We start from the raw sequence: 213,731 nt of genomic DNA on the forward strand, positions 1-213,731 counted from the left end.
ATGTGTGTTCGAGTCTCTCAAATTTTCGCAAACCGGTGATGAATCGAAAGAAACATCTTCGGGTTGTGAGGTTAAGCGACTAAGCGTACACGGTGGATGCCCTGGCAGTCAGAGGCGATGAAGGACGTGCTAATCTGCGAAAAGCGCCGGCGAGGTGATATGAACCTTTGACCCGGCGATGTCCGAATGGGGAAACCCAGTGTGTTCCGACACACTATCGTTAACTGAATACATAGGTTAACGAGGCGAACCGGGGGAACTGAAACATCTAAGTACCCCGAGGAAAAGAAATCAACCGAGATTCCCCCAGTAGCGGCGAGCGAACGGGGAGCAGCCCAGAGTCTGAATCAGCTTGTGTGTTAGTGGAAGCGTCTGGAAAGTCGCACGGTACAGGGTGACAGTCCCGTACACGAAAGCACACAGGCTGTGAACTCGAAGAGTAGGGCGGGACACGTGGTATCCTGTCTGAATATGGGGGGACCATCCTCCAAGGCTAAATACTCCTGACTGACCGATAGTGAACCAGTACCGTGAGGGAAAGGCGAAAAGAACCCCGGCGAGGGGAGTGAAAAAGAACCTGAAACCGTGTACGTACAAGCAGTGGGAGCCTCTTTTATGGGGTGACTGCGTACCTTTTGTATAATGGGTCAGCGACTTATATTCTGTAGCAAGGTTAACCGTATAGGGGAGCCGAAGGGAAACCGAGTCTTAACTGGGCGTTAAGTTGCAGGGTATAGACCCGAAACCCGGTGATCTAGCCATGGGCAGGTTGAAGGTTGGGTAACACTAACTGGAGGACCGAACCGACTAATGTTGAAAAATTAGCGGATGACTTGTGGCTGGGGGTGAAAGGCCAATCAAACCGGGAGATAGCTGGTTCTCCCCGAAAGCTATTTAGGTAGCGCCTCGTGAACTCATCTTCGGGGGTAGAGCACTGTTTCGGCTAGGGGGCCATCCCGGCTTACCAACCCGATGCAAACTACGAATACCGAAGAATGTTATCACGGGAGACACACGGCGGGTGCTAACGTCCGTCGTGAAGAGGGAAACAACCCAGACCGCCAGCTAAGGTCCCAAAGTCATGGTTAAGTGGGAAACGATGTGGGAAGGCACAGACAGCCAGGATGTTGGCTTAGAAGCAGCCATCATTTAAAGAAAGCGTAATAGCTCACTGGTCGAGTCGGCCTGCGCGGAAGATGTAACGGGGCTAAACCATGCACCGAAGCTGCGGCAGCGACACTATGTGTTGTTGGGTAGGGGAGCGTTCTGTAAGCCGTTGAAGGTGTCCTGTGAGGGGTGCTGGAGGTATCAGAAGTGCGAATGCTGACATAAGTAACGATAAAGCGGGTGAAAAGCCCGCTCGCCGGAAGACCAAGGGTTCCTGTCCAACGTTAATCGGGGCAGGGTGAGTCGACCCCTAAGGCGAGGCCGAAAGGCGTAGTCGATGGGAAACAGGTTAATATTCCTGTACTTGGTGTTACTGCGAAGGGGGGACGGAGAAGGCTATGTTAGCCGGGCGACGGTTGTCCCGGTTTAAGCATGTAGGCGGAGGTTCCAGGTAAATCCGGTTCCTTATTAACGCTGAGGTGTGATGACGAGGCACTACGGTGCTGAAGTAACAAATGCCCTGCTTCCAGGAAAAGCCTCTAAGCATCAGGTAACATCAAATCGTACCCCAAACCGACACAGGTGGTCAGGTAGAGAATACCAAGGCGCTTGAGAGAACTCGGGTGAAGGAACTAGGCAAAATGGTGCCGTAACTTCGGGAGAAGGCACGCTGATATGTAGGTGAAGCCCCTGCGGGTGGAGCTGAAATCAGTCGAAGATACCAGCTGGCTGCAACTGTTTATTAAAAACACAGCACTGTGCAAACACGAAAGTGGACGTATACGGTGTGACGCCTGCCCGGTGCCGGAAGGTTAATTGATGGGGTTAGCGGTAACGCGAAGCTCTTGATCGAAGCCCCGGTAAACGGCGGCCGTAACTATAACGGTCCTAAGGTAGCGAAATTCCTTGTCGGGTAAGTTCCGACCTGCACGAATGGCGTAATGATGGCCAGGCTGTCTCCACCCGAGACTCAGTGAAATTGAACTCGCTGTGAAGATGCAGTGTACCCGCGGCAAGACGGAAAGACCCCGTGAACCTTTACTATAGCTTGACACTGAACACTGGTCCTTGATGTGTAGGATAGGTGGGAGGCTTTGAAGCGTGGACGCCAGTCTGCGTGGAGCCAACCTTGAAATACCACCCTTTAATGGCTGGTGTTCTAACGTAGACCCGTAATCCGGGTTGCGGACAGTGTCTGGTGGGTAGTTTGACTGGGGCGGTCTCCTCCCAAAGAGTAACGGAGGAGCACGAAGGTTAGCTAATCCTGGTCGGACATCAGGAGGTTAGTGCAATGGCATAAGCTAGCTTGACTGCGAGAGTGACGGCTCGAGCAGGTGCGAAAGCAGGTCATAGTGATCCGGTGGTTCTGAATGGAAGGGCCATCGCTCAACGGATAAAAGGTACTCCGGGGATAACAGGCTGATACCGCCCAAGAGTTCATATCGACGGCGGTGTTTGGCACCTCGATGTCGGCTCATCACATCCTGGGGCTGAAGTAGGTCCCAAGGGTATGGCTGTTCGCCATTTAAAGTGGTACGCGAGCTGGGTTTAGAACGTCGTGAGACAGTTCGGTCCCTATCTGCCGTGGGCGCTGGAGAATTGAGGGGGGCTGCTCCTAGTACGAGAGGACCGGAGTGGACGCATCACTGGTGTTCGGGTTGTCATGCCAATGGCACTGCCCGGTAGCTAAATGCGGAAGAGATAAGTGCTGAAAGCATCTAAGCACGAAACTTGCCCCGAGATGAGTTCTCCCTGAGACTTTAAGTCTCCTGAAGGAACGTTGAAGACTACGACGTTGATAGGTCGGGTGTGTAAGCGCAGCGATGCGTTGAGCTAACCGATACTAATGAACCGTGAGGCTTAACCTTACAACGCCGAAGATGTTTTGGCGGTGAGAGACGATTTTCAGCTGATACAGATAACAGAATTTGCCTGGCGGCTTTAGCGCGGTGGTCCCACCTGACCCCATGCCGAACTCAGAAGTGAAACGCCGTAGCGCCGATGGTAGTGTGGGGTCTCCCCATGTGAGAGTAGGGAACTGCCAGGCATCAAATAAGTGAAGAGGCCATCCGAAAGGATGGCCTTTTTGCGTTTTTATCCCTTCCTCGTTGCTCTAAACTAATCACCTATCCCCCCGTATATACGGTAAACTATCCCGGTTTTTGTCTCAGGATAGCGTCTATGAATCACTCCCTTAAGCCCTGGAATACCTTTGGCATTCAACGTAATGCTAATAAAATTGTACGTGCCGATACTGCACAGCAGCTGCTGGATGCCTGGCAAAGCGCAACAGAACAAGACGAACCTGTACTGATTCTGGGCGAAGGAAGTAATGTCCTGTTTCTCGATGATTTTGCGGGAACGGTGATCGTTAACCGTATCATGGGAATTGATGTGGAAGAGCGCGCCGATAGCTGGTATCTGCACGTTGGCGCCGGTGAAAACTGGCATCATCTGGTACAATACACCCTGGACAAAGGGATGCCTGGACTGGAAAACCTTGCCCTTATCCCTGGCTGCGCCGGATCATCCCCCATTCAAAATATCGGTGCCTATGGCATCGAACTGAAACACGTTTGTGAATACGTAGATTGTATTGAGCTGGTGACCGGCGCGGCTCAGCGTTTAACCGCTGAACAGTGCCGTTTTGGCTACCGTGACAGTATTTTCAAGCATGAATATCAGGATCGCTACGTGATTGTCGCCGTAGGCCTGCGTCTGTCAAAAAACTGGCAGCCGGTGCTGACCTACGGTGATTTAACGCGTCTCGATCCCGAAACGGCGACTGCCCGTGACGTTTTTGACTCGGTGTGCCATATGCGCACGACCAAACTTCCTGATCCTAAAGTGAATGGAAATGCGGGAAGCTTCTTCAAAAACCCGGTTATCAGCAGCGAAAACGCCCAAGCGTTTCTTGCAGGTTGGCCTGCCGCACCCCATTACCCACAGGCGGATGGTAGCGTGAAGCTGGCCGCGGGCTGGCTTATCGATCAATGCCAGTTAAAAGGCGCCTCCGTGGGCGGTGCGGCCGTTCATCGCCAGCAGGCTCTGGTGCTGATTAATCAAAACGATGCGACCAGCGAGGATGTTGTCCAGTTGGCCCATCACGTCCGTCAGCAAGTGGGCGAAAAATTTAACGTCTGGCTGGAGCCAGAGGTCCGCTTCATTGGCCGTACGGGTGAAGTGAATGCCGTGGAGGTTATCGCGTGAAGGACAATACTATCCCTTTAACCCTGATAAGCATTCTTGCCGACGGTGAATTCCATTCCGGCGAGCAACTGGGTGAACACCTGGGCATGAGCCGTGCCGCCATTAACAAGCATATCCAGACCCTCCGCGACTGGGGTGTCGATGTCTTTACGGTACCCGGAAAAGGCTACAGCCTGCCGGAGCCGATTCAGCTGCTGAATGAAGAGCTGATCCGCAGCCAGGTAGAGCATGGCAATGTTGCGGTCTTGCCGGTGATCGATTCGACCAACCAGTACCTTATGGATCGACTCAGCGAATTATCTTCCGGGGATGCCTGTGTAGCCGAGTACCAGCAGGCCGGGCGTGGCCGTCGAGGCCGCAAGTGGTTTTCGCCATTTGGTGCCAACCTCTATCTCTCCATGTACTGGCGTCTGGAGCAGGGTCCCGCTGCTGCTGTTGGCCTGAGTCTGGTCATCGGGATTGTGATGGCGGAAGTGCTGCACGATCTGGGCGCTGATAAGGTGCGGGTGAAATGGCCAAACGATCTTTATCTGAACGATCGTAAACTTGCCGGTATTCTCGTTGAATTAACGGGTAAAACAGGCGACGCGGCGCAAATTGTCATTGGTGCAGGCCTCAATATGGTGATGCGCAATGTACAAAATGACGTGGTGAATCAGGCGTGGACCAACCTGCAGGAAGCGGGGATCACCATCGATCGCAACACCCTTGCCGTGCGGATGATTAAAGAATTACGCAGTTCGCTTTCGCTCTTTGAACAAGAGGGGCTGGCATCCTTCCTGTCCCGTTGGGAAAAGCTGGATAACTTTATTAACCGTCCGGTGAAATTGCTGATTGGTGATAAAGAGATCTACGGTATTTCCCGCGGCATCGACGCACAGGGCGCGTTGCTCCTGGAGCAGGATGGCGTGATCAAACCCTGGGTGGGCGGTGAGATTTCACTGCGCAGCGCGGAATAACCCATTATGCGAAAACCCGCATGCGCCGCTCTGGCCGTCATGATGAGTTTACTGTTCTCCCCCCTCTCTCAGGCGGGCCAGGCCTGGGAGAGTTACAAAGCACGCTTCTTTACGCCGGAAGGGCGGATTGTCGATACCGGCAACGGTAATGTTTCGCATACTGAAGGCCAGGGCTTCGCCATGCTGATGGCGGTGGCTAACGACGATAAAACCACGTTCGATAAGCTCTGGAAATGGACTGACAGTACGCTGAAGAACAAAGAAAATGGTCTGTTTTACTGGCGTTATAACCCTGCCGAGTCCAACCCGATTGCTGACAAAAATAACGCCGCCGATGGCGATGTCCTGATTGCCTGGGCGCTGTTGAAAGCGGATACGCGCTGGCATGACAAACAGTACAGCGCCGCATCGGATGCGATAACGAAAGCACTCATTAGCCACACCGTGACCCGTTATGCGGGTTACCGCGTAATGCTGCCCGGTGTCCAGGGGTTTACCCTCGACGGTGAGATCGTGCTTAACCCCTCTTATTTCGTCTTCCCGGCCTGGCAGGCCTTTGCCAGCCGCAGCCATTCGCCGGTCTGGGGCAAGTTGATTCAGGATGGCCATCGCTTGCTGGCAAAAATGGGATCGGGTAAAGCCAGACTTCCCACGGACTGGGTCTCACTGGGCTCTACGGGCACGCTATCCCCGGCCAAAGCCTGGCCGCCACGGATGAGCTACGACGCGATCCGCATTCCACTTTACCTGGCCTGGTCCGATAAGAAGAGCCCGCTGTTAACGCCGTGGCGAGCCTGGTTCGGTCAGTTCCCCCGCGAACAAACTCCCGCATGGGTAAACGTGACGACCAATGAATATGCGCCTTACATGATGGAAGGGGGGCTGCTGGCGGTACGTGATTTAACGATGGGACAGCCATCCGGAGAACCCGAGATCACTGCAAAGGATGATTACTACTCCGCAAGCCTGAAAATGCTTGTATGGCTTGCTGAGCAGCCATAACGGAACGGGTGAGCCCTCTCCCCTGGGGGGAGAGGGAAATGCGGTTTACTGCGGATAAGGTACCCAGTCTCCACCGTTCAGGCGAACGTACGGTTTGTTCTGATACTGAATCACAACCGCGTTCGCGTTCTCAGAGACTTCGGCAGTTTGCGGCAGGTTACTGGTGAGCTGATCCCAGTTCACGCTGTCTTCCACAAACAGTTTGCCGTCAACCGCGCGGGCAACCAGTTCTGAAATGGCCAGATAGCTGGTTGGCTGAGCGATCTCAATCGGTGCGCCCTGATGAGGTGCCTTCATACCAAAGAATTTAATGCCTGCCGGTACGTTGGTAATAGACGGGCTAGGGATATCACGCAGACCTGACACCTGCATTCTGTCGCCTTTCAGCGCGGCGCCGTGTTCAGGTACCACAACCACCATCACTTTACGGCCCGATTTATCCAGCTCCGTAAAGAACGCGTCCAGTTCATCGAAGAATTTCTGCGCACGAACTTTATAATCGGCCGTTTTGCTCACGCCAGGGAAGTGGTTACCATCGTGAAGCGGCAGCGTGTTGTAGAACGTTGCACTGCGCGGATTACTGTCTTTTTCGATGGTCTTCAGCCAGCGTTGCAGCACGGCGGTATCGTCATAAACAGGTGAACCGTCAAAGCCCAGCAGAGTGACCGGCAGTCCGGTTTGATCCATCAGCTGTGCCTGCATACCACCCTGTTCGCGCACCTCTTTCAGGAAGTTACCGAACTGGCCGTTATGTCCCAGCATCAGATGCTGCGTGAAGCCCAGTTTTGAGAGGTTATCGAACAGATAACACTGGTTGCCGGCGGGTTGATACAGGTTCTTATGCGATGTCTGACCGCAGCTTGCGCGAAGCAGGCGAATTGCCGCCGGGCCGCTGTACGAAGTGGCAGAGTTAAAGTCTTTAAACTGGATATCGAAATGGGACCACAGCGGGTGAGACATCAAACCCGCGGCATCGACGTCAGCCCAGGAGAGTGAACAGATGTTGATCACCAGCAGCTCAAACGGCTGAGCATCCGCCGGCAGGGCTTCCGGGAATTTGGTCTGACGTTTATCTTCCGCGGTATAGAAGCTGGAGAGCCAGGCGTTCAGGTTAGTGGACGTCGGCGGTGCGGTCTGCGTCGGGATATCGCCGACCACAGGCGTATCACCTGCCGTCGTGACGGTTGCCGCTGCACTTCCCCCGGTAGTGGTCACCGTGGTCGTGGGTTGACCCGCGGGCCACAGGGAGAAGTCTGGACCTGCAAGCGTCAGCACGTTCAGCCAGATCATAATGGCGACGACAAATACCGTGACGCGGATCCATTGTGACAGGAACAGCCAGGCTACCAGCAGCACAAAGACGGCACCTATCATTTGCCAGTTAATAAAGCGCTCGGTCAGGTCAAGGACATAGCTGGCGCTAAACCCTGCCACCTGCGAGCCCTGGCTCATAATACTGTCCGGTCCCGGCAGCCAGGTGTCATGCCAGAACAGAGCAAAGCCGACAGGGATAGCAATCCAGTGACGCAAGCGATGCAGCCTGATATTGGGCAAAGGCATCAGCAGGAAAGCCATAAACACCAGGTTGAGCAGGGGATGGAAATTCAGATAGCCTGCCCACAGCAGACCAAACTTCACCAGAAAGTAGAAGTTCCAGCCGGAAAGGCCGCGCCAGTATTGCCAGAGCGGCGATGGTGACGAAGCGGTATAGGTAGAATTAGTCATGTTTTCGGTCTGCCTTGACGTGTGATGCCCGTGTCAGTGTTCCGGCTGGTTTTACATAGCGAGGTTTTACAAACAGCACTCTGGCCGTATCGCGGATACGGCGTATGGAATGGCGTGCATAGTAGCCAAGCGGGAAAAAGATCAGCGCACAGAATACGACCAGTTGAATGATATCGCTGATATTCATGATGGTGCGTTCTCCCCATTCTCAGTTAACAGGCGAAGGGGTTCCGGTATTCGCCGCCAGACGTGTCCGTCATGTCGGGCGTTGAGAATCGGTTTGGCATCGCTCTTCACGGTGAGCGGTTTCGCCCATTGTTCAGGCTCGAGGGCGCGCATCTGCACCAGCTCTGCACTGATAGAATTATCTTCGAACCAGATCATACGGTTCGAGAAAATATCCCCGGTTGGCAGGGGGAAGATATGGTTAAGGGCGGTATCAAGATCGTTTATCCGGCAGAAGGACAAGAACAGCACCAGGCGGTTGTCGCCGATGGTCATGATGTCTCCTGTGCGGTTCGGACGGCATAACGTGAGCGCCTGTTCAACGCGGATACCCGGTACCGGGCGCAGGGCAACCATCACCCCTTTCCCGTCTGCAGGAAGCAGCGTGTTGCTCATCATGTTGCCGACGGCGTCGCAGAAGGTATCCCATTTCTGGTATCCGCGCAGCTTCATCGGCTGCGTCATGGAGAGCAGGGTGGAGATATCTTCCGGTACGTGACGGTTGAACTGCTGACCCTGAACGCTTTCGAGAAGCGTCAGGCAGCGTGATAACGGCGCATTCCACGGAATGACCATATTGGCACCGCAGCCCAGAAGCAGGCGCTCATCCGTGGCGCGAAGGCTGGTGTTATTTTCGCGCACCACTATTTTTAAGGCGCTTCCGCGCTGGCGACGTAAGGTATGGATCTGTCGCGCCAGCGTTTCAATCTGGTTATTTTGCATGAGCGAAAAAACAATGGTTGCCGCCTGGGTTGTGCGAGCTTCATTAAAAAGCGCTTCGTTAGAATCAAACAACGACCAATTTTCCGAGAGCGCAGGCGCCCCCTCTAAAACGGCAATATGGCTCAGGATTCGTTTTTCATCGCTGCGCGGTTGCACCACGGTTTCTTCCTGCTGCGCCAGGTGCCATTCGCCCTCAATATGTTTAAGGGTGAGCTGTTGTCTGGCGCTTACGCCTTTTTCATTACACCAGAACGCAATATCGTAGAGATAGCTGTCTGCCTGGTTCCGAAGACTCGCCAGACCAAACAGGGAGCGATATTCGCCCATTAAAAGGGAAAACAGTTTGTCGTTATTACTGCCAGGATTGACTATCAATAGCGTGCAATTTTGAAATTTTGCCCATTTATTGATTTTTTCCAGCCAGGGCAGTAGTTTTTCAGCAGGGATATTTTGCAGGGCGTTATTTGAGCATTTCAGAATCACCAGATAGTGATCCGGATCAATAGAGCACTGAATGTCGCGGGACAAAAAGTATAGACTATCGGCCTCCGCAGGCATGGAAAATAATCGCACCGTCTGCGGACCGCGATCGTTTTCAAGGGTGATAATTTTCTTTGGCTCTTCGCCCATGCTCACGACGGCCACGCGGGAATCCTTGCCCTGAGCGGCAATTGTCTTGTTTACCAGACTGATAGCATCTTCATTACGATCCGTATTAATCCACCAGACTCCTCCGACTGGCATGTGGCTCAATTCGTCCCATAATGACTGGATGCCAATAGAAAATATGGAGTCCACGGTGTCCCTCTTTTCGTTTAATTTCTCTGTATCTCAGTTTACTAGCGAAAGCGTAGAAATAAACCTAACATTGAAATTAAAGAACATCAGATTTAGCATGTAAATGAAATTTGATAGGGCAGGAAGCCTCGCTACTTCTGATTGTGCGATTTTACTCAAAGGGATGGAATAGAATGGATAATAACGAACCCGGCACCCCAGTCGACTCAACCCTGGGTTACACATTCCAGAACGACTTTCTGGCGCTGACGCAGGCGTTTTCATTACCTGAAATAGATTACACCGACATTTCCCAGCGGGAACAGTTGGCCGCGGCTATTAAACGTTGGCCGCTATTAGCTGAATTTGCCCAACAACAATAAGGGAGCCATTGATGGCCATACTAGGATTACAGGGCGTCCGTGGTGGAGTAGGTACAACATCCGTTACCGCGGCGCTGGCGTGGTCATTACAGCTTTTAGGTGAATCGGTATTGGTGATTGACGCCTGTGCCGATAATTTGCTGCGCATGTCGTTTAATGTCGACTTTACGCGTACAGAGGGTTGGGCTCGCGCGCTGCTTGATGATAAAGACTGGCGCGATGCGGGTATGCGTTATACCTCGCAGCTTGATGTACTGCCCTTTGGCCAATTGACCACTACCGAGCGTGAAAATGAAGCTGCCTATCAGCGTCTGTTTTCCCAGTTCACCGTCGCGCTGCAGGAGCTGAAAGAAAAAGGCCATTATAAGTGGATCCTTCTGGATCTGCCGCACGGCGCCGGCACGCTGACCCGACAGCTTATGGCGCAGTGCGATCGCGTGCTGTCGATTGTGAACGTCGACGCGAATTGCCATATCCGTCTGCATCAGCAAGGGTTGCCTGAAAATGGTCATATCCTGATTAACGATTTACGCATTGGCAGCCAGATCCAGGACGATCTGTATCAGGTTTGGCTGCAAAGCCAGCGCCGTCTGCTGCCGATTGTTATCCATCGTGATGAGGGCATGGCGGAATGCCTGGCCTCCAAACAGCCACTCGGTGAATACCGCAGCGATTCCCTGGCGGCAGAAGAGATCCTGACGCTGGCGAACTGGTGTCTGCTGCACTTTGCCAAAGGGGCAGAGCCTGCAGGGAGTTCTGTATGAGCCGTCTCGCCAGCTGGTTACTCATCCCGCCGGTCAGTTCGCGTCTGAGCGAACATTACCGGCATTTTCGCCGGCACGGAGCTTCGGCATTCAGCGCCGCGCTCGGCTGCTTCTGGATGATTCTGGCCTGGACGTTCATTCCCCTCGAACACCCGCGCTGGCAGCGCATTCGTGCGCAGCACAGTGAGTTATATCCGCATATTCATCCCGACCGCCCGCGACCGTTGGATCCGGCGCGTTATATCATTCAGGCAGTCTGGCTGGTGGCCACGTCGTCCCGCTCAGAAAACAAAGCGCCGCGCTGGCGCAGCTTCTCCCGCGTGCAACATTTACGTGAGCGCTATCACCAGTGGCTGGACAGTTTGCCTGACCGCGTGGGTGACAAGACCAGCCATCTGGATAACCATAAAGAGCTCGGGCATCTGCACCCGGGCTTGCGGCGTTTTATACTCGGCGTAATCGTCGTTTTCTCGCTCATTCTGGCCCTGGTCTGTATTACGCAACCCTTTAACCCCCTGGCGCAGTTCACCTTCCTGATCCTGCTGTGGGGCGTGGCATTGCTGGTGCGCCGTATCCCGGGACGCTTCTCCGCCCTGATGCTGATAGTGCTGTCGCTGACCGTCTCCTGTCGCTACATCTGGTGGCGTTACACCTCAACGCTTAACTGGGATGACCCGGTCAGCCTGGTGTGCGGTCTGGTTCTGCTGTTTGCGGAAACGTACGCCTGGGTTGTACTGGTGCTGGGGTATTTCCAGGTCATCTGGCCGCTCAACCGTCAGCCGGTTCCGCTGCCAAAAGACACGTCACAATGGCCGTCTGTCGATCTCTTCGTGCCGACCTACAACGAAGACCTGAGCGTGGTAAAAAACACGATTTACGCCGCGCTGGGTATCGACTGGCCGAAAGATAAACTCAAAATCTGGGTCCTGGATGACGGCGGCCGCCCGGCGTTCCGCCAGTTCGCGGAAGAGGTGGGTGTCGAGTACATCGCCCGTACCACGCATGAACACGCCAAGGCCGGGAACATCAATAACGCCCTCAAGTATGCCAAAGGTGAGTTTGTCTCAATCTTTGACTGCGACCACGTGCCGACGCGCTCGTTCCTGCAGATGACGATGGGCTGGTTCCTGAAGGAGAAAGAGCTGGCGATGATGCAGACGCCGCACCACTTCTTCTCGCCGGATCCATTTGAACGTAACCTTGGCCGTTTCCGTAAAACCCCTAACGAAGGCACGCTGTTCTATGGCCTGGTGCAGGACGGGAACGACATGTGGGATGCGACCTTCTTCTGCGGTTCCTGTGCGGTTATTCGCCGTAAACCGCTGGATGAGATCGGTGGCATTGCCGTCGAAACGGTCACCGAAGATGCGCATACCTCGCTGCGCCTGCACCGTCGGGGCTACACCTCCGCGTATATGCGTATTCCGCAGGCCGCGGGTCTGGCAACGGAATCTCTCTCGGCGCACATCGGCCAGCGTATTCGCTGGGCGCGCGGCATGGTGCAGATTTTCCGTCTCGATAACCCCCTGATTGGGAAAGGGCTGAAACTCGCGCAGCGTCTGTGCTACGTCAACGCCATGTTCCACTTCCTGTCCGGTATCCCGCGCCTCATCTTCCTGACCGCGCCGCTGGCATTCCTGCTTCTTCACGCCTATATCATCTACGCGCCTGCGCTGATGATTGCGCTGTTTGTTCTGCCGCACATGATTCACGCGAGCCTGACGAACTCGAAGATTCAGGGTAAATACCGCCATTCGTTCTGGAGTGAAATCTACGAAACGGTGCTGGCCTGGTACATCGCGCCGCCGACGATGGTGGCGCTGATCAACCCGCACAAAGGTAAATTCAACGTCACCGCGAAGGGCGGTCTGGTGGAAGAGGAGTATGTCGACTGGGTCATCTCCCGGCCGTACATCTTCCTGGTGTTGCTGAATATCGTGGGCGTGATTGCCGGTATCTGGCGCTATTTCTACGGCCCGGAAAACGAGATCCTGACCGTGTTCGTGAGCATGGCATGGGTGTTCTACAACCTGATTATCCTCGGCGGCGCGGTTGCGGTGTCGGTGGAGAGCAAACAGGTCCGCCGTGCGCATCGCGTGGAAATCTGCATGCCTGCGGCAATCGCCCGTGAAGATGGTCACCTCTTCTCCTGTACCGTGCACGACTTCTCAGACGGTGGTCTGGGGATAAAAATCAACGGTCAGGCGAAGGTGCTGGAAGGGCAGAAGGTTAACCTGCTGCTGAAGCGCGGCCAGCAGGAGTACGTCTTCCCGACGCAGGTGGTACGTGTAGCCGGTAATGAAGTCGGTCTGCAACTGATGCCGCTGACGAAAAAGCAACATATTGATTTTGTGCAGTGTACGTTTGCCCGCGCGGACACGTGGGCTCTCTGGCAGGACAGCTTCCCGGAAGATAAACCTCTGGAAAGCCTGCTGGATATTCTGAAGCTGGGGTTCCGTGGCTATCGTCACCTTGCAGAATTTGCCCCGTCGTCGGTGAAATTAATTTTCCGGTCCCTTACTTCGCTGGTTTCCTGGATCGTATCGTTCGTTCCTCGTCGTCCCGAGCGGGATGAGGCGAAGCAGGCGGACCCGGTTATGGCTCAACAATGATGATAACGCGATGAAAACTAAACTTTCCTGGTTATGTGCAGTGGCAATGGGGGTAAGTGCGCTCCCCACAACGATGGCTAACGCAGCACCCGATAACGCAGCGGCAACGCCTGCTCCGACGGTACCTGTGGTCGCCCAGGCGACCGATCCGGTTATCACCGCGGCACCCGGTCAAACGGAAAACGTCATTCCGAACCAGCCTACGGACGGCAACACCCTGCCGGCAGACAGCAATGTCGTCGGTCAGGTGATGCCGGGCGTACAGGGAGCAAACGCGCCTATTGTCGCGGAAGATGCCCCGTCACGGGACGTGAAGCTGAGCTTTGCGCAGATTGCGCCGCCGCCGGGCAGCATGGTGTTGCGCGGTATTAACCCTAACGGCGGCATTGAGTTCGGTATGCGCAGCGATGAGGTTGTCTCTCACGCCATGCTGAACCTTGAATACACGCCATCGCCGTCGCTGTTGCCGGTACAGTCTCAGCTGAAGGTTTACCTGAATGATGAGCTGATGGACGTCCTGCCCGTCACAAAAGAGCAACTGGGTAAGAAAACACAGGCCCAGGTGCCGATTAACCCTCTTTTCATCACCGACTTTAACCGCATACGTCTGGAGTTTGTCGGTCACTACCGTGACGTCTGTGAGAACCCTGCCAGCAATACCCTGTGGGTAGACGTAGGACGCAACTCTTCGCTGCAGATGACCTACCAGTCGCTGGCGCTGAAAAACGACCTCTCGTCGTTCCCGGTTCCGTTCTTTGATCCGCGTGATAATCGTCAGTTAGTGCTGCCAATGGTGTTTGCGGCGTCTCCGGACGTCACCGAGCAGCTGGCGGCCACCATTGTGGCATCGTGGTTTGGTTCACGTTCCGGCTGGCGCGGGCAGAACTTCCCGGTGATGTACGACAAAATGCCGGACAGAAACGCGATCGTGTTTGCGACCAACGCGAAACGTCCTGCCTTCCTGCGCGATCACCCGGACGTAAAAGCGCCGACCATAGAGATGATGAGCCACCCGGATAACCCGTACGTGAAGCTGCTGGTGGTCTTCGGGCGTGATGATAAAGACCTCGTGCAGGCGGCCAAGGGCATTGCCCAGGGTAACGTTCTGTTCCGTGGAAACAGCGTGGTGGTGGATGAGGTTAAACCGCTGCTGCCGCGTAAACCTTATGATGCACCAAACTGGGTGCGTACTGACCGTGCCGTCACGTTTGGCGAACTGAAAACGTATGAAGAACAGCTTCAGGCGACGGGGCTTGAGCCAGCCCCGATTAGTCTGTCACTGAATCTGCCGCCAGACCTGTACCTGCTGCGCACCAACGGCATTGATATCAATCTGAGCTACCGTTACACCGCGCCGGCAACCAAAGACAGCTCGCGCATGGATATCAGCCTGAACAACCAGTTCCTGCAATCTTTCAGTCTGACAAGCACGCAGGATACTAACCGACTGATGCTCCGTCTGCCGGTGTTGCAGGGGCTGCTGGACGGGAAAACGGACGTCTCTATTCCGGCGCTGAAGCTTGGGGCGATCAACCAGCTGCGCTTTGATTTCCAGTACATGAACCCGATGCCCGGCGGCTCGGTGGATAACTGCATCACCTTCCAGCAAGTACAGAACCACGTTGTGATTGGTGATGAGTCAACCATCGACTTCTCGAAGTATTATCACTTCCTTGCCATGCCGGACCTGCGTGCATTTGCCAATGCCAGCTTCCCGTTCAGCCGTATGGCCGATCTCTCTGAATCCATTGTCGTCATGCCAAAAGCGCCAAATGAGGGCCAGGTGACGACCCTGCTGGACACCATGGCGTCCGTGGGTGCGCAGACCGGATTACCGGCAATTAACGTCACGTTGACTGACGATGGTAGCCAGATCCAGAACAAAGACGCGGACATCATGGTGATCGGTAACATCCCGGATAAGCTGAAGGATGACAAGCGTATCGATCTGCTGGTCAAAGCGGCGCAGTCCTGGGTTAACACGCCACTGCGTCAGACCGAGTTCCCGAGCATTATGCCGGATATCAACGATCGTCAGGCCAGCGTGCAGACAACCGTTACGTCTCAGGGACCAATGGCCGCGGTGGTTGGCTTCCAGTCACCTTACAACGAGCAGCGTAGCGTAGTGGCGCTCCTGGCGGACAGTCCGCGTGGGTATGCGTTACTCAACAGCGCGATGAACGACAGCGGCAAACGTGCCGCGATGTTTGGTTCGGTGGCGGTGATCCGCGAGTCTGGGGTCAATAGCCTGCGCGTGGGGGATGTGTACTACGTGGGCCATCTGCCGTGGTTCGAGCGTCTGTGGTATGCGCTGGCTAACCATCCGGTTCTGCTGGCTATCCTGGCCGCCGTCAGCGTGGTGTTGCTGGCGTGGGTGCTGTGGCGTCTGCTGCGTATCATCAGCCGTCGTCGCCTTAACCCGGATGAGTAACAGGTGATGAAAGCGTTTCGCTGGTGTGTGTTAGCAGCGTTGATGCTGGCGGCGATCCCTCTTCGCGCCGCCTGCACCTGGCCTGCCTGGGAGCAGTTTAAAAAGGATTACATCAGTGAGAGCGGGCGTGTCATTGATCCCAGCGACACGCGCAAAATCACCACGTCGGAAGGGCAAAGCTATGCGTTGTTCTTTGCCCTGGCCGCGAACGATCGCAAAGCCTTTGATCAATTGCTGACGTGGACGCGCGACAACCTGGCCGGGGGCAATCTGAACGATAATTTGCCCGGCTGGCTATGGGGTCAGAAAGACCACGACAACTGGGCGATAATCGATACCAACTCCGCCTCGGATGCCGATGTCTGGATTGCCTGGTCACTGCTTGAGGCGGGCCGGCTGTGGAAACATCCGGACTATACCCGCACGGGTAAGGCGCTCCTTAAACGCATTGCCCATGAGGAAGTGGTGAAAGTACCGGGACTCGGCTCCATGCTGCTGCCCGGGAAGGTCGGTTTTGCCGAGGAGCAAGCCTGGCGCTTTAACCCCAGCTATCTTCCTCCGCAGATAGCGAGCTATTTCACGCGCTTTGGTGCCCCGTGGACGACCCTTCGTGAAACCAACCTGCGCTTGTTGCTGGAAACGGCGCCAAAGGGGTTTTCGCCGGACTGGGTGCAGTATCAAAAAAACAGAGGCTGGCATTTGCAGCAGGATAAATCGCTGGTGGGCGGCTACGACGCCATCCGCGTCTACCTCTGGGTCGGAATGATGAGTGACAAAGACGCCCAGAAAGCCCGGTTGCTTACACGCTTCCGGCCGATGGCGACAATGACCACGAAACACGGTGTACCGCCGGAAAAAGTGGATGTGGCGAGCGGGAAGCCTGCGGGCAAGGGGCCGGTCGGCTTTTCCGCTGCGATGCTGCCTTTTTTACAGCAGCGTGATGCGCAGGCGGTACAGCGCCAGCGCGTTGCAGATAATTTTCCCGATAATAATGCCTATTACAGCTACGTACTGACTCTCTTCGGGCAAGGATGGGATCAGCATCGTTTTCGCTTCACCGCTCAAGGTGAATTAATACCGGACTGGGGCCAGGAATGCGCAACTTCACAGTAAATCTACTCAGTTTATCGCTTAGCCTGGCACTGATGCCGCTGGCTCAGGCCGCTAACTCCCCGCAGCAGCAACAGCTGCTGCAACAGGTGCGGCTGGGTGAATCGACGCAGCGTGAGGATTTGGTTCGTCAGTCGCTCTACCGCCTTGAGCTGATTGACCCGAACAACCCCGACGTCATTGCGGCGCGCTTTCGTTACCTGCTTCGTCAGGGTGATAACGCCGGTGCGCAAAAAGAGCTGGATCGTCTGAAAGGGATCGCGCCGGGCTCCAGTGCGTATCAGTCCTCGCGCAATACGATGCTGCTTTCTACGCCTGAAGGCCGTCAGCAGTTACAGCAGGCCCGGTTACTGGCTACAACGGGTCATACTCAGGAGGCCATTGCGGCCTATGACAAGCTTTTTGACGGTAATCCGCCGGGCGGTGACGTGGCGACGGAATACTGGAATGTTGTGGCGAAAGATCCTGCCCGCCGTAGCGTCGCCATCAATCAGCTGAAGAAAATTAACGCCAGCAGCCCGGGCAATACGCAGCTGCAGGGCACGCTGGCCCAGCTCCTGTTCCAGACCGGACGCCGCGATGAAGGCTTTGCGGTGTTGCAGGAGATGGCCAAATCCAGCAATGGCCGCAGCCAGGCATCTGATATGTGGTATGAGCAGATCAAAGATCAGCCTGTCAGCAACGCCAGCGTCAGCGCGCTGCAAAAATACCTGAGCGTCTTCAGCGACGGCGACAGCGTAGCGGCGGCACGTACCCAACTTGATACGCAGCAAAAACAGCTCGCCGATCCAACGTTCCGTGCAAAAGCGCAAGGGCTGGCGGCGGTGGATGCCGGGCAGGGCGATAAGGCGGTGGCGGATCTGCAAAAAGCGGTCAGCGCAAATCATGCCGACAGCGAAGCCGTGGGCGCGCTTGGACAGGCGTACTCTCAGAAAGGCGATCGCGCCCGTGCGGTGGCGCAGTTTGAAAAGGCGATCGCCCTCGATCCGCAGAGCGATAACCGCGGCAAATGGGACAGTTTGCTGAAAGTTAACCGCTACTGGCTGCTGATCCAGCAGGGTGATACCGCCCTGAAAGCGAACAATACGGCGCAGGCGGAACGTTATTACCAGCAGGCGCGTGCCCTCGACAATACCGACAGTTATGCGGTGCTGGGGCTGGGAGATGCCGCGGCGGCGCGTAAAGACACGGCTGCGGCGGAACGTTATTACCGTCAGGCGCTGCGTATGGACAACGGTAACAGCAATGCCGTTCGTGGCCTTGCCAATGTTTATCGTGCGCAGTCCCCGGAAAAGGCCGCGCAGTTTATCCAGTCGCTCTCTGCCAGCCAGCGCCGAAGCATTGATGACATTGAACGTAGCCTGACCAACGAGCAGCTGTCAGCCCAGGCGGAACAGCTGGAAAACCAGGGCCAATACGCTCAGGCGGCGGAAATTCAGCGTCGTCGTCTGGCACTCTCTCCGGGCGACGTCTGGATAACCTACCGTCTGTCGCGCGATCTCTATAGCGCGGGCCAGCGCAGCCAGGCGGATAACCTGATGCGCCAGCTTGCCAGCCAGAAACCGTCCGATCCGGAACAGGTGTATGCCAGTGGGTTGTATCTCTCCGGAAACGATCAGGACCGGGCCGCGCTCACGCATCTGGAGACGCTTCCGCGCAGCCAGTGGAACGCCAATATTAAGGAGCTTGCCGACCGCCTGCAGAGTAACCAGACGCTGGAAACGGCAAACCGACTCCGCGACAGCGGCAAAGAGCAGGAGGCGGAAAACCTCCTTCGCCAGCAGCCGTCCTCTACCCGTATCGACTTAACCCTTGCGGACTGGGCGCAGCAGCGTGGCGATCTGGAATCCGCGAAAACGGCTTATAACACCGTGCTGGAGCGTGAACCGCAGAACGAAGATGCGATCCTCGGTCTGACCGAAGTGTATAGCGCCCAGGGCAACAAAGAGGCAGCCCGTGCCGCGCTGGCAAAACTGCCTGCCGCGCAAAACGGAGAGCCGCTGTCGCTCAATATGCAGCGCCGGATCGCGATGGCGCAGGCAGGCCTTGGGGATTCCGCCGCCGCAGAGCAGACGTTCAGCAAGATTATTCCTCAGGCGAAATCACAGCCTGCATCTATGGAAAACGCACTGGTATTACGTGATGCCGCCCGTTTCCAGACGCAAAATGGTCAGCCTCAGCAGGCACTGGAAACGTATAAAGATGCGATGGTGTCGTCAGGCGTCACGACGACACGTCCGGCTGACAATGACAGCTTTACCCGCCTGACGCGTAACGACGAAAAAGACGACTGGCTGAAACGCGGCGTGCGTAGCGACGCCGGTGATTTGTACCGTCAGCAGGATGTTAACGTCACGCTGCAGCACGATTACTGGGGCTCCAGCGGCACCGGCGGCTATTCCGATCTTAAAGCGCATACCACCATGTTACAGGCGGATGCGCCACTGGCGGATGGCCGTATGTTCCTGCGTAGCGATTTGGTCAATATGGATGCCGGGTCCTTTTCCACCGATAACGGTACCTACGATCCGAAATGGGGCACCTGTTACGAAACGCCGTGTAGTGGCAACACGCATCAGTCAGCAAATGGCGCGAGTATTGCCGTGGGCTGGCAGAACAAAACCTGGGCGTGGGATATTGGTACCACGCCGATGGGCTTTGACGTTGTCGACGCGGTCGGTGGTGTAAGCTACAGCAGTGACCTGGGGCCAATCGGTTATACCGTTAACGCCCATCGTCGCCCGATCTCCAGCTCTCTGCTCGCCTTTGCCGGGCAAAAAGATACCAACACCGGCACCACCTGGGGCGGCGTGCGCGCAACCGGCGGTGGCGCGAGCATCAGTTATGACAAAGGTGAGGCGCACGGCGTCTGGTCGAGCCTGAATGCGGAAACGCTGACGGGTAAAAATGTGGAAGATAACTGGCGCGTCCGCTGGATGACCGGTTACTACTACAAGCTCATCAATCAAAACAATGAGCGTCTGACCGTCGGCGTGAGCAACATGCTCTGGCACTACGATAAAGATCTGAGCGGTTATACCCTGGGTCAGGGCGGTTATTACAGCCCGCAGGAGTATGTCTCCTTCGCGTTGCCTGTCACCTGGCGTAAACGTACCGAGAACTGGTCCTGGGAGCTGGGCGGATCGGTGTCATGGTCTCATTCTAAAACTAACGACGTGATGCGCTACCCCATTCAGGGACTGATTCCGACCGATGAGCCCGGTCGTTACACCGACAGAGGCGAAATGGAAACCGGCAGCAGCTCCTCAGGCACGGGTTATACCGCACGGGCCATTATCGAGCGCCGGGTCACGTCCAACTGGTTTGTGGGTCTCGGTGTGGATATTCAGGAAGCAAAAGATTATACCCCAAGCCACGCACTGCTTTATGTACGCTACTCTGCTGCAGGCTGGCAGGGCGATATGGACTTACCGCCGCAGCCGCTGATCCCTTACGCGGACTGGTAATCGGATTTAACTTAATCCATTTGTAAGTCTCTCTTAAAAGTACAGCAATCGGGTATACTCAGGCGCACCAGGTTTACACCCTGGTGCGCCCTGCGCTTCGAGTTTTGTGGAGAGTCATTTTGCGTGTCAGCCGTTCCTTAACTATCAAACAGATGGCGATGGTTTCTGCCGTCACAATGCTGTTTGTACTCCTTTTTTGCGTAATTTTGCTGTTTCATTCCGTACAGCAGAATCGCTATAACACGGCTTCGCAATTAGAAAGTATTGCCCGCTCGGTGCGTGGCCCGCTCTCTGCCTCTATTTTGAAAGGGGATATTCCCGAAGCGGAAACCATTTTAAAACGCATTCAGCCTGCCGGTGTCGTGAGCCGCGCAGACGTGGTGTTACCCAATCAGTTTCAGGCGCTGCGGATGAGTTTTATCCCCGAGCGACCGGTCCCCATGATGGTGATGCGACTGTTTGAACTGCCGGTGCAGATTTCGCTGCCGGTCTATTCGCTTGAGCGTCCCGCGAATCCACAGCCGTTGGCCTACCTTGTTCTGCAGGCGGACTCGTACCGCATGTACAAATTCGTCATGAGCTGGGTTGTCACGTTAGTGACCACTTGCTTACTTATGACGCTTATTCTGAGCGTGGCGCTGACCTGGTGTATTAACCGTCTGATTGTGCATCCGCTACGCCGGATTGCCCGGGAGTTGAACACGCTTTCACCGCAGGACCAGGTGGGGCATCAGCTTCCGCTGCCGCGTCTTCATCATGATGACGAGATTGGTATGCTGGTACGCAGCTATAACCTCAACCAGCAGCGGATGCAGCGCCAGCAGGATGAGCTGAACAGCAGCGCCACGCGCTTCCCGGTGTCGGAGCTGCCCAATAAAGCCTTCCTGATGGCGATGCTGGAACAGACTGTTGCCCGCCAGCAAACCACCGCGCTGATGGTGATCGCCTGTGAAACCCTGCAGGACACCGCCGGCGTGCTCAAAGAGAACCAGCGTGAAATGCTGCTCCTGACGCTGGTGGAGAAAGTGAAGTCCGTGCTGGCCCCGCGCATGGTGCTGACCCAGGTCAGCGGGTATGACCTGGTGGTGATTGCCAACGGCGTGAAAGAGCCGTGGCATGCGATCACGTTAGGTCAGCAAGTACTCACTGTCATTAATGAGCGGCTGCCGATTCAGGGCATCCAGCTTCGTCCAAGCGCCAGCATCGGTATTGCGATGTACTACGGAGACTTAACGGCGGAACAGCTTTACCGTCGTGCTTTCTCGGCGGCGTTTACCGCCCGGCGCAAAGGGAAAAATCAGATCCAGTTCTTCGACCCGGAACAGATGGAAAGGGCGCAGCAGCGCCTGACGGAAGAGAGCGACATTTTGACCGCGCTGGATAACCGTCAGTTTGCCCTCTGGCTCCAGCCGCAGGTGAATTTGCTGACGGGCGAGGTGATCAGCGCGGAAGCGCTGCTGCGCGTGCAGCAGCCGGATGGTTCATGGGAATTGCCGGAAGGGCTCATTGAGCGCATCGAATCCTGTGGCCTGATGGTCACCGTCGGTTACTGGGTGCTGGAGGAGTCGTGCCGTCAGCTTGCTGCCTGGCAGGAACGAGGCGTGACGCTCCCGCTGTCGGTCAACTTGTCCGCCCTGCAGCTGATGCATCCGACCATGGTGTCTGAGATGCTGGAGCTGATCCATCGTTACCGGATCAAGCCTGATACGCTGACGCTGGAAGTCACGGAAAGCCGGCGTATTGACGATCCTAATGAGGCGGTCGCGATTCTGAAACCGCTGCGTAATGCCGGTATACGCATCGCGCTGGACGATTTCGGTATGGGCTATGCCGGGCTGCGTCAGCTCCAGCATATGAAAACCCTGCCGGTGGATGTGCTGAAAATCGACAAAGCCTTTGTTGAAGGGTTGCCGGAAGACAGCAGCATGGTCCAGGCCATTATCCAGCTGGCCCGCAGCCTGAAACTGCAGCTGATTGCCGAAGGGATTGAGACAGACGCGCAGCGCACCTGGCTGGCTGAAGCGGGCGTGGAGGGCGGACAGGGCTTCCTGTTTGCACCGGCTGTTCCGTCGGATGTCTTTGAACAACGCTACCTTTCCGGTGGGGACAATAGCGCAAACGTGTAATTTTGTTGCTGGCTTGTGCGAGCCAGCTCAAAGTTCTTAACATTTGTGTTTCAAATTTGAACTGGGTTTATTTCTGTCCTGTTATACGGGTGTTATTTTAGAGCCGCAGGTTAACCATAACCTTACAAAGCCTGTGGTTTTTCTTCCCAAGGACACCCTATGAAAACCTCACTCTTCAAAAGTCTCTATTTTCAGGTCCTGACAGCCATCGCAATCGGTATTTTGCTTGGTCACTATTACCCTGAACTTGGCGCACAAATGAAACCGCTTGGCGACGCATTCGTTAAGCTCATCAAAATGGTCATCGCCCCGGTGATCTTCTGTACCGTCGTGACGGGCATCGCTGGCATGGAAAGCATGAAGGCGGTAGGCCGTACCGGTGCAGTGGCGCTTCTCTATTTCGAAGTGGTCAGTACCCTTGCGCTGATTATTGGTCTTATCATCGTGAACGTGGTGCAGCCCGGCGCGGGGATGAACGTTGACCCGTCGACGCTGGATGCTAAAGCGGTCGCGGTGTACGCCGATCAGGCGAAAGACCAGGGGGTAGTGGCCTTCCTGCTGGACGTTATCCCAGGCAGCGTCATCGGTGCATTTGCCAGCGGCAACATTCTGCAGGTGCTGCTGTTTGCCGTCATGTTTGGCTTTGCCCTGCACCGTCTGGGCAACAAAGGCCAGCTGATCTTTAACGTCATCGAAAGCTTCTCGCAGGTCATCTTCGGCATCATCAATATGATCATGCGCCTGGCGCCTATTGGGGCCTTCGGTGCGATGGCATTCACCATCGGTAAGTACGGCGTGGGTACCCTGGTGCAGTTGGGCCAGCTCATCATCTGCTTCTATATCACCTGTATTCTGTTCGTGGTGGTGGTGCTGGGCTCAATCGCCCGCGCGGCAGGGTTCAGCATTTTCAAATTTATCCGTTATATCCGCGAAGAGCTGCTGATTGTTCTGGGGACCTCTTCATCAGAATCGGCCCTGCCGCGCATGCTCGATAAGATGGAAAAGCTGGGCTGCCGTAAATCGGTGGTGGGGCTGGTCATTCCGACGGGCTACTCCTTCAACCTTGATGGCACCTCGATATACCTGACAATGGCGGCCGTGTTTATCGCTCAGGCGACCAACAGCCATATGGACATTTTCCATCAGGTTACCCTGCTGGTGGTGCTCCTGCTCTCGTCTAAAGGGGCCGCAGGTGTTACTGGCAGTGGCTTTATCGTGCTGGCGGCCACCATTTCCGCGGTCGGACACCTGCCGGTGGCGGGTCTGGCGCTGATTCTCGGTATTGACCGCTTTATGTCTGAAGCCCGTGCCTTAACCAACCTCGTAGGTAACGGTGTGGCAACGGTAGTCGTGGCAAAATGGGTGAAAGAGCTGGATCACAAAAAGCTCGACGATACGTTAAATAATCGCCAGTCAGACAGCAAAACTCCTGGTTTATCCTCTTAATATTGTCACAAATGCCCGCATTCCCTTGTCGGGATGTGGGCTCCTGCGCATAATAACTGTTCGTACCTGTCATAATTCGACAAGATTTTTTTTGGGTATATTTCACTTCTGACCGTGACGTTTTGTAGAACACGCGGTCTAATCGACGTGTTTTCATCGTCATCTTTTAGAGTGAAACGCGTCGCGAGACACTCTCTTTAACCAGGAATGTTGATCAGGGGTTCACATGCAGGGCACAAAAATTCGACTCTTAACCGGCGGTTTGCTGATGATGGCAGCAGCCAGTTATGTGCAGGCAGATGCGCTCCAGCCAGACCCGGCCTGGCAACAAGGGACACTAGCGAACGGTTTTCAGTGGCAGGTTTTAGCCACCCCACAACGTCCAAGTGACCGTGTTGAAATCCGTCTGTCTGTTAATACCGGCTCCCTCACGGAAAGCACTCAGCAAACCGGTTTTAGCCATTTTATTCCCCGACTGGCGCTCACGCAGAGCGGCAGTTTACAAGCAGTTCAGGTGCGTTCGCTCTGGCAACAGGCCATTGATCCGAAGCGCCCGCTTCCGCCGGCCGTGGTCTCGTATGACTACACCATGTTCAACCTGAGCCTGCCAAATAACCGTAACGACCTGCTCAAAGAAGCCCTTACGTATCTCGCCGATGCGTCGGGCAATCTGGCGATTACGCCGGAAACCGTTAACTATGCGCTGAGCAACAGTGACATGGTTGCCACCTGGCCTGTGGACACCAAAGAGGGCTGGTGGCGTTACCGCCTGAAGGGTTCAACGCTGCTTGGGCATGACCCGGCCGAGCCGCTGAAACAGCCGGTGGACGCTGAGCAGGTAAAATCGTTCTACCAGAAATGGTACACCCCGGACGCGATGACGCTTATCGTGGTGGGGAATGTGGACAGCCGTGCGGTGGTGGAGCAGATCAACAAAGCGTTTGGCGAACTGAAAGGCAAACGCGAAACACCGGCCCCTGTCCCAACGCTCTCTCCGCTGCGCGCAGAGCCTGTCAGCATTATGACGGATACCGTTCGTCAGGATCGCCTCTCCGTCATGTGGGATAACGCCTGGCAGCCAATTCGTGAGTCAGCGGCGCTGCTGCGCTACTGGCGTGCCGATCTGGCACGTGAAGCGCTGTTCTGGCACGTTCAGCAGACGCTCAGCAAGAATAACGTGAAGAATATCGGTCTCGGCTTTGACTGCCGCGTGCTGTTCCAGCGTGCACAGTGTGCCATTAACGTTGAATCGCCGGGCGATAAGCTGAATGCGAATCTGGGCGTGGTGGCAAAAGAGCTGGCAAAAGTGCGCAAAGAGGGCCTGTCGGAAGAAGAGTTCAATGCGCTGGTCGCACAGAAAAAACTTGAGCTGCAGAAGCTGTTTGCAACGTATGCCCGCGCCGATACCGACATTCTGATCAGCCAGCGTATTCGCTCACTGCAGAATCAGGTGGTGGATATTGCGCCGGAGCAGTACCAGAAGCTTCGTCAGGACTTCCTGGAGGGGTTGACCGTCGATATGTTGAATCAGGACTTACGTCAGCAGCTGTCGCAGGAAATGGCGTTGATTCTTCTGCAGCCGAAAGGCGAGCCGGAATATGACATGAAGGAACTTCAGTCGACCTGGAATACCATTATGGCCTCCACGCCGCAGCCATCGCAGGCTGCTACGGCAGATGATTTGCATCAGGACGCAACGGATATCCCGCAGGGGCAGTAATGCCCCTCATTCAAAACCCTCTCCCTGTCGGAGAGGTTTTTTTTACTGTGGCATTGCCTCACGCGGAATAATTGCCCCGCGATACTGGATCACGGTGCTCGCCGTGAGGTGTCCACGCTGGGCCGCCGCTTCAGGTGTTCCGCCCGTCAGACGCACCGCCAGATAGCCCGCACTGAATGAATCGCCCGCCGCCGTCGTATCAATCACTTTCTCTTTCGGCAACGTCACCGCAGGGACGTCGATGACGGCTTCACCTGCGATGGCGACCAGACACGAATCAGCCCCGCGCTTAATCACCACTTCACTTACGCCGGCGGCCTGCGTACGCGCAATCACCTCATCAACGGGTTTCTCACCCCACAGCGCATCTTCATCATCAAGCGTCAGGAAGGCGATATCGGTGCATTGCAGTATCTGCTGATAAACCTGCTGCGTCTCTTCACGGCTGGCCCACAGGCGCGGACGGTAGTTATTATCGAAAATAACCTTGCCGCCATTGGCGCGGCATTCACGCAGTAACGACAGCAGCTTTTCACGGCTGGCTGAGCTTAAAATAGCCAGGCTAATCCCGCTCAGATAAAGATAATCAAAGGTGGCTAACGCTTCGCAGATGGCAGCCGCAGCGTCGCTCTCCAGCCAGAATTTGGCCGCGGCTTCGTTACGCCAGTAGTAGAAGGTCCGCTCGCCGGTATCGTCGGTTTCAATGTAGTAAAGCCCCGGCAGTCGGTTTTCCATACGCTGTATCAGCGAGGTGTCCACCTGCTCACTCTGCCAGGCTTCCAGCATTTGCTGGCTGAAACTGTCCGTCCCCAGGGCGGTGACGTAGTTCACGGTAAGGGCCTCAGGGGCAACCTGACGGGCAATATAAACGGAGGTGTTTAACGTATCGCCACCAAAACCGCGGCTGACTTCCGCGCCTTTTTGTGACAGCTCAATCATGCATTCGCCAATCACGGCAATTTTCTTGGTCATAGTCGTGAACCTGAACAGAGTAATTTTCGGTAGTGTGCGCTGAGTGAATTATGCGGTCAACTATATTAAAACGACGTTCCATTATTTTATTTGAGCCAGCGCGTGTTCCTGTTAATTTCTGCCCGCTTAATTTCATTTTCCGGGTGAATTGAACATAAAGTTCTCAATTGCCGGGCCGATAACCCTTTGACGAGTCCAGAAAGGCCATCCAACAACAGGACATCTGAAATGAAGTCAGAGCAGGTTATCCAGCGGCTGAGCACTACGCCTGAGGCAAGTATTGAGAACTTGCAGGAGCATCGCTACTGGCTGCAATGTGAGCGTGCGTACACCTATCAGCCGATCTACCGAACGGACGGTCGACTGATGGCTATTGAAATTTTGACCGTCGTGACGCACCCGTCAAACCCCTCACAGCGTATCGCACCGGACCGCTATTTTGCCGAAGTTGCCGTGCGCCAGCGCCTGGATGTGCTGGAAGAACAGCTCCGTATGCTGGCAACCAAACAGGCCTTTTTCGAACAGCACGCCATCCTCGCCTCGGTCAACGTCGATGGACCCACCCTGCTGGCGCTGCGCCAGAACGCGAAATTACAGGAGCTGATCGCCTCCTTACCGTGGATGCGCTTTGAGCTGGTGGAGCATGTTCGTCTGCCACAGGACTCATCATTTGCCTCGATGTGCGAATTCGGCCCGCTGTGGCTGGATGACTTTGGCACCGGGATGGCGAACTTCTCTGCCCTCAGCGAAGTGCGTTACGACTACATTAAAGTGGCCCGCGACCTGTTCATTATGCTGCGCCAGACCCCGGAAGGGCGGAATCTGTTTACGCTGTTATTACAACTGATGAACCGCTACTGCCAGGGCGTGATAGTGGAAGGTGTGGAAACGCTGGAAGAGTGGCGTGATGTGCAAAATTCTCCCGCGGCGGCGGCACAAGGCTATTTCCTCTCTCGTCCGGTCCCAATGGATACCCTCGATTCCGTGATAACGATCCTCTGATCTGCCCGCTTCCCTTTGTCTGAACTATAGTTTTACAGGTAAGGTCATCAGGAAAGGGGATAACAATGACAAAAACAACCAGGGTAATCTCCTGGACAGCAGGGATTTTATTGTTGTTGATCGTGGTCGCCGTCGTCATTATCGCGACGTTTGACTGGAACCGCCTTAAGCCGACCATCAACCAGAAAGTCTCCACCGAACTCAATCGCCCCTTCGCCATACGCGGCGATCTCGGGGTGGTGTGGGAACGCCAGAAAGAGGAGACCGGCTGGCGAAGCTGGATCCCCTGGCCGCATGTCCACGCCGACGACATCATTCTCGGCAACCCGCCGGATATTCCTGACGTGACAATGGTGCATCTGCCCCGCGTAGAAGCCACGCTGGCCCCGTTAGCGCTACTGACCAAAACGGTTTACCTGCCGTGGATCAAGCTTCAGCAACCCGATGCGCGCCTGATCCGCCTTTCCGAAAAGAATAACAACTGGACCTTTGATCTCGCCAGCAGCGACGAAAAAGATCCCAATGCGCAACCCTCATCATGGTCATTCCGTCTCGACAATATTCTCTTCGATCGCGGGCGGATCGCCATCGACGACAAGGTCAGCAAAGCTGATATCGAGATCCTGGTCGATCCGTTGGGCAAACCGCTGCCGTTTAGCGAAGTGACCGGTGCAAAAGCGAAGGGCGATAATGCCAAAGCCGGGGATTATGTTTTCGGCCTGAAGGCCGAAGGGCGCTACAAAGGGCAGCCCCTGACCGGCACCGGCAAAATTGGCGGCATGCTGGCGCTCCGAAGCGACTCGACGCCGTTTCCTGTGCAGGCGGATTTCCGCTCCGGGAACACGCGGGTGGCCTTCACCGGGACCGTCAACGACCCTATGAACATGGGGGGCGTTGATCTGCGGCTGAAGTTTGCCGGTGATTCGCTGGGTGAACTGTATGAACTCACTGGCGTCCTGCTGCCAGATACGCCACCGTTTGAGACGGACGGGCATCTGGTGGCAAAAATCGACACGGAAAAATCGTCGGTATTTGATTATCGCGATTTCAATGGCCGTATTGGCGACAGCGATATCCATGGCTCGTTGACCTACACCACCGGAAAACCGCGTCCGAAACTGGAAGGCGATGTGGAGTCTCGCCAGCTGCGGCTGGCCGATTTGGGGCCGCTAATCGGGATTGATTCCGGTAAAGGCACGAAATCAAAAGAGGTGAAGAAAGATCGCCAGCCGGCGGGGAAAGTCCTGCCTTACGATCGCTTTGAGACCGATAAGTGGGACGTAATGGATGCGGATGTTCGCTTTAAAGGGGGCAAAATCGAACATGGCAGTACGCTGCCGATCAGCAATCTTTCGACCCATATCCTGCTTAAAAATGCCGATTTACGCCTGCAGCCGCTGAAGTTTGGTATGGCGGGTGGGACCCTCTCATCGAACATTCACCTCGAAGGCGATAAAAAGCCGATGCAGGGGCGTGCCGATATCAAGGCCCGCCGGCTCAAACTGAAAGAGCTGATGCCGAACGTGGAATTGATGCAGAAAACCCTCGGTGAAATGAACGGCGATGCGGATATCCGCGGCGTGGGGAATTCCGTGGCTGCACTGCTCGGGAGCAGTAACGGTAACCTGAAGCTTCTGATGAACGACGGGCTGGTGAGCCGCAACCTGATGGAGATCCTGGGGCTGAACGTCGGGAACTACGTCATCGGGCAAATCTTCGGTGATGATGAGGTGCGGGTGAACTGTGCGGCGGCCAACCTGGATCTGGTCAACGGCGTGGCGCGCCCGCAAATTTTTGCCTTCGATACGGAGAACGCGGTCATCAACGTGACCGGCACCGCCAGTATGGCCTCCGAGCAGCTTGATTTAACCATCGATCCGGAAAGTAAGGGGATTCGTATCATCACCCTGCGTTCGCCGCTCTACGTGCGTGGGACCTTTAAAAATCCTCAGGCGGGTGTGAAACCCGGTCCGCTGATTGCGCGCGGCGCGGTGGCGGCAGCACTCGCGACGCTGGTTACGCCAGCGGCGGCGCTGTTGGCGTTAATTTCGCCGTCAGAAGGGGATGCGAATCAGTGCCGGAACATTTTGTCGCAGATGAAAAAATAACGTGCGGCTTTCGGGACCTTTACCCTCTCCCTGGGGGAGAGGGTATCAGGCCGCGGTGAATTACAGAGACTGGTGCTTCGTCTCGTGGGTCAGCAGCAGGGCAATCAGCGTCAACGCTGCCATGGCGGCCAGGTAAACGCCCACGTAGAACAGGCCATAATTTGCCTGCAGCCAGGTGGCGATATAAGGCGCAACGGACGCACCCAGAATAGAGGCAACGTTATAGGAGAACGACGCACCGGTATAACGCACTTCCGTCGGGAACAGCTCTGGCAGCAGCGCGCCCATCGGGCCGAAGGTCAGGCCCATCAGGCTCAGACCAATGAGCAGGTACGCCATGACCAGCGCAGGGCTACCTGAACCCAGCAGCGGCGGGAAGACGAACAGGGCAAACAGAATGATCAGCGTGGTGATAACAATCATGCTTGAGCGACGACCAAACTTATCCGCCAGCAGGCCGGCAATCGGCACCATGACGCCAAACCCAATGACCGCCATCATCAACATCCACAGCACTTCGTTACGCGGCAGGCCGAGCCCAACCGGCGCGGCGGCGGTGCTGAACGTCATTGAATAGACCGTCATGATATAGAACAGCGTGTAGGTCGCGAGCATGATAAACGTGCCCAGTACCGTCACGCGGACGTGTTTAGTCAGCAGCGTACCCAGCGGCACTTTTACCTGTTTTTTCGCGGCGGCAACTTTAGCGAAAACCGGCGTTTCGTGAAGCGACACGCGGACATACAGGCCAATCAGCACCAGCACGGCGGAGAAGACGAACGGAATACGCCAGCCCCAGCTCATGAACTGTTCGTCCGTCAGCAGCCAGGAGAGCAGCAGGAAAGTCCCGTTCGCAAAGAAGAAGCCAATCGGTGCACCAAGCTGCGGGAATGAACCGTACAGCGCGCGTTTGCGTGCCGGTGCGTTCTCCGTGGCCAGCAGCGCCGCACCACCCCATTCACCGCCCAGCCCCAGACCCTGACCAAAACGCGCCAGCGCCAGCAGCATCGGGGCCAGAATACCAATGGTTTCGTAGGTAGGCAGCAAGCCGATAGCGACGGTGGAGATCCCCATCGTCAGCAGCGAGGCTACCAGCGTGACCTTACGGCCGATGCGATCGCCGAAGTGTCCAAACAGGGCAGAGCCAATCGGACGCGCAACAAACGCGATCGCAAAGGTAGCCAGAGACTGCAGCGTGGCTGCCGTCGGGTCACCCTGCGGGAAGAAAATATGCGGAAAGACAATGACCGCTGCGGTGGCATAAATGTAAAAGTCGAAGAACTCAATGGCGGTGCCAATCAGCGAGGCGACGACAACTTTGTTTCGCGAGTTAACCGGCGCGGTTTCCGCGCCGGAGTCGAGTGTTGTGGCTGTTGCTTGCATAATATTTTCTTATTTTTAGTCGGACGAAAGGCCATATTACGCACAGCAAAAGCGATATTTCAATCTGTAACAAAGCCGCCTGCTGGTGATAAAAGCAACAAAAAGCGGATAATGTTCAGGCCAGACAAAACACTTCCATGAAATGCTTCACAGTTTTCAAATATCAGCTGATAAAACTGGTTTTTGGTTAAATAAAAGTTACGGACTGGATTTATATGCTGAAATGATGAAGCGGGCTGAAGTTTCAGCCCGGGAGAGGCGTTATCGGTGTGTTTTACCCGGCATACGCGGGTCGTCTTTGTACTCGGCGGTGGCAATCCACGCCGCGCAGAACAAGGTTAGGCGGGCGAAGAAGTAGAAGAACGCCATCAGCCCCAGCACCGAGCCAAACGCCGCGCCAGAAGGGGATTTCACCAGCGATGGCAGAGTGTAAGTCATCACAATTTTGATCACTTCAAAGCCTATCGCCGCAATCAATGTGCCGCGGATAAACGCCTTCTTACGCGGACGATGGCGGGGCAAGCGCCAGAAGATCCAGAAGAACAGCAGATAGTTGGCGAAGATGGAAATAGCCAGTCCAATGCCGCGCCACGCGGGCTTCAGCCATTCGATGTAGTCCAGATAGAGCGCAGAGATAATCATCTGCTGCGCCGAACCGGCGACAGAGGTGATGGAGAGCGTCACAATCAGCGCGACGAGCAGGCCAATCAGCGAAACAAAGTCGCGAAGATACTTAACCCAGATTTTCTCCTGGTCCTGAGGCTTACGCTCCCACACCTCGCGCGACTGGGCACGAATGGCCTCGCGGAGGTTGCCCATCCAGTTAATCCCGGAGTAAAGGGCAATCAACAGACCGACGATACCGACCGTCGTACGTTGCTGTACGGCGGTATTAATGGTGTTTTTGAGCGTGGTGGCGAGGGTCGGATCACTGACGTTATTCAGGATTTTATTGAAGATATCCTGCAGCAGCGTTGGGTGTGACGCGAGCACAAAACCGGCTGCGGCAAAGGACACCATCAGGATCGGGATCATCGATAAAAAAGAGAAATAGGTGATGGCAGCCCCAAACTGGTTACCCATGCGGTCATTAAACCGCTCTGTCGCGCGTATCAGGTGCGCAATCATGGGGAACTGCTGTATCCGCTCTGCCAGGCTGGTGACAGTCCCCAGCGCTTTGCTGGCGGTGCCTGGCATTTTTACTTCTTCAGGCCCGGTTTCCATCTTCTGGATGGGTTCGTAATCTAAATGTTGGGTAGGTCGTTGCGGGTTGTTTTCCGGCGTCACGCGACTTTTCCTTTTCGTTTGGCTGGATGTTATTGAATTATAGCTTGCGACTAATCCACGTAAGCTTTTGTGAGTGCAGTAAGCCACTCCATAAACAGATGTACCCGACGGGAGAGGTTGCGCCGGTGGGGATAAATCAGCGATACCGGCATCGGTTCCGCCCGGTACTGCGGGAGAACTTCAATCAACTTCCTGGTGCGCAGAGCGTCACGCACGCCAACGCGCGGCACCTGGATAATACCCAATCCGGCGATGCACGCCGCCTGATACGTTTCTGTGCTGTTGACGGTCAAAACCCCGCCCGTCTTCACCCACTGCGTCGACGTGCCGTTATAAAATTCAAAGCCCTGGGGACGTGTTCCCAGCGTGGCGGCGTAGTGAATGACGGCGTGTGAACCCAAATCTTCCAGTGTTTCCGGATAGCCAAAACGCGTGACATAATCCGGGCTGGCGCAGTTAATCACCGACAGCTTGCCCAGCGGGCGGGCGATAAGTCCCGAGTCTTTGAGCGCGCCGACGCGTACCACACAATCAAACCCTTCACGAATAACATCCACCAGGCGATCGCTGCTGCTAAGTTCCAGCTCGATGCCCGGATATTGCTGCAGAAAAGCAGGCAGTTTGGGGATGACTAAATTTCGAGCAACGCTGACGGGCATATCCACGCGTAACCGACCGCTGATGGTGGAGGGGTCATGCTGGAACATACCGTCCAGTTCATCCAGGTTTGTCAGAAGATCTTTTGCCCGCTCGTAATACACCATGCCGTCCTGCGTCAGGCTTACGCGACGCGTGGTTCGGTGCAATAGCTGGGTTCCCAGTCGGTTTTCCAGCGCCTGAATTTGCCGCGAAACACTGCCTTTCGGCAGCGTCAGTGACTCCGCCGCCCGGGAAAAACTCTCCAGTTCCGCGACACGAACAAACAGCTGCATTGCGTGAATTTTATCCATAGACGAAGCTCATTGTTGTTGCAATTGAAACAGTGAAGCGCTCTGCGACATCTTTATTGATCTTCTATCACCTAATAAGCTCTTTCTCAATCTCCACAACAGTCAAAACGAGGTTTCTTATGTCTGAACGTATTGCATTAGTCACAGGGGGTAGCCGTGGCCTGGGTAAAAACGCGGCCTTAAAGCTGGCAGCAGACGGAACGGGAATTATCCTGACCTATAACCGAAGCCAACAGGACGCGCTGGATGTTGTGCGCGAAATTCAGCAAAAAGGCGTTAACGCGGCCGCATTGCAGCTCAACGTCGGCGATGTTGCCAGTTTCGACCTTTTTGCCGGTCAGCTTCAGGAAATCCTTAATACCGTATGGCAGCGTGAAACCTTTGATTATTTATTAAACAACGCCGGGACGGGCTTGTACGCGCCCTATGCCGAGACAACGGAAGCCCAGTTTGATGAGGCGCTGAATATCCATTTCAAAGGGCCTTTTTTCCTGACGCAGCGTTTGCTTCCCTTGCTGAACGACGGTGGGCGGATCCTGAACGTCTCCAGCGGGCTGGCCCGTTTTACGCAACCCGGTTCCGGCACCTATGCGGCAATGAAAGGGGCGATGGAAGTGCTGACCCGCTACCAGGCGAAAGAGCTGGGCGCGCGCGGTATCTCCGTCAATATCATTGCTCCCGGTGCGATAGAAACCGACTTTGGCGGCGGACGCGTGCGTGACAACGCGCAGCTTAACCAGATGCTGGCATCACAGACGGCGCTCGGGCGCGTAGGGCTGCCGGATGATATCGGTGATGCCATTGCGGCGCTGCTCAGCGATAAACTGGGCTGGATGAATGCGCAACGTATTGAAGTATCAGGCGGTATGTTCCTGTGATGCCTGCGCTTAAGGGGATGGAACCTCTTAAGGAAATCCTCAAATTGAATGTGTCCAGATACTGGGAGATATAAATAACACTGGTGGATTTGTAACGTCTCCGTTCATTGAGTTTTTTCTTAAATAATGCCTCTGTAGAATCTCCCTTCGCGACTCTCAGAGGGAGAAAAACGATGCGGGTAATTATGTTTGACAGGCAGTCCCTGTTTATTCACGGAGCGATACACAGTCTTCAGAAATTAATTCCGGAAATAAATATTACGGGAAGCTGTCAGGCAGAAGATTTATGGGCGCAAATTTCAGCGTCACCCTCGGCTATCGTCATGATTGACGGGAATTTAATTGAGGATGAGGGGATCGGCTGGCTGGAAGCGATCATGCAGCGTTTCCCGACGATACGCGTGGTAATGGTTCTGGCTAAAAAAGAGGCCCGATGGGTTGAGCAATTGCTGCAGCGAAACGTGATGGCCATTGTTCCCCGCAATGCGCACCCGGAGCGCTTTTCCGCAGTGCTGGATTCGGTCTCCCGAGGAATGGTGTGCTTCCCCGGTGAGTGGGTGAGGCAACCGTCGGCGCCGCAGGCGTTATTATCCTTAAGCGAACGCCAGCGCGAAGTCCTGAAATTACTGGCGGCGGGGGAGTCCAACAAAGAGATCGGGCGCAATCTCAACATCAGCGCCGCCACGGTGAAAGCGCACCTGGAAGCGCTTTTCCGCCGCCTGGAGGTGAAAAACAGAACCCAGGCCGCGATGTACTATACCCGGGCGACGGCCTGAAGAATTGCGGTCGGGAGTGAGGTCGTCTCACCGAAACTGAGCATCATTAACACCAGCGCGTCGTGCTGCTGTTGGGTTAACGGGCGTTTAAATTTTTCCCGCAGCAGCGTTTCGCACAGCTGAATATCATCGTGAAGTAAATATTCAGCCTGTAGCGGCGTGATAAGACGCTGAAAACATTCGCCCTGGCGAATAACATGGCCATAGCCAATAACCCATAAACCGTTTTCATCACGATATTTCTCCAGAGAAAGCCCCTGCTGTTTTTTTATTAACGCAATGGCGGCAGAAGATATCTTCAGCGCATGACCTTTCATATTCGTTTCCTCTTAATGGCAATATTGTAGAGGAAACGACACACGCGAAATATCCGCCAAATGGCTATAGATCAGGAATGATTGCTGAGATATTCCTGCTTCAATAAACCGAACAGCCAGTCATTATGCCATTGTCCGCCAAGGTAATAACTCTCGCGTAACTCGCCTTCCAGACGAAAGCCCGTTTTTTCCAGCAGGCGTCTGGAGGCGATATTCCCCGCCGTGACGGTGGCGGTGAGGCGGCGGATGCCGCCCTGATGAAAGGCGTAACCGCACAGCGCCTGCAGCGATTCGAAGCCGTAGCCTTTCCCCTGGGCCGCAGGTGCAAAAAGAAAACCCACTTCCGCGCAATCGTCATCGCGATGAATATAACCGGTGACGCCGAGCGGTACGCCGGAGGTGGCGTCACGCACAACGAGGCAAAGCCAGTGCGCGCTGCCCGGCGTCCAGGGCGTCAGACGAGAGTCGAACGCCTCGCGGATCGCCTCCACGGGGCGATCTTCCGCGACAAAACGCATCACCTCGGGGTCGTGCTGCAACGCCAGGAAAAAGGGCCAGTCATGGTCTTGCAGCGGTGAACAGATAAGACGCGATGTCGTTAAGACAGGCATTCAGATTCTCCTGAAACATTTAAAATGATTTTCGTGGTGTCACTTTATTTCAACAGAAAGTCAGGTATGGTTAACCTCGTATAAATAAAAAGAAAAACGGCCATTACGGGCCCATTCTGGTTGTCTTCGTTGTCGCTTAAGGAAAACAATGACTCTCAGCACAGCACACCCTATCCGCGAACAGTTCGAACACTGTCTGGCGGTTATTCGCCAGGCCTCGGTTGAAATTTTACTTCTCCTGAATGTACATGTTTCTGAGGGAAAAGATCCACGCTGGTTTCTGGAACAACTGGACAGCGCGCGTTTAGGCCTGGGGGGCTGGAATGCGGTTGCGAAGACGCTCAATTTGAATGACGCGGAGATGTCCGAATTCACGCTGCAATTGCGTCTGCTTCAGCAGCGTGTTCCTCAGTACGAAAGCGGTCAGGATGTCAGTGAAAATCAGCTGATTGCCGCGATGCGGTTTGTGACCACCCTGGAGCACCTTCGTTTGCAGCAGCCTCTTCTGACCTACAGCACCGAAGTGGCGCCTGGCAGTGAACTCCAGCAACAACAGGCGCACAAGCAGGTGCGTACGATTGAGTTGATGATAAAAGGGCTGATCCAGCAGGCCTGGCCCGATCAGGTGCGGCTGAATAACCATCTTAAAACCCTGTTTAACGCGGACCGCGTGCGGCGCTGGCTGAAGCTTGGTGACATCAATGATGTGCTGAGCGGCATGATGTTCAGTGAGCTGGCACAGATGCTGGTGGATAAAAAAGAGTTCAGCCGCTACTACGCCTCGCTGTTTAGCGATCCGTCAATGCTCACGCTGATGGTGGAACCGCGGAAAACCCTGCAAACCTTCCTCGATGATATTCGGCAAATCCGCAACAATATTACCGTGCAGAAGGCGTTAAGTTCGGCGCAAATCCAACTGCTGGATAACTACTACACGCAGATCACCCGACCGGTTCAACGTGCTTTTGAAGAGGGGAGAACCCGCGTCAACCCGGCCGGACTGATGGCGGTGGATGCCAGCGAGCTGCATGCTTTCTGGGAAAAGGCGCAGAAAATGGATCGTGTGACCGGCGGGGATCTCTTTGAGGTTCGTGACACGATTGAAAAACCGACCCAGCGCGCACCGCGCACGCCAGAACAGCGTGAGCAGCTTATTTCCGGCGCGTTATGGGGGGCGGTTGGCGTGATGGTGATTGCCATTGTGGCGGGCGGCTTCTGGCTGTTAACCAGCAGTAAACCCCAGCCTGCAGCCGGGAACGTTGCAGAAACGGCCCAGCCTCAGGAGATGCGCGAAACCCCCTCCTCGCGCGAGACGCTGTCGCGCATGGGCGTGACCTGGGACGAGAATAATTTCCGCTCGGCGATTAACCGCAATGATACCCGGGTGGCACTGCTGTTTTTGCAGGGAGGGATGGACTGGAAGCTCTCCTGGACGGAAGAGGCGATGTCGGCTGACTATGACGACGTTCTGGAGCTGATGTTGCGCTACCGACAGAACATGGTGGAACAGAAGCCGTGCCGGCGCTTTATCAACACGCTCAGCCATGCCATGTCGAATGGCGAGTCCCTGACGTCAATGCGTAAACAGTATCTGAAGGCGTTTTGCACCGTGCCTGCCGTGGTGAAGCGCCAGCAGCATGATCTGGATTTGGCGACGCGTCGGGCACAATCACAGCCGGATGCCACCACAAAAAAATGGCAGTCCATCCAGACCGCCATTTATGAAGTGATTCGTTAATCCTGTCTTCTCCCTCTCCCGGGAGGAGAGGGATGGATACGGGCATCAGACCGCAGAAGGTCACGGCTCCCCATACAACCCAATCAACCGCCGTACCACGCCGTTAGTCCAGCCGAAGCCATCCTGCAGCGGGTACTCACCCCCGCCCCCTTCGCGCGGCGTACTGCTGGCGATGTGATATTTCTCAATCAGCTTATGGTGAGCTTTATAGAAATGATTCACCGTCTGCAGCCAGCTCCAGGCAATCTCATCACCCAGCGAGTCATTGCCGTACTGTTTGAAGCCCTGAATCGCCATCCACTGCAGCGGCGCCCAGCCGTTGGGTTTATCCCACTGCTCGCCGGTCTCGTACTCGGTGGCCAGAATCCCGCCCGGCGTCAGCAGACGTGCTTTTACCGCATCAGACAAGCGTTCAGCCTGCTCGTGGGTCGCCATGCCAACGTACAGAGGCACAATGCTCGCCGCTGAGAACAGCGCCATGACCTCGCGGCGCCAGTCGTAGTCACGGTAACAGCCATTCTCGTCATCCCACAGATACCGGTTCACCGCGGCGCGGCGATCGCTGGCTTTCTGGCGGAACAGTTCCGCGGTCTCTTTATCCCCTTTCGATGCCGAAATATTGGCGATCGCGCTTTCCAGCTTGAACAGGAACGCGTTCAAATCGATAGGAATAAACTGCGTGGTGCGGATGCTGGCAAGTCGGCCAGGCTCCCGCAGCCAGCGCGAGGAGTAATCCCAGCCGGAGGCCGCGCCTGCGCGCAAATCGCGATAAACCTCATTCGGCGGACGGCCAGAGTGACGGGCGGTTTCCACATCCTCAATCCATGATTCATCACGCGGCGTGTCACGGTCGTCCCAGTAGCGGTTTAACAGCGAGCCATCCGGCATACGCACCGCGCTGCGATAGGCCTGATTAAGCAGCAGCGATTCCGCCCCGTCCATCCAGAAGGCGTGCTCCATTTTGAGGTGTTCAAGGTAGCGCTTTGCACCGCGCACACCATCCTCTTCAAACAGCTCTACCATCAGGGCAAATACCGGCGGCTGGGAGCGGCTGAGATAATAGGTACGGTTACCGTTCGGGATATGGCCGTAGCGTTCAATCAACCACGCGAAGTTATCCGCCATACATTTCAGCAGATCGTTACGTCCGCTCTCTGCCAGACCCAGCATGGAGAAGTAGGAATCCCAGTAATAGGTCTCACTAAAACGCCCGCCGGGCACGATATAGGCCTGCGGCAGCGCCAGCAGAGAAGACCAGGGGATGTGGTCCTGCGGCTCGCGCGTCAGCACGGGCCACAGGCTGTCAATGTGCTCTTTTAGCGACAGGCCGGGGTCGGAGACATATTCCGTGGTATAGGTCTCTGGCAGCCAGAAGTGGTTCTCCACGAACCGGCGCAGGTCGAAATCCCGGTGGCGCCTGACCTTGCGATAGCGGATCAGAATATCCAGAGGATCCATCTTCGGGGCACAGTCGGGGAAGGTTTTGCTGTCCGCAAACAGACGTGTCGACTGCACGTGCTCGAACAGTTCCAGATAGCGATCGGCGGGCGTCAGAGCATCAGAGGCGGGTAGCCCCTCAATCATTTCGGGTTCCGGCTCCGCCTCAATCATTTCATCCAGTTTTAACTCGCAGGGATCGGTCTCGTAGCGCAGCTCTTCTGCAATCTCGAACTCGATGTTCTCGGCAGCCTGTAGTTTCTGGTTGAACATGGCGATAAGGACCTCCGGTTGTGTGTTCAAAATAACAGTTTTTTCCGGGCGTCTTATAAGCGTAGACATTCGCTTCGGTGTTGGCTGAGGGAAATGTGCGGTTGATCACGTTTTTAAACGCGGGGTATTTGCGGAGTTAAAACAGTAATTGCCTGAAAAATAAAGGCTAAAAGGGATTTTTAGAAAGATTTATGGGGCAAATAATTCAGAGCATTCGTTGTGCAACGATTTATGTCTGAAACAAACGCCCCTCCGCAGAGGGGCATTTTGCTTAACGCATGGTGACAAATTCTTCGGCCGCTGTCGGGTGGATCGCAACGGTGTTATCGAAGTCTTTCTTGGTGGCACCCATTTTCAGCGCCACGGCGAAGCCCTGCAGGATCTCGTCCATGCCAAAGCCAATGCCGTGGATACCGACAATCTTCTCTTCCGGACCCACACAGACCAGCTTCATGCGGCATGGCTGACGGTGAGAGGTGACGGCGGTATACATCGCGGTGAACGCGGATTTATACACTTTCACCTGGTCGTCGCCATACTGCTCGCGCGCCTGAGGTTCTGTTAAGCCCACTGTGCCGATTGGCGGGTGGCTGAAGACCACGGTCGGAATGTTACTGTAGTCCAGATGCTCTTCCGGTTTGTTGTTAAACAGACGCTCAGAGAGGCGACGGCCTGCGGCAACCGCAACCGGCGTCAGTTCGACCGCACCGGTGTTATCGCCCACCGCGTAAATGCCCGGAACGCTGGTGTTCTGGAATTTATCGACAACGATGTACCCTTTCTCATCGGTTTTAACGCCCGTCGCCGCCAGGTTGAAGTTGTCGTTAGCCGGTTCACGACCAATCGCCCAGATCAGGCAATCCACGGTCTGGCTACGGCCATCTTCCAGCTCAAGCGTCAGGCTACCGTCTGCATTTTTCACAACCGCTTTTGGCACGGCGTGGGTGTGCAGCGTTGGGCCTTCGGTATTCATCACTTCGACCAGCGTTTCGACGATCAGCGGGTCAAAGTTGCGCAGCGGCGCGTGTTTACGCACGAACAGGTGCGTTTCTGCGCCCAGGCCATTAATCACACCGGCCAGTTCTACGGCGATGTATCCCGCGCCCACCACGGCAACACGTTCTGGCAGAGCAGGCAGCTCGAAGAAACCGTCGGAGTCGATACCGTATTCCACACCGGGAATATCCGGGTGGCTCGGACGCCCGCCGGTCGCGATCAGGATGTGATCGGCAGTGATCGTCTCACCGTTAACTTCTATCGTCTTCGCATCAACAAAGCGCGCAAAACCATGAATAACATCGACGTTGTTCTTGCCCAGCACATTGTCGTACGAGGTATGAATACGGTCGATATAGGCAGTACGGCTGGCGATCAGCTTGTTCCAGTCAAAGTTATTGATGGTGGTGTCAAAGCCGTAATCCGGGCCATACATATGGATTGCTTCACGGATCTGGGCCGCATGCCACATCACTTTCTTCGGTACACAACCCACGTTGACGCAGGTGCCGCCCAGCGCTTTGGCTTCGATCAGCGCACATTTCTGGCCATACATGGCCGCGCGGTTGATGGAGGCGATGCCGCCGCTGCCGCCGCCGATTGCGATGTAGTCATAATGCTTAGTCATAGCTTTTATCCTTAATCGTGAATTGCCGCGATTGTATACCTGAAATCAATAGTTTCCACCGATGACTGCGATTACTCCGGCACGATCCAACTGACGGTGGCATGGCCCGTTCCGGCCGGCACCAGCGTCTTGTGCAGCCACGGCAGCACGTTGTTCATCTGCGCTTCGAGCTTCCATGGCGGGTTGATCACAATCATGCCGGAAGCGGTCATGCCGCGCTGGTCGCTGTCCGGGCGCACGGCCAGTTCAATTTGCAGCATTTTGCGGATACCGGTCGCTTCCAGGTCTTTGATCATGCGTTTAATTTGCGCACGCAGCACCACCGGATACCACAGGGCATAGGTGCCCGTCGCAAAGCGTTTGTAGCCGTCGTTAATACCGCTCACTACCGCCTGATAGTCGGTTTTGATCTCATAAGGCGGGTCGATCAGCACCAGACCGCGACGGGATACCGGCGGCAGTTTGGCCTTCAGCTGCTGGTAGCCATCCGCCTTTTCCACACGGGCGCGGCTGTCTTTCTGGAATTCAGAACGCAGCAGCGGGAAGTCGCTTGGGTGCAGTTCGGTCAGCTGAAGGCTGTCCTGCTCGCGCAGCAGCTGGCGGGCAATCAACGGCGAGCCAGGGTAGTAGCGCAGCTGGCCGTTGCGGTTAAAATGATTCACCACACCAATGTAGGGCTCCAGCTCTGCCGGCAGGTCGTCCTGCTGCCAGATGCGGGCGATCCCTTCCAGGTATTCCCCGGTGCGTTCGGCATGTTCGCCGCTCAGCTGATAACGTCCCGCGCCCGCGTGGGTGTCCAGATAGAGAAACGGTTTATCTTTCTCTTTAAGTGATTCAATGATCAGGCTCTGAACGGTGTGTTTAAGGACGTCGGCGTGGTTGCCTGCGTGAAAGCTGTGGCGATAACTGAGCATGAATGATTGTGTTCCAGGTAGTAAACGTAGGCCTGATAAGCGTAGCGCCATCGGGCAAAAATAGAGCGTATCGCCACAGTATACAGAAAAGTTTATCCTGCCGCGAAAGCGCAACGTCTGGCATTGAAATCCTCTACACTTATCCCCATTCTAGATCGCATATGCACAGCGCCGGATGCGCGCTTCATTCATCATATTCAACAGGACAGCGTTTATGACCAATCCATTACTGACGCCTTTTTCGTTGCCACCGTTTTCTAAAATCCGCCCTGAGCATGTGGTTCCAGCCGTAACACAGGCGCTGGACAACTGCCGAGCGGCGGTAGAAAGCGTGGTGGCGCAGGGCGCGCCGTACACCTGGGAAAATCTGTGTCAGCCGCTGGCCGAAGTGGATGACGTGCTGGGACGCCTCTTCTCCCCGGTAAGCCATCTGAATTCAGTGAAAAACAGCCCGGAACTCCGTGAAGCGTATGAACAAACCCTGCCGTTGCTCTCTGAGTACAGCACCTGGGTTGGTCAACACGAGGGGCTGTACAAAGCCTATCGCGACCTGCGCGATGGCGACCACTATGCCGAACTCAATACCGCGCAGAAAAAATCGGTCGATAACGCTCTGCGTGATTTCGAACTCTCCGGCATTGGTTTGCCGAAAGAGAAACAGACCCGTTACGGTGAAATTGCGGCCCGTCTGTCTGAGCTGGGCAACCAGTACAGCAACAACGTGCTGGACGCGACCATGGGCTGGACGAAGCTGATTACCGACGAAGCCGAGCTGGCCGGTATGCCGGAAAGCGCGCTGGCGGCGGCGAAAGCGCAGGCCGAAGCGAAAGAGCAGGAAGGCTTCCTCTTAACCCTGGACATCCCGAGCTACCTGCCGGTCATGACCTACTGCGACAATCAGGCGCTGCGCGAAGAGATGTACCGTGCGTACAGCACCCGCGCCTCCGATCAGGGCCCGAATGCCGGTAAGTGGGATAACAGCCCGGTGATGGCTGAAATCCTCGCGCTGCGTCACGAGCTGGCACAGCTGCTGGGCTTTGAGAGCTACGCCTCCAAATCCCTCGCCACCAAAATGGCGGAAAATCCACAGCAGGTCCTCGATTTCCTGACTGACCTGGCGAAACGTGCGCGTCCGCAGGGCGAGAAAGAGCTGGCACAGCTGCGCGCCTTCGCGAAAGCGGAATACGGTATCGACGAGCTGCAGCCGTGGGATATCGCCTGGTACAGCGAAAAACAGAAACAGCACCTTTACAGCATCAGCGATGAGCAGCTGCGCCCTTACTTCCCGGAAAACAAAGCCGTTAACGGCCTGTTTGAAGTGGTTAAACGCATTTACGGGATCACCGCCAAAGAACGTACCGACATCGACGTCTGGCATCCGGACGTGCGCTTCTTCGAACTGTATGACGAGAAGAACGAGCTGCGCGGGAGCTTCTACCTGGATCTGTACGCTCGCGAGAACAAACGCGGCGGTGCATGGATGGATGATTGCGTCGGGCAGATGCGTAAAGCGGACGGCTCCCTGCAGAAGCCGGTGGCGTACCTGACCTGTAACTTCAACCGTCCGGTGAATGGCAAACCTGCGCTGTTTACCCATGACGAAGTGATTACCCTGTTCCACGAGTTCGGCCACGGCCTGCACCATATGCTGACCCGTATCGAAACCGCAGGCGTTGCCGGTATCAGCGGTGTGCCATGGGATGCGGTCGAACTGCCAAGCCAGTTTATGGAAAACTGGTGCTGGGAGCCGGACGCGCTGGCGTTCATCTCCGGCCATTACGAAACCGGCGAACCGCTGCCGAAAGAACTGCTGGATAAAATGCTGGCGGCGAAAAACTACCAGGCGGCGATGTTTATCCTGCGCCAGCTGGAGTTCGGCCTGTTCGACTTCCGTCTGCACGCCGAGTTTAGTCCGGAGCAGGGGGCGAAAATCCTCGAGACGCTGGCCGAGATCAAAAAGCAGGTCGCCGTTATTCCTGGCCCAACCTGGGGCCGCTTCCCGCACGCGTTCAGCCATATCTTCGCGGGCGGCTATGCGGCAGGCTATTACAGCTACCTGTGGGCCGACGTGCTGGCGGCGGATGCGTTCTCTCGCTTTGAAGAAGAGGGCATTTTCAACCGTGAAACCGGCCAGTCGTTCCTTGATAACATCCTGACGCGCGGTGGTTCTGAAGAGCCAATGGTGCTGTTCAAACGCTTCCGTGGCCGCGAGCCGCAGCTGGATGCGATGCTTGAGCACTACGGAATTAAAGGCTAACCGTTACGTGAAGATTTGTTTAGTCGATGAAACAGGCGCCGGAGACGGCGCCTTATCTGTTCTGGCCGCCCGCTGGGGGCTGGAGCATGATGATGAAAACCTGATGGCGCTGGTGATGACGCCGGCGCATCTGGAATTACGTAAGCGTGACGAACCCAGGCTCGGCGGGATATTTGTCGATTTTGTGGGGGGCGCTATGGCGCACCGGCGCAAGTTCGGCGGCGGTCGCGGTGAAGCGGTTGCCAAAGCGGTTGGCGTCAAAGGAAGCTATCTTCCGGATGTGGTGGATGCCACGGCGGGTTTAGGGCGCGATGCGTTTGTCCTGGCCTCGGTAGGGTGTCACGTGCGGATGCTGGAGCGCAATCCGGTCGTGGCCGCGCTGCTCGACGACGGGCTGACGCGCGGCTACGCCGACCCGGAGATTGGGCCGTGGCTGCAGGCGCGCTTGCAGTTGATTCACGCCTCCAGCCTGACGGCGCTGACCGATATCACTCCGCGTCCGCAGGTGGTCTACCTCGACCCGATGTTCCCGCATAAGCAGAAAAGCGCGCTGGTGAAGAAAGAGATGCGGGTGTTCCAGTCGCTGGTCGGACCGGATTTAGACGCGGATGGTTTGCTGGCGCCTGCTCGTCAGCTAGCCACGAAGCGCGTGGTGGTGAAACGCCCGGACTATGCGCCGCCGCTGGCGGACGTGGCCACGGCCAATGCGGTGGTTACCAAAGGGCACCGGTTTGATATTTATTCGGGGACGCCGGAACAGGAAGGTTAGGGTGTGCAGTTTGATGCTGTCACCCCAACCCGCGCTGGAAAGAGGCTCGAACGGTTCCCTCTCCCTTTGGGAGAGGGAAAGCAGACTTACTCGTCTTCTTCGTCACGCAGTGGAACAATCAGCATATCCACATGAACGGTGTTAATCAGCTGACGCGCGGAAGACATCAGCTTGCTCCAGAAGTCCTGGTGGTGACCACAAACGACCAGGTCCATATCGTATTTCTTAATCGCATCAACCAGCACCTGACCCAGATCGCCGCTGCCGCTTAAGGTTTCGGTGATAGGGTAGCCCGCGTTGGTGGACAGTTCGCTCAGGGCGTGGTGTGTCTCTTCAGAGATGCGTTTCTGCATATCACCGAGATTGACGTCAATCAGACCGGTATAGAGGTCGGAGTAATTCACATCAACGTGGATAAGAGAAACTTTCGCGTTGTAAGGGCGTGCCATGGATACCGCTTTATCAACCAGCACTTTACTCTCCGGAGAGAGGTCTACCGCGATGAGAATGTGTTTGTAAGCCATAGTGTTACTCCTTCCTTAAGTTATCGATGACTAAATGGAAAAGCCGTCGTCTGATGCTTTCATTACGGCCCAGTAAAACATATTTTTCAAGCTTTGGTGTTGATAACGATTAACCTTGTGGCAAAAAAATTAACGGATCTCCTACACTATTTAATGAGCCGTTCGGATATTAAAACGCGAACCGGATCGACTTTTGTTCATTCTTTCACTGAACTGTCTGTCAGGGCACTGGAGTGCGGTAGCTCAGAGGCCTTGCTTCGTGGGCGTACGCCGGGGAGGATGTATGATTAGCACCGTCGCATTGTTTTGGGCGTTATGCGTGGTTTGCATAGTGAATATGGCGCGCTACTTCTCATCGTTACGTGCGCTGTTAGTGGTACTTCGTGGTTGCGATCCGTTGCTTTATCAGTATGTGGACGGTGGAGGGTTCTTCACCTCGCACGGACAGCCCAGCAAGCAGATGCGTCTGGTAGGGTATATCTATTACCAGCGCTATCGCGATCACCACGATGAAGAGTTTATTCGCCGTTGCGAGCGTCTTCGCCGTCAGTTCATTTTAACCAGCGCCCTGTGTGGTCTGGTTGTGGTCAGCATGATTGCCTTGATGATTTGGCACTGAGCATAAAAAAAGCGGGTCAGTTTCCTGACCCGCTTTTTTATCGCGTTCTGCCGATTAGATAAGCTTCAGCGAAATCCAGTACAACCCACCCGACAGCAGGATAGAGGCCGGAAGGGTAAATACCCAGGCCATCAGAATGTTGGTCACGGTTTTGCGTTGCAGACCGCCGCCGTCAACAATCATGGTCCCTGCCACGGAAGAGGAGAGTACGTGGGTGGTCGAAACTGGCATACCGGTATAGCTCGCCAGACCGATTGAAACCGCCGCCGTCATCTGCGCGGACATACCCTGCGCATACGTCATGCCTTTCTTACCGATCTTCTCGCCGATGGTGGTCGCCACACGACGCCAGCCAATCATCGTACCGATACCGAGAGCCAGTGCGACAGCCATGATGATCCAGATTGGCGCGTACTCAATAGTATTGAGCATATCGCCTTTCAGTTTCTTCAGCAGACGCTGGTCGTCAGCATTCACTTCTGGCAGCTTCGCCACTTTATCCGTGACATCAGAGATGCACAGCATAATGCGACGCAGTTGACCACGTTGCTCAACGGACAGTTTGTCGTAGCTTTCGATATTACCCAGCATGCCTTTGGCACGTTCCAGCGCGTTAATCGCGTTTGCCGGATGGCAGTGGAATTCGCCCGGCGCAGTGGTAGCGCCTGCTTCAGGAGAAGGGATCAACTGGTCAACGCCGGTTGCCTTCTTCAGCAGCTCAGGGTGTTGCTGGAAATAGATTTCAACGTTGTTCACCGCATCACGGGTACGGGTGATTTCGTAACCGGAGGCGTTCATGTTGACCACGAATCCCGCCGGTGCGACGCCAATCAGTACCAGCATTACCAGACCAATGCCTTTCTGACCGTCGTTCGCGCCGTGAGAGAAGGCAACGCCGATAGCGGAAAGGATCAGGGCAATCCGCGTCCAGAATGGCGGCTTTTTCTTGCCGTCTTTCTTCTCACGCTCTGCCGGTGTCAGGTGAATACGGGAGCGTTTTTTCGTATTGCTCCAGTAGCGACGCAGGATGAAAATCAATCCGCCTGCGACCACCAGACCCACGATAGGGGAGACAATCAGTGAGGCGAAAATTCCCAGCACTTTCGGGATGTTTAACGCATCAACAACCGAGGTACCGGTCATGAGGGCATTCGTTAACCCAATACCGATAATCGCGCCGATGAGGGTGTGAGAACTGGATGCAGGCAGGCCGAAATACCAGGTACCGAGGTTCCAGATAATTGCAGCAAGCAGCATTGAGAACACCATAGCGAGGCCATGGCCAGAACTAACGTTGAGAAGCAGATCCGTTGGCAACATATGCACGATCGCATATGCAACGCTCAGTCCACCCAGAAGAACACCAAAAAAGTTAAATACCGCCGCCATAACAACCGCGAGCTGCGATCGCATTGCGCGAGTGTAGATAACCGTTGCTACTGCGTTTGCAGTGTCGTGGAAGCCGTTGATCGCTTCGTAAAACAGTACAAAAACCAGAGCAAGCAATAATAAAAGCCCGGTATGTAAATCCAGGCCAGCAAACAAATGTAGCATAGGACGTTACGCCATTTTGAGGACATGAACGCGGCGCATTATCCAGGACAAATGCGCGGCGGGCAAAGTGAAATATAGCTTTTTTTTGATATAACTTCGGCTTTGTTGGCGTTAGGTAAAGAAATATATTTTATATTTCAAGTATATGACTGATATCTCGGTTAATTGCGCTGGTGTGACCACAGAGGAAACTTTACAATCCGCGGCAGTTAACGAAGAGGATTTTGACGTGGAAAGGTTTGATGCCGTGGTAATTGGCGCCGGTGCGGCGGGTATGTTTTGTGCGGCGATGGCCGGACAGGCGGGTCGTCGCGTGCTGTTGCTGGATAACGGTAAAAAGCCAGGACGTAAAATTCTGATGTCCGGTGGCGGGCGCTGCAACTTTACAAATCTCTATGTCGAACCCGCAGCTTATCTGAGCCAGAACCGTCATTTTTGCAAATCGGCCCTGGCGCGTTACACCCAGTGGGACTTTATCGACCTGGTGGGTAAGCACGGTATCGCATGGCATGAGAAAACGCTGGGCCAGCTGTTCTGTGATGACTCCGCCCAGCAGATTGTCGATATGCTGGTGGCCGAGTGCGAGAAGGGCGGCGTGGTGATGCGCCTGCGCACGGAAGTGCTGGAGGTGTCCCGCGATGAGCAGGGCTACACGCTGCAGTTAAACGGGGAAAGCGTCAGCGCCGATAACCTGGTGATTGCCAGCGGTGGCCTCTCCATGCCGGGGCTGGGTGCTTCACCATTCGGCTACAAGATTGCCGAACAGTTTGGCCTGAACGTGCTGCCCACCCGTGCGGGGCTGGTACCGTTCACCCTGCATAAGCCCCTGCTGGAACAGCTCCAGACGCTTTCTGGCGTCTCGGTTCCATCGGTCATTACGGCTGAAGACGGTACGGTGTTCCGTGAAAACCTTCTGTTTACCCACCGTGGTCTTTCCGGCCCGGCGGTACTGCAAATTTCCAGCTACTGGCAGCCGGGGGAGTTTGTCATGGTTAACCTGCTACCCGATTGCGACCTGGAGGCTTTCCTCAACGAGCAACGCGCGGCGCACCCGAATCAAAGCCTGAAAAACACGCTGGCCATGCAGTTGCCAAAACGTCTGGTGGAATGTTTGCAGGTGCTGGGGCAGATCCCCGATGTGTCGCTCAAGCAGCTTAACAGCCGCGAACAGGCGGTGCTGGTTGAGACGCTGACAGCCTGGCGGGTGCAGCCCAACGGTACCGAAGGCTACCGCACGGCGGAAGTGACGCTTGGCGGGGTCGACACCCATGAACTCTCCTCACGCACCATGGAAGCGCGCAACGTGCCGGGGCTCTATTTTATTGGTGAGGTGATGGATGTGACCGGCTGGCTCGGCGGATACAATTTCCAGTGGGCATGGGCAAGTGCCTGGGCGTGCGCTCAGGCGCTGGCAGAAGACAAGTGACATAAGAGCACTGCCACTCGTCACAGATGGCTTTACGGGCTGACGGTGGTTACGTCTGTTACAGCAAGAATATTGCTCGCGGCCACTGTCCCCATCTTGATATATGACGCTGCGGTAACGCCGCCAATATGCGGTGAAATAACCACGTTTTCTACGGACTGCCAGAGGTGCGGCGCCGTCAGCGGCTCGTGGGTAAAGCTGTCCAGCGCTGCGCTGTGCAGCGTGCCATCCCTGAGCGCCGCCAGTAACGATTCATCGTCGATCAGTCCGCCGCGTGCCGTATTTACCAGAATTGCGTTCCGCTTGCAGTGTGCGAGCGTCTGGCTATTGATCATCCCCCGATTCTCATCGGTCAGCGGACAGTGCAAAGAGATGACATCGGAACGGGAAAGAAGTCCTTTCAGCGTTTCTGCGCGTTCGCACAGGGCAGGCATGGACTTAGCATAGGGATCGTAAGCCAGCACCTTCATGCCGAATGCGTGGCCAATATGTGCCACACGCGAGCCGATAGCACCCAATCCGATGAGCCCTAACGTTAAGCCCTCCAGTTCAATGGATTTATGCGTCGCCTTATCCCAGTGCCCGTCTCGCAGGCGCTTGTCCAGAGGCACCACCGACTTTGCGCAGGCGAGGATCTGCGCCCAGGTATGTTCAGCCACTGCCGCCGCGTTTGCACCTGGCGCAGCGCGGACGGCGATGTTGCGCTCGGCCGCTGCCGTCTGGTCTATCACATCGATCCCGCTTCCGTGCTTGGAAATAACCTGCAGAGCGGGGGCGGCATCCATGACTTTCGCGGTAATCTTGCCGTAACGTACCAGAATCGCCACAGGATTGTGTCGTTCACACAGCGCGATCAGTTCATCTTCTGTGGGCTGGCGGCCCGCAAACACCACCTCAAAGCCCTGCAACATCACCATGGCCTGCTCCGCCAGGTCGCTTCCGGTAACCAGAACTACGTCTTTGCCCCCCATCACAGCGTCTCCCCGTCATCTAACATACCAGCCTTACGAAGCGCGTCATCAAGCCAATGTGGACGTAAATCGCCTTCACGGATGGCGGCAAGGCGTCGGGTCTCCATCTCCAGCTTTCCTTTTGCCAGCGCGATAACTTCCTGAACCTCATCGCGCGGGATGACTACCACGCCGTCGATATCCGCGACAACCAGATCCCCGGCCTGAACCGTCGCCCCGGCGACTGAAATGGGATGATTAACCCGACCAGAAATTAGCTTTGTCGGGCCGCAGGGGTTCAGACCGGCAGAAAAGACAGGGTAGTGACCTTTGCTTAAGGTATCGGCGTCTCGTACAGCGCCGTCAATAATAATGCCCGCAATGCCGCTCGCCTGAGCCTGAGTGGCCATGATTTCCCCAAGCAGCGCGCAGCTCAGGTCGCCTTTGCCATCGACGATCAGGACATCGCCGGGCTGCGCCACCGCCATCGCGGCATGAATCGCCAGATTATCACCCGGACGGACTTCAACGGTGATGGCCGGACCCGCAACGGACATGTGTGGAGCCAGCGGTTTGATGCGGCCATGAAGCGTACCGCGGCGACCGGCCACGTCGGCCAGAATAGCGGCCTGATACTCGGCAGCCCGACGAACGTCCTCGGCAGAAACGCGATCAAACTGGCGATTAATCGGTTTTTTTTCAGTAACGGACATGAATGCCTCCATATTGTTTTACTAAGTACAATGCAGGTGTACAGTGCAAAACAACTATAGCGGTGTTGCTTTCCTTTTAGCCAGACCCGAGATGGCGTTTGTGATGTAAACACGAAGTGACTCACAAAATTTGAGGTACACTCACTGCCGGGCTAACAAGGAGATAATGATGGGGAATGAAGGCGTTGTAGCGGTTGAAAAAGCGCTGGCTTTACTGGATTGCTTCCGTCCTGGAGATGAGAGCCTGACGCTGACCGCGCTGGCACAGCTATCGGGTTATCACAAAACCACGGTTTACCGCTTGATGAATTCTCTTGAACGGATGAATTACGTCGTCAGGCATGAAGACGGCAATTATGCGCTGGGCCCACGTCTGCTTTACCTCGGCAAGCTGTATGAACACTCTTTCCATCTTTCCCGAGTGGTTCAGCCAGAGCTCCAGGCCTTATCCCTGGCGTCTCAGGAGAGTGCCAGCTGGTATGTGCTGGAGGGAGGGCAGCGGCTTTGCCTGTTTCGCGCTGAAGCGTCGCATGGCCTGCGACACAGCAATCTTCCCGGTAGCCAGTTTCCGCTCGATAATTCGGCCATCAGTAAGGTATTACGCCATTGGGGGCTCAATGAGAGCCTGCCGGAGGGAGACGCTGAACTCCCTTTCTACACGTCAGGCGCACGCGATCCCCACACCGCTGCGTTTGCGATGCCTGTCTTCGGCGTTCACGACAAGCTGGTTGCGGCGTTAGCCCTGACCGGCCCCATCTCACGGCTGACGGAAGATCGTCGTGAGAAGGAGATAGGTCAGTTGATGAAGGCGGCAGCAAGCCGTCTGTCGCAGAAAATGGGAGCCAGTAAGCTCTTCTGTCAGCAGTTTTTTGGGGAAACGAGCGATACGGCTGAAGAACATCTTTAAATGCAGAAGCGGGACAGTTGTCCCGCTTCTGTCAACGCTAATGCGTGACCTGTTTTTCGTGTAGCTGAGCGTTGCGGGCCTGTCGGCCCATAATGAGCACCGCTATCCCCCCGGCCACGCACAGCGCGGCCAGCGGAAGCATCGCCAGCGTGTAGCTGCCCGTCCGCTCATTGATAATGCCGTACGCGTTTACCATCACCGCCCCGCCTATCAGGTTTGCGATGGCACCAATCGCGGCCAGTCCCGCCGCCGCTGAGGTACTGTTCATCCAACCGGACGCCAGCGCCCAGAAAGGCCCTTTCATTGAATAGGCGCCTATCAGCATAATGCTGAGGATAACGATCGTGGCAGACAGCGAAACGCTCACAAAGGCGGCGAACACGCCGGCGGCAATTATGAATAGCGTGAGTGCGGTATGCCAGCGGCGTTCGTTGGTACGATCGGAATTCCGTCCCCATACAATCATGAGAACAGATGCCAGACCGTAAGGAATGGCGTTAAGCAGACCTGTCTCAAGATTATCGAGATGGAAGGATTTCAGCAGTTGAGGAGACCAGACGCTGATGGTGGTACCCGCGGACGATGCACCCGCGTAAATCAGCGCCATCAGCCAGATTTGGCGATGCTTTAGCAACTGCCAGGTGGTCTGGTGTCCGATATTCTTTTGCTGGTTGCGCTCGGTTTCCAGCGTGGTTTCCAGCCATTGTTTCTGTTCACTGCTAAGCCAGCTCGCCTGATGAGGGCGATCCCGGAGAATAAACCAGGCTGCAATACCCAGCAGCACCGCCGGCAAGCCTTCAATAATGAACAGCAGATGCCAGCCGCGAAGACCCAGCCAGCCATCCAGTGACAGTATCAACCCGGAAAGCGGGGAGCCAATGAAGTTAGCGAGCGGGATGGCGACCATAAAGGACGCAATAATGCGTGCGCGATAGCGGGACGGGATCCACCAGGTCAGATACAGCACGACGCCCGGGAAGAAGCCTGCTTCTGCAGCACCGAGAAGAAAACGGACGATATAGAGCGACGTGGTGTTCTGCACCAGGGACATACACATGGAGACGATGCCCCAACTGATCATAATGCGCGGGATCCACAGACGGGCGCCGACTTTCTGCATGGCCAGGTTGCTGGGTACTTCAAACAGAAAATAGGCCACGAAATAAAGACTGCTGGCGAAGCCAAATGCAGCTTTGCTGAGGCCAAGATCCTCATTCATCTGCAGCGAAGCCATGCCGATATTCCCGCGATCGATAATGGAGACCAGGTAACTGACAATCAGAAACGGGAGAATACGCCAGATCACCTTCCGCATCGTCTCTCTTTCTATGTCCTCGGTGGCGGTAGCACCGTTACGTAAATGTTCTGTCATTGTGTCCTCGCAGGGTATGTTCTTTGTTTTATTAGGTACAACTGAGTTTTATTAAACAAAACCACTATAGCGACGGCGCGTTCTTTTTATCCAGTTAATGGAAGGTTTAAATGATGTAAATAAGAGGTGACTCACAGATAGTGCGCTCCAGATATATCGCTCACAGCAGTCGAACCAGCCGCAAAGAGGAGACTCTATAAGGGTGATAATCACGCAGCGCAATTATTGCACCAACTTTTTTCCTCCGATCCACTAAGCTTCGACCAGGCCAGACAGCTCCAGGTGCCCCGCTGCGTTCGCGGGGTCATTTTTCTTCCCGGTCAGAGCACCTTTCATGCAGCTACTCAGCATCATTATTTTGCTTACCCTTACGGTGGTCATCCATTCGCTGTGGATGTTTTGCGTTTTAAAATTCATTAACTTAGAGGTCGACTCTGCGGTGCGCGTGGTTTTGCGTAACGTCGGGATCGTTATCTCCATGATCTTCGCCCATCTTCTTGAAGCCGGTCTGTTCGCCGGGTTTTATTTTGTTATTGATGCATTTAACGACTGGAACACCAGCTTCTACTTTTCGCTGGTCAGTTACGCCACGGTGGGATACGGCGATGTCACGTTGCCTCAGCACTGGCGGCTGATTGGGGGTGTGGAAGGCCTGGTCGGCGCCTTGATGGTGGGCTGGTCAGTGGCGGTTCTGGTGGCCGTACTGCAGCGTTTGCGCGGCATGAGCGCCTAAACGGCAGATGCGCGACCCCATGGAGTGCGGTAAAGTACCTCTCTTTGCCGGGCCTGGAAGGCCGCGGCTTTAAGGGTTAAAGGCTGGTAAACAGCCTGCCCCTTTCCGTTCCTGGTTTACGCCAGTTTGCATGGTGTTGTGTTTTGTCTGCCAAAAGGGTTGTGTATGTCTGCTGCTCATCTCGGTTTCCCGACTGAAACCGTTGTTGTCTTTGTAGTGATGGCCGTCGGGGCGATGTTTATCGACCTCTTTATGCACCGTCACGATAAACCGATCTCGCTGAAAAGCGCTGCCATGTGGTCCCTCTTCTGGGTCATGATGGCCATGGCTTTCGCCGGGTTCCTGTATGTTCACCACGGCGCAGAGATGGCGAGCCTGTTCCTCACCGGTTACGCGCTGGAAGAGGTGCTCTCCGTCGATAACCTGTTTGTGATGATGGCGATTTTTGCCTGGTTCGGCGTGCCGGATAAATATCGTCACCGCGTCCTCTACTGGGGCGTGCTGGGGGCGATTGTTTTCCGCGGTATCTTTGTGGCCATCGGGACCAGCTTGTTAAGTCTGGGGCCTTACGTCGAGGTTATCTTCGCGCTGGTCGTCGGCTGGACGGCGGTGATGATGCTCAGACGCAATGAAGAGAGTGACGAGGTTGAAGATTACTCCGGCCATCTGGCTTACCGTCTGGTGAAACGCTTCTATCCTGTCTGGCCTAAAATCAGCAGCAATGCCTTTATTCTGACCCAGAAAGAGGTGGACGCGGAGCTGGAGAAACCTGAAAACCAGGACGTGACGGTTGGACGCGTGAAGAAGGCGAAGCGCTACGCAACGCCGCTGTTGCTTTGCGTGGCGGTCGTGGAACTCTCTGATGTGATGTTCGCGTTTGACTCCGTGCCGGCCATTATTGCCGTCAGCCGTGAGCCGCTTATTATTTACAGCGCAATGATGTTCGCCATCCTCGGCTTGCGTACGCTCTACTTCGTGCTGGAAGCGCTGAAGCAGTATCTGGTGCATCTGGAGAAAGCGGTCGTGCTGCTGCTGTTCTTCGTGGCGTTCAAGCTCGGATTAAATGCCACCGATCACTTCTGGCACCACGGTTACAGCATTGGTGCCACGGCAAGCCTGTTTGTGGTGCTTGGCGTGCTGGCGCTGGGGATTATCACCAGCGTGATGTTCCCGGGGAAGAAAGAAGCCCATTAAAAGCAAAACGGCAACCTTTGGTTGCCGTTTTCGGGTAGACAGTGTCTAACACTTAATCGGTGAATGTCGACGCTTGCGCGGTGGATGGAAGTGCCGCCAGTGTGCATCCTGCGCCGCCGCCAGCAGTTCATGGTCGCCGCGGGTATCGCCCCACGCGCGCAGGTGGTAGCTATTCAGATCGCCATACACTTTTTCCAGCCTCGCCACCTTCTGGGCACAGCGGCAGTTGTTGCCGGTGATACGCCCGGTCAGCTTGCCGTCTTTCACTTCCAGCTGTGTGCCAATCAGCTTAATCCCCAGCTTGTCAGCCCATGGCTGGAGCACCAGCGCCGGAGAGGCGGAGCAGATGGTCACTTCCGCACCGGAATTCACCTCTGCGGCGACGGCCAGTACGCCGGCAGGGCGCATCAGCTTGTCCCAGTATTTTTCGCAAAACGCTTCCGCCTGCTGGCGTAGCCAGTGTTCATCCACGCCCGTCAGGAACGTTTTAATCAGCACTTCCTTCAGCTCATCGCGCGTCAGCTTACGACGCACGCAGTGGAGTGTGGGTAAGGCCATACGCACCAGGCGGCCCGCGAAGTAACGTTTACCAAAGGCAAAACGCAGGAAAGGGATAAAGCTGTCGTGGTGCGTCAGTGTTCCATCAAAGTCGAAGACGGAGAGCACGTTGGATTTGGCCACGGCCTCGTCGGCAATCATATTGGTCATAAATACGTCTTAGCTAAAATACACATTCTGTTGATTAGTTTACCTGCTTTACCCTGTCTGTCCTTCTGTCTTGAGCATTTTTTTCGCGATCTTGCGATCGGAAAGTGAGTCCATTTTTGGTCTCAATAATAATTGGTTGAAAAGCGAGCTGTCTATATTATCGCCACATTGCGCGCTATTTCGGGGGAACGTTGGCCCCCACCGGTAAGGAAAATATTCACTCACTGAATCTATTTTGATATGACGTTTAGATCGCTTATTTCAATCCTCTCGTTAAGTCTGGCTTCGTTTTCGGCATTGAGTTTTCAACTGCCGGCGTCAATGCTGTCAATGAACCGCGAGCTCGCCCTTTCTCCGGCAAAATCCGCGCTGCTGCACCAGGAAACAGGACCACTGCGTACCCGGATCCTTGATCAATACCAGAAGTGGAAAGGCACCCACTATCAGTGGGGCGGGACCACACATCGGGGCGTGGACTGCTCCGCGCTGATGCAGCATCTGTTCAGCGATGCGGCGAACCTTAATCTGCCGCGCACGACGGGCGAACAGATCCATCGCGGCGTGAAGGTGGCGCAATACCGTCTGAAGGCGGGGGATTTGGTCTTCTTTCAGACCGGTCCAGACCGAAGGCACGTGGGCGTGTACATCGGCAATAGCCAGTTTATTCATGCCTCACGCAGCCAGGGCGTAACCGTCTCAACCCTGACTGATGACTACTGGCAGGCGCACTATATTACTGCCCGACGGGTCACAGACCGTTCTGTCTGAGGGATCAGATGATGTCATCCACCACGCCGCCATCGACGCGCAGTGCCGCGCCCGAGGTGGCGGAGGCCTGGGGCGAGCAGACATACACCACCATATTGGCGACTTCTTCCACCGTCGCGGCACGCTGGATAACCGAGCTCGGGCGGTGAGTCATCACAAACTCTTTCGCCAGTTCCTCCAGCGATTTGCCGGTTCTCTCGATCTCGTCTTTCATCATGCCGGCAAAACCGTCTGAAAGGGTGGGACCGGGCAATACGCTGTTCACCGTGACACCGCTTCCCGCCACGAACTTCGCCAGCCCGCGAGCGAGCGACAGCTGCGCCGTTTTGGTCACGCCATAGTGGATCATGTCCGCCGGGATATTGCAGGCCGACTCGGACGAAATAAACACCACGCGTCCCCAGCCTTTCTGCACCATACCGGGCAGCAGCGCACGGGAGATACGCACGCCGGACATTACGTTTGTCTGCCAGTAACGCTCCCAGGTGTCATCGTCGGTGCCATAAAAATCCTGCTGGCCGTAAATGCCGGCGTTGTTGACCAGGATGTCGACGTGGGTCGCCACGTTCAGCAGCGATTCCACCCCTTCAGCCGTGCTGAGGTCGGCAATCGCGGCGCGTACTTGCACCCCAGGCACAACCTGTTGTAGCTGCTGGATACCTTTATTCACAGACTCCGTGCTACGGCCATTGATGATCACTTCCGCACCGCTTTCAGCCAGCCCTCGGGCTATGGCGAACCCGATCCCGCCGGTAGAGGCGGTCACCAGCGCGACTTTCCCCGTAAAATCGATCTTCATCATCTGCTCCTTATCGTGTTTAACGTTCGGACCTTAAAGCGTAGCAGGTGAGGATGGCGGCTCCTGGCTAAAAAGGCGAAGCAGGGTCTCAACCTGTTCATCCAGCGGGCCGAGGGAGCGTTTCACAATCAGATGCAGCGGCGTAGCCCGGCGTGCGCCATGGCTAAGCGGCAGGCGTTTAAGCACCCCCAGATCAAGCTGGGTCTGAATACGCTCCTCTGGCAGCCAGCCATAGCCGACCTGAGACATCACCGCCTCTATGGCTGCATCAATGGTGGAAAAGGTCCACGACTCGCCGGCCGCACGCGCGGCGGTCTGGCTGTCGGCTATCTGAATGAGCGGCCACGGGCGCAGCATATCGTCGTTAAGCGGCGCGTCGAGGCTAAAGAGGGGATGTTGATGATGCGCCACGGCAACAAAGTCGATATTCATCAGCCATTCGCCAAGACCGGTTATGTCCTGGCGGCGGGTTAACACCATCACGTCGGCTTCATCATTAATGACATCGGTGCGGCTATTTTCCAGCACTTCGGTGAGACGGACCTGCGTTTGCGGATACAGCTGCTGGAACTGACGCAAAATAGCGAACAGGCGTCGGCGCGGGAAAATGCTATCCACCACCAGATCTAACCGCGTGCGCATTCCATTACGCAGGCTTGCCGCACGGGTCTCCACATAGGCGAAGGCTTTCAGCAACGGTTTAACCTGGTTGAGCAGGAGTTCGCCGGCCGGGGTTAAGACAGCCCGCCGCCCCTCAGGCACCAGCAGCGCCACGCCCAGCCGCTCCTGCAGCAGCGACAAGTTATAGCTGACCGAGGACTGGCTGCGGTTGGTCTCTTCCGCTGCTTTGGCAAAGCTGCCTGCCTCGACCACTCTTTCCAGTAATGACCATTGTTCAAGCGTCGTCTTATGCATGATTAATCTAAAATTTGGATGAATTTGATTCAAACATAGCGTTATTCATTCATTTTTTGAAGGGGTACGATCGTCTCATCAAAGCAAAGGAGACACATTATGAACACCTTCGACAAACATGACTTAAGCGGCTTCGTCGGCAAACACCTTGTATATACCTACGATAATGGCTGGAACTACGAGATTTATGTCAAAAATGAAACCACCCTTGATTACCGTATTCACAGCGGGATTGTGGCGAACCGTTGGGTGAAAGATCAGCAGGCTTATATTGTTCGCGTAGGGGAGAGCATCTATAAAATTTCCTGGACAGAACCAACCGGTACCGACGTGAGCCTGATAGCAAACCTGGGTGACAAACTGTTCCACGGCACCATCTTCTTCCCACGTTGGGTGATCAACAATCCAGAAAAAACCGTCTGCTTCCAGAACGATCATATTCCATTGATGAATGCGTATCGTGATGCAGGCCCGGCATACCCCACTGAAGTCATTGATGAATTTGCGACGATCACCTTTGTTCGCGACTGTGGGGCGAATAATGAAAGCGTTATTGCCTGCGCGGCGAGCGAGTTACCAAAAAACTTTCCTGATAATTTAAAATAAGCGCGACAATTAACTAAAAAGAAAAGTTCCCGGCTATTTCTTCTTTTAAAAGAAATAGCCGGGATTTTTTTTGTTTGTTGATGTTATGTTTAAAAAATTGCAGGCAAAGGTCGAGTTTGATCACACAATAAATAATTCATAATAATTTAACTCTTTGTATTTTAAGTGGTTAATGGGTTGATAAAGTGAATGGAATGTCTTTCTTAATTTTTCCCTAAGAAATGTTAGCTACCTTGATATAAGTTTATGGTTCGTTGAAATAAACGAGCCGGCATTTGGTTAATATCAAAAGCGTGCCATTCTTATTTCAAGGAAATTAATGATGAGTGATTTTTTGCCTTTTTCCCGGCCGTCCATGGGTAGCGAGGAATTAGCGGCGTTGCAGGAGGTATTAACCTCCGGCTGGATCACCACAGGACCGAAAAATCAGGCGCTTGAAGAGGCATTCTGTCAGCTAACCGGGAATCAACATGCGATTGCCGTCAGCTCAGCGACCGCGGGAATGCATGTCACGCTGATGGCGCTGGGTATTGGTCCAGGCGATGAAGTGATTACCCCCTCCCTGACCTGGGTATCCACACTGAATATGATTGTGCTGCTGGGCGCAACCCCGGTGATGATTGATGTTGACCGGGATACGTTGATGGTCACGCCGGATGCGGTCGACGCCGCCATTACGCCACGTACAAAAGCGATTGTTCCGGTTCATTATGCCGGCGCGCCGTGTGACATCGACAGCATTCGCGCCATCGGGGAACGTCACGGTATCCCGGTCATTGAAGATGCGGCGCATGCAGCCGGCACGTACTACCACTCGCGTCACGTGGGCTGGCAGGGCACCGCGATTTTCTCATTCCACGCAATTAAAAACATGACCTGCGCCGAAGGCGGGTTAGTGGTCACGGACGATGCGCAACTGGCGCAGCGGATCCGTAGCCTGAAATTCCACGGCCTGGGTGTGGATGCCTACGATCGCCAGACGCACGGTCGTGCGCCGCAGGCAGAAGTTATTACGCCCGGCTTCAAATACAACCTGGCGGATATCAACGCCGCGCTGGCGCTGGTGCAGTTGGGCAAACTGAAAGAGGCCAACGCACGACGTCATGACATTGCTGAACGCTATCTGCGCGAGCTTGCCGATACGCCGTTCCAGCCGCTGCGTATTCCTTCATGGCCGCACGTCCACGCCTGGCACCTGTTCATCATTCGCGTGGATGAAGCCCGTTGCGGGATTTCTCGCGACAACCTGATGGCAGCCCTGAAGGAAAACGGCATTGGCACCGGCCTGCATTTCCGCGCGGCGCACACGCAAAAATACTACCGCGAGCGTTTTCCTGATGTATCGCTCCCGAATTCTGAATGGAATAGCGCGCGTATTTGTTCTCTCCCCCTTTTCCCGGACATGACTCATGACGACACAACCCGCGTCATTACCGCGCTCCATCAGCTTGCAGGAAATTGATATGTTCAGCGCACCGCCTGTACAAAAAGTTTCTGTGGTTATCCCCGTTTACAACGAACAGGAGAGCCTGCCCGAACTGATCAGCCGCACGACGGCCGCCTGCGACACGCTCGGCAAAGCCTATGAAATACTGCTGGTGGATGATGGCAGTAGCGATAATTCCGCGCTGATGCTGACCGAAGCCGCGCAGGCCGAGGGCAGCCATATTGTTGCCGTGCTGCTTAACCGAAACTACGGCCAGCACTCCGCCATTATGGCCGGGTTCAGCCACGTGACGGGCGATCTGATTATTACGCTTGATGCCGATCTGCAAAACCCGCCGGAAGAGATCCCGCGTCTGGTTGCAAAGGCCGATGAAGGGTACGACGTGGTCGGCACGGTGCGGCAAAACCGTCAGGACAGCCTGTTCCGTAAGCTGGCTTCCCGCACAATCAACCGTCTGATCCAGCGGACCACCGGCAAAGCGATGGGCGATTATGGCTGCATGCTGCGCGCCTACCGCCGCCATATTGTCGACGCCATGCTGCACTGCCATGAACGCAGCACGTTTATTCCCATTCTCGCGAACACCTTTGCCCGTAAGGCGACGGAAATCCCGGTACTGCACGCCGAGCGCGAGCACGGGGAGTCGAAGTACAGCTTTATGCGTCTCATCAACCTGATGTACGACCTTATCACCTGCCTGACCACCACGCCGCTGCGCCTGTTGAGCGTTTTCGGCAGCATCATTGCCGTGTTCGGCTTCGCGCTCTCCGTGCTGCTGGTGTTACTCCGCCTGATCTACGGTCCCCAATGGGCGGCGGAAGGGGTCTTCATGCTCTTTGCCGTGCTGTTTATGTTCATCGGCGCCCAGTTTGTCGGGATGGGCCTGCTCGGGGAATACATTGGCCGTATTTATAACGATGTTCGCGCACGTCCGCGCTACTTTATTCAACGTGTTGTCCGCCAGGAACACAAAGCATCTCAAGAGGAAATTCACCCATGAAAGCTGTTGTCTTTGCCTATCACGATATGGGGTGTGCGGGCACGCTGGCCCTGCTGGAAGCGGGCTATGAAATCGCTGCAATCTTCACGCATCCGGACACGGCCGGAGAGAATAACTTCTTTGGCTCGGTGGCGCGTATCGCCGCAGAGCGCGGTATTCCGGTTTACGCCCCGGACGATGTCAACCATCCGCTGTGGGTGGATCGCATCCGGGCGCTCGCGCCTGATGCCATCTTCTCGTTCTATTATCGCAACCTGATTTGCGATGAGATTTTAAGTCTGGCCGCAAAAGGGGCATTTAATCTTCACGGCTCTTTGCTGCCCGCCTACCGTGGCCGCGCACCGCTGAACTGGGTGCTGGTGAACGGTGAAACGGAAACCGGCGTCACTCTGCACCGTATGGTGCACCGCGCAGATGCCGGTGCCATCATCGCGCAGCAGCGCGTGGCTATCGACGCGGATGAAACTGCGCTGCAGCTTCATCAGAAGCTCTGCACCGTAGCGCAAAGCCTGCTACGTGATGTGTTGCCGGCGATCCTTAACGGCACCTTCAGCGAGACCGCGCAGGATGAGAGCCAGTCGAGCTGTTTTGGCCGTCGCCGGCCAGAAGATGGTCGCCTGGACTGGAACAAGCCGGCTCGTCAGTTGCACAACCTGGTGCGTGCCGTTACCGACCCCTGGCCGGGGGCGTACAGCTTTGCCGGCGTGAGTAAATTTATCGTCTGGAAATCCCGCGTACGCGACGACATTCCTGCCGCCAAACCGGGCACCGTTGTCTCGGCTTCCCCGCTGATTGTCAGCTGCGGCGAGCAGGCGCTGGAGATCGTTACCGGGCAAACCGATAACGGCGTTTATGTTCAGGGCGCGCAGCTGGCTCAGTCTCTGGGGCTGGTCACTGGCGCACTCATCACCAGCGCACCGGTTGTGGCCATCAAACGCCGCACCCGCGTGCTGATCCTCGGCGTCAACGGTTTTATCGGCAACCACCTGACCGAGCGTCTGCTGAAAGACGATAACTACGAAATTTATGGTCTGGATATCGGTGCTGATGCCATCAGTCGTTTCCTCGACAACCCGCGTTTCCACTTTGTGGAAGGGGATATCAGCATTCACTCCGAGTGGATTGAATATCACATTAAAAAATGTGACGTGGTGCTGCCGCTGGTGGCGATTGCCACGCCGATTGAGTACACCCGTAACCCGCTGCGCGTGTTCGAGCTGGACTTCGAAGAGAACCTGAAGATCATCCGCGACTGTGTGAAATACGACAAGCGCATTATCTTCCCGTCAACTTCTGAAGTGTACGGCATGTGTACTGACAAAAACTTCGACGAAGACACTTCTAACCTGGTCGTCGGGCCGATCAACAAACAGCGCTGGATTTATTCCGTCTCCAAGCAGCTGCTCGACCGCGTGATCTGGGCCTACGGCGAGAAAGCGGGTCTGCGCTTTACGCTGTTCCGTCCGTTTAACTGGATGGGGCCACGTCTGGATAACCTTAACGCGGCGCGTATCGGCAGCTCACGTGCCATCACCCAACTGATCCTGAACCTGGTGGAAGGCTCGCCCATCAAGCTTATCGAAGGCGGTAAACAAAAACGCTGCTTTACGGATATCAGCGACGGTATCGAGGCGCTGTTCCGCATCATCGAAAACAAAGAGGGTCGCTGCAACGGAGAGATCATCAACATCGGTAACCCGGATAACGAAGCGAGCATTCGCGAACTGGCTGAGATGCTGCTGGCAAGCTTTGAACGTCATCCGCTGCGCGATCGCTTCCCGCCGTTTGCCGGTTTCCGTGAAGTGGAAAGCAGCAGCTACTACGGTAAAGGTTATCAGGACGTTGAGCACCGGAAACCCAGCATTCGTAATGCGAAACGCTGCCTGAACTGGACACCGACGGTGAAGATGGATCAGACCATTGATGAAACGCTCGATTTCTTCCTGCGCACCGTGGAGCTGTCGGAACAGGTCTCATGAGAAAAGTCGGTTTACGCATTGATGTCGACACCTTCAGGGGGACGCGTGACGGCGTACCCAAACTGCTGGAACTGCTGAGCAAGCACAACGTGCGCTCATCCATTTTCTTCAGCGTGGGGCCTGACAATATGGGACGTCATTTATGGCGTCTGGTTAAACCGGCATTTCTGTTCAAAATGCTGCGCTCACGCGCAGCCTCTCTCTACGGCTGGGATATTTTGCTGGCCGGAACCGCATGGCCCGGCAGGCGCATTGGCGCGGGTAATGAAGCCGTTATCCGCGACGCGGCGCAGCACCATGAGGTTGGACTGCATGCCTGGGATCACCATGCCTGGCAGGCCTGGGCTGGCGTCTGGGATATTCCACGCCTGTCGCGTGAAGTTGAGCGCGGCATGCTGGAGCTGGAGGCCATCACCGGTCAGACGATTCGCTGCTCCGCCGTGGCGGGATGGCGTGCCGACCAACGCGTAGTGAAAGCCAAAGAACCCTTCGCGTTTCGCTACAACAGCGATTGCCGCGGCACCGGGCCTTTTTTGCCGCTCATCGGGGAGAATCGCCTGGGGACGGTACAAATCCCGGTCACGCTTCCCACCTGGGATGAAGTGGTTGGGCGCGAGGTTAGTGCCGGAGGGTTCAATCGCTATATTCTGGACTGCATTCATCGCGACACTGGTACGCCCGTCTATACCATCCACGCGGAAGTGGAAGGGATTGCGTATCAGCATGATTTCGATGCACTGTTGACGATGGCCGCTCAGGAGGGCATTCAGTTTTGTCCATTGAGCGAATTGCTGCCAGAGGATCTTAGCGTCCTGCCCGTGGGCAAAATTGTGCGTAATGAACTGGCTGGCCGGGAAGGCTGGCTTGGCTATCAACAAACCGTGAGTCCGGTATCATGAAAGCAGCCCGTTATGGCTTAGCGCTTCTCGCACTGTTTATCGTTTACTACCTCATTCCGATCGATATCCGCCTGCTGTGGCAGCCTGATGAAACGCGCTATGCGGAAATCAGCCGCGAAATGCTGGCGTCTGGAGACTGGATTGTCCCGCATTTTCTGGGGCTGCGTTACTTTGAAAAGCCGATTGCGGGCTACTGGATCAACAGTATCGGGCAACTGCTGTTTGGGCATACTAACTTTGCCGTGCGCGCCGGCGCCATATTCTCAACCGGGTTGACGGCTCTGCTGGTGATCTGGATGGCGTGGCGCCTGTGGCGGGATAAGCGCGTTGCCATTTTCTCCGGCCTTATCTTCCTGACCCTGTTCCTGGTGTATGGCATTGGTACGTACGCCGTGCTGGATCCCATCATTACCCTGTGGCTGGTGGCCGCTATGTGCAGCTTCTGGCTGGCCTCGCAGGCTGAAACCGTGGCCGGAAAAGCGGGTGGCTACGTGCTGCTCGGGCTTGCCTGCGGCATGGGGGTGATGACCAAAGGATTCCTGGCGCTGGCGGTGCCGGTAATAGGCGTGCTGCCGTGGGTGATTGCGCAGAAGCGCTGGAAAGAGGTGCTGATCTTTGGCTGGATGGCCATCGTGAGCTGTGTGCTGATCGTCCTGCCCTGGGCGCTGGCCATTGCGCACCGAGAGCCTGATTTCTGGCGCTACTTCTTCTGGGTTGAGCATATTCAGCGCTTTGCCCAGAGCGATGCTCAGCACAAAGCGCCGTTCTGGTACTACCTGCCGTTCCTGCTGGCCGGCAGTCTGCCGTGGCTGGCGCTGTTGCCCGGCGCGTTTCGGCTGGGCTGGCGCGAAAGAGACAACACGGGCGGTGGCTTTTATCTGCTTGGGTGGGTCGTGATGCCGCTGCTGTTCTTCAGCATTGCCAAAGGCAAACTGCCAACCTACATCCTGCCGTGTTTTGCTCCGCTGGCTATCCTGATGGCGCGCTATGCCTGCATCGCGGCGGACAAAGGGGCCAGAGCGTTACGCATTAACGGCGGGATTAACCTGGCGTTTGGTGTGATTGGCGTAGTAGCGGCGCTGGTGGTCTCGCCGTGGGGGGTTGCTAAGCATCCGGTCTGGACATCCGTTGAGCTGTATAAAGTCTTCTGCGCGGTGCTGGCGTTTCTCGTCTGGGCGGCTGTCGGCTGGTTTACCGTGCGGCAAAGCGCGCAGCGCTGGTGGCTGGCGGCGTTGTGTCCTGCTGGCGTGGCGCTGCTGATTGGGTTTGCCATTCCTAACCTGGTGGTAGATTCCAAACAGCCGCAGTCGCTGGTGGATACCATCCGTGACCCGCTTCAGAGCAGCCGGTTTGTGCTGGCGAACAATGTTGGCGTGGCCTCCGGGCTGGCGTGGGAGCTTAAGCGTAATGACATCATTCTGTTTGGTCAGAGCGGCGAGCTGAGCTACGGGCTAGCGTACCCGGATGTGAAAGACCGGTTTGTTGAGAAAGATAATTTTGCGCAGTGGCTGGCAACGCATCGCCAGCAGGGGGGCGTGTCACTGGTGATCCTGCTGTCAAAACACGACGATATTAAGCGGGCTCATCTGCCAGAACCGGACAGCCTGTATATTCAGGGCCGTCTGGCCTGGCTGCAGTATTTACCGCAATGACGACCTGGCTCTGGTTGATACTGGCAAGCCTGCTGACCTGCGCAGGGCAGCTGTGTCAGAAGCAGGCCACCCGTCCGGCGAAAGCCGGGCGGCGTGGCGCGCATATTATGCTGTGGCTGGGCCTGGCATTGCTGGCGCTGGGCAGCGGCATGCTGGTCTGGCTGGTGGTCCTGCAGCGCCTGCCTGTCGGCGTTGCCTACCCTATGCTGAGCCTCAATTTTGTCTGGGTGACCCTGGCGGCGAAAGCATTCTGGCATGAAAAAGTCGCGTTGCATCACTGGCTGGGCGTCGGGTTCATCATCATCGGCATTGTTATCCTCGGAGGAAGCCTGTGAGAGGAACGTTCTGGGCGTTATGCAGCGTAATGCTGGTCAGCGCGGCGCAGCTGCTGCTGCGCTATGCCATGCAGGCTCTGCCGCCAGTCAGCGAGCTTTATGCGTTTGTCTCCGCGCTCTGGCACTTATCATCCGGTACTGGCGCGCTGCTGCTGGGACTCATGGGGTATGTGGCCTCGATGGGCTGCTGGTATCTGGCGTTGCATCGCATGGCGCTCAGCAAAGCGTATGCCTTGCTGAGCCTCAGTTACATTCTGGTGTGGGCCGCGGCCATTTTGTTGCCCGGCTGGAACGAACACTTTTCCTGGCACGGGCTGGCGGGAGTCGGGATGATTATTCTCGGCGTGCTGGTGATTTTTATGCCACGGACATCCCGTGGTGAGCAATCGTCCCGGCGGTAAGGGTATAAGGCGTTGAGGTGCAGACGGCAAGACTGAGCGAGCCGAACTGGAGCTGGCTTACCGAATGCGTCTGCGACGTGCTGTCGATGCTGACAATCTGCCAGGCGCTACCGCCTCGCTGCTTCACGATGGCCTCTTTACGCGTCCAGATCCCCCAGAAAGCAGAAAGCTTTGTCTCCGGGTCTTCGCGCTCCAGCTCCGCATGTTCCGCCACGCTGAAGACGGCGTTAGCCAGCGCCTGCCAGTTTTCACGTGGGCGGATAACTTCGATATCACACCCCACTTCGCCTTCGTCGCTCAGCAGCAGCGCGATATTATCGCCGCTGTGACTCAGGTTAAACCAGAAGGGCTGCGCATCCACGAAGGTCGGCTTCCCTTGCTCACCATAGACGATCTCGGGTAACGGAGAAGGAGAAAGCGTTTTGGCGAGCAAGGTTCTCCCCGCCAGCCAGGATGCATTTCGTGCACCCGCAGGTGCCATATGTGCAAGCGTCGACGCCAGCGGGTCTGCGCTCAGGGTGGAGATCTTTCCCAGTATAAACTGGTACATAGTTACGCCCAGCGTTTGATGATTATCGACGTGTTGATGCCGCCAAATGCGAAGTTATTGCTTTGCAGATACTCGCAGTCAATCTGACGGGCTTCACCCATAATATAATCTAAAGCACCACATTGCTCATCCGGTTGTCTTAAATTGAGCGTCGGGGCAAACCAGCCCTCACGCATCATCTGCAGGCTCATCCAGGCTTCCAGCGCCCCACAGGCGCCTAACGTGTGGCCAAAATAGCTCTTCAGCGACGAAATTGGCACGTTGTCGCCAAAGATGGCGGCGGTGGCCTGGCTTTCGGCGATATCACCGCGATCGGTGGCGGTACCGTGCGCGGAGATGTACCCCATATCTCGCGCGCTTAACCCTGCTAACGCCAGCGACTGCTCCATACAAATTTGCATGGTTTCTCGCTGTGGCTGGGTGATATGGGCTGCATCACAGTTGGTGGCGAAGCCAACGATCTCGCCATAGATAGTTGCACCGCGTGCTCTGGCATGCTCAAGCTCTTCCAGAATCAGGGTGCCTGCGCCTTCCCCAATGACCAGACCATCACGCTGCGTATCAAATGGCGAAGGGGTGGTTTTCGGCGCATCGTTGCGCTGGCTGGTCGCGAATAAGGTGTCAAATACCGCCGCCTCTGACGGACAAAGCTCCTCTGCTCCGCCTGCGACCATCACGGTCTGATAACCGTGACGAATGGCTTCCCAGGCGTAGCCAATGGCCTGACTGCCCGACGTACAGGCACTCGACGTCGGAATAACGCGACCCCGAAGGCCAAAGAACAGGCCGGTATTCACCGCGGTCGTGTGCGGCATCATCTGCACATAGGTCGTACCGGTGATGTTGTGGGTGTGTTTTTCGGTGAGCATGGTGGCGAATTCGCTGACCGGCCCGGTACTGCCTGTGGAGGAGCCATAGGCGATACCGGTTTGGCCATTCGTGAGCACCGCCTCGCCAATCAGCCCCGCCTGCTCCAGCGCCAGCTCGGTGGCGCGGGTCGACATCAACGACACGCGGCCCATGGCGCGAATACGCTTACGGGTATAGTGTTCCGGCAGGGTGAAATCATCAATCGGCGCGCCCAGCAGTGTGTGCAGGCCATCGTAAACCTGCCACTCCGGCATTTTGCGTACCGCGTTGTCATACGCCAGCAGCCTGCGGGAAACGGATTGCCAGTCCTCACCGAAGGCGGTAACGCCGCCCATACCGGTAATCACCACGCGACGCGTCATAGCATTCCTCCGTTGATGGAAATGACCTGGCGGGTAACGTAGCCTGCAATATCTGACATCAAATAGCTGGCAAGTCCTGCAACCTCTTCGGCCTGGCCCATCCGTTTCATGGGAATGATGGACATTGCCTCTTTCAGCGCAGCCTCTTCCATTTCAATCATGCCGGTATCAATCAGCCCCGGCGCAATGCAGTTCACGGTGATGTTGCGTTTTGCCAGCTCAATCGCCAGTGCTTTGGTCGCGCCAATAATGCCCGCTTTTGCCGCGCTGTAGTTCACCTGACCGCGGTTGCCCATCATGCCGGACACGGAGGATAAGGTGATAATGCGCCCCCCTTTTCGGGTGGCGATCATCGGCATAATGCAGGGTTGAATAACGTTATAAAAACTGTCGAGGTTGGTATGAATGACGCTGTCCCAGTCGTCTTCGCTGAGGGCCGGAAACGCACCGTCGCGGGTGATACCGGCATTACTGACCACGCCATACCATGCGCCGTGGGCCTCGATATTCTGCTCCAGCACGTCACGGCACTGTTCGCGGTTACCTGCATCGAAAGAGAGCAGGCGACCCTGACCGCCCGCCTGTGTGATGGTATCCAGCGTCGCCTGCGCGCCTGCGGCGTCACGGTGGTAATGTACGCCTACGGTAAACCCGTCAGCGGCAAGCTGGCAGGCGATGGCACGACCAATGCCTTTGCTGGCCCCGGTGACCAGTACGGAACGACTCATGCGTGGGATCCCTGATTAAAAAGCGATGTTAATTCTTCTGCGCTCGGCTGGAAGGTATTGACCCGGCCCGTGGCCAGCGTCTCCTCACCTGAGGAGATCGTACATTCAAAACTGCCGAAGCGTTCATCCTGCATCAGCAGTCTGACGGTGATGTCCAGCGTCGCGTCTTTTGCGAAATGTCCACTGGCGCAGACCAACTCGCGCGCACCCAGCACCATGCCCAGCGCAATATGATCTTGCCCTTTCTGCTGGCGATGCCAGCCTGACCAGACGCCAACGGTCTGCGCCATCAGTTCGAGCGCGTACCAGCCTGGCAAATCGCCCTCGGCATTCAAAAAGGGCGCCAGTACGCTTTGGCCGTTGACCGCGACACGGCATACGGCGGAATCGTCTGTGACGCGTTCAACGGATCCCAGCAGCATCATTGGCGCATCGTGCGGCAGATAGTCGACGGGTGATAAGTAGCTCATGACACTCTCCCCAGCAGGATGCTGGCGTTGTTGCCACCAAACGCGAACGAGTTAGATAAAATGACCGGTTTTTTCAGCGCGGTGCTCTGGTGCAGCACGCCGCACGGCGACAGCGTTTCGTCCGGCGCGTAGCGGGCGAAATCCTGTGGGGGTAACGGCAGGTCACGCGTCAGAATAAGCCAGCTCAACGCCGCTTCGGTGATACCGGCAGCGCCCAGCGTATGGCCGGTAAGGTGTTTAGTAGAACTGCAGGGCACGTTTTCTCCAAAGAGGTCGTGTACCACGTGTGATTCAATCTGGTCGTTGAGCGGTGTGGCGGTGCCGTGCAGGTTGATATAGCCAATATCCTCAGGCTGCAGACCCGCGTCATTGAGCGCCTGGGTAATGGCGCGAATGGCGCCTTCACCCTGCGGATGCGGCGCCGAAATATGGTAAGCATCGCTGGACTCGCCTGTTCCCAGCAGCGCGACCCCGGCGGGTTCACGGCTCAACACCATCAGCGCAGCGGCTTCACCAATGGTGATACCCCGACGGTCGCGGCCAAACGGCTCGCAGAGCGTTGGAGAAAGCGATTCCAGACTGTGAAAGCCATTGACGGGCATCCGGCTCAGGGTATCTGCGCCGCCAACAATGGCAATATCCACCAGCCCGGCGTCAATCAGACGCCGGCCGCTGATAATTGCCCGCGCGCTGGAGGAGCAGGCGGTCGAGAGGGTATATGCCGGGCCCTCGAGCTGTAACCAGTTAGCCAGAAAGCGGGACGGATCGCCCAGCTCCTGTTGCGGATACTGCCACCGGGTGCTGGCTTCGCCGTTGAGCGTTGATCGTACGTGCTCATCCCCTTCATCGAGGCCGGAGGTGCTGGTACCCAAAACCACGGCCACGCGGTCGCGGCCGACCCGGGCAATCGCGTCGTCAACGGTGGACTGAATCTGTGCCAGCGCGGCCAGCAGCAGTTGGTTATTGCGGGTGCGGTGCGCGGATAGGGTATCCGGAATGGACGGCAATTCACCTTCCACGCCGCCCAGCACGGCGTCGGGCGCATCCTGCAACCAGCCGGACCGACAATGCATGCCGGGGGCTACGCCCGCCGTCAGGTTAGCGGCAATCTCATCCAGCGAGTTACCCAGCGCGTTGACCATGCCAACAGCAGAAATGTAAATCATCTCAGTCACCCAGATATTGAATGGTGATGTGGTAGTTAAAGACGTGTTGCTCGATGCTGATTGGCACGCGCTTGCCTTTGCGTTGCAGGTAGACAATGTCAGTCACCAGCTTGCCGCGGGCATTGCGTAGCTCGCGCCGATCGCCCTTGTCTTTAAGCGTCCAGCCCTTCGGCAGTTGTGGCTGCCAGGCGCTGAGTGGCCAGTGGCTGAGCATCACATCGGCCAGTACCTGGCTGGCGGGAGGCAGCTGCGGCACAACGATCGACTGTTCGGTGTGGATCCCGGTGTCGTCGTAAGTCGCCAGGAACAGACGGATACCGACGGAAGAGAGCCCGGCAAGCGTCACTTTGTGATCATCCGCGTTGAGCATGACCAGCAGGGACTGCGTTTGTCCGTTGAAGGTTCCGGTCAGCAGCTGCTGCGAACTGACCGCCGGGGTAATACCGGGCGGCGGCAGCGTCACTCGGGTTCCCGGCTGAAGCCAGGCCTGCGGACGTGTCCCTTCAGTATCGGTCGAATGGCTACAGCCTGCCAGCAGCAGCGTCGCGACCAGCGCGGCTGCGCGGTAAAAAGCATTCATTTTCGTTTTCTCTCTTTCTTCACAGGCATCGCCAGCGGCGCCAGCAGGAAGGCGGTAAAAATGCCGCTCACCAGCACAATACCGAAGCTGCTGATGGCCTGCGTGGCGCTGAACACGAGCATGCCTAACGTCAGCAGCGTGGTCATCATCGCCAGCGTGATGGCCAGCATCGACGTCAGCGGCGTACCGCGCGGGTTGCCGAAAAACAGCGTGTAGTTAATGCCAATGCCGAGCACCAGGACCAGCGCCAGCAGTGAAAACAGATTTACCGGATGCCCCGTGACGGCCAGCGCGGCCAGCCCGCAGCTGAGCGACAGCACGGACGGGACCAGACTGATAAGCCCTTTTCGCCAGCCGAGGCGTACCATCGCCCCGCAGGCAATCACCGCCAGCGCGACAAACAAGAGTCCCGTTAACAACGTGCGGTAGAGCGCAAACAGGCTGTCAAAACTGGCCTTGCGATCGACCCAGACGACGCCCGCATGACGGGCGGCTAATTCGCTGAGTGCGGCGCTGTTCCGGGCGTTGTCCACCGGCACTAACACACCGCTTTCGCCGTCAGGCAGGGTCAGCCACAGCAGACGCCAGCCTTCGCTGGCCGGACTGGCGAGCCACGCCTCCACGCTCACGGGCATGGCGTTCAGATTCGGTGTGACGGTGCTCAGCCCCGCGTTTCGCAGCGCGTTCGTTATGGCCGGCGCGGCGTGCTGCAACAGCAGCAGATCGCTTTTCTGGCGCGCCAGCGAATTTAAGGGCAGGGTCCGCCAGCGGGTAATATCCCCCGCTTTTTGGGCCTGGGGTAACGCCGGGGTAAAGGCTTCCAGCCGTTCCAGCGTTTGCTGCGGCGATGCGCCATACACCACAAACCATTTCTGATCGACACCTTGCCCGGTCAGGGCGGTAATGGTTTTCTCCTGCGCCAGAATGTCTTTGGGCAGCGCCTGTAGCTGGGCGATATCGTCGTTGACCTTCAGGGTGGCAAGCCCGGCAGCCGAGACCAGCGCCAGTACCACAGGCAGGCCCACAGAGAGTTTTTTATTGCGTCGCCAGGCGGCCAGCCAGCGCAACATCAGGACCATAAACGGAACCGGCCGCACCGGCAAACCACGGCACAGCCAGGGATGCCAGAAAATCACCGTCAGGCAGGAGGCGCTCAGCCCCACCGCGGCAAACACCGCCATCTGGCGGATCCCGGGGAAGGGGGCCAGCATCATAATCAGGTAGGCGGCAACGGTCGTCAGCAGCGCCAGCAGCAGCGCATTACGCACTTTGGCCAGGCTTTGCCACGGGGAATGTTCTGCGCCGTGCACCATGCGTTCGGTGAGGTAATAGAGCGTGTAATCCGCTGAAATTCCGATGATGCTCATGCTCATCACCAGCGTCATCAGATGCAGTTCGCCAAACAGCAGCAGCGTCACCACCGTGCCCGCCAGCGCACCTGTGGCAATGGAAATCAGACACAGCAGCAGGGGTTTCAGGGAACGAAACACTGCCACGATCAGCAGGATAACCCCAAGGATCGTGACGATGCCCAGCGTGGAGATGTCCCGTTTTGCCTGCTGGCTGGCGTAATCACTGTAAAACACGGTACCGCGTGAGAGCAGCTGCGCCTGCGGAAAGCGCGTTTTCAGCGTCTCCTGCAGGGCGGTAAGGGTGGTTACCATCTGATGGGTTTGCTGCATATCAAACGATGATCCCGCCAGCTCACCGTGCAGCATATACCAGTAATTTCCACTGGCATCCTGGGTGACCAGCCAGCCGTCCATCAGCCGTAGCTTCTGGCTGTTTTGCGCCAGCGCCAGCTGCGAGCCGCGCATCAGCATCAGGGGATCGTTTTGCAACTCTTTGCCACTCACGCCGGAAAAGGCCGAGTAGAGCTGGGATAAAATCCACTGCGCCTGCGCCTCACCGCCGTTTTGCAGGCGGGCCCGGGTGGCCGAATCAATCAGGCCGTTGCGATGCTGCCAGAAGAACTCGCCCCAGGCCTTTTGCCCGGCGGCGTCCATCGGGCCTTTAACCTCCCTGAGCGAATGGCTGTTTTTCAACAGATCCAGCCACTGCTGCGCCACCCGTGGATCGGGTTCTTTACCGGGACTGACCAGCCAGACAAGCTGGCGGTCAAGACGCTGTATAAACGCGTCGTTGAGTGCCGGCGGGATTGCCCCGAGCGTCTGCTTCGGCAGCATAGCCAGTACGCTGCTGTTCAGGCGCGCGCCGGGCAGCAGCGACAGCAACACGCCCAACAGAATCAGGCATACCGTCGCCCACAGCAGCGCCGGGCGCAGGGATTTACGGTGCGGCAAAGCGTTGGCGTTCGTCATCGGTCAGTCTGGCGGGCGTCAGTGTGTGGCGGGAAAGGACGATATCGGTACGGTCGCCCTGCTTATCGTTGAGGCGAATCGTCTCAAGGTAGGTCGCGCCGCCCAGATCGAGGGTGGCGAAAATTTTGTCCAGCGGTGTCGTTGTGGGGGTCAGCACCAGCGACCAGCGGCCTTCGCCGAGATCGCGAAAATCGATGCGGAAGTTCTCTTCCAGCACCTTGCGGTCGGCCTGGAACAGCGCCCGCAGCAGGTGGTTGAACTGGAACATCTGCGGATTATTGTCGGCGGTAATGGTCTGCGGAGGCTGGCCGTTGATCGTCTGGATCATCCGTTTATCATCCAGCAACAACGTCATGGGGAAAGGCGCTTTTTGATCCCACAGCAGGCCGCTGTCGCGTGCGATCAACATTTCGCCCTGCGAGCGCAGCGGCTGCGGCAGATCCTTAATCGTCCGGACCTGTTCGAAATGCGCACGCACGACAGGTTGCCCGGTAAACCGCTGCTGCAGCTCATCCAGCGTTACGGCGCTCACCAGCGGGCTGATCATCAGTGCCAGCACAGGCAACCATTTCATGGCGTAACTCCCATTCGTTCAAACAATATAGCCGGGCTGACAAAGCACATTTCACGGCTGGCTTCTTCGACGGCCACCTGGATGGTATAGCCGGTGGTGGTACGTTTACCGGTTTGCGCGTCGAAAATTTGATAGGCGATGCGCAGACGGTTTTCATACTCTTCGATGTGCGCGCGCACACGGATGCGCTGCTCAAAGGTCACCGCATCGCGGTATTTCACCCGGGTATCGACTACCGGCCAGACATAGCCTGACGCCTTCATCTGTCGATAGCCGTAGTTAAACTGGTTGAGCAGCGCCTCGCGGGCAATCTCAAAGTAGCGGAAATAGTTGCCGTGCCAGACCACGCCCATCATATCGACGTCGTGGAACGGAACGGTGATTTCTACTTCGGTCGTAAAGCGGGGATCGGTCAGCACCCTTTACTCCTTCTCTTTGGCATCCGGCAGGTGCCAGAAATCGAAAAAATTAAACCAGTCGAGCGGTGACATTAAGGCGTAATGCTCAAGCCGCTGTGCATAGCGATCGACGGCCTGTTGCAGCGCCTGCTGGCGCTCCCCGCGTGGCAGAAGCAGCGGGTCGGCAAACGGCTCGCAGTGTATCGTGAGCGCACCCTGCTGACGCAGGGCGTAAATCAGCACCACCGGGCAGCGCAGAATGGAGGCGAGAATAAACGGCCCTTGCGGGAACGGGGCGGGCTGTCCCATAAATGAACTCCAGATCACCCGCCAGTCGCCGCCGCGCTGTGGCGTGACCGCTATGCGATCGCCCACAATGGCGACCCATTCACCGCGCTCAAGCTTCTCTTTGATGGCGATGGCGGTATCCGGCCCAATGTCCGTCACGGGCATCAGGTTAATCCCCGCCTGGGGTGCCATCTCGGTCATGATCTGTTTAAAGCGCTGCGCGTTATCGCTAAAGACCAGCGCGTTGATGACTTTGCTGCCTTCCAGCTGAGCCAGTGCCCGGCAGGCTTCCACATCGCCAAGATGCGACGCGAGCAGCAGTTTGCCTTGCGATGCGTCAGCATCCAGCACGTCATACGCACCGGGAGCAAAGACCACGTCACGATGAAACTTCAGTTCGCCGCGCCAGCTGGCGACTTTATCCAGCATGGCGTTACCGAAGCGCATAAAATGGAAAAAGCTGTTAAGGCGTGGCGGAACAGGCATGTTCCGCTGCGTCAGCACCTGCTTCACTCGTGCTGTCCACTGCTGTGAAGCCTGTCGCGCCGGTCGGGCCGTAAGCCAGTACACCCCGATAACCGGCCACAGCAGCACGGTAAAGGCCCGGCGGCCAAACAGCTGCCAGACGCGCAGCATCAGGCGCATACCCCACAGGCCTTTCACCTCGTCCTGCTGCGCCCAGTGCTGGCGGCGACGACGAAACAGCAGGGCGGGAATGCGGGGCAGCATGCCGAAGAACAGCCGGGTGTGCATCAGCGAGATCCGCACGTTGTCTTTGAGCGCGTCGAAATGGGATAACCCGTCCGGCGGATAGGTAACGCGGGTCGGCAGAAAATAGCTGGTATTGCCCTGCCAGTAGAGACGGACCATCACTTCGGTGTCAAAGTCCATACGTTTGCCAAGCGGCACGCGTGCGGCCAGCTGCAGCGTGGGCGAGACCGGGTAGACCCGAAAACCGCACATGCTGTCTTTAAGTTGCAGGGACAGGGTTTCAATCCATACCCAGACGTGCGTTATCCAGCGACCGTAGAGGCGGGAGCGCGGAATGGAATCATCGTAAATGGGCTGGCCAGAAATCAGCGCCTCCGGGTGACGCTCAGCCAGAGCCAGCATTTTGGGGATATCCTCAATAGCATGCTGGCCGTCGGCATCCACCTGTACGGCGTGGGTATAGCCCGCGCGGGCAGACTCTTCCAGCCCCTTAATGACCGCGGCACCTTTACCTGCGTTTTGCGCCAGACGTACCAGCGTAACCTGGGGCTGCCCGGCGGCCAGACGCTCCAGAATGCGGCGCGTCTGCTCGTCACTTCCGTCATCGACCACCAGACAGGGCAAGCCGAACGGTGCCAGCCGCGACAGTACTTTTGCCATCATCGCGCCATGGTTGTAGCACGGGATCAGCACGCAGGGGCGGAAGGTTACTGACACAGGCGAATCTTCCCGCTGCTGGCAGTATGGCGATCGTCACCGGCATGGCGCTGGTAGCTGAAGGTCAGTATCTGACGTTCGGCATGCCAGTTAAGGACCAGCGTGACCGTGGTATCCGGCAGCAGAGGGGCCTGGAATTTCACATTTTGGATGCTGTGAAAACGGTAACCCGGCGCCAGCAGCGTGGTGGCGTAGTGCATGACCCAGTCAATCTGTGCCACACCTGGCAGCAACGGCTGTACGGCAAAATGCCCCTGGAACCAGAACAGGGAGGGGTCAAGATGCAAAACGATTTCCAGGTGCTGCGGCTGTGCCTGGTGGCGTTCGATTTCATGAATTTTCATGAAACAACTCCTGTAACTGCGCATAGACACGCTTATTCATACTGTTTACCGGCATCTCATCGATAATGCGCCAGTAGCGGGGGACGGCGACCGGTTCAAGCCAGGGCCGCAGGGCGCGGCGCCAGGCCAGTTCCTGCGTTTTTTTGCCCTGCTGATGCCAGCGCTGACGGGTCTTCTCATCCAGAACCAGCAGGACACCTATACCCTGACGACCTCCGCGAGTAACCGGTAACGCTGCGGCTTCACATATGCCCTCAAGCTCCAGCAGGCGACGTTCAATCTCGTTCAGTGAGATACGCTTTTCTTCGATTTTGACCACCCGACCACGACGTCCGGCAATGCTAAAAAAACCGTTACTGTCGAAGTGCAGGATATCGTCCAGCTCTAACCCTGCGGCTTCGTGAATGAGCGGGGAGGTCACGCGGCAGATTTCCCCTTCACTCTGGAACACCACGCCGGGGAAGGCGAGCCAGGGAACGCTGTCCGCCTGACGGTGCCGCCAGGCGAGGATCCCGGTTTCGGTGCTGCCGTAGATTTCATCCGGCCAGACGTTAAGCCAGCCATGGGTCTCCGTGACATCGCACCAGGGCAGCATTCCCCCGGCGGAGATCAGCATCACGACGGGAGGGGCAGTCAGCTCGGTATCCAGCCGTTTCAGGAACGCCGGACTGCTGATAAAAAGGTACTGCCTGTCGTGAGGGAGTGCCGCCAGCTGCTCAGCGTAATAGAGCATGGCGGCGTGCAGCGGAAGCCCCATCGCCATTGGCAACATGATGCGGAACGTCAGGCCATAGAGATGTTGTGGTACGACCGAGGCCACAATGCTGCAGCCCGCCAGGCGTTCGCCAAAACGGTTCGCCAGCAGGCACGCTTCACGGTCCAGGCTGGCGATGTGCTTAATGACCCGGCGCGGGGTGCCCGTGGAGCCCGATGTAAAAAGCTCAACAAAGCGCGCGTCGTCAATGACGGACAACGGTGCCCATTGGCGCGCGGTCTGGGGGGAGGAGGTCACCACAATGACCTTTCCCTGAATATCCAGCGTCTTATCGCTCAGGACACCGCTAAACAGCGACTGCTGTTCGTCGAGCAGAGAGACCCGGCTATGGCCTGGAATGACCGGGGTTTTACCGGCATGCAGTGAGGCCAGCAGCGCAACAATAAACAGGTAGCTGTTTTCAAAGCACAGCGCCCAGCGTTCACCCTCCTGCTGTCGCAATGCTTCTACCAGCAAGGTGACATCGTGGCGCAACTCACCCAGCGTCCAGGTGCGATCGTCAAGCCAGGCGATCGGCATGTCGTCAGGGCGTGGAGCATTTAACCACTGGCCAAGCGGGAGGGGTTTATTCATCGAGCTTCTCTTTTTTCATCACCCGTTGACGCACCAGCCACTCTGTCGCCATCAGCGTGCCCATCAGAAAATAAGCCACCATACCGTTCCACACTGTCCAGACATGCATATCGCCGTGTAGCACGGTAAACAGGGCTATCGCACCGTTACCGAGGAAAAAACCGCACCACACCAGCGTCACCTTACGGGTATATCGCACACCCGCCGGAGGCAAATTCGGTTCACGCAGACGTGCCAGCCGTTCAACCAGCGGCATGGTTGTCCACAGTGAGCCGCCAAACACGGCCAGCATCACGAGATTAACCACCACCGGATAGAGCAGCAGCCACTGATGCGCTTTCAGCAGATAGCTCGCCGCGCAGAGCGCCAGGCCTGCCAGCGCAACGCACTGCACCACATACCGCATCGGGCCTGCGTTTCGCCGCGCCTGATGCAGACGCAGCACCAGCACCAGGGCCATTAGCGGCAACAGCCAGTGCAGACCGTTGTGCGTCAGCCCCAATCCAATCAGGAATGGCCACGCCAGCAACACGACTCCCGTCAGGAGTGGGATCGCCGGAAACGCTCGTCCTCCAGGCACGGTGGTTTACTCGTCGCGCAAAAGCTGAGCGACAGCGTCAACCACATCCTGCACGGTACGGACAGATTTGAAGGTTTCCGGTTTGATTTTCGTCCCCGTTTTCTTCTGCAGGTGAACAATCATGTCCACTGCATCGATACTGTCCAGATCCAGATCTTCGTACAGGCGAGCCTCAGGCGTGATTTCCTGTGGGTCGAGTTCAAACAGCGTAGCCAGGAGTTCGCAGACTTCCTGATAAATGGTTTCTTGTTCAGTCATAACGGATCACATCTCAGGCGCGTTGAGCGTTGATAAAAGAAGCCAGCGTGGCGACGGAAAAGAAGTGCTGACGCATCTCTTCGCTTTCGGCAGACAGCACCACGCCATACTGGTTTTTCACGGCCAGGCCAAGTTCGAGGGCGTCGATAGAGTCGAGACCCAGTCCATCACCAAACAGCGCAGCATCGGTATCGATATCCTCGGCGGTAAGCTCGTCCAGATTCAGCGTGGTGATGATGAGATTTTTAATTTCAAGATGAAGCGCTTGCATCATTAATTCCTGACAAAGATTGAAGGCCTGATGTTAATCGATGCTGCAGATGCCGGTTTAACTGCCTTGCCGCCAGTGCCGGTTCTTGTGTCTTCGCATCGTAAAAAGCGTCGATATTCACGCGATCGCGAACATCTACGGTGAAAACAGGTTTTACGGGCGGTACGTCGTACCAGTGACTTTTTTTATCCAGCAGAGGTTCGCTGCAGTGGATCACCACGATGCGCAGGTCGCTGTGGCAGCGCACGGCAATATTTGCCGCGCCGCGCTGGAGGGAGATTGCCTCTCCCGACCGGGTTCGTGTGCCTTCCGGGAAGATTAACAGCGTGTCGCCCTGGGCCAGACGCTGCTGGCTTGCACTGAGGAGCGTTTCCGCTTCGCTGTTAATCAGGTAATCCGCTGCGCGAATGACGCCGCTGACAAAGGGATTGCGGAGCAACGCACCTTTCACCAGACAGTCGGTTTCGGGCATGACGGACGCCAGGATCACGTAATCAATCAGCGTCGGGTGATTGGCCACCACCAGACAACCACGGTCCCCGCGAAGGGCGTCAAGATTGTGAATGCGATAGTCCAGTACCCCGGTGCCACGGGCGACATGTAAGAAAAAGCGGAAGCTGGCCGCGATACTGCGACGCGCCAGGCGACGGCGTCTGGCGCGGTCGCGCTGAACCAGCAACAGCAGATTGAACCACACCAGCGACAGCAGCAACCCGCCCGTGCCAAACAGCACGAAGCAGAAGCCGGTCATCATCAGACGCCATAACCAGTTGATACGGGCAGTCAGGCGGCTCATTCGCGTGTCCATTGCCACAGCAGACGTTCGCCTGAAACCACAAACTGCCGTTCATCGCGGAGGTACCGTTGCAGGAACATCAGGCTCTGCGGCAGGAGAGGTTCTTCACCCGTGCTGCCGCTGCGGGTTTCGCACTGCAGTGTGCTCCCGGCTTCAATCACCAGGGCCAGTGCGTAGGGCCAGGTAGGCATATGCGGCGGTAAACCCGGATGATAAAAATCGGGCAGGGCGCCGTCAAAATCGACCAGCAAGACGCGGGAATAGCCCGCCTGAAGCAGGCTCAACACTTCACATAATGCCTGCTGGAAGGTGTCCAGCCCGGCAGAAACAGAAGACGAGACGATGGGGTGTCGCGCAGTGATCGTCAGGTTGCCCACCGCCGAATTGTGCACGGACATGGCAAAGTCTGTCGGCGAGACGGCCTGACCGGTCGCCAGGGAGTGCAGGATGCGGAAATTACGCTCCAGTTCGCCATGACGGCTGGAATAGACAACGGCATCAATCGCGTGGCGGCGAAGCAGGGTGAGTCCGAGGTCTACCGCCAGCTTACTGCCCGAGTTGAGGCGGCGCGCGGTCATCATTGGCAGTTCGGTAAGCTTAGGCAGCGGCGCAGCCGGGTCGAGGGTAAGGTGCTGGCGTGACCACGCCTGCCACTCTGCGGCATCGCTCAGGCCTGGCGCTCTTGCCTGCCAGTCAATTATGTTCAGTGAAAATTTCATCTACGCGCGTCCGCGGAAAACCATCATTAAAAGACAGGCAAGCCTGCCGGGCAGTTCAACTGCTCTATTGTTCAATTTTTTGACAAATCAATAGGGTATGGACTACCCCAAGGTTGTCCAGCCGCTGTTCTACGTGGAAACCGGCCCGCTCCAGGTAGTGATAAAATTTCTCTACACTGTAAAACCGGCTGTTGCCGTTCGCCATACAGGTGAAATAAAGCGAGGTAGCATTCAGGCTGAATGAGGCGGCTTCAAATTTTTGGGCATCCCAGAACAGTTCCATGATGCACAGTCGCGCGCCGGGCTTCATAACCTGTGCAACGCGAGTCAACATGGCGACAATCTGGTCCGGAGAGAAACAATCCAGGAACTGGCTCATCCACCAGATATCTGCTTCGCCCGGCAATGTCGCATGACTAAGCATATCGACAGCATGGAAGCCAATGCGATGAGATAAACCTGCTTTTTCGATGTTTTCCTGCGCCAGCGTTATCTGCTGTGGCAGGTCAAGGATCGTCACGGCAACATTGTCGTCATAGCGGCAGCAGCGTAACGCCCATTTACCCGTATTTCCGCCCACATCGTACAATTTTGTCGGCGAGCTTGCGAATATATATGGCAGCGCCGCGTCGAAAGCGGCATCAGAATAGTAATGATCAAAAGCGAACCAGCTCTCTTTTGCCTGCGCGGGTAATTGTGATAATGCCGGATAGATGGTTGGCCAGTTGCCAAACACGGATAATCCCGCCGGTTTTTCTTCCTGCAGGGCATCGGCCAGATGGAATAACCCCTGGTAACAAACATCCTGCGTGAAATCCATATTCACGCGGGTCATGGTGTCATGCAATAAGAAATGGCCCACCTTTGCCAGGAAATAGCGCCCTTCTTTACAGGTAACGATCCGCCCGCTTAATCCCATATCCAGCAATACGCTTACGCTATAATTGCTCAGAGTACTGTTTTCGGTTATTTCCTCGAGACTTGCCCCTGTTTTCCCTTTTTTATCCAGCCAGGAAAGCACGCCCGAATTACGCAGACAACGCGCGGTCTGAAACAGCATCGGCGCAAAAGCGATGCGTTGCGCTTCGGTAATGGCGTCCAGCGCGTTGAGGGTGTCCTTTTCGTACATGCGTGCGTAACCTTATGAGGCCGAGAAAAACGTTATCGGGCCATTTCGGCCCGACATGAGGAAAATATTACAGCGCGGCGCCTGCAGAGAGGTTCATCTGAATATCGTGGTCGAGGTTATGAACCCAGCGGTTATAGTTCTTGTGGATTTTACCGTCGGCGGCTTTCAGGTTCATACTGCTTTCGTAATTAATTGAATAGCTTGTCGCAGAATAAGGAATACGGATTTCGACCGAATGGTCGCGTGCCTGCAGACGGCCTTTAATTACGCCCGGGCCCGCTTCGCTCATGATCCAGTCGCGCTTCTGGCCTGCTTTCAGAATGGCGGTTTTCACCTGCTCAGCGGTGTGGCCTGTACTGACAGTAGCGTGAACCTGATCGATTGGGGCGGTACGCGCGCAACCGGCCAGTGCGCCGACGACAGCAACAGTAGCAAACCATTTAATGATCTTTTTCATCAACAACTCCGTATCAATAATAACAATTTAAATCAGAAATTTTAAAAAATTATATTTTGGCGGGGTATTATCGCTAATGAAGATAATTTTTGTCGATATAAAAGTGGGTGTTTATTTTACGTGAGGGGAGGTGTAATGCATTGAAACGAAAGGGTGAGAATTATATGCCATGTAATTTGCGTTAAATAAATATTTGCATGACGATTCATTTATTAGGGCGGAATAAATAACGCGAAATCCTCCTTACCGAAAATGAAAATTACCGCGCGGTGAGCGTCGCGGTAATTTTCGGTGTGTTGCACAGTTACGCGTTGTGGGACCCGTTATCCCGGCAGACGGCTTTTCGGTCGCCCTGGACCCAACAGGATCGCCAGTTTGCTGCCACCTTTGGTGGTTTCCATCCAGATCTTACACACGCTGGTCAGCGGTACTGACAGTAACATCCCGACCGGCCCCAGCAGCCATCCCCAGATCAGCAACGACAAGAACACCACCAGCGTCGACATTCCGAGACGGTGGCCCATCATGCGCGGCTCAAGGATATTGCCCAGCACCATATGCACGACCAGGAACAGCGCCCCCACCAGCATGCACTCGTAAAAGCCATTGAACAGAAACGCCTGAATCATCGGCGGCACGGCGGAAAGCACCGCGCCGATGTTGGGTACGTAGTTCAGCAGAAACGCCAGTACGCCCCACATCAGCGCGAACTGCACGCCCATCAGCATCAGTCCCAGCCAGACAATCACCCCGGTCCAGACGCTTAACAGCGTTTTCAGGGCCAGATATTTGGACACGCCCTTCAGGGCCCGGTGTAAACCCGCAATATGAATTTGCGGGTTATTCAGCGCAAAGCGCAGCTTATAAGGAACATGGCGGACCTCGAACAGCATAAACACCACCGTCATCACCAGCAGCAGGATGCTGGCCATCGCGCCGGAAAGGCCGGTCATCAGGGTGGTGGCGTAGGTCATGACCTTCTCTGAATCCATGCGGCGTAACATCCGCTCGGGTGAGATATGCAGGTTAAGAAAAGGCATCATCTCCTGAAGCGAAACGATCTTACGCGTCAGCTCTTTGTTGTACTGTGGAAGCATGGTGGAGAATTCACTGAGCGACGCCGCCAGCACGCCGAAAAGCGCCGTCAGGGCAATCATCATCACGATGACCACGATAGTAATGGCTACCGGACGGCTGATGCCCCGGCGCAAAAACCAGGTCACCAGCGGATTAAGCACAATGGCAAAAAAGAGCGCCAGCAGGAGCTGGACAATGATGTCAGCGGCAGCATGGATACCTGCGAGGATAACCACCAGGCAGGCGAGTTTTAATAAGATGTGAAGTCCTGCTTTGTCGGACTGGTTCGGTATCATGCGGGTTCCTTAATGTGATAGCCCGTTAAGTGTAGTGCCCGGTGGCCGCTTCGTCTGGAGCCGATAATCTGAAAGTCAGTGCTGATTTTCTTATCCTGCCGTGGTAATAGTGAAACACTGTTGTAAAAATTCAGGTTAAACCCCATGCCAGAGCATGCCGCCGAACCGGCGCTGAGCGGATTGCGCCTCAATCTGCGCATTGTTTCCGTTGTGATTTTTAACTTCGCCAGTTATCTGACGATTGGCCTGCCGCTGGCGGTGTTGCCGGGCTATGTCCATGACGTCATGGGTTTTAGCGCATTCTGGGCGGGGCTGGTCATCAGCCTGCAGTATTTCGCCACGCTCCTGAGCCGCCCGCATGCCGGGCGCTATGCGGATCTGTTTGGGCCAAAGCGCATCGTCATTGTGGGGCTCTGCGGCTGTTTTCTGAGTGGTCTGGGCTACCTGCTGGCCGCTACCACCAGCCACTGGCCGCTGGTCAGCCTGGCGCTGCTCTGTCTGGGGCGAGTGATTCTGGGTATCGGACAAAGTCTGGCGGGTACCGGTTCGACGCTGTGGGGCGCGGGTGTGGTGGGTGCGTCCCATATTGGCCGGGTGATCTCCTGGAACGGTATCGTCACTTACGGCGCAATGGCGCTGGGCGCACCGCTGGGGGTGATTTGTTATGCCTATGGCGGGCTATCCGGGCTGGCTATCACCATTATGGTCGTCGCGCTGCTCGCGATTCTGTTTGCCCTGCCGCGCCCGAAGGTGAAGGCCAGCAAAGGCAAGCCACTGCCGTTCAGGGCGGTGTTAGGGCGCGTCTGGCCTTATGGTATGGCGCTGGCGCTGGCAACCACCGGCTTCGGCGTGATCGCCACGTTCATCACTCTCTTCTATGACGCCAAAGGCTGGGACGGCGCAGCCTTTGCCCTGACGCTGTTTAGCTGTGCGTTTGTCGGCGCGCGTTTGCTCTTCCCGAACGGTATCAACCGTCTGGGGGGACTGAATGTGGCGTTGATCTGCTTTGCGGTAGAGATTGTCGGGCTGGTGCTGACCGGGATTGCCACCGCACCGTGGATGGCGAAAATGGGCGTTTTCCTCGCCGGCGCTGGCTTTTCGCTGGTCTTCCCGGCACTCGGCGTGGTCGCGGTAAAAGCCGTGCCGCAGCAGAACCAGGGGTCGGCGCTGGCGACCTACACGGTGTTTATGGACATGTCGCTGGGCATTACCGGGCCGCTGGCGGGGCTGGTGATGGCGTGGGCAGGGGTTCCGGTAATCTATCTTGCCGCGGCGGGTCTGGTGGTTATCGCATTGATGCTGACATGGCGGCTAAAAAAATGGCCCCCGGTGCAGGCACCGGAGGCCACGTCATCATCGTGAAGAATTACTGGATCACGATGGTGTTAATGATGTTTTCAGCAGCTGTCTGCGCTTTCTGCTGATTTTCCGCCGGCAGAGTGATCTGCAGGGTCAGCAGTTTGTTATCGACCTTGCCAAGCACCACGGAAGAGTAAGCGGTCTGGCCTTTTGCTGAAATGATGCTGTCCAGCTGTTGCAGCGTGTGGCCTTTCAGTTCGATAGATTTATTGGTCACGACCTGCAGCTGCGGATCGCGGCTGCGCTGCTGATCTTCCAGACGTTTGGTCATGACGGCCAGGTCTTCGCTGGTGTCGTCGCCCACAATCACAATAACGGCTTTCTGCCCGGTTGCATCGGAGTAAACGTGCATATTGTTCGCCTGGGTACCCAGCTTGCCGCTCTGGTCAGTCATATCTGCCGGCAGAGAGAAACTGAGTTTACCGTCCAGCAGACTCACCGGCTGACCGGTGGCGTTGCTCTCTGCAGACGCGCCCTGAGCAGGCGTTTTCGTGTCGCTGTTATCACAGGCTGCAAGGCCCACAACCAGCAGGCCAATCCCGACATATTTAACCAGATTGCGCATTAACTTCTTCCTTTCGATAAACGGCCATAACGGCTGATTGGCTCATCTTATCACAACTGATAAAGCGAACCCTTAACCAGCCTGCAATGCTGTGATTTCAGATTTATCTGCGAGTCTTTTCAGCAGCATATTCAGCAGGACGCCGTACATCGGCAGGAAGAACACAATGCTGATAAGCACCTTGAAGCAGTAGTCCACAAGGGCGATTTCCATCCAGTGCTGGGCCATAAATGCGTCCGGGCTACGCCAGAATGCGATAAAGAAGAAGGCCAGCGTGTCGCTGACGTTGCCGAACAGCGTGGACGCCGTGGGTGCCATCCACCAGCGATGATTTTGACGCAGGCGGTTAAACACGTGAACGTCGAGGATCTGCCCCAGCGCGTAGGCCATAAAGCTGGCGGAGGCGATACGGGCGACAAACAGGTTGAAGTGCGTTAATGCCTCGAACCCCTGCCAGCTTCCCATATAAAACAGGGAAGAGATCACGTACGAAATGAACAGCGCCGGCAGCATGACCGCAAAAATAATGCGGCGAGCCAGCGGTGCGCCGAAAATACGCACGGTCAAATCAGTGGCGAGAAAAATAAACGGGAAACTGAACGCGCCCCACGTGGTATGAAAACCAAAGATGGAGATCGGGAGTTGCACCAGATAGTTGCTGGAGGTAATCACCAGCAAATGAAAAAGCGAAAGCCAGAACAACGCTTTAACGCGCTGCGAATCAGAAAACTGCATCATGTTGTAACCTTTTTATACGTTGGGGTGAGGGAACCCAATAAAAACCGCAGCATGATACTGCTTTGGCCGGACATTGCAATGGTTAGTTTTTACGCAATCGTTAACCTGGTTGCATTGCCGACGATGGGGCGTAAACTACAGCCGTTTTTACCTGACCGAGAAGAACATGACCGATCTGTTTTCCAGCCCAGACCACACCCTTGATGCTCAGGGCCTTCGCTGCCCGGAGCCGGTAATGATGGTACGTAAAACCGTGCGCAACATGCAGACCGGTGAGACGCTGCTGATCATCGCCGACGACCCCGCCACCACCCGCGACATTCCCGGTTTTTGTACCTTTATGGAACATGAGCTGGTGGCACAGCAGACCGAAATGCTGCCGTACCGGTATGTGATCCGCAAGGGGTAAATGCGGCCTGATGGCCTCACCCCGACCCTCTCCCACCGGGAGAGGGAGAAAACTTTTCTAAACCATCGTTTCAAAATTTCACGCTTTTGTGAGGCGCTTCACCTCCGCTTTTCCGGCCGTAGTCTAGTTTTTAAGCGTACAAAAATAAAACACTGTTTTAACGCTTATCTCACTACCCTGGAGTTGACCCGATGAAAACGACCCTCAAGCCGTTACTGGCCGCCCTGTGCCTCTCCGCTTTTGCCTGCTCTGTCGCTGCGCAAACCATCAAAGCCGCCGATGTGCACCCTGAAGGCTACCCGAACGTGGTGGCGGTTCAGCAAATGGGTGAAAAACTCAAACAACAAACCGACGGCAAGCTGGAGATTAAGGTCTTCCCCGGCGGCGTGCTGGGGGATGAAAAACAGATGATTGAGCAGGCGCAGATGGGGGCGATCGATATGATCCGCGTCTCGATGGCGCCGGTGGCGGCCATCCTGCCCGATATCGAAGTCTTCACACTGCCCTACGTTTTCCGCGATGAAGACCACATGCACAAAGTGATCGACGGGGATATCGGCAAGCAAATTGGCGATAAGCTGACCGCCAACCCGAAATCACGACTGGTGTTCCTCGGCTGGATGGACTCCGGCACCCGCAACCTGATCACCAAAGATCCGATTGTTAAACCCGACGATCTGAAAGGGAAGAAAATCCGCGTACAGGGCAGTCCGGTGGCGCTGGCGACGCTGAAAGATATGGGCGCTAACGCGGTGGCAATGGGGGTGAGCGAAGTTTACAGCGGGATGCAAACCGGCGTGATTGACGGCGCGGAGAATAATCCACCGACCTATGTCGCGCATAACTATATGCCGGTCGCCAAAAACTACACCCTCAGCGGCCACTTTATCACCCCGGAAATGCTGCTCTATTCAAAAGTGAAGTGGGACAAACTCAGCGCCGACGAGCAGAAAAAGATCCTGACCCTGGCCCGTGAAGCCCAGTTTGAACAACGTAAGTTGTGGGAAGCCTATAACGCCCAGGCGCTGGAAAAAATGAAGGCTGGCGGGGTGCAGTTCCACGAGATCGACAAAACGGTATTTATCAAAGCCACAGAGCCGGTGCGCGCCCAGTATGGCGAAAAGCATCAGGATCTGATGAAAGCCATCGCTGACGTCAAGTAACCGGAGTACGTATGTCCGAACTCTATCTGAAGTGGATGGACCGTCTCTACCTGCTGGCGATGGCCGTGGCGGGCATCTCGCTGCTGGTGATGACGATTGTGATCCCCATCGGCATCTTTTCGCGCTATGTGCTTAACCGCGGTGAATCCTGGCCGGAGCCGGTTGCCATCATCTGCATGGTGACCTTCACCTTTATCGGCGCGGCGGTCAGCTACCGTGCCGGTTCGCACATTGCGGTGAATATGCTCACCGACCGGCTGCCCGGGCCGTTAAAAACCGTCTGCGCACGGGCCGTTGATCTGCTGATGCTGCTGATCGCTGGCCTGATGTTCTGGTACAGCTACTGGCTGTGCGTCGAACTCTGGGAGCAACCGGTCGCCGAATTTCCGGTCCTGACCTCCGGCGAGAGCTATCTGCCGCTGCCGGTGGGCTCTGCCGTTCTGATCCTGTTTGTGATTGAGCGCCTGCTGTTTGGCTCGCAGGAAAACCGTCCCGTCGTGCTGATCGGCAACCACAGTTAAGGGGTGAACAATGGATGCATTCGTTTTGTTATTCACCCTCGCCATTTTGCTGGCGCTGGGGATGCCGGTGGCCTTTGCCGTCGGGCTAAGCGCCGTCGCGGGCGCGTTGTGGATAGATTTACCCCTCGAGGCGCTGATGATTCAGATAACCAGCGGGGTGAATAAATTCACGCTGCTGGCGATCCCCTTCTTTATTCTCGCGGGTGCGATTATGGCGGAAGGGGGGATTGCCCGACGGCTGGTCAATTTCGCCTACGTGTTTGTTGGCTTTATTCGCGGTGGGCTGTCGCTGGTGAATATTGTGGCCTCCACGTTCTTCGGCGCGATTTCCGGCTCGTCGGTGGCGGATACGGCCTCCATTGGCAGCGTAATGATCCCGGAGATGGAGAAGAAGGGCTATCCACGCGATTATGCGGCGGCGGTGACCGCCAGCGGATCGGTACAGGCGATTTTGATCCCGCCCAGCCACAACTCGGTAATTTATTCCCTCGCGGCAGGCGGAACGGTCTCTATCGCGACGCTGTTTATCGCGGGGGTGCTGCCAGGGCTGCTGCTCGGCGTAAGCCTGATGGCAATGTGTCTGGGCTTTGCCCGCAAACGTGGCTACCCGAAAGGGGAAAAAATTCCCTTTAAGCAGGCGCTGAAAATCACGCTGGACGCGCTGTGGGGGCTGATGACTGTAGTGATTATTCTCGGCGGGATACTGTCCGGGATATTTACCGCAACGGAATCCGCTGCTGTGGCCTGTCTGTGGGCGTTCTTTGTCACCATGTTTATCTACCGGGACTACAAATGGAACGAGCTGCCGAAGCTGATGTGCAGGACGGTGAAAACCGTCACCATCGTGATGATACTGATTGGCTTTGCGGCGGCGTTTGGCGCGGTGATGACCTACATGCAGCTCCCGAGCCGTATCACCGAGTTCTTCACCTCGCTCTCCGATAACAAGTACGTGATCCTGATGTATCTCAACATCATGCTGCTGCTGATCGGCACGTTAATGGACATGGCGCCGATCATCCTGATCCTGACGCCAGTGCTGTTGCCGGTGACCAATTCGCTGGGCATCGATCCGGTGCATTTTGGGATGATCATGATGGTGAACCTGGGGATCGGGCTGATTACGCCGCCGGTCGGTTCGGTGCTGTTTGTGGCGAGCGCGGTAAGTAAACAGAAAATCGAGCATGTGGTTCGCGCCATGCTGCCGTTTTACGGCATGCTGCTGGTGGTGCTGGCGATGGTGACGTACATCCCGGCCATCTCGCTGTGGCTGCCGCGCGTGTTAGGGATGCAGTGACGCCGTTTTCCGCCCTCTCCCGGTGGGAGAGGGCATCTCGTGTTATTGTCGACGTAATAAGCGGAGCGCGTTCGCCGTCACCAGTACCGTCGCGCCGGTATCCGCCAGTACCGCCAGCCACAGGCCGGTTATACCGAGCAGCGTGGTGACCAGGAAAATCCCCTTCAGGCCCAGCGCAATCCCGATGTTCTGACGGATATTGGCCCGCGTGGCGCGCGCCAGAGCAATCATCTGCGCCAGCCCGGTCAGGCGGTTATGGGTGAGCGCCGCGTCGGCGGTTTCCAGCGCCACGTCGGTGCCGCTGCCCATTGCAATGCCAATGGTGGCGGCTTTCATCGCCGGGGCATCGTTGATGCCGTCACCCACCATTGCCAGCGGTGCATGGTTGTTCAGTTCCGTTACAGCGCGCACTTTATCCGCAGGCAATAACCCGGCTTTAAACGCCAGCCCCAGCTCACCGGCAATCGCTGCCGCGGCTCGCGGGTTATCCCCGGTGAGGATCACCCCCTGCACGCCCAGTTGATGCAGCGCGGCGACGGCGTCTTTTGCATCGTCACGCAGGGTATCACGCAGTGCCAGCATCCCTATCGCCACGCCGTTTTGCACTACCATCACCACGGTTTGCCCGGCCTGTTCCAGCGCCTGGACTGGCTGGCTCAGCCCGGCCGCCGGAAACGTATTCGCGGCAACGATCAGGACGTTATTCCCTTCAACGTCGGCTTCAATCCCGGACCCGACCAGCGCCCGCTGTGCGGTGGCGGCAGGGATGTCCAGCCCACGCGACTGCGCCTCGCGGACTATTGCCTGTGCCAGCGGGTGGGTGGAGCCTTGTTCGACGGCAGCGGCCAGGGCGAGCAGCGTATTTTCACTGACCTCCTGAGGATAAATGCCCGTGACCTGCGGTTTACCCACCGTCAGCGTACCGGTTTTATCGAAGGCGATATGTTGTACCTGGCTCAGTTGCTCCAGCGCCGCACCGCCTTTAATCAGCGCTCCACGACGCGCCGCGGCCGCCAGACCGGAGGTAATGGCCGCCGGCGTGGAGATCACCAGCGCGCACGGGCAACCAATCAGCAGCAACGTCAGACCCTTATAAACCCAGCCCCCCCAGGCTGCGCCCAGGAACAGCGGTGGAATAATTGTCACCAGCAGGGCGACCAGCATGATGGCGGGGGTGTAGATCCGGCTGAAGCGATCGATAAAGCGCTCAACGGGTGCGCGACGCTCCTCGGCCTCTTCAATCAGCTTCAGGATGCGGTCGATGGCGCTCTCACCCGGTCCGGAGAGAACCGTGAGTTGCACCAGACGATCGACGCTGGTGGCGCCTGCAGGCACTTTCTCGCCCGCTGAGCGTTCAACCGGAATCGACTCGCCGGTGAGGGCACTTTCATCGAAACTCGCCGTGGCGGTAAGCAGCTCACCGTCCGCAGGCAGACGCCCGCCAGCGGCGACCTCAATCACATCACCCGGGCGCAGCGTGTTAATAGCCACCGTCTGGCGTTCGCTGCCCGTCACCCGCGTTGCGGTTTCCGGTTTCAGCGCCATCAGCGCGCTGACCCCTTTCCGTGCCCGACTCGCCGCCCAGCCCTCAAGGCGCTCGCCAATTAAGAACAGCAGCAGCACCATGGCCGCTTCCGCCGTCGCGCCAATAAACAACGCGCCGATCGCCGCCACGCTCATCAGCGTTTCGATGGCGAACCAGCTTCCGCTTTTCATCAGCCGCACGGCCTGACGGGCAATCGGGAACAGTCCGACAAGCGTCGTGGCGATGAACGCCAGGTTACCGAACGGGTGGTTAAACTGCTCCAGACCCCAGCTCAGGGCCATCATGATGACAAGGGTGATAATGGGCAGGTTTTCTCGCAGGGCTGACGTCTTTTCGACAGGTGCGGTTTCGCTGCGCAGGCTGTAACCGGCCTTACTGACGGCGGCTTCAACCAGCGTGCTGATGTCATTATCGGCGCTGACCAGCAGCTTCTCGGTGGCGAAAAGGACCTGGACGTGGCTGACGCCCGGGACCTGTTTTACCGCGTTTTCGACTTTACGGGCGCAGGCCGCGCAGTCCATACCGTTGACCACCCAGCTGTAGCGGTTTGCGTTTTCCGGGAGCGGCGGCGTGTTTTGCGTTTCGCATGCGCCGTCGCAGCAGCAGTCGTCCTTCGCGGGAACGGGGCTGAGCTTAAGTGCCGAGAATTGTGGAACTTTTTTAGGTGTTTCTGGAGTCGACATGGCAGTCTCCGGTAATGATAATTTTCTCATTAACCGCAGCATACACTCTGGAGTCGACTCCAGAGTCAAGGCTTATTTAGATATACAGTGAACGCACAATCAGGAAGTGCCCGGCAAAGTAGCAGGCGGCGGCAATCGCGTTATCCGCACGGAAGCGGCGACGATAGTGGCTGCCCAGCCAGACGATATTCCCGAGTAACAGCAGCGTGGCACCAAAGAACGCGGACATTGCCGGTGCCGTCGGACGGAAGAACCACAGTTCACCCGCCAGCCATACCATCACCAGCGTCATGGCGATAAACGTGCAGACAGGCAAGCGCATCTCTTCCAGACGCGTCCAGATCACCGCGATCAGCAGCGCGCCAATGACCAGCAGCACCAGCGGCAGCGGCCAGAAGAAGGAGAGCGTCATCTGGCTGGCGAAGTAAATGGTATAAAGCAAATGCGACAGGAAAAATGCCCCAACGGCATACAGCAGGCGCTGTCGCGGCAGCAGGGTTAAGGCATCACCAATCAGGGACGCACACAGACCGGCAAGAACCAGATAGCTGACGGCGTTAAACATGGGCGCTTGCCAGGCAAGCAGCAGGAGTAACAACAGCGTGACGGGTTTAAACAACCATCGCTGCCAGGCAGGGCCGCGATAGGATGCATCGACGTAAAGCCATGCGGAAAAACAGACAGCGATAAATGACCAAAGCATATTAACTCCCTGTAACTGTTGAGTCTGAATAATCAGTTTCTTATTCAGTGTAGTGATGGGGGCAGGCGTTTGGCAATGCCGGGGAAGGCAAGGTATCCTGAATTCCGTATAATCTGATGGGATTTTTGAATGAGCAAGATGCCGCTTTTTTTCGTTATCGTGGTGGCGATTATCGTCATTGCCGCCTCCTTTCGTTTCGTGCAGCAGCGCCGTGAGAAGGCGGACAACGATGCCGCGCCGTTGATGCAAAAACGCGTGGTGGTAAGCAATAAACGCGAGAAAGCCCTCAATGACCGACGCTCGCGCCAGCAGCAGGTTACGCCGGCGGGAGCCACCATGCGCTATGAAGCGAGCTTTAAGCCGGAAACCGGCGGGCTGGAGATGACCTACCGTCTTGAGGCGCAGCAGTACCATCAACTGACGGTGGGAGAAAAAGGGATGCTGAGTTACAAAGGGTCGCGGTTTGAAGGGTTTACGCCAGATCGGTAATGTTCCCTCTCCCGCAGGGAGAGGGGTAGGCTGAGGCTTGAGGCGCCTTACTTCTTCGCCTGGGCCTTAAATTTCTTCATCCACACCAGCAGTTCAAATACGCCAAAAATAAACACGCGCAGCTGCTGCCAGCCGGTCATCTGCGGACCGTCTTTTGGCAGGCCGTTTTTCAGCATCACCATCTGCAGGGCGTGCATGAAGGTGGTAAAGATAAAGGCCACGTTCACAAAGATGTTCATCGGGCGCGGGAACGGGTGCACCAGATTGAGGAGCAGAAATGCCCAGACGCCCAGCATCAACAAACGTCCCACATTAATCAGTACTGGCATTGGATTCTCCTTGTGCCTGACGGTGATACAGACGATAAGCGACCTGACCTGCCACTTTTTCTCGGTGCAGATCCCAGTGTACCGGGACCGGCGGTAAACCATTTTCGACTTCGCTTTCGACGTAGATTAACGCGTCATCCGCCAGCCAGCCGTTGTTTTCCAGCAGGGATAATGTCTCTTCCAGCAGCCCCTTGCGGAACGGCGGGTCGACAAAAACCACGTTGTGCGGCGTGCCCTTTTGCGCGAGGAAGCTCAGTGTGTTGGTATTCACTACTTTGGCGTTGGTCGCTTTCAGCGTTGCCAGATTTTGCTGCAACGTCTGCGCAACGCCGCGCTCCATTTCCAGCAGCGTGGCGCTGGCGGCATAGCGCGACAGCGCCTCCAGACCCAGCGCGCCGCTGCCCGCGAAGCAGTCCAGGCAGTGGGCATCCACCATTGAGGGGGCCAGCCAGTTAAACAGCGTTTCGCGTACGCGGTCCGTGGTTGGGCGTAGTCCGGGGCTATCCGGCACCGGTAATTTCCGGCCTCGCCACTGGCCGCCGATAATACGAATTTGACCGGCTGGGGCGCGGTTGGGTTTCTTCATCTCTGGAAAGCTCTGTTAACAATTGGCCTGCGATTGCGGGCGGTGATGTCAATTAAGTAAAGTGTTAGACTATTTCATCATTTTTTTAGCTTCCATGTATATAGCGCCGCGAGGAGTGTAGTCGCAGATGGCAAAACAAAAAAAACGTGGCTTCTTTTCCTGGCTGGGCTTCGGTGAAAAAGAGCAAGAAACAGAGCAGAAAACCGAAGAACAACAAGCCGTTGAAGAGCAGTCTCAGCCTGAAACGCCGGTAGAAACTGCCGCCGTTGTCGACGCGGAAGAGCACGCGCACAGCAAAGAAGAGACCGAAGCCTTTGCTGAAGAGGTGGTGGAAGTTACCGAACAGGTTCAGGAAAGCGAGAAGCCAGAACCCGTTGTGGTAGAAGACGTTATCGATACGCCGCAGGCGATTATCGAGCATGAAACGTTGCCACTGCCGGAAGAGGTGAAAACCGAAGAGGTTTCAGCGCAGGAGTGGCAGGCCGAGGCAGAAACCGTCGAAATTGTTGAGGCGGTGGAAGAAGAAGCACAAGACGAGCCAGCGCTTACCGACGAAGAGCTGGAAGCCCAGGCGCTGGCGGCAGACGCGGCGGAAGAAGCGGTTATCGTCGTGCCGGTGGAAGCGCAACCAGAGCAGGGTGAAGAGGTTGCTCAGGAGCAGGAAAAACCCACCAAAGAAGGTTTCTTCGCCCGCCTGAAGCGTAGCCTGCTCAAAACCAAAGAAAACTTAGGTTCCGGATTTATCAGTCTGTTCCGCGGCAAGAAGATCGACGACGATCTCTTTGAAGAGCTGGAAGAGCAACTGCTGATCGCCGACGTTGGGGTGGAAACAACCCGTAAGATCATCGCCAGTCTGACCGAAGGGGCGAGCCGCAAGGAGCTGCGTGACGCCGAAGCGCTGTACGGTCTGCTGAAAGACGAGATGGGCGAAATCCTCGCAAAAGTTGACGAACCGCTTAATATTGAAGGCAAAACGCCATTTGTTATTCTGATGGTTGGCGTGAACGGTGTGGGGAAAACCACCACCATCGGCAAGCTGGCGCGACAGTTTGAGCAGCAGGGCAAATCGGTAATGCTGGCGGCAGGTGATACCTTCCGTGCGGCGGCGGTTGAGCAGCTGCAGGTCTGGGGCCAGCGTAACAACATCCCGGTGATTGCGCAGCATACCGGTGCGGATTCCGCCTCCGTTATCTTTGACGCTATCCAGGCGGCGAAGTCGCGTAACGTGGATGTGCTGATTGCCGATACCGCAGGGCGTTTGCAGAACAAAGCGCACCTGATGGAAGAGTTGAAGAAAATCGTCCGTGTCATGAAGAAGCTGGACGAAGAGGCACCGCATGAAATTATGCTGACCATTGATGCCAGCACCGGACAGAACGCCATCAGCCAGGCGAAGCTGTTCCATGAAGCGGTAGGGCTGACCGGGATCACGCTGACCAAACTGGACGGCACCGCGAAAGGCGGGGTGATCTTCTCCGTGGCCGATCAGTTCAATATTCCTATCCGTTACATCGGTGTGGGCGAGCGTATTGAGGATTTACGTCCGTTTAAAGCGGACGACTTTATTGAGGCACTATTTGCCCGAGAGGACTAACAATGATTCGCTTTGAACACGTCAGCAAGGCCTATCTCGGTGGGAGACAAGCGCTGCAGGGGGTGACATTCCACCTGCAGCCAGGCGAGATGGCATTCCTGACCGGCCATTCCGGCGCGGGGAAAAGTACCCTGCTCAAGCTTATCTGTGGGATCGAGCGGCCGAGCGCCGGGAAAATCTGGTTCAGCGGCCATGATATTAGCCGTCTGAAAAACCGTGAGGTGCCGTTCCTGCGTCGTCAGATTGGCATGATTTTCCAGGACCACCACCTGCTGATGGATCGCACCGTTTTCGATAACGTGGCCATTCCGCTGATTATTGCCGGTGCCAGCTATGATGATATCCGTCGTCGCGTCTCTGCGGCGCTGGATAAAGTCGGGCTGCTGGACAAAGCGAAGAACTTCCCGATCCAGCTGTCTGGCGGTGAACAGCAGCGTGTGGGGATTGCCCGTGCGGTGGTGAACAAACCTGCGGTACTGCTGGCGGATGAACCGACCGGTAACCTGGACGACGCCCTGTCAGAAGGGATTTTGCGTCTGTTTGAGGAATTTAACCGCGTTGGGGTGACGGTATTGATGGCAACGCACGACATCGGGCTGATTTCCCGTCGTTCGTACCGCATGCTGACCCTGAGCGACGGTCATTTGCACGGAGGCCTCGGTGAATAAGCGTGATGCAATAAACCAGATTCGGCAGTTCGGAAACCGGTTTGACCGCTTCCGTAAGCCGCAGGGCGGCGGTGACGGCAATCGTAATGCGCCAAAGCGTGCGAAAGCGGCGCCTAAGCCGAACTCCCGCAAAACCAACGTGTTCAACGAGCAGGTGCGTTATGCGTTCCACGGTGCGTTGCAGGACCTGAAAAGCAAACCGCTGGCGACGTTCCTGACGGTGATGGTGATTGCCATCTCCCTGACGCTGCCAAGCGTCTGCTACATGGTCTATAAAAACGTTAACCAGGCGGCGTCGCAGTACTATCCTTCTCCGCAGATCACGGTCTATCTGGATAAGGCGCTCGACGATAACGCAGCGGCGCAGGTTGTGGGGCAAATCCAGGCCGAACAGGGCGTAGAGAAAGTGAATTATCTCTCTCGTGAAGAAGCCCTGGGTGAGTTCCGTAACTGGTCAGGCTTTGGCGGTGCGCTGGACATGCTTGAAGAGAACCCCCTCCCGGCCGTGGCGGTGGTGATCCCGAAACTCGATTTCCAGGGGACCGATTCGCTCAACACCCTGCGTGACCGCATCACCCGTATCAACGGGATTGATGAAGTGCGCATGGATGACAGCTGGTTTGCGCGTCTTGCTGCGCTGACCGGGCTGGTAGGGCGCGTGGCGGCGATGATTGGTGTGCTGATGGTGGCGGCGGTCTTCCTCGTCATCGGTAACAGCGTACGCCTGAGCATTTTCGCGCGTCGCGACACCATCAACGTGCAGAAACTGATTGGTGCGACGGATGGCTTCATCCTGCGTCCGTTCCTGTACGGCGGCGCATTGCTCGGTTTTTCCGGCGCATTTCTTTCACTGATATTGTCAGAAATTTTGGTGATGCGGCTGTCCTCTGCCGTAACCGAAGTGGCGCAGGTTTTCGGAACGAAGTTTGATATCAGCGGCTTAGGGTTCGATGAGTGCCTGTTACTGCTGCTGGTGTGCTCGATGATCGGCTGGGTGGCAGCATGGCTGGCAACCGTGCAACATTTACGTCACTTTACTCCCGACTAATAAAAGCGTGATATAATCTTTCCCTGCACCGAGATGTTCGCTCTGCAGGGAAAGCGTCCCTGTTGTCTCTTCCCCTGTTATCATCTCCATGTCACAATTTGTGCGTAATTTATTCACCGTTGCACCTGGAACTTGTGGATAAAATCACTGTCTGATAAAAGAGTGAATGCTAATCTCGTGGCTCAAACGCTTTGGCATGGTTGTTGCCTGATGGGGACAGCCTGGACCAGAAGAAACATTGAGAGGAATGAATGACCAAAGAAATGCAAACTTTAGCTTTAGCCCCTGTTGGTAACCTGGAATCTTATATCCGGGCTGCGAACACCTGGCCGATGTTAACGGCCGAGGAAGAAAAGGAGCTTGCTGAAAAGCTGCATTACCAGGGCGATCTGGAAGCAGCGAAAAAGCTGATCCTGTCTCACCTGCGCTTTGTTGTTCACATTGCTCGTAATTATGCGGGCTATGGCCTGCCGCAGGCGGACTTGATTCAGGAAGGTAACATCGGTCTGATGAAGGCTGTACGTCGCTTCAACCCGGAAGTGGGTGTGCGACTGGTCTCCTTCGCCGTGCACTGGATCAAAGCAGAAATTCATGAATACGTGCTGCGCAACTGGCGTATCGTGAAAGTCGCCACGACAAAAGCGCAACGTAAACTGTTCTTCAACCTGCGTAAAACCAAGCAGCGTCTGGGCTGGTTCAATCAGGATGAAGTTGAAATGGTGGCGCGCGAGCTGGGCGTATCCAGCAAAGACGTGCGTGAGATGGAATCCCGTATGGCCGCGCAGGACATGACCTTCGATATGTCCTCCGACGACGACGGCTCTGACAGCCAGCCAATGGCACCGGTTCTGTATCTGCAGGATAAAACCTCTAACTTTGCTGACGGCATTGAAGAGGATAACTGGGAAGATCAGGCCGCGAACAAGCTGACTTCAGCAATGGAAGGCCTCGACGAACGTAGCCAGGATATTATCCGCGCCCGCTGGCTGGACGAAGACAACAAGTCCACGCTGCAGGAGCTGGCCGATCGCTACGGCGTCTCCGCTGAACGTGTGCGTCAGCTTGAAAAGAACGCCATGAAAAAACTTCGCGCCGCTATCGAAGCGTAATTTCCGCGATGTTCCCGATAACCCTCGAATGCAAATTCGGGGGTTTTGTTTTTTTATCTCCCGCTCTGGCGAATTCCCTCCCCCTGGCAAACACTTACAGATGCGCTAAGCAGGTGACTTTCTCAGGGGGACAGGGTGAAAAACAGTGAACTGAATGACCGGCGTTTGCAGGCGACGCCGCGCGGTATCGGCGTGATGTGTAACTTCTACGCCGATAAAGCCGAAAATGCCACGGTGTGGGACGTCGAGGGTAACGAGTATATCGACTTCGCCGCCGGGATTGCGGTGCTGAATACCGGCCATCGGCATCCAAAAGTTATTGCCGCCATCGAAAAACAACTCCACGCATTTACCCATACGGCATATCAGATTGTCCCGTACGAAGGCTATGTGGCGCTTGCCGAGCGCATCAACCAACGTGTACCTGTTGATGGGCCTGCCAAAACGGCTTTCTTCTCTACGGGAGCAGAGGCGGTCGAAAACGCGGTAAAAATTGCCCGCGCGTATACCCGTCGTCCTGGCCTGATCGCCTTTGGCGGTGCCTTCCACGGCCGTACCTTTATGACGATGGCGTTGACGGGGAAAGTGGCGCCGTACAAACTCGGTTTCGGTCCGTTTCCCGGATCGGTTTATCACGCACACTATCCAAATGATCTGTACGGCGTCAGCACGGCAGAAGCGTTAAAAAGCCTCGAACGCATCTTCAAAGCCGACATTGCGCCGGACCAGGTGGCGGCCCTTATCCTGGAACCGGTTCAGGGGGAGGGGGGATTCAACATTGCCCCCGCCGATTTTATGCAGGCCCTGCGCGAACTGTGCGATACGCACGGAATTTTGCTGATTGCCGACGAAGTGCAAAGTGGCTTTGCGCGAACCGGCAAGCTGTTCTCGATGGAACACCATTGCGTGAAGCCGGATCTGATCACCATGGCGAAAAGCCTGGCCGGCGGGATGCCGCTCTCGGCGGTCTCTGGCCGGGCGGAGGTGATGGATGCCCCCGCACCTGGCGGGCTGGGTGGGACTTACGCCGGCAACCCGCTGGCGATTGCCGCAGCCCATGCCGTGCTGGATGTGATTGATGAAGAGGATCTCTGCACGCGCGCGGCGCATCTTGGCCATCATCTGGTGGAAGTGCTGAACAAAGCGAAGGGCGACTGTCCGTTTATTGCCGATATCCGTGCCCAGGGCTCAATGGTGGCGGTGGAGTTTAATGACCCGCAAACCGGGCTGCCGTCGCCGGAATTCACGCGTCAGGTCCAGGAGCGTGCGTTACAGGAAGGTCTATTGCTGCTGAGCTGCGGCGTGTACGGCAACGTTATCCGTTTCCTCTATCCGCTTACCATCCCCGAAGTTCAGTTCCGTAAAGCGCTGGATATTATCTCCGCGTCGCTGACACGTTAAAGCCCTGGCCCGGCGGTGATCCCTGCCGGGCTTATCATATATTCATTTCAAATTAGCTATTCCAAAATCATAAAAATGGGGTATGTTTTAGCAGAGTATGCTGAAAAAGCGCGACTGTCATACCTATAACTGAAATAAAACGCTACACAACAACATCACGACAATCGTAATAACCATAATAATGGGGAATCTCAGGATGAATATGAAGGGTAAAGCGTTACTGGCAGGATGTATTGCGTTGGCATTCAGCACGATGGCACAGGCCGATATTAAAGTGGCTGTCGTGGGCGCGATGTCCGGTCCGGTAGCACAGTACGGCGACCAGGAATTTACCGGCGCAGAACAGGCGGTTGCAGACATTAATGCTAAGGGCGGCATCAAGGGCGAAAAACTGCAGATCGTAAAATATGATGATGCCTGTGACCCGAAACAAGCGGTTGCCGTGGCGAACAAAGTGGTGAACGACGGGATCAAATACGTTATCGGCCACCTGTGCTCCTCTTCCACGCAGCCCGCGTCTGATATCTACGAAGACGAAGGCATTCTGATGATCACCCCGGCTGCAACGGCGCCGGAGCTGACCGCACGTGGCTATAAGCTGACCCTGCGTACCACCGGTCTGGATTCAGACCAGGGTCCAACCGCGGCAAAATACATTCTGGACAACGTGAAGCCGAAGCGTATCGCGATTGTTCACGACAAACAGCAGTATGGTGAAGGTCTGGCGCGTGCCGTGCAGGATGGTCTGAAGAAAGGCAATGCCAATGTGGTCTTCTTCGACGGTATCACCGCCGGTGAGAAAGACTTCTCCACTCTGGTGGCACGTCTGAAGAAAGAGAATATTGATTTCGTTTACTACGGTGGCTATCACCCTGAAATGGGCCAGATCCTGCGTCAGGCACGTGCGGCCGGCCTGAAAACCCAGTTTATGGGCCCGGAAGGGGTTGCGAACGTTTCCCTGTCTAACATCGCCGGTGAGTCTGCTGAAGGCCTGCTGGTGACCAAACCGAAGAACTACGACCAGGTGCCTGCGAACAAACCGATCGTAGATGCCATCAAGGCGAAGAAACAGGATCCAAGCGGCGCGTTCGTCTGGACCACCTACGCTGCGCTGCAGTCTCTGCAGGCGGGTCTGAACCAGTCAGCCGATCCGGCTGAGATTGCCACCTGGCTGAAAGCCCACTCTGTCGATACCGTGATGGGTCCGCTTTCCTGGGATGCGAAGGGCGATCTGAAAGGCTTCGAGTTCGGCGTGTTTGACTGGCATGCTAACGGAACGGCGACCGACGCCAAATAAAAGCAAACGGCAACCTTTCGGTTGCCGTTTTAGTATTTGCACCCTCTCCTGTGGGAGAGGGTCGGGGTGAGGGCATCAGGCGGCATTCAGCAAACCTGACGTTTCTCCCACCCGTTCTCCTGCGCCGTAAACCCTAACGCCTGCATAAACGCCGCCATCACGCCGCGGTCTTCCACGCCCACGTCGGCCATCCACCAGGAGGTGACGTTCGGGTTTTCACGGATTATCTCTTCAATTAAATACTGCCCCACACCGCGACGACGGGTCACGTCACGTACGCGCAGTGAGTCCAGCGCCCCTTCGGTGCCGCTCAGGGTCACGCGAACCGCGGCGAGCAGACGCTCGTTAAAGCGCGCGGCGTAGATGCGGTGTGTCTCATCGACACGGAGCGATGAAGGGGAATATTCCGGCCAGATCTTGCCCAGGTCGATATGATCCTGGTCGCTAAAGGTCACCAGACGCACGATAGTCAGTTTCATTAGCTGCTTGTCCAAATCAAATTGAGTAGAGGCAGTGTACTCAATTTATTCCCTCAGCGGCTTCCTCTTTTTATTACGGCTCACCAGGTGATTAGTTTTTTGGCAGCGCAAAGGGCAGTTTGAAAACACATGGATCGAAAAATAAGCAGAATTTTAACCTGAATGGCAGTGAATTATTCGGCGCTTTGTGCCGTTATTTTATGCTGCAAACTGCAATTTTATTTGTTTATCTCTGCCCTATTTCAGAATATTATCTTTGCTTAATCGCCTGAAAAATAGAGATTTTAGTCTGGTTTTTATGAAAAAACTGCGCTAAACCATTAAAGGCGCTGGTAAAAATAGCGTTGTGCATTAAAAGTACAGAATGCTTTTTAACCATAATAAAACAAAATATATACACGACATCACGAATGGGGATTCAGAGATGAAAAGGAACGCGAAGACGTTACTCGCGGGGATGGTTGCATTGGCGATTTCGCATGCAGCCATGGCGGAAGATATTAAGGTTGCTGTAGTGGGTGCGATGTCCGGTCCTGTTGCCCAGTGGGGGGACATGGAGTTCAACGGTGCTCGCCAGGCAATCAAAGACATCAACGCCAAAGGCGGCATCAAAGGCGACAAGCTGGTTGGCGTGGAATATGACGACGCCTGCGATCCCAAACAGGCCGTCGCGGTCGCTAACAAAATCGTGAATGACGGCATCCAGTACGTGATTGGCCACCTGTGCTCGTCGTCCACCCAGCCTGCATCTGATATCTACGAAGACGAAGGCATTCTTATGATTACCCCGGGCGCAACCAACCCTGAACTGACTCAGCGCGGTTATCAGCACATCATGCGTACTGCCGGTCTGGACTCGTCTCAGGGACCAACCGCCGCCCGATACATCCTCGACACCGTCAAGCCGACGCGCATCGCCATTATTCATGACAAACAGCAGTACGGCGAAGGCCTGGCGCGCTCCGTTCAGGACGGGCTGAAAAAAGGCGGCGCGAATATCGTCTTCTTTGATGGCATCACCGCTGGCGAGAAAGATTTCTCCGCGCTGATCGCCCGCCTGCAAAAAGAGAATATCGATTTTGTTTACTACGGCGGCTACTACCCGGAAATGGGGCAGATGCTGCGTCAGGCGCGTTCGGTCGGGCTGAAAACCCAGTTTATGGGGCCAGAAGGCGTCGGTAACGCCTCCCTGTCGAACATCGCCGGGGACGCAGGCGAAGGCATGCTGGTGACGATGCCAAAACGCTATGACCAGGATCCTGCGAACAAGGCTATCGTAGACGCGCTCAAGGCGCAGAAGAAAGATCCAAGTGGTCCGTATGTCTGGATCACCTACGCGGCGGTGCAGTCTCTGGCAACCGCGCTGGATCGCACCGGCAGCAAAGAACCGCTGGCTCTGGTGAAAGATTTAAAAGCACACGGGGCGAACACCGTGATTGGGCCGCTGAACTGGGATGAGAAAGGCGATCTGAAGGGATTTGAGTTTGGTGTCTTTAAGTGGCACGCCGACGGTTCGTCCTCGGTCGCCAAATAATTATCCCACCGCCCGGACCGCCGGGCGGGTATAAAAAGGTTTGCATATGTCCGAGCAGTTTCTCTATTTCCTGCAGCAGATGTTTAACGGCGTCACGCTGGGAAGCACCTACGCGCTGATCGCCATCGGCTACACGATGGTTTACGGCATTATCGGCATGATTAACTTCGCCCACGGCGAGGTCTATATGATCGGTAGCTATGTCTCCTTTATGATTATCGCCGCCCTGATGATGATGGGTATCGACAGCAGCTGGCTGCTGGTCGCCGCCGGGTTTGTCGGCGCGATTGTGATTGCCAGCGCCTATGGCTGGAGCATTGAACGCGTGGCGTACCGGCCGGTGCGTAGCTCCAAACGCCTGATTGCGCTGATCTCCGCCATCGGGATGTCGATCTTCCTGCAAAACTACGTCAGCCTGACGGAAGGCTCGCGCGACGTGGCGCTGCCAAGCCTGTTCAACGGTCAGTGGGTGGTCGGTGCCAGCGAGAACTTCTCTGCCTCTATCACCACCATGCAGCTGGTGATCTGGGTGGTGACCTTCGTTGCGATGCTCGCCCTGACGGTCTTTATCCGCTACTCGCGTATGGGACGCGCCTGCCGTGCCTGCGCAGAAGATCTGAAGATGGCGAGCCTGCTTGGCATCAACACCGACCGCGTTATCGCCCTGACCTTTGTGATTGGGGCAGCGATGGCGGCGGTCGCGGGTGTCCTGCTGGGGCAGTTCTACGGCGTCATCAACCCGTACATCGGCTTTATGGCCGGGATGAAAGCTTTCACCGCGGCGGTCCTGGGCGGTATCGGCAGTATTCCTGGCGCGATGATTGGCGGCCTGATCCTGGGCGTGGCCGAAGCGCTCTCCTCCGCGTATCTGAGTACGGAATATAAAGATGTGGTGTCGTTTGCCCTGCTGATTCTGGTTCTGCTGGTAATGCCTACCGGTATTCTGGGTCGTCCGGAGGTAGAGAAAGTATGAAACCGATGCATTTCGCAATGGCGCTCCTCTCTGCCGCCATGTTCTTCGTGCTGGCAGGCGTCTTTATGGGCGTCCAGTTAGAGCTGGACGGCACAAAACTGGTGGTGGATACCGCCGCCGACATTCGCTGGCAGTGGATATTCATTGGCACCGCGGTCGTGTTTCTGTTCCAGATGCTGCGTCCTGTGTTCCAGAAGACGCTGAAAAGTGTCTCCGGTCCGAAATTCGTTCTGCCGGCTCTCGACGGTTCAACCGTTAAGCAGAAGCTGTTCTTCGTGGCGCTGCTGGTGGCTGCGGTGGCGTGGCCGTTTGTGGTTTCTCGCGGTACGGTCGATATCGCGACCCTGACCATGATCTACGTGATCCTCGGTCTGGGCCTGAACGTGGTGGTGGGGCTGTCTGGCCTGCTGGTGCTGGGCTACGGTGGTTTCTACGCCATCGGGGCCTATACCTTCGCGCTGCTGAACCACTATTACGGTCTCGGCTTCTGGACCTGTCTGCCGCTGGCGGGCCTGGTCTCCGCCGCGGCGGGCTTCCTGCTGGGCTTCCCGGTCTTACGCCTGCGCGGTGACTATCTGGCGATTGTGACCTTAGGCTTCGGCGAAATCGTGCGTATCCTGCTGCTCAATAACACCGAAGTGACCGGCGGCCCGAACGGGATCAGCCAGATCCCGAAACCGACCTTCTTTGGTCTGGAATTCAGCCGTACGGCTCGCGAAGGGGGGGGGGATACCTTCAGCAACTTCTTCGGCGTGAAGTACGATCCGTCCGACCGGGTGATTTGGCTCTACCTGGTGGCGCTGCTGCTGGTGGTGCTTACCCTGTTCGTGATTAACCGTCTGCTGCGTATGCCGCTGGGCCGTGCGTGGGAAGCGCTGCGTGAAGATGAAATCGCCTGCCGTTCACTGGGCCTCAACCCGACCCGCATCAAGCTGACCGCGTTTACCATCAGCGCCGCGTTTGCCGGTTTTGCCGGTACGCTGTTTGCCGCGCGTCAGGGCTTTGTCAGCCCCGAATCGTTTACCTTTGCCGAATCTGCCTTTGTGCTGGCGATTGTGGTGCTCGGCGGTATGGGCTCGCAGTTTGCCGTTATCCTGGCGGCCATTCTGCTGGTGGTCTCCCGTGAGCTGATGCGTGACTTTAACGAATACAGCATGCTGATGCTGGGTGGTTTGATGGTGCTGATGATGATCTGGCGTCCGCAGGGCTTGCTGCCGATGACCCGTCCACAGCTGAAGCTGAAAAACGGGCAAGCGAAAGGAGAGCAGGCATGAGCCAGCCATTATTATCCGTTAACGGCCTGATGATGCGTTTTGGCGGCCTGCTGGCCGTCAACAACGTGAATCTGGATCTGCACAAGAAAGAGATTGTCTCCCTGATTGGCCCTAACGGCGCGGGGAAAACCACGGTCTTTAACTGCCTGACCGGTTTCTACAAGCCGACGGGTGGCACCATCAAGCTGCGCGACCAGCATCTGGAAGGGCTTCCGGGCCAGCAGATTGCCCGCATGGGGGTGGTGCGTACCTTCCAGCACGTGCGTCTGTTCCGCGAGATGACGGTGATAGAGAACCTGCTGGTGGCGAAACACCTGCAGCTCAAAACCGGTCTTTTCTCTGGCCTGCTGAAAACCCCGGCCTTCCGCCGTGCTCAGGATGAAGCGCTCGACCGCGCCGCCACCTGGCTCGACCGTATCGGCCTGCTGCAGCATGCGAACCGTCAGGCCAGCAACCTGGCCTACGGTGACCAGCGTCGTCTGGAGATCGTGCGCTGCATGGTGACGCAGCCAGAAATCCTGATGCTCGATGAACCGGCGGCAGGGCTTAACCCGAAAGAGACCAAAGAGCTGGACGAGTTGATTGCCGAACTGCGCGATCATCACGACACCACCATCCTGCTGATTGAGCATGATATGAAGCTGGTGATGGGCATTTCTGACCGTATCTACGTGGTGAACCAGGGCACGCCGCTGGCAAACGGGACGCCGGAAGAGATCCGCAACAACCCGGACGTGATCCGTGCATACCTGGGTGAGGCATAAGATGGAAAAAGCGATGTTAACGTTCGACAAGGTTAATGCTCACTACGGCAAGATACAGGCGCTGCACGACGTCAGCCTGCATATCAATCAGGGCGAAATCGTCACCCTGATTGGCGCGAACGGTGCGGGTAAAACCACGCTGCTCGGCACCCTGTGCGGCGACCCGCGCGCCACCAGCGGGCGGATTGTCTTTGATGGCAAAGATATTACCGACTGGCAAACCGCCAGAATCATGCGTGAAGCGGTAGCGATTGTCCCGGAAGGGCGTCGCGTCTTCTCACGCATGACGGTGGAAGAGAACCTTGCGATGGGCGGCTTCTTTGCTGACCGCGACCAGTACCAGTCCCGCATCAAATGGGTCTATGAGCTGTTTCCGCGTTTGTGGGAGCGCCGTATTCAGCGGGCCGGCACGATGTCCGGTGGTGAACAGCAGATGCTGGCGATTGGCCGCGCGCTGATGAGCCAGCCGCGTTTGCTGCTGCTGGATGAACCGTCGCTCGGTCTTGCGCCGATCATCATTCAGCAGATCTTCGACACCATCGAACAGCTGCGTAAAGAGGGGATGACCATCTTCCTCGTCGAGCAGAACGCCAACCAGGCGCTGAAGCTCGCCGACCGCGGCTACGTGCTGGAAAACGGCCACGTGGTGCTCTCCGATACCGGCGACGCGCTGCTGGCAAACGAAGCGGTGCGAAGCGCCTATCTCGGCGGCTAGATAAAAGCAAAAGCAAAAAGGCAACGTCAGTTGCCTTTTTTCATGCAGGGCACCAGACCGTACCGAACTTACCCCAACCGCCTTCACACAACCATCATCCGCCTGACGTCTTGTTGTCATCTCACTGTAAAGAAACAGTTATTTTTCTGTCATTCGAGCATGTCATGTTACCTCGCGAGCATAAAAACGCGTGATATCGCGCATCCGGCACAATAAGAGAGATGACAATGACATCGTTACGACACACAGCTTTGGGTCTGGCAATGGGGCTGACTTTTGCGGCGAACGCAATGGCTGTCACCACCATTCCGTTCTGGCATTCCATGGAAGGGGAGTTGGGTAAAGAAGTTGACTCCCTGGCGCAGCGTTTCAACGACACCCATCCGGATTACAAAATTGTGCCGGTGTACAAAGGTAACTACGAGCAGAGCCTGAGCGCGGGCATTGCCGCTTTCCGTACCGGTAATGCACCTGCGCTGCTTCAGGTTTACGAAGTCGGTACTGCGACCATGATGGCCTCTAAAGCCATTAAACCGGTCTACGAAGTGTTTAAAGACGCAGGTATCAACTTCGACGAATCGCAGTTCGTGCCGACCGTGGCGGGTTACTACACCGATTCCAAAACCGGTCATCTGCTGTCTCAGCCGTTTAACAGCTCCACGCCGGTGCTGTACTACAACAAAGACGCCTTCAAGAAAGCCGGTTTAGATCCGGAACAACCGCCAAAAACCTGGCAGGACCTGGCGGCGTACACCGCTAAGCTGAAAGCGGCGGGGATGAAGTGCGGCTACGCCAGCGGCTGGCAGGGCTGGATCCAGATTGAAAACTTCAGCGCCTGGCACGGCCTGCCGGTGGCCACCAAAAACAACGGCTTCGACGGCACCGACGCGGTACTGGAGTTCAACAAGCCAGAGCAGGTGAAGCACATCGCTCTGCTCGCCGATCTCAACAAGAAGGGCGATTTCAGCTACTTCGGGCGTAAAGACGAATCCACCGAGAAGTTCTACAACGGTGACTGTGCGATTACGACCGCCTCTTCCGGCTCTCTGGCGGATATCCGTCATTACGCAAAATTCAACTACGGCGTAGGCATGATGCCTTACGATGCTGACGTGAAAGGCGCACCGCAGAACGCCATCATCGGTGGGGCGAGCCTGTGGGTCATGCAGGGCAAAGACAAGGGCACCTACAAGGGCGTGGCTGAGTTCCTCGACTTCCTGGCGAAACCAGAGAATGCCGCCGAATGGCATCAGAAAACCGGCTACCTGCCTATCACCACGGCCGCGTATGACCTGACCCGCGAGCAGGGCTTCTACAGCAAAAACCCGGGCGCGGATATCGCGACGCGTCAGATGCTCAACAAGCCGCCATTGCCGTTCACCAAAGGCCTGCGTCTGGGGAATATGCCGCAGATCCGTACCATCGTAGATGAAGAGCTGGAAAGCGTGTGGACCGGGAAGAAAACCCCACAGCAGGCGCTGGATTCTGCGGTAGAGCGCGGTAATCAGCTGCTGCGCCGCTTTGAGCAATCAACAAAGTCTTAATCATTTTACCCTCATCCTGTCCCTCTCCCTGTGGGAAGGGCTGGGGTGAGGGCTACCTACGCTGAGCTAAACTATGTCCTCATCCCGTCCGGTGTTCCGTTCGCGCTGGCTGCCGTATTTGCTGGTCGCGCCGCAGCTGGTCATCACCGTTATCTTCTTTATCTGGCCTGCGGGCGAGGCGCTCTGGTACTCGGTACAAAGCGTCGATCCGTTTGGGCTTTCCAGCCAGTTTGTCGGGCTGGACAACTTTACCGCGCTGTTCCACGACAGCTATTACCTCGACGCCTTCTGGACGACCATGAAGTTCAGCGCGCTGGTCACTGTCAGCGGTCTTGTCGCATCGCTCTTTTTCGCGGCGCTGGTGGATTACGTGGTGCGCGGCAGCCGTCTGTATCAGACGCTGATGCTGCTACCTTACGCCGTGGCGCCTGCCGTCGCCGCCGTGCTGTGGATCTTCCTGTTTAACCCAGGGCGCGGGCTGATTACCCATTTCCTGGCGGAGTTCGGCTACGACTGGAACCACGCCCAGAACAGCGGTCAGGCGATGTTCCTGGTGGTCTTCGCGTCGGTGTGGAAACAGATCAGCTACAACTTCCTGTTCTTCTTTGCTGCGCTGCAGTCTATTCCGCGCTCGCTGGTTGAAGCCGCGGCGATTGATGGTGCAGGGCCGGTCCGTCGTTTCTTTAGGCTGTCACTGCCGCTGATTGCCCCGGTGAGTTTCTTCCTGCTGGTGGTCAACCTGGTTTACGCCTTCTTCGACACCTTCCCGGTGATCGACGCCGCCACGGCCGGTGGCCCGGTGCAGGCCACGACGACGCTTATCTATAAGATCTATCGCGAAGGCTTTGCCGGTCTGGATCTCTCGGCATCCGCCGCCCAGTCGGTCGTGCTGATGTTCCTCGTCATCCTTCTCACGGTAGTGCAGTTCCGTTATGTCGAAAGTAAGGTGCGCTACCAATGATCGAGAACCGTCGCGGGCTGACGATGTTCAGCCACACCATGCTGATTTTGGGCATCATCGTCATTCTGTTCCCGCTATATGTGGCCTTCGTTGCCGCCACGCTGGACACCAAAGCGGTGTTTGATACGCCGATGACGCTGATCCCAGGCGGGCATCTTTTCGAAAACATGAAAACCATCTGGACCCAGGGCGTGGGCGCTAACAGCGCACCATTCTGGCTGATGATGCTGAACAGCTTCATCATGGCGTTCGGTATTACGGTGGGCAAAATCACGGTGTCGATGCTCTCGGCCTTCGCCATCGTCTGGTTCCGCTTTCCCCTGCGTAACCTGTTCTTCTGGATGATCTTCATCACCCTGATGCTGCCGGTCGAAGTGCGTATCTTCCCGACGGTGGAAGTGATTGCCAACCTGAAGATGCTGGACAGCTACGCAGGTTTAACCCTGCCGCTGATGGCCTCGGCCACCGCCACCTTCCTGTTCCGCCAGTTCTTTATGACCCTGCCGGACGAGCTGATTGAGGCCGCGCGTATTGACGGAGCCTCGCCGATGCGCTTCTTCCGTGACATCGTGCTGCCGCTGTCGAAAACCAACCTTGCGGCGCTGTTTGTCATCACCTTTATCTACGGCTGGAACCAGTATCTATGGCCGCTGCTGATTATTCAGGACGTCAATCTTGGCACCGCCGTGGCGGGCATCAAAGGCATGATCGCCACCGGTGAAGGCACCACGCTCTGGAATCAGGTGATGGCGGCGATGCTGCTCACCCTTATCCCCCCGGTCGTTATCGTTTTAGCCATGCAACGTGCGTTCGTGCGTGGTTTAGTGGACAGTGAGAAATAAGATGGCAGGTTTAAAATTACAGGCAGTGACCAAAAGCTGGGACAACAAAACCCAGGTCATTCAGCCGTTAACGCTCGACGTGGCGGACGGGGAATTTATCGTGATGGTTGGCCCGTCAGGCTGCGGCAAATCAACGCTGCTGCGCATGGTTGCCGGGCTTGAACGTGTGACCAGCGGCGATATCTGGATCGATCGCCAGCGCGTGACCGAGATGGAGCCGAAGGACCGGGGCATCGCGATGGTGTTTCAGAACTACGCCCTTTACCCGCACATGAGCGTGGAAGAGAACATGGCATGGGGGCTGAAAATCCGCGGGATGGGCAAAAGCCATATCGATGAGCGCGTGAAAGAGGCGGCGCGTATTCTGGAACTGGATGGCCTGCTCAAGCGACGTCCGCGTGAACTGTCCGGCGGACAGCGCCAGCGCGTGGCGATGGGGCGCGCCATTGTGCGTGACCCCGCGGTGTTCCTGTTCGACGAGCCGCTCTCAAACCTTGATGCCAAGCTGCGCGTGCAGATGCGCCTTGAGCTGCAGCAGCTGCACCGTCGTCTGAAAACCACCTCCCTGTATGTGACGCACGATCAGGTGGAAGCGATGACCCTCGCCCAGCGCGTGATGGTGATGAACAAAGGCGTCGCCGAGCAGATTGGCACCCCGGTGGAGGTATACGAGAAACCGGCCTCCCGCTTTGTGGCAAGCTTTATTGGCAGCCCGGCGATGAACCTGCTGGAAGGGCGGATCAGCAGCGCCGGTACGCACTTTGAGCTGGAAAGTGGGATGGCGCTGCCCGTAAACGGGTACTATCGTGGCTATGCCGGGCGTAAGATGACGCTCGGTATCCGCCCGGAACATATTGGGTTAACCTCACAGGCGGAAGGCGGCGTGCCGCTGGTCATGGACACGCTGGAGATGCTGGGGGCTGACAACCTGGCGCACGGACGTTGGGGTGAACAAAAAATGGTGGTGCGTCTGGCCCATCAGGAGCGCCCTAAAGCAGGCAGCACGCTGTGGCTGCATCTGCCGGAAAATCACCTGCACGTATTCGACGGTGAAACAGGACAACGTATATGAGTAACTGGCCTTATCCCCACATCGTCGCCCACCGGGGCGGCGGTAAACTGGCGCCGGAAAACACGCTGGCGGCTATCGATATGGGCGCGCATTACGGTCACACGATGATCGAGTTCGACGCCAAGCTATCGAAAGACGGCGAGATTTTCCTTCTGCATGATGACAACCTCGAACGCACCAGCAATGGCTGGGGCGTGGCGGGAGACCTGCCGTGGCGCGATCTGCTGAACGTCGACGCCGGAAGCTGGTACAGCAGCGAGTTCAAAGGCGAGCCGCTGCCGCTGCTGGCGGAAGTGGCCGACCGCTGTCGCCTGCACGGCATGATGGCCAATATCGAAATCAAACCAACCACCGGCACCGGGCCGCTCACAGGTAAAGTCATTGCGCTGGCCGCGCGTGAGCTGTGGGAGGGCATGACGCCACCCCTGCTGTCGTCGTTTGACATTGATGCCCTGGAGGCGGCGCAGGCGTCCGTTCCGGCGTTGCCGCGCGGACTGCTGCTCGACACGTGGCGTGATGACTGGCGTGAACTGACCAGCCGTTTAGGGTGTGTGTCGATTCACCTGAACCACGCGCTGCTGGATGAGGCACGGGTAAAAATGTTGAAAGCGGCGGGGCTGCATATCCTGGTCTATACCGTCAACAAACCCCAGCGTGCGGCGGAGCTGCTGCGCTGGGGGGTGGACAGTATCTGTACCGATGCGATTGACGTGATCGGCCCGAACTTTAGTTCTGCGAAGAATTAAGCATCCCGCCATTCGACGGTGACTGAGACGGCAGCATATGCTGCTGTCCGCTGCCCGACGAGGTCATTCCGCCCAGCATCCCGCCGTTTGGGTTAGGCAGCGGCTGCTCACGCACCTGACCCTGCTGTATGCGCTGGGTGTTGGTGTTCATCTGGTTTTGCAGGCTTTGCTGCTGCATCTGGGTCTGCGTTTTCAACTGCTGGTTTAGCATCCCTTTCTGCTGTTGCTGCTGGCTCATCATTTCCGTTTGCATACGCTGCTGGCTTGGAATGACGTAGCCCTGCTGGTTCGGGTTGTTCATCGTATTGAGTGGCTGTGCGAGCGCGGCAAACGGAAGCAGCGCCGTAAGAATCAGTAAGCGTTTCATTGTCATCTCCCTTCTTTTGAGGCTTCTCTTAAGTTTACCCTGATTTCACCATGACGATGATTTTTTAGGAGTTGTGAACCAGGCTTAAGCGGGGAATATGGCCCTCTTCACCTGGAGAACAATAATGATGAAACCAACGTTTTTGCGCTGGATAGCGATCGCCGCGCTGATGGCAGGCGGCACATTTAGCGTGGCGGCCAACCCGCCAGCGGCTCCGCCAGTCTCGTACGGCGTGGAGGAAGATGTTTTTCATCCCGTGCGGGCAACGCAGGGTATGGTGGCGTCGGTGGATGCGCTGGCAACGAAAGTGGGCGTCGATATTCTCCGGCAGGGCGGTAATGCGGTGGATGCGGCAGTCGCGGTGGGCTATGCGCTGGCGGTGACGCATCCGCAGGCGGGGAACCTGGGCGGCGGCGGCTTTATGATGCTGCGGACCAAAGACGGCAAAACCACCGCCATCGACTTCCGTGAGATGGCCCCCGGACAGGCTTCCCGCGATATGTTCCTTGACGATCAAGGCAACCCGGACAGCAAAAAATCCCTGACTTCGCATCTCGCCTCCGGTACGCCGGGCACCGTCGCAGGCTTCTCCCTGGCGCTGGAAAAATATGGCACCCTGCCGCTCAACAACGTGGTACAGCCTGCGATTAAGCTCGCCCGCGAAGGTTTTGTGGTGAATGACGCCCTGGCTGACGATCTTAAAACCTATGGCAGCGAAGTGATTCCGAATCACGAAAACAGCAAGGCTATCTTCTGGAAAGACGGTGAACCGCTGAAGAAGGGCGATAAGCTGGTGCAGAAGAACCTGGCGAAAAGTCTGGAGCTGATTGCGGAGCACGGCCCGGATGCGTTCTACAAAGGGGCGATTGCCGACCAGATTGCCGAAGAGATGCAAAAGAACGGTGGGCTTATCACCAAAGCGGATCTCGCGGAGTACAAGGCCGTCGAGCGTGAGCCGATTCACGGAAGCTATCGCGGCTATGACGTTTTCTCGATGCCGCCTCCGTCTTCCGGCGGCATTCACATCGTGCAGATCCTCAACATTCTTGAAAACTTCGATATGCACAAGTTCGGCTTCGGCAGTGCGGATGCCATGCAGGTGATGGCAGAGGCGGAAAAACGCGCCTACGCCGACCGTTCAGAATACCTGGGCGACCCGGACTTCGTGAAGGTGCCGTGGCAGGCGCTGACCAATAAAGCCTATGCCAAATTGATTGCTGATGAGATTGATATCAACAAGGCCAAACCGTCGAGCGAGATCCGCCCGGGCAAGCTGGCACCGTATGAGAGCAACCAGACCACCCACTTCTCGGTGGTGGATAAAGACGGTAACGCGGTGGCGGTGACCTATACCCTCAACACCACCTTTGGTACAGGCATCGTGGCAGGCAATAGCGGGATTCTGCTCAATAACGAGATGGATGACTTCTCGGCCAAACCGGGCGTGCCGAACGTCTACGGGCTGGTGGGTGGGGATGCGAATGCAGTCGGGCCGAAGAAGCGTCCGCTGTCGTCCATGTCGCCCACCATCGTGGTCAAAGACGGTAAAACCTGGCTGGTGACAGGCAGCCCTGGCGGCAGCCGTATTATCACCACGGTGCTGCAGATGGTGGTGAACAGCATCGACTTTGGAATGAATGTTGCCGAAGCGACGAACGCACCACGTTTCCATCATCAGTGGCTGCCGGATGAGCTGCGTGTTGAGAAGGGCTTTAGCCCGGATACCATCAAGCTGCTGGAGCAGCGCGGACAGAAGGTGGCGCTGAAAGAGGCAATGGGCAGCACCCAGAGCATTATGGTCGGCCCGGACGGCACGCTGTTTGGGGCCTCGGATCCGCGTTCGGTGGATGATTTGACGGCGGGGTTCTGATTTTATTGCCCGGTAAGCGTCGCGTTACCGGGCAATTTATCACTTCAGCCGGGCCATGTAATACGCGTCCACATAGTCGCCGTTACGCAGGGCGAAGTTCCTGCCGGTCCCTTCGATTTCAAACCCAAACTTCTTATACAGCGCCAGTGCCGCAGGGTTATCCGCAAAAACCGTGAGCTCAATGCGTTCAATGCGCAACCAGTTGTCGCAGAGATTGACCATTTCGCGCATGAGCGCACGACCCACACCGCGTCCCTGTACATCAGCGGCCACGCTAATGCCGAACGTTGCAACGTGGCTGCGGCGGGGATTTTCCATCACATCGAGTGCCATATGGCCAACCACTCGCTGGTCAAGACAGGCGACGAGATGCCGTCTTCCCGGTTTCGTCGCGACCCGGTCATGCCACATATCCATTGAGGGATGGGGAAGTTGTAGCGTGTCGTGATACACCCCAGGATGCGACATAATGTCACGTAACGCTTCTGCATCGCGGGCTTCGATATGGCGTATCACAATCTCACTCATTCCTTCATCCTCAGTCAGTTAAACGTCCATTCCAACATCAGTGAGATTAAAATTTGAGTCAACTGCTAATTTTTGCAAAAAAGATTGGACAAGTGCGAATGAGAATGATTATTATTGCTCTGCGTTCAGGAAGACCCCTACGGGAACCTGAAAGCACGACATTGCTCACATTGCTTCCAGTATTACTTTAGCCAGCTTTACGCTGGCTTTTTTTTGTCTTTTTTCGCCCGCTCCCCGTGGAAGAGGGCTGGGGTGAGGGCAAAACTTGCGCTATGGTTGCACTCAGTAACCTTAAAAAGGACTGAGCCATGACATTACATTGCGCATTTATTGGATTTGGCAAAAGCACCACGCGTTACCACCTTCCGTATGTTCTCAACCGCAAAGACAGCTGGCACGTTGCCCATATCTACCGGCGTCGCGCGAAGCCGGAAGAGCAGTCTCCCCAGTACTCCCATATTCATTTCACCAGCGATCTTGATGAGGTCCTCAACGATCCGCAGGTCAAACTGGTGATTGTCTGTACCCACGCTGACAGCCATTTCGAGTACGCAAAACGCGCGCTGGAGGCGGGCAAAAACGTGCTGGTGGAAAAGCCGTTTACCCCGACAATGGCAGAGGCGAAAACGTTGTTTGACCTGGCGAAGCGCAAAGGGCTGACCGTCACGCCGTACCAAAACCGCCGCTTTGACAGCTGCTTCCTGACGGCAAAAAAAGTGATTGAGAGCGGTAAACTGGGTGACATCGTCGAGATTGAAAGCCACTTTGATTACTACCGTCCGGTGGCCGAAACGCATCCCGGCCTGCCGCAGGATGGCTCATTCTATGGTCTGGGCGTGCATACGCTCGATCAAATCATCTCTCTGTTTGGCCGACCGGACCACATGGCGTACGACATCCGCAGCCTGCGCAACAAAGCCAATCCGGATGACACCTTCGAAGCCCAGCTGTTTTACGGCGATCTGAAAGCCATCGTCAAAACCAGCCATCTGGTGAAAATTGACTACCCGAAATTTATTGTGCATGGCACCAGAGGCTCGTTTATCAAGTACGGTATCGACCAGCAGGAGACCAGCCTGAAGGCGAACATTATGCCCGGTGACCCGGGGTTTGCGGCGGATGACTCCGTGGGCGTGCTGGAGTACGTCAACGCAGAGGGCATCACTGTTAAAGAGGACGTGAAACCCGAAGCGGGTGACTACGGACGCGTTTACGATGCGCTGTATGAGACCCTGACTAACGATGCGCCCAATTACGTCAATGAATCTGAAGTTATGACCAATCTCGAACTCCTTGAACGGGCCTTCGAACAGGCCTCTCCTGCCACGATAACCCTCGCCAGATAAGAAATTATGACTCCTCTTTGCTTGTTCTAAATTTTTGAACAGAGGAGTCAATTTTCACCCTCTATGATCCCAGGCCGTTTGCGTCCACACTTACTCCATCGAAACGAACTGAGGGTGAAATAATGATCTACTTACGCAAAGCAAACGAACGTGGTCACGCGAATCATGGCTGGCTGGACTCATGGCATTCATTCTCGTTTGCTGACTACTACGACCCGAACTTTATGGGCTTCTCCGCACTGCGCGTCATTAACGATGACGTGATTGATGCAGGCCAGGGCTTCGGTACCCACCCGCACAAAGACATGGAAATCCTGACGTATGTGCTGGAAGGGGCGGTTGAGCACCAGGACAGCATGGGCAACAAAGAGCAGGTTCCGGCGGGCGAGTTCCAGATTATGAGTGCGGGTACCGGGGTGCGTCACTCTGAATACAACCCAAGCAAAACGGAAAAACTGCACCTGTATCAAATCTGGATCATTCCGGAAGAAACCGGCATCACCCCGCGCTACGAACAGCGCCGCTTTGATGCTAAACAGGGCAAACAGCTGGTGCTCTCTCCGGATGCGCGTGACGGTTCGCTGAAAGTGCACCAGGATATGGAACTGTACCGCTGGGCGCTGGCAAAAGACGAACAGTCTGTCCATCAGATTGCCGCTAACCGCCGCGTCTGGATCCAGGTGGTGAAAGGCGAGGTGTCTATTAACGGCACGAAAGCTACCACGGCGGATGGTCTGGCAATCTGGGATGAGCAGGCACTGTCCGTGCATGCCGACAGTGAAAGCGAAATTCTGCTGTTTGATCTGCCACCGGTGTAATAAATCATAAATAAATGCCCATCCTTCCCTTTGACAGGGGAAGGATGGGCTTTGTCCGTGATAAACTGAGCAAATCTATCACTTACGATTTCTCAGGACGATGAAAAAGAAACGCCCCGTACTTCAGGATGTAGCCGATCGCGTCGGTGTGACCAAAATGACGGTCAGCCGGTTTTTACGTAACCCGGAACAGGTTTCCGTGGCGTTGCGTGGCAAGATTGCCGCTGCCCTCGATGAACTGGGGTATATCCCTAACCGCGCCCCCGATATTCTTTCGAATGCGACCAGCCGCGCGGTTGGCGTCCTCCTGCCTTCCTTAACCAACCAGGTTTTTGCCGAAGTGTTGCGCGGCATTGAAAGCGTGACCGATGCCTTTGGCTATCAGACCATGCTCGCCCACTATGGGTACAAGCCGGAACTGGAAGAAGAACGTCTGGAATCCATGCTCTCCTGGAACATCGACGGTCTGATTTTAACCGAACGTACTCACACCCCCCGTACGCTAAAAATGATTGAAGTGGCAGGCATTCCGGTGGTGGAGCTGATGGACAGCCAGTCGCCGTGTCTCGATATTGCGGTGGGCTTTGATAACTTCGAAGCGGCGCGCCAGATGACGGCGGCTATCATCGCCCGCGGCCATCGGCATATTGCCTACCTGGGTGCACGTCTGGATGAACGTACTATCATCAAACAGAAGGGATACGAACAGGCAATGCTCGACGCCGGTTTAACACCGTACAGCGTGATGGTTGAGCAGTCGTCATCCTATACGTCGGGTATTGAACTGATGCGTCAGGCACGACGCGAGTATCCGCAACTGGACGGTATTTTCTGTACCAACGATGACCTTGCGGTCGGTGCAGCGTTCGAATGCCAGCGTCTGGGGCTGAAGATCCCCGAAGACATGGCGATTGCCGGTTTCCACGGCCACGACATCGGCCAGGTGATGGAACCCCGTCTGGCGAGCGTCCTGACACCGCGTGAACGTATGGGCCGTATTGGCGCAGAACGCCTGCTGGCGCGCATACGTGGCGAGACGGTGACGCCGAAAATGTTAGATTTAGGTTTCACCTTGTCACCGGGTGGATCTATTTAAGCTGACAAATTTGAAGTGGGTCACACTTATTCACTTCGCGCACGTTTGGATATTGCTTCTCTTTTGCCCCGGCAGGACAATGTTACCGATAACTGTTACCCGTAACAATTGACTGAGGGACACCCTTTGAGCACGACTAATCATGATCACCACGTTTACGTCCTGATGGGCGTTTCCGGTAGCGGTAAATCTGCCGTGGCCAGCGAAGTGGCGCATCAACTTCATGCGGCGTTTCTTGATGGCGACTTCCTCCATCCACGCAGCAATATCATGAAAATGGCCTCCGGCGAGCCGCTGAACGATGACGACCGCAAACCGTGGTTGCAGGCGCTGAATGACGCCGCGTTCGCGATGCAGCGTACCAACAAGGTCTCCCTGATCGTCTGCTCCGCGCTGAAAAAAACCTACCGCGACCTGCTGCGTGACGGCAACCCGAACCTCTCTTTCATCTACCTGAAAGGCGATTTCGAGGTGATTGAGAGCCGTCTGAAGGCGCGTAAAGGCCACTTCTTCAAAACCCAGATGCTGGTGACGCAGTTCGAAGCGTTGCAGGAGCCGGGTGACGATGAGAAAGACGTCTTAGTGGTTGATATCGATCAGTCACTGGAGGGTGTTGTTGCCAGCACCATCGAGGTCATTAATAAAAGGCAGTAAGTTTTGAGTACATTAACGCTAGTTTTAACAGCAGTTGGTTCCGTATTGCTGCTGCTGTTTTTAGTGATGAAAGCGCGTATGCATGCTTTCGTTGCCTTAATGGTGGTGTCTATTGGTGCAGGTCTCTTTTCCGGTATGCCGCTCGATAAGATCGCAGCGACGATGGAAAAAGGGATGGGAGGCACGCTGGGTTTCCTGGCCATTGTGGTCGCGCTGGGCGCGATGTTTGGCAAGATCCTGCATGAGACGGGCGCAGTCGACCAGATTGCCGTCAAAATGCTCAAATCCTTCGGACACAGCCGTGCGCACTACGCGATTGGCCTCGCCGGTCTGATTTGTGCGCTGCCGCTGTTCTTCGAAGTGGCCGTGGTGCTGCTGATTAGCGTGGCGTTCTCGATGGCGCGCCATACCGGCACTAACCTCGTGAAGCTGGTGATTCCGCTGTTTGCGGGCGTGGCGGCTGCGGCGGCGTTCCTGCTGCCTGGGCCTGCGCCGATGCTGCTGGCTTCTCAGATGCACGCCGATTTTGGCTGGATGATCCTGATTGGCCTGTGTGCAGCGATCCCGGGAATGATTATTGCCGGCCCGCTGTGGGGCAACTTCATCAGCCGTTACGTTGAGCTTCACATTCCGGATGACGTCACCGAGCCGCACCTTGGCGAAGGCAAAATGCCGTCCTTCGGCTTCAGCCTGGCGCTGATCCTGCTGCCGCTGGTGCTGGTGGGGCTGAAAACCATCGCCGCGCGTTTCGTGCCGGTGGGGTCTACCGCGTACGAATGGTTTGAGTTTATCGGCCACCCGTTCACCGCGATCCTGGTGGCGTGTCTGGTGGCGATGTACGGCCTGGCGATGCGCCAGGGCATGCCGAAAGACAAAGTGATGGAAATCTGCGGCCATGCGCTGCAGCCGGCGGGTATCATTCTGCTGGTGATCGGTGCCGGTGGCGTGTTCAAACAGGTGCTGGTGGATTCCGGCGTGGGTCCGGCGCTGGGCGAAGCCCTGACCGGCATGGGGCTGCCCATTGCGGTGACCTGTTTCGTACTGGCTGCGGCGGTGCGTATCATCCAGGGCTCTGCGACGGTGGCATGTTTAACCGCCGTGGGTCTGGTGATGCCGGTGATTGAACAGCTTAACTACTCCGGTGCCCAGATGGCCGCGCTCTCAATCTGTATTGCGGGCGGGTCGATTGTGGTGTCACACGTCAACGACGCCGGCTTCTGGCTGTTCGGTAAATTTACCGGTGCGACCGAAGCGCAAACCCTGAAAACCTGGACGCTGATGGAAACCATCCTCGGCACGACGGGTGCCATTGTCGGGATGATTGCGTTTACGCTGTTGAGTTAAACCCGGCTAAAAGCAAAAGGACAACGTGAGTTGTCCTTTTTTGTTTTTACCTAGCCCTTCATCCACGCGCGGATCCCGTCCAGGAACATCTGCGTCGCCATCATCACCAGAATCAACCCCATCAGGCGCTCCAGCGCGTTTACGCCTTTCTCACCCAGCAGACGCAGGAACAACGACGACTGCAGCAGAATGATAAACGTCCCGCCCCAGGCAATCAGCAAGGCAATCACCAGATGGCTCATCTGATTGGGGTACTGATGCGACAGCAGCATCAGCGTTGCCAGAATCGTCGGTCCGGCGACAAGGGGAATCGCCAGCGGCACAATAAACGGCTCTTCCCCCGCGGGCAGGCCGCTGCTGCTGCCTTCGGCGCTCGGGAAAATCATCTTAATCGCTATCAGGAACAGGATAATCCCACCGGAAATCGAAACCGTTTCGGCACGCAGATTCAGGAAGGCGAGGATTTTCTCACCGGCAAACAGGAAGATGAACATCACCAGCAGCGCGATAAGCAGCTCGCGGATCATGATCGCCCGACGGCGTTTGGGTTCGGTGTGCTTCAGCACCGACATGAAGATAGGCAGGTTGCCCAGAGGATCCATTATCAGGATCAATAAAACCGCCGCGGATATGATTTCACTCATTAAAATTATCCCTGAAACTCTCTATGGTTATTATGATGATTAGCGCTATTTCTGATTGGGGGGCCATCATCGATTAATTTCGCTTGCGACTTTGGCAGCATTTTGTAATGTGAAGCATATCCCAGTTGAATACTGGTTTGCACAATCAGCACACACCCTCTGCAGGAAAAAAATGCTATGAAAAACGTTGGTTTTATCGGCTGGCGCGGTATGGTCGGCTCTGTTCTCATGCAACGCATGGTTGAAGAGCGCGATTTTGACGCCATCCGCCCGGTCTTCTTCTCCACTTCCCAGCTCGGCCAGGCTGCACCTTCTTTTGGCGGCAGCACCGGTACGTTGCAGGATGCTTTCGATCTGGAAGCGCTGAAGGCACTCGACATTATTGTCACTTGCCAGGGCGGCGATTATACCAACGAAATTTATCCAAAGCTGCGTGAAAGCGGCTGGCAGGGCTACTGGATTGATGCGGCGTCTTCACTGCGCATGAAAGACGATGCCATCATCATTCTCGACCCGGTCAACCAGGACGTCATCACCGACGGCCTGAACAACGGCGTAAAAACCTTTGTCGGCGGTAACTGCACCGTCAGCCTGATGCTGATGTCCCTCGGCGGCCTGTTCGCGCAGGACCTGGTGGAGTGGGTCTCCGTGGCGACTTACCAGGCCGCGTCCGGCGGCGGTGCGCGTCATATGCGCGAGCTGCTGACGCAGATGGGCCAGTTGCACCACAGCGTTGCAACCGAGCTGGCAAACCCGGCCTCCGCTATTCTCGATATCGAGCGTAAAGTCACCGAGCTGACCCGCAGCGGCGAGCTGCCGGTGGATAACTTTGGTGTACCGCTGGCCGGTGGTCTGATCCCGTGGATCGACAAACAGCTGGATAACGGCCAGACCCGCGAAGAGTGGAAAGGTCAGGCTGAGACCAACAAAATACTCAATACCGCGAACACCATTCCAGTTGACGGTCTGTGCGTACGTATCGGCGCGCTGCGCTGCCACAGCCAGGCCTTCACGATTAAACTGAAAAAAGATGTGTCGATTCCGACCGTGGAAGAGCTGCTGGCTGCACACAACCCGTGGGCGAAAGTGGTTCCAAACGATCGCGACATCACCATGCGTGAATTGACCCCGGCTGCCGTCACCGGCACGCTGACCACCCCGGTGGGTCGTCTGCGTAAGCTGAACATGGGGCCGGAGTTCCTTTCTGCATTCACCGTCGGCGACCAGCTTCTGTGGGGCGCAGCCGAGCCGCTGCGTCGCATGCTGCGCCAGCTGGCGTAATAATTTGTTAAACCCCGGGGGGTGATTTTCACCCCCTTTTCCGCGTACTACATGGAGTAAAACGCATATGTCTTATTTTTTATCAGGAGTCATTTAGAGCGTTGGCTATGCTTTAAGGAAGAGTTATTTCTTACCTGAGGTTAGGACGGGGCTGAGAGGATGCCCGTTCAGGTCACATTAAAGTCGTCCCAGGCGCTAAAAAAGGACGACATAAAAAACAGGATGAATACCATGTCCGATCGTGTGGATAGAGACGTGATTAATGCGCTTATTGCGGGTCATTTTGCCGACCCCTTTTCCGTACTGGGGATGCACCGTACCGAGGCCGGGCTGGAAGTCCGGGCACTGTTACCGGATGCCACAGAAGTGTGGGTTATCGAACCCAAAACCGGCCGCAAGGTCGGCAATCTGGAATGCCTCGATTCTCGTGGCTTCTTTTCGGGCGTAATGCCCCGTCGTAAAAACCCTTTTCGTTATCAGCTTGCCGTTATCTGGCATGGTCAGCAAAATCTCATCGATGATCCCTACAGTTTTGGGCCTCTTTTACAGGAGATGGACGCGTGGCTGCTGTCTGAAGGTACCCACCTGCGACCTTATGAAACGCTGGGTGCCCATGCCGATACGATGGATGGCATCACCGGCACGCGGTTTGCCGTGTGGGCGCCTAACGCCCAGCGAGTCTCCGTTGTCGGCCAGTTCAACTACTGGGATGGCCGTCGTCACCCGATGCGTCTGCGCCGCGAAAGCGGTATCTGGGAGCTGTTTATCCCCGGCGCGCACAACGGCCAGCTGTATAAATTCGAGATGATCGATGCGCACGGCAAGCTGCGTATTAAGTCCGACCCGTACGCCTTCGAAGCGCAGATGCGTCCGGAAACCGCGTCAATGATTTGCGGCCTGCCGGAGAAAGTTGTTCAGAGTGAAGAACGCAAGCAGGCCAACCGCTTTGATGCGCCAATCTCCGTCTATGAAGTGCATCTCGGTTCCTGGCGTCGCCATACCGATAATAACTTCTGGCTCAGCTACCGGGAGCTTGCTGACCAGCTGGTTCCGTACGCGAAATGGATGGGCTTTACCCACCTTGAGCTGCTGCCAATTAATGAACACCCGTTCGACGGAAGCTGGGGTTATCAGCCGACCGGGATGTATGCCCCGACGCGTCGCTTCGGCACGCGCGATGACTTCCGCTATTTTATCAATGCCGCGCACGCCGCCGGGTTAAACGTGATCCTCGACTGGGTGCCGGGCCATTTCCCGTCCGATGATTTTAGTCTTTCAGAGTTTGACGGCACTAAGCTGTACGAGCACAGCGACCCGCGCGAAGGCTATCACCAGGACTGGAACACGCTGATCTACAACTACGGTCGTCGTGAAGTGGCAAACTACCTCGTGGGCAATGCGCTGTACTGGATTGAGCGCTTTGGCATTGATGCCCTGCGCGTTGATGCCGTGGCGTCGATGATCTACCGCGACTACAGCCGCAAAGAAGGCGAGTGGATCCCGAACGAGTATGGCGGCCGTGAAAACCTGGAAGCGATTGAGTTTCTGCGCAACACCAACCGTATTATCGGCGAGCAGGTAGACGGTGCGGTGACGATGGCGGAAGAGTCCACCGACTTCCCTGGCGTCTCCCGTCCACCGTCAACCGGCGGACTGGGGTTCTGGTACAAATGGAACCTGGGGTGGATGCACGACACGCTCGACTACATGAAGCTGGATCCTGTCTACCGTCAGTATCACCATGACAAACTCACCTTCGGGCTGCTCTACAACTACACCGAGAACTTCATGCTGCCGCTGTCGCATGACGAAGTGGTGCATGGCAAAAAATCCATTCTCGACCGCATGCCGGGCGATGCATGGCAGAAGTTCGCCAACCTGCGCGCCTACTACGGCTGGATGTTCGCCTTCCCGGGTAAAAAACTGCTGTTTATGGGCAATGAGTTCGCCCAGGGGCGCGAGTGGAACCACGACACCAGCCTCGACTGGCATCTGCTGGAAGGGGGCGACAACTGGCACCACGGCGTGCAGCGTCTGGTGCGGGACCTGAACCTGACCTACCGTCACCACAAAGCTCTGCATGAGCTTGATTTTGACCCGTACGGTTTCGAGTGGCTGGTGGTGGATGACCATGAGCGCTCGGTGTTTGTCTTTGTGCGGCGGGATAAAGCCGGCAACGAAATTATCGTCGCCAGCAACTTTACCCCTGTACCGCGCCATCATTATCGCTTCGGGATTAACCAGGCCGGCAAGTGGCGTGAAATCCTGAATACCGATTCCACGCACTACCACGGCAGCAATGCCGGTAACGGTGGTCTGGTGCAAAGCGATGCCATTGAAAGCCACGGGCGACCGAATTCCCTGAGCCTTACGCTACCGCCGCTCAGTACCATCTGGCTGATCCGGGAGGGGGAATGACCCAGCTTACGGCAGGTAAACCCGAACCGCTCGGGGCACGTTTTGATGGAAAGGGGGTGAATTTCACGCTCTTTTCTGCCCATGCGGAGCGGGTTGAACTGTGCGTATTTGACGGCGAGGGTAATGAACATCGTTACGACCTGCCGTCTCGCACAGGAGATACCTGGCACGGCTACCTGGCCGGGGGACGGCCAGGAATGCACTACGGCTATCGCGTACACGGCCCGTGGGCACCCGCGCAGGGGCACTGGTTTAACCCGGCGAAGCTGCTGATCGATCCGTGTGCGCACCGCGTGGATGGCGAGTTTAAAGACGACCCTATTTTCCATGTCGGCTACGGTGAACCCGACCACCGCGACAGCGCCCCCGTGGCGCCTAAAAGCGTGGTGGTGAACGATCTCTACGACTGGGAAGACGATGCCCCGCCGCGCACGCCGTGGGGCAACACCGTTATCTACGAGGCGCATGTCAAAGGGCTGACGTATCTGCATCCGTCAATCCCGAAAGAGATGCGCGGCACCTACAAGGCGCTCGGTCATCCGACCATGATTGCCTACCTCAAGCACCTCGGGATCACGGCCCTGGAGCTGTTGCCCGTCGCGCATTTTGCCAGTGAACCTCGTCTGCAGCGGCTGGGGCTCAGTAACTACTGGGGCTACAACCCGCTGGCGATGTTTGCGCTCGAACCCCGCTATGCCGCTCATCCGGACAAGGCGCGGGACGAGTTTCGTGATGCGGTAAAGGCGCTTCATGCGGCAGGTATTGAGGTCATTCTGGACGTGGTACTGAACCACAGTGCGGAAAGCGATCTCGATGGACCGACGCTCTCCATGCGCGGAATTGATAACCGTAGCTATTATTGGATCAGGGACGATGGCGATTACTTCAACTGGACCGGTTGCGGTAACACGCTCAATCTCAGCCACCCGGCGGTCATGCATTTCGCGTATGAATGCCTGAAGTACTGGGTGGACACGTTCCACGTCGACGGTTTTCGTTTTGATCTGGCACCCGTTATGGGGCGTACGCCGGCCTTCAGCCAGCAGGCGCCGCTGTTTGAAGCGATCAAAAACTGTCCGGTGCTGTCACAGGTGAAGCTCATTGCCGAGCCGTGGGACATCGGTGAAGGGGGTTATCAGGTCGGGAATTTCCCGCCCCTGTTTGCCGAGTGGAACGATCACTATCGCGATGCCGCGCGCCGCTTCTGGCTGGAACGGAATCTGTCGCTGGGGGAGTTCGCCGGACGCTTTGCCGGGTCCAGCGATCTTTTTAAGCGCGATGGCAAACGACCGTCTGCGACGATCAACCTGCTGACGGCGCACGACGGTTTTACGCTCCGGGACTGCGTTTGTTTCAATCAGAAACACAATGAAGCGAACGGCGAGGAGAATCGCGATGGCACTAACAATAACCATAGCTTCAATCATGGTATAGAAGGGTTAGGCGGAAGCCTTGATGTTATCGAGCGGCGACGCGCCAGCGTGCATGCGCTGCTGACAACGCTGTTATTGTCGCAGGGCACGCCGATGCTGCTGGCAGGCGATGAACATGGTCACAGTCAGCATGGTAACAACAATGCGTATTGCCAGGACAACACGTTGACCTGGCTCGACTGGGGTGAAGCGAACAGCGGGTTGATTCATTTTACCGCTGCGCTGATCCATCTTCGCCAGCAAATTCCCGCGCTCACCGCCGATCGCTGGTGGGAAGAGGGCGACGGTAATGTCCGCTGGCTGAATCAAGACGCGCAACCCTTAAGCGCGCAAGAGTGGCAACACGGCGTACCACGCCTGCAAATCCTGCTTTCGGAGAGGTGGCTGGTCACGCTGAACGCGACGGATGACGTCGCTGAGATTGTTTTACCTGACGGGGAATGGCGCGCTGTTCCCCCATTTGCCGGAGCGGATAATCCGGTAGTAATGGCTGTCTGGCACGGGCCTGCGCACGGAGTGTGCGTATTCCAAAGATGATAAAAAAGGAGTTAGTCATGGTTAGATTAGAGAAGAACGATCCCTTAATGTTGGCACGCCAGCTACCATTAAAAACTGTTGCCCTGATACTCGCAGGCGGGCGTGGTACTCGTCTGAAAGATTTGACCATCAAACGCGCCAAACCTGCCGTCCACTTTGGTGGTAAGTTCCGTATTATCGACTTTGCGCTCTCCAACTGCCTGAACTCAGGCATTCGCCGCATTGGCGTCATTACGCAGTATCAGTCGCATACTCTGGTGCAGCACATCCAGCGCGGCTGGTCATTCTTCAGTGAAGAGATGAATGAGTTTGTCGATCTTCTGCCTGCCCAGCAGCGCGTTCACGGTGAGAACTGGTATCGCGGGACGGCGGATGCGGTGACGCAAAACCTCGACATTATTCGTCGTTATAACGCGGAATACATCGTGATCCTCGCGGGCGATCATATCTACAAGCAAGACTACTCCCACATGCTGATCGACCACGTCGAAAAAGGGGCGCGTTGCACCGTGGCATGCCTGCCCGTGCCTGTTGCTGAGGCGACGGCATTTGGGGTGATGCACGTCGACGCCGACGACAAGATTATCGATTTTGTCGAAAAACCGGCGAACCCACCGACAATGCCAGGAGACGATACCAAATCGCTCGCCAGCATGGGGATCTATGTCTTTGATGCTGATTATCTTTACGCGCTACTGGAAGAAGACGACAAAGACGAAAACTCCAGCCACGACTTCGGCAAAGATATCATTCCGAAAATTACCAAAGCTGGCATGGCGTATGCACATCCCTTCCCGTTGTCCTGCGTGCAGTCTGATCCGAATGCTGAACCTTACTGGCGCGACGTCGGAACACTGGAGGCCTACTGGAAGGCAAACCTCGATCTCGCGTCGGTGACGCCTGAACTGGATATGTACGACCAGAACTGGCCAATCCGTACCCACATGGAATCGCTGCCGCCGGCGAAATTCGTTCAGGACCGCTCCGGCAGTCACGGCATGACGCTGAACTCGCTGGTGTCCGGCGGATGCATTATCTCGGGGTCGGTGGTGGTGCAGTCGGTGCTGTTCCCCCGCGTGCGCGTGAACTCATTCTGTAATATCGATTCGGCGGTGCTGTTGCCGGATGTCTGGGTCGGACGCTCATGCCGTCTGCGCCGTTGCGTTATCGACCGTGCCTGCGTCATACCTGAAGGCATGGTGATTGGTGAAAATGCGGAAGAAGACGCGCGTCGTTTCTACCGTTCGGAAGAGGGGATCGTGTTAGTAACACGGGAAATGTTGCGGAAGCTGCAGGTCAAACAGGAGCGATAATGCAGGTTTTACATGTATGTTCTGAGATGTTCCCGTTGTTAAAAACGGGCGGTCTGGCGGATGTTCTTGGCGCATTGCCTGCGGCGCAAATCGCCGGGGGTGTAGATACCCGAGTTCTGTTGCCCGCTTTTCCGGATATCCGGCGTGGTATTCCAGATGCAAAGGTGGTCACTCGTCGTGAAACCTTCGCCGGCCGCATCACCCTGCTGTTTGGACATTACAATGGCGTAGGCATTTACCTGATTGATGCGCCGCATTTATACGATCGACCGGGTAGCCCGTATCACGATACGAACCTGTTCGCCTATACCGACAACGTGCTGCGTTTCGCACTGCTCGGCTGGGTCGGTGCTGAAATGGCAACCGGGCTGGATCCGTTCTGGCGCCCGAATGTGGTACACGCTCACGACTGGCACGCCGGGCTTGCACCGGCGTATCTGGCGGCGCGCGGCCACCCGGCGAAATCGGTCTTTACCGTTCACAACCTGGCGTATCAGGGCATGTACTATGCCCATCACATGAATGACATCGATCTGCCATGGTCGTTCTATAACATGCACGGGCTGGAGTTTAACGGGCAGATTTCGTTCCTGAAAGCCGGCATCTACTACGCCGATCACATTACGGCCGTGAGCCCGACCTACGCCCGGGAAATTACCCAGCCGGAGTTTGGTAACGGTCTGGAAGGGTTGCTGCGACAGCGCCATCGTGAGGGCCGCCTGTCGGGGATCCTCAACGGCGTTGATGAGCAGATCTGGAATCCGGAGACCGATCTTCTGCTGGCGGCACGCTATGGCCGCGATTCCGTGGAAGACAAAGCGGAAAACAAACGCCAGCTGCAGATTGCGATGGGGCTGAAGGTGAACGATAAAGTGCCGCTGTTCGCCGTCGTCAGCCGTCTGACCAGCCAGAAAGGGCTGGATTTAGTGCTGGAGGCGCTGCCGGGCTTACTGGAGCAGGGGGGACAACTGGCGCTGCTCGGTGCCGGCGACCCGGTGCTGCAGGAAGGTTTCCTTGCGGCAGCGGCGGAACACCCCGGGCAGGTAGGGGTGCAGATTGGCTATCACGAAGCGTTTTCGCACCGGATTATGGGCGGTGCTGACGTCATTCTGGTGCCGAGCCGTTTCGAACCGTGTGGCCTGACGCAGCTTTATGGCCTGAAATACGGCACGCTGCCGCTGGTACGTCGTACCGGCGGGCTGGCGGATACCGTATCGGACAGTTCTCTGGAAAACCTTGCGGACGGTATCGCCAGCGGGTTTGTCTTTGAGGACAGTAATGCCTGGTCGCTGCTGCGGGCGATTCGGCGTGCTTTCGTCTTGTGGTCCCGTCCATCTCTGTGGCGTTACGTTCAGCGTCAGGCGATGTCCCTGGACTTTGGCTGGCACGTTGCGGCGCAGTCATACCGCGACCTTTATCAACGCTTGATGTAACGAGGCGAAGTTACTGATATGAATGCTCCTTTTAGCTATTCTTCACCCACGCTCAGCGTTGAGGCGTTAAAGCACTCTATCGCCTATAAGCTGATGTTTACCATCGGGAAAGACCCGGTCATCGCCAACAAACACGAGTGGCTGAACGCCACGCTGTTTGCCGTGCGTGACCGCTTAGTGGAACGCTGGCTGCGCTCTAACCGCGCCCAGCTCTCGCAGGAAACGCGTCAGGTTTATTACCTGTCGATGGAATTTTTGATTGGCCGCACGCTGTCCAATGCGCTGTTGTCGCTCGGTATCTATGACGACGTCAAAACCGCACTGGAAGAGATGGGGTTAGATTTAGAAGAGCTGATTGACGAAGAGAACGACCCGGGCCTCGGTAACGGCGGCCTGGGGCGCCTGGCCGCCTGTTTCCTGGACTCGCTGGCGACGCTGGCCCTGCCGGGCCGCGGCTACGGGATTCGCTACGACTACGGCATGTTCAAACAGAACATTGTGGAAGGCCGACAGAAAGAGTCTCCGGACTACTGGCTTGAGTACGGCAACCCGTGGGAATTCAAACGACACAACACGCGCTACAAAGTGCGCTTTGGTGGCCGTATTCAGCAGGAGGGAAAAAAATCCCGCTGGGTTGAGACGGAAGAGATCCTGGCCGTGGCCTATGACCAGATTATCCCCGGATACGACACCGATGCCACCAACACCCTGCGCCTGTGGAGCGCCCAGGCCAGTAGCGAAATCAACCTCGGTAAATTCAACCAGGGCGACTATTTTGCGGCGGTGGAAGATAAAAACCACTCTGAAAACGTCTCCCGCGTGCTTTATCCGGATGACTCGACCTATTCCGGACGCGAACTGCGTCTGCGTCAGGAGTATTTCCTTGTGTCCGCGACGATTCAGGACATCCTGAGCCGTCACTATCAGCTGCACAAAACCTACAGTAACCTGGCGGAAAAAACCGCCATTCACCTCAACGACACCCACCCGGTGCTTTCGATCCCCGAGCTCATGCGTCTGCTGATCGACGAGCACAAATTCAGCTGGGATGATGCGTTTGAAGTGACCTGCCAGGTCTTCTCGTACACCAACCACACCCTGATGAGCGAAGCGCTGGAAACCTGGCCGGTCGACATGCTCGGTAAAATTTTGCCGCGCCATCTGCAGATTATCTTTGAGATTAACGACTACTTCCTGAAGACGCTGCAGGAGCAGTATCCAAACGATACTGGCCTGCTGAGCCGGGCTTCAATCATTGATGAATCCAACGGTCGCCGCGTGCGTATGGCCTGGCTGGCGGTGGTGATCAGTCACAAGGTGAACGGGGTTTCCGGACTGCACTCGAACCTGATGGTGCAGTCGCTGTTTGCTGATTTCGCGAAGATCTTCCCGACGCGTTTTTGCAACGTGACGAACGGTGTTACCCCGCGTCGCTGGCTGGCGCTGGCTAACCAGCCGCTCTCCGACGTCCTGGACGAACATATTGGCCGCACCTGGCGTACCGATTTGAGTCAGCTGGGCGAGCTTGAACAGCACCTGGATTTCCCAGCGGTGAACAAAGCCGTGCGTGAAGCCAAGCTTCTGAACAAGAAGCGGCTGTCGGTGTATCTTGCGCTGCACCTGAACGTGGTGGCCAACCCGAAAGCGTTGTTTGATGTGCAAATCAAGCGTATCCATGAGTACAAGCGACAGCTCATGAACGTGCTGCACGTCATCACGCACTACAATCGCATCAAAGCCGACCCAACGGCCGACTGGGTGCCACGGGTGAAAATCTTTGCCGGTAAGGCGGCGTCGGCATACTACATGGCGAAGCACATTATTCATCTCATCAATGATGTGGCGAAGGTGGTCAACAACGATCCGGATATCGGTGACAAGCTGAAGGTGGTCTTTGTCCCGAACTACAGTGTGAGTCTGGCGCAGCTGATCATTCCGGCGGCGGACCTGTCTGAGCAGATTTCCACGGCCGGTACGGAAGCCTCCGGCACCAGTAATATGAAGTTTGCCCTGAATGGCGCACTGACCATCGGTACGCTGGATGGCGCGAACGTTGAGATGCTGGAGCATGTCGGGGCAGAAAATATCTTTATCTTCGGTAACACGACGGAGGAGGTGGAGGCGCTTCGCAGGAAGGGCTACTCGCCGCGCGAGTACTACGAAGAAGATGAAGAGCTGCGCCAGGTGTTGACGCAAATCGCCACCGGCGTGTTTAACCCTGAAGAGCCGAGCCGCTATCGCGATCTGGTCGATTCACTGATTAACTTTGGTGACCACTATCAGGTGCTGGCGGATTACCGCAGCTATGTCGACTGCCAGGACAACGTGGACGAGTTGTACCGTCAGCAGGAGAAGTGGACCAGCGCCGCAATGCATAACATCGCCAATATGGGCTATTTCTCATCAGACCGTACTATCAAAGAATATGCTGAAACTATCTGGCATATCGATCCCGTGCGGTTATAAAAAAACAGAGCCGGGTGGCGGCTTCGCCTGACCCGGCTTGTGCGATCTGCAGGCCCGGGAAGCGTAACGCCACCGGGCCTTTTTACATCACGATGCTAATGACAGCTCACGCTTTCCCGCGTTCTGCGCCAGCCACTGCGCCACGCGCGACTGCTGCTCGGCATCCAGCCACATCCCTTCTTTGGTACGACGCCAGATGGCATCATCCAGGCGGCGCACCCACTCGTTCTCAACCAGATAGCGCAGTTCGGCTTCGTAGAGTTCGTGACCGAAATGTTCACCCAGGTCGGCAAGCGTTTTGGCTTCACCCAGGATCCATTCCGTATTACTGCCGTAGGTACGAGCGTAGTGACGCGCCATCCCTTCGGTGATGAACGGGTAGCGACGGCGCAGTTTCGCGGCATAATCATCGCGGTTATCCCCGATATCGCCGCCAGGCAATACGGCACCTTTAGTCCAGGCCGGGCCAATGCCTTTGTAGTACGGCACCAGTTTTTCCAGCGCGTGTTCGGCCAGCTTACGATAGGTAGTGAGCTTGCCGCCAAAGACCGACAGCAGCGGTGCCTGGCCGTCCACGTCATGTATATCCAGCGTATAGTCGCGGGTGATGGCCTGCGGTGAGTCCGATTCGTCATCACACAGCGGACGCACGCCGGAGTAAGTCCAGACCACGTCATCGCGTGCCAGCTGTTTTTTGAAGTGCGCGTTATACACTTTCAGCAGGTAGCTGACTTCACTTTCGTCGATCTCGACATTTTTCGGATCGCCTTTGTACTCCACGTCGGTGGTGCCGATGATGGAGAACTCGTCCATCCACGGGATCACAAACACGATACGTTTATCTTCGTTTTGCAGGATATAGGCCTGCTTCTGGGTATGCACGCGTGGCACGACAATGTGGCTGCCTTTGATCAGGCGGATGCCGTACGGCGAAGGCAGGTGCATTCCCTCATCAAAGAACTGTTTCACCCACGGACCGGTGGCGTTTACCAGGCCGCGCGCTTTCCAGCTGAACTTCTCGCCGGTATCCACGTCTTCCGCTTCAACAACCCACAGGCCGTTTTCACGACGGGCAGCCGTGGCGCGGGTGCGGGTTTTCACCTCGCCGCCCTTTTTCACCACCATCTGCGCATTGGCAAGGACCAGACGCGCATCGTCTACCCAGCAGTCGGAATATTCGAATCCGCGCACGATTTCAGGTTTAAGGACCGATTCTGAGCCAAAACGCAAACCGGTCGATCCTGGCAGGCTGGTACGTTTGCCCAGATGATCGTACATAAACAGACCGATTCGAATCATCCACGCCGGACGCAGATGCGGGCGGTGGGGCAGGCGAAAGCGCATCGGAATCGCCAGATGCGGGGCCATTTTCAGCAGCACTTCACGTTCGGCCAGGGCTTCGCTGACCAGGCGGAATTCGTAGTGTTCCAGGTAGCGCAGGCCACCGTGGATCAGTTTGGAGCTGGCGGACGAGGTCGCGCAGGCGAGATCGTTAGCTTCCAGCATCAGCACGGATAAACCGCGTCCTGCAGCATCGGCCGCAATCCCGGCACCGTTGATGCCACCGCCTATCACAATCAGATCTTTGGTTTCCATAACACCCTCACGCACTTTCGTTAAAGCTCAGAAATGTTCGATATCGCTCATAATAGCAAAGGAACGCGCTTTTGGTAACATCAAAAAAACAATTTAGAGTGATATGGATAACATAATGGCGTTTACCCGCCGCCAGGACGTACACTACGGGGTAAAATAGTGCCGCTTGATGCCCTCGCCCATCCTTCTCACTTCAGGAGAGAGTGGGGGTGAGAGGAAGCGCACCACACCTGAATATAAGATGAGAGCACCATGGATCAGTTTGAATGTATTAACGTAGAAGAAGCCCATCAGAAAATGCACCAGGGAACGGCTGTGCTGGTGGACATCCGCGATCCACAGAGCTTTGCGATGGGCCACACGCCAGGCGCGTTCCACCTGACCAACGACTCCCTGGGCGCGTTTATGCGCGATAACGATTTCGACACGCCGGTGATGGTCATGTGCTACCACGGCAACAGCAGTAAAGGTGCAGCGCAGTACCTGCTTCAGCAGGGCTACGATGCGGTTTACAGCGTTGATGGCGGCTTCGATGCCTGGCATCGTCATTTCCCGGCAGAAGTTGAATACGCGTTTGAGCGCTGATACCGCTATACTGTCCCCTTTTGTGTGGAAATAAGCGACGGCTGCCCATGTTGATGATCACCTCTTTTACCAACCCGCGCGTCGCCCAGGCGTTTGTCGACTATATGGCGACGCAGGGCGTTATTCTGACCATCCAGCAACATCATCAGACCGATGTGTGGCTGGCCGACGAGAGCCAGGCCGCGAGGGTAAATGAGGAGCTGGCGCGATTCCTTGAGAACCCCGGCGACCCGCGCTATCTGGCCGCAAGCTGGCAATCAGGCCAGACGGGCAGCGGGCTGCACTATCGTCGTTTTCCCTTCTTTGCCACCGTGCGCGAACGCGCGGGTCCGTTTACGCTGCTGCTGATGGCGGCCTGCATTATCGTGTTCATTATGATGAACGTGGTCGGCGACCAGAGCGTCATGATCGCCCTGGCATGGCCCTATGACCCTTCACTGGACGTTGACGTCTGGCGCTATTTTACCCACGCGCTGATGCACTTCTCGGTGATGCATATTCTCTTTAACCTGCTGTGGTGGTGGTACCTTGGCGGTGCCGTCGAGAAGCGTCTTGGCAGCGGGAAGCTGATTGTGATCACCGTCATCAGTGCCCTGTTGAGTGGCTATGTGCAGCACAAATTCAGCGGCCCGTGGTTTGGCGGATTATCAGGTGTTGTGTATGCCCTGATGGGCTATGTCTGGCTCAGAGGTGAGCGCGATCCTGAAAGTGGCATCTATCTGCAACGCGGGTTAATAACCTTTGCGTTAATATGGCTAATTGCCGGATGGTTTGATCTGTTTGGTATGTCTATCGCCAATGGTGCACACGTCACCGGGCTGGCCGTTGGGCTGGCGATGGCGTTTGCCGATACGCTCCATGCGCGAAAACGAACATAATTCTCAGGGATAATTGATGAAACAAACACAACGTCATGACGCCATTATCGAACTGGTTAAAAAACAGGGATATGTCAGCACCGAAGAGCTGGTCGAGCAGTTTGCCGTCAGCCCGCAGACCATTCGTCGTGACCTGAACGACCTTGCCGATCAAAACCGTATTCTGCGCCACCACGGCGGGGCGGCGCTGCCGTCCAGCTCGGTCAACACCTCATGGCATGACCGTAAAGCCACGCAAACGGCGGAGAAAGAGCGCATTGCGCGGAAAGTCGCCAGCCAGATCCCTAACGGGGCGACGCTGTTTATTGATATCGGCACCACGCCGGAAGCGGTCGCCCATGCGCTGCTGGATCATGAAAACCTGCGCGTTGTGACCAATAACCTGAATGTCGCGAATACCCTGATGCAGAAAGACGATTTCCGCATCATTCTTGCGGGCGGCGAGTTACGCAGCCGCGACGGTGGCATCATCGGTGAAGCGACGCTCGACTTTATCTCTCAGTTCCGTCTCGATTTCGGCATTCTCGGGATCAGCGGTATCGACAGCGATGGCTCCCTGCTGGAGTTTGATTATCATGAAGTCCGCACCAAGCGCGCGATTATTGAGAATTCACGCCACGTTATGCTCGTGGTGGACCACTCCAAGTTTGGCCGTAACGCGATGGTGAATATGGGCAGCATCAGCATGGTTGATGCGGTTTATACCGACGTGATGCCGCCGGCAGGCGTGATGCAGGTGATTAAGGATAATAATCTGCAGCTGGAACTGTGCTGACGTAAAAGCAAAACGGCAACCGAAGGTTGCCGTTTTTAGTTTGTGCAAAACAGGCCGGGTGAGGGCACCCACGCGCACCAGAATTACACGCCGTACCCCATCATCTTCAGCAGCTGCTGTGCATGCTGCACCGCATCCTGACGATGGGCGACGCCCAGCTTCTGATAGAGATTGCGGATATGGGTTTTGATGGTGGTCGCCGCCACCGCCAGTTCACCGGCGATCTGCTCGTTGCTGTAGCCTGAGTAGATCAGCCCCAGCACCTGCCATTCGCGCTGAGTGAGCGGGCTGGTGCGGATCAGTTCCGGTACTTCCGGATGGTTCAGCAGACGTTCAACGAAGTTCTCATCAAAGTGCGCAAACTTATGGCGATGGTGTTGGTTAATCTCGCGCAGAATACGCTGGGCACGATGCTGATCCAGCTCTGGCAGCGTATTGAGTTGAATCAATTGTCGCAGCTGCTGGGCCATCACTTCACCTTCAATGACAAAGTGGCTGATAAACCCGGTGCGGTTCGCCAGCTGCAGCGCTTCCAGCAGGACGCGCTGGGCATCGTTTTTGCGGCCCGCCTGCCAGTAAAGCTGGTTCAGCAGAAGCAGGTTGCGGTTGAGATCGCTCATTAGCCGCAGGCTGCGGGCGTTTTCATTAAGCTCTTCCAGCACGATTTCGGCAGGTTCTAATTCACCGAGCAGGATCTGGACGCGGGCAATGTTGCGCCACTGGCTCTGCAGGAAGTGGTTGTTGGCAAATTCCGGTTTAGGGGTCTGACGTAACCAGTTGGCGGCGGATTTTTTGTCGCCGGTCATCTGCCAGTAAATCACCCGCACCTTATCGGCGTTGGACACCCAGTCGCTGTGGTACTGACCGTTACCGAGCAGGTTTTCCAGACGGTTAAGGTGGTTGCGGGCGTTATCGAGATCGCCACGCGCCAGCGAGCACTGAACCAACAGCGCCAGACACTGCAATTGCTGCTGTGGCTGGAAGCTGGAGAGAACGTCCACACCCTGACGGGCGCAGCTTTCCGCTTCATCCAGACGCGACCATGCCCAAAGGAGCTGTGCACGAATGCGCAGCAGGAACTCGTGCATCGGCAGCTGTTCCAGATGCTGCTCACGAATCAGCTGGAAGGCCTTTTCCTGATTTTCCCAGGCGGCCTGCAGGAACCCCTGCGCAAACAAAATTTCACTTTGCTGGATCAGGCTCCACAGCGCGTAATGCCAGACATCGTGGCGGCGGGCCATCTGTTCAGTTTGTTGCATGAGCGAAAGGGACCGCGTCAGCTCGCCTTTGCAGTGCAGAACTTCACCGTGTACCGAGGTGGCCACAATACGGCTGTAGAAATTGGCCAGCGGCAGTTCATCCAGCGCAACCATCGCCAGGCGCTCAGCCTCTTCCGGGTCACCCTCGTTAATCGCCACCTGCGCTCGCAGGGCGTTGAATTCGCCGTGCAGGGTGGCATCCATATCGCTTTCCATCTCCTGCTCGGCACGTGCCAGCAGGGTATTTACTTCACTGTAGCGATGCTGGCTCTGCATCAGCCAGGCCTGCAGCAGCACCAGGCGCGGATTTTCCAGCAGGCTCTCCCACGGCAGGGCTTTCAGTGACTCTTCAAGCAACGTCAGCTCGCTGTGGTTAAACAAGCCCCATGCGTGGTTAAGGAGGATATCGCGCAGCATGCCGGCATCACCGGCGGCAAGCGCGTGGTGAATCGCCTCGCTCGGGAAACCTTGTGCCATCCAGCTTTCGGCGGCGGCGCGATGGATTTCCGGCAGTTCCGTTGCAAGCTCCCACTGACAGCGCTGGCGCAGGAAGCTGCCAAACAGTGGGTGATAGCTGAACCACTCGCCGGGATCGTCCATTCGGGTCAGGAACAGGCCCTGGCGTTCAATCTCTTCCAGCTGCAGTTGACCGTTTTCACAGCCGGTCACGCGCACGATCAGCGCGTCGTTCATGGAACGCAGCAGAGAACTTTTGAGCAGGAAATTTCGGGTCGACGGATCAACGCTGTTCAGCACTTCGTCGACGAGATAATCAGAAAGATGGCTCGCGTTAATCCCCGCCAGGCGACGCGCAGACTGGTGCGTCGGGCTGTTATTTTGCCGGGCAGAGAGAGCAATCAGCTGCAGCGCCGTCGCCCAGCCGGCGACATCATCACACAGGCGGCTGCTTTCGGAGGCCTCAATTGGCGAGTTCAGTCGACAGTCAAAAAACTGTTTGGCTTCCTGATGGGTAAAGGCCAGCTGCTGGCTGCCGACTTCCAGCAGCTGATCGCGCACGCGCAGGTTGGCGATGCCCAGTTGCGGCAGGTTACGCGACAGCACGACCAGGGTCAGGTTTTCCGGCTGATGACGCAGGAAGAAACGCATCGATTCATGGATAACCGGGTTAGTGATGAGATGATAATCATCAATCACCACGTACAGCGGGCGATGCCATTCGGCCAGTTCGATAAACAGCTGCGAGAAAAGGGAAGACAGGCTGGCGTACTGGCGCTTTTGCACCATGACCTCACTGGCGACGCAGTGTCCGTTGGTTGCCTGCTGAATGGCAGCAATCAGATAGCTGGCAAAACGCTCTTGCTGGTTATCGCCCTCATCAAGGGAGTACCAGCCAAGGTCGCTCTTACCTGCGGCCCATTGCGAAATGAGCGTTGTTTTTCCATAACCTGCAGGGCTCGTAACCAGCGCCAGTCGGAAATTATGCGCGCCGGAAAGTTTAGCCAGCAGACGCTCGCGGACCACTGTATGGTCAAGACGAACCGGGCGACTTAATTTAGACGGAATCAACATAGTTTTCACTTCACTGTGGGGAACGAGAGAATTTATTTTTTTTGCGCTTCGTAATTAATAGCTATAAGGTCGGCCAGAAAGAGAACTATTGCAAGTTATGTCTGGGTTTTGTGGCTCTGAATTTGCACTCTGTCACAAAACATTCAGGCGAGTACCGGAACTTTTCCAGAATGGCTTTAACACCGCGTCAGCGCTGGCTTGCCCCAGTGTCACACGGTTACGCTGAAACTGGTTTCAGAAAGGTATAGTGACGTCAAATTTAATAAAGTTCGGGTAAAGTTGAGTGAGATTAATAATCCCCTTAGGTAAGGCCCCATTGCAGAAATATTATTCTGCGTAAGTAATCATTTCGGCGCGGATTAATTTCATCCGAAACTGTATTTCATTTTTTTGACATTCTCCCCGGTTATCTTTTTTTCTTCCTGGCACACTCACACTATGCTCTCAGAGTGGCCTTGATCACACTTTTATGCTCATCCCCGCTACTCCTCCCTGCCTAATCCCCTGCGGGATGAGGAAGAGGCGAAATGAGCCTGGCACACTAGCGCCAACATGTGTTTTCTCTCTACAGGATGCCAATTCCCTATGTCACAGCCTACCTTTAACAAAGCTCAATTCCAGGCTGCCCTGACGCGTCAGTGGCAGCGTTTTGGCCTTCACGCTGCAAACGAGATGACGCCTCACCAGTGGTGGCAGGCAGTGAGCGGTGCGCTCGCGGAGCAGCTGGATGCTCAACCGTTGGCAAAACCGGCGAAAGACCAGCGCCACGTTAACTACATCTCAATGGAGTTCCTGATTGGCCGTCTGACAGGTAACAACCTGTTGAACCTCGGCTGGTATCAGGAGGTGGGTGATGTGCTGAAAGAGCATGACATTAACCTGACCGACCTGCTGGAAGAAGAGATTGACCCGGCGCTGGGTAACGGTGGTCTGGGACGTCTGGCGGCCTGTTTCCTTGACTCGATGGCCACCGTCGGTCAATCGGCCATTGGCTACGGTCTGAACTACCAGTACGGCCTGTTCCGTCAGTCGTTTGCTGATGGTCATCAGATGGAAGCGCCGGATGACTGGCACCGCAATACTTACCCCTGGTTCCGCCACAATGCACAGCTTGATGTGCAGGTAGGCATTGGTGGTAAAGTCACGAAGCAGGGGCTGTGGGAGCCTGCGTTTACCCTGACCGGCGAAGCCTGGGATCTGCCGGTGCTGGGCTACCGTAACGGCGTGGCGCAACCGCTGCGTCTGTGGCAGGCAAAGCACGCTCATCCCTTCAACCTGACCAAATTCAACGACGGCGATTTCCTGCGTGCCGAGCAGCAGGGGATCGACGCTGAGAAACTGACCAAAGTCCTTTACCCGAACGACAACCATCTGGCGGGCAAGAAACTGCGTCTGATGCAGCAGTACTTCCAGTGTGCCTGTTCCATTGCGGATATTCTGCGTCGTCATCACCTGGCGGGCCGCAAGCTGGCGCAGCTGCCGGACTTCGAAGTGATCCAGCTTAACGATACGCACCCGACGATTGCGATTCCTGAACTGCTGCGCGTGCTGATTGACGAGCACCAGCTGAGCTGGGATGACGCGTGGGCGATCACCAGCCGTACGTTTGCCTACACCAACCACACCCTGATGCCTGAAGCGCTGGAGTGCTGGGATGAGAAGCTGGTGAAAGCCCTGCTGCCGCGTCATATGCAGATCATCAACAAGATTAACGACGCGTTTAAAAAGCAAGTGGATAAAACCTGGCCGGGCGACAAAGCGGTGTGGGCGAAGCTGGCTGTGGTACATGACAAACAGGTGCGCATGGCGAACATGTGCGTGGTGAGCGGTTTTGCGGTGAACGGTGTGGCGGCGCTGCACTCGGATCTGGTGGTGAAAGACCTGTTCCCGGAATACCACCAGCTGTGGCCGACCAAATTCCATAACGTGACCAATGGCATCACGCCGCGTCGCTGGATTAAGCAGTGCAACCCGCTGCTGGCCGGCCTGCTGGACAAAACCCTGAAGAAAGAGTGGGCCAACGATCTGGACCAGCTTATCAATCTGGAAAAGTATGCCGACGACGCGGCATTCCGCGAGCAGTACCGCGCCATTAAGCTCGAAAACAAAGTGCGTCTGGCGCATTTTGTCAAAGCGCGTACCGGCATTGAGATCAACCCGAACGCCATTTTCGATATTCAGATCAAACGTCTGCATGAGTACAAACGCCAGCATCTGAACCTGCTGCACATTCTGGCGCTGTATAAAGAGATCCGCGAGAACCCGCAGGCTGACCGCGTACCGCGCGTGTTCCTGTTTGGGGCGAAAGCCGCACCGGGCTACTACCTGGCGAAAAACATTATCCTCGCCATTAATAAAGTGGCCGCGGCCATCAATAACGATCCGAAAGTGGGTGACAAGCTGAAGGTGGTGTTCCTGCCGGACTACTGCGTCTCTGCAGCTGAGATGCTGATCCCGGCGGCGGATATCTCCGAGCAGATCTCCACGGCAGGGAAAGAAGCTTCCGGTACCGGCAACATGAAGCTGGCGCTGAACGGTGCGCTGACCGTCGGTACGCTCGACGGCGCGAACGTCGAGATCGCCGAAAAGGTGGGGGAAGAGAACATCTTTATCTTCGGCCATACCGTCGAAGAAGTGAAAGCCCTCAAGGCCAAAGGTTACGACCCGGTGAAATGGCGTAAGAAAGACAAAGTTCTTGATGCGGTTCTGAAAGAGCTGGAAAGCGGGAAGTACAGCGATGGCGATAAACATGCCTTTGACCAGATGCTGCACAGCATGGACAAACACGGCGGTGACCCGTATCTGGTCATGGCGGACTTTACGGCCTATGTGGACGCGCAAAAACAGGTCGACGTGCTGTATCGCGACCAGGAAGCGTGGACCCGGGCGTGCATTCTGAACACCGCCCGCTGCGGGATGTTCAGTTCTGACCGCTCAATCCGTGATTATCAGGCTCGTATCTGGCAGGCAAAACGCTAAGGAAGCGCGATGGAGAGTAAACGTCTGGACAGTGCCGCGCAGGCGGCGGGGATCAGCCTCAGTTACATTAATGCTCACGGCAAACCACAGTCTATTGGCGCCGACACCAAAAGACGTTTGCTGGATGCCATGCACAAGACCGACGCGAAAGCGTCGGTTGCTCCGGTGCTGAACGTGAAGGTGTTTACCGCCGGTAAGAAGATGCCGCTTACGGTAAACGGGCGCGGCGAATTTAGCTGGCTGCTCACGACCGAAGAGGGGCAACAGCACAAAGGCCACGCCACCGGTGGCAAAGCACTTAACCTTCCGGCAAAACTGCCGGAGGGCTATCACACGTTAACCCTCACGCAGGACGACCAGCGTTTTCATTGTCGGGTGATTGTTGCGCCAAAACGCTGCTATGAGCCGCAGGCGTTGCTCGAGGGTAAAAAGCTGTGGGGGGCCTGCGTGCAGCTCTACACGCTGCGCTCTGACAGCAACTGGGGTATCGGCGATTTTGGCGACCTGAAAAAGATGCTGGCGGATGTGGGCGCGCGCGGCGGTGCGTTTATCGGCCTCAACCCCATTCATGCGCTCTATCCGGCGAACCCGGAAAGTGCCAGTCCGTACAGCCCGTCATCCCGTCGCTGGCTGAACGTGATTTACATTGACGTGAATGCCTTAGACGATTTCAAAAGCAGCAAAGAGGCGCAGGCGTGGTGGAACCTCACGACCACTCAGCAGGCGCTGAAGCAGGCGCGCGAGACGGACTGGGTAGACTATGCCACCGTCACCGCACTGAAAATGGCCGCGTTACGTCTGGCGTGGAAAGGTTTTTCGCAGCGTGATGACGAGCAGATGTCGGCTTTCCGCCAGTTTGTAGCTCAGGAAGGCGAGAGCCTTTACTGGCAGGCGGCGTTCGATGCATTGCATGCTTATCAGGTTAAAGAGGACGAAATGCGCTGGGGCTGGCCGGTATGGCCGGAAGCGTATCAATCTGTCGATACGCCCGAAGTGCAGGCGTTCTGCAAAAAATATGCTGACGAGGTGGATTTCTTCCTCTGGCTGCAGTGGCTGGCTTACAGCCAGTTTGCCGCCTGCTGGCAGGTGAGCCAGGGCTATAAAATGCCGATCGGCCTGTACCGCGATCTGGCCGTTGGCGTGGCGGAAGGCGGGGCGGAAACCTGGTGTGACCGCGAGCTTTATTGCCTGAAGGCCTCCGTGGGCGCACCGCCGGATATTCTTGGCCCGCTCGGCCAGAACTGGGGCTTGCCGCCGATGGATCCGCACGTCATGGCTGCGCGGGCTTACGAGCCGTTTATCGACCTGCTGCGCGCCAACATGCAAAATTGCGGCGCGCTGCGAATTGACCACGTGATGTCCGTCCTGCGTCTGTGGTGGATCCCTTATGGTGAAACGGCTGACCACGGCGCGTATGTACAGTATCCGGTTGACGATCTGCTCTCGATCCTGGCGCTGGAGAGTAAACGTCATCAGTGCATGGTGATCGGCGAAGATCTCGGTACCGTGCCGGTTGAGATTGTCAGTAAGCTCCGCGACAGCGGTGTTTACTCCTATAAAGTGCTCTATTTTGAAAACGACCATGAGAAAACCTTCCGCGCGCCGAAAGCGTACCCTGAACAGTCAATGGCAGTCGCGACGACGCATGACCTTCCTACGCTTCGTGGCTATTGGGAAAGCGGCGATCTGACGCTCGGTAAAACGCTGGGTCTGTATCCGGATGAAGAGGTCTTACGCGGGCTGTATCAGGATCGCGAGCTGGCGAAGCAAGGGTTGCTTGATGCGTTACACAAGCATGGCTGCCTGCCGAAACGCGCCGGGCATAAGGCATCACTGATGTCGATGACGCCTACGCTCAACCGCGGATTGCAGCGCTATATTGCCGACAGCAACAGTGCCCTGCTGGGTCTGCAGCCGGAAGACTGGATTGATATGGCGGAGCCGGTAAACATTCCGGGCACCAGCTATCAGTACAAGAACTGGCGTCGCAAATTGTCCATCACGCTTGAGAAGATGTTTGCCGATGACGGGGTGAACAGACTGATTAAGGATTTGGATAAGCGCAGAAAAGCGGTGGGTAAAACGCGGTAGTCTCACAGAGTGAAGAAAGCCGGGTAAGCGCAAGCTACCCGGCTTTTTGATATCAGATAACCATGTTCAACAGCAGAACCCCGACCAGACCACACACCGAAATAATGGTTTCCAGTGCAGACCAGGACTTGATGGTTTCACCGATAGTCAGGTTGAAATATTCCTTGAACAGCCAGAAGCCCGGATCGTTCACGTGAGAGAAAATCACGCTACCGGAACCTACCGCGATAACCATCAGCTCAGGGCTCACGCCCGTCGTCGCAATCAGCGGTGCAACGATACCACCGGCGGTGATTGCTGCAACGGTTGCAGAGCCGAGCGCGATACGCAGCACCGCAGCGATAGACCACGCCATCAGCAGCGGTGACACATTGGTTTCATGCATCATGGCCGCGATGTATTTATCCACGCCGCTGTCGACCAGCACCTGCTTGAACGCACCGCCACCACCGATAATCAGCAGCATCATGGCAATGATTTTGATGGAAGAGGTCAGGGTGTCGTTAATCTGATCCATTGAACGACCACGGTTCAGGCCGAAGGTGAACATCGCAATCAGCACCGCAATCAGCGTCGCCATCACCGGGTCGCCCAGGAATTCGGCAACGGACAGGAACGGGTGGCCTTTTGGCAAGATCATTTCCGCCACGGCACGCATCGCCATCAGGATGACCGGTACCAGAGAGGTCCAGACGCTGACGCCAAAACCAGGCATCTCTTCTTCCGTGAAGGTTTTCGCGCTGTACAGACCTTCCGGGATAGGCTTATCAATCCCTTTCAGGAAGCGGGCATAAACCGGGCCGGCCAGGATCACCGTCGGGATTGCCAGAATCGTACCGAACAGCAGGGTTTTACCCATATCGGCATGGAAGATGGTGGCGATCGCGGTTGGACCCGGGTGTGGTGGCAGGAAACCGTGCGTAACGGACAGCGCGGCGGCCATCGGTACACCGACATACAGTAGTGGAATGTTCGCTGCCGCTGCGATGGTGAACACCAGTGGCAGCATCAGCACGAAGCCCACTTCATAGAACAGTGCGAAACCGACGGTAAACCCGGTTAACACGACCGCCCACTGGATATTCTTCTTACCAAATTTGGCAATCAGCGTGGTGGCAATACGCTGGGCGCCCCCACAGTCTGCCAGCATTTTGCCGAGCATAGCGCCAAAGCCCATGATCAGTGCCAGGCTACCAAGCGTGCCGCCGACACCGGCTTTAATGGAGCTGATGACTTTCACCAGCGGCATCCCTTGCATCAGACCGACTGCAAGTGCCACCAGAACCAGAGCGATAAACCCGTTCATTTTGAAACGGATCATCAAGAGCAGTAATAACACAACACCGATAGCAACGATGACTAATGGCATGATTTACCTGGCCTTTGAATTGTTATGGGTAACGTCATTGTTTCAACGACAAATTCCGATTGTCCCAACTGGGAACAGAGTGTTAACGGCACTAATACTGTTGCCTTGGAAACTATTAAGTTTAGTCGGCTGTTATGAAGGTGCTTAGTGCCCACGAGAATGATACGGGTAACATGTCGTGGTTGAGAATCACCCTGGGGGGCTAAATTTGAATTATGAGACGCAGGTCAACATATGGGGAGGCAAGGCAGGGAGGGGAAAACAGGCCCGGTAAGCATAGCGCCACCGGGCAAAAGCAGGCGGACGCTTAGTAGTAAGAGTGCTCGCCGCGCTGGTGTTCGGTCAGATCGCGCACACCTTTCAGTTCCGGGAATTCGTTCAGCAGCTGCTTCTCGATCCCTTCTTTCAGCGTGACATCAACCATTGAACAACCGTTACAGCCGCCGCCGAACTGCAGGATCGCCAGGCCGTCTTCAGTGATTTCCATCAGGGAAACACGACCGCCGTGGCCCGCCAGCTGTGGGTTGATCTGAGACTGCAGCAGGTACTCGACGCGCTCCATCAGGGGGGCATCGTCAGACACTTTACGCATTTTGGCGTTTGGCGCTTTCAGGGTCAGCTGAGAACCCAGCTGATCGGTGACGAAGTCGATCTCCGCATCTTCAAGATACGGTGCGCTCAGCTCATCAACGTAAGCCGTGAGCTGTTCAAATTTAAGGGCAGTGTCAGTCGCTTCCACTGCGTCCGGAGGACAATAAGAGACACCACATTCTGCATTCGGAGTGCCTGGATTGATCACAAACACGCGGATCTGCGTCCCTTCTTCCTGATTTGCCAGCAGTTTGGCAAAGTGCGCTTGTGCAGAATCGGAAATACGGATCATAGCTTTGGCCTAATAGTTGACTAAATTACCTGGGTATAATCATACGCCCATTGAAGAAGGGCTACAAGGTACGGCACAGACACCATACCTGAACCGACGCGGCGCCGCTTTGCAAAAGCAGTCGGGAAAGTTCAGCAACGGTACTGCCTGTGGTGACGACATCATCCACAATCGCGATATGGAGGCCTTTGACCGGGAATTCAAGACGAAAGGCATTTTTGAGGTTCCTTTTGCGAAGCCGGGCCGTGAGCTGATGCTGGATAGCCGTATTATGGACGCGTTTGAGCGCAAGGGCGTCGTACCGGCAACCGAGCCATCGCGCGAGCGGGCGGCAAAGCAAGTCACTTTGGTTGTAGCCGCGTCGCCAGTGTCGGCGACGGTATAAAGGCACGTTAACCACCATGTCGATGTTCGGCAGGCCGCGGGTGCGTCGCGCCTGTAAAACGGCCAGCAGTAACAGGCGGGCGAGGGGGCGCGCCAGCACACTCTGGCCGGCAAACTTCAGCGCATGTATAAGGCCGCTTAACGGCGCAACATAATCATCCACAGCCACCAGGGCACACCACGGCGGCGCTTTTTTCAGGCAGCGGCCGCAGGGAACGTCCCGGCCGGTGGCATTTAGCCCACACTGCGGACACGTCATCGCCTGCCTTTTCAGCGAGCGGGTGCAAACGGAGCAGACGCCCCATGCGCTGAGGGCAAGCGGCATCCGGCATAGCCAGCACAAGCCAGGCACTGTTAACATGTGCAACCTCCATGTGAAAAAAGAGAACAGTAACTGATGAAGACGCTGTGGTGGCAGACCGTAGGGACGGGAAATTGCCATCTTGTGCTGCTGCACGGATGGGGCCTGAATGCCGAAGTATGGAATTGCATAACCGGGGAACTCGCCTCGCAATTTACCCTGCATCTGGTGGATTTACCGGGCTTTGGCCGCAGCCGCGGCTTTGGGGCAATGTCGGTCGAGGAGATGGCGCAGCAGGTGCTGGACGCTGCGCCGCAACACGCCATCTGGCTGGGCTGGAGCCTGGGCGGGCTGGTGGCGAGCCAGATTGCGTTGACCCATCCCGAGCGCGTGCGTGCGCTGGTCACGGTAGCCTCGTCACCGTGCTTCAGTGCAAAGGACGACTGGCCGGGCATAAAACCGGATGTGCTGGCCGGGTTCCAGAAACAGCTGAGCGAAGACTTCCAGCGGACCGTTGAGCGTTTCCTGGCCCTGCAGACAATGGGAACCGACACCGCGCGTCAGGATGCCAGAGCGCTGAAGCAGACCGTGCTTTCCCTGCCGATGCCGGACGTTGAGGTGCTTAACGGGGGGCTTGAGATCCTCAAAACCGTCGATTTGCGTGAGCCGCTGGCCGCGCTGGCGATGCCGCACCTGCGTATCTACGGCTACCTCGACGGGCTGGTGCCGCGCAAAGTGGTTCCAGTACTGGATTCACTCTGGCCACAAAGTGAGTCTCTGGTGATAAACAAAGCCGCGCATGCGCCGTTTATCTCTCATCCGGCGGAGTTTTGTTCAGCGCTGATTGCGTTAAGTCAACGTTTAGACTGATTATTTTCTATCCAGCCTGGAAAAAGTTTCACACCGCAACCATACTCCAGATGTCGTTGCGGTTGTTCTGCCTACGATAATCAAAACAACAATCCTATGGAGAGTCAGGCTATGAAACTTGTTACAGGTATCGTCACTTCTCTGGTTATTGGGTCACTTTCATTTGGCGCCTTTGCGGCACAAGAGCTGGAAAAAGATAAAGTTGCCGGGATGAATCTGACCAAAGTTGGTGAGATTTCTACGTCTGACACGACCGCGCCGATGGACGCCAAAAGAGAGCTGTCTAAGAAAGCGGATGAGCTGGGTGGGAAGTACTACGTCGTCACCAGTGCCGAAAAACAGACCAAAAACGTGCGCGCAACGGCGGACGTCTATAAGTAATACGATAATGCCGGGCAGCGATGCCCGGCTTTATGCGCGCAGTGCCCACCACTCTCTGAGGCAGGCTTTTCCTTCCGGGCAGCTTTTACAACTGCCGGACAGGCAGCCCTCCGCTTCTTCCTGAATACGCACCGCTTTTCCCATGGCTTCCAGTCTTTCCAGCATGGCATCGATCATCGGCTGTGGCGTATGCAGGGTGAGGCTCAGCTGTTTCGCCTCCATTCGCCCTTGTAACGCCAGCAGATCACGTACCTGAATCAACGATGCCATGGCTTACCCCTTAGTGACAGTCGCCCGCCGGGCTGTTGCAACAGGTGGCAGCCGTTTTGCGGTTTGCCAGCAGGTTGATATCAACCCGGCTGCGTGCCCGGCGTAGCAGGCCGAGAACGAGCACGTTAAACAGCACAACCGCCAGGATGCACACCAGGCTATAACGCGGGTGCTGGCTAAAGTTAACGGTCTGATAAAAGAGCGTCGCCAGCGAGTACGCGATGTTGAGCCCCCACAGAATGGAGAAGCCCATCCAGCCACGGCTGGACTCGCGGGCAATCGCGCCCATGACGGAGATGCACGGAATATAGAGCAGAACAAAGATGAGGTAGCTGTAGGCCGCAGAGGCGCTGCCAAATTTCTCGCTCATCACGCCCATGGCACCCGTTGCCATTTCGCCGTCACCTTTACTGGCCTCGATAGGGTTCGCCAGCACGCTCAGGCTGAAGGTGTCTTTCAGGCTCTGCCATGTCTCTTCGACGGCGCCCAGCAGTTCGTTACCGAGATGAAACTCTGCCGGATTGAACGCTTGCTCCTGGATGTTCTCCGCGGTGTAGAGCGTATTCAGGGTCCCGACGACCACCTCTTTCGCCATCGCACCGGTGAACAGACCGACGGTCGCCTGCCAGTTATCGTCATGGACGCCGATCGGTTTGAAGACCGGGGTTATGACGCGGCTGACGGAGGCGAGGGCGGAGTCGTTGATGTTATCCGCAGCCTGTCCGCTCAGGGTGAAGCTGTTCAGCGCGCTCAGGAAAATACTCACGATAACAATCACTTTACCGGCACGCAGGACGAAGCCTTTCAGGCGCTGCCAGGTCTGGATCACCAGGCTTTTAAGATGGGGGACGTGGTAGACCGGCAGTTCCATAACGAACGGCGACGCTTCGCCGCGCATGATGGTGTGTTTCAGCATCAGCCCCGTGAGAATGGCCATGACGATACCCAGCACGTACAGCGAGAAGACCGCCAGCGCCCCCTGCTGCCCAAAGAAGGCCGCGGCAAAGACCGCGAAGATAGCCAGTCGTGCACCGCAGGACATAAACGGTGCCATCATAATGGTCATCAGACGTTCACGCGGTGCATCCAGCGTACGGGCACCCATAACCGAGGGCACGTTACAGCCGAAGCCCACGATCAGCGGCACGAAGGATTTGCCTGGCAGACCGAGCGCCTGCATCAGGCGATCCATGACGAAGGCGGCGCGTGCCATGTAACCGGAATCCTCAAGGAAGGAGAGGAACAGATACATCATGCCGATTTGCGGCACCAGAGGCAGTACGGTGTTGATACCACCGCCAATCCCCTGGGCAAGGAAGATGGTCAGCCATTCCGGGAAATGCAGGGTGTAACCCACCCACTGAATGCCATGAACAAAGATAGCAACGGAACCGGCATCGAAAATCGGCTGGAGTGCGCCACCAATGTTAATGGCGAGCAAGAACATCAGGTACATCACCAGCAAGAAGACCGGCAAACCGAGGAAGCGGTTAAGCACAACCTTATCCACGGCCGCGGTGAAGCGGCTCGGTTCCGCCGTCAGGGCGTTACTGACCACGTCGCAAATCGCGGCGATGGCCTGATAGCGAGCATCAGCGATATGCAGGGCCGGATCATCCAGCTCGTCGCTCAGACGGGCGAGGACCACGTCCAGTTTATCTGCCGCATGACCAGCATAGGCGCGGCTGTAGATATCCCCTTCCAGCATTTGCAGGCCGAGCCACAGGCGCTGTTTCGCGGGCATGCTTTGGTCCATCTCTTGTGCCAGCAGATCCGCTTCGCGCAGAAGTGGCTGGGCGTAGTGCACCAGCTCAACGTTACGATTTCCCGCGTGGCGATCGATAGCCAGTTTCAGGGCATCAATACCGCGGGCGCGCGTCGACACCAGCGGAACGACCGGGCACCCCAGCCGTGCGGAGAGGGCATCGACGTCGATACGCAGTTTCTGTTTCTCTGCAATGTCGAGCATGTTGAGCGCCACGATGCAGGGAATGCCCAGCTCCAGCAGCTGCAGCGTCAGGTAGAGGTTACGCTCAAGGTTTGAGGCATCAACCACGTTGATGAGCAGATCCGCGTCGCCGCTAAGAATATAGTGGCAGGCAATCTGCTCATCGAGCGAAGTTTGCGAGGAGATCGTGGTTAAGGAGTACGTGCCGGGTAGGTCAACCAGCGTGACCTGGTGATCTGTTGTTGAGAACAGGCCTTCTTTACGTTCAACCGTTACGCCAGCCCAGTTACCGACGCGCTGGCGCGCACCCGTGAGCTGGTTAAATAGCGTTGTCTTGCCGGAATTAGGATTGCCAATTAAGCCAATAGTTAATTTTTTCATTTTTCTGGACTCACTGAAACCGCTGGCTTGTTATCGGGATAAGGCTTCGACTTCTATTAATGCGAGATCTTTTTTACGCAATACCAGATTTACGCGTCGGGTTTCGATATGCACCGGATCACCTAACGGGGCGACGCGCACGACCTGAAATGACGAGCCGGGCAGCATGCCCAGCGACAGCAGCTTTTGTCGGTAGGCCGGGCTAATTTCGTGGGTAAAACCGGTAATTTTCCATGCACTGTCTGGAGTGAATTGCATAATGCCTGATTCCACGAGAGGTTAAAATATCTACTATGGGATGATAATGAGAATAGTTTTTATCAGCAATAATAAAACTGTGACGGAATGTTGTTTGCGGTATTAATTTACGGCCTGTTTGACCTTGCTCAATATTTACTGATTCTGCGGCAGGGAGAGGAAAGGCTTATTTGTTAATAGTGTGATCACTGGTGGTTGAAATATAGATATACAACCGGTTTCATATTTTACAATTAATTTCGGCGGGATAACGGCCCGGTGAGTGACGCATCACCGGGCCTTTTTTATGCGGTTAGCGTTTCTTACCCATTGCTGCCGCCAGCGCATCCATCATGGCGCTGTTGCCTGCAGGCTGGGCGTCACGTCCGCGTGGCTTCGCCGCTTTTGCCGCCGGGCGCTGGTGCTCGCGACCGCCGCCGTTACTGCCGCGGCGCGCGTTGGTTTCACCTGGCTGCTCGTCCAGACGCATCGTCAGGGCGATACGCTTACGCTGCAGATCCACTTCCATCACCTTCACCTTCACAATGTCGCCCGCTTTGACCACGGTATGCGGATCTTCAACGAATTTATCGGCAAGGGAAGAGATGTGGACCAGACCGTCCTGGTGCACGCCGATATCGACAAACGCGCCAAAGTTGGTGACGTTAGTGACCGCCCCTTCGAGTACCATGCCTGGAAGCAGGTCATTCATGGTTTCAACGCCGTCGGCGAAGGTCGCGGTTTTAAACTCAGGACGCGGATCGCGGCCCGGTTTTTCCAGCTCTTTGATGATGTCCGTGACCGTCGGCACCCCGAACTGCTCGTCGGTAAAATCGACCGCCTTCAGGTTACGCAGCGCGCTGCTGTCGCCCATCAGGTCTTTCAGCGCCTGCTGGGTTGCGGCCAGAATGCGTTCCACTACCGGGTACGCTTCCGGGTGAACGGTTGAGGCATCCAGCGGGTTATCGCCGTGGTTGATGCGCAGGAAGCCCGCGCACTGCTCAAACGCTTTTGGCCCCAGACGGTTCACCTTCAGCAACTGCTGGCGGTTCTGGAATTGGCCGTTCTCATCACGCCAGGCAACGATGTTTTGCGCCATCATGCGGGTTAAGCCCGCCACGCGGGTCAGCAGGGGAACAGAGGCCGTGTTCAGGTCAACGCCGACGGCGTTTACGCAGTCTTCCACGACCGCATCCAGCTTACGGGCCAGCTGAGTCTGGCTCACGTCATGCTGATACTGGCCGACGCCGATGGATTTCGGGTCGATCTTAACCAGCTCCGCCAGCGGATCCTGCAGACGACGGGCGATAGAAACTGCACCGCGCAGGGAAACGTCCAGGTCCGGGAACTCCAGGGCGGCCAGTTCAGACGCTGAATAGACGGAAGCGCCCGCCTCGCTGACAATCACTTTCTGTGCGGTGACTTTCGGGAACTGTTTCTGCACGTCGAGGTAGAAACGCTCGGTTTCACGGGAGGCCGTACCGTTGCCGATGGCTACCAGCTCCACGTTGTATTTCTCGCACAGCGCCGCAACCACGACGGCAGCCTTCGCCGCCTGGCCGGTATGCGGATAAATGGTGTCGGTAGCCACCAGCTTGCCGGTACCGTCAACCACGGCCACTTTTACGCCGGTACGCAGACCCGGATCGAGCCCCATGGTGGCGCGCAGGCCGGCAGGTGCGGCCATCAGCAGGTCGTGCAGGTTACGGGCGAAGACGTTGATTGCTTCGTCTTCGGCGCGTTCACGCACGGTGCCCATCAGTTCGGTTTCGAGGTGCATCAGCACCTTGATGCGCCACGTCCAGCTCACCACGCCTTTGCGCCAGCTGTCTGCCGGCGCGTTGTTCAGGCGAAGACCGAGGTGGTCGATAATGATCTGCTCGCAGTGGCTCTCTTTTGGTGGCTCGTCAAACTGTGGGTCGGCATTCAGGGAGAGCTGGAGCACGCCTTCGTTGCGGCCGCGGAACATCGCCAGCGCGCGGTGTGAAGGGGTGGTAGAGATGGGTTCGTGATGATCGAAATAATCGCGGAACTTGGCGCCTTCTTCCTCTTTCCCGCTGACCACGGTAGAGACGATGTGGGCGTTTTTCCACAGATAGTCACGCACTTTCGCGAGCAGGGCGGCATCTTCGGAGAAGCGCTCCATCAGAATGTAGCGCGCGCCGTCGAGTGCGGCTTTGGTGTCTGCGACCCCTTTATCGGCATCGATAAACTTCGCGGCTTCGGTTTCCGGATCGTGGGACGGTTCGTTCCACAGCAGTTCGGCCAGCGGCTCCAGGCCTGCCTCAATGGCAATCTGTCCACGGGTGCGGCGCTTCGGTTTATACGGCAGATAAAGGTCTTCGAGTTCGGTTTTGCTCAGGGTGCCGTTGATTGCGGTTTCCAGCTCGCTGGTCAGTTTTCCCTGTTCGCCGATGGATTTGAGGATCGCCTGACGACGGTCTTCCAGTTCGCGCAGGTAACCGAGACGGGTCTCCAGGTTACGCAGCTGCGTGTCATCCAGACCGCCGGTGACTTCCTTACGATAACGTGCAATAAACGGCACGGTATTCCCTTCATCAAGCAGGCGAACGGCAGCTTCTACCTGTTCGGCTCTGGCCTGAAGTTCACCCGCAATAATGCGGCAGAGCGAATCTTTCATCATGGCTTTATCATCTGTTGAGTCGAAAAAATCAGGGGATAGTTATACGGGCTGACACGGCAAAATGCCAGCCGCGGAGGGCGCTCTCGGACTATTTAACGTACGTAATTTCGTTGACGTACCAGCTGGCTTCGCCGCCAGGGGTCTGCACGACGGCCAAATCGCCCACTTCCTTTTTCAGCAGCGCACGGGCCATTGGTGAGTCGATAGAGATGTAATCCTTACGACCAAAAATTTCGTCATAGCCGACGATACGAAAACGCAGGGTGTCGCCATCGTCGTTCTCAATCTCGACCCACGCGCCGAAAAACACTTTGCCTTCCTGCTGTGGGGAGTAATCCACTATTTTGAGGTTCTCAAGGCATTTGGTCAGATAGCGGACCCGGCGGTCGATTTCACGTAACCGTTTTTTGTTGTACTGGTAGTCAGCATTTTCACTACGATCGCCCAGGCTTGCGGCCCAGGTCACTTTCTTGGTCACTTCAGGACGCTCTTCGCGCCACAGGTAATCCATCTCTTTTTTGAGTTTCTCATACCCTTCGCGGGTGATCAGGGGCGTTTTCATGGGGTGACCTTAAGACTCGACATCATTGCATTCTTTGCGCACATTACGTATCACGTAGTCTAACAGACAACGTTAATAATGATTTATGTGATGAAATGTGCAGATAAGCTGCTGTTAAATATGCTTTGTAACAATTTCGACTAGAATTTATACCAGAATTAGCTGGTCGAACACGTGCACTTTTTTAGAATACGCTGTTATTAGACTATCCGAACCTTTGGGAGTACACACAATGCAAGAGAACTACAAAATTCTGGTCGTGGATGACGACATGCGCCTGCGTGCGCTGCTTGAGCGTTATCTGACCGAGCAGGGCTTCCAGGTTCGTAGCGTGGCCAACGCTGAGCAGATGGATCGTCTGCTGACCCGCGAATCTTTCCATCTTATGGTACTCGACCTGATGCTGCCTGGTGAAGACGGGCTTTCCATTTGCCGCCGTCTGCGTAGCCAGAGCAACCCTATGCCGATCATCATGGTGACGGCGAAAGGGGAAGAGGTTGACCGCATCGTTGGTCTGGAAATCGGCGCTGACGACTACATTCCAAAACCGTTCAACCCGCGAGAACTGCTGGCCCGTATTCGCGCCGTGCTGCGCCGTCAGGCGAACGAACTGCCTGGCGCACCGTCGCAGGAAGAAGCGGTGATTGCGTTTGGTAAGTTCAAGCTGAATCTCGGTACCCGTGAGATGTTCCGTGAAGATGAACCTATGCCGCTCACCAGCGGTGAGTTCGCGGTGCTGAAAGCGCTGGTCAGCCACCCGCGTGAGCCGCTTTCACGTGACAAGCTGATGAACCTGGCGCGCGGCCGTGAATACTCCGCAATGGAACGTTCCATTGACGTGCAGATCTCCCGTCTGCGCCGCATGGTGGAAGAAGATCCGGCGCATCCTCGTTATATTCAGACCGTATGGGGTCTGGGCTACGTGTTTGTCCCGGACGGCGCTAAAGCATGAGGCGAATGCGCTTCTCTCCGCGAAGCTCATTTGCCCGTACGCTGTTACTGATTGTCACCCTGCTGTTCGTCAGCCTGGTGACAACCTATCTGGTGGTGCTGAACTTTGCGATCCTGCCGAGCCTCCAGCAGTTCAATAAGGTTCTGGCATACGAAGTGCGTATGCTGATGACCGATAAACTGCAACTGGAGGACGGCACGCAGTTAGTTGTTCCCCCGGCGTTTCGCCGTGAAATCTACCGTGAGCTGGGTATTTCGCTTTACTCCAACGAAGCGGCAGAAGACGCTGGCCTGCGCTGGGCGCAGCATTATGAGTTCCTCAGCCAGCAGATGGCGCAGCAGTTAGGTGGCCCGACGGAAGTGCGCGTTGAGGTCAACAAAAGCTCACCGGTCGTCTGGCTGAAAACCTGGCTGTCACCCAATATCTGGGTGCGCGTCCCGCTGACCGAAATTCATCAGGGTGACTTCTCACCGCTGTTCCGTTACACCCTTGCCATTATGCTGCTGGCGATAGGCGGCGCGTGGCTGTTTATTCGTATACAGAACCGACCGTTGGTCGACCTGGAGCACGCTGCGCTGCAGGTCGGTAAAGGGATTATTCCCCCGCCACTGCGTGAGTACGGCGCCTCAGAAGTGCGTTCCGTGACGCGGGCCTTTAACCATATGGCGGCCGGCGTGAAGCAGCTGGCAGACGACCGTACGCTGCTGATGGCGGGCGTGAGTCATGACCTGCGCACGCCGCTCACGCGTATCCGTCTGGCGACGGAGATGATGGGCGAAGAGGATGGTTATCTTGCGGAGTCCATTAACAAGGACATCGAAGAGTGTAACGCCATTATCGAGCAGTTCATTGACTACCTGCGTACCGGGCAGGAGATGCCGATGGAGATGGCCGATCTGAATGCGGTACTCGGTGAAGTGGTCGCGGCGGAAAGCGGCTACGAGCGGGAAATCGATACCGATCTGCAGGCCGGTGAAATTCAGGTGCGGATGCACCCGCTTTCCATTAAACGTGCGGTGGCCAATATGGTGGTTAACGCGGCCCGTTATGGCAATGGCTGGATTAAAGTCAGCAGCGGGTCTGAGCTCAACCGCGCCTGGTTCCAGGTCGAAGATGACGGTCCGGGCATTAAGCCAGAGCAGCGTAAGCATCTGTTCCAGCCGTTTGTGCGGGGTGATAGCGCGCGCAGTACCAGCGGAACCGGCTTAGGCCTGGCGATTGTGCAGCGTATTGTGGATAACCATAACGGCTTGCTGGAGATTGGGACCAGTGAGCGGGGCGGTTTAAGCATTCGCGCATGGTTACCGGTGCCGGTGACGCGCGGGCAGGTGAGAGAGAGTTAAAAAAGGGTGGCAAAAGCCACCCTTTTTTTTGCAGGTCGTGTCAGCTGTTACAGCTTCGGACCCGCACTCACCAGCGCTTCACCTGCCGGGGTATCGGTATACTTCTCGAAGTTCTCAATAAACAGTTTCGCCAGCGATTCTGCTTTCTCACGCCACTGCTCCGGTGAACCGTAGGTATTGCGTGGGTCGAGAATACGGGTCTCTACGCCCGGCAGCGCCGTCGGGATTGCCAGATCAAACATCGGCAGCGTGAAGGTTTCGGCGTTATCGAGTGAACCATCCAGAATGGCGTCGATAATGGCGCGGGTATCTTTGATGGAGATACGTTTGCCGGTGCCGTTCCAGCCGGTATTCACCAGGTACGCCTGTGCACCGGACGCCTGCATGCGTTTGACCAGCACTTCCGCGTACTGCGTCGGGTGCAGCGACAGGAACGCTGCGCCGAAGCAGGCGGAGAAGGTTGGCGTTGGCTCCGTCACGCCGCGCTCGGTACCGGCCAGTTTGGCGGTAAAACCAGACAGGAAGTGGTACTGCGTCTGGCTGGCGGTCAGGCGGGACACCGGAGGCAACACGCCGAACGCATCTGCCGTCAGGAAAATCACCTTCGTCGCGTGGCCCGCTTTTGACACCGGCTTCACGATGTTGTCGATGTGGTAGATAGGGTAAGACACGCGGGTGTTTTCGGTTTTCGAGGCATCGTCGAAGTCGATCGTTCCATCGGCACGTACGGTGACGTTTTCCAGCAGCGCATCGCGGCGGATGGCATGGAAGATATCTGGCTCCGCTTCTTCAGACAGGCGAATGGTCTTCGCGTAGCAGCCCCCTTCGAAGTTAAACACGCCGTCATCATCCCAGCCGTGCTCGTCATCGCCAATCAGACGACGTTTCGGATCGGTAGAAAGGGTGGTTTTACCGGTGCCGGACAGGCCGAAGAACACCGCCACATCCCCTTTTTCACCGACGTTTGCCGAACAGTGCATGGAAGCGATACCGCGCAGCGGCAGCAGGTAGTTCATCACCGAGAACATCCCTTTCTTCATTTCGCCGCCGTACCAGGTACCGCCGATCAGCTGAATACGCTCGGTCAGGTTAAAGGCGATGAAGTTTTCGGAGTTAAGACCCTGCTCTTTCCACTGTGGGTTCGTGCATTTCGCCCCGTTCATCACGATGAAGTCAGGGGTGAAATCCTGCAGCTCTTTGTCGTCAGGACGAATAAACATGTTTTTCACGAAATGCGCCTGCCAGGCCACTTCAGTGATAAACCGCACGGAAAGGCGGGTATCGGCGTTAGCGCCGCAGAAAGCATCAACGATGAACAGACGCTTGCCGGAAAGTTGATGGGTAACGAGCCCTTTCAGATGCTGCCAGGTTTCCGGAGAGAGCGGTTTGTTATCGTTCTTCCCTTTGCCTTTATCAGCCCACCACAGTATGTCGCGGGTGGTCTCGTCTCGGACGATGTATTTATCTTTCGGCGAACGACCGGTAAAGATACCGGTATCGACGGCGATAGCACCAAGGTTAGTCAACACACCTCGCTCGTATCCTTCCAGTGCTGGATTGAGCTCTTCCTGATACAGCGTATCGTAATCGGGGTTGTAGACGATTTCCTGGACGTCGTGAATACCATAAGCCTTGAGATCTTGCGGGGTTAAACCAGTAACACGCATATCACTGCTCCTTAGCCAATATGTACTGTCTGAAATTGTAGGGTTTTTGTGAGGTTGTTAACCGCGACGGGGCTCATAGATTTACGCATCTGGACAAAACCCTTACTAACGGAAAACGCTGCGACTCCAGTCACAGGGCAGGCGGATTATCGCAGGAATCGCTTTTTGGTTGGGGAAAATGTTCCGAAAAGGTTAATGGCTGGTGATTTTATCGGAAGGAATGTGAATGTAATCGCATACACGTAAGAAAATTACGTAAGAGTTACAGTGTTAAAAACGATTCAGCCAGAGAGGGCTTTTTTGCACTTTGCCCTCTCGCAAAAGGGAGAGGGCAAGGTGAGGGCAGGCTTTGCTTAGTGGACCTGAGGATCCGCCGGGGAGGCGTTGTTGCGGATCTCAGCAATATCCATCGAATTGAACACGTAGTGCGTACCGCAGTAGTCACAGTGCATATCGATTTCGCCGTCTTCCGCCATGATGCTGTCGATCTCTTCATCCGGCAGCGTCTTCAGCGCGCCAGCGCAGCGTTCACGTGAACAGGTGCACTTAAATTCCACCGACTGTGGGTCGTAAACCGTCACTTCTTCTTCGTGATAAAGACGCCACAGGACATCGGTCGCCGACAGGGTGAACAGCTCTTCTGCTTTGACGGTTTCCGTCAGAGTCGCGAGGTGCTCGAAGTCGTTGGTCTGCGCGTCCTGCGCAGGCAGAACCTGCAGCAGCATACCGCCAGCAGCAGGCTGACCGTCTACTTCACCGGTGCGGATGAACAGACGCGTCGGCAGCTGTTCAGAACGCATGAAGTAATCTTCCAGGCAGGCCGCCAGCGTATCGCCTTCGAGGCCAACCACGCCCTGATAGCGCTCACCTTCCTCCGGGGAGATGGTGATGACCAGATAGCCATTACCCACCAGCGTTTTCAGGTCCGCGTTTTCAGGAACATCGCCCTGTACGCGCGCCACGCCGCGCATCTGCTGCTGGTTATTACCGTTGATGACCGCCAGGGTCATAGGGCCATCACCCTGCAACTGCACGGTGATATCCCCGGCAAATTTCAGGGTGGCAGTCAGCAGGCTGGTGGCAACCAGCAGTTCGCCCAACAGGGTTTTCACCGGCAGCGGGTAGTTGTGGTTTTCCAGAATCTGTTTCCAGGTTTCGGATACGGTGACCAGCTCGCCGCGCACGGCGAATTGTTCAAACAGATAGCGGTGTAATTGGTCGTGTTGGGCCATAATAGTCTCTCGTGCAGGTGAGGGTTACTCGGTCTCACCGTGTTTAAATTTCATCAGATCGCGGCGCTCTTTTTTATCCGGACGCCGGTCCGGGTGGGGCATTGTCAGCGCATTCATTTTGCGCGCCAGCGCGGTCTTCTCGCGTTTTTCAATGCTCTCAGCCGTCTCTTCATACAGCAGGACGGCTTCGGTTGCGGGCCGTCGTTGTTCAGTAATGGCTTTAATCACCACGGTACGTTCATCGTTGCCCTGACGCAGCGTTAAGGTGGCATTCAGTTCGACCAGCTTGCTCGGTTTGCTGCGCTGGCCGTTGTAATGCACTTTACCGCCGTCGATCATGTCGCGGGCAAGGGCGCGCGTTTTATAAAAACGGGCCGCCCACAGCCATTTATCCAGTCTTACCCCTTCAGAGGGTTTTTCTTTCATGGCCTCTCCTTCACGGTCAGTGAGGGGATCATCTGGCGATAGTCGTTCAGCCCCGGATGGCGCAGATAGCTTTTTTCAGCCAGGCCAGAGTCAGGATTGGTAACGCCCAGACAATAGCGAATGCCAAACCTGGCCGCGGAATCCAGAATAGGCTCGCTGTCATCAATAAACAGCGTACGTTCCGGCTGCAAACCGGTCTCTTCCGCCACCGCATGCCACAACCGCTGATCCTCTTTCGGATAACCAAATGTGTGGGTGGAAAGTAATAAATCAAGGTGCGAAGCAAGACCCGTATGCTCCAGCTTCACGGCCAGATTGTGAGGATGGGCGTTGGTCAGCAAGATACGGCGCTTTCCGCTCGCTTTCAGCGCATCCAGAAAAGGCACGGTATCCTCACGCAGTACGGCGCGCGGGCCCTGGGCGGTGGTCATGGCACAAATATCCAAACCGAGGCGCTCGCTCCAGTAGTCAAGACAGTACCAGTTTAGCGTATGCTGCACCGCGCTATATTGCGAACGAATGAATTCCTGCGCTTCTGCCGCGGAGATCCCCTGCTGTTCACCATAGGTTTCCGGAACCAGCTTTTGCCAGAAATAGTTATCAAAGGCGAGATCGAGCAGCGTGCCGTCCATATCCAGCAGAACGGTATCAACCTCCTGCCAGGCGATATCAAGATGCATAAGGGGGAACTCCAGCCTGAAGAAACGTGCGCGACAGGGTAGCACATCTTGTCGCGCATCGACGTTATCAGATCAGGCTCTCAGAGGAGGGGATCAGCTTAGGGTTAAGGCAATTTTCGTAATACTGCTGGATGTCGGCAAGCCTGGTACGAGAGCGCTGATAGCGACGCAGCGCCATAAAACCGTTCCAGCAAATGCATACCAGCATCGCAATCATCAGCAGCGAGGTGCCGATGTAGCGCCACAGGCCTGCGCTGTCCGGCATGCGGTGCAGGCCGATGTGGCGCGTGCCGTTGGCATCGGTAAAGATACTCGTCACAATCCCTTCAGCGCTAAACGGCGTCTGCATCAGCATCTGCGCCAGGCGCTGGAACTGGCCCCACTGTTCCTGAGCCGGGTAGTCATAAAGTGCGACCTGCGGGTATGGCTGATCGACCAGGTCGCTCCCTTCATCACTGACGATCACAAAGCCGCCCGGTGCCGGGCTGTTCAGCGCCTGCGCCGCGCGGGTGGTTTCGCGCATCACGAAGGGTGCGGTTGACGTGGCGACCAGATTATCCAGCGACTCGGCGCTGACCGGACGCAGCAGCACGTTAACGCCATCCAGCCGGCCCGCTTCCGCGCGTTTCACCAGCGAATCCCAGTCTTTACTGTTACCCAGGTTCACAAGGGCGTTTTTGAGACGTACGCATTCGTCCTGAGCGGAACACAAATCCTGTGTTTTCAGAACGATGTCACCAAAGTCGTCCAGAAGCACCATCCCCGATTTCTGAATGGCCGAGCGCAGGGCAGGGCTCACGCGTGAGTCGTCATCGGGTTTTGGGTGCAGCTGGCGGTTGACCGTCTGGGTAAGCGACGTGGCTTTATTGACAACCTCAGATTCAGGCAGCGGCAGCGGCGGCGCATCATTCCAGATAATTTGCGAGCAATCGAACGGCATGAACGGCGAGCTCTGACGCGTATTCCATGCGCCAGGCGTATGAATGTTACACATCCCGGTGCCCTTCAGGCGCAGCGTATCACCGACCCGCACGCCAGCCTCGTCCAGTTGGTTGACGCTGGTTGCCTCAATGGTTTGCGCCCCTTTTATCCATGACAGGGTAAATTTAATGGGCATATCCAGCGGGACAAACAGCAGAAGCATGATAAACACCAGCGCTGCCCCCCCGGCAATGACCGCACTGCGTAACCAGTGCTGAAGCGGGAAATTTTTTACTTCATCATGCAGGGATAAAAAGCGCCCCTGGCGCACCACATGGCGGTCAAGGTAGATATCAATATCGGTTTTCTGCCCTAAATCCTGGGCAATCCACGGCTGCCAGTGGCGCGGGTAGATAAGATCGATAATACCGAGCGAGATATTATTGAGGTGCTCCTGGTCACTCTCACCGAACAGACCCCAGCGCTTAGGAGTACCGCGCAGGCAGTGGATCTCACGTAGCGAGGTTTTTGCCGGCGGGGCAAAGAGCCCCCACAGCCCGGCTGCCAGCAACAGCACCGCACCGCCAGCCAGCCAGGGGACAAACACATCCGGTGTCAGCAGGCAGATGAAAAAGAGCAGGAACGCGGCCACGATCAGAATCGCTTCGCGAATGCCGTCAGGGCGGCTCAGGGCGTACTCTTCATGCGTCTCCTGGCGAATGTTCAGCAGCTCGATCTGCTCTGTCTCTTCGCCACGAATGGAGGCCTGCGTTGAGCTTGCGCGTTCCAGCGCAAAACGCGGGGCTTCCTGAAGATATTCATTCAACGTATGGCCGTTGAGTGAGATAACCAGCGGCAACGAATCGGTATGGATCAGCTCCACGCTGTTTTCGTCATTAATGTACTGCTCCCAGGACGGGGGCAGATGCACTTCAACCGAATCCAGGTAATAGCGCCATTTATTGGGATCGTCTGTGGTGATGCCATAGCGGGTGATCGAGCGCGTCACACTGAGCACTGTGTCACTTTGCGCATTTAACTTGAGCGCCACCGGCGCAGCAGTTGCCCCCGTCGGCCCAGGTGTTAACTGAGAACGGTTCAGTGTTTCGAGATAGTTTTCTACTGCATCGCGCTCTTCTTGCGTCAGTTTACGCGTCGTCGCACCGGCAAAGGCGTTTAAAAAGGGCAGCCGGTAACGACGCCTTACGCGACGCCTGTATACCCACCCTGCAACCAATGCGCCGGCCAGCATAGCAGCGAGAACAATCAAAATGGTGCTCATGCTTTCCCCATCTTACTTATCTTCTTACAGGTGTAGTCAGTAGCACCTTTAACATTGAATGAGAGTCTGTGGTTGGCTATCGGCAAGTATGGAGTCGAACTTGAGCATTCTGAAGCGCATCCCAGTGACCGATGATGATAGCAAAGCCTGTTATGGCGCGATATCAGCAAATTCCTGGAAACATTTCAACCTCTTGACATTTGTTTTGAATTGAGGATTGATTCCTGTTACGTTGCATAAATGTAAATACAGAACAATTGACATTGCCGAAACCGTGCGGCGTATCGCACAATAAAGCCAGTTCCCACTGCTAAGACCCCATCACGATGAGCAAACCACTACAAAAACCCACCATTCTGAATGTTGAAACAGTCGCAAAATCGCGCCTGTTTAATGTCGAAAGTGTGGATCTGGAGTTCAGCAACGGTGTGCGTCGCGTTTACGAACGTATGCGCCCTTCTTCGCGCGAAGCGGTGATGATTGTTCCTGTCGTCGACGACCATCTGATCTTAATCCGCGAGTATGCCGTGGGAACCGAATCTTACGAACTTGGGTTCTCGAAAGGGCTCATCGATCCGGGTGAAACGGTCTTTGAGGCGGCCAATCGCGAGCTGAAAGAAGAGGTCGGTTTTGGCGCGAACGAACTGACGTTCCTGAAAAAACTGAGCATGGCACCCTCCTATTTTTCCAGCAAAATGAACATTGTGGTTGCTGAGGATCTCTATCCAGAATCGCTGGAAGGGGACGAGCCGGAGCCACTGCCACAGGTTCGCTGGCCGCTGGCCCATATGATGGACCTGCTTGAAGACCCTGACTTTAACGAGGCCCGCAACGTGAGCGCGCTGTTCCTGGTACGCGAATGGCTGAAGGGGCAGGGGCGTTTATAGCAGCCTGATGTCCGCAACGTATGAGAGAACAAAAAAAACGGCAACCTGAGGTTGCCGTTTTTACGTTGCCCGTTAGAACAACTCGTGCGTTTCGCCGTTATCAATGATTTCTGTACCCACCTCATGCACCGCCTGTGTGGTCGGCTGCGTGCCCTCGATGAAATACTCTGCACGGCTATTGCCGCCATTGGCGAGCTGCCCGGTGCTGCGGTCGATATTGACGGTAACCACGCCCGGTGGTGGCGTCAGCGGTTGCTCCGGAACGCCTTCCAGCACGGATTTCATATAGGCATCCCAGGCCGGTTGCGCACTCTTCGCGCCGCCTTCGTAGCCAGAAATCTGATCTTTAATCGCGCCTGAAGCCGTGGTGCGGCCTAAATCACGGCGATGATCGTCAAAACCGATCCAGACTGACGTCACCACGCCCGGGCCGTAACCGGAGAACCACGCATCTTTCGAGCTGTTTGTTGTCCCCGTTTTACCGCCGATATCATGGCGCTGTAAATCACGTCCTGCCCGCCAGCCGGTCCCTTGCCAGCCAGGTTCGCCGAAGATGTTGGTGTTCAGCGCGCTCTTTATCAGGAACGACAGCGGCGTGTTGATGACATGCGGTGCATACTCCTGCGCCCCGCTCTGCGCCACCAGCGACTGGTTAGCCTGTTCCAGCTGCGGCTGCGGCAACACAGGGTTCGTCTGCTCCTGAGACACGGCAACGTCTTCCATGTCCTTGTTTTCAATCACTTCAGATTTTGGCGTATTGCCGTAAATGACCGGAATATCGCAGTCAGGGCAGGCAATTTTCGGCTTCGCTTCAAACAGCACGCCACCCTGGTCGTTCTCGATTTTACTGATGAAGTACGGGTCAATCAGGAAGCCGCCGTTAGCCATCACCGAGTACCCCCGCGCCACCTGAAGCGGCGTAAAGGACGCAGACCCTAACGCCAGCGATTCGGTGCGCACGATGTTCTGAGCCGGGAAACCGAAGCGTTGCAGATATTCCGCGGCATAGTCGACACCCATCGCACGCATTGCGCGCACCATCACCACGTTTTTCGACTGCCCAAGACCCTGACGAAGACGAATAGGGCCTGAATATTCCGCCGGTGAGTTCTTCGGCTGCCAGTCAGAACCGGCACCGGCATCCCAGCGGGAGATAGGCACGTCGTTCAGGATACTGGCGAGGGTCAGGCCCTTATCCATGGCTGCGGTGTAGAGGAACGGCTTGATGTTGGAGCCAACCTGACGCAACGCCTGGGTGGCGCGGTTAAATTTGCTCTGGTTGAAATCGAACCCACCGACCAGGGCCAGCACGGCACCGTTCTGCGGATTGATGGACACCAGGGCCGAGTTAACGTCTGGGACCTGCGCCAGCCACCAGCTGTCGCCCACCTTGCGTACCCAGATTTGCTGTCCGGTCTGGACGACATCCGTCACTTTACGCGGCGTCGGGCCTTGCAGGGTGTCTGAGCGGTACGGGCGAGCCCAACGGATCCCGTCCATACGCAGGGAGACAGACGTTCCATCCGCCAGCGTTGCCACCGCTTCCTGCGGATCGGCCTGAGTCACCACGGCAGGAAGGAGCGGGCCATAGGTGGGCAGCGCTTTCAGCGTACTGGTGATTTTTTTGCTGTCCCAGGCGCTTTCGCCGACTTTCCACAGCACATTCGACGGGCCGCGATAACCGTGGCGCATGTCGTAATCCATCACGTTGTTACGCACCGCTTCCTGAGCCGCATGCTGAACGTTGCGGGTCACGGTGGTGTAAACGCGGTAGCCATCTTCGTAGGCTTTATCGCCGTAGCGGCTCACCATCTCCTGACGCACCATTTCGGTGAGATAAGGGGCAGAGAAGGCAATTTCCGGCGCATGGTAGTTGGCATCGATGACATCGTTGCGCGCCTGTTCGTACTCGCTCTGGCTGATATAGCCTTCGCTCAGCATACGTGACAGGACGACGTTACGACGCGCCGTAGCGCGTTCAAGCGAGTAGAGCGGGTTGAAGGTCGATGGTGCTTTAGGCAGACCGGCAATGGTCGCCATTTCGCTTAACGTCAGCTGCTCGACAGGTTTACCAAAGTACACCTGCGCGGCCGCACCAACACCGTAGGCGCGGTAGCCGAGGTAGATTTTATTGAGGTACAGCTCAAGGATCTCGTCTTTGCTCAACAACTGCTCAATACGGATCGCAAGGAACACCTCTTTGATCTTACGGGTCAGGGTCTTTTCTGGGCTAAGGAAGAAGTTACGCGCCAGCTGCTGTGTAATGGTACTTGCCCCCTGAGAGGCATGACCGGAGAACAGCGCAATACTTGCAGCACGGAAAATCCCCACCGGATCGACACCGTGGTGCTCGTAAAAACGGCTGTCCTCGGTAGCGATAAAGGCTTTGACCATCACGGGCGGAATTTGATTTAAGGTCAGCGGGATACGACGCTTTTCGCCGTACTGCGCCATTAACTCGCCATCGGCGCTGTAGACCTGCATCGGGATCTGGAGTCGCACATCGCGAAGCGTAGCGACATCAGGCAGCTGCGGCTCAATATATTTGTACAAACCATAAATCGAGCCTGCTCCCAGCAGAATGCAACAGACTGCAAGGATTAATAAATACTTTACGAACTTCACCGGAGATTTCCCATTTGGTTTCACTTGGGCAGTTTCTAAACAATCGCGCGGTAGTATAAAGGCAAGCCTGATTCATTGATATAGCCGTCACCTGACGGGCGATAAGGAGATCGTGAAGCATGGCTTTCAAAACATGGCAAACAGGCGTTCATATTCAACAGGATAGGGTGCAGATAGTGGCGCTGGCCCGGGAGCGGTCGGGCTGGCGTTTGTGCCGCTGGTGGGCTATCACTCTGGCCGACGGGATTATCCGGGATGGCAAAATTTGCCAGCCTGAACAACTGGTTGACGCCCTGCGCGACTGGCGGAAAACGTTGCCACACTCCCACCGGGTGTTTCTCTCATTTCCGGCGGCCCGCACGCTGCAACGATCGCTCCCCCGTCCGGGCGTGGCGCTGCGCGACAGCGAACAGCTCTCCTGGCTGGGGGCGACGCTCGCGCGTGAACTGGAGATGGCTGCTGACACGCTCTGTTTTGATTATGCGCAGGATACGTTCAGCAATACATTCCATGTCACCGCTGCACAAAACAACGAGATTCACCCCCTGCTGACGCTGGCAAAGATATTGCGTTTACGGCTCGTGACGATCACCCCGGATGCCAGTGCGCTGGCGAACCTTCTCCCTGCGGTAGCGCCGGCGCAGTGTGTCGCCTGGCGGGATGGGCATCAGTGGCTGTGGGCGATGCGCCATCAGTGGGGACGGCGTTTTACCACGGAAGCGGAAAACGTGGCCGATCTCGCGGCACTACTGGCCCTCACGCCGCAGGACATTGCCCTCTTTGATAGCCAGCGAGACCCCTGGGACGCGCTGGTTCGTTGCCATGCTCCTCTGCCGGCGTGCGGCGCTGATTATACCGTCGCGCTGGCGCTGGCCATGAGTGAGGTGCCGGAATGAGCATGACGAACTTTCTGCCGTGGCGGCGGCAGCGGCGCGTGCGCTGCCTGCGATTCTGGGGCGTACTGTTTGTCGCTACGTGGCTGCTGATACTGATAGGGGTTTTCAGCCTGCGGATGAACCCTCTCGTGATGTCGCGTGCGCTGCATATTCAACTGGCGGGCATGCAGTCCGTGCAGCAGGTGCTGGTGTCTCGTACAAGGTCAGGCACGGAGACGCCAATGCCCGCGCCAGCGCCTCAACGACGCGCCTGGCAGCCGGTGCTGGAGTCCTTTGCCGGGATGATGCCATCCCAGGTCTGGCTGACCGAACTGCGCTATCACCCCCCTTCACTGATGTTAACCGGATATGCCGCAACACTCCCCGCGCTCTCTGCTCTGCGGGATGGGCTCGGAAAGATGGCGGGGTTTACCCCGGGGCCGACGGGGGAATTACAGCAGGACGACCAGGGGCGCTGGAGGTTCACCTTTCATCTGCGAAGCGAGGGCTAATACGTGGAAACCTTGTTCGAACGCTGGTGCGAAAGCAGCCCCCGATGGCGGGTGCTGTGCTGGTGTCTGAGCGTTCTCTTTCTGGGGAGTACGACGTGGGGCATGGTGCTTCGACCGGTAACAAAGCAGGTGGCTGAACTTCAGCGGCAGGTCAGCGAGGCCGCACAGGCTAATGTCTCGCTATGGCCCGCCGCCAGTCAGGTGCCGCGGCATCACGCACCCCGTGAAGCCACGGTAATGACGCCTTTTTCGCCACTCGAGTTTCAGGGGGTGGGCACAAGACTGGTTCACTGGAAGCCGTTGCAAAACGGAGGGGAACTGACGCTGGATGCTGAGTGGCAGGCCATCCCGACTGTTTTCACCCGACTGGCGCAGCGGGATGTTCAGGTTGCCGCCTTTGCTCTCTCTGCGCAGGGTTCGGCATTACGCCTGCGGGTGGAGCTGGAGGAGCAGCATGCGAAATAGCGCGCGTTGCCTGCTGGTGTGTTGCGCCCTGTTAGTGACCGGGATGCGGGATCCTTTTCGCCCGCCGGATGACCCTTGTGCGGTAGGGCAACTGGCGCAGTGGCATTACCACGGGATGGTGGGCGGCACTCAGGACACCGGCATTTTACAGGACGGGCAAAAGCGCTGGCATCGCCTGACACCGCAACAGCATCTCCCGGTGGGCTGGCGGGTAACGGCCCTCAATGAAAGGGAGCTGGTCGTCGATGTGGGGGATGCATGTGAACCCAGACAATGGATGTGGCAACGAGAAGGAACGAAAAAGAATGAACATAAGGATAACGCTGTGGCTGCTGGCGTTCAGTCATCCGCTGTGGGCCGCCGCGCCAAAGCCGGTCACGCTGGTGGTGGATGAGGTACCGGTGGTGCAGGTGCTACAGGCGTTGGTCGCACAGGAGAACCGTAATCTGGTGGTATCGCCAGATGTCAGCGGCACGCTGTCGCTCAATCTGACACGCGTTCCCTGGCGACAGGCGCTACAGACGGTCGTCACCAGCGCCGGGCTTGTTCTGCATGAAGAAGGGGGCATTTTTTATGTTCACACCGCAGCCTGGCAGCGTGAACAGCTGGAACGCAAAGAGCAGGAGCGGACACGCCGACAGCTTGATGCGCCGCTGGTCTCGCACAGCATACCTTTTTCTTACGCTGACGCCGGGGAGCTGCAAAAAGCGGCGGAAAAACTGCTCAGTCCAAAGGGGAGTTTGTCTGTCGACAAGCGCACGAACCGTCTGCTGATACGGGATAACCAGGCGGTGCTTGATACGCTGCAGCACTGGGCGACACAGATGGATATCCCTGTCGAGCAGGTGGAACTGGCGGCGCATATCGTGACCATCAATGAAAAAAGCCTGCGTGAGCTGGGGGTGAAGTGGAATCTCGCCGACGCAACGGAGGCGGGCAAGGTCGGGCAACTCACAACGCTTGGCAGCGATCTGTCCGTGGCAAACGCCACCACCCATGTGGGTTTTAACATTGGGCGGATTAACGGCAGGCTGCTGGATTTGGAATTGTCGGCGCTGGAGCAAAAGCAGCAGGTCGATATCATCGCCAGCCCACGACTGCTGGCCTCGCATATGCAACCGGCCAGTATTAAGCAGGGCAGTGAGATCCCATATCAGGTCTCCAGCGGTGACAGCGGGGCGACCTCCGTGGAATTTAAAGAGGCGGTGTTAGGCATGGAGGTGACGCCGGTGGTGCTGCCCGGCGGTCGCGTACGCCTGAAGCTGCACATCAGTGAAAATATGCCAGGACAGGTGCTGCAGCAGGCCGATGGTGAAACGCTCGCCATCGATAAACAAGAAATTGAAACCCAGGTGGAAGTAAAAAGTGGAGAAACGCTGGCGCTGGGCGGAATTTTTTCGCAAAAGAATAAAACCGGAAGCGATCGCGTGCCTGGGCTGGGCAATATCCCGTGGCTTGGACAGCTTTTTCGCCATGACGGAAAGGACAATGAACGACGGGAGTTAGTGGTGTTTATTACACCACGACTGGTCGGTATTCGCTGAAGAGTCACGATCCTCCCAATGATTTTGCATTCAGATTGTTGCAGATGTTTGACGTGGGGCATGAATTAGCATACAAGGAGTACCGATTTGAGTTGGACTTACGTCTTATTGCCTTATGCGTCTGGTGCGGTGATTTAATCAGTTGCCAAACAAGCCGGAGTATTGAGATAATTTTTAGTCTGACTCTCGCTCTATTGCATATGAGGTTTCAGTTCATGTCCTGCTACGCCGGGTGTCTGCGAAGCGGGGATTACCATTAACGAATAGTCTTAGTAGTACCGATAAAATGGCAGAGAAACGCAATATCTTTCTGGTTGGGCCTATGGGTGCCGGCAAAAGCACTATTGGGCGTCAGTTAGCTCAACAACTCAATATGGAATTTTACGATTCTGATCAAGAGATTGAGAAACGAACCGGAGCTGATGTGGGCTGGGTTTTCGACGTAGAAGGCGAAGAAGGTTTCCGTGACCGAGAAGAAAAAGTGATCAACGAACTCACGGAAAAGCAGGGCATTGTTCTGGCAACAGGCGGTGGCTCTGTCAAATCTCGCGAAACCCGCAACCGTCTCTCCGCCCGTGGCGTAGTGGTCTATCTCGAGACGACCATCGAAAAACAGCTGGCACGTACGCAGCGCGATAAAAAGCGCCCGCTGCTGCAGGTTGAAACGCCACCACGCGAAGTTCTGGAAGCGTTGGCCGATGAACGCAATCCGCTGTACGAAGAGATTGCTGATGTGACCATTCGTACTGACGATCAGAGTGCTAAAGTGGTTGCAAACCAGATTATTCATATGCTGGAAAGCAACTGATTCTGGCTTTATATACAATCGCCTGCGGGTAAAAGCATTAAAGGTGGATGTCGCGTCATGGAGAGGATTACAGTTACTCTCGGGGAACGTAGTTACCCAATCACCATCGCGGCTGGTTTGTTTAACGACCCAGCTTCCTTTTTACCACTGAAAGCGGGTGATCAGGCGATGCTGGTCACCAATGAGACGCTGGCTCCGCTTTATCTCGACCGCGTTCGCCACCTGCTTGAACAGGCGGGCGTTAAAGTCGACAGTGTGATTCTGCCCGATGGCGAGCAGTATAAAAGCCTGGCGGTACTGGATACCGTCTTTACCGCATTGCTGCAAAAACCGCATGGTCGCGATACAACACTGCTTGCCCTGGGCGGCGGTGTTGTGGGCGATCTGACGGGCTTTGCGGCTGCAAGTTATCAACGTGGTGTGCGTTTTATTCAAATCCCTACCACGTTACTGTCTCAGGTCGACTCTTCTGTCGGCGGCAAAACGGCCGTTAACCATCCGCTCGGTAAAAATATGATTGGCGCGTTCTACCAGCCGGCATCGGTGGTGGTGGATCTCGACTGTCTGAAAACCCTACCGAAACGCGAGCTGGCTTCTGGCCTGGCTGAAGTGATCAAATACGGCATTATTCTGGATGGCGAGTTCTTTGACTGGCTGGAAGAGAATATGGATGCGTTGCTGCGCCTGGATGAGGCGAAACTGGCTTACTGCATTCGTCGTTGTTGTGAGCTGAAAGCGGAAGTTGTCGCTGCAGACGAGCATGAAACGGGCTTACGTGCTTTACTGAATCTTGGGCATACGTTTGGTCACGCGATTGAAGCCGAAATGGGTTACGGTAACTGGCTTCACGGTGAAGCAGTCGCTGCCGGAATGGTAATGGCTGCCCGCACTTCTGAACGTCTGGGGCAGTTTAAACCGGAAGAGACGGCACGCATCATCACGCTGCTTGAGCGTGCGGGCTTGCCGGTAACCGGGCCGAAAGAGATGTCGGCACAAGCGTATTTACCCCACATGATGCGCGATAAAAAAGTATTGGCAGGTGAGATGCGTCTTGTACTCCCGCTTGCAATAGGGAAGAGTGAAGTACGCGGCGGAGTGCCGCATGATGTGGTTCTTGGCGCTATTGCTGACTGTCAGCAGGCGTAACAACTAGAAAGGTCAGGCCACTGTTACAGGTGGTCGTTTAGCTTCAGGCGAAATGCAAAGTCGTTGGCATAAGCCTTTGAGTGGGGTGTTAAATGGATGAATTCAAACCAGAAGACGAGCTGAAACCCGATCCCAGCGATCGTCGTACTGGTCGTTCTCGTCAATCTTCAGAACGTGATAACGAGCCGCAGATCAACTTTGACGATGTTGATCTGGATGCAGACGATCGTCGCCCTTCGCGTAGCCGCAACGCGCGTGATGAGCGAGAAGAAGAGGGTTATGAGTCCGAAGAAGATTCAATGGACGAAGAGCCTGTAGAGCGTCGCCCACGTAAACGTAAAAAAGCCGCTGCGCAGAAACCCGCCTCCCGCCAGTACATCATGATGGGACTCGGCGTTCTGGTGCTCGTGCTGCTGATTGTCGGTATTGGTTCTGCACTAAAAGCGCCTTCGACCCCTTCCGGTGAGCAAGCGGCATCCACTGAGAAGAGCATCAGCCTCTCTGGTAACGATGCGACCGATCAGGCGAATGGTGCACAGCCAGCGCCGGGTACCACCTCCGCCGAGCAGACTGCCGGAAATACAACACAGCCGCAGGATGTTTCTCTGCCGCCAGTTTCTTCTACCCCCGCACAGGGTCAGGCACCTGCCACGCCGGAAGGCCAGCAGCGTGTAGAAGTTCAGGGCGACCTGAACAATGCCCTGACGCAGCCGCAAAATCAGGCGCAGGTGGACAATGCCGTGGTTAACTCTACGCTGCCAACTGAACCTGCGACCGTTGCACCGATCCGCGGTGGTAACGCTCAGCCGCAAACGGCTGCAACCGAAACCAAACCGCGCCAGACGCAACCTGCGACCCGTCCTGAACGTAAGCAGGCTGTGATTGAACCTAAGCGTGAAACCAAACCTCAGGCAGTCGTCAAAGCGCCTGAAGTGAAAGCGCCAGCTCAGACAAAACGTACTGAAACGGCCACGGTGAGCGAACCGGCAAAAGCACCGGTTACGCAGACAGCACCGAAAGCAACGGCGACCACCACGGCACCGGCTGCCACTTCGGCACCAGCTGCAACTGCACCTACTGCAACTGCACCTGCAGCGACGGCAACAACCAGCGCCGCAGCAGGCAAGACTGCAGGTAACGTCGGTTCGCTGAAGTCGGCCCCGTCCAGCAATTACACGCTGCAGCTGAGCAGTTCGTCTAACTATGACAACCTCAACGGTTGGGCGAAGAAAACAAATCTGAAAAACTATGTGGTTTATCAGACGACCCGTAATGGTCAGCCGTGGTACGTGCTGGTAAGTGGCGTTTATGCTTCAAAAGATGAAGCAAAACGTGCTGTCGCAACGCTGCCAGCCGACGTTCAGGCGAAAAACCCATGGGCTAAGCCAATTCATCAGGTTCAGGCTGATCTGAAGTAATGTTTAAAGCGCAGGATGCTGTCGGAGCTTTCTCCACAGCCGGAGAAGGTGTAATCAGTTAGTCAGCATGAAAAAAAATCGCGCTTTTCTGAAATGGGCAGGGGGGAAATACCCCCTGCTCGATGATATTAAAAAGCACCTGCCGAAAGGCGAGTGTCTTATCGAGCCCTTTGTGGGCGCTGGATCGGTATTCCTGAATACCGATTTTTCTCGTTATATCCTGGCGGATATCAACAGCGACCTTATCAGCCTCTACAACATCGTCAAGCTGCGGACCGACGAGTACGTGGAAGAGGCTCGGAAGCTGTTTACACCCGAGCACAATAATCCGGACGTTTACTACCAGTTCCGCACTGAGTTTAATCAGAGTCAGGATCCGTTCCGCCGGGCGCTGTTGTTCCTCTATCTCAATCGACACGGCTACAACGGCCTGTGCCGGTATAATCTTCGTGGTGAGTTTAACGTGCCGTTTGGCCGTTATAAGCGTCCGTATTTCCCACAGGATGAGTTGTATCACTTTGCTAAAAAAGCGCAGAATGCCGAATTCCACTGCCTCTCCTATGAAGAGTGCATGGAGCTGGCAGGCGTAAACTCGGTGGTCTATTGCGACCCGCCTTACGCACCGCTGTCTGCGACGGCAAATTTCACCGCTTATCACACCAACAGCTTCAGTCCGGCCGAGCAGGCCCGTCTGGCGGAGATGGCGGAAAAGCTGGTCAGCAAAAGAATTCCGGTGTTAATTTCGAATCACGATACCCCTGATACGCGCGAATGGTACAAAGCCGCGAAGCATTTTCAGGTTAAAGTGCGGCGTAGCATAAGCAGCAACGGCGGCACACGTAAAAAGGTGGACGAACTCCTGGCTCTTTATCGCCCCTGAGCCGTTTTGCCCGCCGGTAAACACATTTCAAGGAGATGCGGATGAAACAGTTTTTGATTGCTCCCTCAATTCTGTCGGCCGATTTTGCCCGCCTGGGTGAAGACACTGCAAAAGCACTCGCGGCGGGCGCGGATGTCGTCCATTTCGACGTTATGGATAACCACTACGTTCCTAATCTGACCATTGGCCCGATGGTGCTTAAAGCGCTGCGTAACTACGGTATTACCGCGCCGATTGACGTCCATCTGATGGTGAAGCCTGTTGACCGTATCGTGCCTGATTTTGCCGCTGCGGGAGCCAGTATCATCACCTTCCACCCTGAAGCGTCTGAACATGTGGATCGCACGCTGCAGCTCATCAAAGAGAATGGCTGTAAAGCGGGTCTGGTTTTCAACCCGGCTACGCCGCTGAGCTATCTCGACCATGTGATGGATAAGCTGGATGTCATTTTGCTGATGTCCGTTAACCCGGGCTTTGGCGGTCAGTCGTTTATCCCTCATACGCTGGATAAACTGCGTGAAGTGCGCCGTCGTATTGATGAGTCAGGTTACGACATTCGTCTGGAAGTCGACGGTGGCGTAAAAGTGAATAACATTGGTGAAATTGCGGCAGCGGGCGCGGATATGTTCGTTGCAGGTTCAGCGATTTTCGACCAACCGGATTACAAAAAAGTCATTGATGAAATGCGCCGTGAACTGGCGAAGGTAAGTCATGGATAAATTGCAGGCAACCCGGGGTATCGCATTTGACCTCGACGGCACGCTGGTCGACAGCGCGCCGGGCTTAACCAGCGCCGTAGACCAGGCGCTGTATGCTCTTGAACTGCCCGTTGCGGGCGAAGAGCGTGTCATCACGTGGATTGGCAATGGCGCCGATGTCCTGATGGAGCGCGCGTTGACATGGGCCCGCCAGGAGCGTGTGTCCCAGCGTTCCGCACAGGGTAAACCGAGCGTGGATCATGCGGATATCCCCCAGGAAGAACAGCTGCGTATCCTGCGTAAATTGTTCAATCGTTTCTATGAAGAGACGGTCGAAGAGGGCAGTTTCCTGTTCCCGGATGTCGCAGAAACGCTGAGTGCGCTTCATGCCAACGGCATTCCGCTGGGGCTGGTGACAAACAAACCGACACCTTTTGTCGCCCCTCTGCTGGAAGCGCTGGATATCGCGAAGTATTTTTCCGTCATTGTTGGCGGTGATGATGTGCAGAACAAAAAGCCGCATCCGGAACCGTTACTGCTGGTGGCAGGAAAATTATCCTTAACGCCCGCGGAGCTGCTCTTTGTCGGTGATTCCCGCAATGATATTCTGGCTGCCAGAGCGGCGGGTTGTCCTTCAGTGGGATTAACCTATGGCTACAACTACGGTGAGGCCATCACGCTGAGTGAGCCGGACGTCGTGTTCGACCACTTCAAAGATTTGTTGCCCGCACTCGGGCTTTCGCACAGTGATAATCAGGAATTGAATAATGACTAAGCCCATCGTTTTTAGTGGCGCACAGCCGTCAGGTGAATTGACCATTGGTAACTACATGGGTGCGTTACGTCAGTGGGTCAGCATGCAGGATGATTACCATTGCATTTACTGCATCGTGGATCTGCATGCTATCACTGCACGTCAGGATCCTGAGAAGCTGCGTAAGGCCACCCTGGACACCCTGGCGCTGTATCTGGCCTGCGGAATTGATCCTGAGAAGAGCACCATTTTCGTTCAGTCTCACGTTCCAGAGCATGCGCAGCTGGGCTGGGCGCTGAACTGCTACACCTACTTCGGCGAACTGAGCCGCATGACGCAGTTCAAGGATAAATCCGCGCGCTACTCAGAAAACATCAACGCCGGTCTGTTTGATTACCCGGTACTGATGGCAGCAGACATTCTGCTGTACCAGACCAACCAGGTGCCGGTTGGCGAAGATCAGAAACAGCATCTGGAACTGAGCCGCGATATCGCCCAGCGCTTTAACGCGCTGTATGGCGACGTGTTCAAAGTGCCTGAGCCGTTCATTCCGAAATCCGGCGCACGCGTGATGTCGCTGCTGGAGCCAACCAAGAAGATGTCCAAGTCTGACGATAACCGCAACAACGTTATCGGCCTGCTGGAAGATCCGAAATCGGTGGTTAAAAAGCTCAAGCGTGCGGTGACCGACTCCGATGAGCCACCTGTTGTGCGTTACGACGTGCAGAACAAAGCGGGCGTCTCCAACCTGCTGGATATCCTCTCCGGTGTGACGGGTCAGAGCATTCCTGAGCTGGAACAACACTTCGAAGGCAAGATGTATGGTCACCTGAAAGGGGAAGTGGCGGATGCCGTTTCCGGCATGCTGACCGAGCTGCAGGAGCGTTATCACCGCTACCGTAACGACGAAGCTTTCCTGCAGAAAGTAATGAAAGAGGGCGCGGAAAAAGCCAGTGCCCGCGCGTCTGAAACCCTTAAAGCGGTGTACCAGGCGATTGGGTTTGTGGGTAAACCATAACCCTGTTTTGTCGGGTAAGCATGAGCGCTCCCCGACAAAAAACGCGCTGAGCCAGACAAAAAACCGGGACATTCCCGGTTTTTTTACGCCTGAAAAACGCTTACTGCTGTGCGGCCGGGCCGCAGCCACCGATGATCTTCGAAATGGAAATTGCCGGGTGCAGCAGGTAATCATAGCTGCAGTTATTTTTGGTATTTTGAACGTGACCGGTGCAGGCGGTCAGAGTCGATAACATGCCTACCAGAACGGCGGCTTTTGCCAGTTTAAACATACGCATTCCTTGTCTGAAAAAACGAAAATTGGATCTAACGTGAGGGAATAAATGGAAAAATTCCATTTCGCGGGCGGTATGTTATCGGGAGCGGTAAGAGGGGAGTAGTCCGCATAAGGACTACTCCGGGAAGGGGGAATATGCGTTAGTGATTCGAGAACCAGTTCAGTTTATCGCGCAGCTCCACCACGCGTCCGACAATAATCAGCGCCGGGCTTTCAACCTGCTGTGCCAGCTCACCTAACTGGGTCAGCACGCCGTTCACCACGCGCTGCTTAATGGACGTGCCGTTTTCCACCAGCGCGACGGACATATCCTCTTCCATGCCGTGCTCAAGCAGTTTGGCCTGAATGGTCGCGGCCTGGTTTAACCCCATATAGAACACCAGCGTTTGTTTTTCGGCGGCCAGGTTATGCCAGTCCAGCTCACTGCCGGTTTTCAGGTGTCCCGTCACCAGGCGTACGCTCTGGGCATAGTCACGGTGGGTCAGCGGAATGCCCGAGTAAGCTGAGCAACCGGAGGCTGCCGTGATGCCCGGCACCACGGAAAACGGAATACCCGCGTTGCACAACGTTTCCAGCTCTTCACCGCCGCGACCAAAGATAAACGGGTCGCCACCCTTGAGGCGTACCACGCGTTTTCCTTTTTGCGCTTCGCGCAGCAGGATCTGGTTAATCTCCTCCTGCGGCACACAGTGGTACCCGGCACGTTTACCGACAAATACGCGGTCAGCATCGCGGCGGACCAGGTTCATTATCTCATCGGAGACCAGACGGTCATAAACCACAATATCCGCCTGCTGGATCTGCTGCAGCCCTTTCAGCGTCAGCAAACCGGCATCGCCCGGGCCGGCACCCACCAGCACCACTTCACCACGATGATCCAGCGGCTCGCAGAGCAACTGCGCCGTCGTCTCTTCCACCGCTTTATGATCCTGATTCGCTAGCGACTGGGCCAGCCTGTCATTCACAAAGAATTTTTCCCAGAAGCGGCGGCGTTCACCCACGGTCGCGAAGGTTTGCTTAACCCGGGAACGCAGCTGCCCGGCATAGTGGGCAATCTGGCCAAGATGCTGCGGCAGGATGGCTTCCAGTTTTTCCCGCAGCAGGCGGGCCAGAACGGGAGAGCGGCCGCCGGACGATACCGCAATCATCAGCGGCGAACGGTCAATGATCGACGGCATGATAAAGCTGGCCTCCTTCGGGGCATCCACCACGTTACAGAAGATGCGGCGCGCTTCACAGGCGTCGCTGACGCGCTGATTCACTTCATCGTCATCCGTGGCGGCAATGGTCAGCCAGCAGGTATCAAGCAGGGATTCATTAAACCCCCCCTGCACCAGCGTGAGCATCCCTTCTTTTTCCCAGGCCTCAAACTGCGGGGCAAAAGCCAGGGCGTTAACGGTGAGTCGGGCTCCTGCTTCTAACAGCAAGCGCGCTTTGCGTTCAGCCACATCGCCACCGCCTACAAGCAGACAGTCGCGATGGCGTAATTGACAGAAAATCGGCAGGTGGTCCACGACATTACCTCACAGCATTCAAGGAGGGGGTAAGAAATTGAGGTCAGGATAACAGCAGGAATCGTACAGAACATACGGTTTTTCCTGCCGTTACCCATAAGGGGTCATAAGCTTTTCATATTGAAAAGGCGAGAGATTAGCCTTTCAGCTGCACCTTACCGTCCTTCACGCGGACATCGTAGGGCTTCACGGAATAACGCTCATCTTCCATGCAATACCCGTCGCGTAAACGAAAACGCTGTTTCTTCAACGGGCTGGCGACCCAGAGTTCACCCTGATGCTCTGCGATTAATCCCCGGGACAGGACGCTGGCCTCAAAGAACGGGTCGATATTGCTGATGGCAAAAACCTGTTCATCATGGCGAGGGCGGAATATCGCGACCTGCTCGTTACCCAGCAGGGCACAGACCCCGGTGGCAGGCAGAATGTCGTTAATGTTGCAGATGTTTACCCACTGGCTCATGCGTTTTCCTCCACCAGAGTCACCGGAATACGTTCATAAGGTGTCGCCGGACGATGCTGCTCGCGTTCTGCCACAACCTGCACATTCGGGTCGCGCTGGGTGCTGTTGATAAAGTGTCTGAAGCGAGTCTGCGCCGCCGGGGTGTTGACGGTTTCAGTCCACTCGCAGATCACCGCCTCGCGCAGGCGCGCCATTTCCGCTTCCAGATGGTCGTTCAGGCCCAGTTTGTCGTCAATGATGACCGATTTCAGGTACTCGATGCCGCCTTCCAGGTTATCGAGCCAGGACGCGGTACGGGTCAGCTTATCGGCGGTACGGATGTAGAACATCATAAAGCGGTCGAGATACTGAATCAGCGTATCGCGGTCGAGGTCTGCAGCCAGCAGGTCTGCATGGCGTGGTTTCATGCCGCCGTTACCACAGACGTACAGGTTCCAGCCTTTCTCGGTGGCGATGATACCCACATCTTTACCCTGCGCTTCCGCACATTCGCGGGTACAGCCGGAGACGCCAAACTTCATTTTGTGCGGTGTACGGATGCCTTTGTAGCGGTTCTCCAGCTCCACACCGAAGCCGACGCTGTCGCCTACGCCGTAACGGCACCAGGTGCTGCCCACACAGGTTTTCGCCATACGCAGCGCTTTCGCGTAGGCGTGGCCGGTTTCGAATCCCGCGTCAATCAGCTGACGCCAGATTTCAGGCAGGTCATCTTTCTGCGCACCAAACAGGCCGATACGCTGAGAGCCGGTGATTTTGGTATACAGGTTAAATTCACGCGCGATACGGCCAACGGCGACCAGCCCTTCCGGGGTGATTTCGCCACCGGCGGAGCGTGGGATGACGGAGTAAGTCCCGTCTTTCTGAATGTTCGCCAGGAAGTTATCGTTGGTATCCTGCAGCGGCGTATGCTCTGGTTTGAGAACGTACTCGTTCCAGCAGGAGGCCAGCAGGGAACCCACGGTAGGTTTACACACTTCACAGCCATAACCCTGGCCGTGTTTCGCCAGCAGTTCGTCGAAGGATTTGATGCCTTCCACGCGGATCAGGTGGTACAGCTCCTGGCGAGAGTAAGCGAAATGCTCGCACAGGTTATTGTTGACTTCGATACCCTGTTTCGCCAGTTCTGCGTTCAGAACCTGTGTGACCAGCGGGATACACCCACCGCAGCCGGTACCGGCTTTGGTTTCTGCCTTCAGGGCCGCGACGGTATGGCAGCCTTTATTGATGGCCGAAATCAGCATGCCTTTGGTCACATCGAAGCAGGAGCAAATCTGCGCGCTGTCGGGCAGTTTATCCACGCCGATGGACGGCTTACCGCTGGACGCATGCGCCGGAAGGATCAGCGCGTCCGGGTTTTCCGGCAGTTCGATGGCGTTCAAGACCAGCTGAAGCAGGTTACCGTAGTCGCTGGTATCGCCCACCAGCACCGCGCCGAGCAGGGTTTTGTTGTCCTGACTGACGATAAGACGTTTGTACACCTCTTTGCTTTCATCGAGGTAAACATAGCTGCGTGCGCCCGGGGTGCGGCCATGCGCATCGCCAATACCGCCTACGTCTACGCCCAGCAGTTTCAGCTTGGCGCTCAGGTCAGCCCCTTCGAAGGCGTTCTGGTTGCCGAGAATATGGTCAACGGCAACCTGCGCCATTTTGTAGCCAGGCGCGACCAGACCGTACACGCGGTTGTTCCAGCTGGCGCATTCGCCGATGGCGTAGATATCCGGGTCGGAGGTCTGGCAGGTATCGTTAATCATGATCCCGCCGCGCTGAGCGACGGCCAGACCGCACTGGGTGGCCAGCTTGTCGCGCGGGCGAATACCGGTAGAGAAGACGATGAAGTCCACTTCCAGTTCGCTGCCATCGGCAAAGCGCATGGTTTTCCGCGCTTCGGTGCCTTCCTGCACAATCTCTTTGGTGTTTTTGCTGGTGTGAACCTTCACGCCCATGCTTTCGATTTTACGGCGCAGCTGGTCACCACCCATGTGGTCAAGCTGCTCTGCCATCAGCATCGGGGCAAATTCGATGACGTGGGTTTCAACACCGAGGTTTTTCAGCGCACCGGCGGCTTCCAGACCCAGCAGCCCCCCCCCGACCACGGCGCCACGTTTACTGCGGCGGGCACATGATTCGATCGCATTGAGATCTTCGATGGTACGATAAACGAAGCAATCCTGCGTTTCCGAGCCTTTGATCGGCGGGATCCACGGGTATGAGCCAGTCGCCATGATCAGCTTGTCGTAAAAAACCGTACGTCCGGCGCTGGAGTGGATCACTTTTTCCTGACGGTTGATGGTGATAGCGCGTTCGCCCACCAGCACTTTCACGCCATGCTTCTCGTAGAAACCATCGCGCACCAGAGAGAGCTCTTCAGCGGTATGATGGGAGAAGTAGGAAGACAAGTGCACACGGTCGTACGCCTTGCGGGGTTCTTCACAGAACACGGTAATATCGAACTGGTTAGCATCGGCTTTATCGAGAAGATCCTCAATAAAGCGGTGGCCGACCATGCCGTTACCGATGATAGCGAGTCTGACTTTGCTCATTTTTGCCTCGATTTCTTTTCTATTACTGCCTACCTTAACGATTCAGCAGTGGCACTTATTGATGCAAATCAAATACGCCTTCGCCTACTCCTTAGGTGGTATATGACTGATTTGTCAGGATTTTTATAAGTTGTGGAAATCGCTGGCTTTTCGAGGTCGCCGATTTTGTGTACAAATTAAGGGGCGCATTGTCAAAAATGCGTACTCCCAAATATCAGCCGCGTTTTTCAGGGGAAAGGCATGTCTACAACACCGCTTGGGCTTATTCAGAATGTTCGCTTACCGGGTCGCGAAGGGCTGTGGCAAATCGCCATTGAGCAGGGCCGTTTTGGTGGCATAACGCCGATGGGCGATACCGAAGACGAAAACGTAAGAATCTTAAACGCGCGTGGCGGCCTTGCCATCCCCCCGTTTATAGAACCGCATATCCACCTTGATACCACCCAGACGGCAGGCGAGCCGAGCTGGAACCAGTCCGGTACGCTGTTTGAAGGCATTGAGCGCTGGGCGGAGCGTAAGGCACTGCTTAGCCATGAGGATGTAAAAGCGCGCGCCTGGAAGACGCTGAAAGGGCAAATTGCCAATGGTATTCAGTTTGTTCGCACCCACGTGGACGTCTCTGACCCGACGCTCACCGCCCTGAAGGCCATGCTGGAGGTGAAGCAGGAAGTTGCGCCGTGGATCACGCTGCAAATCGTGGCGTTCCCGCAGGAAGGCATCCTTTCTTACCCGGACGGCGCGGCGCTGCTTGAGGAGGCGTTGAAGCTGGGCGCCGATGTGGTCGGGGCAATCCCGCATTTTGAATTCACCCGCGAGTATGGCGTGCAATCGCTGCACATTGCCTTTGAACTGGCGAAGAAATATGACCGTCCGCTGGATATCCACTGCGATGAAATTGACGATGAGCAGTCCCGGTTTCTGGAAACGGTGGCCACTCTGGCTTATGAATCCGGGATGGGCCCGCGGGTCACGGCCAGCCATACCACGGCGATGCACTCCTATAACGGGGCATACACCTCGCGGCTTTTCCGCCTGCTGAAGATGTCAGGCATCAACTTTGTCGCCAATCCACTGGTGAATATCCATTTACAGGGACGCTTTGATGATTATCCCAAACGACGCGGGATTACCCGAGTGAAGGAGCTGCTGGAGGCGGGGATCAACGTCTGTTTCGGGCATGATGATGTCTTCGACCCGTGGTACCCGCTTGGCACCGGCAATATGCTGCAGGTACTGCATATGGGGCTGCATGTGTGTCAGATGATGGGGTATTCGCAAATCGACAACGGTTTGAACCTGATAACCCACAACAGCGCCCGAACCTTCGGCCTGACGGATTACGGTATCGAAACGGGAAATCTGGCTAACCTGATCGTGCTGCCTGCGGAGAGCGGGTTTGAAGCGGTGCGCTGCCAGGTGCCGGCGCGCTGGTCGATTCGGGAGGGGCGTGTGATTGCCACGACGCAGCTTGCGCAGACGTGGATCAAAATGGACGACGTTGCCGAAGAGCACATCTTCACGAAAAACAGCCCCTTCGCTGAGCGCAAAGGGGCGTAGGGGATCAGTGGGACGCCGCTGCCGTATTATGCTGGCGGTGGCGGGTCACAAAGCCCAGAACCAGGCACATCACAAACACCACCGCGTACAAACCGTTAGCGGTATGCAGCGCGGCCAGCGGGCCGCTGTGGGCGACGATCGGGCCGGTGACCACGAAGGTCAACATGGTGCCGATGGTGCCGCAGGTCAGCACGAAGTTCACCAGTTTCGGTGACGCCACTTTGGTCTGCAGAGAGCCCAGCGTAATGATAGAGGTGTAAATCGCACTGGAGAAGAAGCCCAGGGTCAGGATGAACCACGGCATATGCTCCGGTGAACCGTTAATGAACAGGTACATCAGCACGGTTGCCATGCCTGCCAGCACGGTCAGAATGCGCTGCAGGTCGAAGAAGCGCAGGATGAAGCTAAACGCCCACATGCCGAACATGTAAGACATCCAGAAATCGCTCACCAGTTTACCCGCGTCGTTCAGGCTCATGCCCAGGCCTTTGGCGTATTCCGGTACCCAGGAGATAAAGCCCAGCTGACCGAGGATGTAGCACAGTGCGGCAACGGAGAGGAACAGTACGCCGATACCCCATTTCTCTTTCGCGACCGGCTCGTCCGTGGATTGCGCTTTTTTGCCCAGAACCGGGAATTCACAGCCGAAGGTCAGAATAAAGATTGCCACGTAGACCAGACCGATACAGGCATAAACCCAGTACCACTCAATGCTGCGTGCCAGCAGAACGGCCGCTACCATCGGGAAAATCATCCCCGCCATGCTGAAGAAGGAGTCGGTAAACAGCAGACGTGCACCACGCTGACGACCTTCATACATGTGGGTAATCAGGAACGTACCGATGGACATCGTGATACCGCTCACCAGCCCTAGCACAAACATGGCGGCAGAGAACAGGGCGATGCTGTGGCTCACCATTAAACCCGCTACCGCGGCGACCATCAGCACGAAACCAAAACGCAGCTGCGTTTTCAGTGGAACAATTTCCATCAGCCAGGCATTCAGGAAAATGGAGATCAGGATCCCGGCGTTGAGGAAGGTAAAGGTGTTACTCATGCTGGAAACGGGCAGCTGGAAGTAGTCTGCGATATTACCCATCACCATCCCGGTGACGATCACCAACGCGCCGGTCAGGGCGTAGGAGAAGAAGCTGATCCATGTGAGCTTGATACGATTGCTGTTAGTCATGTCTGGCCTGTTCAGGAAAAGAAAAGCGCCCGAGGGGCGCTGAGAGCGGGCAGATTTTAGACATTAAAGTGATCCATTCATATCTTTTAAGAGAAATTCGATCGCTATTGCAGGTTTTTATGTGATTCAGATCACATTAATAGGCGTCATAACCAATCGTTTGCGTGGTTACAACTGTTTCAATTTCGTAAAATTAGGTAAAAGGCTGGTCTCCGTTCATACTGCTCTTTAGAATCAAGCCATTCGCTTTTTATACTGCGCTTTGTTAAGGAATTCTCATGCTCAAATCAACGCTGGCGGCTGTCGCAGCTGTGTTTGCTCTTTCTGCCGTTTCCCCTGCTGCGCTGGCAGCCAAAGGAGACCCTCACGTTCTGCTGACCACCTCCGCCGGGAATATTGAGCTGGAACTGAATAGCCAGAAAGCTCCGGTTTCTGTGAAAAACTTCCTCGACTACGTGAATAACGGTTTCTATAACGGCACCACTTTCCACCGTGTGATCCCGGGCTTTATGGTGCAGGGCGGTGGTTTTAACGAGCAAATGCAGCAAAAGCAGCCTAACGCACCGATTAAAAACGAAGCGGATAACGGCCTGCGCAACACTCGCGGTACCATCTCAATGGCGCGTACGGCGGATAAAGACAGCGCCACCAGCCAGTTCTTTATCAACGTGGCGGATAACGCCTTCCTCGACCACGGCCAGCGCGACTTCGGCTATGCGGTCTTCGGTAAAGTGGTGAAAGGGATGGAAGTGGCTGACAAGATTTCTCAGGTGCAGTCCCATGACGTTGGCCCGTACCAGAATGTGCCGACAAAACCGGTTGTGATCCTCTCTGCAAAAGTTCTGCCGTAACCTTCTTTGACACGGGCGCTTCTCGCCCGTGTTTCGCTCCCCTCCCTGCGAAAGCGCGTTTTGCTGCTTATACTTGTGGCACACGGACATCTTCAGGGAGGCGTTAAGTGAAAAAACTCACCGATAAGCAAAAATCCCGTCTCTGGGAGCAGCAGCGAAACAGTAATTTCCAGGCCAGCCGCCGCCTTGAGGGGGTTGATAGCCCGCTCGTTACGCTAAATGCCCAGGATGCGCAAAGCCGTCTTGAAGAACTCAGGAGGCACTATGAGCGATAAAATCGGTGACGATCGCGACCCGTATCTCTACCCGGGTCTGAATGTGATGCGTAACCGTCTGAATATCCGCCAGGCTGACCGTCTTGCAAAGGCATCCTATGAGATCACCGCGCTGCGGGTGGCGTCGCTCGGCTTAGGCCCGTCGGCGCCGGGGTTACCGCATCTCTGTGCAATCCACCGCCACCTTTATCAGGATATTTTTGACTGGGCGGGCGATATCCGCGAAATCGATATTTATCAGGGCGACACCCGCTTCTGCCACTTCGCCTACATCGAGAAAGAGGGCAATGTCCTGATGCAGGATCTCGAGGAAGAGGGGTATCTCAACGGTCTGCAGAAAGAGGAGTTTGTGGCCCGCCTGAGTCACTACTACTGTGAGATCAACGTGCTCCATCCCTTCCGGATTGGCAACGGTATCGCTCAGCGGATCTTCTTCGAACAGCTCGCCATCCATGCAGGCTATCAGCTGAGCTGGAAAGATATCGACCCGGGCAAATGGGCGGCGGCCAACCAGAGCGGCGCAATGGGCGATTTAACGGCCCTGAACGCCATCTTTGCCAAAGTAGTGAGCGAAGCGCGGGAAACTGAGTAGAATAGGGCGGCACGTTTTTCGGGAGCCGCCATGATTCTGCTGATTGATAACTACGATTCCTTCACCTGGAACCTTTACCAGTATTTTTGTGAACTGGGTGCAGAGGTGGTGGTCCGCCGCAACGACGACATCAGCCTGGCCGAAATCGACGCGCTTGCCCCGCAGAAAATCGTTATCTCGCCGGGGCCCTGCACGCCGTCGGAATCGGGCATTTCGCTGGATGTCATTCGTCACTACGCCGGTAAGCTGCCCATTCTTGGCGTCTGCCTGGGCCACCAGGCCATTGGGCAGGTGTTTGGTGCCACCATTGTGCGCGCCGCCAAAGTGATGCATGGCAAAACCGCGCCGGTGACCCATACCGGCACGGGCGTGTTTACGGGGCTTAATAATCCGCTTACCGTGACGCGCTACCATTCGCTGGTCATTGACCCGTCAACGCTGCCGGAATGCTTTGAGGTTACCGCCTGGAGCGATACCCGGGAGATCATGGGGATCCGACATCGTGAATGGGACCTCGAAGGGGTGCAATTCCACCCGGAGAGTATCCTCAGCGAGCAGGGACACCAGCTGCTGGCAAATTTCCTCAATCGTTGAATAGTGGTTGCCTTGCTGTGATTTTTTATGCATATTTTGTGATTATATTTTCACAATCACTGTGACATAAAATGGATGGTCATGACATGGCAACTGAACAATCTGCAATTACCCGCGCGACATTCGATGAAGTCATTCTGCCGATTTATGCACCGGCTGAGTTTATCCCGGTAAAAGGGAAAGGCAGCCGAGTCTGGGATCAGCAGGGGAAAGAGTATGTTGATTTCGCCGGTGGGATTGCGGTGACGGCGCTGGGTCATTGCCATCCTGCGCTGGTAGAGGCGCTGAAAACCCAGGGGGAAACCCTGTGGCATACCAGCAACGTCTTTACCAACGAACCGGCGCTGCGTCTGGGCCGTAAGTTAATCAGCGCGACTTTCGCCGAACGCGTGCTGTTTATGAACTCCGGTACAGAAGCGAACGAAACCGCCTTCAAACTGGCGCGCTACTATGCCTCCACGCGCCACAGCCCGTACAAAACCAAAATCATTGCTTTCCACAACGCCTTCCACGGTCGCTCGCTGTTTACCGTTTCCGTCGGCGGACAGCCAAAGTATTCCGACGGTTTTGGACCAAAACCGGCCGATATTATCCATGTGCCGTTTAACGATCTCCATGCGGTAAAAGCGGTAATGGATGATCACACCTGTGCGGTGGTGGTGGAGCCGATCCAGGGAGAAGGCGGCGTAACGGCTGCCACGCCTGAGTTCCTGAAAGGGCTGCGCGACCTGTGCGATGAGCATCAGGCGCTGCTGGTATTTGATGAAGTGCAGTGCGGGATGGGCCGTACCGGCTCCCTGTTTGCCTACATGCATTACGGCGTGACGCCGGATATTCTGACCAGCGCCAAAGCGCTCGGCGGCGGCTTCCCGGTCAGTGCGGTATTAACGACGCAGGAGATTGCCTCCGCGTTCCACGTGGGTTCCCACGGCTCCACATACGGCGGCAACCCGCTGGCGAGTGCCGTCGCGGGTGCCGCGTTCGACATTATCAACACCCCTGAGGTTCTGAGCGGCGTCAACGCGAAGCGTGAGCTTTTCGTGAAGCATTTGCAGCAGATTGATGACCAGTATGACGTCTTCAGCGAGATCCGCGGGATGGGGTTACTGATCGGCGCGGAGCTGAAGCCACAGTACAAAGGCCGCGCGCGCGATTTCCTGCACGCCGCCGCCCATGAAGGGGTGATGGTGCTCAATGCCGGGCCGGACGTGATGCGCTTTGCGCCGTCGCTGGTGGTCGAAAATCAGGACATTGAAGACGGATTAAACCGTTTTGCCGCGGCGGTCGCGAAGATCGTAAACGCTTAAGACTCCGTTCGCGTTAAGCGACGGGTTAACCATATCCCGTGGTGAGGGCGCTGACGCCATGCTACCGACGAAATGGTGTGCATGGTGTTCAGATGCCCGAGAACGCGCTGCAGATGCTGCTCCAGGGTGCTCATTGGCCCGTGGGTGAGCGTCTCTGGCGCCTCCAGAATGTTCGAATCCCCTGACTCGCCAGGCGCGTCATACTCGAGTCGCTGCTGACACCGCTGCAGGGCAATCTCACACGACTGCAGGTAGCGCTGCGCCAGATCGGGCGTCAGCATCGTATGTTCCCGCGCCAGCGTGGTCATGGCGTTGATATGCTCAACGATAAACTGGCTGTGCGTCACCCAGAGCTTCATGTCCGCCAGATAGTGCGAGTTAAAGCCGGGCTCCTGCATGGCCTGATTCAGCGAGTTAAACAGGGCGTTATGCGCCTGGTTGACCTTCATCCGCTGATACGCCAGCGGGGAGGGCTGCGGGTCGTCACTCAGGATCAGGCGAATGGCCTGCTGGTCGGCCTCCAGCGCATCGTGGGCGTTCTGTCTGAGCAGCCCGCTTTGCCACTGAGGCCACAGCCAGACCATGCCGCCAAAGGCAATCAGGCAGCCGATCAGGGTATCGACCAGCCTGGCGATAATAAACTGCTCGCCGTTGAGCGTGAGCAACTGCAGGGTATACACCGCCGTTACCGTAAAGCCCACCATCGCCCAGCCGTAGTTTTTGCGGATGATCAGGTAGCTCACCATCGTGATCACCAGCATCCCTGCCAGCGTATAGCCTTCCGGCACGTGAAAGTGCAGCGTAACGCCCGCAATGATCAGCCCCGCCATCGTTCCGCCTGCCCGGTGCAGAATGCGCACCCGCGTCGCGCCATAGCCGTTCTGGGTGACAAACAGGATGGTCATTAAAATCCAGTACGGTTTGGGCAGATGCAGCGCCATGCCCATCAGGCTGGCAATGCTCAGCATCACGCTAATTCGCGCGGCGTTGCGCAGGGCAGATGATTTAAGGGAGAGGTAGCTTCTGAGCGCCGGCAGCAGCGGCAGGCGTTTTTGTTTGTCGGCCATCAGGTCGCGCGGATAAAGCGGACGCTGGGTTCGTAACACGCGGGCGATACGGCTGAAGTGCCAGGCGGCAAACTGACCCACCGGGTTGTCTTCATGCTGACGGGCAATCTTCTCCAGCGCGCCGAGCTGTTTGTCCATGTTAAAGCGCGTGGGGTAGCGGTGATACAGAATATCGTCAGCCAGCACCCGAAGGCGCGCGGAGACGGTTTGCGCGTTCCAGCGGATCACCGCTTCGGCATGGCTGCGCTCGACCAGTTTTTGCACCTCCTGCGGCTGGTGCAGGCTCACGGAGATATGCTCCTGTAAGTCCAGCCCCACCTGAAAGACGCGCAGCAGCCGCTTATATTCGTGGTTCTTATTGGCGGCGAGCATATGCAGCTGCTGATAACACTGGCTTATCAGGTCCACCACCTTTTGCTGACGCGTCAGCAGCGGCGGCAGTGATTTTTCTGGATCGGTATGCTGGGTGAGCAAGGTGTATTTGGCTTCACAGTAATCCGCCAGCTGCACGTAGAGCAGGCTCAGGGATTCCCGCAGCGGCTGTTCCCGCCACAGCCAGAACCAAAACCAGTTAAACAGCCCGTACCACAGCGTACCGAGGGCGTAGATCAGCAGCGGCTCCCACACCGGCATGTTGCCCGCAAGGCTCAGCGTGAAGATGGCGGCAATCAGCGACGCGGGAAGCAAACGTGCGTGCAGTGAGCTGATTTCAGCGGTTACGCCCAGGGTCATCGCCAGGACGGTGAGGATCAGCGGCAGCGGGATATCGCGGGCCAGCAAAAGCTGCACGGCGAGGCTACAACCCGCAAACAGCGAGCCGCCCACGATCAGCCGTTTGAAAAAGCGCTTATGCGGTGTATCCAGACCGGCAATGTTGCAGCAGGCGGGAACGAGAGAGAAGAGCAGACCTTGCTGAAGATGGCCCAGAATCAGGCCTACGGCCACAGGAAGGCACAACACCAGCGTTTGTCGCAGTGCGTAGTTAACTTCCGGGTGATAAATCAGCCTGCGCCACATGGGGAATAGAGACAAAAACGGCGTGACACCTTGCGATGGCACGCCGTTTGAGCGGAATTAACGCGTTCCGTAAACCACGATGGTTTTACCGTGTGCGGAGATCAGGTTCTGATCTTCCAGCATTTTCAGAATACGGCCCACTGTTTCACGGGAACAACCGACAATCTGACCGATTTCCTGACGGGTAATTTTAATTTGCATGCCATCAGGGTGAGTCATCGCATCGGGTTGTTTCGCCAGATTCAGCAGGGTCTGAGCGATACGGCCGGTCACGTCCAGGAAGGCGAGGTTACCCACTTTCTCAGATGTCACCTGCAGACGGCGCGCCATCTGCGAAGAAAGACGCATCAGGATGTCAGGGTTAACCTGAATCAACTGACGGAATTTCTTGTAGGAAATTTCAGCCACTTCACATGCTGTCTTTGCACGAACCCAGGCGCTACGTTCCTGGCCTTCTTCAAACAGGCCCAGTTCACCGATGAAATCGCCCTGGTTCAGATAAGAAAGGATCATCTCTTTCCCTTCTTCATCTTTGATCAGCACTGCCACCGAGCCTTTGACGATGTAATACAACGTTTCCGCTTTTTCACCCTGGTGAATCAGCGTGCTCTTCGATGGGTACTTATGAATGTGGCAATGAGACAAGAACCATTCGAGAGTCGGGTCTGTTTGCGGTTTGCCAAGCACCATGCGCTGTTATCCTCTGTTATAAGCTGTCACCAGAGTCATAAGATGCATCCGGACTCTGGGGTTGCAATCGAATTCTTACCCATACCCTGGGAAGTCGGCTATCGTAACGTTTCGCAGCCAGTAAAGTTTGATGTCCTCTGCATACATGTGTAACGTCAATGTATTACTGTAGCATCCTGAGTGTTTTAGCATAGCTTTCGCCGCGTGTCTCCTGGTGTCTCGCTTCAGCATGACGCAGGTCGCCTTCCATTGCGAGAAATGTAACGCACGCGTAATCTGTCACCAAAAATGCAACGTTGGAGTGAGTGAATATGCAAGCGCGTGTGAAATGGGTTGAAGGTTTAACGTTCCTGGGCGAGTCCGCTTCAGGACACCAGATTTTGATGGATGGTAACTCCGGCGATAAAGCACCAAGCCCAATGGAAATGGTGCTGATGGCAGCAGGTGGATGCAGTGCAATTGATGTGGTGTCGATCCTGCAAAAAGGCCGGCACGATGTGACCGACTGCGAAGTAAAACTCACCTCAGAACGCCGCGAAGAGGCACCACGCCTGTTCACCCACATTAACCTGCATTTCATCGTCAGCGGGAAAGAACTGAAAGACGCGGCGGTCTCACGCGCGGTCGATCTTTCAGCGGAGAAATACTGCTCGGTCGCCTTAATGCTCGAGAAAGCGGTAAAAATTACGCATTCGTATGAAGTGATCGACGCCTGATATTGGGGGCATCGTTCACCCCGATGCCCTCACCGAAACCCTCTCCCACGCGGAGAGGGAAATCATCAGGCGATTTTCTTCCCTTCTATCAACCGCTGCACCAGCGGCATCATAATTAATTCCATTGCCAGCCCCATTTTTCCGCCCGGAACCACTAACGTATTCATGTGCGAAATAAACGAGCCCTGCAGCATCGCCAGCAGCCAGGGGTAATCAATGCCGTCGAGATTGCGGAAATGGATAACCACAAAGCTCTCATCCAGCGACGGGATACTTTTGGCCGCGAACGGGTTAGAGGTGTCCACTGTCGGTACGCGCTGGAAGTTGATATGCGTGCGGGAGAACTGCGGCGTCAGATAAGTAATGTAGTCTTCCATGGAGCGCACGACGGAATCCATCACCGCCTCGCGTGAATGGCCGCGCTCGCTGATGTCACGCGTCAGCTTCTGGATCCACTCAAGGTTCACGATGGGCACCACGCCAACCAGCAGATCCACGTGACGCGCCACGTCATGCTGCGGCGTCACCACGCCACCGTGCAACCCTTCGTAAAACAGGACGTCGGTCGGTTCCGGCAGCGGTTGCCAGGGGGTAAAGGTGCCTGGCACCTGGTTCCAGGGAACGGCTTCATCGTAGGTGTGCAGATATTTGCGTGACTGCCCCTTGCCGCTCTGGCCGTACTCCTGAAAGGTTTGCTCCAGCAGGCCGAAGTCATTGGCCTCCGGGCCGAAGTAGCTGATGTGTTTACCCAGATCGCGCGCCTTGCGGATAGCCATATCCATCTCCGGGCGCGTGTAGCGGTGAAAGCTATCGCCTTCGACCTCCGCCGCGCGGAGATTCAGTTGGGCGAAAATCTTACGAAAAGCGAGGCTGGTCGTGGTGGTTCCCGCACCACTCGAACCCGTAACGGCAATAACCGGATGTCTGGCAGACATAGCAACTCCCTGACTGGAAAGGTTTAAAGATCAGCCATGAAACGCGTTGCGGGGCATGATATTGACCGTCTCATGCAGTTCAGACCATACCAGCACCACGTCGCCGCTTTTGAGCTGGCGCTTCACATCGTTGACCTTTTGCTCAAGCGAACGTTCATGTTCACCATAATCGGTACCTTCGCGCAAGACAAAGCTTTCAATCAGATTATCGAGCGTTTCGGGGGAGAGATCCTGCCACGGAATAATCATTTTGCACCGTCCAGATAAGGGGTAAGCCAGTCAGGAATACGCGACTCCAGCCACATTTTCGGGCGGCGCAACGTTCCACCGATGAACCCCACGTGACCACCATGCTCTGTCAGCTGGTAGTGAACGTTGGCAGGCAAAAATTCCTGCGCGGGGATAGAGTGATGATCCATAAACGGGTCATCTTTGGCATGAATGATAAGTGTCGGTTGCGTGATCTTGCTGAGCAGCGGCATGGCGCTGCACTGACGATAGTAGTCAATCGCATCGGCAAAACCGTGAATTTTGGCGGTGATCAGATCGTCGAATTCGCGGATGCGACGGACCTTTTTCAACTGACGCAGGCTCACCGGCAGCGTATCCGGATAGGCTTTCAACTTGCGCGCCGCGTTGGCTTTCAGCAGGTTGAGCAGGTAACGTTGATAGACCCGGGAAAAGCCTTTCTCCATATGGTAGCTGCACTGCTCCAGCATAAAGGGCGCGGAGACAATGACGGCCGCATCCAGCGGCACGGTGTCGCCCTCTTTTGCCAGCAGGCAGGCCAGCATATTGCCGCCCAGCGAGTAGCCCACGGCCGCTGTCGGGACGGTACCAAAGTTTTCCCGTAACCAGTGTAAAAACCAGGTGCCGTCTTCGGTTTCACCCGAGTGATAGATGCGCTTCTGGCGATTCGGTTCGCCGCTACAGCCGCGAAAGTGCATCACCACGCCGAGCCAGCCCCGCGCTTTGGCTGCCTGGATGAGCCCGTGTGCATAGGGGCTGTGCAGACTGCCTTCCAGACCGTGAAAGACCACCAGACGCGGCTTATGGCGCGCCTGTTCTGGCTCTTCGCTCCATGCCAGGTCCAGAAAATCACCGTCCGGTAAGTCCAGCCGTTGCCAGTGCGGCGTAAACTGAACCTTACGGCGGATGAGTCGCGGCAGCATGGTCTGCAGATGGCAATTGGCCACGCCGCGCATGGGCACGAACTCGGTGCTGTCTTCGGCGATGATATCGAAGTCTGATGGGATGATTTGGCTCATAACGGCGATGCTAATTCTTGTCAGTTATTTTCTGTTCTTTCCGAATTGTACCCCGTTTAGCCTGGTTTTCCGAAACATGAACTGATCTCGATCACAAATATTTACCTTGATTATTACTCTCAGGCTAATGATTCCGCCCTGCGCTTAATTGATGACTTCCTCGCCACAGCGCACACTTTACTCAACGTTAAGAAAATCAGAATGATGTGCTGAATCAGGAGGTTAATAATGTTATCTGGGCAAACACCCACCCGGCAATGGAACACACGACGCACCGAGAAAGCGCGTCGTCTGGCCTCCGTACCGGTGCAGGGCAAGGTACTGCCAACCGGCGATCTTGTCGCCATGCTGGAAAAACTGATCGCGCCTGGCGACAAAGTCGTTCTGGAAGGTAATAACCAGAAGCAGGCCGATTTCCTTTCACGCTCGCTGGCTGAAGTGAACCCGCAAATCGTGCATGACCTGCACATGATTATGCCAAGCGTGGGCCGTAGCGAGCATCTGGATATCTTTGAGAAAGGTATCGCCCGCAAGCTGGACTTCTCCTTCTCCGGTACCCAGAGCCTGCGCATCTCGCAGCTGCTGGAAGATGGTCAGCTCGAAATTGGCGCTATCCATACCTACATAGAACTCTATTCACGTCTATACGTGGATCTCTCGCCAAACGTGGCGCTGATTGCCGGCTTTAAAGCGGACCGAAAAGGTAATCTTTATACCGGCGCAAGCACCGAAGATACCCCCGCGCTGGTGGAAGCGGCTGCATTCCATGACGGCATTGTCATCGCACAGGTGAATGAGCTGGTGGACGACGAATGCGACCTGCCGCGCGTTGATATTCCCGGCTCCTGGATTGACTTCGTGGTGGTGGCCGACAAACCGTTCTTTATCGAACCGCTGTTTACCCGCGACCCGCGTCTCATCAAACAGGAACATATCCTGATGGCGATGATGGCCATTAAGGGCATTTATGCGGAACATCAGGTGCAATCCCTGAACCACGGGATTGGTTTCAATACCGCGGCGATTGAACTGCTGCTGCCGACCTACGGTGAACAGCTCGGCCTGAAAGGCAAAATCTGTAAACACTGGACCCTTAACCCGCACCCAACCCTGATCCCGGCGATTGAAAGCGGCTGGGTGGAAAGCGTGCACTGCTTCGGCGGTGAGCTGGGGATGGAAGAGTACATTCGTGCACGTCCGGATATCTTCTTTACCGGTGCCGACGGCTCTATGCGTTCCAACCGCGCTTTCTGTCAGCTGGCAGGCCAGTACGCCGTTGATATGTTCATCGGGTCAACCCTGCAGGTTGACGGGTATGCCAACTCCTCAACCGTGACCCGTGGTCGTCTCTCTGGTTTCGGCGGTGCGCCAAACATGGGCCATGACCCGCATGGTCGTCGTCATGCCACCCCGGCCTGGCTGAACATGATCACCGAACCTGATCCGATGCAGCGCGGTAAAAAACTCGTCGTCCAGATGGTGGAAACCTTCCAGGCAGGCGTGAAACCGACCTTTGTGGAAAAACTCGATGCTGTTGACGTTGCGAAAGCGTCCGGGATGCCTCTGGCTCCGGTCATGATCTACGGCGACGACGTGACACATGTGCTGACGGAAGAGGGGATTGCTTACCTCTATCGCGCAGAAAGTCTTGAAGAGCGCCGGGCGATGGTTGCGGCCGTCGCGGGGATCACCGATATCGGTCTGGGCGTCGATGCCAAGCGTGTGGCGCAGTTGCGCCAGAGCGGCAAAGTGGTTTACCCGGAAGATATGGGGATTCGCCGCACCGATGCCACCCGTTCTCTGCTGGCAGCAGGCAGCGTGTCAGACCTGGTTGAATGGTCTGGCGGTCTTTACAACCCACCTGCGAAATTCCGGAGCTGGTAATGAAACTTCTGCCCCAGATTCAGGTTGAAGGCGGTGCCGAATGGCTGGCGCGAACCGCCACGCAGTGTCTGATTGACGAAGCACAGTTAAGCCCGAAACCCGGTCTGGTGGACAGTCGGGGGAACGGCGCGCACCACGATCTGTCGCTCGCGTTGATGGAGCGTTCCGCGCGCAGCCTGACCCCCACGTTTCAGGCGCTGGCGCAACACAGCTGGCAGCGTCCGGCGGATATTGCGCTCAGGCAAACCATAGGGCGGCTCAGCCGTGAAGGTGAGCAGCAGATGATGGCGGCTACCGACGGTGTAAATACCCACCGCGGCGCGATTTGGGCGCTGGGGCTGCTGGTCAGTGCCGTGGCGATGCTCGGTGGCGATGCCAGCGCGCAGGCGGTAGCGAATACCGCGGCACAGCTGGCGAAACTGCCCGATGACGCGGCACCGAAAGTGTTCAGCAAAGGGCTACGCGCCACGCGCCGCTACCGGGTTCCGGGCGCACGTGAAGAGGCTCAGCAGGCATTTCCACACGTGATGCAGCGTGCTCTGCCGCAGCTTCGTCTGAGCCGTCTTAACGGCAGCAGCGAAACGTACGCAAGGCTCGATGCGCTGATGGCCATCATGACGTCGCTTACCGACACCTGCGTGCTGTCGCGCGCCGGGATGGCGGGGCTGGAGGCCATGCAGAACGGTGCGCGTGCGGTGCTGAGCGCCGGAGGATGCGCGACATCCGCAGGCCAGATGGCGCTGGCGAGATTAGACCGTCACATGCTGGCACTCAATGCCTCACCGGGCGGAGCAGCCGACCTGCTTGCCGCCACGCTGTTTCTCGATCGCATCGAAACGCCTTATTCAAAGCATTAAGAGGATGTTATGGAAAAAATCACATTAACCATGCCAGCGAGCCGCGCGTTAAGCGGCAAAGCGCTCGCAGGGGTTGTTGGTTCCGGGGATATGGAGGTGCTGTTTGCCGCCGAACCGGGCCAGACGTTAACCATTGATATCACCACGTCCGTCGACAACAGCCGCGGTCGCTGGGAGGCGTTGTTCAACCGCCTGCACACTGTCAGCAGCCTGCCTGCAGGAAAACTGACGATCCACGACTTTGGCGCGACGCCGGGGGTGGCACGCATTCGTATCGAACAGGTTTTTGAAGGGGTGAGCCATGCGTGATGATCGGAGTTTTATTGAATTAAAAGCTCGCCAGCGTGCGCAGGCATTGCTGGACGACGGGAGCTATCGCGAACTGCTGGATCCTTTTGAAGGCATTATCTCCCCGTGGCTGGGGCCGCAGGGCATCGTTCCTCAGGCCGATGACGGCATGGTGGTCGCCAAAGGCACCCTCAACGGTCAGCCTGCGGTAGTGGTGGCGATCGAAGGTGCGTTCCAGGGCGGCAGCATGGGCGAAGTGTCCGGCGCCAAAATGGCGGCCGCGCTGGAGCTGGCGGCAGAAGATAACCGCAACGGGATCCCGACGCAGGCGGTACTGTGTCTCGAAACCGGCGGCGTGCGTCTGCAGGAAGCCAACCTGGGCCTGGCGGCCATTGCCGATATTCATGCAGCAATTGTTGACCTGCGCCGTTACACCCCGGTGGTCGGGATTGTGGCCGGGACCGTGGGCTGCTTCGGTGGGATGTCTATCGCTGCTGCACTGTGCAGCTACCTGATTGTCACCCGCGAAGCGCGTCTCGGTCTGAATGGTCCTCAGGTTATCGAGCAGGAAGCGGGGATTGAAGAGTATGACTCCCGCGACCGTCCGTTTATCTGGAGCATGACCGGTGGCGAAGTCCGCTATGAAAGCGGCCTGGTAGATGCACTGGTTGGCGATGGCGTGAATGCGGTGAAAGCGGCGATGAACGACGCGATTGCCAAAGGCGTGCCTGCAAAACATCGCACCGATAACTATGACGATTACCTGAACCGTCTGACGAATTTCGACACCCGCAAACAGGCCGATGCCGAACAGATTAAAGCGCTCTTTGCCCGGGAGGTGAAATGATGACTAACTCAGTAAGCCGTGGCGAACTCTGGCTGCAAACGCTCGCGCCGAACGCCAGACGCCTGGAAGGGTTATGCCCGTCCGTACAGGCGGCCGATGGTGAACTTAACGGTGAAACGGTACGTTTTGTTGCCGTGGTACCGGATGCCAACAACCACTTCCCGCGCGCGGCGAAAGGGGAAGTCGGTCTGCTGGAAGGCTGGACGCTGGCAAAAGTGGTGAGCGAAACCGTTGCCGCCGATGCCAACAGCGCCGTGAAGCGCCCGATCGTGGCGGTGATTGACGTGCCAAGCCAGGCCTATGGCCGTCGTGAAGAGGCATTTGGTATTCACCAGGCGTTGGCCGGCGCGGCGGCGGCCTATGCTAACGCGCGTCTGGCCGGCCATCCGGTGATTGGGCTTATCGTTGGTAAAGCGATGTCCGGCGCGTTTCTGGCGCACGGGTACCAGGCAAACCGCCTGATTGCCTTTAACGATAAAGGCGTGCTGATCCATGCCATGGGTAAAGAGTCTGCGGCGCGTATTACGCTACGTACCGTGGACGCGTTGGAAAAACTGGCGGCAACGATCCCGCCAATGGCCTATGACATCAGCAACTACGCCACACTGGGGCTGCTTTCCAACCTGCTGGACATCAGCAACCCGGATGCCCCTTCTGAAAACGATCTGACGCAGGTGAAAACCACGCTGCAACAGGCCATCCATGACGCTCGTCAGGACAACACCCTGAAAAACCGTCTCGGTGCTGACAATCGCCGCAGCTCTGCCCTCGTACGCGAACGCATGCGGGCAAGCTGGTAAGTAAAAAGAGACCTGCCAGATGCACTCCCCGCGGACGTAACCGTTACGTCCGCGCGGGAACCTGCATCCTGAAAATAATAATCATCGCGCCAGTGCTTAAACTTTTTTACTACAGGTGAATTATGACTTACGTAATTGTTCATGCTCTTGCACCGATTTTCGTCATCATGCTGCTGGGATTCTGGGCCGGTAAGGCAAAGATGGTCGATAACAAAAATGTCTCCCTGCTTAATATCTTCGTCATGGATTTTGCTTTGCCTGCCGCGCTGTTCAGCGCTACGGTGCAAACCCCGTGGACCGGCATCGTAGCCCAGTCACCGCTGATTCTGGTGCTGACCCTGGCGATGTGGATAACCTACGCGGCCATTTACTTCCTCGCGACCAGCGTCTTTAAAAAATCCCCGCAGGATGCCGCCGTGCTTACGCTGACGGTTGCGCTGCCAAACTATGCCGCGCTTGGCTTGCCGATTCTGGGCAGCGTGCTGGGTGAGAGCTCTTCAACCTCACTGTCCGTGGCGGTCTCTATTGCCTGTGGTTCGGTACTGATGACGCCGTTCTGCCTGCTGATTCTGGAACGTGAAAAAGCGCGTGCCGAAGGCAATAACTCCGGTTCAACGCTCTCGATGCTGCCGGTGCTGATGTGGCGTTCGATTAAAAAACCGATTGTGATGGGTCCCCTGCTGGGTGTGATTTTGTCTGCTATCGGCATCAAAATGCCTGAACTTGTTCTGGCCGCCATTAAGCCACTGGGCCTTTCTGCAACGGCTGCCGCGCTGTTCCTGACCGGGGTGATCCTTTCTGCGCGTAAGCTGCAGATCAACACCATGGTGATTACCTCAACCGTAGCCAAGCTGCTGATCCAGCCTGCGATTGCCTGGGGTATCGTTCTGATCTTCGGTCTGCACGGCTCCGTGGCGATCACCGCTATCCTGATGATTGCGCTCTCTGCCGGTTTCTTCGGCGTGGTGTTCGGTAACCGCTTTGGCGTGCAGTCTCCGGATGCGGAAGCGGTGCTGCTGTTAAGCTCGGTACTGTGTATCCTGTCGCTGCCACTGTTTATCTCGCTGACTTCAGGAATGTAATTATGACCACAACATTACGCCCTCACGACCTCATCTGGCTTAACGCGCGTGACGCGCTGGAAGGCATCACTGACGACTGGGTGGATGCGGTATGGCATACCGGTTTACCGGTGGTCGTGCGGCGTGATGTTGATAATGCTGGCCGTATTCCCGTTGGCGTACGCGGTTTACGCCGCGACCAGCGGGCGGCCGGTTGGGTGAAGCCAGACAACGTCGTGCGGGTGGTCTCACCCGAGGCGTTGAGCGTGACCGCCGATCTTCTGCGTTCACCGTTTGTGACTCAGCCACCGGTTCAGGTGGCGTTGCAACTTTCTCAGCAGTCATGGCCGTGGACGTGGGGAATTACGGGCAGCACGGGCTACGCCCTGGCGACCGGTATCCCGGTCATTCATGCCGACAGCGATCTCGATCTGCTGGTGCGAGCCCCTCAGCCTCTGTCAGCTGACGCTTTTCGTGTCTGGGCGTCACAGCTCAGCCGCGCGTTATGTCGGGCAGACACCCAGGTCGACACCCCTGAAGGCGGCTTTGCGCTGACGGAGTGGCTGCGCGACGGCAAAACGTTGCTGAAGACCCGCCGTGGGCCGCGCCTGGTGGCGGACCCGTGGCACAGGGAGGAGTGATGAAAATACTGTTTACCTTTCCAGGGCAGGGCACCCAGCATGTCGGTATGCTGCAAAACCTGCCTGGCACGACGCTGGAGCAGGCCCGCGAGGTATTGGGTGGCGAAGTCGATACGCTGGATACCGCGGCAGCGTTAACCCACACGCGAGCCGTTCAGCTTTCGTTGTTAATTGCCGGTGTTGCCTGGGCGCGTGAGCTTGAACAACGCGGCGTGGCACCGGATATCGTCAGCGGTCTGTCTATTGGCGCGTATCCGGCCGCGGTCATTGCCGGTGCGCTGGAATTTGCCGACGCGCTGAAGCTGGTCGCGCTGCGTGGCGATCTCATGGAGCAAGCCTATCCGCACGGTTATGGCCTGACCGCGATAATGGGTCTGACCCTGCCTCAGGTTGAAGCGTTGCTGGAAGGCACCGGAACGTATATCGCCAATCTGAACGCGGAAACGCAGATTGTGATCGCCGGCACCGATGAGGGGATGGCGCAGGTGGCGAAACGCGCGCTGGCAAAAGGGGCTAATAAGGCGCATCGGCTGACCGTCAGCGTGCCTTCCCATTGCGAGCTGTTGGCGGAGCCGGCGCACAAGCTGGTGGAGGCATTCACATCCGTCACGCTCACACGCCCGCGCTGTGCTTACCTGAGCGGCAGCACAGGACGCGTGCTCTGGACGCCTGAGAAAATCGCGGACGATCTGGCGATGAATATGGCGCGCACGGTGCGCTGGCAGGAAGCGGTGATTTCTGCCAACGAGCGTGAAGCTCGGCTGGCGATTGAAATGCCACCTGGCGGAGTACTGACCTGCCTGACGCGTCAGGCGGCCTGGGAAGGGGAGTCAGTTTCGCTGGAGCGCAGTGGTGTTGACGTGGCGGTACACCTAGCTAAGCGGCTACAGCGGTAGGGTCTGCGCAGGGTCGGTGGCGATACTGCGGGCATACATTCGCCCTTCGGCTGCCAGTGCCCGCAGGCTGGGGTCTTGCTCGCGGTTGCGGGCAAACACAATGGCAATCAACTGCTGCATTTGATACGGCTGGGCCAGCTTCAGTAGCTGTACTGAGTTCTCATACACTTTCTTCATTCTGCCGGGCATGAGCGTAAAGCCCACGCCCGCCTGCACCAGACTCAGCATCGAGAAAATGTCATTTACGCGGGTGACGATTTCCGGTTCGAAACCGGCAATATGAAACGCCTCCTGAAACCCGGCGTAGGTGGCAAACCCTTCCGACAGCGCGACAAACTTCTGGTCTTTGTAATCACGTAAGTCGGCAGGCCCGCTGGTGTTCAGCGTGGCAGAGGCCGGCGCGGCAAGAAAAATGTCGTCATGGAACAGGGGGAGCACTTCCAGACTGTTGCGATCGATATCGCTTTCGGAAATAGAGATGAGGATGGCGTCGAGCAAACCGTCGTCCAGCATACGCAACAGGGTCTCGTTAGAGCCCATCGTCAGGTCCATCTCCAGGTCCGGACGGCGCAGTTTCATCCCCATAATCAGGCGTGGCACGGTTTCCAGCGTCAGCGAGTAGAGCGTGCCGACGCGCAGTCGTCCCTGGCCAACGCCGGCCGTTTTGCGCGCTTCTTCCAGCCCGCGCGCCATTACCTGCATCACTTCCTGACAATATTCCAGCAGCGTCCAGGCCGAAGGCAGCGCAATGAGATTGCGACCTTTGTGCGTAAAGAGCGGGCAGCGCACATTTTCTTCGAGAGTATGCAGCGCGCGGTGCACGCTAACGCCGCTCAGGCCAAGCGCTTCGGCGGTACGGGCGATATTGCCCTTCTCCATAAAGGTCATGAAGATGCTGAGTTTACGAAATGTAATGTCGCTCGTGATATCGAAACTCATAACCCTCCCGGGGATTTAGTCGGCCTGCAGCATGGCTTCCAGCTGTTCCTGGGCGTCCAGCCACGCCATCTCGCACGCTTCGAGGCTGGATTTCGTCTTCGCCTGTGTCTGCAGGCAGTCGGTCAGTTCCGCCTTACGGCTCTGGTCATACAGACCGCTGTCGCCCAGCTTCTCTTCAACGGTAGCCAGCAGAGCGTTAAGTTTCTCCATCTCCTTTTCGAGACGGGCAATCTCTTTACGCAGCGGCTGGGTCTGAGTACGCAGTTCCGCTTCACGGCGCTTCTGGTCTTTACGCGCCTGGGCGCTGTTGGCGTTATCTTTCGACGAGTCGTCCGGCTGGTTTTCCTGCTTCTGCACGTCCGTCAGCCACTGCTGGTAGTCTTCCAGATCGCCATCGAACGGCTCGACTTTGCCATCGTGCACTAAATAGAGATCGTCCGTTGTAGAGCGGATCAGGTGACGATCGTGCGAGACGACAACCAGCGCGCCTTCAAACTCAATTAACGCTTCGGTCAGCGCCTGACGCATGTCGAGATCGAGGTGGTTTGTAGGTTCATCGAGCAGCAGCAGGTTCGGGCGCTGCCAGACGATAAGCGCCAGCACCAGACGCGCTTTCTCGCCGCCGGAGAAACGTTCGGTGTTTTCGGTGACTTTATCGCCCTGGAAGCCAAAGCCGCCAAGGTAATCGCGCAGCTTCTGCTCCATCTCCTGCGGCGCCAGTCGCGCGAGGTGCTGGATGGGCGATTCATCCGCGCGTAAGAATTCCAGCTGATGCTGGGCGAAGTAGCCAAGCTTAATGCCTTTTGCCAGGCCGATCTCGCCGCTGACCGGGTTAAGCTCGCCCGCCAGCAGTTTAATCAGCGTCGATTTACCGGCGCCGTTACGCCCCAGCAGACCAATACGTGAGCCCGGCACCAGGTTGAGCTTGATGGAGTCGAGAATAATGCGATCGCCGTAGCCAGCGCTCACCTTTTCCATCTTCAGCAGTGGGTTCGGCAGGCTCTCGGGCTCGCGAAAACTGAAGTGGAACGGGTTATCGACGTGCGCCGGGGCGATCATCTCCATGCGCTCCAGCATCTTGATGCGGCTCTGGGCCTGCTTGGCTTTAGAGGCTTTAGCCTTGAAGCGGTCAACAAAGCTTTGCAGATGCGCCACGCGCTGCTGCTGGCTTTCGTACATCGCCTGCTGTTGAGCAAGGCGCGTCGCGCGCTGGCGCTCGAATGAGCTGTAGTTGCCGGTGTATTCAAACAGGCTTTGCTGTTCGATATGAATGATTTTATCCACCACCGGGTCGAGGAAGTCGCGGTCGTGGGAGATCAGAATCAGAGTGCCCTGATAGCTCTTGAGCCACTTCTCCAGCCAAATAACCGCATCGAGATCGAGGTGGTTAGTGGGTTCATCAAGCAGCAGCAGGTCGGAACGGCAAATCAGTGCCTGCGCCAGGTTAAGGCGCATACGCCAGCCGCCGGAGAAGTCGCTGACGGGGCGTTCAAGCTGTTCGTTGCTGAAACCCAGACCGTGCAGCAGGCTGGAGGCGCGGGAGCGAATGGTCCATGCGTCGATGGCGTCCAGCTTACCGTGGACGGTGGCGATAGCATGACCGTCATTTCGCTCGTTGGCGGCGTTCAGTTCAGCTTCCAGCTTACGGTATTCACGATCGCCGTCGATAACATAGTCGAGAGCGGGTTCGCTCAGGGCAGGCGTCTCCTGGTTTACCCAGGCAAGCTGCCAGTTACCCGGATAGGTAAAGTTACCGCCGTCAGCGCTAATCTCGTTTTTCAGCAGCGCAAGCAGGGTCGATTTTCCGCAGCCGTTTTTGCCGACCAGACCCACTTTTTGACCGGGATTGATGGTGGCGGAGGCGTTATCCAGCAGGACGCGCACGCCGCGGCGAATTTGTAACGAGGAGAAAACAATCATAGAAGCGCCGTATGTTCCGACTATGTTAATTTGTCATTATGATAATGTAAGGTGTGGGCCATTTTCCGCACCGGGCCGCCATGGTAGCCCAAAACAACGACGATACACAAAAACAGAAACAGAACCGGGAGGGGAGTGATGTCTCAGACAGCGAAAGTGCTGCTGCTGTATGCCCATCCGGAATCTCAGGACTCGGTGGCAAACCGGGTTCTGCTTAAGCCGGCTACTCAGCTCAGCAATGTGACGGTGCACGATCTCTACGCGCACTATCCTGATTTCTTTATTGATATTCCTTACGAGCAGGAACTGCTGCGTCAGCATGACGTGATTGTGTTCCAGCATCCGCTTTATACCTATAGCTGTCCGGCACTGCTGAAAGAGTGGCTGGACCGTGTGCTGAGCCGGGGATTCTACAGCGGGGTGGGGGGCAACCAGCTGGCGGGAAAGTACTGGCGCAGTGTCATTACGACCGGTGAGCCAGAGAGCGCTTACCGCCACGACGGTCTTAACCGTTATCCCATGAGCGATATCCTGCGGCCGTTTGAGCTGACGGCCGCGATGTGCCGCATGCACTGGATGAGCCCGATTATTGTCTACTGGGCGCGTCGCCAGAAGCCTGAAGCGCTGGCGAGCCACGCCAGAGCGTATGGCGATTGGCTGGCATCACCGATATCGGCGGGAGGTCGCTAATGGAAGGCTCGAATTTACTCCTGGCCGGCGTGCTGTTTTTATTTGCCGCAGTGGTGGCGGTTCCGCTGGCCGCCCGGCTGGGCATTGGCGCGGTGCTGGGCTACCTGCTGGCCGGGATCGCCATTGGCCCCTGGGGGCTGGGATTCATCAGCGATGTGGATGAAATTCTCCACTTCTCTGAACTGGGCGTGGTGTTCCTGATGTTCATCATTGGCCTCGAACTGAACCCGTCAAAACTGTGGCAGCTCCGGCGATCGATATTTGGCGTGGGGGCGGCGCAGGTCTTGTTCAGTGCCGCGATTCTGGCCGGGCTGTTAATGCTGACCAACTTCTCGTGGCAGGCGGCGGTGATCGGCGGAATAGGTCTTGCGATGTCGTCGACAGCGATGGCGCTGCAGTTAATGCGTGACAAAGGGATGAACCGCAACGAGGCAGGACAGCTGGGCTTTTCGGTACTGCTCTTCCAGGACCTGGCCGTGATCCCGGCGCTGGCACTGGTGCCGTTACTGGCAGGCTCTGGTGACGATCATTTTGACTGGGTCAAAATCTCCATGAAGGTGCTGGCCTTCGCCGGCATGCTGATTGGCGGACGTTTCCTGCTGCGGCCGGTGTTTCGTTTTATTGCCGCCTCTGGCGTGCGCGAGGTGTTTACTGCCGCGACGCTGCTGCTGGTGCTGGGCTCGGCATTGTTTATGGACGCGCTGGGGCTGTCGATGGCGCTCGGTACGTTTATCGCCGGGGTGCTCCTTGCCGAAAGCGAATATCGTCACGAACTGGAAACGGCTATCGATCCGTTTAAAGGGCTGCTGTTAGGGCTGTTCTTTATTTCGGTGGGAATGGCGCTCAACCTGGGCGTGCTCTATACCCATCTGCTGTGGGTGGTGATGAGCGTCGTTGTGCTGGTGGCGGTAAAAACGCTGGTGCTGTACGTCATGGCACGGATATACGGGCTGCGCAGTTCCGAGCGCATGCAGTTTGCCAGCGTCTTAAGTCAGGGCGGAGAGTTCGCGTTCGTGCTGTTCTCCACCGCTTCCTCCCAGAAGCTGTTTAAAGACGATCAGATGGCGCTGTTGCTGGTGACGGTCACGCTGTCGATGATGACCACCCCGCTGCTCATCAGGCTGGTGGATAAGCTGCTCTCACGGCGTTTAAATCCGACAGAGGATGAAGATGAGATGCCGTGGGTGGAGGATGATAAGCCGCAGGTGATTGTGGTGGGCTTTGGCCGCTTTGGGCAGGTGATTGGACGTCTGCTGATGGCGAACAAAATGCGCATCACGGTGCTGGAGCGCGATATCAGCGCGGTGAACCTAATGCGTAAATACGGCTACAAGGTTTACTACGGCGACGCGACCCAGCTCGAACTGTTGCGTTCAGCGGGAGCAGAAGCGGCAGAATCCATCGTGATTACCTGCAACGATCCGGAAGATACGATGAAACTGGTGGAACTGTGCCAGCAGCATTTCCCGCATCTGCATATTCTGGCGCGTGCGCGTGGACGTGTTGAAGCGCACGAACTGCTGCAGGCAGGTGTGAAACACTTCTCCCGTGAGACATTTTCCAGTGCGCTGGAGTTGGGGCGTAAAGCGCTGATTTCGCTGGGCATGCATCCCCATCAGGCTCAGCGGGCCCAGATGCATTTTCGCCGGCTGGACATGCGAATGCTGCGCGAATTAATGCCGGTACACTCTGATACGGCGCAGATCTCCCGCGTGCGGGAAGCGCGTCGCGAGCTGGAAGAAATTTTCCAGCGAGAGATGCAACAGGAACGACGCCAGCTCGATGGCTGGGATGAATTTGAATAAAGGGTAACGAAAGATGGCTGTACGTAAACGCTTTATTGCGGGCGCAAAATGCCCGAGCTGCCAGGCGCAAGATACGCTGGCGATGTGGCGGGAAAATAATATTGATGTCGTAGAGTGTGTTAAGTGCGGTCATCAGATGCGCGAGGCGGATAAAGAAGCCCGCGATCATGTTCGCAAAGAAGAGCAAGTTATCGGGATTTTTCATCCGGACTAGCGATATGCCCTGAGTTTTTTTAAGCTAAAGGGTACACGGGTGCAGATTTCCGCTACAATCTGCGCCAGCAATTTTCCCTTGCTCAGGAGATATCATGAAAGTAGCAAAAGACCTGGTGGTCAGCCTGGCCTATCAGGTACGTACAGAAGACGGTGTGTTGGTTGATGAGTCTCCGGTGAGTGCGCCGCTTGACTACCTGCATGGTCACGGTTCCCTGATTTCCGGCCTGGAAAACGCGCTGGAAGGTCACGACGTTGGCGACAAATTCGACGTTGCTGTTGGCGCGAACGACGCTTACGGTCAGTACGATGACAACCTGGTGCAGCGCGTTCCTAAAGACGTGTTCATGGGCGTTGACGAACTGCAGGTTGGCATGCGCTTCCTGGCGGAAACTGACCAGGGTCCGGTTCCTGTTGAAATCACTGAAGTGGAAGACGACCACGTTGTGGTTGACGGCAACCACATGCTGGCTGGCCAGAACCTGAAATTCAACGTAGAAGTTGTTGCGATCCGTGAAGCGACCGAAGAAGAGTTGGCTCATGGCCACGTTCACGGTGCGCACGGTCACGACCATGACCACGATCACGGCCACGACGGCTGCTGCGGTGGTCACGGCCACGATCACGACCATGGTCACGACCACGGTAAAGGTGGTTGCGGTAACGGCGGCTGCGGTTGCCACTAATTCCGTTATGCGGAAAATAAAAAAGCGGGATAATAATCCCGCTTTTTTTACGCCTCAATAATGAGGTGGTGGCGTCTCTTCTGACTGAGAGGCAATATGTGACGGCTGTGTGGCCTTCAGTTTGTCCGTCAGCAGGCGCATGAGATCCCGCAGTTTCGCCATTTCCAGTTCATGTGCGGTCACGGTCTGGTTTAGCTCTTCGATGGTGATGTCCTGAAAAGCCAGGCGGCTTTCCAGCTCAGCCATTCTCGCTTCTAACATTGTGTCCTTCATCATTCACCTCGTTGTATCTCATTAACCACAATCGGCCAGCGGCGGCGAAGTTTAACTGAGTTTATCCTTAAGTTCAGTATCTATCCCCTTGGCAAGAAACTTATTTAAACAAAAATAGTCTGAAAAGTGGCGAGAATCGGGAGAGTCTGTCTGTAGATTTCTTCCGCAACGTTTTATAGTACGTAACTCATTTACGTTTAACGCTGGGGTGAGAGTCCCCAGGCCCTGGAGATATGGATGAAATCACTGTTTAAAGTAACGCTGCTGGCGACGACGATGGCTGTTGCGCTGAACGCGCCGCTGTCCTTCGCTGCTGATACTGCTGCGAAGCCTGCTGCAACTGCAGACAGCAAAGCGGCGTTCAAAAATGACGACCAGAAATCCGCCTACGCACTTGGCGCATCTCTGGGTCGTTACATGGAAAACTCTCTGAAAGAACAAGAGAAACTGGGCATTAAACTGGACAAAGCTCAGCTGATCGCGGGCGTTCAGGACGCATTTGCAGATAAGAGCAAACTGTCTGACCAGGAAATTGAACAGACTCTGCAGGCGTTCGAAGCACGTGTGAAAGGTGCCGCTCAGACTAAGATGGAAGCGGATGCAAAAGACAACGAAGCGAAAGGCAAAGCCTACCGCGATACCTTTGCTAAAGAGAAGGGCGTGAAAACCTCCTCGACGGGTCTGGTGTACAAAGTTGAGAAAGAAGGTACCGGTGACGCGCCTAAAGACAGCGATACTGTCGTGGTTAACTACAAAGGTACGCTGATCGACGGTAAAGAGTTCGATAACTCTTACACCCGTGGTGAGCCTCTCTCCTTCCGTCTGGATGGTGTGATCCCAGGCTGGACTGAAGGTCTGAAAAACATCAAGAAAGGCGGCAAGATCAAACTGGTTATTCCACCGGATCTGGCATATGGCAAAACCGGCGTTCCAGGTATCCCTGCTAACTCTACCCTGGTCTTTGACGTAGAGCTGCTGGACATCAAACCAGCGCCGAAAGCTGATGCGAAACCAGAAGCGCAGGCAGAACAGAAAGCTGCGACAGACGCGAAGAAGTAATGGAATGAAAACCGCCGCCTTTAAGGCGGCGGTTTTTTTTATTGTGGGGCAGATATAATTAACACTGGAAAGCGTTATGCACGCTGTATTAATTTAGTTGTCCGTGTAGATAATGAGCCTGCCCTGAAAACCTAACGACAGGCTCCTGAAAAGGAGTGTTTTTTTCATGTCCAGGTCGCTTTTAACCAACGAAACCAGTGAACTTGATTTACTGGATCAACGTCCTTTCGACCAGACCGACTTCGATATTCTGAAATCCTACGAGGCGGTAGTGGACGGGTTAGCGATGCTCATTGGGTCCCACTGCGAAATCGTATTGCACTCCCTGCAAGATCTTAAGTGTTCCGCCATCCGCATTGCTAATGGTGAGCATACTGGCCGTAAAATTGGTTCGCCAATCACCGACCTTGCATTGCGTATGCTGCATGACATGACCGGCGCGGACAGCAGCGTCTCCAAATGTTATTTCACCCGCGCCAAAAGCGGCGTACTGATGAAATCAGAAACCATCGCGATTCGAAATCGCGAGCATCGCGTGATCGGTCTGTTGTGCATCAACATGAACCTTGATGTGCCGTTCTCGCAAATCATGAGCACTTTCATACCGCCTGAAACGCCGGACGTTGGCTCCTCAGTTAACTTTGCCTCCTCGGTTGAAGATCTGGTGACGCAGACGCTTGAGTTCACTATCGAAGAGGTGAATGCCGATCGCAACGTATCGAACAACGCCAAGAATCGTCAGATCGTGCTGAATCTCTATGAGAAAGGGATTTTTGACATCAAAGACGCCATTAACCAGGTGGCCGATCGCCTGAACATTTCCAAGCATACGGTCTACCTGTACATCCGCCAGTTCAAAAGCGGTGATTTCCAGGGGCAAGACAAGTAATGCGTTTTTCGCTGATGGTGACAGGCCCGGCGTATGGTACTCAGCAGGCCAGCAGCGCGCTGCAGTTTGCGCATGCGTTACTGGCTGCCGGACATGAGCTGGTGAGCGTCTTCTTTTATCGGGAAGGGGTGTATAACGCCAACCAGTTTACCTCACCGGCCAGCGATGAATTTGATCTGGTGCGCGCCTGGCAGACGTTGAACGAGACAAGGGGGGTTGCCCTGCATATCTGCGTGGCGGCAGCCCTGCGTCGCGGCGTGACCGATGCCACCGAAGCTGAACGTCTTGGCTTGCCAGGGGCCAACCTGCAGCCGGGGTTTTCGTTGAGCGGTCTGGGCGCACTGGCACAGGCTGCGTTAACCTGCGACAGAGTGGTGCAATTCTGATGAAACGCGTGGCGTTTGTTTTTTCATCTGCTCCGCACGGTAGTGCGTCCGGCAGAGAAGGGCTGGATGCGTTGCTCGCAACATCAGCACTGACCGAAGACATCGGTGTCTTCTTTTTAGGGGATGGCGTGTTTCAGCTTCTGGCAGGCCAGCAGCCGCAGGCTATTCTGGCGCGGGATTACATCGCGACCTTTAAAGTGCTGCCGCTTTACGACATTGAAACCTTTTTTGTCTGCGCTGATTCTCTTGCTGCGCGCGGTCTGAGCGATAAGACGTCTTTCGTGCTGGATGTAACACTCCTCCCGGCCGACGCGCTGCGCGACCAACTTTCCCATTACGACACTGTTCTGAATTTCTGAGGCTGACATGCTCCATACCCTGAGCCGTTCACCGTGGCATTGTGATATCGACGCATTACTGAGTATGCTGCGCGAAGGTGATGACCTGCTGCTGATTCAGGATGGCGTACTGGCTGCGCTTGAAGGGAGTCGTTTCGTTGAAATTCTCAGCAATGCCCCCATATCCGTCTCTGCGCTGAAAGACGATCTTGAGGCGCGAGGTCTTTCTGGTCAAATTTCAGCCAAAATTGACGTGGTTGGCTATACTGATTTCGTCAATCTTACTGTGACGCACGCCAGTCAAATGAACTGGTGATCCGAGATCGCTGTATATTTCTTGACACCTTTTCGACGTAGCCCTAAAATTTCGCGTCCTCATATTGTATGAGGTCGTTTTATTACGTGTTTACGAAGCAAAAGCTAAAACCAGGAGCTATTTAATGGCAACAGTTAACCAGCTGGTACGCAAACCACGTGCGCGCAAAGTTGCAAAAAGCAACGTGCCTGCACTGGAAGCCTGCCCGCAGAAACGTGGCGTATGTACTCGTGTATATACCACCACTCCTAAAAAACCAAACTCCGCACTGCGTAAAGTATGCCGTGTGCGTTTGACTAACGGTTTCGAAGTGACTTCCTACATCGGTGGTGAAGGTCACAACCTGCAGGAGCACTCCGTGATCCTGATCCGTGGCGGTCGTGTTAAAGACCTTCCGGGTGTTCGTTACCACACCGTTCGTGGTGCGCTGGACTGCTCAGGTGTTAAAGACCGTAAGCAGGCTCGCTCCAAGTACGGCGTGAAGCGTCCTAAGGCTTAATGGTTCTCCGTTAAGTAAGGCCAAACTGATTTATCTTAATGTCAAACTAAACTCGTAGAGTTTTGGACAATCCTGAATTAACAACGGAGTATTCCCATGCCACGTCGTCGCGTCATTGGTCAGCGTAAAATTCTTCCAGATCCGAAATTCGGATCAGAACTGCTGGCAAAATTTGTAAATATCCTGATGGTAGATGGTAAAAAATCTACTGCAGAAGCAATCGTATACAGCGCGCTGGAGACCCTGGCTCAGCGCTCTGGTAAAAATGAACTGGAAGCTTTCGAAGTCGCTCTCGACAACGTGCGCCCGACTGTAGAAGTTAAGTCTCGCCGCGTTGGTGGTTCTACTTATCAGGTTCCAGTTGAAGTTCGTCCGGTTCGTCGTAATGCTCTGGCAATGCGTTGGATCGTTGAAGCTGCTCGTAAACGCGGTGATAAATCCATGGCTCTGCGTCTGGCGAACGAACTTTCTGATGCTGCAGAAAACAAAGGTACTGCAGTTAAGAAACGTGAAGACGTTCACCGTATGGCAGAAGCCAACAAGGCGTTCGCACACTACCGTTGGTAATCCCTTCGGAGTATTAGTCACCAGGCGGGCGCTTCAGCGAAGCTGCCCGTCCTGGGTTACTTAACTGAACGCCTAAAGAAACAAACGAGGAATCAAATGGCTCGTACAACACCCATCGCACGTTACCGTAACATTGGTATCAGTGCGCACATCGACGCCGGTAAGACCACTACTACCGAACGTATTCTGTTCTACACCGGTGTAAACCATAAAATCGGTGAAGTTCATGACGGCGCAGCCACCATGGACTGGATGGAACAGGAGCAGGAGCGTGGTATTACTATCACCTCCGCAGCGACTACTGCATTCTGGTCAGGTATGGCTAAGCAGTACGAACCGCATCGCGTTAACATCATCGACACCCCAGGGCACGTTGACTTCACCATCGAAGTAGAACGTTCCATGCGTGTTCTTGACGGCGCGGTAATGGTTTATTGCGCAGTTGGTGGTGTTCAGCCACAGTCTGAGACCGTATGGCGTCAGGCGAACAAATATAAAGTTCCACGCATCGCGTTCGTTAACAAAATGGACCGTATGGGTGCTAACTTCCTGAAAGTTGTTGGTCAGATCAAATCCCGTCTGGGCGCGAACCCTGTTCCGCTGCAGCTGGCAATTGGTGCTGAAGAAGGCTTCACCGGCGTTATCGACCTGGTGAAAATGAAAGCCATCAACTGGAACGATGCAGACCAGGGCGTTACCTTCGAATACGAAGATATCCCAGCTGAGATGCAGGACCTGGCTGACGAATGGCACCAGAACCTGATCGAATCCGCTGCTGAAGCTTCTGAAGAGCTGATGGAGAAATACCTGGGTGGTGAAGAACTGACTGAAGAAGAGATCAAAAAAGCTCTGCGTCAGCGTGTTCTGAACAACGAAATCATCCTGGTAACCTGTGGTTCTGCATTCAAGAACAAAGGTGTTCAGGCGATGCTGGATGCGGTAATTGATTACCTGCCATCCCCGGTTGACGTTCCTGCGATCAACGGCATCCTGGACGACGGTAAAGATACTCCGGCTGAACGTCACGCAAGCGACGAAGAGCCGTTCTCTGCACTGGCGTTCAAAATTGCTACCGACCCATTCGTGGGTAACCTGACCTTCTTCCGCGTTTACTCTGGTGTGGTTAACTCCGGTGACACCATCCTGAACTCCGTGAAAACGGCGCGTGAACGTTTTGGCCGTATCGTACAGATGCACGCTAACAAACGTGAAGAGATCAAAGAAGTTCGTGCGGGCGACATCGCTGCAGCAATCGGTCTGAAAGACGTGACCACTGGTGACACCCTGTGTGACCCGGATCACCCGATCATTCTGGAGCGTATGGAATTCCCTGAGCCGGTAATCTCCATCGCGGTTGAACCAAAAACCAAAGCTGACCAGGAAAAAATGGGTCTGGCTCTGGGCCGTCTGGCGAAAGAAGACCCATCATTCCGCGTATGGACTGATGAAGAATCTAACCAGACCATCATCGCTGGTATGGGTGAACTGCACCTGGACATCATCGTTGACCGTATGAAGCGTGAATTCAACGTTGAAGCGAACGTGGGTAAACCTCAGGTTGCTTACCGCGAAGCGATTCGTGCGAAAGTTACCGATGTTGAAGGTAAACACGCTAAGCAGTCTGGTGGTCGCGGTCAGTACGGTCACGTTGTGATCGACATGTACCCACTGGAGCCGGGCTCTAACCCTAAAGGTTACGAGTTCATCAACGACATCAAAGGTGGTGTAATTCCTGGCGAATACATCCCAGCCGTTGATAAAGGTATCCAGGAACAGCTGAAAGCGGGCCCTCTGGCTGGCTATCCGGTTGTTGACATGGGTGTCCGTCTGCACTTCGGTTCTTACCACGACGTTGACTCCTCTGAACTGGCGTTTAAACTGGCTGCGTCTATTGCCTTTAAAGAAGGCTTTAAGAAAGCAAAACCAGTTCTGCTTGAGCCAATCATGAAGGTTGAAGTAGAGACTCCTGAAGAGAACACCGGTGACGTTATCGGTGACTTGAGCCGTCGTCGCGGTATGCTGCGCGGTCAGGAATCCGAAGTAACTGGCGTTAAGATCCATGCTGAAGTTCCGCTGTCTGAAATGTTCGGATATGCAACTCAGCTGCGTTCTCTGACCAAAGGTCGTGCATCATACACCATGGAATTCCTGAAGTATGATGATGCGCCTAACAACGTTGCTCAGGCCGTTATCGAAGCCCGTGGTAAGTAATCCACAGGATTAAAACCTAAGTCCCGTGCTCTCTCCGAAGGGGAGAGCACTATAGTAAGGAATATAGCCGTGTCTAAAGAAAAATTTGAACGTACAAAACCGCACGTCAACGTTGGTACTATCGGCCACGTTGACCATGGTAAAACTACCCTGACCGCTGCAATCACTACCGTACTGGCTAAAACCTACGGCGGTGCTGCTCGTGCATTCGACCAGATCGATAACGCACCAGAAGAAAAAGCGCGTGGTATCACCATCAACACTTCTCACGTTGAATATGACACCCCGACTCGCCACTACGCACACGTAGACTGCCCAGGCCACGCCGACTATGTTAAAAACATGATCACCGGTGCTGCGCAGATGGACGGCGCGATCCTGGTTGTTGCTGCGACTGACGGCCCAATGCCTCAGACTCGTGAGCACATCCTGCTGGGTCGTCAGGTAGGCGTTCCTTACATCATCGTGTTCCTGAACAAATGTGACATGGTTGATGACGAAGAGCTGCTGGAACTGGTAGAGATGGAAGTTCGTGAACTGCTGTCTCAGTACGATTTCCCAGGCGACGACACCCCAATCGTTCGTGGTTCCGCGCTGAAAGCGCTGGAAGGCGAAGCAGAGTGGGAAGAGAAAATCATCGAACTGGCTGGCTTCCTGGATTCTTACATCCCAGAACCAGAGCGTGCGATTGACAAGCCGTTCCTGCTGCCAATCGAAGACGTATTCTCCATCTCCGGTCGTGGTACCGTTGTTACCGGTCGTGTTGAGCGCGGTATCATCAAAGTTGGCGAAGAAGTTGAAATCGTTGGTATCAAAGAGACTGCTAAGTCTACCTGTACTGGCGTTGAAATGTTCCGCAAACTGCTGGACGAAGGCCGTGCTGGTGAGAACGTAGGTGTTCTGCTGCGTGGTATCAAACGTGAAGAAATCGAACGTGGTCAGGTACTGGCTAAGCCAGGCTCAATCAAGCCACACACCAAGTTCGAATCTGAAGTGTACATCCTGTCCAAAGACGAAGGCGGCCGTCATACTCCGTTCTTCAAAGGCTACCGTCCACAGTTCTACTTCCGTACAACTGACGTGACCGGTACCATCGAACTGCCAGAAGGCGTTGAGATGGTAATGCCAGGCGACAACATCAAGATGGTTGTGACGCTGATCCACCCAATCGCGATGGACGACGGTCTGCGTTTCGCAATCCGTGAAGG

At 56.1% G+C, this 213,731-nt stretch carries 196 protein-coding genes and 2 rRNA genes; 119 read left to right on the plus strand and 79 right to left on the minus strand.

Going from position 1 to position 213,731, the window contains the following annotated elements; genetic code table 11:
* Positions 1 to 69 precede the first annotated feature (69 nt).
* The 5 genes from F8561_RS17260 (at position 70) to F8561_RS17280 (ending at position 6,278) form a co-directional block, all read left to right on the plus strand.
* Positions 70 to 2,975 (plus strand): 23S ribosomal RNA (locus F8561_RS17260).
* 63 nt (positions 2,976 to 3,038) lie between these two features.
* A 5S ribosomal RNA gene (gene rrf / locus F8561_RS17265) occupies positions 3,039 to 3,154 on the plus strand.
* A gap of 134 nt (positions 3,155 to 3,288) precedes the next feature.
* On the plus strand, positions 3,289 to 4,317 hold the full coding sequence (murB, locus tag F8561_RS17270) for a UDP-N-acetylmuramate dehydrogenase (protein ID WP_151887723.1): 1,029 nt from the start codon (positions 3,289 to 3,291) through the stop codon (positions 4,315 to 4,317).
* Positions 4,314 to 5,276: a bifunctional biotin--[acetyl-CoA-carboxylase] ligase/biotin operon repressor BirA gene (gene birA / locus F8561_RS17275; RefSeq protein ID WP_032680102.1), complete on the plus strand. Its 963-nt coding sequence runs from the start codon at positions 4,314 to 4,316 to the stop codon at positions 5,274 to 5,276. Before murB ends, birA begins: the two co-directional genes overlap by 4 nt.
* 6 nt (positions 5,277 to 5,282) lie before the next feature.
* Positions 5,283 to 6,278, plus strand: coding sequence for a glycosyl hydrolase family 8 (locus tag F8561_RS17280; RefSeq protein ID WP_040018274.1), 996 nt, complete (start codon positions 5,283 to 5,285; stop codon positions 6,276 to 6,278).
* 45 nt (positions 6,279 to 6,323) lie between these two features.
* Here F8561_RS17280 and bcsG read toward each other — a convergent pair whose 3' ends face one another.
* From bcsG to bcsE, 3 genes are read right to left on the minus strand one after another with little or no spacing between them, the layout of a single operon-like run.
* Positions 6,324 to 8,003, minus strand: a complete 1,680-nt coding sequence (gene bcsG, locus F8561_RS17285; RefSeq protein WP_020884479.1) for a cellulose biosynthesis protein BcsG — start codon at positions 8,001 to 8,003, stop codon at positions 6,324 to 6,326.
* Positions 7,996 to 8,193, minus strand: a complete 198-nt coding sequence (bcsF, locus tag F8561_RS17290; protein ID WP_025202797.1) for a cellulose biosynthesis protein BcsF — start codon at positions 8,191 to 8,193, stop codon at positions 7,996 to 7,998. The genes bcsG and bcsF overlap by 8 nt, the downstream gene beginning before the upstream one ends.
* Positions 8,187 to 9,749 carry a cellulose biosynthesis c-di-GMP-binding protein BcsE gene (bcsE, locus tag F8561_RS17295; RefSeq protein ID WP_020884480.1) on the minus strand — a complete coding sequence of 521 codons (1,563 nt, stop codon included), beginning with the start codon at positions 9,747 to 9,749 and terminating at the stop codon, positions 8,187 to 8,189. The genes bcsF and bcsE overlap by 7 nt, the downstream gene beginning before the upstream one ends.
* Positions 9,750 to 9,922: 173 nt before the next feature.
* Here bcsE and bcsR point away from each other — a divergent pair, with 173 nt between their 5' ends.
* The 9 genes from bcsR to F8561_RS17340 all read left to right on the plus strand — a co-directional run bounded on the left by bcsR (position 9,923) and on the right by F8561_RS17340 (position 25,787).
* Positions 9,923 to 10,111: a cellulose biosynthesis protein BcsR gene (bcsR, locus tag F8561_RS17300; RefSeq protein ID WP_020884481.1), complete on the plus strand. Its 189-nt coding sequence runs from the start codon at positions 9,923 to 9,925 to the stop codon at positions 10,109 to 10,111.
* Positions 10,112 to 10,122: 11 nt separating this feature from the next.
* Positions 10,123 to 10,875 (plus strand): cellulose biosynthesis protein BcsQ, encoded by a 753-nt coding sequence (bcsQ, locus tag F8561_RS17305; protein ID WP_025202798.1) that lies wholly within the window; start codon positions 10,123 to 10,125, stop codon positions 10,873 to 10,875.
* Positions 10,872 to 13,487: a UDP-forming cellulose synthase catalytic subunit gene (gene bcsA / locus F8561_RS17310; protein WP_025202799.1), complete on the plus strand. Its 2,616-nt coding sequence runs from the start codon at positions 10,872 to 10,874 to the stop codon at positions 13,485 to 13,487. Before bcsQ ends, bcsA begins: the two co-directional genes overlap by 4 nt.
* A gap of 10 nt (positions 13,488 to 13,497) precedes the next feature.
* Positions 13,498 to 15,918 (plus strand): cellulose biosynthesis cyclic di-GMP-binding regulatory protein BcsB, encoded by a 2,421-nt coding sequence (gene bcsB / locus F8561_RS17315; RefSeq protein ID WP_041162902.1) that lies wholly within the window; start codon positions 13,498 to 13,500, stop codon positions 15,916 to 15,918.
* Between the two features lie 6 nt (positions 15,919 to 15,924).
* Positions 15,925 to 17,031: a cellulose synthase complex periplasmic endoglucanase BcsZ gene (bcsZ, locus tag F8561_RS17320; protein ID WP_151887754.1), complete on the plus strand. Its 1,107-nt coding sequence runs from the start codon at positions 15,925 to 15,927 to the stop codon at positions 17,029 to 17,031.
* A complete protein-coding gene (bcsC, locus tag F8561_RS17325) occupies positions 17,013 to 20,495 on the plus strand; it encodes a cellulose synthase complex outer membrane protein BcsC (RefSeq protein WP_151887724.1) in 3,483 nt (1,160 codons plus the stop codon). Before bcsZ ends, bcsC begins: the two co-directional genes overlap by 19 nt.
* 119 nt (positions 20,496 to 20,614) lie before the next feature.
* Positions 20,615 to 22,621, plus strand: a complete 2,007-nt coding sequence (gene hmsP, locus F8561_RS17330) for a biofilm formation regulator HmsP (protein ID WP_025202803.1) — start codon at positions 20,615 to 20,617, stop codon at positions 22,619 to 22,621.
* Positions 22,622 to 22,780: 159 nt separating this feature from the next.
* Complete coding sequence (locus F8561_RS17335; RefSeq protein WP_014172087.1) at positions 22,781 to 24,067, plus strand: dicarboxylate/amino acid:cation symporter; 1,287 nt, start codon at positions 22,781 to 22,783, stop codon at positions 24,065 to 24,067.
* 226 nt (positions 24,068 to 24,293) lie between these two features.
* A complete protein-coding gene (locus F8561_RS17340) occupies positions 24,294 to 25,787 on the plus strand; it encodes a M16 family metallopeptidase (protein ID WP_025202804.1) in 1,494 nt (497 codons plus the stop codon).
* 42 nt (positions 25,788 to 25,829) lie between these two features.
* On the opposite strand, the gene F8561_RS17345 is transcribed toward F8561_RS17340, so the two are convergent.
* Positions 25,830 to 26,759: a sugar kinase gene (locus tag F8561_RS17345; protein ID WP_063925797.1), complete on the minus strand. Its 930-nt coding sequence runs from the start codon at positions 26,757 to 26,759 to the stop codon at positions 25,830 to 25,832.
* Positions 26,760 to 26,987: 228 nt separating this feature from the next.
* On the opposite strand from F8561_RS17345, the gene pdeH reads away from it, so the two are divergent.
* Complete coding sequence (gene pdeH / locus F8561_RS17350; RefSeq protein WP_020884490.1) at positions 26,988 to 27,761, plus strand: cyclic-guanylate-specific phosphodiesterase; 774 nt, start codon at positions 26,988 to 26,990, stop codon at positions 27,759 to 27,761.
* Between the two features lie 65 nt (positions 27,762 to 27,826).
* Positions 27,827 to 29,869, plus strand: a complete 2,043-nt coding sequence (locus tag F8561_RS17355; RefSeq protein ID WP_032679194.1) for an AsmA family protein — start codon at positions 27,827 to 27,829, stop codon at positions 29,867 to 29,869.
* A gap of 60 nt (positions 29,870 to 29,929) precedes the next feature.
* On the opposite strand, the gene F8561_RS17360 is transcribed toward F8561_RS17355, so the two are convergent.
* The 3 genes from F8561_RS17360 to F8561_RS17370 all read right to left on the minus strand — a co-directional run bounded on the left by F8561_RS17360 (position 29,930) and on the right by F8561_RS17370 (position 33,489).
* A complete protein-coding gene (locus tag F8561_RS17360) occupies positions 29,930 to 31,252 on the minus strand; it encodes an MFS transporter (RefSeq protein ID WP_014172082.1) in 1,323 nt (440 codons plus the stop codon).
* 261 nt (positions 31,253 to 31,513) lie between these two features.
* A complete protein-coding gene (gene yhjD / locus F8561_RS17365) occupies positions 31,514 to 32,539 on the minus strand; it encodes an inner membrane protein YhjD (RefSeq protein WP_151887725.1) in 1,026 nt (341 codons plus the stop codon).
* Between the two features lie 50 nt (positions 32,540 to 32,589).
* Positions 32,590 to 33,489, minus strand: a complete 900-nt coding sequence (locus tag F8561_RS17370) for a LysR family transcriptional regulator (RefSeq protein WP_014172080.1) — start codon at positions 33,487 to 33,489, stop codon at positions 32,590 to 32,592.
* A gap of 119 nt (positions 33,490 to 33,608) precedes the next feature.
* Between F8561_RS17370 and F8561_RS17375 the strand changes: the two genes are divergently transcribed.
* Positions 33,609 to 34,367 (plus strand): SDR family NAD(P)-dependent oxidoreductase, encoded by a 759-nt coding sequence (locus F8561_RS17375; protein WP_032679191.1) that lies wholly within the window; start codon positions 33,609 to 33,611, stop codon positions 34,365 to 34,367.
* Positions 34,368 to 34,540: 173 nt separating this feature from the next.
* Positions 34,541 to 35,143, plus strand: coding sequence for a response regulator transcription factor (locus tag F8561_RS17380; protein WP_040018268.1), 603 nt, complete (start codon positions 34,541 to 34,543; stop codon positions 35,141 to 35,143).
* Here the strand turns inward: F8561_RS17380 and F8561_RS17385 are convergent.
* Together F8561_RS17385 and F8561_RS17390 are read right to left on the minus strand one after the other, a co-directional pair.
* Entirely contained in the window at positions 35,122 to 35,460 is a 339-nt protein-coding gene (locus F8561_RS17385) for a lysozyme (protein ID WP_151887726.1), read from the minus strand. The genes F8561_RS17380 and F8561_RS17385 overlap by 22 nt on opposite strands.
* A 71-nt stretch (positions 35,461 to 35,531) precedes the next feature.
* Positions 35,532 to 36,071, minus strand: a complete 540-nt coding sequence (locus tag F8561_RS17390; protein ID WP_078774780.1) for a GNAT family N-acetyltransferase — start codon at positions 36,069 to 36,071, stop codon at positions 35,532 to 35,534.
* A 148-nt stretch (positions 36,072 to 36,219) separates the two neighbouring features.
* Here F8561_RS17390 and F8561_RS17395 point away from each other — a divergent pair, with 148 nt between their 5' ends.
* A complete protein-coding gene (locus F8561_RS17395; RefSeq protein ID WP_151887727.1) occupies positions 36,220 to 37,809 on the plus strand; it encodes an STY4199 family HEPN domain-containing protein in 1,590 nt (529 codons plus the stop codon).
* A gap of 60 nt (positions 37,810 to 37,869) precedes the next feature.
* On the opposite strand, the gene F8561_RS17400 is transcribed toward F8561_RS17395, so the two are convergent.
* The 3 genes from F8561_RS17400 to F8561_RS17410 form a co-directional block, all read right to left on the minus strand.
* Positions 37,870 to 39,519: an alpha,alpha-trehalase gene (locus F8561_RS17400; RefSeq protein WP_020884498.1), complete on the minus strand. Its 1,650-nt coding sequence runs from the start codon at positions 39,517 to 39,519 to the stop codon at positions 37,870 to 37,872.
* Positions 39,520 to 39,790: 271 nt separating this feature from the next.
* The gene (gene gorA, locus F8561_RS17405; protein WP_044858145.1) at positions 39,791 to 41,143 is read right to left on the minus strand and encodes a glutathione-disulfide reductase; all 1,353 of its coding nucleotides are present in this window, start codon (positions 41,141 to 41,143) and stop codon (positions 39,791 to 39,793) included.
* A 71-nt stretch (positions 41,144 to 41,214) separates the two neighbouring features.
* The gene (locus F8561_RS17410; protein WP_032679166.1) at positions 41,215 to 42,057 is read right to left on the minus strand and encodes a 23S rRNA (adenine(2030)-N(6))-methyltransferase RlmJ; all 843 of its coding nucleotides are present in this window, start codon (positions 42,055 to 42,057) and stop codon (positions 41,215 to 41,217) included.
* Between the two features lie 214 nt (positions 42,058 to 42,271).
* Here F8561_RS17410 and prlC point away from each other — a divergent pair, with 214 nt between their 5' ends.
* Positions 42,272 to 44,314, plus strand: a complete 2,043-nt coding sequence (gene prlC, locus F8561_RS17415; protein WP_068795385.1) for an oligopeptidase A — start codon at positions 42,272 to 42,274, stop codon at positions 44,312 to 44,314.
* A 7-nt stretch (positions 44,315 to 44,321) separates the two neighbouring features.
* Entirely contained in the window at positions 44,322 to 45,083 is a 762-nt protein-coding gene (rsmJ, locus tag F8561_RS17420; protein ID WP_025202814.1) for a 16S rRNA (guanine(1516)-N(2))-methyltransferase RsmJ, read from the plus strand.
* Positions 45,084 to 45,169: 86 nt separating this feature from the next.
* Here the strand turns inward: rsmJ and uspA are convergent, their stop codons facing one another.
* A complete protein-coding gene (gene uspA, locus F8561_RS17425) occupies positions 45,170 to 45,607 on the minus strand; it encodes a universal stress protein UspA (RefSeq protein WP_003861223.1) in 438 nt (145 codons plus the stop codon).
* A gap of 283 nt (positions 45,608 to 45,890) precedes the next feature.
* Here uspA and uspB point away from each other — a divergent pair, with 283 nt between their 5' ends.
* Positions 45,891 to 46,226 carry a universal stress protein UspB gene (gene uspB / locus F8561_RS17430; RefSeq protein ID WP_003861224.1) on the plus strand — a complete coding sequence of 112 codons (336 nt, stop codon included), beginning with the start codon at positions 45,891 to 45,893 and terminating at the stop codon, positions 46,224 to 46,226.
* 54 nt (positions 46,227 to 46,280) lie between these two features.
* Here the strand turns inward: uspB and pitA are convergent, their stop codons facing one another.
* Positions 46,281 to 47,780: an inorganic phosphate transporter PitA gene (gene pitA, locus F8561_RS17435; RefSeq protein WP_014172068.1), complete on the minus strand. Its 1,500-nt coding sequence runs from the start codon at positions 47,778 to 47,780 to the stop codon at positions 46,281 to 46,283.
* Positions 47,781 to 48,009: 229 nt separating this feature from the next.
* Between pitA and F8561_RS17440 the strand changes: the two genes are divergently transcribed.
* Complete coding sequence (locus tag F8561_RS17440) at positions 48,010 to 49,206, plus strand: NAD(P)/FAD-dependent oxidoreductase (protein ID WP_151887728.1); 1,197 nt, start codon at positions 48,010 to 48,012, stop codon at positions 49,204 to 49,206.
* Positions 49,207 to 49,238: 32 nt separating this feature from the next.
* On the opposite strand, the gene F8561_RS17445 is transcribed toward F8561_RS17440, so the two are convergent.
* Entirely contained in the window at positions 49,239 to 50,177 is a 939-nt protein-coding gene (locus tag F8561_RS17445) for an NAD(P)-dependent oxidoreductase (RefSeq protein ID WP_025202817.1), read from the minus strand.
* Positions 50,177 to 50,869, minus strand: a complete 693-nt coding sequence (locus F8561_RS17450; protein WP_025202818.1) for an RraA family protein — start codon at positions 50,867 to 50,869, stop codon at positions 50,177 to 50,179. Before F8561_RS17450 ends, F8561_RS17445 begins: the two co-directional genes overlap by 1 nt.
* A gap of 169 nt (positions 50,870 to 51,038) precedes the next feature.
* Here F8561_RS17450 and F8561_RS17455 point away from each other — a divergent pair, with 169 nt between their 5' ends.
* Positions 51,039 to 51,776 carry an IclR family transcriptional regulator gene (locus tag F8561_RS17455; RefSeq protein ID WP_068795387.1) on the plus strand — a complete coding sequence of 246 codons (738 nt, stop codon included), beginning with the start codon at positions 51,039 to 51,041 and terminating at the stop codon, positions 51,774 to 51,776.
* Positions 51,777 to 51,813: 37 nt separating this feature from the next.
* Here the strand turns inward: F8561_RS17455 and F8561_RS17460 are convergent, their stop codons facing one another.
* Positions 51,814 to 53,148, minus strand: coding sequence for an MFS transporter (locus F8561_RS17460; RefSeq protein ID WP_151887729.1), 1,335 nt, complete (start codon positions 53,146 to 53,148; stop codon positions 51,814 to 51,816).
* A 334-nt stretch (positions 53,149 to 53,482) separates the two neighbouring features.
* Here F8561_RS17460 and F8561_RS17465 point away from each other — a divergent pair, with 334 nt between their 5' ends.
* Both F8561_RS17465 and F8561_RS17470 read left to right on the plus strand, forming a co-directional pair.
* Positions 53,483 to 53,881, plus strand: coding sequence for a potassium channel family protein (locus F8561_RS17465; protein WP_020884509.1), 399 nt, complete (start codon positions 53,483 to 53,485; stop codon positions 53,879 to 53,881).
* 165 nt (positions 53,882 to 54,046) lie between these two features.
* The gene (locus tag F8561_RS17470) at positions 54,047 to 55,075 is read left to right on the plus strand and encodes a TerC/Alx family metal homeostasis membrane protein (RefSeq protein WP_025202820.1); all 1,029 of its coding nucleotides are present in this window, start codon (positions 54,047 to 54,049) and stop codon (positions 55,073 to 55,075) included.
* 45 nt (positions 55,076 to 55,120) lie between these two features.
* On the opposite strand, the gene F8561_RS17475 is transcribed toward F8561_RS17470, so the two are convergent.
* Positions 55,121 to 55,783 carry an HAD family hydrolase gene (locus tag F8561_RS17475; protein WP_014172059.1) on the minus strand — a complete coding sequence of 221 codons (663 nt, stop codon included), beginning with the start codon at positions 55,781 to 55,783 and terminating at the stop codon, positions 55,121 to 55,123.
* Between the two features lie 240 nt (positions 55,784 to 56,023).
* Here F8561_RS17475 and F8561_RS17480 point away from each other — a divergent pair, with 240 nt between their 5' ends.
* Complete coding sequence (locus F8561_RS17480) at positions 56,024 to 56,551, plus strand: NlpC/P60 family protein (protein ID WP_014172058.1); 528 nt, start codon at positions 56,024 to 56,026, stop codon at positions 56,549 to 56,551.
* A gap of 4 nt (positions 56,552 to 56,555) precedes the next feature.
* On the opposite strand, the gene F8561_RS17485 is transcribed toward F8561_RS17480, so the two are convergent.
* Both F8561_RS17485 and F8561_RS17490 read right to left on the minus strand, forming a co-directional pair.
* A complete protein-coding gene (locus F8561_RS17485; protein WP_025202822.1) occupies positions 56,556 to 57,350 on the minus strand; it encodes an SDR family NAD(P)-dependent oxidoreductase in 795 nt (264 codons plus the stop codon).
* A 33-nt stretch (positions 57,351 to 57,383) separates the two neighbouring features.
* Positions 57,384 to 58,265 carry a LysR family transcriptional regulator gene (locus F8561_RS17490; RefSeq protein ID WP_020884513.1) on the minus strand — a complete coding sequence of 294 codons (882 nt, stop codon included), beginning with the start codon at positions 58,263 to 58,265 and terminating at the stop codon, positions 57,384 to 57,386.
* Positions 58,266 to 58,364: 99 nt separating this feature from the next.
* Here F8561_RS17490 and F8561_RS17495 point away from each other — a divergent pair, with 99 nt between their 5' ends.
* The 8 genes from F8561_RS17495 to arnF all read left to right on the plus strand — a co-directional run bounded on the left by F8561_RS17495 (position 58,365) and on the right by arnF (position 66,584).
* The gene (locus tag F8561_RS17495; protein ID WP_020884514.1) at positions 58,365 to 58,871 is read left to right on the plus strand and encodes a phenolic acid decarboxylase; all 507 of its coding nucleotides are present in this window, start codon (positions 58,365 to 58,367) and stop codon (positions 58,869 to 58,871) included.
* A 322-nt stretch (positions 58,872 to 59,193) separates the two neighbouring features.
* Positions 59,194 to 60,333, plus strand: coding sequence for a UDP-4-amino-4-deoxy-L-arabinose aminotransferase (gene arnB / locus F8561_RS17500; protein WP_151887755.1), 1,140 nt, complete (start codon positions 59,194 to 59,196; stop codon positions 60,331 to 60,333).
* Between the two features lies 1 nt (position 60,334).
* Entirely contained in the window at positions 60,335 to 61,318 is a 984-nt protein-coding gene (gene arnC / locus F8561_RS17505) for an undecaprenyl-phosphate 4-deoxy-4-formamido-L-arabinose transferase (protein ID WP_020884516.1), read from the plus strand.
* Positions 61,315 to 63,297, plus strand: a complete 1,983-nt coding sequence (arnA, locus tag F8561_RS17510; protein ID WP_047355829.1) for a bifunctional UDP-4-amino-4-deoxy-L-arabinose formyltransferase/UDP-glucuronic acid oxidase ArnA — start codon at positions 61,315 to 61,317, stop codon at positions 63,295 to 63,297. Before arnC ends, arnA begins: the two co-directional genes overlap by 4 nt.
* Positions 63,294 to 64,196, plus strand: coding sequence for a 4-deoxy-4-formamido-L-arabinose-phosphoundecaprenol deformylase (gene arnD / locus F8561_RS17515; RefSeq protein WP_020884517.1), 903 nt, complete (start codon positions 63,294 to 63,296; stop codon positions 64,194 to 64,196). Before arnA ends, arnD begins: the two co-directional genes overlap by 4 nt.
* The gene (arnT, locus tag F8561_RS17520) at positions 64,193 to 65,848 is read left to right on the plus strand and encodes a lipid IV(A) 4-amino-4-deoxy-L-arabinosyltransferase (protein WP_108647708.1); all 1,656 of its coding nucleotides are present in this window, start codon (positions 64,193 to 64,195) and stop codon (positions 65,846 to 65,848) included. The genes arnD and arnT overlap by 4 nt, the downstream gene beginning before the upstream one ends.
* A complete protein-coding gene (gene arnE / locus F8561_RS17525) occupies positions 65,845 to 66,183 on the plus strand; it encodes a 4-amino-4-deoxy-L-arabinose-phosphoundecaprenol flippase subunit ArnE (RefSeq protein ID WP_014172049.1) in 339 nt (112 codons plus the stop codon). The genes arnT and arnE overlap by 4 nt, the downstream gene beginning before the upstream one ends.
* A complete protein-coding gene (gene arnF / locus F8561_RS17530; RefSeq protein ID WP_025202826.1) occupies positions 66,180 to 66,584 on the plus strand; it encodes a 4-amino-4-deoxy-L-arabinose-phosphoundecaprenol flippase subunit ArnF in 405 nt (134 codons plus the stop codon). Before arnE ends, arnF begins: the two co-directional genes overlap by 4 nt.
* Here the strand turns inward: arnF and acpT are convergent.
* From acpT to F8561_RS17630, 20 genes are all read right to left on the minus strand, one after another.
* A complete protein-coding gene (gene acpT, locus F8561_RS17535) occupies positions 66,541 to 67,134 on the minus strand; it encodes a 4'-phosphopantetheinyl transferase AcpT (protein ID WP_014172047.1) in 594 nt (197 codons plus the stop codon). The two genes, arnF and acpT, sit on opposite strands and share 44 nt — an antisense overlap.
* 2 nt (positions 67,135 to 67,136) lie before the next feature.
* Complete coding sequence (locus F8561_RS17540) at positions 67,137 to 68,366, minus strand: beta-ketoacyl-ACP synthase (RefSeq protein ID WP_014172046.1); 1,230 nt, start codon at positions 68,364 to 68,366, stop codon at positions 67,137 to 67,139.
* Positions 68,363 to 69,094, minus strand: coding sequence for a 3-ketoacyl-ACP reductase FabG2 (locus F8561_RS17545; RefSeq protein ID WP_020884521.1), 732 nt, complete (start codon positions 69,092 to 69,094; stop codon positions 68,363 to 68,365). Before F8561_RS17545 ends, F8561_RS17540 begins: the two co-directional genes overlap by 4 nt.
* Positions 69,091 to 69,564: a hypothetical protein gene (locus tag F8561_RS17550; RefSeq protein ID WP_020884522.1), complete on the minus strand. Its 474-nt coding sequence runs from the start codon at positions 69,562 to 69,564 to the stop codon at positions 69,091 to 69,093. Before F8561_RS17550 ends, F8561_RS17545 begins: the two co-directional genes overlap by 4 nt.
* A complete protein-coding gene (locus F8561_RS17555) occupies positions 69,561 to 70,730 on the minus strand; it encodes a beta-ketoacyl-[acyl-carrier-protein] synthase family protein (RefSeq protein WP_032679156.1) in 1,170 nt (389 codons plus the stop codon). The genes F8561_RS17550 and F8561_RS17555 overlap by 4 nt, the downstream gene beginning before the upstream one ends.
* A 1-nt stretch (position 70,731) precedes the next feature.
* On the minus strand, positions 70,732 to 71,310 hold the full coding sequence (locus F8561_RS17560; protein WP_073397681.1) for a DUF3261 domain-containing protein: 579 nt from the start codon (positions 71,308 to 71,310) through the stop codon (positions 70,732 to 70,734).
* On the minus strand, positions 71,307 to 73,631 hold the full coding sequence (locus F8561_RS17565; protein WP_151887730.1) for an MMPL family transporter: 2,325 nt from the start codon (positions 73,629 to 73,631) through the stop codon (positions 71,307 to 71,309). The genes F8561_RS17560 and F8561_RS17565 overlap by 4 nt, the downstream gene beginning before the upstream one ends.
* Positions 73,600 to 74,205 carry an outer membrane lipoprotein carrier protein LolA gene (locus F8561_RS17570; RefSeq protein ID WP_108647714.1) on the minus strand — a complete coding sequence of 202 codons (606 nt, stop codon included), beginning with the start codon at positions 74,203 to 74,205 and terminating at the stop codon, positions 73,600 to 73,602. Before F8561_RS17570 ends, F8561_RS17565 begins: the two co-directional genes overlap by 32 nt.
* Positions 74,202 to 74,624: an acyl-CoA thioesterase gene (locus tag F8561_RS17575; protein WP_014172038.1), complete on the minus strand. Its 423-nt coding sequence runs from the start codon at positions 74,622 to 74,624 to the stop codon at positions 74,202 to 74,204. The genes F8561_RS17570 and F8561_RS17575 overlap by 4 nt, the downstream gene beginning before the upstream one ends.
* A gap of 3 nt (positions 74,625 to 74,627) precedes the next feature.
* Positions 74,628 to 76,319, minus strand: coding sequence for a glycosyltransferase family 2 protein (locus F8561_RS17580; protein ID WP_108647715.1), 1,692 nt, complete (start codon positions 76,317 to 76,319; stop codon positions 74,628 to 74,630).
* Positions 76,310 to 76,663 carry a beta-hydroxyacyl-ACP dehydratase gene (locus F8561_RS17585; RefSeq protein ID WP_020884527.1) on the minus strand — a complete coding sequence of 118 codons (354 nt, stop codon included), beginning with the start codon at positions 76,661 to 76,663 and terminating at the stop codon, positions 76,310 to 76,312. The genes F8561_RS17580 and F8561_RS17585 overlap by 10 nt, the downstream gene beginning before the upstream one ends.
* On the minus strand, positions 76,650 to 78,011 hold the full coding sequence (locus tag F8561_RS17590) for an acyl-CoA synthetase (protein ID WP_108647717.1): 1,362 nt from the start codon (positions 78,009 to 78,011) through the stop codon (positions 76,650 to 76,652). The genes F8561_RS17585 and F8561_RS17590 overlap by 14 nt, the downstream gene beginning before the upstream one ends.
* Positions 78,004 to 78,591, minus strand: a complete 588-nt coding sequence (locus F8561_RS17595) for a hypothetical protein (RefSeq protein WP_108647719.1) — start codon at positions 78,589 to 78,591, stop codon at positions 78,004 to 78,006. The genes F8561_RS17590 and F8561_RS17595 overlap by 8 nt, the downstream gene beginning before the upstream one ends.
* 6 nt (positions 78,592 to 78,597) lie before the next feature.
* Positions 78,598 to 78,849, minus strand: a complete 252-nt coding sequence (locus F8561_RS17600; protein WP_014172033.1) for an acyl carrier protein — start codon at positions 78,847 to 78,849, stop codon at positions 78,598 to 78,600.
* Positions 78,850 to 78,862: 13 nt separating this feature from the next.
* Positions 78,863 to 79,120, minus strand: a complete 258-nt coding sequence (locus F8561_RS17605) for a phosphopantetheine-binding protein (RefSeq protein ID WP_020884530.1) — start codon at positions 79,118 to 79,120, stop codon at positions 78,863 to 78,865.
* The gene (locus F8561_RS17610) at positions 79,101 to 79,916 is read right to left on the minus strand and encodes a lysophospholipid acyltransferase family protein (RefSeq protein ID WP_044858006.1); all 816 of its coding nucleotides are present in this window, start codon (positions 79,914 to 79,916) and stop codon (positions 79,101 to 79,103) included. Before F8561_RS17610 ends, F8561_RS17605 begins: the two co-directional genes overlap by 20 nt.
* Positions 79,913 to 80,635, minus strand: a complete 723-nt coding sequence (locus F8561_RS17615) for a beta-ketoacyl synthase chain length factor (RefSeq protein WP_108647721.1) — start codon at positions 80,633 to 80,635, stop codon at positions 79,913 to 79,915. Before F8561_RS17615 ends, F8561_RS17610 begins: the two co-directional genes overlap by 4 nt.
* Positions 80,636 to 80,699: 64 nt before the next feature.
* A complete protein-coding gene (locus F8561_RS17620; RefSeq protein ID WP_151887731.1) occupies positions 80,700 to 81,764 on the minus strand; it encodes a methyltransferase in 1,065 nt (354 codons plus the stop codon).
* Positions 81,765 to 81,831: 67 nt separating this feature from the next.
* Positions 81,832 to 82,221 (minus strand): lipoprotein, encoded by a 390-nt coding sequence (locus F8561_RS17625; RefSeq protein WP_032679147.1) that lies wholly within the window; start codon positions 82,219 to 82,221, stop codon positions 81,832 to 81,834.
* 323 nt (positions 82,222 to 82,544) lie between these two features.
* Complete coding sequence (locus F8561_RS17630; RefSeq protein WP_014172027.1) at positions 82,545 to 83,594, minus strand: AI-2E family transporter; 1,050 nt, start codon at positions 83,592 to 83,594, stop codon at positions 82,545 to 82,547.
* Positions 83,595 to 83,738: 144 nt separating this feature from the next.
* Here F8561_RS17630 and F8561_RS17635 point away from each other — a divergent pair, with 144 nt between their 5' ends.
* Positions 83,739 to 84,956 carry an MFS transporter gene (locus F8561_RS17635; RefSeq protein WP_151887732.1) on the plus strand — a complete coding sequence of 406 codons (1,218 nt, stop codon included), beginning with the start codon at positions 83,739 to 83,741 and terminating at the stop codon, positions 84,954 to 84,956.
* 4 nt (positions 84,957 to 84,960) lie between these two features.
* Here the strand turns inward: F8561_RS17635 and F8561_RS17640 are convergent, their stop codons facing one another.
* Together F8561_RS17640 and F8561_RS17645 are read right to left on the minus strand one after the other, a co-directional pair.
* Complete coding sequence (locus F8561_RS17640) at positions 84,961 to 85,518, minus strand: DcrB family lipoprotein (protein ID WP_014172025.1); 558 nt, start codon at positions 85,516 to 85,518, stop codon at positions 84,961 to 84,963.
* A 72-nt stretch (positions 85,519 to 85,590) separates the two neighbouring features.
* Positions 85,591 to 86,256, minus strand: a complete 666-nt coding sequence (locus F8561_RS17645; protein WP_020884536.1) for a 7-cyano-7-deazaguanine/7-aminomethyl-7-deazaguanine transporter — start codon at positions 86,254 to 86,256, stop codon at positions 85,591 to 85,593.
* A gap of 166 nt (positions 86,257 to 86,422) precedes the next feature.
* Here F8561_RS17645 and tusA point away from each other — a divergent pair, with 166 nt between their 5' ends.
* From tusA to F8561_RS17665, 4 genes are all read left to right on the plus strand, one after another.
* The gene (tusA, locus tag F8561_RS17650; protein WP_108647725.1) at positions 86,423 to 86,665 is read left to right on the plus strand and encodes a sulfurtransferase TusA; all 243 of its coding nucleotides are present in this window, start codon (positions 86,423 to 86,425) and stop codon (positions 86,663 to 86,665) included.
* Between the two features lie 191 nt (positions 86,666 to 86,856).
* Positions 86,857 to 87,828 carry a TRAP transporter substrate-binding protein gene (locus tag F8561_RS17655; protein WP_014172022.1) on the plus strand — a complete coding sequence of 324 codons (972 nt, stop codon included), beginning with the start codon at positions 86,857 to 86,859 and terminating at the stop codon, positions 87,826 to 87,828.
* Between the two features lie 11 nt (positions 87,829 to 87,839).
* Complete coding sequence (locus tag F8561_RS17660; RefSeq protein ID WP_014172021.1) at positions 87,840 to 88,349, plus strand: TRAP transporter small permease; 510 nt, start codon at positions 87,840 to 87,842, stop codon at positions 88,347 to 88,349.
* A 10-nt stretch (positions 88,350 to 88,359) separates the two neighbouring features.
* A complete protein-coding gene (locus F8561_RS17665; protein WP_014172020.1) occupies positions 88,360 to 89,646 on the plus strand; it encodes a TRAP transporter large permease in 1,287 nt (428 codons plus the stop codon).
* 42 nt (positions 89,647 to 89,688) lie between these two features.
* On the opposite strand, the gene zntA is transcribed toward F8561_RS17665, so the two are convergent.
* Both zntA and F8561_RS17675 read right to left on the minus strand, forming a co-directional pair.
* Positions 89,689 to 91,875, minus strand: coding sequence for a Zn(II)/Cd(II)/Pb(II) translocating P-type ATPase ZntA (gene zntA / locus F8561_RS17670; protein ID WP_032680132.1), 2,187 nt, complete (start codon positions 91,873 to 91,875; stop codon positions 89,689 to 89,691).
* Between the two features lie 76 nt (positions 91,876 to 91,951).
* The gene (locus tag F8561_RS17675) at positions 91,952 to 92,578 is read right to left on the minus strand and encodes a lysoplasmalogenase (RefSeq protein WP_014172018.1); all 627 of its coding nucleotides are present in this window, start codon (positions 92,576 to 92,578) and stop codon (positions 91,952 to 91,954) included.
* Positions 92,579 to 92,707: 129 nt separating this feature from the next.
* Between F8561_RS17675 and F8561_RS17680 the strand changes: the two genes are divergently transcribed.
* Positions 92,708 to 93,067: a DUF2500 domain-containing protein gene (locus F8561_RS17680; protein WP_014172017.1), complete on the plus strand. Its 360-nt coding sequence runs from the start codon at positions 92,708 to 92,710 to the stop codon at positions 93,065 to 93,067.
* Between the two features lie 47 nt (positions 93,068 to 93,114).
* Here F8561_RS17680 and F8561_RS17685 read toward each other — a convergent pair whose 3' ends face one another.
* The gene (locus F8561_RS17685; RefSeq protein WP_014172016.1) at positions 93,115 to 93,396 is read right to left on the minus strand and encodes a DUF1145 family protein; all 282 of its coding nucleotides are present in this window, start codon (positions 93,394 to 93,396) and stop codon (positions 93,115 to 93,117) included.
* Positions 93,380 to 93,982, minus strand: coding sequence for a 16S rRNA (guanine(966)-N(2))-methyltransferase (rsmD, locus tag F8561_RS17690; RefSeq protein WP_020884541.1), 603 nt, complete (start codon positions 93,980 to 93,982; stop codon positions 93,380 to 93,382). Before rsmD ends, F8561_RS17685 begins: the two co-directional genes overlap by 17 nt.
* 127 nt (positions 93,983 to 94,109) lie before the next feature.
* On the opposite strand from rsmD, the gene ftsY reads away from it, so the two are divergent.
* The 6 genes from ftsY to livJ all read left to right on the plus strand — a co-directional run bounded on the left by ftsY (position 94,110) and on the right by livJ (position 101,099).
* A complete protein-coding gene (gene ftsY / locus F8561_RS17695; protein ID WP_151887733.1) occupies positions 94,110 to 95,576 on the plus strand; it encodes a signal recognition particle-docking protein FtsY in 1,467 nt (488 codons plus the stop codon).
* 2 nt (positions 95,577 to 95,578) lie between these two features.
* On the plus strand, positions 95,579 to 96,244 hold the full coding sequence (ftsE, locus tag F8561_RS17700; RefSeq protein WP_014172013.1) for a cell division ATP-binding protein FtsE: 666 nt from the start codon (positions 95,579 to 95,581) through the stop codon (positions 96,242 to 96,244).
* Positions 96,237 to 97,292, plus strand: a complete 1,056-nt coding sequence (gene ftsX / locus F8561_RS17705) for a permease-like cell division protein FtsX (RefSeq protein ID WP_014172012.1) — start codon at positions 96,237 to 96,239, stop codon at positions 97,290 to 97,292. Before ftsE ends, ftsX begins: the two co-directional genes overlap by 8 nt.
* A 251-nt stretch (positions 97,293 to 97,543) precedes the next feature.
* Entirely contained in the window at positions 97,544 to 98,401 is an 858-nt protein-coding gene (rpoH, locus tag F8561_RS17710; protein WP_014172011.1) for an RNA polymerase sigma factor RpoH, read from the plus strand.
* A gap of 135 nt (positions 98,402 to 98,536) precedes the next feature.
* Positions 98,537 to 99,802: a 4-aminobutyrate--2-oxoglutarate transaminase gene (locus F8561_RS17715; protein WP_151887734.1), complete on the plus strand. Its 1,266-nt coding sequence runs from the start codon at positions 98,537 to 98,539 to the stop codon at positions 99,800 to 99,802.
* Positions 99,803 to 99,998: 196 nt separating this feature from the next.
* Positions 99,999 to 101,099 (plus strand): branched chain amino acid ABC transporter substrate-binding protein LivJ, encoded by a 1,101-nt coding sequence (livJ, locus tag F8561_RS17720; RefSeq protein ID WP_074148115.1) that lies wholly within the window; start codon positions 99,999 to 100,001, stop codon positions 101,097 to 101,099.
* Between the two features lie 86 nt (positions 101,100 to 101,185).
* On the opposite strand, the gene panM is transcribed toward livJ, so the two are convergent.
* Positions 101,186 to 101,578 carry an aspartate 1-decarboxylase autocleavage activator PanM gene (panM, locus tag F8561_RS17725; protein WP_020884545.1) on the minus strand — a complete coding sequence of 131 codons (393 nt, stop codon included), beginning with the start codon at positions 101,576 to 101,578 and terminating at the stop codon, positions 101,186 to 101,188.
* 424 nt (positions 101,579 to 102,002) lie between these two features.
* Here panM and livK point away from each other — a divergent pair, with 424 nt between their 5' ends.
* From livK to ugpQ, 10 genes are all read left to right on the plus strand, one after another.
* Complete coding sequence (livK, locus tag F8561_RS17735; protein WP_151887735.1) at positions 102,003 to 103,112, plus strand: high-affinity branched-chain amino acid ABC transporter substrate-binding protein LivK; 1,110 nt, start codon at positions 102,003 to 102,005, stop codon at positions 103,110 to 103,112.
* Positions 103,113 to 103,158: 46 nt separating this feature from the next.
* Positions 103,159 to 104,085: a high-affinity branched-chain amino acid ABC transporter permease LivH gene (gene livH / locus F8561_RS17740; RefSeq protein ID WP_020884547.1), complete on the plus strand. Its 927-nt coding sequence runs from the start codon at positions 103,159 to 103,161 to the stop codon at positions 104,083 to 104,085.
* Positions 104,082 to 105,359 (plus strand): high-affinity branched-chain amino acid ABC transporter permease LivM, encoded by a 1,278-nt coding sequence (locus F8561_RS17745; RefSeq protein WP_151887736.1) that lies wholly within the window; start codon positions 104,082 to 104,084, stop codon positions 105,357 to 105,359. Before livH ends, F8561_RS17745 begins: the two co-directional genes overlap by 4 nt.
* Complete coding sequence (gene livG / locus F8561_RS17750) at positions 105,356 to 106,123, plus strand: high-affinity branched-chain amino acid ABC transporter ATP-binding protein LivG (protein WP_151887737.1); 768 nt, start codon at positions 105,356 to 105,358, stop codon at positions 106,121 to 106,123. The genes F8561_RS17745 and livG overlap by 4 nt, the downstream gene beginning before the upstream one ends.
* A gap of 1 nt (position 106,124) precedes the next feature.
* A complete protein-coding gene (gene livF / locus F8561_RS17755) occupies positions 106,125 to 106,838 on the plus strand; it encodes a high-affinity branched-chain amino acid ABC transporter ATP-binding protein LivF (protein ID WP_020884549.1) in 714 nt (237 codons plus the stop codon).
* 227 nt (positions 106,839 to 107,065) lie between these two features.
* Positions 107,066 to 108,382 (plus strand): sn-glycerol-3-phosphate ABC transporter substrate-binding protein UgpB, encoded by a 1,317-nt coding sequence (ugpB, locus tag F8561_RS17760; protein ID WP_032679132.1) that lies wholly within the window; start codon positions 107,066 to 107,068, stop codon positions 108,380 to 108,382.
* 73 nt (positions 108,383 to 108,455) lie between these two features.
* Positions 108,456 to 109,343 carry a sn-glycerol-3-phosphate ABC transporter permease UgpA gene (gene ugpA, locus F8561_RS17765; RefSeq protein WP_014171998.1) on the plus strand — a complete coding sequence of 296 codons (888 nt, stop codon included), beginning with the start codon at positions 108,456 to 108,458 and terminating at the stop codon, positions 109,341 to 109,343.
* Positions 109,340 to 110,185, plus strand: coding sequence for a sn-glycerol-3-phosphate ABC transporter permease UgpE (gene ugpE, locus F8561_RS17770; protein ID WP_014171997.1), 846 nt, complete (start codon positions 109,340 to 109,342; stop codon positions 110,183 to 110,185). The genes ugpA and ugpE overlap by 4 nt, the downstream gene beginning before the upstream one ends.
* A 1-nt stretch (position 110,186) precedes the next feature.
* Positions 110,187 to 111,257 (plus strand): sn-glycerol-3-phosphate import ATP-binding protein UgpC, encoded by a 1,071-nt coding sequence (locus F8561_RS17775; protein WP_020884551.1) that lies wholly within the window; start codon positions 110,187 to 110,189, stop codon positions 111,255 to 111,257.
* Positions 111,254 to 112,003: a glycerophosphodiester phosphodiesterase gene (ugpQ, locus tag F8561_RS17780; RefSeq protein WP_068795408.1), complete on the plus strand. Its 750-nt coding sequence runs from the start codon at positions 111,254 to 111,256 to the stop codon at positions 112,001 to 112,003. The genes F8561_RS17775 and ugpQ overlap by 4 nt, the downstream gene beginning before the upstream one ends.
* Here the strand turns inward: ugpQ and F8561_RS17785 are convergent.
* The gene (locus F8561_RS17785; RefSeq protein WP_020884553.1) at positions 111,984 to 112,370 is read right to left on the minus strand and encodes a DUF2756 family protein; all 387 of its coding nucleotides are present in this window, start codon (positions 112,368 to 112,370) and stop codon (positions 111,984 to 111,986) included. The two genes, ugpQ and F8561_RS17785, sit on opposite strands and share 20 nt — an antisense overlap.
* Before the next feature lie 127 nt (positions 112,371 to 112,497).
* Between F8561_RS17785 and ggt the strand changes: the two genes are divergently transcribed.
* A complete protein-coding gene (gene ggt / locus F8561_RS17790) occupies positions 112,498 to 114,240 on the plus strand; it encodes a gamma-glutamyltransferase (protein ID WP_151887756.1) in 1,743 nt (580 codons plus the stop codon).
* A gap of 39 nt (positions 114,241 to 114,279) precedes the next feature.
* Here ggt and yhhY read toward each other — a convergent pair whose 3' ends face one another.
* Positions 114,280 to 114,768, minus strand: a complete 489-nt coding sequence (gene yhhY, locus F8561_RS17795) for an N-acetyltransferase (RefSeq protein WP_014171992.1) — start codon at positions 114,766 to 114,768, stop codon at positions 114,280 to 114,282.
* Positions 114,769 to 115,076: 308 nt separating this feature from the next.
* Between yhhY and F8561_RS17800 the strand changes: the two genes are divergently transcribed.
* The 5 genes from F8561_RS17800 (at position 115,077) to gntU (ending at position 120,026) form a co-directional block, all read left to right on the plus strand.
* A complete protein-coding gene (locus F8561_RS17800; RefSeq protein WP_151887738.1) occupies positions 115,077 to 116,114 on the plus strand; it encodes an oxidoreductase in 1,038 nt (345 codons plus the stop codon).
* Positions 116,115 to 116,236: 122 nt separating this feature from the next.
* Complete coding sequence (locus tag F8561_RS17805; protein WP_014171990.1) at positions 116,237 to 116,932, plus strand: pirin family protein; 696 nt, start codon at positions 116,237 to 116,239, stop codon at positions 116,930 to 116,932.
* 100 nt (positions 116,933 to 117,032) lie between these two features.
* Complete coding sequence (gene gntR, locus F8561_RS17810) at positions 117,033 to 118,028, plus strand: gluconate operon transcriptional repressor GntR (protein ID WP_014171989.1); 996 nt, start codon at positions 117,033 to 117,035, stop codon at positions 118,026 to 118,028.
* Between the two features lie 126 nt (positions 118,029 to 118,154).
* On the plus strand, positions 118,155 to 118,682 hold the full coding sequence (gene gntK, locus F8561_RS17815) for a gluconokinase (protein WP_020884556.1): 528 nt from the start codon (positions 118,155 to 118,157) through the stop codon (positions 118,680 to 118,682).
* A gap of 3 nt (positions 118,683 to 118,685) precedes the next feature.
* Positions 118,686 to 120,026, plus strand: a complete 1,341-nt coding sequence (gene gntU / locus F8561_RS17820; protein WP_014171987.1) for a gluconate transporter — start codon at positions 118,686 to 118,688, stop codon at positions 120,024 to 120,026.
* Between the two features lie 50 nt (positions 120,027 to 120,076).
* On the opposite strand, the gene yhgN is transcribed toward gntU, so the two are convergent.
* Entirely contained in the window at positions 120,077 to 120,670 is a 594-nt protein-coding gene (yhgN, locus tag F8561_RS17825) for an NAAT family transporter YhgN (RefSeq protein WP_003861574.1), read from the minus strand.
* 177 nt (positions 120,671 to 120,847) lie between these two features.
* On the opposite strand from yhgN, the gene asd reads away from it, so the two are divergent.
* From asd to glgP, 6 genes are all read left to right on the plus strand, one after another.
* The gene (gene asd, locus F8561_RS17830) at positions 120,848 to 121,951 is read left to right on the plus strand and encodes an aspartate-semialdehyde dehydrogenase (protein WP_014171986.1); all 1,104 of its coding nucleotides are present in this window, start codon (positions 120,848 to 120,850) and stop codon (positions 121,949 to 121,951) included.
* Between the two features lie 231 nt (positions 121,952 to 122,182).
* Complete coding sequence (gene glgB / locus F8561_RS17835) at positions 122,183 to 124,369, plus strand: 1,4-alpha-glucan branching enzyme (RefSeq protein ID WP_047954779.1); 2,187 nt, start codon at positions 122,183 to 122,185, stop codon at positions 124,367 to 124,369.
* The gene (gene glgX, locus F8561_RS17840) at positions 124,366 to 126,339 is read left to right on the plus strand and encodes a glycogen debranching protein GlgX (RefSeq protein ID WP_025202848.1); all 1,974 of its coding nucleotides are present in this window, start codon (positions 124,366 to 124,368) and stop codon (positions 126,337 to 126,339) included. The genes glgB and glgX overlap by 4 nt, the downstream gene beginning before the upstream one ends.
* 17 nt (positions 126,340 to 126,356) lie before the next feature.
* The gene (gene glgC / locus F8561_RS17845) at positions 126,357 to 127,652 is read left to right on the plus strand and encodes a glucose-1-phosphate adenylyltransferase (protein WP_020884559.1); all 1,296 of its coding nucleotides are present in this window, start codon (positions 126,357 to 126,359) and stop codon (positions 127,650 to 127,652) included.
* Positions 127,652 to 129,085, plus strand: coding sequence for a glycogen synthase GlgA (gene glgA, locus F8561_RS17850; protein WP_014171982.1), 1,434 nt, complete (start codon positions 127,652 to 127,654; stop codon positions 129,083 to 129,085). Before glgC ends, glgA begins: the two co-directional genes overlap by 1 nt.
* A gap of 18 nt (positions 129,086 to 129,103) precedes the next feature.
* Positions 129,104 to 131,551 (plus strand): glycogen phosphorylase, encoded by a 2,448-nt coding sequence (glgP, locus tag F8561_RS17855; protein WP_014171981.1) that lies wholly within the window; start codon positions 129,104 to 129,106, stop codon positions 131,549 to 131,551.
* A gap of 87 nt (positions 131,552 to 131,638) precedes the next feature.
* On the opposite strand, the gene glpD is transcribed toward glgP, so the two are convergent.
* Positions 131,639 to 133,147: a glycerol-3-phosphate dehydrogenase gene (gene glpD, locus F8561_RS17860; RefSeq protein ID WP_020884561.1), complete on the minus strand. Its 1,509-nt coding sequence runs from the start codon at positions 133,145 to 133,147 to the stop codon at positions 131,639 to 131,641.
* Between the two features lie 252 nt (positions 133,148 to 133,399).
* Between glpD and glpE the strand changes: the two genes are divergently transcribed.
* Genes glpE through F8561_RS17875 form a run of 3 tightly spaced genes read left to right on the plus strand, consistent with a single transcriptional unit; the run spans position 133,400 to position 135,385 of the window.
* A complete protein-coding gene (gene glpE, locus F8561_RS17865; RefSeq protein WP_020884562.1) occupies positions 133,400 to 133,732 on the plus strand; it encodes a thiosulfate sulfurtransferase GlpE in 333 nt (110 codons plus the stop codon).
* A gap of 47 nt (positions 133,733 to 133,779) precedes the next feature.
* The gene (gene glpG, locus F8561_RS17870) at positions 133,780 to 134,610 is read left to right on the plus strand and encodes a rhomboid family intramembrane serine protease GlpG (RefSeq protein WP_032679123.1); all 831 of its coding nucleotides are present in this window, start codon (positions 133,780 to 133,782) and stop codon (positions 134,608 to 134,610) included.
* A 16-nt stretch (positions 134,611 to 134,626) separates the two neighbouring features.
* Positions 134,627 to 135,385, plus strand: coding sequence for a DeoR/GlpR family transcriptional regulator (locus F8561_RS17875; protein ID WP_008503060.1), 759 nt, complete (start codon positions 134,627 to 134,629; stop codon positions 135,383 to 135,385).
* A gap of 83 nt (positions 135,386 to 135,468) precedes the next feature.
* Here F8561_RS17875 and malT read toward each other — a convergent pair whose 3' ends face one another.
* A complete protein-coding gene (gene malT, locus F8561_RS17880; RefSeq protein ID WP_151887739.1) occupies positions 135,469 to 138,174 on the minus strand; it encodes an HTH-type transcriptional regulator MalT in 2,706 nt (901 codons plus the stop codon).
* Between the two features lie 585 nt (positions 138,175 to 138,759).
* Between malT and malP the strand changes: the two genes are divergently transcribed.
* Positions 138,760 to 141,153: a maltodextrin phosphorylase gene (gene malP, locus F8561_RS17885; RefSeq protein WP_025202851.1), complete on the plus strand. Its 2,394-nt coding sequence runs from the start codon at positions 138,760 to 138,762 to the stop codon at positions 141,151 to 141,153.
* Positions 141,154 to 141,162: 9 nt separating this feature from the next.
* Positions 141,163 to 143,244, plus strand: a complete 2,082-nt coding sequence (gene malQ, locus F8561_RS17890) for a 4-alpha-glucanotransferase (protein ID WP_151887740.1) — start codon at positions 141,163 to 141,165, stop codon at positions 143,242 to 143,244.
* 52 nt (positions 143,245 to 143,296) lie between these two features.
* Here malQ and gntT read toward each other — a convergent pair whose 3' ends face one another.
* From gntT to gntX, 3 genes are all read right to left on the minus strand, one after another.
* Entirely contained in the window at positions 143,297 to 144,613 is a 1,317-nt protein-coding gene (gene gntT / locus F8561_RS17895; protein ID WP_014171973.1) for a gluconate transporter, read from the minus strand.
* Between the two features lie 307 nt (positions 144,614 to 144,920).
* A complete protein-coding gene (gene nfuA / locus F8561_RS17900; RefSeq protein WP_003861601.1) occupies positions 144,921 to 145,496 on the minus strand; it encodes a Fe-S biogenesis protein NfuA in 576 nt (191 codons plus the stop codon).
* Positions 145,497 to 145,557: 61 nt separating this feature from the next.
* Complete coding sequence (gene gntX / locus F8561_RS17905; RefSeq protein WP_151887741.1) at positions 145,558 to 146,241, minus strand: DNA utilization protein GntX; 684 nt, start codon at positions 146,239 to 146,241, stop codon at positions 145,558 to 145,560.
* 36 nt (positions 146,242 to 146,277) lie between these two features.
* On the opposite strand from gntX, the gene bioH reads away from it, so the two are divergent.
* Together bioH and F8561_RS17915 are read left to right on the plus strand one after the other, a co-directional pair.
* Positions 146,278 to 147,051 (plus strand): pimeloyl-ACP methyl ester esterase BioH, encoded by a 774-nt coding sequence (gene bioH, locus F8561_RS17910; protein WP_040018212.1) that lies wholly within the window; start codon positions 146,278 to 146,280, stop codon positions 147,049 to 147,051.
* 111 nt (positions 147,052 to 147,162) lie between these two features.
* Positions 147,163 to 147,432 carry a YdgH/BhsA/McbA-like domain containing protein gene (locus F8561_RS17915; protein WP_020884569.1) on the plus strand — a complete coding sequence of 90 codons (270 nt, stop codon included), beginning with the start codon at positions 147,163 to 147,165 and terminating at the stop codon, positions 147,430 to 147,432.
* A gap of 30 nt (positions 147,433 to 147,462) precedes the next feature.
* Here F8561_RS17915 and feoC read toward each other — a convergent pair whose 3' ends face one another.
* The 5 genes from feoC to greB form a co-directional block, all read right to left on the minus strand.
* The gene (gene feoC, locus F8561_RS17920) at positions 147,463 to 147,702 is read right to left on the minus strand and encodes a [Fe-S]-dependent transcriptional repressor FeoC (RefSeq protein ID WP_014171968.1); all 240 of its coding nucleotides are present in this window, start codon (positions 147,700 to 147,702) and stop codon (positions 147,463 to 147,465) included.
* A gap of 10 nt (positions 147,703 to 147,712) precedes the next feature.
* Positions 147,713 to 150,031, minus strand: a complete 2,319-nt coding sequence (gene feoB / locus F8561_RS17925; protein ID WP_059305705.1) for a Fe(2+) transporter permease subunit FeoB — start codon at positions 150,029 to 150,031, stop codon at positions 147,713 to 147,715.
* 30 nt (positions 150,032 to 150,061) lie between these two features.
* The gene (gene feoA, locus F8561_RS17930; protein ID WP_020884570.1) at positions 150,062 to 150,289 is read right to left on the minus strand and encodes a ferrous iron transporter A; all 228 of its coding nucleotides are present in this window, start codon (positions 150,287 to 150,289) and stop codon (positions 150,062 to 150,064) included.
* Between the two features lie 292 nt (positions 150,290 to 150,581).
* Complete coding sequence (locus tag F8561_RS17935) at positions 150,582 to 152,912, minus strand: Tex family protein (protein WP_151887742.1); 2,331 nt, start codon at positions 152,910 to 152,912, stop codon at positions 150,582 to 150,584.
* Between the two features lie 88 nt (positions 152,913 to 153,000).
* The gene (gene greB / locus F8561_RS17940; RefSeq protein WP_014171964.1) at positions 153,001 to 153,474 is read right to left on the minus strand and encodes a transcription elongation factor GreB; all 474 of its coding nucleotides are present in this window, start codon (positions 153,472 to 153,474) and stop codon (positions 153,001 to 153,003) included.
* Positions 153,475 to 153,706: 232 nt separating this feature from the next.
* Here greB and ompR point away from each other — a divergent pair, with 232 nt between their 5' ends.
* Complete coding sequence (ompR, locus tag F8561_RS17945) at positions 153,707 to 154,426, plus strand: two-component system response regulator OmpR (RefSeq protein WP_006177890.1); 720 nt, start codon at positions 153,707 to 153,709, stop codon at positions 154,424 to 154,426.
* Positions 154,423 to 155,769, plus strand: a complete 1,347-nt coding sequence (gene envZ, locus F8561_RS17950) for a two-component system sensor histidine kinase EnvZ (RefSeq protein ID WP_014171962.1) — start codon at positions 154,423 to 154,425, stop codon at positions 155,767 to 155,769. The genes ompR and envZ overlap by 4 nt, the downstream gene beginning before the upstream one ends.
* Positions 155,770 to 155,816: 47 nt before the next feature.
* On the opposite strand, the gene pckA is transcribed toward envZ, so the two are convergent.
* The 5 genes from pckA to F8561_RS17975 form a co-directional block, all read right to left on the minus strand.
* Positions 155,817 to 157,436, minus strand: coding sequence for a phosphoenolpyruvate carboxykinase (ATP) (gene pckA / locus F8561_RS17955; protein ID WP_151887743.1), 1,620 nt, complete (start codon positions 157,434 to 157,436; stop codon positions 155,817 to 155,819).
* Positions 157,437 to 157,789: 353 nt separating this feature from the next.
* Positions 157,790 to 158,668, minus strand: a complete 879-nt coding sequence (gene hslO, locus F8561_RS17960) for an Hsp33 family molecular chaperone HslO (protein WP_014171960.1) — start codon at positions 158,666 to 158,668, stop codon at positions 157,790 to 157,792.
* 24 nt (positions 158,669 to 158,692) lie between these two features.
* Positions 158,693 to 159,094 (minus strand): ribosome-associated heat shock protein Hsp15, encoded by a 402-nt coding sequence (gene hslR, locus F8561_RS17965; protein ID WP_020884572.1) that lies wholly within the window; start codon positions 159,092 to 159,094, stop codon positions 158,693 to 158,695.
* Positions 159,091 to 159,774, minus strand: coding sequence for a GMP/IMP nucleotidase (gene yrfG / locus F8561_RS17970; protein WP_121340462.1), 684 nt, complete (start codon positions 159,772 to 159,774; stop codon positions 159,091 to 159,093). Before yrfG ends, hslR begins: the two co-directional genes overlap by 4 nt.
* Positions 159,775 to 159,841: 67 nt before the next feature.
* The gene (locus tag F8561_RS17975; protein WP_032679110.1) at positions 159,842 to 161,977 is read right to left on the minus strand and encodes an intracellular growth attenuator family protein; all 2,136 of its coding nucleotides are present in this window, start codon (positions 161,975 to 161,977) and stop codon (positions 159,842 to 159,844) included.
* 326 nt (positions 161,978 to 162,303) lie between these two features.
* On the opposite strand from F8561_RS17975, the gene nudE reads away from it, so the two are divergent.
* Positions 162,304 to 162,864, plus strand: coding sequence for an ADP compounds hydrolase NudE (nudE, locus tag F8561_RS17980; RefSeq protein WP_014171956.1), 561 nt, complete (start codon positions 162,304 to 162,306; stop codon positions 162,862 to 162,864).
* A gap of 72 nt (positions 162,865 to 162,936) precedes the next feature.
* Here nudE and mrcA read toward each other — a convergent pair whose 3' ends face one another.
* Entirely contained in the window at positions 162,937 to 165,489 is a 2,553-nt protein-coding gene (gene mrcA, locus F8561_RS17985; RefSeq protein ID WP_192938268.1) for a peptidoglycan glycosyltransferase/peptidoglycan DD-transpeptidase MrcA, read from the minus strand.
* A 119-nt stretch (positions 165,490 to 165,608) separates the two neighbouring features.
* Between mrcA and F8561_RS17990 the strand changes: the two genes are divergently transcribed.
* From F8561_RS17990 to trpS, 12 genes are all read left to right on the plus strand, one after another.
* Positions 165,609 to 166,385: a hypothetical protein gene (locus F8561_RS17990; protein ID WP_047742581.1), complete on the plus strand. Its 777-nt coding sequence runs from the start codon at positions 165,609 to 165,611 to the stop codon at positions 166,383 to 166,385.
* A complete protein-coding gene (locus tag F8561_RS17995; protein ID WP_151887745.1) occupies positions 166,382 to 166,876 on the plus strand; it encodes a PilN domain-containing protein in 495 nt (164 codons plus the stop codon). The genes F8561_RS17990 and F8561_RS17995 overlap by 4 nt, the downstream gene beginning before the upstream one ends.
* A gap of 3 nt (positions 166,877 to 166,879) precedes the next feature.
* A complete protein-coding gene (locus F8561_RS18000; protein ID WP_151887746.1) occupies positions 166,880 to 167,341 on the plus strand; it encodes a HofO in 462 nt (153 codons plus the stop codon).
* Positions 167,331 to 167,735: a HofP DNA utilization family protein gene (locus F8561_RS18005; protein ID WP_151887747.1), complete on the plus strand. Its 405-nt coding sequence runs from the start codon at positions 167,331 to 167,333 to the stop codon at positions 167,733 to 167,735. Before F8561_RS18000 ends, F8561_RS18005 begins: the two co-directional genes overlap by 11 nt.
* Complete coding sequence (hofQ, locus tag F8561_RS18010; RefSeq protein WP_032680150.1) at positions 167,647 to 168,885, plus strand: DNA uptake porin HofQ; 1,239 nt, start codon at positions 167,647 to 167,649, stop codon at positions 168,883 to 168,885. The genes F8561_RS18005 and hofQ overlap by 89 nt, the downstream gene beginning before the upstream one ends.
* 286 nt (positions 168,886 to 169,171) lie before the next feature.
* Entirely contained in the window at positions 169,172 to 169,693 is a 522-nt protein-coding gene (aroK, locus tag F8561_RS18015) for a shikimate kinase AroK (RefSeq protein ID WP_003861630.1), read from the plus strand.
* A 57-nt stretch (positions 169,694 to 169,750) separates the two neighbouring features.
* Positions 169,751 to 170,839, plus strand: a complete 1,089-nt coding sequence (gene aroB / locus F8561_RS18020) for a 3-dehydroquinate synthase (RefSeq protein WP_151887748.1) — start codon at positions 169,751 to 169,753, stop codon at positions 170,837 to 170,839.
* Between the two features lie 92 nt (positions 170,840 to 170,931).
* Entirely contained in the window at positions 170,932 to 172,257 is a 1,326-nt protein-coding gene (gene damX, locus F8561_RS18025) for a cell division protein DamX (RefSeq protein WP_151887749.1), read from the plus strand.
* 67 nt (positions 172,258 to 172,324) lie between these two features.
* A complete protein-coding gene (gene dam, locus F8561_RS18030; RefSeq protein WP_014171946.1) occupies positions 172,325 to 173,137 on the plus strand; it encodes an adenine-specific DNA-methyltransferase in 813 nt (270 codons plus the stop codon).
* Between the two features lie 41 nt (positions 173,138 to 173,178).
* Positions 173,179 to 173,856 (plus strand): ribulose-phosphate 3-epimerase, encoded by a 678-nt coding sequence (gene rpe / locus F8561_RS18035; protein ID WP_014885523.1) that lies wholly within the window; start codon positions 173,179 to 173,181, stop codon positions 173,854 to 173,856.
* Complete coding sequence (gph, locus tag F8561_RS18040) at positions 173,849 to 174,610, plus strand: phosphoglycolate phosphatase (protein ID WP_020884582.1); 762 nt, start codon at positions 173,849 to 173,851, stop codon at positions 174,608 to 174,610. Before rpe ends, gph begins: the two co-directional genes overlap by 8 nt.
* Positions 174,603 to 175,607 (plus strand): tryptophan--tRNA ligase, encoded by a 1,005-nt coding sequence (gene trpS, locus F8561_RS18045; protein ID WP_014171943.1) that lies wholly within the window; start codon positions 174,603 to 174,605, stop codon positions 175,605 to 175,607. The genes gph and trpS overlap by 8 nt, the downstream gene beginning before the upstream one ends.
* Before the next feature lie 100 nt (positions 175,608 to 175,707).
* Here trpS and F8561_RS18050 read toward each other — a convergent pair whose 3' ends face one another.
* The 4 genes from F8561_RS18050 to nirB form a co-directional block, all read right to left on the minus strand.
* The gene (locus F8561_RS18050) at positions 175,708 to 175,878 is read right to left on the minus strand and encodes a YhfL family protein (RefSeq protein WP_020884583.1); all 171 of its coding nucleotides are present in this window, start codon (positions 175,876 to 175,878) and stop codon (positions 175,708 to 175,710) included.
* 145 nt (positions 175,879 to 176,023) lie between these two features.
* Entirely contained in the window at positions 176,024 to 177,397 is a 1,374-nt protein-coding gene (cysG, locus tag F8561_RS18055) for a siroheme synthase CysG (RefSeq protein WP_020884584.1), read from the minus strand.
* 136 nt (positions 177,398 to 177,533) lie between these two features.
* Complete coding sequence (gene nirD, locus F8561_RS18060) at positions 177,534 to 177,860, minus strand: nitrite reductase small subunit NirD (protein WP_044866299.1); 327 nt, start codon at positions 177,858 to 177,860, stop codon at positions 177,534 to 177,536.
* Positions 177,857 to 180,400 carry a nitrite reductase large subunit NirB gene (gene nirB / locus F8561_RS18065; protein WP_014171939.1) on the minus strand — a complete coding sequence of 848 codons (2,544 nt, stop codon included), beginning with the start codon at positions 180,398 to 180,400 and terminating at the stop codon, positions 177,857 to 177,859. The genes nirD and nirB overlap by 4 nt, the downstream gene beginning before the upstream one ends.
* 240 nt (positions 180,401 to 180,640) lie before the next feature.
* Here nirB and F8561_RS18070 point away from each other — a divergent pair, with 240 nt between their 5' ends.
* Positions 180,641 to 181,957, plus strand: coding sequence for a cytosine deaminase (locus F8561_RS18070; protein ID WP_032679098.1), 1,317 nt, complete (start codon positions 180,641 to 180,643; stop codon positions 181,955 to 181,957).
* Positions 181,958 to 181,961: 4 nt separating this feature from the next.
* Here F8561_RS18070 and tsgA read toward each other — a convergent pair whose 3' ends face one another.
* Complete coding sequence (tsgA, locus tag F8561_RS18075) at positions 181,962 to 183,146, minus strand: MFS transporter TsgA (RefSeq protein ID WP_020884588.1); 1,185 nt, start codon at positions 183,144 to 183,146, stop codon at positions 181,962 to 181,964.
* A 278-nt stretch (positions 183,147 to 183,424) separates the two neighbouring features.
* On the opposite strand from tsgA, the gene ppiA reads away from it, so the two are divergent.
* From ppiA to argD, 5 genes are all read left to right on the plus strand, one after another.
* Complete coding sequence (gene ppiA / locus F8561_RS18080) at positions 183,425 to 183,997, plus strand: peptidylprolyl isomerase A (RefSeq protein WP_134180031.1); 573 nt, start codon at positions 183,425 to 183,427, stop codon at positions 183,995 to 183,997.
* Positions 183,998 to 184,104: 107 nt separating this feature from the next.
* A complete protein-coding gene (locus F8561_RS18085) occupies positions 184,105 to 184,272 on the plus strand; it encodes a YhfG family protein (RefSeq protein WP_014171935.1) in 168 nt (55 codons plus the stop codon).
* The gene (locus F8561_RS18090) at positions 184,262 to 184,864 is read left to right on the plus strand and encodes a putative adenosine monophosphate-protein transferase Fic (protein ID WP_151887750.1); all 603 of its coding nucleotides are present in this window, start codon (positions 184,262 to 184,264) and stop codon (positions 184,862 to 184,864) included. The genes F8561_RS18085 and F8561_RS18090 overlap by 11 nt, the downstream gene beginning before the upstream one ends.
* Positions 184,865 to 184,894: 30 nt before the next feature.
* Complete coding sequence (gene pabA / locus F8561_RS18095; RefSeq protein WP_049023797.1) at positions 184,895 to 185,458, plus strand: aminodeoxychorismate synthase component 2; 564 nt, start codon at positions 184,895 to 184,897, stop codon at positions 185,456 to 185,458.
* Positions 185,459 to 185,544: 86 nt separating this feature from the next.
* Entirely contained in the window at positions 185,545 to 186,765 is a 1,221-nt protein-coding gene (gene argD / locus F8561_RS18100; protein ID WP_171032977.1) for a bifunctional acetylornithine/succinyldiaminopimelate transaminase, read from the plus strand.
* Here argD and F8561_RS18105 read toward each other — a convergent pair.
* Together F8561_RS18105 and crp are read right to left on the minus strand one after the other, a co-directional pair.
* Positions 186,762 to 188,849 carry a YccS/YhfK family putative transporter gene (locus F8561_RS18105; RefSeq protein ID WP_020884592.1) on the minus strand — a complete coding sequence of 696 codons (2,088 nt, stop codon included), beginning with the start codon at positions 188,847 to 188,849 and terminating at the stop codon, positions 186,762 to 186,764. The two genes, argD and F8561_RS18105, sit on opposite strands and share 4 nt — an antisense overlap.
* Positions 188,850 to 188,906: 57 nt before the next feature.
* Positions 188,907 to 189,539: a cAMP-activated global transcriptional regulator CRP gene (gene crp, locus F8561_RS18110; RefSeq protein WP_000242758.1), complete on the minus strand. Its 633-nt coding sequence runs from the start codon at positions 189,537 to 189,539 to the stop codon at positions 188,907 to 188,909.
* Positions 189,540 to 189,850: 311 nt separating this feature from the next.
* On the opposite strand from crp, the gene F8561_RS18115 reads away from it, so the two are divergent.
* Entirely contained in the window at positions 189,851 to 190,255 is a 405-nt protein-coding gene (locus tag F8561_RS18115) for an OsmC family protein (protein WP_025202873.1), read from the plus strand.
* 65 nt (positions 190,256 to 190,320) lie between these two features.
* On the opposite strand, the gene F8561_RS18120 is transcribed toward F8561_RS18115, so the two are convergent.
* From F8561_RS18120 to F8561_RS18130, 3 genes are read right to left on the minus strand one after another with little or no spacing between them, the layout of a single operon-like run.
* Positions 190,321 to 191,190 (minus strand): phosphoribulokinase, encoded by an 870-nt coding sequence (locus F8561_RS18120; protein WP_014171927.1) that lies wholly within the window; start codon positions 191,188 to 191,190, stop codon positions 190,321 to 190,323.
* Positions 191,191 to 191,220: 30 nt separating this feature from the next.
* Positions 191,221 to 191,439, minus strand: coding sequence for a YheU family protein (locus F8561_RS18125; RefSeq protein WP_003861664.1), 219 nt, complete (start codon positions 191,437 to 191,439; stop codon positions 191,221 to 191,223).
* Positions 191,436 to 192,458 (minus strand): hydrolase, encoded by a 1,023-nt coding sequence (locus F8561_RS18130; RefSeq protein WP_014171925.1) that lies wholly within the window; start codon positions 192,456 to 192,458, stop codon positions 191,436 to 191,438. The genes F8561_RS18125 and F8561_RS18130 overlap by 4 nt, the downstream gene beginning before the upstream one ends.
* A gap of 228 nt (positions 192,459 to 192,686) precedes the next feature.
* On the opposite strand from F8561_RS18130, the gene mdcA reads away from it, so the two are divergent.
* From mdcA to mdcH, 8 genes are all read left to right on the plus strand, one after another.
* Positions 192,687 to 194,342, plus strand: a complete 1,656-nt coding sequence (mdcA, locus tag F8561_RS18135) for a malonate decarboxylase subunit alpha (RefSeq protein ID WP_014171924.1) — start codon at positions 192,687 to 192,689, stop codon at positions 194,340 to 194,342.
* Positions 194,342 to 195,199: a triphosphoribosyl-dephospho-CoA synthase gene (locus F8561_RS18140; RefSeq protein WP_151887751.1), complete on the plus strand. Its 858-nt coding sequence runs from the start codon at positions 194,342 to 194,344 to the stop codon at positions 195,197 to 195,199. Before mdcA ends, F8561_RS18140 begins: the two co-directional genes overlap by 1 nt.
* A 9-nt stretch (positions 195,200 to 195,208) precedes the next feature.
* Complete coding sequence (mdcC, locus tag F8561_RS18145) at positions 195,209 to 195,508, plus strand: malonate decarboxylase acyl carrier protein (protein ID WP_020884595.1); 300 nt, start codon at positions 195,209 to 195,211, stop codon at positions 195,506 to 195,508.
* The gene (locus tag F8561_RS18150) at positions 195,501 to 196,334 is read left to right on the plus strand and encodes a biotin-independent malonate decarboxylase subunit beta (RefSeq protein WP_014171921.1); all 834 of its coding nucleotides are present in this window, start codon (positions 195,501 to 195,503) and stop codon (positions 196,332 to 196,334) included. The genes mdcC and F8561_RS18150 overlap by 8 nt, the downstream gene beginning before the upstream one ends.
* Positions 196,334 to 197,134: a biotin-independent malonate decarboxylase subunit gamma gene (mdcE, locus tag F8561_RS18155; protein WP_032670503.1), complete on the plus strand. Its 801-nt coding sequence runs from the start codon at positions 196,334 to 196,336 to the stop codon at positions 197,132 to 197,134. The genes F8561_RS18150 and mdcE overlap by 1 nt, the downstream gene beginning before the upstream one ends.
* A 122-nt stretch (positions 197,135 to 197,256) precedes the next feature.
* Positions 197,257 to 198,216: an AEC family transporter gene (locus tag F8561_RS18160; protein ID WP_014171919.1), complete on the plus strand. Its 960-nt coding sequence runs from the start codon at positions 197,257 to 197,259 to the stop codon at positions 198,214 to 198,216.
* 2 nt (positions 198,217 to 198,218) lie between these two features.
* Complete coding sequence (locus tag F8561_RS18165; protein WP_047954759.1) at positions 198,219 to 198,836, plus strand: malonate decarboxylase holo-ACP synthase; 618 nt, start codon at positions 198,219 to 198,221, stop codon at positions 198,834 to 198,836.
* Complete coding sequence (gene mdcH / locus F8561_RS18170) at positions 198,836 to 199,732, plus strand: malonate decarboxylase subunit epsilon (protein WP_020884598.1); 897 nt, start codon at positions 198,836 to 198,838, stop codon at positions 199,730 to 199,732. Before F8561_RS18165 ends, mdcH begins: the two co-directional genes overlap by 1 nt.
* Here mdcH and F8561_RS18175 read toward each other — a convergent pair.
* Positions 199,721 to 200,671 carry a LysR family transcriptional regulator gene (locus F8561_RS18175; protein WP_014171916.1) on the minus strand — a complete coding sequence of 317 codons (951 nt, stop codon included), beginning with the start codon at positions 200,669 to 200,671 and terminating at the stop codon, positions 199,721 to 199,723. The two genes, mdcH and F8561_RS18175, sit on opposite strands and share 12 nt — an antisense overlap.
* Before the next feature lie 15 nt (positions 200,672 to 200,686).
* Positions 200,687 to 202,591, minus strand: a complete 1,905-nt coding sequence (locus tag F8561_RS18180; protein WP_020884600.1) for an ABC transporter ATP-binding protein — start codon at positions 202,589 to 202,591, stop codon at positions 200,687 to 200,689.
* A 138-nt stretch (positions 202,592 to 202,729) separates the two neighbouring features.
* Here F8561_RS18180 and kefG point away from each other — a divergent pair, with 138 nt between their 5' ends.
* The 4 genes from kefG to slyD all read left to right on the plus strand — a co-directional run bounded on the left by kefG (position 202,730) and on the right by slyD (position 205,985).
* Positions 202,730 to 203,281 (plus strand): glutathione-regulated potassium-efflux system ancillary protein KefG, encoded by a 552-nt coding sequence (gene kefG / locus F8561_RS18185; RefSeq protein WP_151887752.1) that lies wholly within the window; start codon positions 202,730 to 202,732, stop codon positions 203,279 to 203,281.
* Positions 203,281 to 205,086: a glutathione-regulated potassium-efflux system protein KefB gene (gene kefB / locus F8561_RS18190; RefSeq protein WP_020884602.1), complete on the plus strand. Its 1,806-nt coding sequence runs from the start codon at positions 203,281 to 203,283 to the stop codon at positions 205,084 to 205,086. The genes kefG and kefB overlap by 1 nt, the downstream gene beginning before the upstream one ends.
* Before the next feature lie 13 nt (positions 205,087 to 205,099).
* The gene (locus F8561_RS18195; protein WP_013099038.1) at positions 205,100 to 205,300 is read left to right on the plus strand and encodes a YheV family putative zinc ribbon protein; all 201 of its coding nucleotides are present in this window, start codon (positions 205,100 to 205,102) and stop codon (positions 205,298 to 205,300) included.
* Between the two features lie 94 nt (positions 205,301 to 205,394).
* On the plus strand, positions 205,395 to 205,985 hold the full coding sequence (gene slyD / locus F8561_RS18200) for a peptidylprolyl isomerase (protein ID WP_014171912.1): 591 nt from the start codon (positions 205,395 to 205,397) through the stop codon (positions 205,983 to 205,985).
* Positions 205,986 to 206,039: 54 nt separating this feature from the next.
* Here slyD and F8561_RS18205 read toward each other — a convergent pair whose 3' ends face one another.
* Positions 206,040 to 206,258 (minus strand): protein SlyX, encoded by a 219-nt coding sequence (locus F8561_RS18205; RefSeq protein ID WP_020884603.1) that lies wholly within the window; start codon positions 206,256 to 206,258, stop codon positions 206,040 to 206,042.
* Between the two features lie 237 nt (positions 206,259 to 206,495).
* Here F8561_RS18205 and fkpA point away from each other — a divergent pair, with 237 nt between their 5' ends.
* The 9 genes from fkpA to tuf form a co-directional block, all read left to right on the plus strand.
* Positions 206,496 to 207,317 carry an FKBP-type peptidyl-prolyl cis-trans isomerase gene (gene fkpA / locus F8561_RS18210; RefSeq protein WP_014171910.1) on the plus strand — a complete coding sequence of 274 codons (822 nt, stop codon included), beginning with the start codon at positions 206,496 to 206,498 and terminating at the stop codon, positions 207,315 to 207,317.
* Between the two features lie 166 nt (positions 207,318 to 207,483).
* Positions 207,484 to 208,206, plus strand: coding sequence for a transcriptional regulator (locus tag F8561_RS18215; protein WP_014171909.1), 723 nt, complete (start codon positions 207,484 to 207,486; stop codon positions 208,204 to 208,206).
* The gene (gene tusD / locus F8561_RS18220; RefSeq protein WP_014171908.1) at positions 208,206 to 208,592 is read left to right on the plus strand and encodes a sulfurtransferase complex subunit TusD; all 387 of its coding nucleotides are present in this window, start codon (positions 208,206 to 208,208) and stop codon (positions 208,590 to 208,592) included. Before F8561_RS18215 ends, tusD begins: the two co-directional genes overlap by 1 nt.
* Positions 208,592 to 208,951, plus strand: a complete 360-nt coding sequence (gene tusC / locus F8561_RS18225; RefSeq protein ID WP_014171907.1) for a sulfurtransferase complex subunit TusC — start codon at positions 208,592 to 208,594, stop codon at positions 208,949 to 208,951. Before tusD ends, tusC begins: the two co-directional genes overlap by 1 nt.
* A 7-nt stretch (positions 208,952 to 208,958) precedes the next feature.
* Entirely contained in the window at positions 208,959 to 209,246 is a 288-nt protein-coding gene (gene tusB / locus F8561_RS18230) for a sulfurtransferase complex subunit TusB (protein ID WP_014171906.1), read from the plus strand.
* Positions 209,247 to 209,370: 124 nt separating this feature from the next.
* Positions 209,371 to 209,745, plus strand: coding sequence for a 30S ribosomal protein S12 (gene rpsL / locus F8561_RS18235; RefSeq protein ID WP_000246815.1), 375 nt, complete (start codon positions 209,371 to 209,373; stop codon positions 209,743 to 209,745).
* Positions 209,746 to 209,841: 96 nt separating this feature from the next.
* Entirely contained in the window at positions 209,842 to 210,312 is a 471-nt protein-coding gene (gene rpsG, locus F8561_RS18240; protein WP_003861706.1) for a 30S ribosomal protein S7, read from the plus strand.
* A gap of 96 nt (positions 210,313 to 210,408) precedes the next feature.
* Positions 210,409 to 212,523: an elongation factor G gene (fusA, locus tag F8561_RS18245; RefSeq protein WP_014171904.1), complete on the plus strand. Its 2,115-nt coding sequence runs from the start codon at positions 210,409 to 210,411 to the stop codon at positions 212,521 to 212,523.
* Between the two features lie 69 nt (positions 212,524 to 212,592).
* Positions 212,593 to 213,731 (plus strand): elongation factor Tu (tuf, locus tag F8561_RS18250; protein WP_151887753.1); only part of this gene is annotated, 1,139 nt, incomplete at its 3' end.

It is taken from the genome of Enterobacter sp. 198 (assembly GCF_009025585.1).
Taxonomy (GTDB): domain Bacteria; phylum Pseudomonadota; class Gammaproteobacteria; order Enterobacterales; family Enterobacteriaceae; genus Enterobacter; species Enterobacter ludwigii.

Coding starts and splice junctions, on each gene's coding strand:
- murB (WP_151887723.1), top strand. CDS start 3,289: ATGAATCACTCCCTTAAGCCCTGGAATACCTTTGGCATTCAACGTAAT.
- F8561_RS17280 (WP_040018274.1), top strand. CDS start 5,283: ATGCGAAAACCCGCATGCGCCGCTCTGGCCGTCATGATGAGTTTACTG.
- bcsG (WP_020884479.1), bottom strand. CDS start 8,003: ATGACTAATTCTACCTATACCGCTTCGTCACCATCGCCGCTCTGGCAA.
- bcsR (WP_020884481.1), top strand. CDS start 9,923: ATGGATAATAACGAACCCGGCACCCCAGTCGACTCAACCCTGGGTTAC.
- bcsQ (WP_025202798.1), top strand. CDS start 10,123: ATGGCCATACTAGGATTACAGGGCGTCCGTGGTGGAGTAGGTACAACA.
- bcsA (WP_025202799.1), top strand. CDS start 10,872: ATGAGCCGTCTCGCCAGCTGGTTACTCATCCCGCCGGTCAGTTCGCGT.
- bcsB (WP_041162902.1), top strand. CDS start 13,498: ATGAAAACTAAACTTTCCTGGTTATGTGCAGTGGCAATGGGGGTAAGT.
- bcsZ (WP_151887754.1), top strand. CDS start 15,925: ATGAAAGCGTTTCGCTGGTGTGTGTTAGCAGCGTTGATGCTGGCGGCG.
- bcsC (WP_151887724.1), top strand. CDS start 17,013: ATGCGCAACTTCACAGTAAATCTACTCAGTTTATCGCTTAGCCTGGCA.
- F8561_RS17335 (WP_014172087.1), top strand. CDS start 22,781: ATGAAAACCTCACTCTTCAAAAGTCTCTATTTTCAGGTCCTGACAGCC.
- F8561_RS17340 (WP_025202804.1), top strand. CDS start 24,294: ATGCAGGGCACAAAAATTCGACTCTTAACCGGCGGTTTGCTGATGATG.
- F8561_RS17345 (WP_063925797.1), bottom strand. CDS start 26,759: ATGACCAAGAAAATTGCCGTGATTGGCGAATGCATGATTGAGCTGTCA.
- pdeH (WP_020884490.1), top strand. CDS start 26,988: ATGAAGTCAGAGCAGGTTATCCAGCGGCTGAGCACTACGCCTGAGGCA.
- F8561_RS17355 (WP_032679194.1), top strand. CDS start 27,827: ATGACAAAAACAACCAGGGTAATCTCCTGGACAGCAGGGATTTTATTG.
- F8561_RS17360 (WP_014172082.1), bottom strand. CDS start 31,252: ATGCAAGCAACAGCCACAACACTCGACTCCGGCGCGGAAACCGCGCCG.
- F8561_RS17370 (WP_014172080.1), bottom strand. CDS start 33,489: ATGGATAAAATTCACGCAATGCAGCTGTTTGTTCGTGTCGCGGAACTG.
- F8561_RS17375 (WP_032679191.1), top strand. CDS start 33,609: ATGTCTGAACGTATTGCATTAGTCACAGGGGGTAGCCGTGGCCTGGGT.
- F8561_RS17380 (WP_040018268.1), top strand. CDS start 34,541: ATGCGGGTAATTATGTTTGACAGGCAGTCCCTGTTTATTCACGGAGCG.
- F8561_RS17385 (WP_151887726.1), bottom strand. CDS start 35,460: ATGAAAGGTCATGCGCTGAAGATATCTTCTGCCGCCATTGCGTTAATA.
- F8561_RS17390 (WP_078774780.1), bottom strand. CDS start 36,071: ATGCCTGTCTTAACGACATCGCGTCTTATCTGTTCACCGCTGCAAGAC.
- F8561_RS17395 (WP_151887727.1), top strand. CDS start 36,220: ATGACTCTCAGCACAGCACACCCTATCCGCGAACAGTTCGAACACTGT.
- F8561_RS17400 (WP_020884498.1), bottom strand. CDS start 39,519: ATGTTCAACCAGAAACTACAGGCTGCCGAGAACATCGAGTTCGAGATT.
- gorA (WP_044858145.1), bottom strand. CDS start 41,143: ATGACTAAGCATTATGACTACATCGCAATCGGCGGCGGCAGCGGCGGC.
- F8561_RS17410 (WP_032679166.1), bottom strand. CDS start 42,057: ATGCTCAGTTATCGCCACAGCTTTCACGCAGGCAACCACGCCGACGTC.
- prlC (WP_068795385.1), top strand. CDS start 42,272: ATGACCAATCCATTACTGACGCCTTTTTCGTTGCCACCGTTTTCTAAA.
- uspA (WP_003861223.1), bottom strand. CDS start 45,607: ATGGCTTACAAACACATTCTCATCGCGGTAGACCTCTCTCCGGAGAGT.
- uspB (WP_003861224.1), top strand. CDS start 45,891: ATGATTAGCACCGTCGCATTGTTTTGGGCGTTATGCGTGGTTTGCATA.
- pitA (WP_014172068.1), bottom strand. CDS start 47,780: ATGCTACATTTGTTTGCTGGCCTGGATTTACATACCGGGCTTTTATTA.
- F8561_RS17445 (WP_025202817.1), bottom strand. CDS start 50,177: ATGGGGGGCAAAGACGTAGTTCTGGTTACCGGAAGCGACCTGGCGGAG.
- F8561_RS17450 (WP_025202818.1), bottom strand. CDS start 50,869: ATGTCCGTTACTGAAAAAAAACCGATTAATCGCCAGTTTGATCGCGTT.
- F8561_RS17455 (WP_068795387.1), top strand. CDS start 51,039: ATGGGGAATGAAGGCGTTGTAGCGGTTGAAAAAGCGCTGGCTTTACTG.
- F8561_RS17460 (WP_151887729.1), bottom strand. CDS start 53,148: ATGACAGAACATTTACGTAACGGTGCTACCGCCACCGAGGACATAGAA.
- F8561_RS17465 (WP_020884509.1), top strand. CDS start 53,483: ATGCAGCTACTCAGCATCATTATTTTGCTTACCCTTACGGTGGTCATC.
- F8561_RS17470 (WP_025202820.1), top strand. CDS start 54,047: ATGTCTGCTGCTCATCTCGGTTTCCCGACTGAAACCGTTGTTGTCTTT.
- F8561_RS17475 (WP_014172059.1), bottom strand. CDS start 55,783: ATGACCAATATGATTGCCGACGAGGCCGTGGCCAAATCCAACGTGCTC.
- F8561_RS17480 (WP_014172058.1), top strand. CDS start 56,024: ATGACGTTTAGATCGCTTATTTCAATCCTCTCGTTAAGTCTGGCTTCG.
- F8561_RS17485 (WP_025202822.1), bottom strand. CDS start 57,350: ATGAAGATCGATTTTACGGGGAAAGTCGCGCTGGTGACCGCCTCTACC.
- F8561_RS17490 (WP_020884513.1), bottom strand. CDS start 58,265: ATGCATAAGACGACGCTTGAACAATGGTCATTACTGGAAAGAGTGGTC.
- F8561_RS17495 (WP_020884514.1), top strand. CDS start 58,365: ATGAACACCTTCGACAAACATGACTTAAGCGGCTTCGTCGGCAAACAC.
- arnB (WP_151887755.1), top strand. CDS start 59,194: ATGAGTGATTTTTTGCCTTTTTCCCGGCCGTCCATGGGTAGCGAGGAA.
- arnC (WP_020884516.1), top strand. CDS start 60,335: ATGTTCAGCGCACCGCCTGTACAAAAAGTTTCTGTGGTTATCCCCGTT.
- arnA (WP_047355829.1), top strand. CDS start 61,315: ATGAAAGCTGTTGTCTTTGCCTATCACGATATGGGGTGTGCGGGCACG.
- arnD (WP_020884517.1), top strand. CDS start 63,294: ATGAGAAAAGTCGGTTTACGCATTGATGTCGACACCTTCAGGGGGACG.
- arnT (WP_108647708.1), top strand. CDS start 64,193: ATGAAAGCAGCCCGTTATGGCTTAGCGCTTCTCGCACTGTTTATCGTT.
- arnE (WP_014172049.1), top strand. CDS start 65,845: ATGACGACCTGGCTCTGGTTGATACTGGCAAGCCTGCTGACCTGCGCA.
- acpT (WP_014172047.1), bottom strand. CDS start 67,134: ATGTACCAGTTTATACTGGGAAAGATCTCCACCCTGAGCGCAGACCCG.
- F8561_RS17540 (WP_014172046.1), bottom strand. CDS start 68,366: ATGACGCGTCGCGTGGTGATTACCGGTATGGGCGGCGTTACCGCCTTC.
- F8561_RS17545 (WP_020884521.1), bottom strand. CDS start 69,094: ATGAGTCGTTCCGTACTGGTCACCGGGGCCAGCAAAGGCATTGGTCGT.
- F8561_RS17550 (WP_020884522.1), bottom strand. CDS start 69,564: ATGAGCTACTTATCACCCGTCGACTATCTGCCGCACGATGCGCCAATG.
- F8561_RS17555 (WP_032679156.1), bottom strand. CDS start 70,730: ATGATTTACATTTCTGCTGTTGGCATGGTCAACGCGCTGGGTAACTCG.
- F8561_RS17560 (WP_073397681.1), bottom strand. CDS start 71,310: ATGAATGCTTTTTACCGCGCAGCCGCGCTGGTCGCGACGCTGCTGCTG.
- F8561_RS17565 (WP_151887730.1), bottom strand. CDS start 73,631: ATGACGAACGCCAACGCTTTGCCGCACCGTAAATCCCTGCGCCCGGCG.
- F8561_RS17570 (WP_108647714.1), bottom strand. CDS start 74,205: ATGAAATGGTTGCCTGTGCTGGCACTGATGATCAGCCCGCTGGTGAGC.
- F8561_RS17585 (WP_020884527.1), bottom strand. CDS start 76,663: ATGAAAATTCATGAAATCGAACGCCACCAGGCACAGCCGCAGCACCTG.
- F8561_RS17590 (WP_108647717.1), bottom strand. CDS start 78,011: ATGAATAAACCCCTCCCGCTTGGCCAGTGGTTAAATGCTCCACGCCCT.
- F8561_RS17600 (WP_014172033.1), bottom strand. CDS start 78,849: ATGACTGAACAAGAAACCATTTATCAGGAAGTCTGCGAACTCCTGGCT.
- F8561_RS17605 (WP_020884530.1), bottom strand. CDS start 79,120: ATGCAAGCGCTTCATCTTGAAATTAAAAATCTCATCATCACCACGCTG.
- F8561_RS17610 (WP_044858006.1), bottom strand. CDS start 79,916: ATGAGCCGCCTGACTGCCCGTATCAACTGGTTATGGCGTCTGATGATG.
- F8561_RS17615 (WP_108647721.1), bottom strand. CDS start 80,635: ATGAAATTTTCACTGAACATAATTGACTGGCAGGCAAGAGCGCCAGGC.
- F8561_RS17620 (WP_151887731.1), bottom strand. CDS start 81,764: ATGTACGAAAAGGACACCCTCAACGCGCTGGACGCCATTACCGAAGCG.
- F8561_RS17625 (WP_032679147.1), bottom strand. CDS start 82,221: ATGAAAAAGATCATTAAATGGTTTGCTACTGTTGCTGTCGTCGGCGCA.
- F8561_RS17630 (WP_014172027.1), bottom strand. CDS start 83,594: ATGATACCGAACCAGTCCGACAAAGCAGGACTTCACATCTTATTAAAA.
- F8561_RS17635 (WP_151887732.1), top strand. CDS start 83,739: ATGCCAGAGCATGCCGCCGAACCGGCGCTGAGCGGATTGCGCCTCAAT.
- F8561_RS17640 (WP_014172025.1), bottom strand. CDS start 85,518: ATGCGCAATCTGGTTAAATATGTCGGGATTGGCCTGCTGGTTGTGGGC.
- F8561_RS17645 (WP_020884536.1), bottom strand. CDS start 86,256: ATGATGCAGTTTTCTGATTCGCAGCGCGTTAAAGCGTTGTTCTGGCTT.
- tusA (WP_108647725.1), top strand. CDS start 86,423: ATGACCGATCTGTTTTCCAGCCCAGACCACACCCTTGATGCTCAGGGC.
- F8561_RS17655 (WP_014172022.1), top strand. CDS start 86,857: ATGAAAACGACCCTCAAGCCGTTACTGGCCGCCCTGTGCCTCTCCGCT.
- F8561_RS17660 (WP_014172021.1), top strand. CDS start 87,840: ATGTCCGAACTCTATCTGAAGTGGATGGACCGTCTCTACCTGCTGGCG.
- F8561_RS17665 (WP_014172020.1), top strand. CDS start 88,360: ATGGATGCATTCGTTTTGTTATTCACCCTCGCCATTTTGCTGGCGCTG.
- zntA (WP_032680132.1), bottom strand. CDS start 91,875: ATGTCGACTCCAGAAACACCTAAAAAAGTTCCACAATTCTCGGCACTT.
- F8561_RS17675 (WP_014172018.1), bottom strand. CDS start 92,578: ATGCTTTGGTCATTTATCGCTGTCTGTTTTTCCGCATGGCTTTACGTC.
- F8561_RS17680 (WP_014172017.1), top strand. CDS start 92,708: ATGAGCAAGATGCCGCTTTTTTTCGTTATCGTGGTGGCGATTATCGTC.
- F8561_RS17685 (WP_014172016.1), bottom strand. CDS start 93,396: ATGCCAGTACTGATTAATGTGGGACGTTTGTTGATGCTGGGCGTCTGG.
- rsmD (WP_020884541.1), bottom strand. CDS start 93,982: ATGAAGAAACCCAACCGCGCCCCAGCCGGTCAAATTCGTATTATCGGC.
- ftsY (WP_151887733.1), top strand. CDS start 94,110: ATGGCAAAACAAAAAAAACGTGGCTTCTTTTCCTGGCTGGGCTTCGGT.
- ftsE (WP_014172013.1), top strand. CDS start 95,579: ATGATTCGCTTTGAACACGTCAGCAAGGCCTATCTCGGTGGGAGACAA.
- rpoH (WP_014172011.1), top strand. CDS start 97,544: ATGACCAAAGAAATGCAAACTTTAGCTTTAGCCCCTGTTGGTAACCTG.
- livJ (WP_074148115.1), top strand. CDS start 99,999: ATGAATATGAAGGGTAAAGCGTTACTGGCAGGATGTATTGCGTTGGCA.
- panM (WP_020884545.1), bottom strand. CDS start 101,578: ATGAAACTGACTATCGTGCGTCTGGTGACCTTTAGCGACCAGGATCAT.
- livK (WP_151887735.1), top strand. CDS start 102,003: ATGAAAAGGAACGCGAAGACGTTACTCGCGGGGATGGTTGCATTGGCG.
- livH (WP_020884547.1), top strand. CDS start 103,159: ATGTCCGAGCAGTTTCTCTATTTCCTGCAGCAGATGTTTAACGGCGTC.
- F8561_RS17745 (WP_151887736.1), top strand. CDS start 104,082: ATGAAACCGATGCATTTCGCAATGGCGCTCCTCTCTGCCGCCATGTTC.
- livG (WP_151887737.1), top strand. CDS start 105,356: ATGAGCCAGCCATTATTATCCGTTAACGGCCTGATGATGCGTTTTGGC.
- livF (WP_020884549.1), top strand. CDS start 106,125: ATGGAAAAAGCGATGTTAACGTTCGACAAGGTTAATGCTCACTACGGC.
- ugpB (WP_032679132.1), top strand. CDS start 107,066: ATGACATCGTTACGACACACAGCTTTGGGTCTGGCAATGGGGCTGACT.
- ugpA (WP_014171998.1), top strand. CDS start 108,456: ATGTCCTCATCCCGTCCGGTGTTCCGTTCGCGCTGGCTGCCGTATTTG.
- ugpE (WP_014171997.1), top strand. CDS start 109,340: ATGATCGAGAACCGTCGCGGGCTGACGATGTTCAGCCACACCATGCTG.
- F8561_RS17775 (WP_020884551.1), top strand. CDS start 110,187: ATGGCAGGTTTAAAATTACAGGCAGTGACCAAAAGCTGGGACAACAAA.
- ugpQ (WP_068795408.1), top strand. CDS start 111,254: ATGAGTAACTGGCCTTATCCCCACATCGTCGCCCACCGGGGCGGCGGT.
- F8561_RS17785 (WP_020884553.1), bottom strand. CDS start 112,370: ATGAAACGCTTACTGATTCTTACGGCGCTGCTTCCGTTTGCCGCGCTC.
- ggt (WP_151887756.1), top strand. CDS start 112,498: ATGAAACCAACGTTTTTGCGCTGGATAGCGATCGCCGCGCTGATGGCA.
- yhhY (WP_014171992.1), bottom strand. CDS start 114,768: ATGAGTGAGATTGTGATACGCCATATCGAAGCCCGCGATGCAGAAGCG.
- F8561_RS17800 (WP_151887738.1), top strand. CDS start 115,077: ATGACATTACATTGCGCATTTATTGGATTTGGCAAAAGCACCACGCGT.
- F8561_RS17805 (WP_014171990.1), top strand. CDS start 116,237: ATGATCTACTTACGCAAAGCAAACGAACGTGGTCACGCGAATCATGGC.
- gntR (WP_014171989.1), top strand. CDS start 117,033: ATGAAAAAGAAACGCCCCGTACTTCAGGATGTAGCCGATCGCGTCGGT.
- yhgN (WP_003861574.1), bottom strand. CDS start 120,670: ATGAGTGAAATCATATCCGCGGCGGTTTTATTGATCCTGATAATGGAT.
- asd (WP_014171986.1), top strand. CDS start 120,848: ATGAAAAACGTTGGTTTTATCGGCTGGCGCGGTATGGTCGGCTCTGTT.
- glgB (WP_047954779.1), top strand. CDS start 122,183: ATGTCCGATCGTGTGGATAGAGACGTGATTAATGCGCTTATTGCGGGT.
- glgX (WP_025202848.1), top strand. CDS start 124,366: ATGACCCAGCTTACGGCAGGTAAACCCGAACCGCTCGGGGCACGTTTT.
- glgC (WP_020884559.1), top strand. CDS start 126,357: ATGGTTAGATTAGAGAAGAACGATCCCTTAATGTTGGCACGCCAGCTA.
- glgA (WP_014171982.1), top strand. CDS start 127,652: ATGCAGGTTTTACATGTATGTTCTGAGATGTTCCCGTTGTTAAAAACG.
- glgP (WP_014171981.1), top strand. CDS start 129,104: ATGAATGCTCCTTTTAGCTATTCTTCACCCACGCTCAGCGTTGAGGCG.
- glpD (WP_020884561.1), bottom strand. CDS start 133,147: ATGGAAACCAAAGATCTGATTGTGATAGGCGGTGGCATCAACGGTGCC.
- glpE (WP_020884562.1), top strand. CDS start 133,400: ATGGATCAGTTTGAATGTATTAACGTAGAAGAAGCCCATCAGAAAATG.
- glpG (WP_032679123.1), top strand. CDS start 133,780: ATGTTGATGATCACCTCTTTTACCAACCCGCGCGTCGCCCAGGCGTTT.
- F8561_RS17875 (WP_008503060.1), top strand. CDS start 134,627: ATGAAACAAACACAACGTCATGACGCCATTATCGAACTGGTTAAAAAA.
- malT (WP_151887739.1), bottom strand. CDS start 138,174: ATGTTGATTCCGTCTAAATTAAGTCGCCCGGTTCGTCTTGACCATACA.
- malP (WP_025202851.1), top strand. CDS start 138,760: ATGTCACAGCCTACCTTTAACAAAGCTCAATTCCAGGCTGCCCTGACG.
- malQ (WP_151887740.1), top strand. CDS start 141,163: ATGGAGAGTAAACGTCTGGACAGTGCCGCGCAGGCGGCGGGGATCAGC.
- gntT (WP_014171973.1), bottom strand. CDS start 144,613: ATGCCATTAGTCATCGTTGCTATCGGTGTTGTGTTATTACTGCTCTTG.
- nfuA (WP_003861601.1), bottom strand. CDS start 145,496: ATGATCCGTATTTCCGATTCTGCACAAGCGCACTTTGCCAAACTGCTG.
- gntX (WP_151887741.1), bottom strand. CDS start 146,241: ATGTTAACAGTGCCTGGCTTGTGCTGGCTATGCCGGATGCCGCTTGCC.
- bioH (WP_040018212.1), top strand. CDS start 146,278: ATGAAGACGCTGTGGTGGCAGACCGTAGGGACGGGAAATTGCCATCTT.
- F8561_RS17915 (WP_020884569.1), top strand. CDS start 147,163: ATGAAACTTGTTACAGGTATCGTCACTTCTCTGGTTATTGGGTCACTT.
- feoC (WP_014171968.1), bottom strand. CDS start 147,702: ATGGCATCGTTGATTCAGGTACGTGATCTGCTGGCGTTACAAGGGCGA.
- feoB (WP_059305705.1), bottom strand. CDS start 150,031: ATGAAAAAATTAACTATTGGCTTAATTGGCAATCCTAATTCCGGCAAG.
- feoA (WP_020884570.1), bottom strand. CDS start 150,289: ATGCAATTCACTCCAGACAGTGCATGGAAAATTACCGGTTTTACCCAC.
- F8561_RS17935 (WP_151887742.1), bottom strand. CDS start 152,912: ATGATGAAAGATTCGCTCTGCCGCATTATTGCGGGTGAACTTCAGGCC.
- greB (WP_014171964.1), bottom strand. CDS start 153,474: ATGAAAACGCCCCTGATCACCCGCGAAGGGTATGAGAAACTCAAAAAA.
- ompR (WP_006177890.1), top strand. CDS start 153,707: ATGCAAGAGAACTACAAAATTCTGGTCGTGGATGACGACATGCGCCTG.
- envZ (WP_014171962.1), top strand. CDS start 154,423: ATGAGGCGAATGCGCTTCTCTCCGCGAAGCTCATTTGCCCGTACGCTG.
- pckA (WP_151887743.1), bottom strand. CDS start 157,436: ATGCGTGTTACTGGTTTAACCCCGCAAGATCTCAAGGCTTATGGTATT.
- hslO (WP_014171960.1), bottom strand. CDS start 158,668: ATGGCCCAACACGACCAATTACACCGCTATCTGTTTGAACAATTCGCC.
- hslR (WP_020884572.1), bottom strand. CDS start 159,094: ATGAAAGAAAAACCCTCTGAAGGGGTAAGACTGGATAAATGGCTGTGG.
- yrfG (WP_121340462.1), bottom strand. CDS start 159,774: ATGCATCTTGATATCGCCTGGCAGGAGGTTGATACCGTTCTGCTGGAT.
- F8561_RS17975 (WP_032679110.1), bottom strand. CDS start 161,977: ATGAGCACCATTTTGATTGTTCTCGCTGCTATGCTGGCCGGCGCATTG.
- nudE (WP_014171956.1), top strand. CDS start 162,304: ATGAGCAAACCACTACAAAAACCCACCATTCTGAATGTTGAAACAGTC.
- F8561_RS17990 (WP_047742581.1), top strand. CDS start 165,609: ATGGCTTTCAAAACATGGCAAACAGGCGTTCATATTCAACAGGATAGG.
- F8561_RS17995 (WP_151887745.1), top strand. CDS start 166,382: ATGAGCATGACGAACTTTCTGCCGTGGCGGCGGCAGCGGCGCGTGCGC.
- F8561_RS18005 (WP_151887747.1), top strand. CDS start 167,331: ATGCGAAATAGCGCGCGTTGCCTGCTGGTGTGTTGCGCCCTGTTAGTG.
- hofQ (WP_032680150.1), top strand. CDS start 167,647: ATGAACATAAGGATAACGCTGTGGCTGCTGGCGTTCAGTCATCCGCTG.
- aroK (WP_003861630.1), top strand. CDS start 169,172: ATGGCAGAGAAACGCAATATCTTTCTGGTTGGGCCTATGGGTGCCGGC.
- aroB (WP_151887748.1), top strand. CDS start 169,751: ATGGAGAGGATTACAGTTACTCTCGGGGAACGTAGTTACCCAATCACC.
- damX (WP_151887749.1), top strand. CDS start 170,932: ATGGATGAATTCAAACCAGAAGACGAGCTGAAACCCGATCCCAGCGAT.
- dam (WP_014171946.1), top strand. CDS start 172,325: ATGAAAAAAAATCGCGCTTTTCTGAAATGGGCAGGGGGGAAATACCCC.
- rpe (WP_014885523.1), top strand. CDS start 173,179: ATGAAACAGTTTTTGATTGCTCCCTCAATTCTGTCGGCCGATTTTGCC.
- gph (WP_020884582.1), top strand. CDS start 173,849: ATGGATAAATTGCAGGCAACCCGGGGTATCGCATTTGACCTCGACGGC.
- trpS (WP_014171943.1), top strand. CDS start 174,603: ATGACTAAGCCCATCGTTTTTAGTGGCGCACAGCCGTCAGGTGAATTG.
- F8561_RS18050 (WP_020884583.1), bottom strand. CDS start 175,878: ATGTTTAAACTGGCAAAAGCCGCCGTTCTGGTAGGCATGTTATCGACT.
- nirD (WP_044866299.1), bottom strand. CDS start 177,860: ATGAGCCAGTGGGTAAACATCTGCAACATTAACGACATTCTGCCTGCC.
- nirB (WP_014171939.1), bottom strand. CDS start 180,400: ATGAGCAAAGTCAGACTCGCTATCATCGGTAACGGCATGGTCGGCCAC.
- F8561_RS18070 (WP_032679098.1), top strand. CDS start 180,641: ATGTCTACAACACCGCTTGGGCTTATTCAGAATGTTCGCTTACCGGGT.
- tsgA (WP_020884588.1), bottom strand. CDS start 183,146: ATGACTAACAGCAATCGTATCAAGCTCACATGGATCAGCTTCTTCTCC.
- ppiA (WP_134180031.1), top strand. CDS start 183,425: ATGCTCAAATCAACGCTGGCGGCTGTCGCAGCTGTGTTTGCTCTTTCT.
- F8561_RS18090 (WP_151887750.1), top strand. CDS start 184,262: ATGAGCGATAAAATCGGTGACGATCGCGACCCGTATCTCTACCCGGGT.
- pabA (WP_049023797.1), top strand. CDS start 184,895: ATGATTCTGCTGATTGATAACTACGATTCCTTCACCTGGAACCTTTAC.
- argD (WP_171032977.1), top strand. CDS start 185,545: ATGGCAACTGAACAATCTGCAATTACCCGCGCGACATTCGATGAAGTC.
- F8561_RS18105 (WP_020884592.1), bottom strand. CDS start 188,849: ATGTGGCGCAGGCTGATTTATCACCCGGAAGTTAACTACGCACTGCGA.
- crp (WP_000242758.1), bottom strand. CDS start 189,539: ATGGTGCTTGGCAAACCGCAAACAGACCCGACTCTCGAATGGTTCTTG.
- F8561_RS18115 (WP_025202873.1), top strand. CDS start 189,851: ATGCAAGCGCGTGTGAAATGGGTTGAAGGTTTAACGTTCCTGGGCGAG.
- F8561_RS18120 (WP_014171927.1), bottom strand. CDS start 191,190: ATGTCTGCCAGACATCCGGTTATTGCCGTTACGGGTTCGAGTGGTGCG.
- F8561_RS18125 (WP_003861664.1), bottom strand. CDS start 191,439: ATGATTATTCCGTGGCAGGATCTCTCCCCCGAAACGCTCGATAATCTG.
- F8561_RS18130 (WP_014171925.1), bottom strand. CDS start 192,458: ATGAGCCAAATCATCCCATCAGACTTCGATATCATCGCCGAAGACAGC.
- mdcA (WP_014171924.1), top strand. CDS start 192,687: ATGTTATCTGGGCAAACACCCACCCGGCAATGGAACACACGACGCACC.
- F8561_RS18140 (WP_151887751.1), top strand. CDS start 194,342: ATGAAACTTCTGCCCCAGATTCAGGTTGAAGGCGGTGCCGAATGGCTG.
- mdcC (WP_020884595.1), top strand. CDS start 195,209: ATGGAAAAAATCACATTAACCATGCCAGCGAGCCGCGCGTTAAGCGGC.
- F8561_RS18150 (WP_014171921.1), top strand. CDS start 195,501: ATGCGTGATGATCGGAGTTTTATTGAATTAAAAGCTCGCCAGCGTGCG.
- mdcE (WP_032670503.1), top strand. CDS start 196,334: ATGACTAACTCAGTAAGCCGTGGCGAACTCTGGCTGCAAACGCTCGCG.
- F8561_RS18160 (WP_014171919.1), top strand. CDS start 197,257: ATGACTTACGTAATTGTTCATGCTCTTGCACCGATTTTCGTCATCATG.
- F8561_RS18165 (WP_047954759.1), top strand. CDS start 198,219: ATGACCACAACATTACGCCCTCACGACCTCATCTGGCTTAACGCGCGT.
- mdcH (WP_020884598.1), top strand. CDS start 198,836: ATGAAAATACTGTTTACCTTTCCAGGGCAGGGCACCCAGCATGTCGGT.
- F8561_RS18175 (WP_014171916.1), bottom strand. CDS start 200,671: ATGAGTTTCGATATCACGAGCGACATTACATTTCGTAAACTCAGCATC.
- F8561_RS18180 (WP_020884600.1), bottom strand. CDS start 202,591: ATGATTGTTTTCTCCTCGTTACAAATTCGCCGCGGCGTGCGCGTCCTG.
- kefG (WP_151887752.1), top strand. CDS start 202,730: ATGTCTCAGACAGCGAAAGTGCTGCTGCTGTATGCCCATCCGGAATCT.
- kefB (WP_020884602.1), top strand. CDS start 203,281: ATGGAAGGCTCGAATTTACTCCTGGCCGGCGTGCTGTTTTTATTTGCC.
- F8561_RS18195 (WP_013099038.1), top strand. CDS start 205,100: ATGGCTGTACGTAAACGCTTTATTGCGGGCGCAAAATGCCCGAGCTGC.
- slyD (WP_014171912.1), top strand. CDS start 205,395: ATGAAAGTAGCAAAAGACCTGGTGGTCAGCCTGGCCTATCAGGTACGT.
- F8561_RS18205 (WP_020884603.1), bottom strand. CDS start 206,258: ATGAAGGACACAATGTTAGAAGCGAGAATGGCTGAGCTGGAAAGCCGC.
- fkpA (WP_014171910.1), top strand. CDS start 206,496: ATGAAATCACTGTTTAAAGTAACGCTGCTGGCGACGACGATGGCTGTT.
- F8561_RS18215 (WP_014171909.1), top strand. CDS start 207,484: ATGTCCAGGTCGCTTTTAACCAACGAAACCAGTGAACTTGATTTACTG.
- tusD (WP_014171908.1), top strand. CDS start 208,206: ATGCGTTTTTCGCTGATGGTGACAGGCCCGGCGTATGGTACTCAGCAG.
- tusC (WP_014171907.1), top strand. CDS start 208,592: ATGAAACGCGTGGCGTTTGTTTTTTCATCTGCTCCGCACGGTAGTGCG.
- tusB (WP_014171906.1), top strand. CDS start 208,959: ATGCTCCATACCCTGAGCCGTTCACCGTGGCATTGTGATATCGACGCA.
- rpsL (WP_000246815.1), top strand. CDS start 209,371: ATGGCAACAGTTAACCAGCTGGTACGCAAACCACGTGCGCGCAAAGTT.
- rpsG (WP_003861706.1), top strand. CDS start 209,842: ATGCCACGTCGTCGCGTCATTGGTCAGCGTAAAATTCTTCCAGATCCG.
- fusA (WP_014171904.1), top strand. CDS start 210,409: ATGGCTCGTACAACACCCATCGCACGTTACCGTAACATTGGTATCAGT.